Source organism: Kitasatospora sp. NPDC057904, assembly GCF_042887925.1.
GTDB lineage: Bacteria > Actinomycetota > Actinomycetes > Streptomycetales > Streptomycetaceae > Kitasatospora.
On the sequence record NZ_JBHVOL010000001.1, the window covers coordinates 759956 to 986251 of the forward strand.

Sequence of the window (226296 nt, forward strand, 5' to 3'; positions counted from 1 at the left end):
CGGGGGTGTTGACCGTCGTCATGCTCTTGAGCCGGGCCAGCTCGTCCGCCAGCAGGGTGCGCCGGCCGCCCGGGCCGGTCACCTCCTGGTCGGCGACGACGTAGCCGAGGCGGGCGCCGGGGAAGCAGGTCTTGGCGAAGGAGCCGAGGTAGACGACCCGGCGGTGGCGGTCCAGCGCCTTGAGGGTCGGCCGTTCGCCGCACGCGCGGACGAAGAAGCCGTACGGGTTGTCCTCGATGACGAGCAGGTCCTCGTCCGCCGCGACGGCCAGCAGCCGGGTGCGGGCGTCGACGGGCATGCTGGTGCCGGACGGGTTGGCGAAGTCGGGGACGACGTAGAGCGCGCGCGGGCGTCGGCCCTCGGCGCGGACGGCCCGGGCGGCGGCGCGGACGGCCTCCGGGTCGGGCCCGCCGGCCGGCCCCTCGGGGACGGGGCGGGTGGTGAGGTCGAGCAGCCGGGCGGCACCGGTGACGCCCACGTAGCAGGGCGAACTGACCAGCAGGACGTCGTCCGGCGTGGCGCACAGCGCGCGCAGGGCGAGCAGCATGCCCTCCTGGGCGCCGACGGTCAGCACCAGGGCCTCGGGGGCGACGGTGAGGCCCTCGTCGTTGGCGAGGGTGCGGGCGACCAGGTCGGCGATGATGCCCTTGGTGGGGCCGTACTGGAACAGCGCGGTGCGGACGGCGTCCCGGTCCAGGCCGCGGGCGGCCAGGTGCGCGAGGTAGGCGTCCAGGTGGGCCGGGACGTCCTCGGGCTCGAAGAAGCCCTCGTAGGGGCGGCCGGGGGCGAAGGAGACGGCGTCGGGGTAGCGGGTGGTCACCTCGTTGAGGAAGGTCATCGCGTCGAGCAGCGGGTCGGAGAGGGAGGCGTGCAGGTCCGCCAGGTCGAGGGTCATCGCAGGGCCTCGCGCAGGCGCTCGGCGGCGTACCGCTGGGCCTCGGCGGCGGCGTCCAGGACGCCCGTCATGGCGAAGAAACCGTGCGGCACGCCCTCGTACCGCCGTGCGCCGACCGGGACGCCCGCGGCGCGCAGGGCCTCGGCGTACTGCTCGCCCTCGTCGCGCAGCGGGTCGTACTCGGCGGTGATGACGGTCGCGGGCGGCAGGCCGGCCAGGCTCGGGGCGCGCAGCGGGGAGGCGTACGGGTCGGCGCCGTCGGCCGGGTCGGCGAGGTAGTGGCCCCAGTACCAGGCGGCCGAGCGGCGGTTGAAGAGCAGCGGGTCGTCGTGCTCGCGCAACGAGGGGGTGTCGGCGCCGTGGTCGGTGTTGGGGTAGACGAGCAGCTGGTGGCGCACGGCCGGGCCGCCCTCGTCGCGCAGCAGGAGGGTGAGCGCGGCGGTGAGGTTGCCGCCCGCGCTGTCGCCGCCGACGGCGAGGCGGGCGGGGTCCAGGCCGAGGCTCTTGGCGTGGGCGGCCAGCCAGTGGACGGCGGCGCGGCAGTCGTGGAGGGCGGCGGGGAACGGGTGTTCGGGGGCGAGCCGGTAGCCGACGGAGACGGTGGCGCAGCCGACGGCGTTGGTCAGGCGGCGGCAGATCGCGTCGCCGGTGTCGAGCGAGCCGAGGGTCCAGCCGCCGCCGAACAGGTAGAGCAGGACGGGAGGTTCGCCGACGGCGGCCGGCCGGTGGAGGCGGAGGGCGAGGTCGCCGCCGGGGCCGGGGACGGTGAACTCCTCGACGGAGGCGACCGGTTCGGGTGTGCCCGCCGCCGCGCGGATGTCCGCGAGGTCGGCGGCGCGGGCCTCGGCGAGGGTGAGGGTGTAGAGGGGCGGCGCGCCGGAGCTCGCGCGGCGGGCGCGCAGGGCTTCGGCTTGGGGGTGGAGGGGCATGGGGGACACTCCCGTGGTCAGCGGTCGGCCTCGACGTAGATGGTCTCGTCGGTGCGGAAGGCGGTGTCGAGGTCGGCGACGTCGGCGCGGGCGCCCTCGCGGTAGGCGCAGTGGCGGATCCGCCCGTCCTCGAAGCCGGCCAGGCCGAGCACGTGCCGGAGCTCGTCGAGGTCGTAGATCCACTGGTGGCCGTAGTGCCGGAAGATCTGGTTGACCAGGAAGGCGGGGCGCGCGGGCATCGGCGGGCCGAAGCCGAGGGTGGTCAGGCGGCGGCGGTGCTTAGCGAGGAAGCCGTCGCCGGTGGCGTAGCCGACCAGGTAGCGGGCGAGGTCGGGGGTGGTGATCCGCAGGACGCCGCCGGGGCGCAGGACGCGGCGGGCCTCGCGCAGCCAGCCGGCCGCGACGGGCAGGGTGACGTGCTCGATCAGGTGCTCGGCGTAGACCCAGTCGACGCTGGCGTCGGCGAAGGGCAGCGGCCGGGAGACGTCCAGCTGGGTGAACCAGCGGTCGCCGTCGACGCGGTAGAGCGTGCCGGGCTCGGTGGCGGCGCCGGGACTGCGCAGGGTGGCGAGGTCGGTGCCGAGGCCGTGCGGGTGCGCGGTCCGGAATGCGGCGAACTCGATCCCGGTCAGGCCGAGTTCGCGGAACCCGGCGTGGTCGCGGGGCAGGCCGCCGGGTGCGGCCTCCAGCTTCGCGCAGGTGGCGACGTCCGCGCTGAAGTCGTCGAGGCGGGCGGTGAGGCCCTCGGGGTCGTCCCAGTCCCAGCCGGGGAAGCGGTCCGCGTTCTTCGTCATGAGGGAGTTCTCCCAGTCGGGGTCGAACGGTCTCGGGGTTGAGCCCGGTTCCGATTCGGCATTGTCGATATTCGGACGCCCGGTAATGAACCCCGGCGGGATTCTTGACCGTTGAACATTCACCGGTGCGGCGGCGGCCACGGGGTGACGGCCGAGCGGTCCAGGTCGGCGAGCCGGGGGCGGCCCAGCAGGGCCAGGGTGTGCTCCAGTTCGTCGTGCAGGAGGTCGAGGACGCGGCGCACGCCCGCCTCGCCGCCGGTCGCGAGGCCCCAGAACGCCGGGCGGCCGATGAGCACGGCAGCGGCACCGAGGGCGAGGGCGAGGGCGATGTCCGCGCCGGTGCGGACGCCACCGTCGAGGAGGACGGGCAGCGTGCCCGGCACGGCGTCGGCGACCTCCGGGAGGGCGGCCAACGCGGGCACGGCACCGTCCAGTTGCCGTCCGCCGTGGTTGGACACCACGACGGCGTCGACGCCGTGCTCGACGGCGAGCCGGGCGTCCTCGGCGGCGAGGACGCCCTTGAGGACCAGCGGCAGCCGGGTGCGCTCGCGCAGCCAGCCGAGGTCGGCCCAGGTCAGCGAGGGGTCGAACTGCTCGCGTGCGTGGTCGGCGATGCCCGAACTCCCGCTCGCGGCACGGTGGCTGGCCGCCATCAGGGCCGGGTCGAGGTTGACGGCGCGGACGGCGGGCGGGATCGCGAAGCCGTTGCGCAGGTCGCGCAGGCGGCGGCCGATCCTGGGGGCGTCCACGGTCAGCACGAGGGCCGAGATTCCGGCCGCCTCGGCCCGTTCGACCAGGGCCGCGAGGGCCGCGCGCTCGCGCAGCCAGTACAGCTGGAGCCAGACCGGGCCGGTGGCCGCGGCCGTGATGTCCTCCAGGGTGCGGCTCGCGAACATGCCGGCGACGAGCAGGGCTCCGGCCGCGCCGGCCGCCCGCGCGGTGGCCGTCTCGCCCTCGGGGTCGACCAGCCGGTGGTAGGCCATCGGGGCGATGCCGACCGGGAGCGCGAGCGGGCTGCCGAGCAGGGTGGTCGCGGGCGAGCAGGCCGAGACGTCGACGAGCGTGCGCGGCCGGAACGCGTAGCGGGAGAACGCCTCCCGGTTCGCCGCCAGGGTGCGTTCCGCGCCGCTGCCGCCTTCGATGAAGTCCCAGATCTCGCGGGGGAGATGTGCGCGCGCGGCGCGCTCGATCCCGGCCAGCGTGGTCACTCCCACGGGCAGCTCCAATTCCCGGACGGCCACGCGCGGACCGCTCCCGGTTCGGCAGCGTAGGAGCAACAACCACATTGGTATAGACCTTGATTTGACCAATCGTCTGTGCCAAGGTCTGGCCACGGAATTGACCGTTTTGGTTGTTCACGGCGTCCATGTCAAATCCCCTCACTATGTGGAGTGGTGTTGACCGCCTTTTCAAGCTCTTCACTTCCGCTCGCGGATCGGATGCTCCCCGCGCAGCCGCACGCCGATGCCCCGCCCGACTGGATCGACCGGCTCCTGCTGGCCGGCGACGGGGGCGAGGAGTGCCTGCACTTCGGCGGCCCGATCGACCGGGCTGCCCTGCGCGCCCTCGTCGACGAGCAGACCGCTCGGCTCGCCGCCGCCGGTCTCGGCGCGGGCGGCACGGCGGCCCTGCGGCTGCCGCCCTCGGTGGCGTTCGTCGCCGTGCTGCTGGCAGCATGGCGGCTCGGCGCCCAAGTGGCGCTGCTCGACCACCGGTTGACCGACCACGAGGTCGACGCGGCGGTGGCCCGACTGGCCCCGCAGGTGCTGGTGGGCTCCGCCCACCGGTCCGCGGCGGCACTGCGCGGGTTCTCCGACGTGGAGCCGGTGGCCGTCCGGCTGCCGGACGGACGGCCGGCCCGGACCGGGCACGCGCTGGTCCAGCTGAGCTCCGGGTCCACCGGCCCGGCCAAGGTGATCGCCCGCACCGCCGCCGACCTGCTGCGCGAACTCGACTGCTACCGCAGGCTGGTGGATTTCCCCGGCGAGGGCGAGCGGGTCGTCCTGCTCTCCTCGGTGGTGCACGTGCTCGGCCTGGTCGGCGGACTGCTCAACGCCCTGTTCGCCCGCGCCGCGCTGACCGTGCCGGAGCGCATGACGGCCGCGGGCATCCTCTCGGCCGCCGCCCGCGGCGACCGGCCGGTCACCGTCATCGGCGTCCCGTTCCACGCCGAACTGCTGGCCGGCGCGGTCGCGCCGCCGCCGCTGCCCCGGCTGCGGCGGATGGTGGTGGCCGGCGAGCTGGTCCGTCCGGGCCTGGCCGCGCTGTTCACGGACCGGTACGGCGTCCCGCTCGGCACGATGTACGGGATGACCGAGACCGGGGTGATCGCCACCGACCTCTCGGGCGGGCTGCACCCGGCCAAGCGGCCCGTCCACGGCATGCGGCTGCGGCTCGTCGGAGGCGAGCTGCGGATCGCGGCGGGCACCTCGCCCTACCCAGGGCTGGACGACCCGACTCACTGGTCGGACGGCTGGCTGCACACCCGGGACGCCGCCCTGCTCGACCCGGACACCGGCGAGGTCACCGTCCTCGGCCGGCTGGACTCCCAAGTGTCCGTCGGCGGCCTCAAGGTGGACCTCACCGAGGTCGAGCAGACGCTCACCGCGCTGCCCGCCGTCCGCGAGGCCGTCGTGGTCTTCGAGGACGGCGCCATCGAGGCGTACCTCGCCCTCGAAGCCGGCGCCGACCCGGCCGCCGTCCAGGACGGGCTCAACCGCCGCCTGGCCGCCTACAAGCGGCCCCGCCGGCTCGCCCTCCTCCCCCGACTCCCGCGCACCGCGACCGGAAAGCTGCTGCGCGACCCGACCGCCCTGCGCGACGCCACCACGGCCACCACCGCCCGCTGACCAGCGCGCCTTCCTCTCCTAGGAGCCCTCCATGCAGGACCGCGTCCGCGACTTCGTCCTCTCCGCCCTCGCCCAGATGCAGTACGACGTCTCCGGGGTCACCGGCGACACCGACCTCGGCCCGGCCGGGCTGGACCTCGAATCGCTCGCGCTGGCCGACCTGTCGGTCCAGGTCGAGGACGAGTTCGGGGTCAAGTTCGACCTCGACGAGATGGAGACCACCGCGATGATGACGCTCGACGAATTCACCGCCGACGTCGTCCGGCGCATCGCGGCCGCCGGGGCCCAGGACCCGGCCGGCGCGGCCGCCGGCAGCGCCGCGTGACGCGCGCCGGCCTGCCGGACCGCGCCGAGGTCGTGGACATGCTGGCGGCGTTCGGGCAGCGCGCCGCCGACACCGTGCCCGACGAGCTCGGATCGCTGGAACTCACCTGGCTGATCGCCGAGTTCGAGCAGCGCTACGGCATCGAGGTCGACCTCGACGACGAGCGCTTCGCCGCCGTGCGGACCGTCGACGACGCCACCGGACTGCTGCGCGAGGCCCTCCTGGCGAGCACCTCCCCCGGAGCCGCGCAGCCATGACCGCCGTCCTCCCGGCCGCCGCCCGTCCGGTGGTCAGCGGCGTCGGCGTGCTCAGCGCGGCCGGGCGCGGCCTCGGCGAACTCACCGAGGCCACCGCCCACGGCAAGGCCGCCTTCGGTACCGTCACCCGCTTCGACGTGAGCGCGTGCCGCACCACCCGGGCCGCCCTGCTGCCCGCGCCGGTGCCGCTCGCCGACGCGGTGCTGGACGCCGTCGGCCAGGCCTGCCGCCAGGCCGGGCTCGGCGCCGCCGACGGCGCGGCGACACCCGTCCTGCTCGCTCTGCACGGCGACCTGCGCACCCGCGCGACCGCCGACGCCGTCGCGGCCGGACTCGGCGCCGCCTGGGGACTCCACGGCGTCACCCGCGTCTACACGGGTGCCTGCGTGGCGGCGGCGACCGCCGTCGCCGACGCGGCCTCGCTGGTCGCCGCCGGGCGGCACGAGCGGGTGCTGGTGGCCGCCGGGCACCTCGTCGAACCGGGCGTGTTCGCGGTCTTCGACGCGGGCCGCGCCCTCGCCCGCGACGGCGAGCTGCGCCCGTTCAGCACCGGCCGGACCGGCACGCTGCTGGGCGACGCGGCTGCCGCCGTCCTGGTCGAGGCCGCCCCGGCCGCCGAGCGGCGCGGCGCCACCGCGCTCGCCCGGCTGGCCGGCTGGGGCCGCACCGGGGACGCCCACCACGTGTGCCGCCCGGAGCCCGACGGCGCCGGCGTGGCCCGCGCCATCGGGGCCGCGCTCGCCCGCGCGGGCGCCGGGCCGGCCGATGTCGGCTACGTCAACGCCAACGGCACCGGCTCCACGCTGGCCGACCGGGCCGAAGCCCTGGCGCTGCACCGCGTGTTCGGCGCGCACACCGCCCGCCTGCCGGTCAGCTCCAGCAAGTCCGTCCACGGCCACGCCCTGGAGGCCTCCGCGCTGCTCGAACTCGCCGTCACCATCAGCGCGTTGCGCAGCGGACGGCTCCCGGTGAACGCCGGCTGGCTCGGCCCGGACCCGGACGTCGGCCTCGACCTCGTCCTGGACGGACCGCGCGCCGCCGCACCGCGCTACGCCCTCAGCCTCAACTCCGCCTTCGGGGGCGCCAACACCGCCCTCCTCGTGGCCCGCGCATGAGCGGCGACCGTCAACCGGTCGGTGCGCAGGCAGGCTTCGGGCCGACCCCTCCGAACACCCGGCCGGGTCCGGAACGCCAGGCACCCCGCCCCGGCTCCACCCGCGCACGAGCGGACCACACCAACCATCCACCCGCGACGCGCCCGTCGTACAGCCCCGCCCGACAAGCTCCCGCCCACCCCGGAACCGCCCGGACGCACACCGCCGACCGCCCCCGGTTCCCTCCGCCCACACCAGGACCGCCCCGCCCATGCTCCTGCCGCCGCCCCTGCGCATCCTCGCCGAGGCCCACTGGCCCGACCCCGACCGGGCGGACGACCCCTTGCCACCCCTGCCCGGCTTCGCCGCCTCCACCTTCAACCCCCTCGTCGCCCACACCGCCGAACGCTGCCTGCGCGCCCACCACGGAGACGCACCCGCGCCCGGGCGCACGGCGCTGCTGCTCGCCAGCGCGAGCGGCGACCGCGCCACCGCGCGGGCCATCGACGAGGGCGCCGCACCCGGCCGCCGGACGGCCCCGCTGCTGTTCTTCCAGTCCAACCCCAACGCCGTCCTCGGGCACATCGCCGCCCGCTGGGGCCTGACCGGCCCCGTCGTCGCGATCAGCCCGGCCGAGCCCGCCCCGCCCGGCACCGTCCCCGCGGACGCGCTCGACCTGGCCGCGCTGCTCCTCGCCGACGGCGACGCCGACCGGGTCCTCGTCCTCGCCGCCGAACAGGAGGAGGACGGCGACCGGGCCGTCGCCCTCCTCGTCGAGAGCTGAACCGACCTGCCGCCGGCCGCCGTTGCCGGCCACGCCGGGCACACCTGCGCCCCCGCCTCCGTCGCCCGGGCCCACACACCCGGGCACCGCCGCCCGAACCCGCACACACACCCGGGTCAGGACACCCGGGACAGCCGCCGCCGTCGCCGCGCGCACGCGCGGCCCGAGCGCCCAGCCCCAAGCCCACCGCCGGGGCCAACCCCGGCACCGAGGGAGGGATCCGCCCCCGTGACCACCCCCCGCACGACCGCACGCACCACGCCTGCCACGACGAGCCGCGTCCGCGGCCTCCTCGCCGACGACCCGGACGTCGGCGCCGGCTCCGTACTGACCAGCCGCCTCGAGCTCGGCCTCGGCCTGGACGACCCGCTCCTCACCTTCGACACGCAGGTCGACGAGCACCCCGCCTGGCACGCCCTCAGTCTGCGCGAGCTCGACCGCGCCGTCCGCGCCCGCGCCGCCGCCCTGCACGGCCTCGGCATCGGGCGGCGCGACCCCGTCGTCGTCTACGCGAGCGACGCCGCCGACCACGTGCTCGCCTTCCTCGCTCTGGGCCGCCTCGGCGCGATCCCCGCCCTGCTCAACCCGCACCTGGACGGCGAGCGGGCCGCCCGCTACACCGCCCGCCTCGGCGCCGCCGGCGTCCTCGCCGACCCGGCCCACCTGGCCGCGCTGGCCGGCCACGAGCCCGGCGCCCGGCTGCTCCCGGAGATCGCCACCCTCGGCGCCGGCGACCCGGACGCCGCACCGGAGCCCTACCGGCACTGGTCCGACGACCCGGTCGCGATCACCCACTCCTCGGGCACGACCGGGATGCCGAAGGCCGTCGTCCACTCGCACGCGAGCCTGTACGCGGCGATCCGCCACCGGCTGCGGCTGCCGCGCCCGCAGGGGCAGGACCGGATGCTCAGCGCGCTGCCCGCGCCGCACGCGGCGACCCTGATCGCGGTCAACCTCGCGCTCAGCTCGCACACCCGACTCGCGCTGCTCTCAAGCCAGTCCGGCACTGGTGTGCTGGACGCGATCGAGCGCTGGCAGCCGTCCGGCGTGGTCGGCTTCGCCGCCACCTGGGCCGACCTCGCCCGCCACGACCTGGCGGCGCGCGACCTCGCGTCCGTCGCCCTGTGGTGGAACACCGGCGACTGCGCCCACGAGACGCACATCCGCCGCCTGATCGCCACCGGCAGCCGGGAGACCGTCACCCGCGCCGGCCGCACCCGCGAACCCGGCTCGCTGTTCGTCGACGGGCTCGGCTCCACCGAGATGGGCCACTCGCACTTCTTCATCACCCACGGGCCCGGCACCGACCGCTACGGGCGCTGCGTCGGGCGCCCGCACGCCTTCGTCGACTGCGCCGTCGTCGGCCCGGACGGCGAACCGCTCGGCCCCGGCGAGATCGGCGAACTCGCCACCGCCTCGCCGACCCTGGCACTCGGCTACTGGAACGACTCGGCGACCACCTTCCGCACCAGGATCCGCGGCCGCTTCCTCACCGGCGACCTCGTGTACCGGGACGAGGAGGGCTACTACTACCACGTCGACCGGGCCGTCGACTCCGTCGAACTCGGCGACGGCTCCCGGCTGTTCACCGCGATGTCGGAGGAACGCGTGCTGGCCGCGTGCCCGGACGTGACGGACTGCACGGTCGTCGCCGTCCGGGACGGCGAGCGCGTCGTCACCGACGTGCTGCTCCTCCTCTCCGACGGCGCCGACCCTGCCGCCGACCGGACGAAGGACGTCGTCGCCGCCCTGGACGAGGCCGCCGCGGCGACCGTCCGCCGGGTGCTCGTGGTCCGCGCCGACGACCTCCCGCTCGGCCCGACCGGCAAGGTCCGCAAGGTCCTGCTGCGGGAGCGCCACCTGGCGGAGGTGCGGGCATGAGCGTTGTCGTCACCGGCCTCGGGCTCGTCTCGCCGCTCGGCCGCAAGCCCGCCGACGTCTTCGACGCCCTCGCGGCGGGCCGCTCGGGCCTGAGCGCCGTGCCCGAGGGACATCCGGCCCACGGCTGGCTGCCGGTCGCCGGGATCGCGCCCCCGGTGGACGGCCGCGAGGTGCTGCCGCCCACCGAGACCCGCTGCGTGGACAGATTCGTGCTGCTCGCCCTGGCCGCCGCGGACGACGCGCTCGCCGACGCGGGCCTGGTCGTCGGGCGGGACGTGGACCCGCACCGGACGGCCGTCGTGCTGGCCACCGGCGGGGGCGGGCTCGAAACCTTCGAGCAGCAGTCGCACCGCCGCCTGGAGCGCGGCCGGCCGGGCGTCAGCCCGTACCTGCTGCCGGGAATGCTCTCCAACATGGCGACCGCCCGGATCGCCATCAAGCACGGGATCCGCGGCTACAGCTCGGCCGTCGTGACGGCCTGCGCGGCGGGTGCCCAGGCGGTCGCCGAGGGCCTGCGGCTGATCCGGGCCGGGGACGCGGACGTGGTGGTGTGCGGCGGGACGGAGTCCTCGCTGCACCCGACGATCGCCGCCGCCTTCACCAACGCCCGCGCGCTGGCCCAGGGTTGGGACGATCCGGAGGAGGCGAGCCGGCCGTTCGACGCCCGCCGCAACGGCTTCGTGCTCGGCGAGGGCAGCGCCGTCCTCGTCCTGGAGCGCGCCGGGCACGCCGACGCGCGCGACGCCGCCGGGTACGCGGACGTCCTCGGCTGGGGCGCCTCCACCGACGCCCACCACCCGACCACGCCCCGCCCCGACGGCGCGGGCGCCGCCGACGCGATGCGCGCCGCGCTGGCCAACGCGGGCCTCGCGCCCGGCGACATCGACTACGTGAACGCGCACGGCACCGGCACCAGGCTCGGCGACGCCGCCGAGACCGCCGCACTGCGCGCCGTGTTCGGGCCGCAGCCGCCGGCCGTCTCCTCCACCAAGGGAGCGACCGGGCATCTCCTGGGCGCCGCAGGCGCGTTGGAGGCCGCGGTGACCGCGCTCGCGGTGGCACGGGGAACGCTGCCGCCGACCCGCAACCTGGCCGACCCCGACCCGGCCTGCGACCTCGACCACGTCCGGGGCGCGGCCCGGACCGCGCCGGTGCGCGCGGCGCTGAGCAACGCCTTCGCCTTCGGGGGCCACAACCTCAGCCTGATCCTCGGCCCGGCGTCCACCAGGCGCGCCAAGTAGCCCGACGCCACCGGCCGTTACCCGCTCTTCGTCGCTCCCGAGGGGGAGATCCCGTTGTCCATCCAGACCATCACCCATGTCGAGTTCGCGTGCGCGGACGCCGACAAGACGGCCGCCGGGCTGCGCGCCGACTACGGCTTCGCCGCCGACGCCCCGCAGACCTCGCCCGACGGCCTGCGCACCGTCCGCGTCCACCAGGGCGACATCCGCCTGCACCTCGTCTCGGCCGCCCGGCCCGGCCATCCCGTCGCCGAGTTCGTCGCCCGGCACGGGGACGGCGTCGCCGTGCTCGCGCTCGGCTGCGAGGACCCGCAGGCGGCCGTGGAGCGCGCCGAGCGGCACGGCGCCCGGGTGCTCGACCGCGACGGCGCACTGGTCGCCGGCTTCGGCGACGTCGCGCTGCGGTTCGTGCCGCCCGGCGCCGGAGCGGCCGCGCCCGGGCTGCTGGACGCCCTCGACCACGTCGCGATCTGCGTCCCCGGCGGCCAACTCGCGGACGCCGTAAGGTTCTGCGAGGCGGCGCTCGGCCTCCACCGGATCTTCGGCGAGTACATCGAGGTGGGCGAGCAGGCCATGGACTCCAGCGTCGTGCAGAGCGCCTCCGGCGAGGTCACCTTCACGCTGATCGAGCCGGACACCGGCCGGCGCCCCGGCCAGATCGACGAGTTCCTCGCCGCCAACGAGGGCGCCGGCGTCCAGCACCTCGCCTTCCGCACCGCCGACATCGCGACCGCCGTCCGCACGATCCGGGCCCGCGGGGTCGAGTTCCTGAGCACCCCTGACGCCTACTTCGACGCCCTCGCCGAGCGGTTCGGCGAGACCGCCATCCCGGTGGGGACGCTGCGCGAACTGCACGTCCTGGTCGACCAGGACCACGGCGGGCAGCTCTTCCAGATCTTCGCCCGCTCCACCCACCCCCGGCGGACGTACTTCCTGGAGCTCATCGAGCGCCAGGGCGCCGGCACCTTCGGCACCGCCAACATCAGGGCCCTGTACGAGGCCGTCGAGCGGCAGAGCTCGGCCGCCGCCCGGTGACCGACCGGCCTCGAAAGGCACGCCCGGCCCACCCTCGAAAGGCACATCAGTGACCACCGCAGAGTTCCACCTCACCGACGCCGAACGAGCGCTGCTGCCCACCCCCGACGACGTCGACCACTACCGGACGTACGGCTGGTACCTGTCCCACAGGCTGTTCAGCGACGCCGAGCTGGACTCCCTCCAGGCCGCCACCGAGCTCTACTACGCGGGCCACCGCGACCGCGAACTCCCCGTCCGTCCGGCCCGGTTGGCCTCCTGGACGCCGGCGGACGGCCCGGTCCAGCGGCACAACGACTACGTCCACTACGAGAGCGACGCGATCGGCGCGGTCCTGCGCAAGCCGCTGGTCGGCGCCGTCGCCGCGCTGCTCGCCGGGGCCGAGGAGATCCGGATCTTCCAGGCCACCCTGATCTACAAGCCGCCGGTGCCCGAGGAGCCCACCAACCGGGTGCCGTGGCACTTCGACAAGCACTACTGGCAGACCTGCACCTCGGAGGAGATGCTCACCGCGTTCATCCCCTTCCACGACTGCGGCGACGAGAACGGCACGATCACCATGATCGACGGCAGTCACCGCTGGCAGGAGCTCGCCTCCGGCGAGGACTCCACCCGGCACTTCGCCGACCGCGACGGCTCCGAGCTGGAGGCCATCCTCGCCGCGAACGCCGCCCACAACGGGCAGCAGGTGCGGAAGGTCCCGATGCCGATCCCGCGTGGCCACATGAGCTTCCACCACTGCCGCACCTACCACGGCAGCGGCCCCAACCTGGCGTCCTTCCCCCGCCGGGCCGTCTCGCTGCACCTCCAGGACGGCGCCAACGCCTACCGCCGGCACGAGCGGCCGGACGGCGGCCCGGTGGTCTACAACCACGACGTGCTGGTCCGCCGCACCGCCGACGGCCGGCCCGACTACGCCGACCCGGACTTCTGCCCGGCGATCTGGCAAGGGGCGCTGTGACGGGCACGGCCGCCGCGACGGCGCCGCTCGGCACTCCCGCCGAGCGGTACCGGATGCTGCGGCTGATCCGCGGCTTCGAGGAACTCGCGCTCGCCCTCGTGAAGGCCGGCGCGATCCCCGGCGGCATCCACCCGTACATCGGACAGGAGGCCGTCGCGGTCGGCGTCTGCTCCGCGCTCGGCCCCACCGACCGGCTCACCAGCACCCACCGCGGCCACGGCCACGTGCTCGCCCGGGGCGCCGCGCCGCACCGGCTGCTCGCCGAACTCGCGGGCCGGGTGGACGGGTTGAACCGCGGCCGGGGCGGCTCGATGCACGCCGCCGACCTGTCGCTCGGCATCCTCGGCGCCAACGGCATCGTCGGCGCGGGCGCGCCGATCGCCGTCGGCGCCGCGTGGGCGGCCCGGCAGGCCGGCGGCGGCCGGGTCGCGGTCGCGTTCTTCGGCGACGGCGCGCTCAACCAGGGCGTGGTGCTGGAGTCGTTCAACCTCGCGGCGATGTGGCGGCTGCCGGTGGTCTTCGTGTGCGAGGACAACGGCTACGCGACCACCCTGCCCGCCGCCGCGGCGGTCGCGGGCAGCGCGACCGGCCGGGCGGCCGCCTTCGGCATCCCCGCCGAGGAGGTCGACGGGATGGACACCGAGGCCGTCCGCGCCGCCGCCCTCCGCGCCGTCGACCGGGCGCGCAGCGGCGGCGGCCCGGCCTTCCTGGAGTGCCGCACCTACCGCTTCGAGGGCCACCACACCATGGAACGCCGGATGAAACCGCGCTACCGCACCCCCGAGGAGGTCGACGCCTGGCGCACCCGCGACCCACTGCCCCGGGCCGCCGCCCTGCTCGACCCCGCCGCGGTCGCCACGATCGACACAGAAGTCTCCCAACTCCTTTCCAGTGCCGAGGATTTCGCGCTGGCATCCGCACACCCCGACCCGGCCGGCGCCGCCGACCACCTGTACGCCGACGGGCTGCGCCCCAGAGCAGGAGCGGTGGCATGACCCGCCTGTCGTACACCAAGGCGCTCAACCGGGCGCTCGCCGACGAGCTCGCCGCGGACCCTGCGGTCTGCGTGTTCGGCGAGGACATCGGCGCCGGCCTGGCCGGCCCCACGCTCGGGCTGCTGGAGCGCTTCGGCCCGGAGCGGATCGTCGACACCCCGCTCTCCGAGCAGGCGTTCACCGCGATGGCGATCGGCGCCGCGCTCGAAGGGCGGCGGCCCGTACTGGAGTTCCAGATCCCCTCGCTGCTGTTCCTGGTCTTCGAGCAACTCGTCAACCAGGCCCACAAGTTCTCCCTGATGACCGGCGGCCAGGCGGGCGTGCCGCTGACCTGCGTCGTGCCCGGCTCCGGCTCCCGGGACGGCTGGGCGGGCCAGCACTCCGACCACCCGTACAGCCTCTTCGCGCACGCCGGGGTGAAGACGGTCGTGCCCGCCACCCCGACCGACGCCTACGGGCTGCTGCGCTCGGCCATCCGCGACCCGGACCCGGTCGTCCTGTTCGCACCCGCCGCCGCCCTGCCCGGCCGGGAGACGGTGACGTGGGAGCTCGCGCCGGTCCCGCTCGGCCGGGCCCGGATCCACCGCTCCGGCACCGACGTCACCGTCGTCGCCGTCGGCCACCTCGTCCACGACGCGCTCGCGGTGGCCGAGGAGGTCGCCGAGGAGATCTCCGTCGAGGTCCTCGACCCGCGCACGCTCCATCCGCTCGACTGGCCCGCGCTCGCCGCCTCGCTCGAACGCACCGGCCGGCTGGTCGTGTTCGACGACTCCAACCGCAGCTGCGGCTTCGGCGCCGAGGTGCTCGCCACCGCCGCCGAGGAGCTGCGCCTCACCGCCCCGCCGCGCCGGGTCACCCGCCCGGACGGCGCCGTCCTGCCGTTCGCCCCCGTCCTCGACCGCGCCCTCCAGCCGAGCCGCGACCAGCTGCGCCGCGCGCTGTACGCGGTGCTCAAGTAGCCCCTCCCTCTCCCCCGAAAGGACTCCGCATGTCCACCAACCGCTACCACTGGGACCGTTCGCACCCCGGCCTCACCGGCCTCCAGCAGGCCGTCGACCCGCTGCGCCGCGAGGTGGTCGGCCACACCGTCTACGGCGGGCTGACCGGCCTCGGGCGGGTCCGCACGTTCCTGGAGAGCCACGTCTTCGCCGTCTGGGACTTCATGTCGCTGCTCAAGAGCCTCCAGCGCGACCTGACCTGCGTCGACGTCCTGTGGGTGCCGGCCGGTCCGACCGCGAGCCGGCGGCTGATCAACGAGATCGTGCTGGTCGAGGAGAGCGACGAGCTCGGCGAGGGCTACACCAGCCACTTCGAGCTGTACGTCGACGGGATGCGCCGGGCGGGCGCCGACACCGGCCCGGTCGAGGCCTTCCTGGAGCTGCTGGGCGCCGGCACGGCCGTCCCGGAGGCACTGAAGGCGGCCGGGGTGCCGCAGGCCGCCGCCGACTTCACCGGCACCACGTGGTCGATCGTCGAGAACGCGCCCGTGCACTGCCGGGCCGCCGCCTTCGCCTTCGGCCGGGAGGACCTGATCCCGGACATGTTCGCCCAGGTGGTACGGATCGACGACCCGGACGGCGCGCTCACCGTCTTCAAGGACTACCTCGTGCGGCACATCGAGGTGGACGGCGAGCAGCACACGCCGATGGCCATGCAGATGCTGATCGACCTGTGCGGCGAGGACGACGCGAAGTGGGCGGCGTGCGCCGAGACCGTCCGGCTCGCCCTGCGGGCCAGGACGCAGCTCTGGACGGCCATCGAGAAGGCTTTCTGACGAAGCTTTCCGACGGATCATCAGATCACTCGAGGCACGGCCGCGGCCGGCGGGGGCAGTTCGTCGGCCGGGTCGCGGAAGCGGTGCAGCGCCGCCCGGCCCTCCGCCCCGCGCACGCGGGCGGCGAGCCGGGCGGGCAGCACGACGGTGGCCAGGAGGCCGGTGCCGCGGAAGCCCTCGACCGTCCAGCAGACCCACGGCAGCGGGTAGTTGGCGGCCGGGCTGAAGTACACCGGCCGCTCGCCCTGGAACCGGACGTCGTACGCGCCGAAGCGGCTCCAGTTGGAGAAGCTGAAGCGGCGGGCCGCCGGGTCGAAGCCGACCGGGACGCAGTCGCCCAGCCGGTCGCGGCCGACGGCCGCCAGGAAGCGCAGGTTGGCCCGCAGGTTGAGGTGCTCGGCCGGGAAGTCGGCGACGGCCGCGCGCAGGGCGGCGGCGAGCGCCGCGGGCCCGTCCTTCGCGGAGTGCGCGAGGTGCAGGTCGCTCAGCAGGTTGCCGACATGGGCGGGCGAGAGGCCGAGCCAGCGGCGGGCGTTCACCGGGACGGTGAGCATTCGCTCGGCTTCGTCGCCGTCCAACTCCCGTATGGTGCACACGACATGGGCGCAGAGGACGTCCCCGGCGGAAAGTCGCCGTCCGGCCGCCGCGCCGAAGTCGGCGCGCATCCGCTCGATCTCGGCGTCCCCGAAGTAGATCTGGACGGTCCGGTTGGCGCGCGGCCCGGCCGCCACCTCGCGGGCCAGGAACGCGGCCTCGACCGGGTCGGGCAGCCGGAAGCCGGGCCGTCCGCAGTCCTCGGCGGGGAGCACCTCGTCGAGCAGCGCGTCCTGGTCGGCGACGAGTTCGGCCTCCGGCAGCGGCTCGCCCTCGACCGCCGCCGACCATGCGCGCATCAGCAGCATGAAGCTCTGCAGGTCCCCGACGGCGTGGTGCCAGGAGCAGCCGAGCACGGTGCCGCCGTCCGCGGTACGGGTGACGCGGACGGTGAACAGCGGCCCGCCGCCGGTGCGCGCGGCCGGGGCGTCCACCGGGTCGACCAGTTCGGCGCCGGCGGCGGTGACGCGGCCCATCGCCTCGGCGAGCGTGCCGTCCACGGCGTGCACGTCGAAGGGCACGCCGGCGTCGTCGCAGACGGCCTCCAGGGCGCCGCCGGCGGTGGTGCGCAGCCGCCCGGCGAAGACCGGGACCCGGTCGAGGGCGCGGGCGAGGCCGGCGGCGAGCCGCTCGTCGTCGAGCGGCCGGTCGAAGAAGAGCACGACCGAGACGGCGAGGTCGGCCAGCATGGTGTCCATCAGTCCGCAGCGCAGGACGGTGCCGGGCGCGCGGCCCGCTCGCACGGTCCGGGAGCGGCGCAACTCCGGCCAGGCGTTCATGCGTTCCGTCCCCGGGTGGTCGGCGGATGGCGTGCGGGCACGCCGAACGATAGTGGCGCGCGGATCCAGTGGTCCAGTCCAATCACCGGGTGAAAACGCGCCCCCGGACACCCCCGGCGATACAATGCCGACCATGGGAGAGCGCTTGGCCGCACCCGTGGCACCGCCCCTGATGGTGGTCACCGACACCGACTCGCAGCTGATCGATCCGGGCCGGTCCTACCACGTCGGCCGCGACCCGACGAGCGAGATCGTCCTGGACGACCCCCGCGTCTCGTGGCACCACGCCGTCCTGCACGCCATCGGCGACCGCTGGGAGCTGGAGGACGTCGGCAGCACCAACGGCACCTACGACGACGGGCGCCGGATCAGCGCCGAGGACGTCGGCCCCGGCACCCGGGTGCGCTTCGGCAACCCCGCCGACGGCCCGTCCGCGACCTTCGCCGGCCTCCCCCGGCCCGCGCCCGGCGAACGCCCGTCCCTGGTCGCCCCGCAGTCCTCCGGCACCTTCCGCAGCCCCAGCGCCGTGCTTCCGCTGCCCGCCCGGGCCGTGCGGATCGGCCGCTCGCCGGACAACGACCTCGTCCTGGACGACCTCGTGGTCTCCCGCCACCACGCCGAACTGCGCGAACTGCCCGGCGGCGGACACGAGATCGTCGACCTCGACAGCCACAACGGCACCTACCTCAACGGCGGCCCGGTCCGGCGCGCGCCCGTCGGCCCGGCCGACATCATCGGCATCGGCCACTCCGCGCTGTGCCTGTCCGACGGCCACCTCGTCGAGTACACCGACACCGGCGAGATCTCCCTCGACGTGCAGGACCTCGTCGTCCGCGTCGGCCCCGACCACCGGGTGCTGCTCGACCGCGTCGGCTTCCCGCTCCCCGAGAAGGCGCTGCTCGCGGTGGCCGGCCCGAGCGGCGCGGGCAAATCCACGCTGCTCAACGCCCTCACCGGGCTGCGCCCCGCCGACGAGGGCACCGTCCTGTACGACGGGCGCGACCTCTACCGCGACTACGCCGAACTGCGCCGCCGGATCGGCCTCGTGCCGCAGGACGACATCCTGCACACCCAGCTCACCGTGCGCCGCGCCCTGTCCTACGCCGCCGAGCTGCGCTTCCCCGGCGACACCGACCCGCACGAGCGCGAGGCGCGGGTCACCGAGGTGATCCACGAGCTCGGCCTGGACGAGCGGGCCGACCAGGTCATCGCGAGCCTCTCCGGCGGCCAGCGCAAGCGGGTCAGCGTGGCCCTGGAGCTGCTGACCAAGCCCTCACTGCTCTTCCTGGACGAGCCGACCTCCGGCCTGGACCCGGGCATGGAACGCTCGGTGATGCACATGCTGCGCGGCCTGGCCGACGACGGCCGCACGGTGGTCGTGGTGACGCACAGCGTGCTGAGCCTGAGCGTGTGCGACCGCCTGCTGGTGCTCGCCCCCGGCGGCCGGACGGCCTACTACGGGCCGCCGCAGGAGGCGCTGGCGTTCTTCGGCTTCGACGAGTGGCCGGAGGCGTTCGAGGCGTTCGAGAGCGACGACCGGGGCGTCTGGCAGCAGCGCTTCCGCGCCTCGCCGCAGTACCACCGGTACATCGCCGCCGAGGCCGCCGCGGCCGTCCCCAGGGGACCCGCCGCCCCGGGTTCTCCCGCCATCGGCCGGGAGAAGCCCCAGGGCTGGTTCGCCCAGCTCGGCACCCTCGTGCGCCGCTACACGGCAGTGCTGGCCGCCGACCGGCTCTTCCTCACCATCATGGTCGTGCTGCCCTTCGTCATCGGCGGCATGTGCCGGGCGATCGCGGGCACCCGGATCTCCCAGGAGAACGCGATCAACTGCCTGATCACGCTCTGCCTCGGCGCCCTGCTGACCGGGTCCGCGAACTCGGTGCGCGAGCTGGTCAAGGAGCGCGCGATCTACCGGCGGGAACGCGTGGTCGGACTGTCCCGGTCGGCGTACGTGGTCTCGAAGGTCGTGGTCCTCGGCGCGGTCACGGTCGGTCAGGCCGCGCTGCTGACCGTGGTCGGCATCGCCGGGGTGAAGATCGAGCCCAAGCTGCCGCCGGGCGCACCGCCCGCGGTGACCACCGGCGTCGTGATGCCGCAACTGCCCGAACTGATCGTCGCGGTGGCCGTGCTCGCGTTCTCCGCGATGATGCTCGGGCTGCTGGTCTCGGCGCTGGTGGCCCAGGAGGAGGCCACCATGCCGCTGCTCGTGCTCGTCTCGGTGGTCCAGATCGTCTTCACCGGCCTGATGCTCAAGCTGCACGGCGTGCCCGGCCTGGAACAGGCGTCCTGGCTCGTGCCGTCCCGCTGGGGCCTGTCCGCCATGGCCCGCACCGTCGACCTGCGCAACCTGTCCTTCCCGACCGTCCTCACCGCCGACCCGCTCTTCCGCCACGAGCGCCGCGGCTGGCTCCTCGGCATGGCCGCGCTGGCCGCGCTCTCGGTGACGTACGGCCTGCTCGTCCTGGCCCTGCTGCGCCGCCACGAGCCCGCCGTCATGCGGAAGTAGCCGGCGCCGCCGCGCCGGGAAGCCCCGGCCCGCCGCCGGTAGAGTGGGAACCGACCTGTGGTGCGAGTGCCGCACGCAGCCCCCGCCCCGGGGCCCGACCCCCGGGCGCCGGCCCGCGCGGCGGAGGAAATGTGCCGCGCATGGACGAGTTCGCGTTCCGCCCCACCCACATCGCCCCGCCCGGCGGGATGGCCACCTGGGCGGCCCCCGACCCGGCCCGGCCGTCGGCCCGGCTGGACGAGCTGCTCCCCGTGCGGCTCGTCGCCCGGCAGGGCGACTGGGCCCGCGTGCTGTGCTCCAACGGCTGGACCGCCTGGGTCGACGCCCGCCTGCTGATCACCCTGCCGGACGCCCCGCCGGTCGCCGGCGGTCCGCCCGCCCGCACCGCCGACCCGCGCCCGGCCCTCGCCGACGCGGCGGCCGCCCTGGACCGCCACCGGGCGCTGCTGGAGCGGCTGGCGGCCGGCGCCCTGGACCTGGAGTCCTTCCGGGAGCAGACGCGCGGCCTGCGCGTCGGCCTGGTCGTCGACGGCGAGGCGCTGTGGGTGTTCGACCCGGTGCACGACCGCTGGTGCTACTGCGACGGGCTCCAGCTCCAGACGTACGCGGCCACCGACCGGGTCGAGCCGGAGCCCGCCTCCCCCGCCCCCGTAGAACCCGCCTCCCCTGCCCCCGCGGAGCCCGACGACTACGCCCGCACCCGGGCGGCCGAACCGTGATCCCGTCCGGACCGGGCACCGGCCCGCCCCCCGAGAGCCCGATGGGGCCCGCCGACGCCGCCGGCCTGCCCGCCGGGATGGTCGGGCGCGAGGTCGCCGGCTACCGCCTGGAGGGCGAGGTCGGGCGCGGCGGCATGGCCGTCGTCTACCGCGCGAAGGACCTGCGGCTCGGCCGGACCGTCGCCGTCAAGCTCCTGGCCCCCGAGCTGGCCCGCAACGAGGTGTTCCGGCAGCGGTTCATGCACGAGTCCGAGGCCGCCGCCGCGATCGACCACCCGCACATCGTGCCGATCTTCGAGGCCGGGGAGCACGAGGGCATCCTGTTCATCGCGATGCGCTACGTCGACGGCGGCGACCTGCGCGCCCTGATGGGCCGCAGCGGGCCCTTCCCGGTCGACCGGGCCGCCCGGCTGGCCCTGCAGATCGCCTCCGCCCTGGACGCCGCGCACGACCACGACCTGGTCCACCGGGACGTCAAGCCCGGCAACGTGCTGGTCGCCGCCGGCACCGACAGCGAGCACCCCGAGCACCTGTACCTCGCCGACTTCGGGCTCACCAAGAAGTCCCTGTCGCTCAGCGGGCTGACCAGCGTCGGCCAGATCGTCGGGACGCTCGACTACGCGGCGCCCGAGCAGATCTCCGGCCGCCCGCTGGACGGGCGCTGCGACCAGTACGGCCTCGGCTGCGTGGTGTTCGAGATGCTGGCCGGCGCACCGCCGTTCCGCCGCGAGAGCGACCTCGCGCTGCTCTGGGCGCACCTCAACGACCCGCCGCCCCGCGTGCGCGAGCACCGCCCCGACCTGCCCGAGGCCGTCGACGCCGTGGTCGCCCGGGCGCTCGCCAAGGCGCCCGAGGACCGGTACGCGACCTGCCTGCAGTTCGTCGCCGAGCTGCGCGCGGCGGTGGCCTCCGTCGCCGCGCCCGCCGCCTGGACGGGCGGCGGACCGCCGACCCAGGTGGTCCCCGCGGTCGCCGCGGTCTCCTCCGTGCCCGAGCCGCCCGCGTGGGCCGCGCCGGTCGTCCACCCGCCGCCGCGCGGCGGATAGGAGCGGTACGCCCCATGAACGCCGTCAGCCAGGTCTTCGCCATGCTCGCCGCCGCCGTCCACATCATCGCGTGGCCGCTGGAGAGCTTCCTGTACGGGCACCCGCGCGTGCGCTTCCTGCTCACCGGCAGCACGGCGGACGCCCCGGAGGTGCGGGTGTGGCGCTTCAACGTCGGCTTCTACAACCTGTTCCTCGCGCTGGGCCTGGTCGCGGGGCTGGTCCTGCTGCACACCCGGCACGACACCGCCGGTCGGGCGATGATCACCTACGTCAGCACCTTCATGATCGCCGGCGGGGTCATCCTGTTCGTCTCGGAACCCAAGGTCTGGCGCGGTGCCCTCGCCCAGGCGCTGCCCCCGGTGGTGGTCCTGCTGGCCGAGGCGTTCTGAGGCCCCGACCGGTCACACGCTTCAGCCCTCTTCCGGCACCTCGCCCCGGCGTCCGACGCGCGCCGCGAGCAGCGCGCCGAGAGCACCGGCCAGCAGTCCCCAGCCGGCTGCCAGGGGCACGGCCGTCCACAAGTACGGGTGGAGCGTGAGGCTGCCGTTGCCGAGCCCGGCCAGGGGGCCGCCCGCACTACCGAGGACGGAGCCCAGGAGGCCGCCGAGCCCGCTCTCCCCCACGCCGACGCCGAGCACGGACAGCCCGTAGTCGGCGTCCACCCGGGTCCACGCCCCGATCAGGGCGACCGCCACGGCCGTGGCCAGCGCCAGCCGGACGGCGTGCTGCCACAGCGGGACGCTCCTCGGCGAGCGGTAGGCCGCGAGGAAGCCGGCCGCGAGCAGCAGGACGGCGGCAATCGGCAGCAGCCACCAGCTGCGCGCGTCCTGGTCGGCGAGGGTGCCGAGGCTCACCGTCGCCTCGTGGCCCTCCGGTGCGCGCAGCACGTCGGCGAGCGGCTTGGGCACCGGCAGGCCGAGGGCTCCGGAGAGCCGGCCGTGCCACTCGGCGCCGAGCCCGACGCCGAACGCCAGCCACCCGAGGTTCGGCAGGGCGAGCAGCACGACGGCCATCGTCTGCCGCCCGTTGCCGTGCGCGAGCGCCGTCAGCACGCCCGCCACCACGCCGATCGCGACGTACCCGAGCAGCACCGTCCAGAGCGCGAACGCGGCCGGGCGCACGGCCTGTTGGTACGGCAGCAGCGCGCGCGGCAGCGGCGCCCGCCGGGACACCGCGAACGTGCCCGCGAGCACCACGAGCAGCCACGCCAGCCCGATCCCGACCGTGGTCGGCCCGTCCGCGTGGAAGCCCACCTCGGGGGTCAGGCCGAGCGCGTTGCCGATGGCCTGCTCGATGCCGCCGCCGAGCGGGACGGTGAAGGTGTGCGAGGCGCCGAGGGTGAGCAGGACCAGGGCGAGCAGCCAGAGCACCACCGTCCGCACGATCCGGCCGAGCAACTCGTTGCCGCCGGTCACCGCGCGGAAGCGCAGTTGACGCAGGAACACCTCGGCCATCACCACCGCGCCGGCCAGCCCGACGGACAGCGGCATCGCGCTGATCCCGGCGTCCACGGCGGCGAACTGACCGGCCCCGCCGTCCAGTTGGACGGACCCGCCGACGGCCAGCGCCACCGTGGCGGCGAGCACCGACGGGAACCCGCCGTCCGGGAGGTCGCTCGCGCCGGCCAGCCAGAGGCCGAGCGCGGCCACCGCCGCCATCGCGGCGAGCCCGGCCACGACGACGGCGAGCGCGTCCAGCCACCCGCGCACGGCGCCGGGCGCTCCGGCGGGGGCGGTCGCGGCCTGCTGCATGTCGCCTCCTGCTGTTCCTGCGGGTGCCGGACGGGTTCCGGTGCGCCGGACGGCTTCCGGCCTGCCGGACGGTCCGGGTGTGCCGGACGACTTCCGGTGCGCCGGACGGTCCCGGGTCTGCCGGACGGCTTCCAGCCTGGCCGAAGCGGCGTCGGCACGCGCGGCGACGGTGCGCGTGCCCGCTGTTGCGACATCCGGGGCACGGGGGGAGAAATGGAACCCAGCGGCAGAAGCGTTCCCCGCCGGCCCTCTGCGCCGGCCGCCTACGAAACGGAGCCGCCATGAGTTCCCAACCCCCTCCCTCCGGCCCGCCCGTCGGCCCCCCGTCCGGCCCGCTCTCGGGCGGCGGCGCGGCCGGCCCGCCCTCCGTCCCGCCACCGCCCTCCGGGCCGCCGGGACAGTCCGGACCGCCCACCGGCGGCCCAGGGCGCGGGCCCCGCCGTCCGTGGTGGCGCTCCGGACGCGGCATCGCGGTGGGCGCGGGGGTGCTGGCGGCGGCCGTGGTGGCCACCGTGCTGGTCGTGAACAACCAGAGCGGCGGCAGCAAGAACGAGATGGTGCCGACCGCCAACGAGGTCGCGCTGCAGGCGCCGGCCGACTCGGGCCCCGACCCGTTCACCCAATCGGTGGAAACCACCCCGGTGAGCGCCCCGGCCCCCGCCCCGGTGACCTCCCCCGCGCAGCAACCCGGCCACAGCGCCTCGCCGGCCGCCCTACACAGCGTGCAGGGGACGTCGAGCGGGGTCTACGGCGGGACGATGTCCAAGCCGAGCTGCGACACCGAGCGGCTGATCGCGATGGTCTCGACCGGCGACGTCGGCCGGGCCTGGGCGTCGGCCGCGGGCATCGACCAGGGCACGATCCCGTCCTACCTGCGCTCGCTCACCTCGGCGTACCTGCGCGTGGACACCCGGGTGACCAACCACAACTACAAGAGCGGCGTGGTGACGGAGTACCAGTCCGCGCTCCAGGCCGGCACCGCCGTCCTGGTGGACGCGCAGGGCGTGCCCCGGGTGCGCTGCTCGTGCGGCAACCCGCTGAAGGCGCCGGTGCTGGTGGCCAACGCCAAGTACATCGGCAGGCCGTGGCAGGGCTTCGAGCCGACCACGCTGATCATCGTCGTGCCGGCGCCGCAGCCGGTGACCGAGATCATCCTGGTCAACATCCAGACGGGCGGCTGGTTCTCCCGTGTGACCGGACGGCTCGAAGTGATCGACCGGCCCGTGGGGCCGCCGAGGGAGCCGCTGGTGCCGTGGATCCCGCCGCCCACGCCGTGGCGGCCGGGCACGCCGTCGGGGACGGCCTCGACATCGGCCTCGGGGACCACGACGTCGGGTTCGACGACCTCGGGTTCGACGACCTCGGGCTCCACGACCTCGGGTTCGACGACGTCCGGGTCCACGACGTCCGGGTCCACGACCTCCGGCTCGACCACCTCCGGGTCCACGACGTCCGGGTCCACGACGTCCGGCTCGACCACGTCGGGCTCCACGACCTCCGGGTCCACGACCTCCGGCTCGACCACCTCGTCGGGCGGGCCGTCGTCCTCCTCGGGCAGCCCGTCCGAAACGAAGGCGACGGCGACCACCACCTCCCCCGGCACGCCGACGTCGACGGCCACGTGCCGGCCGGCCGGCACACCCGGCACGCTGCCGACGTGCCCGCCCACGGCGACCGCGTCCCTCAAGACGACGTCCGCGGGCACCACATCCGCCGGCACCACGACGTCGACGACTCCCACGCACACGCCGACGGTCCACACCCCGACGGCGACGTGCGCGACCACCGCCCCGGCCACGCTGCCGGCCTGCGCAACGACCTCGGCCCCGACCCCCTGATCGCGTGACTCCCCCGCTGCCACCGGCCGTTCGGCCCGCCGGTGGCAGCGGCACGCGTCAGGGCAGCAGCACCCGGGTGTCGTCCGGCCCGAGCACCCGCCCGTCCGCCGCCCGCACCTCCACCGGCGCGACCGGCGCGCTGGACGCCCGCTCGACCAGGCGCGCGCGGGGCTCGTCGGCCCCGAAGAACCACTGGTCGCCCCACTGCCGCAGCGCCGTGACCACCGGGAACAGCGCGCGGCCCTTCTCGGTGAGCAGGTACTCCTGGTACGGGCCGCCGTCGGCGGCGGGCGCGAGCTCGAAGACGCCGTTCGCGACGAGGCTGGCGAGGCGCGCCGACAGGACGTTCTTCGCGAGGCCGAGGTTCTTCTGGAACTGCCCGAAGCGCCGCAGCCCGTCGAAGGCGTCGCGGACGATCAGCAGCGTCCAGCCGTCGCCGACGACGTCGAGCGGACGGGCGACCGGGCAGGCCGACTCCTCGTGCGTGGTGCGCTTCGGCACGTCCGCCGCCTCTCCTCCTCGGTCGTTCCGGTCACTCAGGGTATCGGTTGCCATCGAACCCGGCGGGCGTTCCGGGGCAGGCCGCGGGACGGCGGCCACGGACTCCGGCCACCGCCCCGCGAACCCGCCGGCCCTCGGAACCCGTGGGCACTCATAACCCGCCGGCCCTCAGTCGACGCAGGGGATCCCGCCCGCCTTGACCGCCGGTCCCTGCATCGGGAGGCCGGCCGCCGGGTCGCCCTGATCACCGGAGGGAGCGGCGGACGGCGCGGCGCTCGGCGTGGCGGCACGGGCGCTGCCCAGCGTGACCACGACGTGCCCCGCGGGCACGCCCGAGGCCGCCGTCGCGGTGACGCCGTAGCGGGCCGCGATCGTCTGGGCGTCGGCCTTGGCGCCGGTGCCGTAGGTGACCGTGGTGGTCTTCGTCTTGACCGCCGCGTCGCCCACCTTGCCCGCCGGGTAGCCGAGTTCGGTGAGCGCCTTGGACTCGTTGGCCGCCGCGCCGGGCCCGGCGGCCGTCACCGCGAGCACGTCCACGGTCGCCTTGTCCTTGGCGGGCGTCGCCGCGGCCGTCGTGGGCGCGGCGCTCGCGGCGGCGGCGTCCCCGGGATCGGGCGCGGCCTGGACGGGCGCCGGGTCGCGGCTGAAGAGCTGCCGGGTGATCTTCTTGATCAGGTCCGGGTTGACGGTGTTGACCTCCTGGCCGCCGACCGTCTTGAACCCGGTGATCGGCAGGGTGTTGAACTCGACGTTGCCGCCGGTGAGGTTGGGCGCCTGCTGGGCGAAGTCGAGGATGTTCCACTCGTTGTCGATGACGACGTCCTTCTTCACCACCCCGAAGAGCTTCTGCATCTGGCCGAAGTCGTTGAGGATGCCCTGCTGCTTGAGCTTGTACTCGACCGAGGAGATGAACGCCTGCTGGCGGTGGGTGCGGTCGAGGTCGCCGTTGGTGAGGTGGTGGCGCTGGCGGACGAAGGAGAGCGCCTGGGCGGCGTCCAGCGAGCTGATGCCGGCGGGCAGCTTGAGCCCGGTGCCGCCGCCCTCGTGGCTCGCGGTGCGGGCGATGATCGGGTCGTCGACCGGGTGGTTGAGGCAGACCTGGATCGGCTCGACCGCCTTGGCGATGTCGTAGAAGCCGATCAGGTTGACCTCGGCGAAGTGGTCGATCGGGACGTCCAGGAAGCTCTGCACCGTCTGGATGGTGGCCGAGCGCCCCGCCTCGCGGCTCTGCCGCTCCAGCTCCGCCTTGGAGAGCCCCTTGTTGGCGAGCTTCGCCTCGGCGGCCTCCTTGGCGATCCCGTACGCCTCCTTGATCTTGTGCATCTTGCCGTCCGCGCCGACCGTCTGCACGTAGTCGTCGCGCGGGACGGACAGCGCGGTGACCTTGCCGCCGTTGGCCGGGATGTGCAGGACGATCAGCGCGTTGGTGTTGTACCCGCCGATCTCGCTCGACCCGGCGTGCAGCTCGTCCTCGACGAACTGCTTCGGCAGGTCGTTGCCGTCCATGTCCTTGCGGCTGTCGAGGCCGATCAGCAGCAGGTTCACCGACTTGTCGAGGTGCGGCGGGGCGTTCTTCTTGGCCTCGCCGAGCGCGCCGGACTTGGTCATGCCGTCGTCGAGGCTGCGGTACTCGTACCACGTGAAGCCGCTCGCCCCGAGCACGGCCACCGAGACGGCGCAGGCGATGGTGCGGGCCGCGACCGCCAGCGGCGCCGGCCCGCTGCGCGCGGCCCGCCCGCGCGGGGTCCTGCGGTCAGCCACGTCGACTCCTCCGGTTGCCGTCGGATGTCCCGCCGCCGCCGGCCCTGGCCTCCGGCTGCCGGCCCTCCGGCCGCCGCCGGTCGACGACGGCCTTGGCCACGATCACCACGAGCGCCGCCACCACCGCCGCCGCCATCACCGGGAACGCCCCGACGACCCAGCGCAGCGCGCCCGTGCCGAGCTGCTTGGTGTTCTGGTACTGGTCACCGTTGAACACGTACTCCGTGGCGGAGGCCGTGACCAGCACCACGAGCGGCGCGCCGGTCACCACCCACCAGCGGCCCGCCGGGCTGCACAGCAGCGCGGCGAGCCCGGTGCCGAGGACGGCGGCGACGGCGAAGAAGACGCCGACGCCCGGGCCGCCCAGCTCGTCCGCCACGGCGCCGGCCAGCGGCAGGCCGATCGCCAGCACGACCGCCACGAGGCTCCCGCGCTTCTGCGCCTGCTGCTTGCGCCGCGCGGCGGCGTTCGCGCGCTGGCCCCGCGAGCCGGCCGCCGGGGCCGGCTCGCCCGCGCCCGCCGAACGCGACCGCTGCGCGGGGACTGCGGCGTCGTCGGGGCGCGGCCCGGCCTCCTGGTACGGCGTTCTCGCCCGCTGCCCGGCCATGCGCACTTCCCTCGATCGTTTCGGCTGCCGCGGCGCGAGCGCGCCGCTCTGCGTGCCGGGACGCGGAGCGTCCAGGCAGCGGTTCCCGCTTCTACAGCGCTGTAGAAGCGGGACTGGAGCATACAAACCCATTTCAGCAAAGTCACCCGCCGTGCTCCGCACCGGCGGACCACCGGGTGGCCGTCGCTAGGATGGTCATGATCCGAACGATCATGCCCCCCGCCACGTCGGCACATCAACAGGAACGCATCAGAGGAGCAGAGCGTCACCATGTTTGAGAGTCTGAAGAACCTCGCGGACAAGGCCACCGACCTCGCCCGCGAGCACAGCGACGTGATCGGGCAGGGTCTGGACAAGGTCGGCGACGCCATCGACGACCGGACGGACGGCAAGTACAGCGGCCACATCGACACCGGTGTCGAGAAGGCCAAGGACTTCCTCCGCAACCTCGACGGCGAGCGGAAGCCGGGCGAGTAGCACCCGCCGGACGCACGTCCACCAGTACGGATATCGAACGGAATTCCGGACGGACGGGGAGGGGCCGGCAACGGTGAGCGAAGAACAGGGCGGACCCCGCTGGGGACGCTGGATCGCCGTCGGCCTCGTGGTCGCCGTCGGCTGGGGCATGATCCGCGGCGGCGACCACCCCGGTGCACCGTCCGCCTCACCCTCCGCCCCCCCGGCCTCCTCCTCGTCCGCCGAGTCCTCCTCGTCCGCCCCTTCCTCGCCCCCCGCGCCGTCCTCCTTGCGGGACTACGACCCCGCCGACTACGCGAAGCCCGTCCGCGAGTACGCGGCCCAGGCGGGCGTGAACCCGCAGCTCGTGATGGCGATCCTCTACAACGAGTCCTACAAGCCGCACGACCCCGACCTCGAACGCGCCTGGCAGCGCAGCAAGCCCGACGCCTCCTTCGGCATCGCCAACATGCACCGCGCCGCGTTCGACGACACCAAGAAGGGCCGCGACTTCGCCTCCCGCCGCTGGGAAGAGCTCCCCGACGACCGCAACCTGGCCGTCCAGGCCGAGTCCTGGCACCTGCGCGACCTCGCCGACCAGCTCCCCGCCAAACCCGCCGGCCCCTACACCCGCGACGAACTCCTCGCCCTCGGCTACAACACCGGCTCCTCCAACATGCTCGCCTTCGCCCGCGGCGCCAAACCGGGCTCGCAGGCGCAGTCCTACCTCGACCGCCTCCACGACAACTGGCAGAAGTCCGCGGACGCGGTGAAGTGACCCGGCGGGCCCGGGCGGCCGGACCCGGTCCGCCAGGTCCCGGCCGTCAGGGGGTGGCCGTCAGGGGGTCGTGCTGCTCAGCTGGGTGGTCCACTTGGAGCGCCAGGCCAGGGCGTCGGTGACGGCTTCGGTGATGGTGCGGCGCGGGGTCCAGCCGAGGAGGGATTCGGCGGTGTCGATGGCGGCGTAGCAGCCGATGACGTCGCCGGGGCGGGGGCCGGCCTCGCGGACGTCGAGGCGGGCGCCGACGGCGGTTTCGAAGGCGGCGACCAGTTCGCGGACGGTGGTGCCCTCGCCGGTGCCGACGTTGACGACGCGGTAACGCTCGGCGGCGCCCGGGGCGATCACCTCGTCGAAGCGCAGGAGGGCCGCCACGTGGGCGTCGGCGACGTCCTGGACGTGGATGTAGTCGCGGATGCCGGAGCCGTCGCGGGTCGCCCAGTCGGTGCCGGTGACGGTGAACGGGGTGCCGGCGCCGTGGGCCTCGATCAGCTTGCCGAGGGCGTGCGAGGGGTGGAGGTCCTGGAGACCGGTGCGCAGCTGCGGGTCGGCGCCGATCGGGTTGAAGTACCGCAGGGTGATGACGCGCTGGTCCTCGGCGTCCTCGCCGCGGGTCCAGTCCTGGAGGATGCGTTCCATCATCTGCTTGGTGCGCGCGTACGGGCTCTGGGCGTCGACGGCGCAGGTCTCGTCGACGCGGCCGTCCGGGGTGGGCGCGTAGATGGAGGCCGAGCTGCTGAAGACGACGCGGGTGCAGTGGTGGCGCTGGAGGGAGTCGAGGAGTTCGACGGTCTTGGCGACGTTCTCGCGGTAGTAGTAGAGCGGCTTGGCCACCGATTCCGGGACGACGATCCGGGCCGCGCAGTGCAGGGTGGCGTCGATGTCGGGGTGTTCGGCGAAGACCCGGTCGAGGAGCTCGGAGTCGGCGATGTCGCCCTGGTAGAAGATCCTGTCCTCGACGAATTCGGCCCGGCCCCTGGACAGGTCGTCCAGCACGACCGGGGTCACTCCCCGGTCGAGCAGCGTGGACGCGACCGTGCTGCCGATGTAACCCGCCCCGCCGGTGATGAGGACCTTCTTCATAGGCCGCGCTCGCTTTCGTCCGTCCGGCCGCCGGGTGGCGGCCGGTCCTGAGACCAGGGACGGCGGCGCGGAGCGGACGGTTCCACCACGTACCGTGGCGGCAAGGGTCAGCGGCGGGCGGCGCGGGCGCGGAGCCAGTAGCCGACGGCGACGAGGACGACGGCCGCGGTGGCGGTGGCGATGGCGGCCCAGGTGGTCGTGTCCGACGTGGTCTCGTGGGCCGGCGGCGCGGCGGCGTGGGCGGCCTCGGGGGCGGCGGCGGACGTGGGGCCGGCGCTGCTGACGACCGGTGAGACGGACGGCGGGACGACCGGCGAGACGGACGGCGGGAGGGACGGCCCGGCCGGGGCGGGGCCGGTCATCGCCGGGGCCGGGTCGGTGATCGCGGCCGCTTCGACGTCGAGTTCGCGCTCGCCGTGCCCGAGCGACGGGAAGGCGCAGTCGACGGTGACCTTCCAGTGCCCGGCGGGCAGCGTCTCGCGCGTGGTGTACGTCCCGGGGCGGCCCGGGACGGGGACGAGCACCCAGGGGCCGGCCGAGCGGCCGTCGCCGGAGGTCGCGGCGAGCGTGCCGGCGAACTCGTCGACGACCGGGTCGCGGTCGTTCTCGAAGGTGGCGACGGTGGTCACGTGGCCGTTCTGCTGGCCGGGGATCTCCAGGTGGACGGTGTCGCCGTGGGCGGAGGCGGGGAGGGCGGCGAGGCCGAGGGCGGTCACGGCGAGCGCGGGGGCGGCGAGGAGCGTTCGGGTGCGCATGGCGGGGGTTCCTCGTGGGGGTGGGGGCGTGCGGGCGGAAACGGGTGCGGGTGCGGCCGCCACCACCGGTGAGGTGGTGACGGCCGCACCCGGGGTCCTCAGGGGACTCAGGCGGTCTTCTGCAGCGACCAGTTCTGGTACGGCTGGCCGTTCGGCTGCTGGAGCTCCAGCAGCCAACCACCGTAGTACCAGCGGTCGCTGACCCCGAGCACCAGCGAGCTGCCGGCCGCGGTCAGGCTGAACCCGCCGCCGGCGGAGGTGATCTGCCACTTCTGGGTGGCGGCGTCGGAGCACGGCTGCTGCGCGACGTACTGGCCGGCGACCGGATCGCCGCCCAGCTGCAGGCACTTGTCGGAGCGGACCGACTTGATCCGCACCGCGCCGTCGCCGGCGTCCTCGAACGCCCACTTCTGGTTGGCGTAGCCGGTGCGCTGGTAGGCGATGGCGACGGTGCCGTCGTTCATCGAGCTGCCCCACAGGTCGGCGGCCTGGCCGGTGAGGCCGTTGACCATCGTGTAGTGGGCGCCGGGCTGCGGGCGCCCGGCGTCGGCGGCGGTGCGGAAGGTGACAGTGCGGCCCGGCTTGCCGACGGACCCGGCGGCGTCGCGGACGGCGACCGCGACGCTGTACGAGGTGCCGGGGGCGAGGCGGACGAGGCCGACGACGGTGGCGCGGACGGTGCCGATGGTCTGGCCGCCGAGCAGGACGTCGTAGCCGGCCGCGTTCGGGACGCCCGGCCAGCTCAGCATGACCGAGTTCTGGGTGACCTGACTGACCGTCACATCAGGCGAGCCGGTGCCGGCGGTGGGGGTGCCGGTCGGGGTCGGGGTCGCGGTCGGGCTGCCGGTGGCGGTCGGGGTCGCGGTCGGGGACGGCGATCCGGTCGTGCCGCCGCCGGGCGTCGGGGACGGCGACGCGGTGCGGGTGGGCGACGCGGTCGGCGACGGCGTGGGGGTGGCGGTCGGCGACGGGTTGGGGTTGGGGCCGGTGCCACCGCCGTTGCCGGTGATCAGGAAGCGGTTGTTGGCGACGTTCCAGTGCGAGGAGAGGTAGCTGCCCGGCTTCGGGTCGGTGCTGTAGTAGTCGTCGTGCGTGCAGTCGAGCCGGTCGTAGTGCGCGCGGTCCGGGCAGACCACCTTCATCTGCGGGTAGTACGGGTAGTCCGAGTAGCACATCAGGTCGTAGTCGTAGACGCAGTGGCCGCCCTTGCTGGTGCTCGGCGCGCTGTTGTTCACCGCGCCCAGGTTGTGGCCCAGTTCGTGCGCCGCGGTGTGCCCGCCCCAGCAGCCCGAGTCCGTCCGGCCGTACGAGGGGCCGAAGTTGCTGAGGTTGTCCTGGCCGGGGCGCTCGTCGCCGGCGAAGGTGCCGATGCCGCAGTACACCTTGGCATCGGTGAACATCATGTACTTGCGGTCCTTCCGGTTGAACCCCTGCGCAGCGACGGCGTCGTTGCTCGCGTTGAAGTCCTGGAGCGCCGCGTCGGAGATCTGCACGTTCAGCACGGACGCGGAGCAGTCGGAGTCGGTGACGAAGCGGACGTGCCGCGCGCCGCCGGTCTCCTGGGCGCTCGCGTTGTAGATGACGTCGACGTCGGCGGCCCACTTCTTGAAGGAGGCCAGGTACTGGGCGTAGCGGTCGTTGCCGGGAGCGTGGAGGTACACCACCTGGATGCGGTTGCCGCTGCTGCCGTCGCCCTCGCAGACCACGGACGAACCGCCGGACGCGGCGGGGGTGCTCTGCTGCGGGGCACCGGCCGGGTCGCCCAGCAGCGCCTTCTGGCCGGCGTCGAGGACCGGCGTGGCGCCCTTCAACAGGTCGGCGGCGGACGGGGGCTGGGCGTTGGCGGCCGGGGTGAGCACCGGTGCCTGGGCGGCCGCGGCGGCCACCGGCGCGACGTCCTTGTGGATGTCGACGTCCTTCGGCGGGGCGTCCGGGCCGTGGCTGCACAACTGACCGTTGGAGACCTGCAGCGAGCCGGCGCAGCGGTCGCCGTTCGGCAGGCTCAGACCGGCGTAGACCAGGCCGCGGTCGGGCTGGTCCTTGGGTATCTCCTTGAGCGGGGCGGCCTTCTGGTCGCGCTTGGGCGCGGGGGCCTGGGTCGCGCCCTCGGCGGTCCCGGTCTCGCCGCTGCCGTCGTCGGACACCACACCCGCCTGGTTGCCCAGGACCGGACCGTCCGCCGAGACACTGGCGTTGGTGCGGCTGCCCGCCGGTTCGAGCGCCGTCGAGATGCCGAGCGCACCCGCGACCAGGCCGGCGGCGACCGCCGCGGCGATCAGCGTCGTCCTGCGGGTGAACCGCCTGCGCCTGCGTCGACGGAGCTCCGTGCTGCGGTGTCCCATCGCGTTCCTTTCCTCGTGCGACGGCCCGCGCCCCTGTGGTGACGGGCGCCGGGCCTTCCGACACGTGGGAGACCGGATGGGACGGGTGGGAATAACAGAAACTTCTTTCGAAAATCTTCGGGGAACGTGAACGGGCCCTGGGCGCAGGGGGCATCAGCCCACGTCAGGCGGCTCCGGACGGCTTCGAACGGCTTCAGGAGGCTTCAGGCGGCTTCAGGCGGCGTGTGCGGGCCGCCGCACGGCCGGGCCCGGGTCCTGCCGGGCCGCGCCCCGGCCGCGGCGCAGCCGGGCGAGGGCGACGGCCAGCGCCGCCGGGTCCCCGCCGAGCCAGAGCCGCAGGGCCGCGGACAGCGCGGCGCTGGCCGGGCCCGCCGCCGGACCGCCCGTCCGGGAGATCCGCTCGCCCAGCAGCGGCAGCAGGTCGCCGACCGGCGCGGGCAGCCACAGCGTCACGGCGCAGGGCGCGGGCCGGGCGAGCACGCGCCGCAGCCGGCGGGCGGCGGCGTCGCCGTCCAGGGCGGGGATGACGTCCAACAGGCCGTCCACCGCCACGTCGGAGACGTCCCCGCCGCGGTCGCGCGCCAGGGAGCGCAACAGGGCCCGCTCCGCGGCGCTGATCCGGACGGTCACCATGACCTCGTCGTCGCAGTCCATGTGATCCCAGTTCCCGTCTCGTGGCGTCGGACCGGTTCGGTGGCGGAGCGGCGTACGGGGGATTCCTGCCCCCCGACCGTCCCGCCCTCACCTCCCGGCCCTCGGCTTCGTGTCCGCACGGTGCAGATCACACCGAGCCGTTCCGGCGACCGGCGTCGGGTACGGGCGTGAGCGCGGGCCGGTGGCGCAGACGGGTCATCAGGGAACCTCCTTGTCCGCCACCATGCTGGACCCGCCCGCGGCCGACCGGCGAGGGCCGAAAGACCCTGCCGGCGGGGCACGCACGGGCGCACCGGTGCACCGCCATCACCGCAGGTCGCGGCGGGCGTGCGGGCCGGCCGCCGGGGCGCGCGGGCGGGTGTCGCCGATCGACCGTTGGGGTGATCCACCCGCACGCGGCGCAACGCCCGTCCGAACGGCGCGTTTCCTATGGCGTGCGCCCTCTGGGAAGGACGTACGCGGGGCTCCGCGGTGACCGGTTCCCCGCCTTCCGGCCGGCGCGACGGCGCATCCCGCGGTACCGCCGCACCGGCCCATCTGGTGAGAGGTAGTGTCATGACCCTGACGACGGAGACACTCACGACGAGCGGCACACCGGCGGCGCGAAGGACGGCGGCGGCCCCCGGGACGCCGAAACCGGTCACTCCACCCAAGGCCAACCCGCCGACAGCCGTCCGGCCGACACCGACCCTGCCGACACCGACCCCGCCGACAGCCGCTCCACCGAGGGCCACCCCACTGGAAGCACCGAAAGCCACGAGAGCCCTCGCCCCCGCGGCCGTCCCGCCGCTCGCCCCCGGCGCGCTCCCCGGCCTCGGCCACGCCGCCGCCCTGCTGCGCGACCCGCTCGGCTTCCTCGGTTCGCTGGCCCGCCACGGCGGCGTGGTCCGCATCCGGCTCGGCCCGCGCACCGTCTGCGTGGTCACCGACGCGCCGCTCGTCCACGCGCTGCTCACCACCCACGCCCACGGCTGCCCGCGCGGCGCCGTCCAGGACACCCTCAGGACGGCCTTCGGCGACGGCCTGCTGATGTCGGAGGGCCAGGCCCACCGCGACCGCCGCCGGGTGATCCAGCCCGCCTTCGGCCCCGACCGGATGGCCGGGTACATCGCCGTCATGCACCGGGTCACCGAGGAGCGGGCCGCCCGCTGGCGGCCCGGTCAGGTCCTCGACGTGGCCAAGGAGATGAACCACCTCGCGCTGGAGATCGTCACCCGCTCCCTGTTCGACGCCCGGCTCGGCGAGGACGCCACGCTCGCCTTCCACCGCGCGCTGCCGGACCTGGTCAAGGGCCAGATCGTCCAGTCGCTCTACCCCCACCCGGCCATGGCCCGGCTGCCGCTGCCCGTCAACCGGCGCTTCGACGCGGCCGTCCGGGTGCTCAACCGGGTCGTCGACCAGGCCGTCAACGGCCGTGCGGCGAAGGGCGGTCCAACCGACGGCGGTCCGGCCGACGGCGGTCCGGCCGGCACGCTGCCCGCCGTGCTGCGCGCCGCGACCGACCCGGCCACCGGCCGTCCGCTCACCGAGGCCGACGTGCGCTCCGAGGCGATCACCATGTTCGGCGCCGGGACGGAGACCGTCTCCACCACCCTCACCTGGCTGATCGACGAACTCCTGCGCCACCCCGAGGTGGAGGCCCGCGTCCTCGCCGAGCTGGACGAGCACCTGCCCGCGGGCACCGTCCCCACGCCCGAAGCCCTCGCCCGCCTCACGTACACGCGCGCCGTCGCCCAGGAGGTGGTGCGGCTGCACGCGCCCAACGCGTTCCTGATGCGCACCGCGCAGCTGCCCGTCGAGCTCGGCCCGTACCGGATCCCGGCCGGCACCGAGCTGCTGTACAGCCTCACCGCGCTGCACCGCGACCCGGTCCGCCACCCGGACCCGCTCGCCTTCCGCCCCGAACGGTGGCAGGACGGCGGCGCCGGGCGGCAGTCCTACCTGCCGTTCGGCGCGGGCAAGCACAAGTGCATCGGCGAGGCCTTCGCGTGGGCCGAACTGACCGTCGCGGCGGCCGCGATCCTGCGCCGCTGGCGGCCGGTGGCCGTCCCCGGGGCGCGGGCCCGCGAGGTGGTCTGGACGACCGTCCAGGCGCACGGGCTGCGGGTCCGGCTGGCCCCGCGCGAGAGCGGCGGGGGGCGGCAGGAGACGGCAGCGGGCCGGTGTCCGGCCGACCATCCCACCCTCCGGCCCGCCACGCACCCGGTCCGCCGACCCGCTCGCCCGGCCGCCGAACTGGCCGCCGCCACCGCCCGGCACGCCGACTGGGCGGTCGACCGCGGCCTTCTCACCCGCGCCGAGCTCGCCCGCTACCAGGCCTACACCCTGCCGGAGTTGATCGGCCACGCGTACCCGCGCACCCGGGGCGCCGACCTCGACCTCCTGATCGACGTCCTCGGCTGGTTCACCATCCTCGACGACCGCTTCGACGGCTCGCCCGGCCGCCGGCCCGCCGAGGCACGGGCGATCGTCGACCCGCTGATCGCCGTGTTGGACGGCGCGGCACCGGCCGTCGGGGACGACCGGCTCACCGCCGCCTGGCGCGAACTGTGGCATCGGCAGACCGGGCCGGCCTCCCCGGCCTGGCGCGCCCGCGCCGCCCGCGAGTGGCAGGCCTGCCTCGCGACCTTCCCCGCCGAGGCCGAGCACCGCGCCCACGGCACCGTCCCCCGTCTCGGCCTGGCCGAGACGATGCGGCTGCGCCGGCACAGCAGCTGCCTCTACCCGTTCATGAACATACTGGAACGCGTCCACGGCGCCGACGCCCCCGCCGCGCTGCACGCCGAACCCGCCCTGCACCGGCTGCGCGCCCACACCGCCGACGCCGCCACGCTGATCAACGACCTCTACTCGCTGCAGCGGGAGGAGCGCCAGGGCGCTGCCGCCTTCAACACCGTGCTCGCGCTGCAGCGCCTGCGCGGCTGCACCCGCGCGCGGGCCGTCGGCGCGGTCCGCGCCCGGGTCGCGCAGCTGCGCAACGAGAGCGCGCTGCTGCGCCGCGAGCTGCTGCGACGGCACCCGGAGAGCGACTGGTACCTCGACGGCACCCGGGAGCTCGTCGACGGCGTGCAGGCCTGGACGAGCACCAGCCGCCGCTACCACTAGCGGACGACCCCGGTCCGCTACTTCCGGCCGCCGAGCGCGAAGAGCAGCAGCACGAAGCCGGCGAACAGGTGTGTGGCGAAGATGTAGATGCCCGCGCGGATGAGCATCGCCTTGCGGCGGCGCTTCTCGTCGCTCGTGCTGTCGGGCGTGCTCTCGCTCATGGCGGCGGGTTCTCCTCGGGTGGAACGGTCTGCGGTCCGGACGCGCGGCGGACGGATGGTCCGGCGGCCGGACGGAACGGCGGCCGGACGCCTCAGCGGCCCGGCAGCGCCGCCCCGGGCGCGCGCAGTTCGGTGAGCAGCGCGCCCTGGTCGGTGATCAGCTCGGTCAGGATCCGCCGCGCGGCCCGCAGCAGGTCGGCGACGTCCGGGGTGCTGAGCGCGTACACCACGGTGTTGCCCTCGCGGGTGGCCGTGACCAGCTGGGTGCGGCGCAGCACCGCGAGCTGCTGGGAGAGGTTGGAGGGTTCGACCTCGATCTCGGCCAGCAGCTCGCGGACCGGCCGGGGGCCGTCCTGGAGGAGCTCCAGGACCCGGATCCGGACCGGGTGGCCGAGGGTGCGGAAGAACTCCGCCTTGGCCTGGTACAGCGGGACGGGCATCGTCCGCTCCCTCCCTCGTGTGCGGCTGGGTCGACGGCCGGGTGCGGGGCGCACGGCCGGCAAGCATCATCCTTGGAGATGAAGAATTCTTCAAGTCGTCACAGCATCGGCGCGGGGTCACGGCGGCATCGGAACGGCCCGAAGGGGCGCGGCCACCCCGAACACGGTTGCGGAGGCCGAGCCCGGACGCTGCCAACTCCCGGGCTCGGCTGTCGAGGTGACGCGCCGTCAGAACCCTACAGGCAGATCCGCCACCACCGGAGGGCAGAACCGGGAAAAGGGACGGACGGCGGCGTCGGCCACCGGCCCTACCGGCGGGCCAGGACCTGCCGCGCCCCGCCCGCGTCCGCCGAACGCCTGATCGCGTCGAGCAGGCGGTGCATCCCTACGCCCTCGTCGAAGCCGGGCACGCCGTGCTCCCCCGTCCGGAGGTCACGGGCCAGCCGGGCGTACAGCCGGGCCACGTTGAAGCCCTCGGCATCCCGGCCGATCCCGGGCACCTGGTACCGGTCCGGGAGCGACACCTCCCGGAACCCGCCGCCGGGGGCGTCCGCCCGCAGCAGGCGCAGCTCGCCGATCTGGATGCCGGCCGGACCGCCCGGCCCGGTCGAGACGATCGCCAGGGCGCCCTCGGTGCCCGTGATCTCCAGGCGCGTCCCGGCATCCGCGCCCTCGGCGTCCTGAACGGTGGCCGACAGGCGGACGCCGCCGAGGAGGGTCCCGTCGAGGCGGAGCCGGTCGGGACTGGTCGCGACGACCGTGGCGCCGGTCTCGGCGACGGTGTACGCGGACCGCGAGACGGACGTGACCGCCGTCAGCTCCTCGATCCCGCCGAGCACGTGCTGCACGGCGTCGAGTGTGTGCCCGCCCGCGACCTCCAGCATCCCGGCGCCGTTGGCGCGGTCGAGCGTGTAGGCCGCCCAGCCAGGAATCAGCCCGCCCGCACCCTTGCCGCGGGCGGCGTGGACGGTCGCCGAGGTGATGCGCCCGAGGCTGCCACCGGCCACCAGCTCGCGGGCGTGGGCGAGCGCCGGGGCGTACCGCGCCTGGAGCCCGATCACGTGGTGCACGCCGGCACCGCGGGCCGCCGCCGCGAGCGCCTCCGCCTCGGCGGTGGTCCGGGACAGCGGCCACTCGCAGTACACGTGCTTGCCGGCCGCCAGCGCGGCCCCGACCAGCTCGGTGTGCGCGGGCACCTTCACGGTGACGACGACCAGGTCCACGTCGGGGTGCCCGGCCAGCCGCGCGGCGTCCGTGAAGGCGTGCGCCGCACCGAAGGCGCGGGCCGCCGCCCGGGCGCTCTCCGGGCGGCTGGTGCCGACGGCGGTGATCTCGTACTGCGGCAGCGCCCGCAGCGCGGGCAGGTGCGCCCGGACGGCCCACCCCCGGTCGGGGTTCGCCCCGATGATGCCGACCCGGATCTTCCGCGGTTCCACGACGGATGCCCCAGCGGATGCCCCAGCGGATGTCACGACAAGCCCCCAAACCATAAACGGACAGACCTTGTCCGTTTGATCTGCCGAGGACTCTAGCCAAGCGGACAGGATTGGTCCAGTTAGCGGCTAGGATCGGCCCGTGAACACACCACCGGACGCCGCATGGAGCACAGCGCCAACCATGGCGCCGAACGCGCCGTCGCCGGCACCGCGCGGCAGCACCGTGGACCGCCTGCTCGCCGACGCGTCGGGCCGGCTCCCTCGCGCCGACGCCCGGCGCAACGTCGAACGCCTCGTGGCGGCCGCCAGGACGGCCGTGGCCGAGGTCGGCGTCGGCGTCTCCGCCCACGAGATCGCCCGCCGGGCGGGCGTCGGCGTCGGCACCTTCTACCGGCGCATCCCCTCGCTGGAGGTGCTGCTCGAAGCGCTGCTCGACGAACTCCTCGGCGAGATCGCGGACCGCGCCGACGACGCCCTGGCCGACCCCGACCCCTGGCACGGGTTCTGCGGATTCGCCGCAGCCTACGTAGGGCTGCGCGCCGAGAGCTGCGGCATCGGCGAGGCACTCGGCGGGGCCTGCGGGGACTCGCTCGCCCGGCAGCTGGCGGACCTGCGGGCCCGGATCCGGCAGCTCGTCGAACGCGCCCAGGAGGCGGGCGCGATGCGCGCGGACGTCGCATGGGAGGACGTCCCGTTCCTGCTCGCCGCCGCCGCGACCGGCGAACGCACCCTGGGCCTACGGGCCGACGAGCAGCAGTGGGAGCGCAACCTCCGCATCATCCTCGACGGGCTGCGCACCGCACCGCCCGCGCTCTGAGGCCCGCCGTCAGTCGAGTGCGGCGCGCAGGCCCGTGATGCGGGCGAGGGAGGCGTCGAAGGCCGCCCGGTCCAGCCGGCCCGAGTCCAGGGCGGCGGCGACGGCGGCGGCCGCGTCCTCGCCCTGCTGCGGGTCGCGGGCCGAGCACAGCAGGAGGTCCATGCCGGCGTCGGCGGCCGCGACGGCACGGGCACCGGTGTCGCCGTACGGGGTGAGGGCGCCGGCTTCGAGGGCGTCCGTCACCGTGACGCCGCCGAAGCCCAGGCGCTCCCGGAGCTCGCCCCGCACGATCGCGGGCGACAGGCCCGCCGGGCGCTCGGCGTCGAGCGCCGGGTAGACCGCCCAGGAGGCCATGACCAGGTGGACGCCCGCCGCGATCGCCGCCCGGTACGGCTCCTCGCCGCGGGCCCGCAGCTCGGCGAGCGGCACGGACAGGGTGACCGGGCGCTCGTCGGTGTTCTCGTCCCGGGCGGCCGAGCCGAGACCGGGGAAGTGCTTCGCGGTGGCGGCGACCCCGAGGCCCTGCTGCGCGGCGGTGAACGCGCTGCCCAGCCGGCCCACCGCGGCCGGGTCCCGGCCGTACGAGCGCTCGTGGCGGTCGATGAAGTTGCCCGGGGTGTCGTAGACGTCGAGCACGGGGGCGAGGTTGACGTTCAGGCCGGACTCCGCGAGGTTCTCCCCCGCGCCGGCGCCCGAGCGGGCCGCCTCGGCGAGCGGGTCGGGCGCCAACCCGGTGGCGCGGGCCGAGAGTTCGGGCGCACCGGGCAGGCGGCGGACCTTGCCGCCCTCCTGGTCGGTCATCAGCAGCAGTGGCTCCGGCACCGGCGACTCCGCCGCGGCCTGCCGCAACTGGCCGACGGCTTCGGCCAGTTGCTCGGAACTGGTGACGTTCTCGCCGAACAGGATGACCCCGGCCGCCCGGCCCTCGCGGATCGCCTGGAGCACCACGGGCGACGGGGTCGGCCCCGGGTACGAGTAGACGATCCGGCGGCCGGCGAGCAGCCGGGAGTCGAGCGTGGACGGCATGGCGGCGCTCCTCTCCACCGGGCCTGACGCGCGGGCCGGCACCGGCACCGAGCCGGCCGGGACGACCGGCCCGAGCGCGGCGGCCAGGGCCGAGAGCACCGCCACGAGCTGGGCGGAACGCCGGAGCGGGGACATCGGGGCCTCCCGGAACGGGACGGACGGGAACGGGACGGACGGGAACGGGACGGACGGGAACGGGACGGACTCCACACGCGGGAAGCGCGTACGGTCCGTCAGCGTACCCAACGAACCGGCCACATGGTGGCGGCTGCGCACGCATGCGGCCGATGGGCCCGACGTCGTGTCGGGCCCATCGGTCGTTCTGCTTCACGGCACGCCCTCGGCGAGGTTCAGCGGCACAGGGCGGTGTCCACGGCGCGTTCGAGATTCCTCCGGGCCGCCTCGTCGGTGAGCTGCATGGTGACCGCGACGTTGGCGGCGCGGCCGTCGTCGGTGGCGCCGCCCCGGGTCTCGTACCCCGGGAAGCTGCCGCCGTGGCCCCAGGCGAGGCCGCCGCACGGTAACGGGCGGCTGACGAGTCCAAGTCCGTAGCGGGCGCCGGGGCCGAAGGTCGCTTCGGCGGGGACGGTGGAGCGCATCTGGGCGAGCTGGGCCGCTGGGAGGAGGTGGCCGGCCAGGAGTGCGCTGAAGAAGCGGTTGAGGTCGGAGCCGGTGGAGACCATCTGGCCTGCCGCCCAGCCCCAGGAGGGGTCGATCTCCGTGATGTCGCGCAGCGGCGCGTCCGCCGATTCCCGGTAGTAGCCGTGGGGGTGGGGCTCCCGGATGCTCGCGTCACCGGGAGCGGGGAAGTAGGTGTGGCGCAGCCCGGCGGGTCGGACGACGCGCCGGCCGATCTCCTCGGCCAGGGGGCGGCCGGTGACCTTCTGGACGATCAGGCCGGCGAGCACGTAGTTGGTGTTGCTGTACTTCCAACTCGTCCCGGGGGCGAAGTCGGCCGGGTGCTGGAGGGCTGTGGCGAGCAGTTCGTGGGGTGCGTAGTACCGGACGTCGTCCCCGAGGTAGTCGCTGTAGTTGGGGAGTCCGCTGGTCTGCTGGAGGAGCTGGCGGACGGTGATGCGGCGCCCGTCGATCCCCTCCCCGCGGACGAGGCCGGGCAGGTAGGTGTCGACGGAGGCGTCCAGGTCCACCCTCCGCTCCGCGACGAGCTGGAGGACGACGACCGCGACGAAGGTCTTGGTGTTGCTGCCGATCCGCACCTGCCCGTCGACGGGTACCGGTGCGCCGGTGGCCAGGTCTCCGACTCCTGCGGGGTAGGTCCGGGTGCGGCCGTTCCGGTCCTGGACGCTCGCCAGCGCGGCGGGCATCCCGTCGTCGCGCACCAGCGCGTTCAGGCTCCGCTGGACGGAATCCTGCCTGGCGGCGGAGGCCTGGGGCGCCGACAGGACGCCCGGCGTCATAACGCCGATGGCCACTGCGACGGCGGCCGGCAGGGCCCGTCGCCGCCGAAGTCCTTGCCGTGTCCGTCCACGCATGAGTCAACTCCTGGGGGATTGCCGGATCTTCGTTCGGATCGCCCGGGCCCGGCGAGCCGGGCCCGGGCGGGGTGGCGTGCCTCAGCCGCACAGGGCCCTGTCCACGGCGTCCTTCACGTGCTGGGTGGCCGCCTCGTCCGTCGGGATGGTGGTGACCGCGACGTTGGCGGCGCGGCCGTCATCGGTGACACCGCCCCGGGTCTCGTACCCCGCGATGTCGCCGCCGTGGCCCCAGTAGACGCCGCCGCACGACAGCGGCCTGCTCGTGAGCCCCAGCCCGTAGCGGAGGCCTGAGGTCCCGGCGGGGACGGTCGTGCGCATCTCGGCGAGCTGGTCCGCCGGGAGGAGGTGGCCGGCGAGGAGCGCGGTGAAGAAGCGGTTGAGGTCGGAGTTGGTGGAGATCAACTGGCCTGCGGCCCAGCCGGCGGAGGGGTCCAACTCCGTGAAGTCGCGCAGCGGTCCGTCCGCCGGGTTTCGGTGGTAGCCCTGGGGGTGCGGCTCTCGGATGGTCATCTCGCCAGGGGCGGGGAAGTAGGTGTGGCGCAGCCCGATGCGCTTGATGATGCGCCGGTCCATCTCCTCGGCGAGGGGGCGGCCGGTGACCTTCTGGACGATCAGGCCCGCCAGGACGTAGTTGGCGTTGCTGTACCCCCACGTCGTCCCCGGAGCCGCGTCGGCCTTGTACCGGAGGGCGATGTCGAGCAGCTCGCGGGGCTCGAAGTACCGGTTCCTGATCTCGTCGTCGTCGAGGTGGATGCCGTAGTCGGGGAGTCCGCTGGTGTGCTGGAGGAGCTGGCGGACGGTGATGCGGCGCCCGTCGATCCCCTCCCCGCGGACGAGGCCGGGCAGGTAGGTGTCGACGGAGGCGTCGAGGCCGATCTTCCCTTCGCCGACCAGTTGCAGGACCACGACCGCCGTGAACGCCTTGGTGTTGCTGCCGATCCGTACCTGGCCGTCCCTGGGTACCTTCGAGCCGGTGGTCAGGTCGCCGACTCCTGCGGTGTAGGTGCGGGTGCGGCCGTTCCGGTCCTGGACGCTCGCCAGGGCGGCAGGCATCCCGTCGTCGCGCACCAGCGCGTTCAGGGCCTGCTGGACGGCGTCCGGCCTGACGGCGGCAGCAGCGGAGGCGGCTGCGGAATCGGAGGTGGAGGCGGAGGCGGCGGGCGGGGCGAGGGCGCCCAGCGTCATGGCGCCGATGGCCACCGCGGCGGCGGCCGACACCGCTCGTCGCCGCCTGCCGCCCTGCTGCCGGGTCGAGGAACGAAGGCCCTGCCGGATCTGAGCACGCATCAGTCAACTCCTGGGGATCGTTTGGTCTGGGCACGATCCTGGTTTCCAGGGGCCTCTGACCGCATCGCGGGAAGACGGGAGAAATCGCTCCCCCTTTCGGGGGAGGCTGCCGGTGGGCTGCCCGGCAATACTGGCGACCATGATCAGGGGAATCCGGCCGCTGCTGCGCGGCTCCACGTATTCGGGTGTGCTGTTCGCCTATTGCGGCGCGCTGGCGAGCCTTCCGCTGCTGCCTCTCGCCCTGTTGCCGGCGCTGTCGTGGCGATCCGCTCCGGAAAGCGTGCAGATCGTCCTGGTCCTGCTGGTCTGGGCGGTGCTGGTCGGCGTGGTCGGACTGGCGCGCCCCGTACGGCGGGCGCTGGTCGTGTCCGCCCGCCGGCTGCTGCGGGTGCCGCTGCCGAATCCGGTGGCCGGTCGCCGGACCTCTGGTTCACTCGGCCTCGACCGCTGGCGGACCCCGATCTGGCTGGTGCTGCACGTGGCCGTCGGGTGGACGGGGGCGCTGGCGAGCGGGGTGCTGTTCATCATGGGCCTCTCTCTGCCGGGGAACTGGCTCGGCGGCGAGGCGCGGGCGAGCCTGTTCGGCGCGTCGGTCCGGGTGTCGGGCGGGTGGAGCTGGGTGGTGGCGGCCGTGTGCATCCTGCTGGCGGTGGCCGTCTGCGTACTGGTGACGAAGGCCCTGCGGTGGTCGGCGCCACGGCTGTTGGGCCCGTCGGCGGCCGAGCGGCTCGCGCTGGCTGCCGAGCGGGAGCTGCTGCTGGCCGAACGCAATCGGATCGCTCACGAGTTGCACGACTCGATCGGACACACGCTGACCGCGGCCACCATCCAGGCGGCGGTGGCGGGCGAGGTGCTCTCCGCCGACCCGGCGGCGGCGCGGGCCGCCCTGCGCAGCATCGAGGAGTCGACCCGGGCCGCGCTGGAGGACCTGGACTACGTGCTCGGAGTGCTGCGCGAGGAACAGTCGGGAACAGCGCCGACCCGGACCCTGGCCGACCTCCCCGAGCTGCTGGACCGTCTGCGGCACGCGGGGGCGGTGGTGGAACCGGCCCTGTCGGGCGAGCTGACGCAGGTGCAGGGGACGCTCTCCCGGGCGGCGTACCGGATCCTCCAGGAGGGGCTGACGAACGCGCTGCGCCACGGGGCGGGCGGCCCGATCGAAGTCCGGGTGGCGGCCGGGCCGGACGGACTGGATCTCGCGGTGGTCAACCGGACCGGGGCACGGCCGGGCCCGGGACCGGACTCCTTCCCGACCTCCGGCCACGGCCTGCCCGGACTGGCCGAGCGCGTACGGCTGCTGCACGGTGAGTTCCAGGCCGGCCCGGACGGGACGCAGCACTGGCGGCTGGCCGTCCGGCTGCCGGTACGGGTCTCGGCGTGAGTGGATCCGACGCGGGCGAAGGCATCGCCCTCCCCGCCGTCACCAGCCCCGCCATCACCCTCATGATCGCGGACGACGACGAGGTGACCCGCAGCGGCCTGCGCATGCTGCTCGCCGCACAGCCGGGGATCACGGTGGTCGGCGAGGCCGCCGACGGCGTCGAGGCGGTCGAACGGGCGCAGAGCCTGCGGCCGGACGTGGTCCTGATGGACGTCCGGATGCCGCGTCGCAACGGGATCGAGGCCACCCGCCAACTGCTGGCCGAAGCGGCCGACCCGCCGAAGGTCGTGGTGATCACCACCTTCGAGAACGACGGCTACGTCACCGCCGCCCTCAGCGCGGGCGCCAGCGGCTTCGTCCTCAAGCGCCTCCCGGTCCGCCGGATCGCCGAGGCGGTCCGGGTCGTGGCGGCGGGCGAAGCGGTCCTCTTCCCGGCCGCACTGGGCCGCATGGTCGCCGCCCGCCCGCTGGGCTCCGCCGAGGCCCTGCCGCAGGCCGCCCTGACCGGCCGGGAGGAGGAGGTGCTGCGCCTGATGGCCACCGGGCTCTCCAATCCGGAGATCGCGGAGTCCCTCACGGTGAGCCTGGAGACGGTCAAGACCCACGTCGGGAACGTGCTGACCAAGCTCGGCGCGCAGAACCGGACCCATGCCGTGGTGATCGCGTACGAGTCCGGCCTGGTGGTCCCGGGCTTCACCGGCTGACCATTCCGAACGGCACCCGACCGAGACGGCTACAACGCGATCCCAGCTGCGTCCCGGTTGCAGTTCTGGTGGCTCGCGGGCGACTTTCCGAAGTAGGCCCCTCGGCCGCCATGGGCTGCGCCAGCCGGTCACATGGTCTCGGTTTTGGTCTCGTTCACCCCCGTCCGGCCGGGTTCACCCACCGTCCATCGGTTCGCTCCGTCGCAGGTCAGGACGGGTGTGAACCCCGGCGGACGGCGTTCGGGAGACTTGGCGCGGCGGGCGGCGACCAGCAGCAGGATCTCTGCGGCCAGGTCGAGCGGGGGTGCGAATCCGGCGAGTGCCGCGCCGGCCACCGTCCAGGTCAACAGGGCCCAGGCGATGAACGGCGGTGGAGCGATGCCGCGGCGGTTCAGCCACAGGATGGTCAGGCCGATGATGACGAAGGGCGGGGCGAAGCTGTCGACCGTCAGCCAGTACGCGCTTCCGGCCGGGCTCATCTCGGACAGGGAGGCGCCCCACAGCTCCCCGCCGAGCCACTCCCCGATGTGGCTCGCGGCGTGTTCCTTGGTGAACGCGAGCACCGTGTGCGCGGTTCCGAACACCACCAGGAGCCATCCGGCCCAGGTGATGATTCCGGTCGTGGGGGCCGGCCTCGCCCCGGTCGTGGTCGTCATGACCGCACCTCCTCGTTCGGGTAGGGAGATGGTCCTCCGGCCGCCGGGCCGCGGGCTTGAACGGAACGGCAATGCGCGCCCGCAGGGCCACCCGGGAGCGGGACCGGGAGCGTGTGCGACGATGCCGACGTGGTCGAACAGTCGCGGTCCTGGCGCCTGGAGGGCGACGGCCAGCTGGCTTTCGCCGCCGTCGCCGCCGAGTTCACCTGTTTCGCGGCGTCCACCTCCGGCACGGTGCGACCACACGCCGCACCGGCCTGGCAGTTGACCCTGTCCTGGGACGGTCCGGTCACCGCCACCGACGACCGCGGCCGGGTGGCCGCCGGCCCCGGGCTGCTGATCCCGCCCGGCCTGCCCACGACCTTCACCCGCCCGGACGGGGGCACCCGGCTCTGGATCGACCCCCACGGCCTGGCGCTCCCCGCCGGGCGCCGCGTCCACGAACTCGACCGTGCACAGGTCGGCACACTGCTGGCCGCGGTCGACGGCGGCTTCGAGCTCCACGCCGTGCGCCGCGCCGTCCACGGTCTCTTCGGGCCGCCCGCCGCCGTCGACCCCCGCTTCCGGCGGGCCGTCGACCTGCTGCGCACCGGAACGGACCTGGCTGCCGTCGCGGAACGGGTCGGCGTCTCCCCGCGCCGCCTGCGGCAGCTGTCGGCCGAAGCCGTCGGCTGCCCGCTGGCCGGCCTGCGCCGCTGGCACCGCACCCGCGAGGCGATGGTGCACAGCGGCGCCGCGGGCCTGGCGACCGCCGCGGCCGAGGCCGGGTTCGCCGACCAGGCCCACCTGACCCGCACCGTCACCGCACTCATCGGCCGCACCCCCGGCGCCGCCCTCGCCGAGACCCTGAAACGCTCCACCGAGAGCCGGACACAAGCGCCCCCGGCACCCTCGACTACCCCGACCGGCGCACCAGCCGCCCCAGCACCGCCACCCCCTCCGCGATCTCGCCCGGCGCACCGGCCGCGTACCCGAGGACCAGCCCCTGCGCGTACGGCAGTCGCGCGTGCCACGACAGCGGCTGCACCTTGACCCCGTGCGCGAGCGCCGCCGTCGCCAGCTCGGTGTCGGTGCAGCCGAGGTCCGCCGGGAGCGTGAGCATCAGGTGCAGCCCGGCCGCGGCGCCGTGCACGGTGGCGCCGGGGAGGTGCTCGCGGACGGCGGCGATCATCGCGTCCCGCCGGCGGCGGTGGCGGCGGCGCAGCAGCCGCAGGTGGCGTTCGAGCGCGCCGGACTCCATCACCCGGGCGAGGACGAGCTGCGGCAGGACGGGGTTGCCGAGGTCGGCGTAGCGCTTGGCGGCGAGGACGTCCTCGCGGAAGCGGGGCGGCACGAGGAGCCAGCCGGTGCGCAGGGCGGGCGCGAGCAGCTTTGAGACGCTGCCCGCGTACAGGACGCGGTCCGGGAGGGCGGCACGCAGGGCGGGCACCGGCGGGCGGTCGTGTCGGTGCTCGGCGTCGTAGTCGTCCTCGATGACGAGGCCGCCCTCGCCCGCCCAGCGCAGGAGTTCGCGCCGCCGCTCCCCGCTGAGGACCACGCCGGTCGGGTACTGGTGGGCGGGGGTGAGCAGGACGGCGGGGGCGCCGGTGGCGCGCAGCGCGTCGACCCGGACGCCGTCGGCGTCGACCGGGACGGGCGGGGTTGCGGCGAGCCAGTGGGCGAGGTGCTGGCGGGCGCCGAGCGAGCCCGGGTCCTCGGCGGCGACCTCGGTGATGCCCGCCCGGCCGAGCGCCTGGCCGGTCAGGGCGAGGGCCTGGGCGGTGCCGGCGGTGATCAGGACCTCGTCGGGGTCGGCGCGGACGCCGCGGTTGCGGGCGAGCCAGTGCGCGACGGCCCGGCGCAGCTCCGGCGTGCCGCGCGGGTCGCCGTAGCCGAGGTCGTGGGCGGACAGGCCGTCGAGGACGGCGCGTTCGGCGCGCAGCCAGGCGGCGCGGGGGAAGGCGGCGAGGTCCGGGCGGCCGGGCGAGAGGTCGATCCGGGCGGGGGCGGCGCGCAGGGCGTCGAACACCTCGGGCCCGGGATCGGGGCGGAACAGCGGGGGTTCCGGGCGGGCGGCCGGCGGTGCCGGCGCGGGCGGCGCGGGGGCCGCGACGACGACGGTGCCTCCCCTCCCCCGTCCGGCGACCTGCCCCTCCTCGGCGAGGCGCCGGTAGGCGTCGGTCACCACCCCTCGGGAGACGCCGAGTTCGGCCGCGAGCACGCGGGTCGCGGGCAGTCGGTCGCCGACCGGGAGGCGACCGTCGGCGACCGCCTCGCGCAGGCGGTGGGCGAGCCAGTCGGTGAGTCCGCCGGGTGGGGCCTCGGCGGTGTCGAGCTGGAGGAAGTCGGCGCCGGGGTCGGCGGCTCCGGACTCTTTGGACCGGTCGGGAGCGTCGCCTATGGACCTGTTCACCGGGCCATTGTGGGCCGAAGGTTGAGGCCATGACCACCGAGACCGCCCCGCACGACGGCCCCTACGTCCACGGCTACTCCGACACCGAGGCCCGCCGCCTCGACGACCAGGCGAACACCCTCGCCGACCTGCTCCACGCGGGCACCGCGTACCCGCCCGGGAGCCGGGTCCTGGAAGCGGGCTGCGGGGTGGGCGCGCAGACCGTGCACCTGCTGGCCGCCAGCCCCGGCGTACGGCTGACGGCGGCCGACATCTCGGCCGAGTCCCTGGCCCGCGCCCAGGCCCGGGTGGCGGCGCACGCGCCCGCCGCCGAGGTCGCCTGGCACCACGGCGACCTGCACGAACTGCCCTTCCCGGACGGCACGTTCGACCACGTCTTCCTGTGCTTCGTCCTGGAGCACCTGGCCGACCCGGCGGCCGGCCTGGCGGCCCTGCGGCGCGTGCTGCGCCCGGGCGGCACGATCACGGTGATCGAGGGCGACCACGGCTCGGCCTTCTTCCACCCGGACAGTCCGGCCGCCCGCGCCGCCGTCGGCCATCTCGTCCGCCTCCAGTCCGACGCGGGCGGCGACGCCCTGGTCGGCCGCCGCCTGCACCCGCTCCTGACCGCGGCCGGCTTCTCCGACGTCACCGTCCGCCCGCGCACGGTGTACGCCGACGCGTCCCGCCCGTCCCTCGTCGAGGGCTTCACGCGCCGCACCTTCGTCGCCATGGTCGAGTCCGTCCGCGACGACGCCCTGTCCGCCGGCCTCGCCACGCCCGCCGCGTTCGACGAGGGCATCGCCGCCCTGCGCCGCGCGGCGGACCCGGGCGGGACGTTCCACTACACGTTCTTCAAGGCGGTGGCGGTGAAGCCCTGACTCAGTGCCGCCCGCGCCACCATTCGACGGTCGCGCGGAACTGCTCCTCCAGCGGCGTGGCGCGCAGGGTGAACGTGGACTCGTAGGCGGAGGAGTCCATCACGAACGGGCGGTCGAACTGGTAGAGCGTCTCCCGCAGTTCGCGCAGCAGCGGGGAGACGAGGGAGCCGAGGGCGAGGACGGCCGGGGGTGTGCGGCGGACGGCGACCGGGCCGGTGCCCGCCGCTTCCGCGAGGCCGGCCACCATCGCGCGGGCCGACGCCGGCGGGACCGTCGGGACGTGCCAGGCCCGGCCCCACGCGCGTTCGTCGTCTGCGGCCTCGGCCAGGGCGGCGGCCACGTCGGGCAGGTAGGTCCAGCTGTGCGGCGCGTCCGGGTCGCCGAGGACCGCGACGGGGCGGCCGGCCAGGACGCGGGGCACGACGCGGGCGGCGAGGTGGCCGCGGTCCGTCACGCCGGGGCCGAAGAAGTCGGCGGCACGGACCTCGACGGCCCGGATCCGGCCCGCCTCGTGCAGCGCCCGCGCCCGCTCCCAGACCTGTGCCCGCACCCGGCCCTTGCGGCCGGTCGCGGCGAGCGGCAGGTCTTCGGTGAGGGGGCCGTCCACCGGGCCGTAGCCGTACAGGTTGCCGAGCAGGACGAGCACCGCGCCGCTCGCCTCGGCCGCGGCGCACAGCGCGTCGGCCAGCGGCGGCAGTTCGGCGGCCCAGCGGTGCAGGGGCGGCGCGGCGCAGCCGTGGACGGCGACGGCGCCGCGCGCGGCCTCGGTCAGCCGGGCGGGGTCGGAGGCGTCGAGCGCGAGGTGCTCGATGCCGGGTTCGGCGGGCCGCCCCGACCGGGTGACGACGCGTACCTCGTGCCCACGCCCGGCCAGCAGCCGCGCCGTGGCCGCCCCCGCGGGCCCGTATCCCACCACCAGATGAAAGCTCACGGCGACACCTTAGGGCCCGTCACTCCGCGCTGTCGCCGAGGAAGGCGAGGAGCGTGCGCATGGCGTCGACGAGGGCGGCGGTCTGCTCCTCGTCGAGGCCGGCGAGCATGCGGTACTCGGTGGCGAGGTGGGCCGGCAGCGCGCGGTCGATGAGGTCGTGGCCCTCGGAGGTGAGGGCTACCTCGCGGCTGCGGCCGTCCTGGTCGCTGCGGGTGCGGGTGACCAGGCCGCGGGCCTCCAGGCGGTCGAGGCGCTGGGTGATGGCGCCGGAGGTGACCATGGCGGACTGCATGAGGCCGGTGGGGGTGAGCCGGTAGGGCGGGCCACTGCGGCGCAGGGTGGCGAGGACGTCGAAGGAGGCCGCGTCCAGGCCGTGTTCGCCGAAGGTGCGGTTGAGTTCCGCGTCCACCAGCCGGAAGAGGCGCTTGAGCCGGCCGAACACCTCCATCGGGGAGACGTCCAGGTCGGGGCGCTCGGCGCCCCACTGCGCGACGACGCGGTCCACATGATCTGCCACGGGTCCAGGGTAGGGGATCGCCCCCATGGTTCCTTAGCGGTGAGGTAACTGTGAGCCACCTCACGACACCGGAGCGCCAAGGAATGTCTTAGCGCTGAGATACATTGGCTTAGTGCTAAGACATCGACTCGGCATCGTGCTGCTGACCGCACTGGCCCCGGCCGTCTGGGGCTCGACCTACCTCGTCACCACCGAACTCCTGCCGCCCGACCGGCCGCTGCTCGCCGGCGTCCTGCGCTGCCTGCCCGCCGGGCTCCTGCTCGTCGCCCTCACCCGCAGGCTGCCCCGGGGCGACTGGTGGTGGCGGGCGCTCGTCCTCGGCGCGCTCAACATCGCGCTGTTCCAGGCCCTGTTGTTCGTCGCCGCCTACCGCCTGCCCGGCGGCATCGCCGCGACCGTCGGCGCCGTCCAGCCGCTCGTCACCGCCGCGCTGTCGGCGGCGCTGCTGGGCGAGCGGATCACGCTGCGCACCGTGCTGTCCGGCATCGCCGGGGTCGCGGGCGTCAGCCTGCTCGTGCTGCGGGCCGGCGCCCGGCTCGACGCGGTCGGCCTGGCCGCCGCGGTCGGCAGCGCGGTGGTCATGGCCGCCGGCCTCGTCCTCGCCAAGCGCTGGGTCTCCCCCGCGCCGGTGCTCGCGACGACCGGGTGGCAGCTCACCGCCGGCGGGCTGCTGCTCGTCCCGGCCGCCCTGGTCGTCGAGGGCGCCCCGCCGTCCCACCTGACGGGCACCAACGTGCTCGGCTACCTGTACCTCAGCCTGATCGGCGCGGCCCTGACGTACGTGCTGTGGTTCCGCGGGCTGCGGGCGCTGCCGCCGAACTCGGTGTCCTTCCTGGCCCTGCTCAGCCCGGTGGTCGCCACCGCGCTCGGCTGGCTCGTCCTCGGACAGGACCTCACGCCGTTGCAGGTCCTCGGCGCGCTCGTCGTCCTGGGCTCGCTGGTCGCGGCCCAGCGGCAGCGCCCGCGCGCCACCGCCGCGGCGCAGGCCGGGCCGGCACCGAAGCCGTCCGTCCACGAGAACGTCTGATCCCGCCACCCCTTCGAAGGAGAAATCCCCATGCGCATCACCGTGTTCGGCTCGACCGGCAACGTCGGCAGCCGGGTCGTCGCCGAGGCGCTCGCCCGCGGCCACGAGGTCACCGCCGTCGTCCGCGACCCGGGCAAGCCGCACGGGCTGCCCGCCACCGCGGCGATAGCCGTCGGCGACGCCCGCGACGCCGACGACGTGGCGCGGCTCGCGGCCGGCCAGGACGTCGTGATCACCACCACCCGCCCCGCACCGGGCAGCGAGGGCGAACTCGCCGTCGCCACCAAGGGCCTGCTGGCCGGCCTCACCGGGACGGACGTGCGCCTGCTCGCCGTCGGCGGCGCGGGCAGCCTCACCGTCCCCGGGACCGGCGGCACCCTCCTCGTCGACACCCCGGGCTTCCCCGCCGCGATCCTCCCCATCGCCCTCGCCTGCGGCGAGCAGCTCGCGCTCTACCGCGCCGACGAGCAGGTCGACTGGACCTACCTGAGCCCGGCCGCCCTGCTCGAACCCGGCACCCGCACCGGCCGGTTCCGCCTCGGGCGCGACGAACTGCTCGTGGACGCCGACGGCGACTCCGCGATCTCGATGGAGGACCTCGCCGTCGCCCTCCTCGACGAGGCCGAGACCCCCGCCCACCGCCGCACCCGCTTCACCGCGGCGTACTGATCCGACGCCCGGTCCCCGGTCCGCCCCACACGACGGACCGGGGGCCGGCCCCCGCACGGGGGTGTAGCTGGCACCACCCCCGAAACGGATGCCCACGTGATCGCCCGTCAGCCGCCGGTCCGACAGGATTTTCCACGTGAAGACAGCCACCGGCACCGTCGCCGCCCCGAAGCCCGCCGCCTCCCGCATCCGCCGCGCCGCCATCGCCGTGGCCGCCGCCGTGGTGGCCGGGCTCGCACTGCCCGCCACCGCCAGTGCCGCCCCGAACGACGCCCGGGACCCGGGCGACGCCGTGAGCGTCCCGGCCCGCTACGCCCAGCAGCAGCTCGACTGGAAGCCGTGCGACGGGCAGCCCGCCCTGGAGTGCGCCACGATGGCCGTCCCGCGCGACTGGCACCACCCGGACGCCGGGGCCGACCTCTCCATCGCCGTCTCCCGCCACCGCGCCGGCGACCCCGCCCACCGCCGGGGCACCCTCCTCATGGCCGCCGGCGGCCCCGGCGCCTCGGGCCTGCTGCGCCCGGCCGGCCTCGCCACCAAGGCCCCGAAGGTCGGAGCCGCCTACGACATCGTGAGCTTCGACCAGCGCGGGGTCGGGCGCAGCACCCGGGCGCAGTGCCAGAACCCGGAGCAGTTCCAGGAGTTCATGGCGGGCGACTACCGCGACCAGTCCCCCGAGGCGGTCGACCGCGTCGTCTCCAACGCCCAGGCCCTCGTGGCCGCGTGCGAGGAGCACAGCGGGGACCTGCTCCCCTACCTGACCACCGAGCAGACCGTCCACGACCTCGACCTGTTCCGCTCGCTGCTCGGCGAGCGGAGGATCAGCTACTTCGGGCCGTCCTACGCCTCGATGATCGGCGCCTACTACGGGACGCTGTTCCCGCACCGGGTCGAGCGGATGGTGCTGGACAGCAACATCGGCTTCGAGGGCACCTGGGAGGAGTTCGAGCTCGGCCAGCCGATGAGCTTCCAGCGGCGGTTCGACGAGGACTTCGTGCCGTGGCTCGCGGCCCGCGACAGCACCTACCACCTCGGCTCGACGCCCCAGGAGGTCAAGGACCGCTGGGAGAAGCGGCGCGCGGCGCTGCACGACAGCCCGATCGTCGCGGGGCCGGTGACGATCGGCCCGAACCAGCTCGACAACGGCGCGATCGGCGCCATCTACGAGGAGGAGAACTTCCCCTACCTCGCGCAGGGGCTGGCGGCCGTCGACAACTGGGACGGCGCGGACGCCGCGGCCAAGGACATGGCAGGCCAGGTGTTCGGCCACTACCTCAGCCCGGAGTTCCTCGCCGAGTACTTCTCCGTGACGTGCTCCGACACCCCGTGGACCAGGGACCTGGACACCTGGGTCGAGCGCGGCGCCGAGAACACCGCCCGCTACCCGCTCGCGGGCGCCCGGACGCTGGCCTTCAGCGCCGTCTGCGCGTCCTGGCCCAAGACCCACGCCCCGCACGTGAAGGTGACGGGCGCGAACCTGCCGCCGACCGTCATGCTCAACTCGGTGCACGACCCGGCGACGTACTACGAGGCTGCCCTCGGCGCCCACCGCGCACTGCGCGGCTCACGGCTGGTCACCGTCACCGGCAACGGCGACCACGGCCAGTACCCCACCGCCAACACCTGCGTGACCGGAGTCGTCGAGCGCTACCTGCTGGACGGCCGGGCACCCGAGCACGACCTGACCTGCCCCTCCCCGCAGGCGGGTTGATCCCCGGCGCCCCAGCGCGTGCGCAGCCAGGCGGCCGCGGCGGCGAGCCCGGCCACCCCGCCGACGGCGAGCTTGATCCCGAGCTTGGCGACGAGCACCCCGACCACCGGGATGCTCCAGCCCAGCCAGTGGAAGAACGCCAGCAGCACGGCCGCACCGGCGACGATGCTGAGGACGGTGGCGCAGACGGCGGCCGCGGTGGAGAGTTCACGCGGCTCGGGAGCGGACTCGGGAGCGGGCTCCGTGGCGGACTCGGGAGCGGACTCGGTGGGCGACGGAGAAGAAGCGGATGAAGAGTTCGTCGGATCGTTCGCATCCACAGGGCTCATGGCCGTCATCGTACGGGTTCACCGCCGGGCGTGGTGAGTGTCTCCGCAGTGCTCCCCCGTCTCCTCGTCGGGGAAGCTGACGGCCAGCGTGACGCGGTACTCGTAGACGTCGTCGCGGTGCCCCGGCACCCGGGCCCAGGCCAGCGAGTGCACCTCCGCCCCGGGCGCCTGACGGCACCACGCGGCGGCCTCCTCCAGTGCCCGCGCCGCCGAACGGCCGGTGCACACCACGGCGGTGTACGCGGCCACGGCGACGTCGCCCCCGCTGCGGCCGGTCCGCGACACCGCCCGGACGGCGGCCGCCGCCTGGCTCAGGTCCCGGGCCAGGTCGTCCACCACTCTCGGGGGAGCCGGCAGGACCGGCCCCTCGGCGACGGCCTCCGGCAGGTTCGCGCTCACGATCGGGGCCTCCGTCCACATCTGCGCCTCTGTCCGCACGGTCACGGGGCACAGCATGCCGGTCCGGCTCTCCTGGCATGCCCACTTTCATCACAACATCACCCGTCCAGGGACCAGTTGGGGCCGCGGACTGGCGCCGGGACGCCCGTCCTGGTAGAGAACGGCCCCCGGCCCGCCGCGATCCCGGCTGGTCAGAGGGGTGGCCCGCGGGCGGCGCCGGGGCGCTCGGAAGGCCGCGCACGCACCACCCCGTGCCCCGGACCGCCGGTCCGCCCCACGGGTGCGCCGGCTCGGCACCGGTGCGCGCACGACCGGGCCGCTGCCAACTGCCGCGCCGTGCCCGGGACGTGCGACGTTAACGCGGCGGAGCGACCTCGGACGCCCGCCGGACACTCGGGTGCGGTCGGATCGTCGTGATACTAATCATCCCGGGGACGGGATTGGCATGGACCGGCAGGCACGATGATGACCACCCGTCCGTTGAGCGGGACGATCGGACAGGCACACGGGGAGGGGCACGGCATGACGGCGAGGTTCGTCAGCGCGGACAACGGGCGAAAGGTGCGGCTGAGCAAGCGGGTCACCGGGACGGCGGCGGCGTTCACCGCGCTCGCGGCCCTGACCGGCTCCCAGATGACCAGCCTCGGGCTGGCCCCGGTCGCCGCCGCCGACTCCGTGACCGCGCAGTCCGGCGACAGCACCGCGTCCACCGCCCCCGGCACCCCGGGCGGCCCGACGATCCCCGGCCTCGGCACCGGTTCGCCCGCCGACGGCGGCGGCACCGTCCCGCTGCCCCAGCCGCCCGGCGCGATCCCCGGCGTGCCCGGGGCCGGCCCGTTCGCCGCCACCGGCGCCTCGCTGCCGGCGACCGTCTTCGCCGCCTACAAGCAGGCCGAGGCCTCGCTCGCCACCCGCTCCCCCGGCTGCCACCTGCCCTGGCAACTGCTCGCCGGCATCGGCCAGGTCGAGTCCGGCCAGGCCGACGGCGGCCAGGTGGACGCCGTCGGCACGACGCTGCGCCCGATCCTCGGCCCGGTGCTCGACGGCACCGGCGGCAACGCCGCGATCGCCGACACCGACGGCGGCCGCTTCGACGGCGACACCCGCTGGGACCGCGCGGTCGGGCCGATGCAGTTCATCCCGTCCACCTGGGCGACCTGGGGCGTCGACACCCAGGGCAAGGGCAAGGCCGACCCGAACAACATCTTCGACGCCGCCGAGGCCGCCGGCCGCTACCTGTGCGCCAACGGCCGCGACCTCGCCGACCCGGCCCAGCTCGACCGGGCGATCCTGAGCTACAACTACTCGGGCGAGTACCTGCGGACCGTCAAGAACTGGATGGCCCACTTCGGCAGCGGCACCGTCACGACCTCCCCGGACCGGCCGGCCCCGCTGCTGCCGCTCCTCCCGCCGCTGCCGTCCCTCCCGCTGTTCCCGCTGCCGGGCACGGGCACCACCACCGGCACCGGCACCGGGACGACGCCCGGCACGACGCCGGTCCAGCCGCAGCCCCAGCCCTCGCCGAGCGCGCAGCCGCCCACGCCCGTCCCGCCGACCCCGAACCCGACGGGCCAGCCGAACCCCACCGGCCAGCCCAACCCGACCGGGCAGCCGAACCCGACCGGCCAGCCGACGCCCACGGCGGACCCGCGGCCGACGCCCAGCGGCTCGACCTCGCCGAGCGCCACCCCGAGTGGCAGCCCGTCCCCGACGGCCACGGCCACTGCGACGCCCACGGGGACGCCCACGGCGACCCCGACCGGCACGCCCACGCCCACGGGCACCCCCACCGCCTGCCCGTCCCCGACGGCCACGGCGACGCCCACCACGACGGCCACCGCGACGCCCACCGGCACCCCGTCCCCGACGGCCACGCCGAGCGGCACGCCCACCCCGGGCGCGACCCCGACGGCCCCCGGCTGCGCCACGGCGACACCGACCGCCACCACCACCCCGAGCGCCGCGCCGACGACGACGCCGAGCGCGGGTGTCTCCCCCTCGGCGGCCCCGTCCGGCCACTGAGGCGGGAACAGCCGTCGACAGCGCTTCGCCCCGCCGGGTTCCCGCTCGGCGGGGCGAAGCGCTGTCGTGCACCGCTAACGGTCACCAGGTAACGGTCACCAGGTGACGGGCAGTGCGAGCGGCCCCCGGTTGCGGAAGGACTCGCACCACGTGACGGCCGCGTCCGGGTCCGCCGCGCGCAGGGACGGGAAGCGCCGGACGAGTGCCTCGACGGCGATCCCGGCCTCCAGGCGGGCGAGCGCCGAGCCGAGGCAGTAGTGGATGCCGTGGCCGAAACCGAGGTGCCCGCCCTCGGGCCGGCCGGCGTCGTGCCGGGCCGGATCGAAACGGCCGACGTCGTGGCGAGCCGGATCGAAACGGCCCGGGTCGAACCGGCCGGGGTCGTCGAACTGCTGCGGATCCCGGTTGGCCGAGGTGAGGGACATCCAGATCCGCTCTCCGACGGCGATCCGGACACCGCCGATGTCGAGGTCCTCCCGGGCGAAGCGCCGGGAGGCGAGCATGGACGGGCTGTTCCACCTCATGACCTCGTCGACCACCCGGCCGACGGCGAGACCGCCCGACCGCAGGGCGGTCAGCACCTCCTCGTGGGTCAGGAGCGCCAGGACGGTGTTGCCGACGAGGTTCGCGCTGTTGTCGTACCCGGCGAACAGGAGGAGGAAGGCGAGGGCCACGAGCTCGGGCTCGGAGAGCCGGTCGCCGTCCTCGTGGGCCGACACCATCTGCGTGAGCAGGTCGTCGCCGGGCCGCTCCCGTTTGCCGGCGATCAGGCCGACCAGGTAGCGGTGCATGTCCTTCAGGGCCCGGCGGGAGGCGAGCGCCGCATCCGGGGCGGGCGAGCGCAGGGCGTCCGTCCACGTCCGGAAGTCCCGGCGGTCCTCCTCCGCGATGCCGAGCACGTCGCAGATCACCGTGAGCGCCAGGGGCGTCGCGAAGTCCCCCATGACGTCGGCCGAACCGCCCTGGAAGCGGTCGAGGAGCTCCGCCGTGCGGCGCTCGATCGCCGGTCGCAGCCGGGCGACGCTGCGGGCGGTGAAGGCGGGCGCGACCAGGCGGCGGACCCGGGTGTGGTCGGGCGGGTCCATGTTGAGCAGGTGCGCGTCGAGCGCCGACGGCATCGAGGCGCCGTGCGTGCCGCTGCTGGTGGACGTCGACTTGCTCAGCGACAGCCGCGGGTCGGCGAGCCCCGCGCGCACGTCCTCGTAGCGGGTGACGAGCCACACCGGCGCACCGTCCGGCGTCGTCGTGCGGACGACCGGGCAGGCCGTGCGCAGGTGCGCGTAGCCCGTGTGCGGGTCGGTCAGCAGCGTCCCGTCGAACAGCGTCCCGTCGGAGGGCAGGTCGGCGTCCGTCATGGCGGCTTCCGTCATGGGGCGGTGACCCCGGCGTCGAACGACCCTGCGGCACCGAAGCGTTCGGTGACGGTGGCGACTATCGGAGAGGTCCGGTAGGCGACCGCGACCTTGACCAGGAAGGCGACCTCCTCGGCCGGGTCGACGGCCGCGGGCTCGTGGCGGCCGGCGGCCGGGGGCGGCACGGGAGCCCCGGCAGCGTGCGTCCGCAGGGCCACGCTCACCTGGGCGGCCTCCACGGCGGCCTCGACCTCGTCGGGTGCGAGGTCCCGCTCCCGCGCGAGGTCCCGCGCCGCGTTCGCGGCCGTGTCCGTGTAGTAGGGGCGCAGCCGGAGCTGGGCGTCGCGGATCTCCACCCGCTGGCGGGCCACGAGCAGGTCGAGGTCCTGGAGGCCGTCGGCCTGCTGGTCGTCCCCCTGCCGGCCGCCGCGGGGCGAGAGCGTCATCCGGCCCTCGCGGATCCCGATGGCCGGCCGGGCGAGCAGCGCCTTGGCGGACCAGGGCTGCTGACGGTCGTTCGACGGGAGGAGGACGAGCTCCGGGAAGGCGGTCGCGAGGTCGTGCCAGAGCGGGTAGAGGCGCTTGTACGCGCGGTAGGAGACCGCGATCTCGCGCAGGCGGTCCAGTCCCTCCCCCCACGCGGGCATGGTGAAGCCGACGGAGAACAGCAGGGCCGAGACGCTGGCGGACAGCGGGGCGCCGATGCTGCTGACGGTGTGCAGGGGCGAGGTGGCGACCTGGTCCCAGAGCATGTTGAGGATCTTGGGCACGCCGTAGCCGAGGCCGAAGAACGCGCCGAGGGCGACGGTGCGCAGGCCCCGGCGCAGCCACGGACGGTCGACCGCCGCGGCGTAGCGGCGGCACAGCACGATGAGCATCACCATGCTGGTGGTGAAGAGGAGTTGGTAGCTGAGCAGGAAGACCGAGATGTAGGGCACATCGGCGAAGGTGACGTCGAAGTCCACCGGGTGTTCGACGCCGTCGACGTTGCCGAGGAAGAAGAAGACGGCCATGGCGGCGATGGTCGTCAGCGAGTAGCCCACGCCCAGCCAGTGCCGGACCCTCATCCCGCTCTGGGCCGAGGACCAGGACACCAGCAGGGCGATGAACCCGGAGACGCACACCGCCACGCAGACGTAGATGATCAGGGTCGCGATGTTCGGCACGCCGAGGAGGCGGTCGATCCCCATGTAGACGTGGGGCGAGGCCAGGACGAACGGCGCGGCGAACGTGGCGATCGACAGGCACAGGATCTGGAGTTCCCTGTTGCGCCAGTCGCGCACGAGGTCGCGGACCTTGTAGAAGAAAGCGGTCCAGGTGATGACCGCGAGTACGGCGTAGACGACGGTGAGCAGCAGCACGGGGCTCGACCTTAGCGCGAATTGCGCTCCAGGGCCGCGCCGATGTGCCGGACGAGGTTGGCCATCCCGGGGCTGACGGCCTCCTGCCTGGTGCGGGAGGGCGCGCGGCCGGCCCGCAGCGGGAGGAGGGAGGCGACGTACTCGGCGGCCCGTTCCTCCTGCGAGGTGTAGACGGAGCGGGCGAGGACGGACTGCACGAAGCGCGGGTCGAGGGTGGGCATCAGGAGCCGGGCGGCCTCGTCCTGGTCGGCCTCGCTGAAGCCGTGGCCGAGCAGCATGTGGCCGAGCTCGTGCATGACGATGTGTTCCTGGTGGGCCCGGCTGGTGTCCGCGAGGTAGAGGACGTAATCGACGTCGTCGGTGGCCACCCACAGGCCGCAGGGGCTGCCCTGGCGGACCGGCAGGGGGATCGGGACGAGCGAGATCCCGCGGCCGCGCTGCCGCTCGACGCTGTCGACGAGCGAGTTGATGCTGAAGGGGCTCGGGAGGTCGATCCGGGCCACCACGTCCGCGCAGTGTTTTCGCAGGTCCTTGTCGTTCAACTCCGGCCCCCAGAGGCGTTCGTTCTGCTTCCATCGGACAAACGGCACGCCATCCCCCGGACGCTGATCGGGCTCGCCCTGGCCGCTCGGTCGAGGACCGCGTGGAGGGGAGCCTAACGAATCGGCCCGCCCGGTCCCGCCGGGCGGGTCCCGTTCACATGCGCCGGCGCGGATCGGCCTTGCTCAGGAGGTCCAGCATGGGCGACAGGGCCTGGAAGGCGTCCTCGGGCAGCCCCGCGACCTGGCGCAGGGCGATGCCTCTGGCCCCCTGGGCCTTCAGCGCGCCCAGCAGCAGCAGGTCGTTGGGGTCCGCGGCGGGGATGCGGTGGTCGACGAAGTACCCGGCCGGGAGGCTGATCCTGGCGGCGAGTTCGTCCAGCGGCAGGCGCAGCCGCTCGTCCCACCGGCCGGCCCGCAGGCCGTCGAGGGCGTCGCGGCCGATCGGGCAGTTCCTGGCGGTCAGGACGGCGACGCGGGCGTCGTCGTCGAGGGCCGCGGCGGTGTCGGGCTGCAGCACCTTGAGGATGCCGTCGAGGCGCTGGAGCACCATGTCCGGGTCCGGTGCGGGCGTGCCGCCGGCGGCCTCCCCCTCGGAGAGGAAGTACGAGATCGGCACGCGGTAGACGTTCGCCAGCGCGGTCAGGCTGTTGATGCCCGGGTTCGCGACCCGCTCGTTGCGCAGGTTGTGCACCGTCTGACGGCTGATCGTGGGGCTGCCGGGGTACCGCTCCGCGTACTCCTGGCTGGCCTGCTCCACCGCGTGGTAGTCCCGCGGGCCGGTGCCGTCGGGGTGTCCGGTGCTCATGAGGTGCGTGAGTCGCTCCGCGATGGTCCGGCGGTGAGCCGCGGTGTCCTCGGCCATCTTCCTGTGCACTCCTTCGCGGTGTCGGGTCCAGCGTCGTCAATCATACGTGACGAGAAGTCGGCTGAACGGCGTTCTCATCAAGCATCCTTGACAGACCGGGGTCCGTGTATGCACGATCGGTCGCGACGCCGCACCGGACGGTGAGGACCTGCAAGGCGTGGACGGGCAGTACACGGGGGCCGTCCCGCCGCGACACGGGGGCAGGTCCCGGCTCCGTCCGGTCGGCGGACGAAGGTGCCGCATGCGCGCATTGCATGCGCCGCCGGCCACCCGCAGCCACCCCACGGGCTCCGGGTGGCCGGCACCGCACCTGACCACGGTCTCCGGCGGTGGAGGGGAGACGGGGGTTCCCCTCCACCCCGGCAAACGTGCGCGCCCGGTTCAGTCCTGCTCGTCCTCGGGCAGCAGCCCCGCCGCGCGGTCGCGGGCCTCCTGGACCATGATCGGCGGGTCCGGGTCGGGGTCCGACGGGCGCGGCTGCTCCGGGCCGTCCGGGCCGAGCCGCACCACCGGTTCGACGCGCACCAGTTGGAAGCGGCGCCCGGCGGCCTCGACGGTGTTGGCCCGCAGTGCGTCCAGTCGGTCGGCCGCGGCGGCGTAGGCGGCGAGTTCGTCCTCGCCCAGACCGGGGTCGGTCATCGGCGCGAACTCGCGCAGGTAGGCGGCCAGGGTGTCACGGGCGGCCTGCGGGGTCTCGCAGGCACCGGTCATCGGGCCCCAGCGCCCGTCACGCTGTTCGGCGACGGCGCAGTGCACGGGCAGCACGAACACGTTCGGGTGAAGCGCGGAGGCCTGCCTGGCGTCCTCGCGGACCTCCTCGGTGATCGAACGGCCGCTCGGCACCAGGGTCATGAGGTCGAGCCGGACGATGCCGTCGACCAGCGAGACGGCCGCGGCCGGGTCGATCACGTAGCCGTCGACCCGGGACGGCGCCCGGTGCCCCCGGCCGACCGGCGCCGGGTCCGGGTCCGTGGGGCGCGGCGGTTCGACGCCCTCGGGGCCCCCGCGCAGCACCTGTTCGGCGCGGAAGACCCGGTACTGCCGCCCGGCGACGGCCAGTTCGTCGAGCTTCTCCCACTCCAGCCGCTCGTACGCGGCGGTGTAGGCGGCGCGCTCGGCGTCGGTGATGTCCCAGGGGGCGGCCCACCGGCCGCCGGGTTCGCCGTGCGCCCAGCAGCGGAAGACGTGCCCGAGGTCGTCGCGGGCGCCCTGCGGCGTGCCCGCGTGGAAGCAGAGGATCCGCCAGGCCCCCTCGGGCGTGCGCTCGATCGAGCCGAAGACCGGCGGCATCATGAGCAGGTCCGGATAGCGTTCGCGCGACTCCCACGCCTCCAGGCCGGCCACGGCGGAGACCGGGTCGTCGGTGTGGGTGACCCGGATGGTGAGGTGGTCGGGAATGGGCACCACGTCGTCGTCCATGCGGCCAGTGGTAGCGCAGCGGACCGCCGTTCGGGGTGTCCTTGGGTGAACTGCCGTCACGCAGTGGGTAGTTGTGGGATCCTTCGGCGCTAGTGCGCGCCCTCGCCGGCCGCCGCCCGCCGGGCCCGCTCGACGCGCCAGCGGCCGAGCATCCCGTGCAGCTCGTCGATCATGAACTCGAAGAACTCCGCGCTCTCGGCGAGCCGCCGCCCCGCCGCGGTGCCGGCGCCGACGACCGACTCGCCGTCCTTGAGCACCCGGATCCAGCGCATGATGATCTCGTCCCGCCGGGTCAGCGACTCGAACCAGACGTCGTTCAGCACCCGGTAGCGGTCGCGCCGGGATCCGGGCTCGCGCTCCTTGGAGACCAGCCCGACCTGGGTCAGGTAGCGCATCGCGCCCGACACGGCCGCCGGGCTGATCCGCAGCCGCTCGGAGAGCTCGGCGGAGGTGAGCACGCCGCTCTCCTCGGCCATCAGGCAGGAGAAGATCCGCGCGGGCATCCGGGCCATGCCCGCCACCACCAGGTCGGCCGCGAACCGCTCGACGAAGTCCGCCTTCTCCTGGTCCCGCTCCGCCACCGCACACCGTCCCGAATCCGCTGTCGATCTTCCGACGATCTTCCGAGGGAACTTTAACGCCTTCCCAATATTCACGTTTTTCTGAAACTACGGTACTTTCGACAACATGACGAAGGCAATCGCCCTCTCCGGCCTCCGCAAGGACTTCGGCCGGACCACCGCGCTGGACGGCCTCGACCTCGACGTCGAGACCGGCGAGGTGCACGGCTTCCTCGGCCCCAACGGCGCCGGGAAGTCCACCACCATCCGGATCCTGCTCGGCCTGCTGCGCGCGGACGGCGGCACCGTCCGGCTGCTCGGCAAGGACCCCTGGCACGACGCCGTCGAGCTGCACCGCCGCCTCGCCTACGTGCCGGGCGACGTCGAACTGTGGCCGGGCCTCACCGGCGGCGAGGCCATCGACCTCCTCTCCCGGCTGCGCGGCCGCCCCGACCGCCGCCGGCGCGACGAGCTCGTCGAGCGCTTCGACCTCGACCCCACCAAGAAGGGCCGCAGCTACTCCAAGGGCAACCGGCAGAAGGTCGCCATCGTCGCCGCCCTCGCCTCCGACGCCGAGCTCCTGCTCCTCGACGAACCCACCTCCGGGCTCGACCCGCTCATGGAGGTCGTCTTCCAGGACGTCGTCCGCGAGGCCAAGGACCAGGGCCGGACGGTCCTGCTCTCCAGCCACGTCCTCGACGAGGTCGAGAAGCTGGGCGACCGCGTCAGCATCATCCGGCGCGGCCGGGTGGTCCAGAGCGGCACCCTCGGCGAACTGCGCCACCTCACCCGCACCACCGTCGAGGCCGAGACCGTCCGGCCCGTCACCGGCCTCGACGCGCTGCCCGGCGTGCACGGCGTGCGCACCGACGGCGCCCGGGTGCGCTTCGCCGTGGACGGCGCCGAACTCGACGCCGCCGTCCGCCGGCTGAGCGAGGCCGGACTGCGCAGCCTGGTCAGCCACCCGCCCACGCTGGAGGAGCTCATGCTGCGCCACTACGGCGACGAACTCGCCGCCGAGCGCCCCGGCGCGCCCGGCGCGGACGCCGGAGCCGCACGATGACCTCCACCGCCGCGACCCCCGGCACCCGCCGCACCACCGCCGCCGGGCACCGCCCCGCCGCCCGCGGCCCGTTCGCCGGCACCGGTGCCCTGCTCCGCTTCGACCTGCGCCGCGACCGCGTCCGGCTGCCCGCCTGGGTGCTCGGCCTCGGCCTGCTCACCCTGGGCACCGCCAACAGCCTGCACACCGTCTACCCGACCGCCGCCGACCGCGCCTCGATCGGCCACGCCTCCGCGAACCCCGCCGTCCTCGCCATGACCGGCCCCCGGCACTACCTCGCCGACTACACGTGGGGCGCCATGCTCGGCCACCGGATGCTCGGACTGACCGTCGTCCTCGTCGCGCTCATGAGCATCCTGACCGTCACCCGGCACACCCGGGCCGAGGAGGAGAGCGGCCGCGCCGAACTCGTCCGCTCCGCCGCCGTCGGCCGGCACGCCCACCTGGCCGCCGCGCTCGCCACCGCCGCCACCGCCGACCTCGCCCTCGGCCTCCTGCTCGCCGCCGGGCTGCCCGGACTCGGCGTCCCCGGCCTCACCACCGGCGGCGCCCTGCTCTACGGCGCGGCGCTCGCCACCGCCGGGCTGCTCTTCGCCGCGGCCACCGCCGTCACCGCCCAGGCCACCGCACACACCCGGACGGCCTCCGGCCTCGCCCTCGCCGTGCTCGGCGCCGCCTACGCGGTGCGCGCGGCCGGCGACGCCGCCGACAGCGCCCTCGCCTGGGCCTCCCCCATCGGCTGGCTCCAGCGCACCTACCCGTTCGTCGACGACCGCTGGTGGCCGCTGCTGCCCGCGCTCGCCCTCACCGCCGCCGTCGCCGCGGCCGGGTTCGGGCTGAGCACCCGCCGGGACGTCGGCGCGGGCCTGCGCGCCACCCGCCCCGGACCGCCCACCGGCAGCGCCGCCCTCGGCACCCCGCTCGGCCTCGCGCTGCGCCTGCACCGCGGCCTGATCGGCGGCTTCGCGACGGCCCTCCTGCTCCTCGGAGCCATGTACGGCTCGCTGCTCGGGAACGCCGACTCGATGCTCAAGGACGTCGACCAGATCCGCGAGGCCCTCGCCCGGCTCGGCGGCCACAGCCTCGCCGACTCCTTCGCCGCGCTGACGATGCTCGTGGTGGCCGTCGTCGGCGCCGTGTACGCCGTCCTCGCGATGCTGCGCCCGCGGGCCGAGGAGACGGCCGGGCGGGTCGAACCGGTGCTCGCGACCGCCGTCTCCCGGGCCGGCTGGCTGGGCGGGCACATCGCGGCGGCGCTGATCGGCTCGACGGCCGTGCTGCTCGCGGCGGGCGCCGGGTTCGGGATCGCGGGGGCCGCCTCCACCGGCGACGGCGGCGAGTTCCTCCGGCTGGCCGGCGCGGCCCTGGCGTTCGCGCCCGCCCAGTGGGTGACGGTGGGCTTCGCCGCGGCCGTGTACGGGTGGCTGCCCAGGGCCACCGCGCTGGCCTGGCTGCTGCCCGCGTACGGCTTCGTGATCGGCTACCTCGGGCCGCTGCTGCGGTTCCCCGAGGGCCTCGACCGGCTCTCCCCGTTCGGCCACGTGCCGCGGCTGCCCGCGGCGGCCATGGACTGGACGCCGCTCGCCGTGCTCACCCTCGTCGCGGCGGCACTGATCGCGCTCGGGCTGGCCGGGTTCCGGCGGCGCGACCTGGACACCGGCTGACGACACCGCGCTACACCAACACCGGTTTCAGGCAAAGGAGTTGACGAGCGATAGCCAGCGGCAACGCCGGCTGTCAAGCCTCCCGGGGAGGAGGGAGCGTGCCGATTGCGTGCGATCGGGGTCGCCCGCCCCGGGCGGCGCGCGCTCGGACGTCTGGCGTAGCCGGTGGGCCGGGGCGGGACGGGCCGGACACGGGCCCCTAGGGTCGCCTACGGAGGGTGCGGAGGGCCGCGAGCGAACGGGGGCAGGCGGCACCTCCCGGCCCGCCTTCTTCCGTGCCTTGCCGACCCTTGCTGGGGGACCACCATGTCCGAGCACGAAGGAACACCGTTCTTAGCGTTGTTGGCCAGTGTTGGCCAAACTGCCGCGTGCCGGGCCGGTGATTGCCCGGTGACCTCGCGAACGGTCTTCGAGGTCGGGGAACAGCGCGAGTTGGTCACCGTGGCGCGGTCGAGTCTTGTCGCCCCGGCGGGGCGTGCTCGCTGTCCTGGGTGGGCCCGCGGTCCCACACGCTCTCGGAATGGATGCGGCCTGGCCGGTAGCTCTCCCGACACGATCCTCCGGTCGTGCGCGGGTCACACCTGGCCGACGCCGGATCCGATGTCCGAGGGCGCGTCGCCCGATGGCCACCGCGGCACCGTGGTGCCGGGTGACCGTGAGAGTGGTTATCGAGGGCTGGAGCGGGGCCTTCCAGTACTTCTCGCCCCAGCGGGAGGTGTAGGCCGGGTCAACCGCGATCACGACGAGACCGGCGTGGAAGGCCATGCCTCGCAGGCGCTCGCGGAAGCGGCCGGTGGGGATGCCGGAGACGGTCTTGCGGAACTTCTTGCCGCGCCGGCCCCGGCCCATGGTCTCGCGGCCGGTGGCTCGGGCGTCGTCGAAGCCGAGGTTCTCGATCGCGATCCCGGCGCAGCCATGAGTGTGGGCGTTCCGGATCAGATCGGTGATGGCAGCGCGAAGGCAGCCGTCCCGTCGGCTGGCCGGTCCGGTGAGGTCGAGTGGCACGCTGATCGGCTCGCCGGTCGGGTTGCCGTGCGGGTCGAGGACGTAGGCGGCCAGGTGGTCGGCGTTCAGATCCACGCCCAGGAGTCGTTGTCCGGACGCCCGGATGTCTTCCGGCGTCGGGAGGACGGCCTTCTCAGTAGACCAGGAAGCGTCCAGGTACCACCTGTCGCGGTCGGGGTCGTGGACGATGTCGTACCGCACGGCCCGGTTCGCGCTCAGGCGGTCCAACCACTCCTCCCGGCGGTGCGAGAACGCGACGGCACAGGAGAGCCGGTACCGTCCCCGGAGTGCGTTGGCGAGGTGGCGCAGCGGCTCGGGCAGCACGAGGGTGACCTCGCCGGTCGCGGGGTCAACGGTGATGGTGTAGTTCCCGTGTGGGGCGCCGGATTCGCCGTCGGCGGTCAGGAACAGCCGGGCCGACTCCCACCGGGCGCGCCACTGCTCGGGGGTGAGCCGGGCCGCCTCCAGGCTGTTCCGGGCCTTGAGCAGCCGACGACCGCCGGCCGTGATCGAGGGCTGTCCCGCGTCGATGCGCTCCTGGACGGCCGCGAGGCGGGCGGTGAGCTGGCCCAGCCGCCGCTGCTTCTGGAACCGCTCGTCCTGGTCGGCGTAGCCCCGGATCCTGCCCTCACGTCTCCCGCACGGCACGGCCAGGCGGCTCTCGATCACGCGGATCGCCCTGCGCAGGCCCGCCCGCTCCTCGTACAGGCAACGCACGGCGAGCTGGTACTGGTCCTCGCTCACACGGGTCATGGCACCGGCCCACCGGGAGGAGGAGACGGCCGTGAGCCGCTTCTTCCGGCCAGCCCGCCGGGTGTCCTTCCCGGTCGCCTGCCCGATCCCGACCCGCTCGGCCAGATCCGCCCGCTGGTAGCGGCCCAGGTGACGGCCGACCAGCCGCAGCACCTCGGCATCCCCGGCCGTGACCCGCAACCGATCCCGGATCCGCGCACCGGCAGGCGCGGCGACCGCGAAAGGCGCAGCGATCGCCCGCAACTCCCCCTTCTTCACGCAGCGCCCGCCCACCGTTGCAACTTCCCCTCGACAGTCCGTCGACTACCGACCCTCACACGCGCCGCCGACTGCCAGGCCCAATTGCCCGCATCATCACTCATTCGAGGGACACAATGACCTACCGTGGCCAACAACCAAACCAACAGTTGCCCACCCGCCGCCGCCTGCTGCGCGCGGGCCTCGGCGCCGGCGGCGCCCTGGCCACCGTCCGGCTGCTGCCCGGCCGGGCCCGGGCCGCCGCGCCCGTGCCCACCGCCGTACCGGTGCCGACCGGTGCGGCCGCCGCGGCGCAGCCCTGGCCCGAGTGGGCGCGCCACGCCCGCCTGGCCGACGGCACGTTCAACGAGGCCGCCGACATGCAGCCGGCCGTCGACGCGCTGAAGGCCCAGAACGTCAGCGTGATCGAGCTCGACACGATCCTGTCCGACTGGCACACCGACGCCGAGTTCGCGGCGCACATGGCCGACGTGACGACCTTCACCCGCCTCGCGCACGCCGCCGGCCTGAGAGTGGTCATGTACTACCCCTCGCTGGAGGTCATCTCCCCCGGCGGCCTCAAGGGCCGGTCCTTCTACAAGAACGCCGAGGGCGGCGCGTGGGTCCAGCGCGACCTCGACGGCAAGCCGAACGTCTTCTACGGCAACGTGGTGGTGTGGGTCGACAAGGACGACGAGAGCGTTTGGCTCAGCCCCGATTCCCCTTGGCGGGACTACTACCTCAAGCGGATCAAGCTCCTCGCCGCGACGGGCGTCGACGCGATCTGGCCGGACGTTCCGATCTACTTCGACGGCGTGCTGTCCTGGTGCGACGCCTCCACGTGGGGCGCTGCGGCGTTCAAGGCCGACACCGGGCTCGCCCTGCCGAGGGCCGCCGACTACGCCGACCCGGTCTTCCGCGCCTACGTCGAGTGGCGCCACGGCAACCTCGCCCGGTTCCAGCTGGACATCGCCGCCGCCGCGCGCTCCGTCAACCCCGACCTGGTCGTCTTCTCCGAGACCGTCTCGATGGACTACCGCTACGCGACCACGATCGGCCTGGACGGCGCCTACCTCCGCCAGGCCGACGCCGGCATCAGCCAGGTGTGGGAGGTGGACGTCCTCGGCAACTACGACGGCATGCGCCACGCCACCGCCACCGACTGGACCTGCCTGATCTCGATGTACAAGTACGCCCGCGCCGCCAGCGGCAACCGGCCCGCGTGGGCCTTCTCCTACGGCTGGCAGCCGGACGACGCCTCGCTCGTGCTCGCCCAGGTGATCGCCACCGGTTGCAACCCCTACGAGGTCAGGACGCCCTACAAGAACGAGGGCGTGGACGCGGCGATGCGCACCCGGGTCTACGCCTTCGTCCGGGCCAACGAGGAGCACATCTTCGACGCCGTCTCCCTCGCCCAGGTGGGCGTCTACCACTCCAGCGCCTCGCGGGACTACGTCGGCCCCACCGCGGGCAACGGGATGTACGTCACCGTCGATCCCCCGGCCGGGGTCACCGACTGGTGGGGCGGCGGCGACCCGACGATGAGCTGCGCGACGATGCCGTGGCTGGGCGAGTTCCGCGGCACCGTCAAGGCACTGGTGTACGCGCACATCCCGTTCGACACCGTGACGAGCCCCGGGCTGACGGCCGCCGACCTCGCCCGGTTCAAGGTCGTGCTGCTGCCCAACCTCCAGGCCGTCTCGGACGCGGAGGCGGCCGTCCTGCGGGACTACGTCCGAGCCGGCGGCACCGTCCTGATCACCGGCCCCGAGCCCACCGGCCTCGACGGGCTCGGCGCCCGGCGCGCCGAGTTCGCGCTCGCCGACGTCCTCGGGCTGAGCCGGGCGGGCGAACTGCCGGACACCAACCGGAACGCGTACGGCGCCGGCACCGCGTGGTACGTCAAGGCCCTGCCGGGGCTGAGCTACCTCACGGGGAACGACCAGGCCTCGGCCGACCGGCTGCTGGCGCCGGTACGGCAGTCCGCGCCGCCGGCCGTCACCCTGGCCGGGGACCGCCGCATCTTCCTGGAGGCCCGCCGGCTCGGCGGCGACGTCGTCGTCCACCTCGTGAACTTCACCGACTTCGGCGACACCCAGGCCGACTTCCGCACCACGCCCGCCGATTGCACGCTCTCCTGCGCCCTGCCCGCGGGCGCCGCCGTCGCCTCGGTGACCGTCGCCTCCCCGGACGGCACCGACCCGGCGCCCGGGCCGGTGCCGTACACCGTCGCCGGCTCGACGGTCAGCGTGCCCCTGACGGTCGTGCAGTACTCGCTGGTCACGATCTCGACGCGGTAGCGCCGGCCGGGTTCACAGGCTCGGCGCCGGGATCCGCCACAGCGCCGCCGGGTTGGACTCGCCGCCCGGCGACGACTCGAAGGCGATCCACTTCCCGTCCGGGGACCAGCTCGGCGCTCCGTCGTAGGAGCCGTCGTTCCTGGTCACCCGGACGGGCTCGCCGCCGTCCGCCGCCACCACGAAGACCTGCGCGTTCGCCAGGGTGCCGGCGTTGGACGAGAAGACCAGGTGCCGGCCGTCCGGCGACCACGTCGCATCGGTGTGCTCCCCGGGCGAGTCGGTGACCCGGCGCAGCCCGGTGCCGTCCGCCCCGACCGTCCACAGGGCCCAGCTCTCGCTGCCGGCGTCGCGGCGCTGGAAGACGATCCGGTCACCCTTGGGGGACCAGTTCGGCTGCCGGTTGTCGGTCTTCGTGCCCTTGCCGTCGACGAGGCGCACGGGCGCGCCGCCGCTCCGGCGGACCTTCCAGATCGAGTCCTGCTCGGCGCTGTCGCCGTGGGCTGACGCGTGCTCGGGCTCCCAGCTCTGCTGGAAGACGATCCACTCGCCGTCCGGGGAGAAGCTCGGCTCGTTGAAGCCGCTGTCGTCGTCGTGCCGGGTGACCCGCTCGGGGGTGCCGCCCGGCTTCATCGTCCAGACCTCGTCGTGGCCGCCGTCCCGGTCGGTGGCGAAGGCGAAGGCGTCGGCGGCGGCGTTCCAGCTGGTGCCCGGGAGGTTGACGGCGGCCTTGTCCGGGTCCTCCAGCACCTTGCGCAGCGTGCGGTCGCCCTCCACGGGGAGCACGCCGAGGGCGGCTGCGCCCTTGTTGTAGCCCTCGGCGAACTCGGTGACCAGCACGGAGGCGCCGTCCGGGGCGAACGCGGGGTTCTGCGCGCTCTTCGTCCCGCCCGCCCGGTAGAGCAGTTCGGCGCCGTCGGCCCGGCGCTCGCCCGGCCCTCCGGCGGGTGGCCCTCCGGTGGGCGGCGCGGCGGCGGCCGTGGACCGGCCGGGCTCCGGTTCGTCCTCCGAACCGGAGCCGCTGCATCCGGCGACCAGCACCACGGCGGTCGCCGAGGCGGCGATCAGCACACGAATCCTCATGCACGACACGCTAGTTGACGGATCCTCAGGCGCGTGTACGCGAGATGAAGAGACGGTCCCCCGGCCTCTGCGGGGCCTCAGGAGTCGCCGTCCAGCAGGTGCTGGTGCACCTCCTGGAACGTCCACGGGCCGCCGGCCGTCCGGGAGAACACCCACACGAGGTCGAAGCGGTCCGGCCAGACCGCCGGCGCGCCGCTGCCCGTCGCGCCGAGGGCCTCCACGATCCGCGGGATGCGCCCGTGCTCCCAGCTGATGAGCACCGGCTGGGCGCCCGTCAGCACCGCCCCGGCGAGCTCGGTCTCCTGCGACTCGGCGTAGGTGATGTCGACCTTCAGGCCGAGCGCGGCGCCCAGCGGGGTGACGGTCTGCCGCATCCGGTGCGCGCCGGCGAGCGGGCCCTGGTCGGAGGCGGCGTAGATCCGGGCGGGCTTGCGGAGCCCGGTGGCCGGCGGGTCGAACAGCCTGGGCAGCGCCTTCGCCCGGGACCAGCCGCGCTCGGTCAGCGACTTGCCGTCGTGCTTGCCGTTCTCGTCCAGGCCCGGCGTGCTGCCGTCCGGCTTCTCGCCGTGCCGGATGATCATCACGAAGGCGTCGCCGCCGGGATCGCTCGCGCGGGCGGCGGTCGCGTTCGCGGCCTTGGCCGCCTTCTTGGAGTCGGACTTGGAGTTCGACGAGCAGCCGGTGAGCAGCACGGGCACGACCGCGGTCAGGCCGGCGAGCAGGGTGCGGCGGGAGAGCGGAGAGGTCACGCGGCACCCCGCTCCAGGCGGACCAGCAGGTCGACGGCGGTGCCGCCGCCGTTCTGGCCGTCGTCCTGACCCTTGTGCCCGGGATCACCGCCGACCGGACGCAGGACGCTCTCCGCCCGGACGACGGTCAGGCCGTGGTCGGCGACGTCCGCGAGGACGTCCTCCGGGCCGTACAGGACGCGCGGGTCCTGCGGGCCGCCGACGCCCTCGGCGAGGTTGCGCAGGTCGTGCCCGATCACCAGCAGGGTGCCGCCGGGGGCGAGCGCGTCGGCCGCGCGGCGCAGGGCGACGCGCCGGTCGCGGGCGGGCACCTGGAGGTAGGCGACCAGGACGAGGTCGTAGCCGGCGGCCGACGGGTCGAAGGAGCGGGCGTCGTCGTGGCGCCAGGTGAGCCGGTCGGCGACCTCGTCGGGCAGTTCGGCGGTGAGCCGTTCGGCGCGCTCGATGGCGACGGCGGAGAAGTCCAGGCCGGTGACGTCCCAGCCCTGGCCGGCCAGCCAGATCGCGTTGCGGCCCTCGCCGGCGGCGACGTCCAGGGCGTGGCCGGGCGCGCGGCCGGTCAGTTCGCGGACGACCCACAGGTTGGGATCGACGCCCCACACCAGCTCCTCCGCGGCGTAGCGGTCGTCCCAGTCCTGGCTGTCCATGGCGAGTCCTCCGTTCGGCGGGCCTGCGAGGTACCGGTCAACTTACCGGTCCGCGCAAGCCTCACCCGGGAAGGGTCCGGCCGCTGGACACGACGGATCGGGCTCCGGCCGGGACTGGCGAGGGCGCGGCCGGGACCGGCGAACCCTTGACGCGGATTATTGGTCCAGTCCAATCTGTGGTACCGAGTTCACGCGCCACCCGCCCGCGCGCCTCCACAGCGCCCGGCACGGCTCCCCACGGCCCACCCGGGCCACCGCACCGCCGGAACCCCCACACATCCGGAGGACACACCGCATGCACGACCGCGTCATGCCCGCGCGCGCCGACGCGCACCGGGCCGCACCGCGCAGACGGGCCACCGCCCTGGCCCTCGCGGCCACCCTCACCACCGGCACGGCCGCCCTCGCGCTCACCCTCGGCCCCGCGTCCGCCGCGACCGTCGACCTGCTGACCAACGGCGACTTCGAGACCGGCACCCTGGCCGGCTGGACCTGCTCGAACGGCTCGGTCGTCACCACCCCGGCGCACGGCGGGACCCACGCCCTCAGCGGGGCGGCGTCGGCCTCGGACACCGCGGAGTGCCGGCAGACCGTCGCCGTCCAGCCGAACACCGCCTACACGCTGTCCGGCTGGGTGCAGGGCAGCTACGTCTACCTCGGCGCCACCGGAGACGGCGTCAACTCCTCGACCTGGACGCCCGGGGCGACCGGGTGGAGCCGGCTGAGCACGAGCTTCACCACCGGGGCGACGACCAGCTCGGTCACCGTGTTCACCCACGGCTGGTACGGCACCGGCACCTACTACGCCGACGACCTCACCCTGACCGGCCCGTCCGGGCCGACCTCGTCGACGAGCCCCACGGCGACCGGCAGCCCCACCGCCTCGACCAGCCCGACCGCGTCCACGAGCCCGACGGCGTCCACGAGCCCCACCGCCTCGACCAGCCCGACCGCGACCGGCAGCCCGACTGCCACCGGCACCGGCAGCCCCACCCCGACCGCCACCGCGACGGCGAGCGGCCCCGCCGGGGACGGCAAGGTCACGACCCCCACCGGCGTCTCCGTCACCAAGGTCACCGCCAACGCCGTCGTGCTGACCTGGCAACCCTCCACGCTGCCCTCCGGCGACGGCCCGGTCGCCTACAAGGTGTGGTCCAACGGACAGCTGGTCGCCACCTCGATGGGCACCTCGGTCGCGGTCAGCTCGCTGCTCCCCCGCAGCGGCTACACCTTCAGCGTGCAGGCGTACTCCGGCGGCCACGCCTCCGCCCAGTCCGCGCCGGTGTCCACCACGACCGCCGACGCGCCCGCCCAACAGCCCGTCCGCTCGGCCTACTTCGACCAGTGGGGCATCTACGAGAACGCGTACTACCCGAAGAACGTCGACACCAGCGGCGCGGCCGGCAAGCTCGACGTCGTCCACTACGCGTTCGCCAACATCGACCCGACGAAGTTCACCTGCTTCCAGGCGGTGAAGGCCTCCGACTCCGCCAACGAGAGCAACCCGAACGCCGGTGACGGCGCCGGCGACGCCTACGCCGACTACCAGGACGGCTACACCGCCGCGAACAGCGTCGACGGCACCGACGACGGCTGGGACCAGCCCCTCAAGGGCAACTTCAACCAGCTGCGCCAGCTCAAGGCCAAGTATCCGAACCTGCGCTTCACCATCTCCATCGGCGGCTGGACGTACTCCAAGTACTTCTCCGACGCCGCCGCGACCGACGCCTCCCGCAAGGCGTTCGTCTCCTCGTGCGTCGACATGTTCCTCAAGGGCGACCTGCCGACCGGCGTCGCCGGCGACGCCTCCGGCGGCCCCGCCTCGGCGGCCGGCATCTTCGACGGCGTCGACCTCGACTGGGAGTACCCGGCCTCGGCCGGCGGCCACACCGGCAACCACTACTCCCCCGCCGACAAGCAGGACTTCACCCTGCTGCTCAAGGAGTTCCGCACCCAGCTGGACGCCCTCGGCGCCGCCCAGGGCAAGCGCTTCCTGCTGACCGCCGCCCTGCCCAGCGGCCAGGACAAGATCGCCCAGCTGGAGACCGACAGGATCGGCGCCTACCTGGACTACGCCGACGTCATGTCCTACGACATGCACGGCGCCTGGGACGCCAAGGGCCCGACCAACCACCAGGACCCGCTGCACGACAGCCCGGCCGACCCGACCACGCCGATCACCCCCGGCACCCGCAAGTACAACGTGGACACCATGCTCGCCGCGTACACCACGGGTCTCCCCGAGTACGGCATCCCCGGCGGCTTCCCGGCGAACAAGCTCGTCCTCGGCATCCCGTTCTACTGGCGCGGCTGGACGGGCGTCCCGGCCGGCTCGAACCACGGCCTGTACCAGAGCGCGACCGGCCCGACCGCGGCCAAGCCGCTCAGCCAGGAGGCCGGCCTGGCCGCCTGGAAGGAGCTCGACCCGACCGCCGCGAACACCCACTGGGACCCGGTCACCGAGAGCAGCTGGATCTACGACGGCACCAACTTCTGGACCGGCGACACCCCGCAGGCCATCCAGGCCCGCGGCGCCTACGCCAAGGGCAAGGGGCTGGGCGGCATGTTCGCCTTCTCCTTGGAGAACGACGACGCCTCCGGCACGCTGCTGAACACCATGGACAGCAGCCTTCACTGACTGATCGTCAGAAATGAGACAGGGCCGTGCGGATCGCCGATCGATCCGCACGGCCCCCGGTCCTTCGGTGACTAGTCTCCGCCGCCCAGGTTCAGGTGCGGAAAGAGATCGGTGAACGGCTGCGTGGTGACGCGGACGCTCCCGCCGAACGGGTCGTCGAAGTCCCAGATCATGAACAGCAGGAACGCGATCAGCGCGCTGAAGCAGCCCGCCAGGATCAACTCCCGCGGCGTGCGCCGAATCTGGAGCGCGAAGAGCATGCCGAAGGTGACCAGCCCGCCCGCGATCAGCCCGAACCAGACCATCCCGGGCATCGTCGGCCCGGCGTTCTGCCCGCGCGCGTTGCGGGCGTCGGTGGCGGCGGCGATCCGGTCCATCACGGGCTGGTAGGTCTGCGCCTCCAGCTCGTTCGCGGGCTGCCGGGTGGCGACGTCCGAACGCACCTGGGCCAGCAGCTCGTTGCCCTTGTCGGAGACGCTCCCGTGGTCGCGCATGTAGTCCCACTCGACCTGGACGACGTACGACACGTAGGCGTCCACGTCGGCCCTGATCTTGTCGCGGACCTCGGCCGGGTAGACCACCGCCCGGTCGCTCACCTCCTGGAGCGACTGGGCCTCGCGGAACACGCCGTCCTGGGCGCTGCCGCGCGCCTCCCAGACGCCCGCGATCGCGAGACCGAGGACGATCGCGTAGACCACGCCGATCATCATCGTGATGTACTCGATCACGTCCGGGGTCTCGGCGTGCTTCACGGTGCCCACCCGGCGGTGCCGTAGCACGACCACCGCCACGACGACGGCGCACGCCGCCGCCATGGCGATGGCCAAAGCGACCCACTCGTCCATGGGGACTCCCTTCTCTGGCTCTGCTCGGTGACGGGGAATGTCGGGGTGGGGCCCGGACGCGAAAGGTCCGGGCCCAGCGGGTTGTTCAGGGGTTCTTCGGGGGTCGTTTCGGCGGGCGGGTGGCGGTCAGGAACCGCTCAACCGGCCTCGGCCGCCGCCACCACCGCCGCGGCCCGGGCGCAGCGCTGCCGCCGCGATCACCGCGGGCACGGTCACGATGAGCATCGTGGTGGTCGTCTTGGCGGTGCGGTGGTGCACCGGGGCCTCCGCCAGGGGCTGACCGACCGGCACGTGGTAGCGGACCTGCGGCGCGGGAGTCGGCCACGCCGGGGTCGGCGGGGGCGGAGGCGGCGGGCTCGCCGCCGGGGTGGGGAGCACCGCGGCCGGGCTCGGCGAAGGGGCCGCGCGGGGCACGGGGGGCGCCGGCCGTGGCGTCTGCGGCACGGCCGGGGCGGGGAGTCGCGGGGCCGGCGCCGGTGCGGGCGGCGGCGGGGGTGCCGACGACGGGGGCGGAGGCGCCGGTGTGCGCGTCGGGCTCGGGGGTGGGGCGCTCGGCGTGGGGGTGGGTGTCGGAGTCGGGGTGGGGGTCGGCGTAGGGGTCGGTGTCGGCGTCGGGCTCGGGCACGAATGGTGATGGTGTCCCCAGTGGTACCCGTGGTCCCAGTGGTCCCCGCCCTTGCCGTCCTGCCCGCCATCGTCGTCATCGTCATCGTCGTGCGGCCGACACGGGTGGTGCCAGTGCACCTGGACGTCCACGCCGACCCCGACGCCGACGTCGTGCCCGTCCGGCCCGACGTCCACCGAGACGTCCGTGCCGGTGCAGACGCAGACGTCGGCGACCGGCCCGTGCGGGTGTCCCCCGCCGTGGCGCACGGCGCCCGAGGCCGACGCGCCGCTCAGCAGCGCGCACATGGCCACCACGCCGACCGCGGCACCGGCCACCCGCGCCTTTCGCCCGCGGACGGCACGTCCTCGGCCGTCCGCCGGTATCCGTCGGAGCTGCCGGGGCTGCGGCATGGATCCACCCACCTCTCGGATCGTCGGGAAAGCACACCGCCGTTGCGGGCAGAGTGCTCTGGGGCAGGAAAGCCGGACGGAGGGGCGCAGCAGGACCGGCACGTGCCGTGCGGAACTGCGGACCGCGGGCTCACCGCCCCCGTCAGGCGAACGGCCCGCCTCCGGGGGCGGGCCGTCCGTCATCTGGTCAAACGATCTTCGAGCGGGCCGGTTACGGCCTCGGCTCGTTCCGGGAGCAAAAATCGACCGCCGCTCGCGGTCCGGCGGCCGGGGGCCGCTCGGCGCTCAGTGACGGCCGTGCGCGATCTCGACGTTCTCCAGGACGCCGACCGCGTCCGGCACCAGGATCGCGCACGAGTAGTAGGCGCTGACCAGGTAGGAGATGATCGCCTTCTCGTCGATGCCCATGAAGCGGACCGACAGCGACGGCTGGTACTCGTCCGGCAGGCCGGTCTGGTGCAGGCCGATGACGCCCTGGTTGTCCTCGCCGGTACGGATCACGAGGATCGAGCTCGTGTTCTCCTTGGTGATCGGGATCTTGCTGCACGGCAGGATCGGCACCCCGCGCCAGGCCGGCACCTGCTGCCCGCCGAGGTCGACGTGGTGCGGGTAGATCCCGCGGGCGTTGAGCTCGCGGCCGATCGCCGCGATGGCGCGCGGGTGGGCGAGCAGGTAGTCGGGGTCGCGGCGGCGGTTGAGCAGCTCGTCCAGGTCGTCCGGGGTGGGCGGGCCGGAGTGGGTCTGGATCCGCTGGTCGAAGTCGGCGTTGTTGAGCAGGCCGAACTCCGGGTTGTTGATCATCTCGAACTCCTGCCGCTCGCGCAGGGCCTCGATGGTCAGGCGCAGCTGGTGCTCGATCTGGTTCATCGGCTGGTTGTACAGGTCCGCGACGCGGGTGTGGACCTTGAGGATGGTCTGCGCGACGCTGAGCTCGTACTCGCGCGGCTTCAGCTCGTAGTCCACGAAGGCGCCGGGCAGTTCGTGCTCGCCGTGGTGGCCGGCCGACATGGCGATCTCGGCCTCGCCGCGCTCGTTCTGCGCCTGCAGCGGCAGGGCCAGGAACTCCTGGAGGTGCTCCTGGAGGGTCGGCGCGTTGTCGCGGATCTGCTCGAAGTCGCGGCGGCTGAGCGTGAGGACGACACCGGCGGTCGCGCTCTTGGCGGTGTACTCCCAGACCGCGTCCGGGTTCAGGATGGCGTCGTCGCCGAAGCGGTCGCCGTCGCCGAGCACGCCGACGACCGTCTCGTCGCCGTACTTGCCCGTGCCGATCTTGTTGATCTTGCCGTGCGCGATCAGGTAGATCCGGTCGGCCGCCTCGCCCTGGGTGACGAGCACCTCGCCGGGGCCGAAGTCCCGCTGCTGGCAGCGGTCGGCGAGGGCGGTGAGCACGTCGTCGTCCTCGTAGCCGCGCAGCAGGGCGAGCTCGCCGAGCTCGCGGGGGATCACCCGGACCTCGGACCCGGTCTTGATGAACTCGACCACGCCGTTGCCGACGGTGTAGGTGAGGCGACGGTTCACCCGGTAGGCACCACCGTGGGCCTCGACCCAGGGGAGCACCTTGAGCAGCCAGCGGGAGGTGATCTCCTGCATCTGCGGTGCGGACTTGGTGGTGGTCGCGAGGTTGCGGGCAGCGGCTGTGGCGAGGGACTGCTGCTGTGCCTGCTGTGTCTCGGTGCTGGTGTCGACGGGCATCGGCAGGGGTCTCCTTCATCTGGTCGAATCACGCGGGCGGGTCGGACCGATCCGTCCCGGCCGGAGCCATGGCGGATCATCAGATACGGGTATTGGTGGGGGGTTTGGCGAAGTCTGCGCAAGCGCGGGCGCCTCTCCCGGCGGCCCATCCGGAACCCTAGATCACCGGGGCCCGGCCAGAGCCGTACGGCGGCCGAGTGCCCCCCGATAGGGTGAATCTGATCCGGATCCGCCCGCTCCGCGCGAAAAGCCTGTCAAACGTCCGTTCGCCGCGCGGATCCGCTTGTGCCGGAGGCCTGGTCAGGGCCACGTCGCGGAGCCGCCGCGGGCCCGGTCGGGCCGCCCGGGCCCCGGCTCCCCGGGGCCGCGACGGGCCCGACGGGGTGGCGTGCGGCGTCAACACGACGCACCGCCACGCCGGTTGCGGCGTGGCGGTGCGGTGGTTCGTGTGCAGGGCCTAGCGGGCTGTCGTCGCACGGCAGGCGGGGGTTCGAAGACAGCCCCCTGGGTCAGGCCACCTCCATGCCGTGGCGGACGCGGTCGAAGCGCCCGGCGGCCAGGTCCTCGTCGGTGATCCAGAAGGAGACGTTGACCGTCTCGCCCCAGTGCGCGCCGGCCGCCGAGGCCTCGACCTGGAGCAGCGGGCGGTGCCCCTCGTGCCGTCCGGTGTCGGTGTCGCACCAGCCGAGCACCCGGACGTCGGGGCCGGGAAGGTGGTCGCGGAAGTCGGAGGCGAGGTCGAGCGCGACCATGAAGTCGTCGGGGAACAGGTCCTCCAGCTCGCGGTCCTGGTAGGACGGCGCGGACAGCACCCAGTCCGCCCGCAGCGGCACGGCGGCGAGCGGGGCGAACTCGCCGCGGCCGGCCGGCTCGGGCCGCGGCGGCGCCCCCGCCGGGACGTGCAGGACGCGGCAGCCGTGGCCTGCGTAGTCCGAGAACAGGTCGTCGTGGAAGAACAGCAGCAGCCCGTCGGCCGGCAGCGGCCACGGACCTCCGGGGCCGGTGGTGCGGTGGGCCTCCGCCAGGCCGGCGCAGTCGAGTTGGGCGAGGAGCTGCATCGGGTGCTCGCCGTGGCGGGGCCACGCGACGTCGGCGGGCAGCGCGGCCGGACCGCCGAGCAGGCCGACGGCCGGGCCCGCGGCGGGCACCCCGGCGGAGCGGTCGTCGAGGGCCGGGGTCAGGGCGAGGGAGGAGCGGAGCAGCCGGTCCACGAGCGGGGCGGTCCGCTCCCCGGCCCGTTCCCGGATGGCGGCGTACACGGCGTACGGCATCGGCACGAGCAGGTCGTCGGCGGGGTCGGTGCACAGCGGTTCGGACATGGGACCCAGCCTGCCAGCCGCCACCGACAGCGGCCGGGCGCGGGCGCGCGAACGGCCCGTCAGGTGCCGGTACGGGGGTGGCCAGCACCTGACGGGGGATCGAGGGGGTCGGGGGGATTCAGGAGAGGTCGGGGAAGGCCGGGTGATTCACCGGGATCCGGGGGACGGACGAAGGGGTTGCGGGAACCGGGTCAGGCGCAGGGCACCTGCGTGCCGGGAATGTTGACGATGCCGGAGTTGTTGGACAGGCCGGCGTTGTACTCGTAGTACAGGTAGGTGTAGAGGTCGATCCGGGTGGACGGTCCGCAGGCCGAGTCCTTGGCGACGGTGAAGGTCACGCTGAAGCTGCTGGAGGCACCGGGCGCGAGCGGCACGTTGTAGCGGGCGATGCCGCCGTGCACGTTCTCGCTGCACCCGTTGGTCTGGGTGCCGCACGCGGTGGCGGTGAACTTGAGGCCCGGCTCCAGGGTGGTCGGGTAGGTCGGCTGGACGCTCTGGTAGACGAACTGGATGGGCGTGTCATAAGGGTTGGTCAGCGTCAGTGCGAGCGTGAACGAGCCGCCCGGGGTGGTCGTCGCCCGGTCCACGACGGCCGTGAGGGGCAGTGGCGCGGCCGCCTGGGCGGGCGCCGCGGAGAGGAGCAGACCGGCGGCGGCCGGGATCGCGGCGAGAGCGGAACGGCTGAGATGTGTTCTGCGCATGTCCATGGAGCGTAGGGGGCGGTACCGCTTCCGTTGCTCCCCTCCGCCGCGGCCGGTACCGGGTGACGACGCACGGGCGGACGCGGCGGGTCATTGCGCACGCGTTCCGCCCCCGAGCCGTCGCCCGGCACCGTATCCTGCCCGCCACGCGGCCGGGTGCGCCGCGGGGCCGGCCGGACGACGCTCCCGGGGCCCCGCCCCGCTCAGGCCGGCGCCGGCAGGATGTCGCACAGCGCGGCGAGCGCCGCCTGGTAGGCGTGGTCGGGCGGGGTGGCGTAGCCGACCACGAGTCCGTCGGCGGCGGGCATGTCCTGCGCCGCGAGCCCCGGGTGCCGGTAGTCGGCGAGCCCCTCCACGGCGAGGCCCCGGTAGGCGGCGGCCTTGAGCACCGAGCGCTCGGTGCCGGGCGCGAGCCGCAGGACGGCGTGCAGACCGGCCGCGATGCCCGAGACGGCGACGTGCGGGGCGCTCTCGGCGAGGGCGGCCACCAGCCGGTCGCGGCGGTCCCGGTAGCGCCGGCGCATCCCGCGCACGTGCCGGTCGTAGCCGCCGGAGTCGATGAACTCGGCGAGCGTCAGCTGGTCCAACGCGCTGGCCCAGCCCTCGCGTTCGCCCTTGGCCGCGAGCACCCGGTCGACCAGGTGGTCGGGCAGCACCATCCAGCCGAGGCGCAGCGCGGGCGACAGGCTCTTGCTCGCCGTGCCGAAGTAGACCACGCGCTCCGGGTCGAGGCCCTGGACGGCGCCGACCGGCTGGCGGTCGTAGCGGAACTCCCCGTCGTAGTCGTCCTCCAGGACGAGCCCGCCGCGACCGCGCGCCCAGTCAACGACGGCGGCGCGCCGGGAGGGGTGCAGCGGCCCGCCGCTGGGGAACTGGTGGGCGGGGGTGAGGAGGACCGTCCGGACGTCCTGGAGGTCCCGGCTCACCGCGTGCCCGCGGCCGCCCGTCAGCCCGGCCGTCCTGGCGCCGTCCTCGTCCAGCGGGAGCGGCACGGTGGTGACCCCGGCGCGGGCCAGCAGCCCGCGGTGGAAGGGCAGCCCGTAGCCCTCGACGGCGAGCGGCCCGTTCTCCCTGGCGGGCAGGACGGCGCCCGCGCCGTCGAACAGCAGCCGCAGCGCGTGGGCGAAGCCGGAGCAGACGACGATCCGGTCGGGGTCGGTGCGCACGCCGCGGGCGCGGGCCAGGTAGTCGGCGAGGACGGTGCGCAGTTCGCGCCGCCCCTGCGGGTCGCCGGGCCCGAACGCCTCGTTGGGCGCGGCGGTCAGGGCGCGGCGCCCGGCGGCGAGCCAGCCGGAGCGCGGGAAGGAGGCGGCGTCGGGCTGCCCCTGGCGCAGGTCGTGGACGGGCCCGGGGCGGACGGAGGGGCGGCGGGCCCTGGCCGTCGGCACGGGCTCGGCGCGCTCGGCGACGGTGGTCCCGGAGCCCTGGCGGGCGGTGAGCCAGCCCTCGGCGACGAGTTCGGCGTAGGCCTCGGCGGCGGTGTTGCGGGCGAGGCCGAGGTCGGCGGCGAGCGTGCGGTAGGGCGGCAGCCGGGTGCCGGGGGCCAGCCGTCCGCTGCGGATGGCCTCGCGCAGCGCCGTCATCAGGGCCGCTCTGCGGCCGCCGGTGGCGGGCAGGTCGAGGTGGAGGTCACTGCCGGTCTGGTGGGCGGGGTCGGTCGGCTGGTGGGCGGGCTCGGGCTGGCGGGGGTGCGTGACCGGCGTGTCCGTCATGGTCACGCACCCTATCTCCGCCGTGCCGCACGCCCGTTGGGCGGCCCCGGCTCAGCGCACGCCGTACTGCGGGGCCTCTCCGTACTGCGGGGCGGCCGGCCGGAACATCCCGTCGAACGCCCGGTACAGCTCCGGGCCCTTGGCGCCGGCCACGCTCAGCCGGACGACGTCGCCGTCCGCCTTGCGCACGGTGGCCCGCAGGCCGCCCTGCGGGTCGGTCTGCTCGTACTGGATCCCCGCGATGCGCTCGACCGCGAGCGTGTACTTCGCCGGCTTGCCGCTGCCGAAGATGTCGATGATCTGCTCGCTCAGCCAGGCCAGGGCGCCGGACAGCAGCGAGAGCCCGAAGCAGGAGAAGAAGAAGACGGCGTTCGCGTTCTCCAGCTTCGTGAGGTGGGCCTTGCTGATGATGTAGCCGAAGCCGAACAGCGACACCAGCGCCAGGAGCATGAAGATCCCGAACCCGACGAGGAAGATCCCCCGCCAGTCCCACCCCGTCTCCACCGGTTCCACCGTGAAGCGCTTGTCCTCGAACTTCAGCGTGACGCTGCCGCCAGGCTCCGCCTGGACCCCCGTGATCTCGATCATGGGTGCGGAGCCTAGCGTTCCCGCCTTCCGGCTCCGCACCGGGGCCCACTGCGGAGCCCGCCGTGGAGCCCGCTACGGCACGACGGTCACCGGCCAGCGCCCCGCCTTCACCAGCCGGACGGCCACCGAGCCGATCACCCGGTGCCCGGCCTGCTCGGAGGCGCCGACGACGACGGCGTCGGCCCGCAGTTCGTTCGCGAGCTTGGCCAGCCCCGTATAGGGGTCGCCGCGCATGGTCAGGAAGTGCCACTCGACGCGCCACACGTCCTTCATCCGCTGCTCGGCGTCGCGCAGGGCCGCCAGCAGTTCCTCGGCGATCTCCTGCGTCGTCTCCTCCACCGCCGCACCCGCCAGTGCCGTGGCCGCGCCGAGCACGGGCTGCACGTACGCCACCGCGAGGGTCGCGCCCTGCCGCCGGGCCAGGCCGGCCGCGTAGGCGGTGGCCCGCCAGGAGGAGTCCGAGCCGTCCAGCCCGGCCAGGATCACCTTCGGTCCGTCCGTCCCCAGCTCGAACCCGGCGGGTGCGACCGCCGCCCCGGGCTCCTCGGCACCGCCGAGGGCCTCCGCATCGCTGTCGTTACTCATGCGCCCGCCTCGCTTCGCTCGCCAGGGGCATTCGCCCATACGCGCCTACCGATGATTCGCTCGCTCCGCTCGCTCATGCGCCCGAGGCTATGCCCGCCACCGGGAGTGAGGACACGGGGCACTCCGGGTGAGGCCTGTGGTGCGGGCCACCCCCGGGCGCGCCGAGGGCGGCGGATCCGGCACCGGGAGCCCGCGGACCGTCACTCCCCGTCGACGGTGTGCGCGGCCTCACACGGCCCGCTGAGTGGTCCGGACCACTTCGAGAGGCCTTTTGATCTTGGAAATAGGGGCAAAAAGCCCCAAAAGTGCCCAATTCCTTGATCCTTACGCCCGGTAACACCTCGCTGACCTGCCTTGATCCGTAAATCCTTGAAACCCCCACGACCGCCCCCGTACCTTCGAACCCGTTGCACCGAGCACACCGCTCCACCGGGCCTCACCGCCCGGGAGCCGGAACCGGTGCCGAACCACGTGAGTGCGTGTCCCCGAAACCGACGGCCTTCCGAGGGCCTGGTTCCGCGCGCTCGCAGAACCTCCGAAAGGAACCGCATGACTTTCCGTAACGAGACCGCCGCTGCCACCGCCATCGCCACCCCGAAGCGCCGCAACCGCGTCCGGATGGCTCTGATGGCCGGGGCGGTCCTCGCCCTGCCGGTGGCCGGCCTCGTCACGGCGACGACCGCCTCCGCCGCGCCGGCCACCGTCTGGGACAAGGTCGCCGCGTGCGAGGCCACCGGCAACTGGGCCGTGAACTCCGGCAACGGCTTCTACGGCGGCCTGCAGTTCACCTCCAGCACCTGGGCCGCCTTCGGTGGCACCTCCTTCGCCCCGCGCGCCGACCTGGCCACCAAGGACCAGCAGATCGCCGTCGGCGAGAAGGTCCTCGCCGCCCAGGGCCCCACCGCCTGGCCGATCTGCTCGGTCAAGGCCGGCCTGGGCAAGTAAGCCCCACGGCTCCCGAGGCCGCCGCACCCGATCGCGGGTGCGGCGGCCTCTTCGCGTCCCCTGCTCCCCCTGCTACTCCCCCCGCTGTTCCTCCACCGGGTAGTCCCAGTCCGTGCCGACGCCCGCCGCCAGCAGGTGCTCGGCGATCGCCAGCGGCAGTGCCACCAGCGGGACGCCCGAATCCAGCGGGATCCGGATCCGGTGCGTGCCGCCCGGCGCGCACACCTGCACCACCGCCGTCACGCCGCCCACCAGCCGCACGGCGTCCAGCCGCGCCGCCGCCTGCGGACGCCCGACGTCGGCCGGGTAGGTGGTGAGCGTGAAGACGAGGTCCCCGAGGTCGTCCAGCAGGTCGGCGTAGACCGCCAGCGGCGGCGCCGGCGCCGAGACCGGCAGGCGCGGCCTCACCCCGCGGTCCGGCTCCGCCCATCCCGCGGCCTCCCCGCCCAGCGCCGCGAACAGCTCGTCCCGCGAGGCGCTCACGTCGAGCCGTGCCTCTTCCCAGGGCGTCCCCACGATCACGACGCCCGCCCCCGGGAACACGATCCGCTCCAGCCGCCGCGCGCCCTCGGTGTTGGCCCGCTGCAAAGCGGCCGCCTCCCGCAGGAAGTACCCCCGCGCCAGGCTCTGCCGTCCGCCCCCCATGGCACGTCCCCCTCACCGGCCTTGACGGATGCTCACCAAAGCGCACGGTACCGCCGCCGCCACGCCACCCGTTAGCCGATTTCCGTCCAACTTCCCTCCGCCACGGACCCGGTGGGGTCCGGCGGCATGCGACCGGTGACCGCCGGCATGCGTGGGCGACCGCCGGCGAGCGGAAAATCCGCTCGCGGGACGTGCCGCGGTGTGGCAAGGTGCGGGCCGTCCGCGCCCTGCCACCGACCGGAGCCGTCCCGATGCCCCTGCCGCCCCGACTCGTCCCGCTGCTGGCCGAGTTCGACTTCGCCCGCACCCGCCTGCGCAACCGGCTGGCCGGCCCCGCCGTCGACAGCGGCAACGGCACCGCGGTGGCCGTCGGGCCGCTGACGGACGACGAGTACCGCTGGGAGCCGGTGCCCGGCTGCTGGTCGGTGCGGCGCCACGCGGACGGGCCGGGCGAACGCGCCACCCTGTTGGTCGGCGCGGGCGCGTGGGGCCGGGACACCGCCGGGTGGCCGCACCCCGAGCCGGCGCCGTTCACCACCCTCGCCTGGCGGCTGACCCACCTCACCGAACTGCTCCTGCTGCGCGCCGACCACACGGACGGCACCCGCTCCCTCACCCGCGAGGCCTTCCCGGTCCACGGCGACGCCGAATCCGCGGTCGCCGCCTTCGACACCGCCGCGGACGCCTGGCGGAAGGCCCTGCTCGCCGCCGACGACGCCGCGCTCGACACCGTCGGCCACTGCACCTACCCCTACGGCGGCGACGCGGACGAGCCCTTCCTGGACGTCGTCTGGTGGGTCAACCAGGAACTCCTCCACCACGGCGCCGAGATCGCCCTGCTGCGCGACCTCTACCGCTATTCCGCGCGCGGCTAGGGCGCGCCCTGCGGGTCACTCCGGGCGCGGGGGCAGCGGCACGGGCAGGGCGGGCAGGCCGTCGATGCTGGTGACGACGTACGGCTTGTTCTCGCAGTAGGTGCCGAACTCCTCGTCGCTCTTGCGCGCGAAGTAATCCGCGTGGAGGGCGCGGTCGGCGCGGTAGTCCATCAGCGGGACGGCGAAGCCGCAGGAGTCGCTGACGCGTTCGGCCGCGACCAGGACGACCGCGCGCAGGGCGGGACCGTCCACGCCGGGCCCGAAACGGGCCAGGAGGCCGGTGAAGCGCGGGTCGTCGCGGAAGACCGGCTCGCCGCGGCCGTGGACCCGTACGACGGTGGGCGGGCCGTCGAAGGCGCACCACATGAGCGTGACGCGGCCGTTCTCCCGCAGGTGGGCGATGGTCTCGGCGGTCGAGCCGCCGAAGTCCAGGTAGGCGAGGGTCCGTTCGTCCAGGACGACCAGGGTGCCGGACCGGCCCTTGGGCGACACGTTGACGTGGCCGTCGGCGGCGAGCGGCGCGGTGGCGACGAAGTAGACGGGCTGGCGCTCGATGAACTCGCGCAGCCGGCCGTCGATGTTCTCGTACTGCTTTCCCATGCCGCCATTGTGCGCTCATCTCGCCCATTGAGAAAGATCGTTTCTCATATCGAGACTGTTCGTGTGGCGGACCTTCCGGCGGACCTTCCCGGGAGAACACGCCGACGGCGGGCCCCCGTGCGGTCGTTCGCACGGGACCCGCCGCCGGGGACGTCCGGCCCGGTCAGGCCTTCATGTAGACGCCCTCCATGAACTCCAGGATCTGCTGGTCGGTCAGGCGGTGGCCGTCGCGCCGGCCCATCGCCAGGTCGGCCTCGCTGATCATGCCGACCAGCCGCTCGCCGTCGATCACCGGGATGCGCCGGATCTGGTGCTGCTCCATCTTCCGCAGCACCGCGTCCATGTCGTCGTCGGCCCGCACGCAGTGCAGGTGCCCGGCGAGGTCCATGGCCGTCATCTTGGCCGGGTCCTTGCCCTCCGCGAGACATCGCACGACGATGTCGCGGTCGGTGATGATGCCCTTCAGCTTCTGGTCGTCGCCGCAGATCGGCAGCGCACCGACGTTCTTGTCGCGCATCATCATCGCGGCCTCGGCGAGCGTCTGGTGCGCGCCGATGCACTGGGCGCCGGTGTGCATGATCTCTCGGGCTTTGGTCACGGGGACTCCTTCGTGAGTGGTTCCCCCCAGAGGTCGTTCCCCCCGGAAGTTCCCCCCGTTCGCTCCCCCGTCGGCGGCACCGCGCACCCGCGGTGTGACCGTGCGATCACCATAGGCAACATCCCGCCCGCCCGCGACCGCGGCCACCGATACTGGGAGGGTGACGACGGAAGCCGCCGAACCCGTGCGCGAAGGCGTGGTCGACGAGGCCGTCCGGGCCCGGCCCGCGACGGCGCTGCGGCCGTACGTCGCCTGGTACTCCGGCTACCGCCAGCGCGGCATCGCGCCCGCCGTGCACCGCGGCCTGCCCTCCCCCTACCTGACCTTCATCCTCACCCTCGACGAGCCGCTGGTCCTCGCCGCCCACCCCGACCCGGCGCAGCGGCCCGACGCGTACGCCACCCTGCTCGGCGGCCTGCACACGGCCCCGGCGCTGATCACCCACGACGGCCGGCAGTCGGGCGTGCAGATCGCCGTGCACCCGCTGGCCGCCAGGGCGCTGTTCGGGGTACCGGCCGGGGAGCTCGCCGGGATCGACCTCCCGGCGGAGGACGTCCTCGGCCGACTGGCCCCGCACCTCCAGGAGCGGCTGCGCGCCGCCGCCACCTGGGACGAGCGCTTCGCCCTGCTGGACGGCGCCCTGCTGCGGGCCGCCCGCCCGTCGGGGCGGGTACCGCCGGAGGTCTGCTGGGCCTGGCAGGCGCTGCGGCGCAGCGGCGGCGGGCTCGCGGTGGCGGCGCTGGCCCGGGAGACGGGGTGGAGCGCGCGGCACCTCCAGGAGCGCTTCCGCCGCGAGACCGGGCTGACGCCGAAGGCCGCCGCCCGGGTGATCCGCTTCGACCGGGCCCGGCACCTGCTGACCGGCGGCGCGCCGCCCCGGCTGGCGGAGCTGGCGGCCCGCTGCGGCTACTTCGACCAGGCGCACCTGGCCCGCGAGTTCCGCGCGCTGGCCGGGGCGGCGCCGAGTGCGTGGCTGGCGGCGGAGGGGCCGGAGGAGAAGCGGTTCCGAAACGTCCAAGGCGGGGCGGGCGACCCGGTCGCAGAGTGGGAGGCGTGACGGCGACCGGCCGGCACCCACCACCGCAGGAGGCAGCCATGGACACCACCGACGCGAAGACCCCCGCCCCGCAGGTCTGGCCCACGCTGCGCGCCGACGACGCGCGCGCCCTGATCCGCTTCCTGGCCGACGCCTTCGGCTTCGAGGAGGTCGTGGCGTACGGCGAGGGCGAGTTCGTCGCGCACGCCGAACTGGCCTGGCCCGAGGGCGGCGGCGTGATGCTCGGCTCGGAGCGGGACGCGCCCGAGGGCACCGGGACCTGGCCAGGCCGCCCGGGCACGTTCAGCGCCTACGTCGTCACGGCGGACCCGGACGGCGTCCACGCGCGGGCCGTCGCCGCCGGCGCCCGGATCACCACCGGGCTGCACGAGACCGACTACGGCTCGCGCGATTTCGCGGCCGCCGACCCGGAGGGCAACCGCTGGTACTTCGGCACCTACCCGGGCTCCCCGCGGCCGTCGGCCCCGCAGAACGGGTGAGGCCGATGCCCACGCCCGTCGACCGCCTGCGGGCGCTGTGCCTCGCCCTGCCGGAGACCGCGGAGCGGGTCAGCCACGGCGAGCCGACCTGGTTCGCCGGCGCCGGCCGCCGGGCCCGGGTGTTCGTCATGCTCGCCGACCACCACCACGACGAGCGGCTCGCCTTCTGGTGTGCCGCGCCGGACGGGGTGCAGGCGGAGCTGACCGGGCGGGACCCGCAGCGGTACTTCCGCCCGCCGTACGTCGGGCACCGCGGCTGGGTGGGCGTCTACCTGGACGCGGTGCCCGTCGACTGGGAGCGCGTGGAGGACCTCGTCGGGGACGCCCACGCCCTCGTTTCGCCCGGCTGAGGGGAGCCGCCCTCCGGCGTCACTGCGGCGTCGGATCCGCCGCGTCGGGGCTCGGGGCGGGCGCCGGGGAGTCGGTGGCGGGGGAGGTCGGGGTCGGGGCCGCGCTCGCACCCGTGGCCGCGGCCGGCGTCGGAACCGGAACCACCGGCGCCGTCGCCGGGTCCATGATCACCGGGGTGCAGTTGCGACTGTTGTCCGGCTGCTCGCCGCAGACCTGGATCCGGCTGTCGTTCTGGGACGCGTCCACCATCGGCGAGTACGCGTCGTACCCCCAGTGGACCAGGGCGGTCTGGCTCTGCCCCGCCGAGTTGGTGATCGTCGCCCGGTACCCCGCCGTGGCGTCCGTCAGCTTCGCCCAGGCCGTCCGGCAGCGGCGGCTGTAGCGCACGTAGATGGTCATCTGCCGCACGTTGGCGGTCGCGATCGTCGTGGCGTCCGATCCGCAGCCGCTCGCCTGCGGGTCCTTCCCGACACAGCCGGCGGCCTCGCACAGCGCGGTGGCCTGGGCGGTGGCCCGGGCGGTGCCCGTCGTCGCGGCGGCCCCCGGGCTGCGCTCGGAGCCGCCGTCGTTCAGGGCGAGCGCCCCGGCCACCGCGGCGACACCGGCCGCCGAGGCCGCCGCCGCCCACCACCAGGTCCGGCGCGGCCGGGCCGCGGGCTCCGGCTCCCCCTCCTCCGGCCACGACGGCGGCTCCGCCGGCCCGGGCAACTCCGCCGCGGCCTCCGTCGCGCCGGCCCCGGCAACCGCCACCCGCAGCGCCTCCAGGTCGGCGCACCGCTCCGCCGGCACCCCCGCCAGCGCGCCGAACGCGGCCAGCGCCGCCTCCGTCACCACGCGCTCCCCGTTCAGCCACCGGTGCCAGGACGACTTGCTGTAGTGCGTCTTCGCCGCCAGCTCGGCCAGCGTCAGCCCCGACCCGTCCTTCAGCGCCCGCAGCCCCGCCACGAGCTCCCGCTCCTGCGGCCCCAGCCTCGCCGGCAGGGCCCGCCAGTCACCGACCATCGCCCCGATCCCCCTTGACGCAGCGTCAGTTCGCGAACCGTCGGCAGCATAACCGCCCCACCGACCGTGCGGGCGCGTACACGGAAAGCCACGTTCGCGCCCGCCCCGCACCCCGGGCAGACTGGCAGCGGGGGCCACACCGACGGCTTCGGAGGCGGCCCATGCCGCAGATGGTCGTGGACGGGCGCACCCTCGCGCTCTCCCACCTGGACAAGGTCTACTACCCGCGGACCGGCACCCTGAAGGGCGAGGTCCTCAGCTACTACGCGGCCGTCCACACCGCCCTCCTGCCCCACCTGCACGACCGCCCGGTGTCCTTCCTCCGCTGCCCCGACGGCGTCGAGGCCGAGGTGTTCATCGCCAAGAACCCGCCCGCCGGCACCCCGCGCTGGATCCGCACGGCCGAGGTGCCCAGCGACAGCGGCGACCTGCGCCAGGTCCTCCTGGACGACGGCGCCGCGCTGCTCTGGGCCGCCAACCTCGGCTGCCTCGAACTGCACGTCCCCCAGTGGCACGCCGCCGCGCCCGGGCTGGCCGACCGGCTGGTCCTCGACCTCGACCCGGGCGAGGGCGCGACCGTCCTCACCTGCCGGACGGTCGCCGGGCTGCTCCGGGAGCGGCTGGCCGCGGACGGGCTCGCCGCCTGGGCCAAGACCTCCGGCTCCAAGGGCCTCCACCTGCTCGTCCCGATCGAACCCACCCCGAGCACCCGCGTCTGCGCCTACGCGAAGGCGCTGGCCGCCGCTCTGGAGGCGGACCGCCCCGACCTCGTCGTCCACACCATGGCCAAGGCCCGCCGGGCCGGTCGGGTCTTCGTCGACTGGTCGCAGAACAACGCCAAGAAGACCACCGCCGCCCCGTACACGCTGCGCGCCCGCCCGCAGCCCACCGTGTCCACCCCGGTCACCTGGGAGGAGCTCGCCGAGGCCGACTCCGAGGACGACCTGGTCTTCACCCTCGCCGACGTCCCCGAACGGCTCGCCGCCCACGGCGACCTCCTCGCCCCGCTGCTCGACCCCGAGCACGCCCGGCCCCTCCCCGCCGCGCCCTCACCCGAGCCCGACCGCCAGGTGCTGCGGCCGCCCGTCGACGTCATGCGCCCGGCCGCCGTCCCGGCCGTCCCGCCGCCGGACGGGCTCGGCGGCGGGGGCGTGCAGTACGAACTCAAGCTGGACGGCTTCCGCTGCCTCGCCTTCGCCCGCGGGGACCGCCCGGCCTACCTCCAGTCCCGCAGCGGACGGGACCTCGCCCCCGAGTTCCCGCCGATCGCCGCGGCCGTCGCCCGGCTGCCCGAGGGGCTCGTGCTCGACGCCGAGCTGGTCGCCTGGCGGGCGGGCCGGTTCGCCTTCGAGGAACTGCTGCGCACCCGCCAGGCCCGCGCGAGCGACGACGTCGCGCTCGGGCTGATCGCCTTCGACGTCCTCGCCCTCCCCGGCCGCGACGTGCGCCGGCTGCCGCTCGCCGACCGCCGCCGCCTGCTGCTCGCCGCGCTCGCGGACGTCCCGCCACCGATCCAGCCCGTCATGGCCACCACCGACCGCACGGAGGCCCTGGACTGGATGGAACGCCTCGCGGCCACCGGGGTGGAGGGCCTGGTCTGCAAGGCCGCGGGCTCGGCGTACCGGGCGCAGGGAGCGGGCCGGGTCTGGGTCAAGTACCGCCGCACGGACACCGTCGACGCCCTCGTCCGCGCACTCACCGGCCCCGCCGCTCGCCCGCACGCCCTCGTGGTCGAACTCGACGACGGCCGCGTCCTGCTCACCACCCCGCGGCTCACCGCCGTCCAGGCCGCCCAGGTCTCCGAGGCCGCCCACCCCTACCTGGCCCCGCCCGTCCACGACCCCGCCCACGGCACCGTCCACCCCCTCACGAGCCCCCTGCGCGCCGAACTCACCCTCACCGGCCGCCCGCCCACCGCCACCTACACCCGGCTGAGGGGCGACTGACGGCCGACACCCGGGCGGTGGGCGGGCGTTGGCCGGTCGATGGGCTCGGAACTCCCGGCGCTCGCCCCCGCCGCAAGGGCCCCGGCTCCCAGGTCACTTCCGCCGTTCCGTCGCGTGGGCGAACTCGGTGACCAGGGCGTCGTCGAAGACCGGGAGGTCGGCGGGCTTGCGGCTGGTGACCAGGGGGCCGGGGCCCTCGTGGCAGACGTGGACCTCGGCGTCGATCCAGTGGGCGCCGGCGTTCACGAGGTCGGTGCGCAGGCTGGGCCAGGAGGTGAGGGTGCGGCCGCGGACGGCGTCGGCCTCGATGAGGGTCCAGGGTCCGTGGCAGATCGCCGCGACCGGGCGGCCCGAGGCGCAGAAGGCGTGCACGAAGGCGACCGCGTCGCGGTCCTGCCGCAGGTGGTCGGGGCTCGCGACGCCGCCGGGCAGGACGAGTCCGTCGTACGCGGCGGCCTCCGCGTCCGCGACGACCGCGTCCACCGCGAAGGTGTCACCCGGTGCCCGGTGCCGCACGGCCTGCACCCGGCCCGGCGCGGTGGAGAGCAGTCGCGGCGTGCCCCCGGCCTCGGCCACCGCCTGCCAGGGGGAGGTGAGTTCGATCTCCTCCACGCCGTAGGGCGCGACCAGGAAGGCGACGGTCCGGCCGGTGAGCGTCGTGGTGGGCCAGCGCACGGCTCACCCCGCGCGGTGCCCGAGGACGTCCACGGCCGCGGGCGGCGGGGCGGAACTCACCCGGGCGCGCGGGCAGTCGAGGTGGACGACGAGCTCCAGGTGATCGATCCGGGCGACCAGCGCGACCGGCACGAGCACCCGGGAGCCCGGCACCCAGGACTCGGCATCGACCAGCAGGTGGTCACCGGCGTCCCGCTCGACCCGCCCGAGCGGGCCGTCGGTCGCCTCCACCTCGTAGCCGGCCAGGCCGAGTTCGGCGGCTTGATGGGAGCCCGGGCGGTACTCCCAGAGGTCGGTGGTCATCACACCTCCGGTTTGTCCCAGGGCCGCCGCTCGCGCCCCTCGGGGCGGTCGGGGCCGTCCGGGCGGTCGAGCGGGTCGCGGCGCCGGGCGCCGGCGCGGCGGCGCAGCAGGACGGCCGCGGCGGCGGCGACGGCCAGGGAGGCCGCCCAGACCACGCCGAGGGCGGTGAGCACGGCGACGGTCGGCGTCCGCACGCCGACGCTCAGGCAGATCGCCGTCATGACGAGGGCGGTCAGCACGACCCCGGCGGGGATCCGGCGGACCGTGCGGCGCACGGCCGTGCGCACCCGGCCCGGCCGTTTGGCACCCATGGTGCTCAGTTTCCGGTCGAGGCGGGTGTCCTGGCGCAGCCCGGACTCGATCTCCTCGAGGAGCCGCCGTTCCCGTCCGCTCAGCGAGGGTCCGTCCATCTCGGTCACCTCCGACAAACTTCCGGTGACGTGCTCGTACCCGGGCGGTTGCCCGGTACGGGCCTGCGCTAACCGCCTCCGGGACGGCCTGTTCCCGCGCCGACGGGTCCGAAGGCCCGGGGGCGTGCGAGCAGGCTGTCGTCGAGTACCCGCAGCAGGGCGGCAGCGTCGCGGTGGACCTCGGCCGCGCCGGCGGCCCGGAGGTCGGCGGCGTCGTCCCGGCCGCACTCCAGGGCGAGGCAGAGCAGCCCGGCACGGCGGGCGGCGAGGACCTCGCGGACGCTGCCGGCGACGTACACGGCGTGGTCGGCGCCGCCGCCGACGAGGTCGAGGGCGGCCCGCTCGGGGTCGCTGCCCGGGGTGGCCACGGTCAGTGCGGGCGCCCCGGCGGGGCCGGGTCCGGTCAGGACGACCGTCCAGCCCCGGGCGGCGCACTCGCGCAGCAGGTCCGCGGCGCCGGTCGGCGCGGAGCGCCAGTCGGTGCCGAAGAGTGCCGTCGAGACCACGGTCATGGGCCACCGTTTCCCTTCCGGTACCGCGCGCGGACGTGGGCCGCGCAACGGAACGCGCCCTTCCAGGTTAGGCCTCCGCCCCACCGGGCGCGCTGCCGGCCGGCCACCGGTCTCCGGGCCCCGGCGCGTGCGCGGGAAGTCGGCCGGTCCGACTTCCCGCGCGGGCAGCGGAAACCCGTTTGGCGCCCCGCGGGTGGCCGTGCCCGACGGACTCCTCGCCACCGCCTTCGGCCCCACGCTCGACGCGCTGCTCCCGGCCGGCCCGCCGGTGCGCGCGCTCGCCCTGGCCGGCCCCGGGGTGCCGGCGCCCCGCGCGAACCTCGTCCTCGTCCCCCGGCACCCACTGACCGGTGAGGTGTGGCGGCCCGGCGGTGCGTGCGCGGCCGGGCCGCTGGACGCCGAGGTCTGGGCCCACCTGGCCTCCCCCGGCGACGGTGCCCGCATCCCGGCGACCGGCGGGCTGCCCACGGGCGTCCAGCGCGACGACCCCCTGCCGCCGCGCCCGCCGTCCGGTTTCCGACCCGACCGCGCGCTGCTCCTGCGCACGCCGGCCCGCCTCCCGGCCGTCCGCGAGCCGTGGCTGCGGTCGGTGTACGACAAGGCCCGCGGCTGGCCGTAGACGTCCCCGGTAGACGGCCCGTCAACGCCCGCGTCGACCGCGCGTCCACGGGCCCCGGCCACAGTCCTCGTCGAGCACCGGCAGCACGCCGGCCCGACATTCCGAGAGGACGACCATGAGGAATCCCGTACGCAAGCGCCACGCCTGGGGCGCGCTGGCCGCCGCCGCGATCGCCGTCGCGGCCCTGCCGGGCACGGCCAGCGCCGATGCGGGCACCACGATCACCGGGGTCGGCGGCAAGTGTCTCGACGTCCGCGGGAGCGGTACGGCGAACGGAACGCCGGTGCAGATCTACGGCTGCAACGGCACGGGCGCCCAGTCGTGGACCGTGACCAACAGGCCGGACTTCACCGGCGTCACCCTGTCCGCGCTCGGCAAGTGCCTGGACGTCAGCGCGAGCGGCACGACGGACGGCACGAAGGTCCAGCTGTGGGACTGCAACGGCACCGAGGCCCAGCGCTGGGTCCAGTACGAGGGCCCCGTCCTGATCAACCCGCAGTCCAACAAGTGCCTGGACGTCCCCGGCGGGACCACCCAGGACGGCACCCAGCTGCAGATCTACACCTGCAACTTCACCACGCCGGCCCAGCAGTGGTACTTCCACGCGCCGGGCGCCCCCGTCAGCGGCTGACGGCCGCCGGACCGGAGCGGCCCGCCACCCCCGTGCGGGCCGCTCCGCGCGTCACCGGGCATCACCGGACGTCACCAGGCATCACCAGGCGTCGTCGGCCAGGCGGGCGTGGAGGTGCTCGTCGTTGTAGTCGCGGCCGGGGTACCGGTAGGAGGAACGGAGGGTGCCCTCGTACCGGAAGCCGGCGCGCTCGGCGACGTGGCAGGAGGCGTCGTTGCCGACGGCGTGGGCGAGTTCGAGGCGGCGCGCGGCGGCGGTTTCCACGCCCCAGCGGGCGACGGCGAGGGTCGCGCGGGTCGCCAGGCCCCGGCCGCGGGCGGCGGGCAGGAGCCAGTAGCCGATCATGGCCAGTCCGTCCTCGCGGTCCCGCCAGAACAGGGCGACGTTGCCGCACAGGGTGCCGTCGGCGGCGTCGGTGATCGCGAAGGCGCCGGTGCGGCCCTCGGCCCAGGTGGTGTCGCAGCGGTCGAGGTAGGCCTCGGCGGCGGACGGGTCGTCAGTGCCCAGCGGGTTCCAGCGGGCGATCACGGGATCGGCCGCCGCGGCGACGAGGGCCGGCACGGTGCCGCCCGGGAGGTCGAGGGCGCGGTCCCACGGGCGGAGCACGGCGTCCCCGAGGTCGAGGACGGTGCGCCGGAAGGTCCGCTGGTCGGTGCTCATCCGACTTTCCTATCCCGCGCCCTACCCGCCCCGCCAGCGGTTTTCCGGTGGCGGGCGGCACGGCGGTCCGGTCGTGCGAGGATCGCCGGGTGATCGAGCTACTGACGGCCCGCACGGCCGAGTTGGACGCATCCACGCTGGACGAGGCCCGGGCCCTGCTGTTCGAGGTGTTCGGCGCCGACCTGACCGAGGCCGACTGGGAGCACGCGCTCGGCGGCGTGCACGCGCTCCTGCGCGAGGACGGCGTGCTGATCGGGCACGCGGCCGTCGTGCCGCGCGTGTTCCGGCACGACGGGCGGCAGGTGCGCACCGGCTACGTCGAGGGCGTCGCCGTCCGGGCCGACCGGCAGGGGCGCGGGCACGGCTCGGTGCTGATGGGCTCGGTCGCGGGCCTGGTCCGGGGCGGGTACGAGCTCGGCGCGCTGAGCTCGTCGGACGCGGCCGTCGAGTTCTACGCGAACCGCGGCTGGCTGCGGTGGGCCGGCCTGCTGTCGGCGGCGACCCGGCACGGCGGGGAGCGGCCGACGCCGGACGACGAGGGCGGGGTGTTCGTCCTGCCGGGCACCGCCCCGCTGGACCTCACCGGCCTGCTGACCTGCGACTGGCGGCCCGGCGACCTCTGGTGACAAGGCCGGCGGACGGCGGCGGGCGACGCCTGCGGACGGCGCCCGCCGCCGGGCCAGCCTTGAAGATCAGGATCAGATCCGGGCCAGGTAGCCGTTGTCGACCAGCCAGAGCACGTTCAGCCTGGCCGGGCCGCCCGGCACGAGGGCGCCGTCGAGCTGGTACTGCAGGCCCCAGCCGGGCTGGTTGAACCACGGCGCGATCGGGCCGGCGTGCACCGTGAACTCCTTGACCACCTTGTAGTCGTGGTAGTTGCAGCCGGCCGCCGGGTTCCCGTCGAGGCTCTGCGGCGGGATCGCGCGGTTCTCGTAGGGCAGGCCCTCGGGGGCGAGGAAGGCGCCGTACTCGCTGCCGTAGCGGTCGATGTCCTGGTCCGGGTGGAGGGTGAGGTCGAACTCGACCGGGCTGCCGTCGGGCAGCGTGACGAAGCCGTCGGCGGGCGGGTACTTCCAGCCGCCCTTGCCGCCGTTGGCCGCCGCGTCCCAGTACTGGGCGAGGAAGTCGCGGTCGCTCGCGCCGCCGGTGCGCCGGTAGCCGTCGACCTGCTCGCCGACCGGGCCGCTGGTCGGCAGGTCCTGGGGGCCGAGGCGGGCGTCGCCGTGCCGGAAGGCGGCGGAGCACTCGCCGGCGGGGGTGGCCCGGTCGGCGGCGACCGCCGGGACGGTCGGGGATATCAGGGCCGCGGCCGCGGCGAGCGGCGCGATGAGCAGGCGAAGGCGCACGGTGTCTCCGTCGTCAGGGGGGATTCGACACCAGGCAAGCGGATCATCTGATCATCCGTCAATCGGATGTCGCGGATGCCCCGCCCAAGCCCCTCCTTTCGGCCAACCTGCCGCCCGACGGCCCGGCTCACCGCCCCGGCGCGACCCGCCCGATCAGGTGCAGCAGCCGGTCGAGGGCGTCCTTCGAGTTGGGCTCGGTCAGGTTGACCATGAGCCGGAAGGCGATGTTCAGCAGCGCCGGCCGCCCGAGCCCGGCCGCGCCCGCCGCGGCGAGCAGCTTCGGGCGGCCGAGCAGGTCCGCGGCGAGCCGCCCGAGCGCGAAGTAGCCGGCGTAGGCGGAGCGCAGCGCCTGCGGGTAGGCGCGCAGGGCGAGTTCGCGGCCGCGGTCGGTGCGGCGGGCGAGCGCCTGGACGATCGTCTCGGCGGCGTAGCGGCCGGACTCCATCGCGTAGGCGATGCCCTCGCCGGTGCCGGGGCTGACCGTGCCGCCCGCGTCGCCGATCAGCAGCAGGCCGTCGGCGTAGTGGGGCCCACGGTTGAGGCCCATGGGGAGGGCGGAGCCTCGGACGGGTTCGGTGACGGCGTCCGGGCTGTACTCGTACTCCGGCGGGAGGTCGTCGCACCAGCGGCGCAGCAGGTCGCGCCAGTCGAGGTCGACGCCGGCGGTGTCGAGCACGCCGAGGCCGACGTTGGCCGTGCCGTCGCCCATGCCGAACACCCAGGCGTAGCCGGGCAGGAGGCGGCGGCCGGGGTCGGTGGGGTCGCGCAGGTCGAGCCAGGCCTCCAGGTAGCGGTCGTCGTGGCGCGGGGTGATGAAGTAGGTGCGGTAGGCGACGCCCATCGCGCGGTCGGTGCGGCGGTAGCGCTTCATGGCGAGCGAGAGGCGGGTGGAGTTGCCGTCGGCCGCGACCACGACGGGTGCGTGGTAGTCGACGGGCCTCCGGTCGTCGCCGAGCTTGGCGGTGACGCCGGTGATCCGGCCGCTCCGGTCGTCGACCAACGGGCCCGCCACGTTGGCCCGTTCGACCAGTCGGGCACCGGCCGCGGCGGCGCGGCGGGCGAGCAGTTCGTCGAAGTCGGCACGGCGGCGCACGGCGCCGTACCCGGGGAAGGCGGAGAGCTCGGGCCAGTCGAACTCGATCGTGCGGCGGCCGGCGACCAGGCGCAGCCCGCGGTTGTGCAGCCAGCCGGCCTCCTCGGAGACGTCGATGCCGAGGTCGGTCAACTGCTTGACGGCGCGCGGGGTGAGGCCGTCGCCGCAGACCTTCTCGCGGGGGAAGGCCGCCTTTTCGAGGAGGAGGACGTCGAGCCCGGTGCGGGCGAGGTGGTAGGCGGCGGTGGAGCCGGAGGGGCCGGCGCCGACCACGATGACGTCCGCGCAGTGCTCCGTCCGGGCGGGGCCGGGGCCGGGGCCGGGCCCTGGGGCGGTCGACTGCTGCTCCGGTCCGGGCATCGCGCACTCCCACGGGTCTGATCGGCTGCTGGGTCGGCGGACCCGACGATAGGGAACGCCGACGTCCGCCGCCGCCCGACACGCGGTCCCGCCCCGACGACCGGTCAATACCGGCCACCGGGGCGGGGCCTGGGCCGTCGGATCACAGACCGCCGTTGACGACCGTGCTGGCGACGGCGCCCGTGGTGACGTTCCACTTGGCGAGGATCTTGTCGTACCCGCCGCCGAGGATCACCTGGTCGAGCGCCTTGGAGACGACGTCGCGCAGCCCGGTGTCGTCCTTGGCGACGGTGATGCCGTACGGGCCGGACTGCAGGAAGTGGGTGTTGGCCAGCTGGAACTTGCCGGTCCTGGCGGGGGTGGTGGTGTTGTACTGGGCCACCGGGTAGTCGTTCAGGTCGGCGACGGCGGCGCCGCTCGCGACCTCGGCGAGCGCTTGGTCGTCGCTGTCGAAGCGGTCGACCTTGAGCTGCCTGCCGGTGCGCGGGCAGGCGCCCTGCTGGCGGGTGGCGAAGTCGTCCTGGAGGGTGCCGCGCTGGACGGCGACGGTGTGGCCGCACAGGTCGTCGACGGTGGTGAGGGACAGCTGGCTGCCGGCCTTGACGACCATCGAGGTGCCGGTGGTGAAGTAGTCGACGAAGTCGACGCCCGGGTCGGCCTGGTGGCCGTCGTCGGCGGCGCCGAGCTGGCGCTGCTTGGTGTCGATCACGGCGGACATCGCCAGGTCGATCTTCTTGGCCTGGACGGCCGGGATCAGCTGCTCGAACGGCAGGTCGGTGAACTCCACGCGCAGGCCGAGGTAGTCGCCGACGGCGGTGGCGATCTCCGGGTCGAGGCCGGCCGGCTTGCCGTCGGTGTCCCGGAAGTCGACGGGCGGGTAGTGGAGGTAGGAGCCGATCCGCAGGACGCCGGCGGCCTTGACCGCCTTCGGGAGGCTCGCGCGCAGGTCGGCCTGGGCGCCGGGATCGGCGGTGCCGCTGCCGCAGCCGGTCAGGAGGAGGCCGCCGGTGCCGAGGACGGCGGCGGCGCGCAGCGGGAGGGCGTGGACGGAGGGGCCCTGGGCAGGGCCGGGGGTGCGGTGCATCGCGATGCGTCTTCTTCGCAGGAGGGGTGCGGGCAGGGAGACGCCGCGCCGGAGTGCCTGCCGGGGTACGCAGTGCGGACCTCGTCGCCGTGTGCCCGGTTCGTCGGGCCGCCCTGGGGTGCGGGGGCGGCCGCTCGGCGGAGGTCCGCCGTCGGGGGCGGTCGGGAGCCATCCTCGCACTTCACGCCGGGGACGCGTGCGGCGGGCCGCATCGCGGGACGGACACGGCTTCACCACAACCCGGTGATCCGATCGTTGTGACGGACTAGTCGGAAGTTCGTGTCGATATCGGACAAGTGACGCAAACGCTCCTTGCGTCCGGATTCCGGGTGAGGGAGCTTTTGCGCACCTACCGTCGTACATTTTCGGCCAGCTGGCCGAAACACGCCGTGGGCTCCCTCCCCACCGTGCAGGCTCGTCCCGGCCTGCCACACCCGATGGAACGCCATGCACATCCGCTCCACCGCCGCACGCTCGCTCGTGGCCGTCCCGACCGCCGCCGCGCTCCTGCTGCTCTCCCCCGCCGCCCACGCCGCCCCCGGTGGCAAGAACGCCCCCGGCAACAACGGCACCGTCAAGATCCACGACGCCTCCACCGGCCAGGAGGACACCCGCAACGAGCCCAAGGTCTGCACCTTCTACCTGGACTCGTTCGGCTTCGACGCCAACCAGGACATCGTCTGGATGATCGCCTCGGTGCACGGCGACGACGAGCAGATGGTCGCGTACGGCGACCTGCCGGTCGACGCCAACGGTGACGTCCGCACCGACGACATCAACCTGCCGGACGGCCAGTACAAGCTCTACTGGGCCGCCGTGACCCTCGTCAACGGCGAGATCCCGGAGGACGACCCGGCGCTGGACAACCCGAAGCACAAGGTCTTCAAGGTCGACTGCGGCGGCAAGGCCCCGTCGAAGGGCCCGACCGCGGTGCCGAGCACCCCGGCCACCGGCAAGCCCTCGGACAAGCCGAGCGACAAGCCGAGCGAGAAGCCCTCCGAGAAGCCCAGCGGGAAGCCCTCCGAGAAGCCGTCGGAGAAGCCCAGCGACAAGCCGACCGAGAAGCCCTCCGAGAAGCCCTCGGACAAGCCGAGCGACAAGCCGACCACCCCGGCCACCAAGCCGGCCGAGTCGGCGTCGCCCACCGCCGCGCCGACCACCCCCGCCGCCGGCGGCCCGGCCACCGGTGCCCCGTCGACCGCCCCGTCCACCGCCCCGAGCGCCTCGCCGTCGGCCCCGGCGCCGACCGCCACCGTGCCGGTGCAGACCCCGTCGGCCCCCACCGCAGTCAACCCGGCCAAGCCGCTGGTCGTCCCGGCCAAGGTCAGCGTCCCGACGCCGATCAAGGGCGCCCCGGCCGCCAACGGCCCGAAGCTGGCCCAGACCGGTAGCGACGGCACCCTGCTGTACGCGGGCGCCGGCACCGCGCTGGTCGTGGGCGGCGCCGCCCTCGTCTACGCCCGCCGCCGCCGCACCGCCTGAGCGGTCGCGCGGAGACGGTGAGTCCCTGGCGCCTCCCGCCCACACCGGGCGGCGCCGGGGACTTCCCTACGAACGGCGGCCCGTCACGGGTTCACCGCGAGGACGACGTAGGCGGCCAGGATCGCCATGTGCACCGCGCCCTGGAGGGGAGTCGCGCGGCGCGGGATGACGGTCAGGGTGCCGACCACGACGGTCAGGGTGAGCAGCACCATGTGGGCCGGGTCGAGGCCGAGGTGGAGCGGGCCGCTGAGCCAGGTCGACGCGATGGCGACGGCCGGGATGGTCAGGCCGATGCTGGCCAGCGCGGAGCCGAGGGCGAGGTTGAGGCTCGTCTGCACGCGGTTGCGCAGCGCGGCCCGCAGCGCGGCGATCGTCTCCGGCAGGAGGACGAGCAGCGCGATGACGACGCCGACCACCGAGTGCGGCAGCCCGGCGGAGGACACCGCCGACTCGATGGTCGGCGAGACGCCCTTGGCGAGGCCGACCACCGCCACCAGCCCGACGGCGAGCAGCAGCAGGCTGACGGCGGCGCCGCTGACGGTCGGCGGGGCGGCGTGGTCCTCCTCGTCCTCCTTGGCGAGGACCCGGCCCTCGGCGGTCACCGGCAGGAAGTAGTCCCGGTGGCGGACGGTGAGCGTGGCCACGAACAGCCCGTAGACGACGATCGACGCGGTGGCGGCGAACGTGAGCTGGGTGGTGGAGAACTGCGGGCCCGGGGAGCTCGTGGTGAAGGTCGGCAGCACGAGGCTCAGGGTGGCCAGGGTGGCGACGCAGCCGAGGGCCGCGCCGGTGCCCTCGGCGTTGAAGACGGCGGTGCGGTACTTGAGCGCGGCGACCAGGATCGACAGCCCCAGGATGCCGTTGCAGGTGATCATCACGGCGGCGAAGACGGTGTCCCGGGCCAGGGTGGCGGACTTGTCGCCGCCGTCGGCCATCAGCGTGACGATGAGCGCGACCTCGATGACCGTGACGGCCACCGCGAGGACGAGTGATCCGAGCGGCTCCCCGACCCAGTGCGCGATGACCTCGGCGTGGTGGACGGCGGACAGCACCGCACCGGCGAGGAAGCAGGCGACGACGCCCACCACCCAGCCGGGCAGGTCGCGGTGCCAGGTCAAGGCCAGGACGACGAAGGCCAGCACCGGAACGACGACGGTCCATTGCGCGGCGCCCGCGCGCAGCTTCGTGATCATTCCGCGAGGATCCCAGACGGAGCGTCACCGGGCCGGGTGCCCGCGCCGGGCCGGCGGGGAATGTGACCCGGCTCGTCCCGAATTGCCCGGCTACCCGCCGTAGTCGTGGAGGTATTCCAGCACCCGGTCGACGTGCGCCCGGACCCGGTCCGGGACGCCGCCCGCGGCGGCCACGGTCTTGTCGCTGGTCCGGTAGGCCGCGGCGACGAGGGCGGGCAGGTCCCGGGTGAAGCCGTGGTGCTTTATCTGCTGGTCCAGCCAGCACACGTAGTTGCCCATGGCGGCGATCGCGTCGCCGGGGTCCATGTAGTCCTTGGGGCCGGGGTGCGCGGCGGCCTTGCTCCACGCGTTGAACACCGAGGGCGTCCACATCGCGATGCCGTACTCGCCGGTCTCGGGGCGGGCGGCGTTCGGGTCGAAGCCGCTCTCGGCCTTGAGCATCGCGGCCAGCAGGACCGGGGTGACCTCGGGTTCGGGGCAGCGCCGGGCGGCGTCCTCGATCATGCCGCGGTAGGCGGCCGGGACGTCGGACCCGGCCGGGATCGCGCCGGGCAGCGGCGGGGGCGCGGCGGGCGGCGCGGCGCCGCTCGGCTCGGGGCGGCCGGTCAGGGCGAGGACGACGAGGACGCAGGCGGTCAGCCCGGCGAGCGTCGCCCGGCGCAGCCGGCGGGCACCGGTGCGGGCGGTGGCGGCGGCGACGAGCGCGGCGAGGTCGGTGCGGGCCCGGTCCTCGCGGTCGGCGGCCAGGCACGCGGTGACGGCGGCGCGCCAGCGCCCGGGCAGGGCCTCGTCCAGCCGCAGCGGCGCGGCGCCGCGCGCGTACGCCTGGGCGGCGAGCGAGCGGGCGCGGGCGGTGGCGCCGAGGAACGGGTGCAGGCCGCCGGTGAGCACCTGGTGGGCGAGGACGCCGAAGGCCCAGACGTCGGTACTGGGGCGCAGGGCGACGCCGCGTGCGCCGGTGCGCTCGGACCACCACTCGGGCGGGACGTGGTCGGGCGAGCCGAGCGGCGGGGCGTAGGCGTGGGTGCCCTCCAGTTCGGCGGTGAGGCCGAAGTCGGCGAGCTTGGCGGTGCCGTCGGGCATGAGGAGGATGTTGGCCGGTTTCAGGTCCCCGTGGACCCACCCGGCGCGGTGCATGTGGGTGAGGCCGGCGCAGACCTGGGTGAGGATGCGGTCGGCGCCGGGGACGGGCCGGCCGGGGCTCGCGGCGGCGAGGACGTCCTGGAGGCTGCGGGCGGCGCGTTCCATGACGAGGGCGAGGGCGCCGTCGAGCGCGGGGTGGGCGGGGTCGTCGACGGTGGCGACGGCGAGGGTGCGGATCAGGTACGGGTGGTCGGCGCGGCTGCTGAAGCGCAGTTCGCTGTGCGCCACCTGGGCCATGGCCCCGCGCTGGCCGGGGCTGAGCCGGGCGGGGCCGAGGAGCTTGACGGCGGCCTGGGCGCCGTCGGGGCCGTGGGCGGCGTAGACGCTGCCCCAGGCGCCGGCGCCGAGGAGTTCGCCGATCCGGTAGCCGGCCACCGGGTAGCCGTCCGGCACGTCGATCGGCCGGTGCTCGGGCCGGGCGGGGCTCACGGCCGGGCGGCCGGGTGCCGGGGCGGGAGCAGGGCCAGGTGTTCCTCCCGGACGAGGTCGAACTTGAGGGCGAGGGCGGCGAGTTCCTCGCGCTTGCCGCCGCCGCGGTCGTCGTCGAAGGGCTCGCGCAGCCGCAGCTTCGTGAACACCAGGTAGTCGATGTGGTAGTTCACCGCCGAGCGGGTGAGCCCGTGGCAGGAGGGCAGGGCGCGCAACCGCGTGACGACGTCGGTGGCGCCGGGCACGGTGGCGGCGGAGGGCGAGCGCAGGCGGGGTTCGCACAGCGCGAGCAGGACGAGGAAGTACTTGGCAGTGGGGTCGAGGGCGAACGGGCTGACGGTGCGTTCGCCGTCGGTGCCGTCCGACTCGCCCTCCAGGTAGGCGTGTTGCGGGGCGAAGACCTTGAAGGAGGCGGGTTCGCCGAGCGCGGGCAGCAGGACGCGGGAGAACTCGAACGGCACGGGTGCGCCGAGGCGGCCCGGCGCGACCTTGACGTGCTCGCCGGCGCCTTCGAGGTTCTCCACGACGTAGGTGGCGGTGGCGGAGAAGTTGGACAGCCGCCAGTAGTCCTCGGCCGCGGTGATCTCGCCGGCCCGACGGGAGACGCCCTGGTCGGACAGCGGGATGGGGACGGCCCGGCCGGGCTCGCCGCGTCCGAACACCGCCGTCTCGCCGGGGCCCATCCGCAGCAGTCCGGGCCGCCCGCCGGGCGCCACCGCCGTTGCCCGGTCCGGCAGTTGCACGATGACCGTGTCCACGCGCCACCTCCGTGGGTCGGGTCGATGGTATCCGTCCGATCCGGCCCCGCGGCACGCCGCCACCCGGACGAGTGAACCGGCACACGACCAGCACGTTTCACCGATGCTTCATCACATCCGAAGGACACGTCGCCGCATCGCGGGCATGTCCGCCCGCCGAACGTTCGGCCACGATATTGCTGCACGTAGTTGAACGGTCACCATGAGTGTGACGTAACACACACGAAACATGACCACGATCCGTGCAAGACTCATCTCGCTCCGTGAGATTCCCTTTGTTTTCAAGGAGGTTGAGATCATGCGCGCTCGGATCGCAGCTGTGCTGGCGACGGTGGCAGGAATAGCGGCGTTGACCGCAGGGCCTGCCACGGCTGCCACGGCCGCCACGGCGACGTCCGAGAACAACCCGGTGGCGTGTGCCGCCGTGCTCAACAGCCCGTGCGTCTGGCAGGAGGCGGACACCGCCGGCATCACCGGTGTCGCCCAGGTCTCCGCCGACCCGGGCCAGCTGACGCTCGTCCAGGTCGAGGTCAGGACGCAGAAGGCGTGGGGCAGCCCGTGGGAGACGGTCGCGAGCGCGACGACCGTCCGCTTCGGCTCCGCCAAGGCGGTCACCCCGCGCGTCGTCACCGCCGACCTGAAGATGGTCTGCGCCACGGCCGGCCCCGCGCTGGACGTCGCCAGGCAGATCACCACCTGTACGCACCCGTTCGCCGGCTGAACCGCCGGCCGGACGGTCCGTCGGGGCCGGCCGCCGGGACCACCTTCCCGGCGGCCGGCCCGCCGTCGTTCACCGGGCCCTACCGCCGCGTGCGCAGCCAGTGCGCGAAGGCCTCCAGCGCCGGGCCGGGGTCCCGGCGGCCGACGCCGACGCGGAAGCGGTCGGCCGGGGTCGGTGTCAGCTCCGAGCGGTACATGCTCGCGGGCAGCAGCAGGACGCCCGCCCCTTCGACCAGGCCGGTGCAGAACTCCTCGACGCCGTCCGCCCCGAGGTAGCGGGGGAAGGCGACGCAGCCGCCCTCGGGGGCGCGCCACTCGAAGAGGTCGGCGAACTCGGCGAAGAACGCGTCGAACCGCGGGAGGTTGGCGGCGATGAGGGCGCGGTTGCGGGCCAGGATCGGCTCGCGCGCCTTGATCGCGATCCGGGCCAGCACCTCGCTCGGCGCCGAGTTGCAGATCGTGGTGTAGTGCTTGGCCCGCTCCAGCCTGGAGAGCAGCTCCCGGTCCCGGCAGGCGATCCAGCCGATCCGCAGGCCCGGCAGGCCGAGCGACTTGGACGTGACGTTGAGCGAGAGGGCGCGCGCGGAGAGGTCGGCGGCCTGCGGCAGGATGCGGGCCGGGTCGCGCTCCAGGCCGCGGTAGACCTCGTCGGACAACAGGCGGATGCCGCGCTCGTCGCAGAGTTCGGCCAGGCGGCGCAGGTCGGCCGCGTCGATCAGCGCACCGGTCGGGTTGTTGGGGAAGTTGACCGAGACGACCCGGGTGTTCGGGCGCAGCGCGGCCTCGACGGCGTCGATGTCGAGCGCCCAGTCCTGCCGCTCGTCCAGGGCGACGCCGGTGACCTCGCAGATCGAGAGCGGGACCGTCTCCGCGGACTGGTAGTTGGGCGTGATCACCACGGCGTGGTCGCCCGGTTCGAGGAGCACCTGCATGGCCAGGTTGAGGCCCTCCTGGGCGCCGCCGAAGCAGACGACGTCGTCGGCGTCGACCTCCTCGTACATGCCGGCGATCGCGCGGCGCAGCCCCGGGTCGCCGAAGGTCTCGGTGTAACCGAGGGCGAGGGTGTCCCAGGCCTTCCGGTCCTCGGGATCGGCGAGGGCGAGGAGTTCGGCCATCGTCATCGTCTCCGCGTCGGAGGCGGTGAGGTGGTGGCGGGCGGTGAACTCCCAGCGGGAGAAGTAGGTTTCGAGGCGGAAGTCGGGGAGCCTGGTCATCGTGCTCAGGCCTCGCTCTCGTGCTTGAGGTCGGTCAGCAGGGTGTAGACGGTCGAGCGGGACACCCGCAGCGCGGTGGCGACGGCGGGGACGGCGCGGCGCACGGCGAGCACGCCGGCGGCGTCGAGCTCGCGCAGGACGGCGAGGCGGTCCTCGCGGCCGAAGCGTTCGAGCGGGCGGCCGTGGGCGCGGACGTAGCCGCCGATGACGTCGTTCATGCGCTCGGTCCAGTCCCGCTCGAAGAGGGGCTCGGGGCGCGGGGCGGTGGGGGCGGCGAAGCCGGCCAGCAGCGCGGCGGCCTGTTCGAGCGGGCCGCGGTCGAGGTTGACGCAGAGCACCGCCGAGGGCCGCCCGGCGTCGTCGGTCAGGACGGCGCTGACGGAGGAGAGGCGGCGGCCGTCGGGCAGCAGCTTCTCGTAGGGGCCGTAGACACCGTCGGCGGCCGGTTCGAGTTCGTCGAGCTCGCCGAGGAGGGACGGGTCGCCGGGGGCGCGGGCGGACATCGGGTTCCAGATGCCGAGCACGGTGTCGGTCGCGGCGTCGTGCAGGACCACCTCGGCGTAGGGCCCGAGGAGCAGGGCCACCGCGCGGCAGACCGGTGACCAGGTCCGCAGGCGCGGGTCGGGGGATTCGGCGGGCATGTTTGGACTGTACGTCCAGTCTGGACGTTTCGTCCAGGGGCCGCCAAAGCCAGGGCCCCGCCTCCTCACGGACGGCGGGGCCCCTTGTGCCGATGGATCAACTGCAGGTGATCAGCAATGCGAAGACCGCCGTGCAGCTACGGGTGTCCCGGGCGGTGGCGGGCGACGGGTCGGCCGGTGTCCCGGAGGTGCGGGAGGCCGTGACGGCGAAGTTCTGGACGCCGCTGAACAGTCCGAGCCCGACCGAGAAGTGCCGCGTGGTGGTCGCGCCCTTGGCCAGCGGGGCGGCGAGCGTGCAGGTGAGCTGGCCGTTCGCGACCGCGCAGTCGCTGGAGGTCGCGGGCAGACCGGGCGGCAGGGCGGCACCGACGGTGGCGGCGGTGACCGGGTCTGGGCCCTGGCCGGTGAGCGTGATCGTGTAGTCGACCCGGCCGCCGGCCAGGCCGGTCACCGGCGTGGCGGCGAGCGCGACACCCAGGTGGGCGCTGGCGGCGGCGTAGGTGAAGCGGTCGGCGGCCACGGCCGCGCTGGTGCCGCCGGGCGTGGTGACCTGGACGTCCACCGGGCCGGTGGCCGTGGTGGCCGGGGCCGTCGCGGTGCAGCTGGTCTTGGTGCAGCTGAAGACGGAGGCGTTGCCGGCCGCGCCGAAGCTCACCGCCTTCGCGCCGGCCAGGTCGGTGCCGGTGATCGTGACCGTGGTGCCGCCGACCTGCGAACCGGTGGCCGGGCTGATCCCGGTGACGACGGGCACGGGCAGCGGGAAGTTCAGCACGCTGACGGCGTTGGCGGTGAAGTCGGCGAGGTAGCCGCGCCGCCCGTCGGCGCTGACGGCGAGGCTGTAGGGCGCCGTGCCGACCGGGACCGTCGCGGTGACGGTGCGGCTCGCGGTGTCCACCGCACTGACCGTGTTGTCGGTGTAGTTGGAGACGTACGCCGTGGCACCGTCCGGGGAGAGGGCGACGGCGTACGGGTTGGCGCCCACGGTGACCGCGGAGACCACGGCGTTGGTGGTGGTGTCGATCACGCTGACCGTCTTGTCGTCACCGTTGGCGACCCACAGTCTGCTGCCGTCCGGGCTCAGGGCCAGGCCGAAGGCGCCGTGGCCGACCGGGACCGTGGCGCTCACCGTGTTGCTCGCGGTGTCGATCACGTTCACCGCCTGCCCGCTCGACGCGGCGACGTAGACCTTCTTGCCGTCCCGGGAGACGGCGACCCCGTGCGGCTCGGCGCCCACCGGCACGGTCGCGGTGACCGCCTTCGCCGCCGTGTCCAGCACGCTCACGGTGTTGGCCCCGGCGTTGGCGACGTACGCCCGCGAGCCGTCCGCCGACAGGGCGAGGCCCCACGGCTGGGTGCCGACCGGGATGGTCGCGGAGACGGTGTTGGTGGCCGTGTCGACGATGCTGACGGTGTTGTCCAGGTGGTGCGTCAGGTAGGCGCGGCCTCCGTCCGGCGAGAGCGCGACCGCGTAGGACCCGGTGCCGTCGGTGAAGCTGCCCGTCACCGTGCTGCCCGCGGTGTCGAGCACGCTCACCGTGCCGCTGCTCTGGCTGGTCACGTACGCCCGGGCGCCGTCCGGGGTGAGCGCGACCCCGGCCGGGTAGGGCGCCACCGGCACGGTGGCCGTGACGACGGGCGCGGGCGCGGCGGCCTGCGCCGCGCCCGGCTGGGACAGCAGCGCGACCGTGGCCGCGGCTATCGCGGCCGCGGCCGTCCACGGACGTCGCGCTGCACGACGTGTGTTCACGGATTCTCTCCAGGAATGTCGGGTGATGGGGGTGACGCCGCAGGCGCCGATCCGCTCCGCGTCCGGAGCCGCACGAAGCGTAGAAGCCGTTCCGATCACCCGTCAGGAAGTGACCGCTAATGTCGCCAACTGTTCAGATTCGACCGAAAGTTCGGTGCGAGGACGGTAAGAGGCGGCCGGAAACGGGAGCGTCGGGGGGCGCCCGCGCGTAGGGTCCCCGGCCGCCGGCCCGGACGGGCTCCGGACCGGGCTCCGGACCGGGCTCCGGACCGCGCGTGCAAGAAATTGGAGTTCTGGAGTCGTATTCGCTAGCGTTCCGAACGTGAGGCTGACCAAGAGCACCGACATCGCCCTCCGCATCGCCATGCGGCTGGCCGTCCTCGACGAGGCGGCGAACCCGACCACCCGCGAGGTGGCCGAGGCGGTCGGCGTGCCGTACACCCACGCGGCCAAGGTGGTCAGCCGGCTGCAGCACCTCGGCGTGGTCGAGGCGCGGCGCGGCCGGGGCGGGGGGCTGGTGCTCACCTTCGCCGGGCGGACCGGATCGCTCGGCCTGCTGCTCCGCGAACTGGAGGGGGTCGGCGACGTCGTCGGCTGCGAGGACGACCCGCCCTGCCCGCTGCGGGCCGCGTGCCGGCTGCGCGGGGCGCTGCGCACCGCGCAGGAGGCCTTCTTCGCGGCGCTCGACCCGCTCTGCATCGACGACCTGGTGGCCTCCCCCACCGGACCGGTGCTGCTGAGCCTCTCCGCCAGACCCGCCGACTGACCGACCCGCCCGCCGATCGCCGCCCCCTCGGGGCGCACTCCGGCGCGCCATTTAATATGCATCTCAGATACCAATTTGGAGCGAGCCTGATGCTGTCCGCCAAGAACGCCGAGGTCGTCGAGGCCACCCTGCCCGTCGTGGGCGCCGCCATCGGCGACATCACCCCGCGGTTCTACGACCGGCTGTTCGCCGCGCACCCCGAGCTGCTGCGCGACGTGTTCAACCGGGGCAACCAGGCCAACGGCACCCAGCGCCAGGCCCTCGCCGGGTCGATAGCCGCCTTCGCCGGCGCCCTGATCGCGCACCCCGACCAGCGGCCGGACGCCATGCTGGCCCGCATCGCGCACAAGCACGTGTCGATCGGCATCTCCAGCGACCAGTACAAGGTCGTCCGCGAGCACCTGTTCGCCGCCATCGTCGACGTGCTCGGCGAGGCCGTCACCCCCGAGGTGGCCGCCGCCTGGGACGAGGTCTACTGGCTGATGGCCAACGCCCTCATCGCCATCGAGGACCGGCTGCGCGCCGAGGCCGCCGGCCCCGACGGCGACCCGGCCGACCTCTGGCGCCCGTACACCGTCGTCGCCCGCCATCAGGAGACCGAGGACGTCACCAGCTACCTCGTCCGGCCCGCCGACGGCGGGCCCGTGCCCACCGGCCGACCCGGCCAGTACGTCTCCGTGCGCACCGAACTGCCCGACGGCGCCCACCAGATCCGCCAGTACAGCCTCTCCGGCACCGCCGCCGGCGCCCTGCGCTTCAGCGTCAAGCGCGAGGCCGGCGGCGAGGTCTCCGGCCACCTGCACGATCACCTGCGGGCCGGCGGCACCGTGGAACTCGCACCCCCGATGGGCGACATCGCCCTCGCCGACGGCGACGGCCCGGTGCTGCTGGTCTCCGCCGGGATCGGCAACACCCCGATGATCGCGATGCTCGCCCACCTCGCCGACGCCGGCTCCACCCGCGCCGTCGTCTCGGTGCACGGCGACCGCGACCAGCTCGCCCACGCCTTCCGCGCCGACCTCGCCCGGCTCACCGCCGAACTGCCGGACGCCACCGCCCACGTCTTCTACGAGCGCCCGCTCGGCGAGTGGCCCGCCGACCGCACCGGTCTGGTGGACCTGACCACCGTCGACGTCCCGGCCGGCGCCACCGCCTACCTGTGCGGCCCGCTGCCCTTCCTCCGCGCGGTGCGCGGCCAGCTGCTCGCCGCCGGCGTCCCGGCCGCCGACATCCACTACGAGGTCTTCGGCCCGGACCTCTGGCTCGGCGCCTGAGCCCGCCGACTGACTCCACGCTCACCACCGCCCGTCTCGACGCCGTCGACAGCGTCGTGACGGGCTGTGCGCTCGCGATCGCCGAGACCGGGACGATCGTGCTGGACGCCGTCGACAGCGTCGTGACGGGCCGCTCACCCTCGTCCCGGACCACCACGTGTGCGTGGTGCGCGCGCCGGAGCAGGTCGTGGCCTCCGTCCCGCTCGCGCCGGCCCGGCTCGGCCCGGCGAGCCGCAGGCCGCAGACCTGGATCTCCGGGCCGTCCGCGACCAGCGACATCGAGCCCGACCGGGTCGAGGGCGTGCACGGGCCGCGCGGGCTCGACGTCCTCCTGGTCACGGGCGCTACGCCGGCCTGAGCTCCAGCGTGCAGCACTTCGCCCCGCCGCCGCCCTTGAGCAGCTCCGAGACGTCGACCGGGATCGGCTCGTAGCCCTCGTCCGCGAGCCGCCCGGCCAGGTTCTTCGCCGCCTCCGGCAGGAGCACCCGGCGCCCGTCCGAGACGGCGTTCAGGCCGAAGACCTCGGCGTCGGCGCGGTCGGCCAGGATCGCGTCGGGGTACAGGGCGCGCAGCACCGCCCGGCTGTCGGCGTCGAACGCCTCCGGGTAGTACATGACCTGGTCGTCGTCCAGGACGGCCAGCGCGGTGTCCAGGTGGTAGAAGCGCGGGTCGACGAGGGTGAGGGTGGTCACCGGCACGCCGAACACCTCGCCCGCCTCGGCGTGCGCGGCGCGCGAGGTGCGGAAGCCGGTGCCGGCCAGCACCCGGCGCCCGGCCACCAGGTGGTCGCCCTCGCCCTCGTTGACGTGCCCGGCGCGGCGCACCTCGTGGTAGCCGCGGTCGCGGAACCAGTCCTGGTAGGCGGAGGACTCGGGGGCGCGCTCGGGGTAGCGGAAGGTGGCGACCAGCGCGCGGCCGTCCAGGACGGTCGCGCCGTTGGCGGCGTACACCATGTCGGGCAGGCCGGGCACCGGCTCGATCAGCTCGACGGTGTGGCCGAGGCGGCGGTAGAGCCAGTAGAGGCGCTCCCACTGGCGGATGGCGAGCGCGGTGTCGGTGGGCTGGGCCGGGTCCATCCAGGGGTTGATCGCGTAGTCCACGGTGAAGTACGTCGGCCGGCACATCAGGTAGTGCCGCGGCCGGGCGGTGCGCTCCGGGGTCAGACGTGGCATGTCTCTACCGTCCTTGAACAGCAAGGGTGTTCGGGTCCTGTTGCGGCTGCCCAGGCAGCGCCGTCCGCACACCCGCGCAGCCCTCCCCGCCGGGCGCACTCCCCCGCGCAACCGGCGCGAGCCCCGGCGCACACGCACCGTCCCGGGCCTGGCCGGGCATCCCCGGTCGGGCCGGGTCGGGTCGGGTCGGGTCACCAGCGGACCGCCGCGAAGTCGACCGGGGCCGGGCGCAGCGTCCGGCAGCGCTCGGCGAGGGCACGCAGCCGGCGGGCCGCCTCCTCGGTCGGCATCCGGCGCCGCTCGCCGTGGCCGGGCAGCAGCCACTCGAAGCGCAGCGCGTCCACCGTGCGGTCGAGCGACGCGGAGAGCTCCAGGACCGAGTGCCAGACGATCGTCTCGAACACCGCGATGTCCTCGTCGGTGCGGGACCAGTGCAGGGTGTCGCCGGTGAAGAGGTGGCGTTCGTCGGCGAGGTAGAGCACGCTGCCGCGGGTGTGGCCGGGGAAGGGGTGCGCGACGACGCCCGGGACGACCTCGACCGGGTCGGTGCCGCGCAGCACGCGGTCGGCGGTCGGGGCGGCGTCCAGGTCGCCCTCGTGGATCCAGAGCCGGGCGCCGAGGCGGTCGGCCCAGGCGCGGCCGTGCTCGGCGTGGTCACGGTGCGTCAGGAGGACGTCGGTGACCGGGCCGAGAGCCGCGTAGCGGGCGGCGAGGGACTCGGCGAAGCGGGGCGTGTCGACCATGATCCAGCCGTCCGGGCGGCGCAGGAGGTAGGAGTTGGCGCCGGCGGTGCGCGGGGAGTTGTGGCCGAGCAGCAGCAGCCCGTCGTCGAGGGCCAGCGGGAACGGGTCGGTGCCCGGTTCGAGCCGGCCGCCGGCGGGGCGGATCGAGCGGGTGGGGCAGGCGTGGGCGGCGGAGTACAGCTGCCGGCGTTCGGCGTCGTCCCGCGGCTGGCGCGCCAGTTCGGAGCGGCCGTCGCGCTCGCGGATCAGGCCGGGTGCGAGCTGGCGGGCGGCGTCGCAGTTGAAGCAGCGGTCGTCGACGGTCCAGTCTCCGGGCACGCCGGAGGGAGGGGTCGTGGTCATGGAGGGCTCCCGGGGGGGGTGACGGCGGCCGAGCGGCCGCGCACCTCCACCCTCGTCCGCGCGGGCCGGAAACCGGAAGGGGGCGGGCGTCTTGTGCTTCACGAACGCGCCTGATCACCACGGGGTTTACCAACGTGGCCGATGTCACGTCGGCATAAGGGTCACCTACGGTGGCGTAGGTCACTTGATTAGGTGAACTATCTTCTTCATGCCGAATCTCCAGGAGACCCTTGACATCAGTTCGTATGCCGCCCTCGGCGACAGCTTCACCGAGGGCCTGAACGACCCCGGGCTCGACGGCGCCTTCTTCGGCTGGGCCGACCGCCTGGCCGGGATGCTCGCGGTGAGCAAGCCGAAGGGCGAGTTCCGCTACGCCAACCTCGCGGTCCGCGGGCGGCTGCTGGACCAGATCGCCGCCGAGCAGGTGCCCGAGGTCCGCCGCCTCCAGCCCGACCTCGTCACCTTCTGCGCCGGCGGCAACGACATCCTGCGCCCCGGCAGCGACCCGGACGAGGTGGCCGAGCGCTTCGAGCGGGCCGTCACCCAACTCGCGGACTCCGCGGGCACGGTGCTCATCTGCACCGGCTTCGACACCAAGGACGTCCCGCTGCTCAAGCACCTGCGCGGCAAGATCGCCACCTACAACGGGCACATGCGCGCCGTCGCCGACCGGCACGGCTGCAAGGTCGCCGACCTCTGGTCGCTGCGCTCGGTGCACGACCGCCGCGCCTGGAGCGAGGACCGGCTGCACCTGTCCCCCGAGGGCCACCAGCGGGTCGCCCTGCTGGCCGCCAACTCGCTCGGCCTGCGCACCGACGAGGACCCGCAGGCGCCGTGGCCGACCGCTCCGCACCTGTCCGCCGCCGACCAGCGGCGCGAGAACATCCAGTGGGCCCGCGAGTTCCTGATCCCGTGGGTCGGGCGGCGCCTGCGCGGCGAGTCCTCGGGCGACCACGTCGAGCCCAAGCGCCCGGACCTGATGCCGCTCTGACGACAGGTCACCTGCCGGGTGCCGCGACCTCCCGGGGCCGCAGCACCCGGTGCGCGGCGTACGCCGACGCGGCACCGACCAGGTACCAGAACAGGTCGGGCGGGTTGAACGTGGAGCCGAGGACCAGCCGGGCGAGCGTGCTGCGCCGCCCGAGGTCGTCCGGCACGCCGGTGATCTGGAACAGCTCCACCGCCCAGCTCAGCGCCGCCGCCACGACGGCCGCCCGGGCCGGGCGCACCCGGGGCGCCACGAGCACCACCAGGGCGTACACCAGCACGGTGTAGAGCGCGTCCCCCGCACACTTGGCGAACTCCCCGGCGGCGACGGACCGGACACCCAGCCCTGCCGCCACCGTCAGTCCCGCCGCCACCACTGCCGCCGCCCGCACCCGCAGGCTCCCCCGTCGATCGCTCACGCGACCGATGCTACGTGCTGGAACCACCGCTTCCGTTCGAACGTCACTCCACTCGCAGGCCGTTCGCGCACGTCGCCGGGCGGGGGAGCGACGAAGGGCGGGCGGGAAGCGGTGACACAGGTGACCGATGCGGTGCACGAGGCCACGGCAGACACGGACGGGAAGCCCCAACGGCGCTTCGCCGTCCCCGGGTTCGCCCGGCACCACGACACCCGCGCCCGCGAGCGCGGCAAGGCGCTGCGCGGGCGGGTGCCGCGCGAGGAGCACGCGCTGTTCGCCCCCGCGGCCGACCGGCCGACCGCCGTCGAGGCCCTGGAAGCCTCCAACGCCGGCCGGCTGCCCCGCCTCGTCCCGATCCGGGTCGGCCGGATGGCCGCCACCCCGTTCGCCTTCCTGCGCGGCTCCGCCGGACTGATGGCCGCCGACCTCGCGGGCACGCCCGTCACCGGCGTCCGCGCCCAGCTGTGCGGCGACGCGCACGCCGCCAACTTCGGCCTCTACGGCGACGCCCGCGGCCAACTCGTCATGGACATCAACGACTTCGACGAGACCGTGCCCGGCCCCTGGGAGTGGGACCTCAAGCGCCTCGCCACCAGCCTGGTGCTGGCCGGACGCGAGACCGGGGCGAGCGAGACCACCGCCCGCCAGGCCGCCGCCCACGTGGCCGGGGCCTACCGCCGCACGGTGCGCACGCTCGCCAAGCTGCCCGCCCTCGACGCCTGGAACGCCGTGGCCGACGAGCAGTTGGTCTCCTTCGCCGAGGCGCACGACCTCGCCGACGTGCTGCGCAAGGTCGGTGCCAAGGCGCTGGGCAACACCAGCGCCCGGTTCGCCGCCAAGAGCACCGTCCGCGAGGCGGACGGCGCCTGGCGCTTCACCGCCGCTCCCCCGGTGCTCACCGAGCTGCCGTGCGAGCTCGCCGCGGCGGTCGCCGAATCGCTCGGCCCGTACGTCGACACCGTGCCCGCCGAGGTGCGCACGCTGCTCGCCCGCCACCGGGTCCAGGACGTCGCGTTCCGGGTGGTCGGCACCGGCAGCGTCGGCACCCGCTCGTACGTCGTGCTGCTCACCGACCACCGGGACCAGCCGCTCGTGCTCCAGGTCAAGGAGGCCCGCCCGTCGGTACTCCTGCCCCACCTGGCCCGCGCGGGCTTCGCCGTCACGGACCCGGAGCCGCACGAGGGCCGCCGGGTGGTGCTCGGCCAGAAGCACATGCAGGTGGTCAGCGACACCCTGCTCGGCTGGACCACGGTGAACGGACGGCCCTACCAGGTACGGCAGTTCCGCAACCGCAAGGGCAGCGTCGACCCGGCCGCGCTGCTGCCCGGCCAGCTCGACGACTACGCCCGGATCACCGGCGCGCTGCTCGCCCGGGCCCACGCGCACACCGCCGACCCGGGCGTCCTCGCCGGCTACTGCGGCAAGAGCGAGGCGCTGGACGAGGCGGTCGCCGCCTTCGCGGTCGCCTACGCGGACCGCACGGAGGCCGACCACGCGGACCTGGTCGCGGCGGTGCGCAGCGGGCGGCTGCCGTCGGAGCCGGGGGTCTGAGCGCTTCGATCCGGGGTCGCCGTGGGTGACCGGGACCGCGCCGGGACGAGGGCCTCAGGTGCCCGGGACCGGGGGCGGTCCACCGTGGGGGCATGCCACGTACGCGAACGACGGCCGCCCCGGGCGACTTCCCGGCGGCACGCACGACCCCGCTCGCGAGCTCACCCGGGCGGTCGCCCCCTGGGGGCGGCCCGGGAGCGGGCGGGTTAGGACTGGACCGGACACGCGTTCGGCCGATGCCCGCCCCGGGCACCCTCACCCCCAGGACTCCGCCATGAACGACCACTCCACCCAGTCCCCCGCGGTGGGCGCCACCGTGCACCTCATCGGGCCCGGCGGCACGGCGGGCCCGGCCCTCGCCCACGGCATCCTCGCCGGTCCGCGCAGCGTGCTCGTGCCCGATCCGCCGAGGACCGTCGGCGACCCCTGGCAGCGCTACCTCGTGCGGCTCGGCCCGGCCCCCGACCCCGGCGACGGCGCCGAGGCGCTCCGGGTGGCCGGGGTCAGCCTGGCCGCGGTCGCCGTGGACGGCGTCCGGGCCGCGGTCGCCGTCCTCTCGCTCGCCTCGCCGTCCGCCCAGGCCCCGGCGGCCGCGAGCACCACGGCGGACGGGCTCGTCGACAGCGTCCGGCGCCACGGCGGCGACCTGTGGGCCGTGTTCGCCGAGCTCGGCTACCCGGTCACCCGTCCGCCGTCGGCGCCCGCCCCCGGGTCCGGGGACGACTGGTGGACCGGCTTCGCCGCGAGCGACGTCTCGGTCTTCGCCGCCGGGATCTGCTGCATCAGCGTCAACTGCCCGCCCAGGTGCTGACCGGCACCGGCGGCTGAGGGAAGGAGCCCGACCGGATGGATCCCGAACAGGTCCCGGCCGGAACCCGCCGGTGGATCCGGTCCGCCCGGGTGCAGGACGCCGCCCTCGCCCTCGCGGTCATCGTCCCCGAGGCCTTCTTCTTCGGTGACCCGATCGCCCCCGGCACGAGCTGGCCCGCACGGCTCGTGCTCGCCGCCTTCGCCCTGCCGGAGGCCGTCGCCCTGCTGTTCCGGCGGCGGTGGCCGACGGCGGTGTACCTCGTCGTCTGGGCGCTCGCGGCCGGCGCGAGCGTGCTCACCATCCTCACCGACTTCCACTTCACGCCGTACTTCGGCATTCTCGTCGCGCTGTACACCGTCGCCCGGCTGTGCCGCCGCCCGGCCGCCCTCACCGCCCTCGCCCTCACGGCCGTGCCGATCGGCCTCGACACCGCGGACATCCTGACCAGCCTCGGCACACCCGGCTACCGGACGGCCGCGCTCGTCACCGCCCTCGCGTTCTACCTGCCGCTCACCATCGCCGCCTGGGGCGTCGGCCGGTGGAGCCGGGCCACCGCCGCCGCGGCCGAGCACGACCGCCTCGCGCTCGCCCGCGCCCGCCTGGCCGTCACCCACGAACGCGTCCGGATCGCGCGCGAGCTGCACGACATCGTCGCCAACGCGGTGGCCGTCATCGTCATGCAGGCCGAGACCGCCCGCGCCACGGCCGCCGCCGACCCGCCCCGCGCCGAGGAGACCCTCACCCGGATCGAGGACCTCGGCCGCGGCGCCATGGCCGAACTCCGCCGCCTGCTGCGCCTCCTGCGCACCGCCGACGCGCCCGTCGAGGACGGCGTCCGGCGCAGGGGACTCGCGGACCTCGCCCCGCTGCTGGAGGACGTCCGCCGGGCCGGGGTGCTGATCGACCTGGAGGTGCAGGGGACGCCGGCGCACCTCGACGAGAGCGTCGACCTGACCGCCTACCGGCTCGTGCAGGAGGCCGTCACCAACATCACCAAGCACGCGGGGCCGGGCAGTCACGCCGCGGTCCGGATCACCTGGACCGACGTGCTGCACCTGGACGTGGTCGACGACGGGGCCGGCCACTGCACCGCCACCCGGCGCGAGCTGTCCACCGGCCACGGGCTGATCGGACTCGCCGAACGCATCGCCCTGTTCGGCGGCGAGCTCTCCGCGACGCCGTACCGGTCGGGCTTCCGGGTCACCGCGACCCTGCCGCTCACCCCGGCGTCGGTCGCGCCGGAGCCGGCGGGGTAGGGCGCCGGCTTGGGAGAGAGCCGGAGGGCGCCGCCGTCAGACCGTTCAGGCCACTCGGACCACTCAAACCGCCAGGCCGCTCAGACCGCTCAGACCGCCAGGAACGGCGCCACGGCGGCGACGTACTCGGCCGGGCGGGCGGCGTGCACCAGGTGGCCGGCGTCGATGGTGACCGTGCGGCAGTCCGGGATGAGGGCGGCCAGGTCGGCGATCCGCTCCTGCGAGACGTGGCTCGTCGGACCGCCCGCCACCACGAGGGTCGGCGCGGTGATCCGCCGCAGGCCCTCGCGCCAGGCCGGGTCGGGGGTGTCCACCTGGGCCTTGAGCGGGCGGACGACCGCCCAGTCGAAGTCCACCGGCTCCTGCGGCGCGTCCGGCACGGCGCTCGCCGGGCGCGGGAACGGCGGCGGGATCTCCTCCAGCACCAGGCGGCCGATCCGCTCCGGACGCGCCTGGGCGAGCAGGTAGGCGACCGCGCCGCCCATCGAGTGGCCGACCAGGTCGACCCGGTCGAGCCCGAGCGCGTCGAGCACGGCGAGGACGTCGTCGCGCATGGCCTCCAGGCTGTAGACGGCGGCGCGTCCGCTGTCGCCGTGCCCGCGCAGGTCGAGCGCGTACGCGCGGTGCCCCGGCGCGAGCGCGGGCAGGACGCCGTCCCAGTCCGAGGCCCGCTCGCCGAGAGCGTGCAGCAGCACCAGCGGCGGCCCGTCGGGCGGGCCGCTCTCACGGCAGGCGATCGCCACGTCGGGCAGGTCCACGATCCGAACGTCCGTCATGCCGATCACCGTACGTCGGGGCGGAGCGTCAGCCGACGGATGTTCGCCCAGGGCTCAGGGCGGGCCGCTGCTCACCGGGCCGGCGCTTCCCCACGGCTCACGGCCCCGGCCCCGACCTCTACCGACACCCCGCCCGCGCCCGCCGCCTCGCGGGCCGTCGCGCGGCCCGCCAGCACCGAGGCCAGCACCGCCAGCCCGGCGAGGGCCGCGCACACCAGGCTCGCGTACAGGTACGCCGAACGGTGGCCGCCGCCCGCGTCCGTGGCCCGCAGGTAGACGCCGGACAGTGCCGAGACGCCGACGGCCGCCGCGATCCGCTGGGCCATCTGCAGGATCGCACCGCTCACCCCGGCCGCCTCGGCGGGGGCGTGGCGCAGCACGTACGACTGGTTGGTGGCGCCCATCAGCCCGACCGAGGCCCCGCCGAGGAACTGGAGCAGCGCGAGCAGCCACGGCAGGACGGCGGCGGGGGCCCAGTGCGCGACCAGGCCGCTGAGCAGCATCGCGAGCGCGGAGCCGGTCATGCCCGCGGTGACGGTCCGCCGGCCGAAGCGCTGCACGACCCGCCACGCGAGTGCGGAGGCGACCCCCATCGCGACCGCCGACGGCAGCGCCACCAGGGCCGCGCCCATCGGGGAGAGCCCGAGGCCGTCCTGGAGGAACATCGTGAGCACGAGGCCGGCCGCGAGCGAGGAGCCGAACTGGGCCATCGCCGTGGCCGTCCCGAGCGCGTACGGCGCGGAGCGGGTGAGCGCGGGGTGGATCAGCGGGTGGCCGCCGGAGCGGGCGTAGCGGCGCTGCCACCACACGAGCGTGCCGAGCAGGAGCCCGGCGACGGCGGCGAACGCGAGCCACCCCGTCCAGGCGGGCGGCTGGACGAACGGCAGCATCAGCGCGAGCGTGAGCGCACCGACGAGCAGGAGGCCGACGAGGTCGAGGTTCGCGTTGCGGGCGCTCGGCCGCGGCCGGGGCAGGTGGCGCGCCGCGAGCAGGACGGTGGCGAGGCCGAACGGCACGTTGAGCAGGAAGGTCAGCCGCCAGCCGTGCTCGGGGCCGACGGCCGCCAGCACCGCGCCGCCGACCGGCGGCCCGAGCGCGAAGGCGAGCCCGCCGGTGACGGCGTACATGCCGAGGGCGCGGGCGCGCAGCTGGCCCTCGAAGACGTCCTGGAGGGTGCCGATCATCTGGGAGTTGACGAGTCCGGCACCCGCGCCCTGCACCAGCCGGGCGGCGATCAGCACACCGGGGTCGGCGGCCGTCGCGGAGACCACGCTGACCAGGGTGAACAGGGCGAGGCCGGTCACGAAGAACCACTTGCGGCCGAGGACGTCGCCGAGCCGCCCGCCGGGGATGAGGGCGAGACCGAAGGCCAGCGAGTACCCGGCGACGATCCACTGCAGGTGGGCGGGCTGGGCGTGCAGGCTCTCGCGCAGCGCGGGGATGGAGGTGTTGAGGACGGACTGGTCGATCAGGGTGGTGAACCCGCCCGCGACGCAGACCAGCAGGACGCGGCGCCCGGCGGCGTCGAAGCGCTCGCGGGGCGCCTTCGCTATCGCGGGGTTCGCGCCGTTCACGCTTCCACCACCACGAGCGCGTACCGGGCCTCGCCGGGCCCGAGGCTGCGGAAGCGGCTGGAGGAGGTGGTGTAGCGCAGACAGTCGCCGGCGCCGAGCCGGTGCGGCTCGCCGTCGACGGTCAGCTCCAACTCCCCCTCCAGCACCCACAGGTGGTGCTCCATGCCGGGCACGCACGGGCGGTCGTAGACGATGTCGGCCCCCGCCGGGAGCCGGCCCTCGATGATCTCGGCGCGCAGCGAGTTGTGCGGCGGGGAGACGGACCGGCGGACGAAGCCGCTCGTGCCGTCCCGCCAGACCCGCTGCTCCCCGGCCCGCACCAGACGCGCGGGCGCGGACTCGACCTCGGCGAGCAGCCGGGACATGGTCCGCCCGTAGACGGCGCACAGCCGCCCGAGCAGCGCGGCCGTCGGGCTGACCTCGGCCCGCTCGACGCGCGACAGCGTGGACCGGCTGACGTCCGCCCGCCGTGCCAACTCCTCCAGCGTCCAGCCGCGTTCGACCCGCAGCTCGGCGAGCCTGGTGGCGAGCCGCTCGTCGGCGGCCGTCTCGATTCCCATATTCGCGATGCTATCCCGGATCCGGGACGCGGTTCCCGGTCGCGCGGGCCCTTGTCCGAAGAACGGCCGGCCGGGAGGTGTCGGGGGCCGCCGCGACCCGGCCCCGGCGTGTGCGGATCTCGTGCGACCCCTCGGCCCGGCAGGGCGGCTGATCATATGATGTCGGCCGGATCGGGGCTGGTCAGAGGCCCGAACGGCGAGGGGGAATCATGTTCGGCATCATCAGACCGTGCAAGCACCGGCTGTCCGAGCGGCTCCAGAGCTCGTGGATGGCGCACCTGTGCGGGCTGTGCCTCGCGCTGCGCGACGACCACGGGCAGCTCGCCCGCACCGCCACCAACTACGACGGCCTGATCATCTCGGTGCTGGTCGAGGCGCAGAGCGCCCGCGACGACTCCTCCTGGCGCCGTACCGCCGGGCCGTGCCCGCTGCGCGGCATGCGCACCGCCTCCGTCGCCAAGGGCGAGGGCGCCCGGCTCGCGGCCGCCGTCTCGCTCGCGCTCGCCTCGGTCAAGATCCGCGACCACGTCGAGGACCGCGACGGCGTCTTCGCCCGCCGGCCGGTCGCGGCGGGGGCGCGGGCCGTCACCCGGCGCTGGGACCGGCAGAGCGCGGGCAGCGCCTCGGCGGTCGGCTTCGACACCGCCGTCCTGCTCGACGCCGCCTCCCGGCAGGGCGAGTTGGAGCGCGCGCTGCGCCCGGGCGGGTCCGTCCTGCTGGTCACCGAGCCGACCGAGAGCGCGACGTCGGCCGCTTTCGCACACACCGCCGTCCTCGCCGGGCGCCCCGGCAACGCGGCCCCGCTCGCCGAGGCCGGACGGCTCTTCGGCCGGCTCGCCCACCTCCTCGACGCCGCCGAGGACCAGGACGCCGACGCGGCGAGCGGCGCCTGGAACCCGCTGACGGCCACCGGCACCGACCGCGCCGAGGCCGAACGGCTGTGCCGCGACGCCGTCCACGGCATCCGACTGGCGCTGCGCGAGGTCGAACTGACGGACCGGGCGCTGGTGCACGTCCTGCTCGCGCACGAGACGGAGACCGCCGTCGACCGGGTCTTCGGCTCCGCCCGTCACACCGCCGCGTGCCGCACCCGGACGCCCGGCAGCGGCGGAGACGGGGGCCACCCGTCCGCCGAGCACCCGTCCGCCGAGCACCCCCAGGACGCCCCGCCGCGCCGGGAGTCCGAGAAGGCGCCCGCCCCGCCGTGGATCCCGCAGGGCCCCGGCTTCACCCCGGTCGGCCCCAAGCCGCCGCAGCCGCGCAACCTGCTGGCCGGCTGCGCGGTGTGGGCGCTCATGGCCTGCACGTGCCAGCTGATGTGCTGCGAGCACAACGACCCGTTCAGCCGCGAGCCGCGCAAGGGCTTCTGCGAGCGGCACGACTGCTGCGACAACTGCGACTGCAGCGGCTGCGACGGGTGCGGTGACTGCTGCCAGTGCTGCCAGTGCTGCGGCGACGGCTGCGACTGCGGCTGTGACGGGTGCGACTGCGGCTGCAACTGACGGTCATCCGTCCCGCCGCACCGCCGCCTCCCGGTCCGCCGCGAGCGAGTTCTCCAGTCCCGTCAGCAACTGCCGGAACCGGTCCGCGTCCTGTTCGGTCATCCGCCCCTCGGGCAGCCGCCCGGCGTCCCCCGGCCGCTCGGCCGTGCTCTCGTCCATGCGGCAGACGCTAGGGGCGGGTGATCAACACGCGATAAACGCACCTGCCGACGATGGGCGCGCCCTCCTCGCCGAATCCTCTCGGAAATTTATTAGGAAAGTTTACTTACCTTATGGACCGGGGCGCGCCCGGGCCCCTAGTCTGCTGCCGCGAGCTCGCGCTTCACCTCACCCCCACGGAGAAACGGAGCACAGCCATGCGACTTGCCCGAGTCCCCCGCCTCGCCGTCGTCGCCACCGCGGTCGCCCTGGCCGCCGGCCCCGCCTGCGCCGCAACCGCCTCGCCCGCCTTGCCCGCCGCCCCCACCGCCCCCACGGCGGCCGCCACCACCGCGACCGCCGCCCGCCCGCTGGACGCCGGCGGCATGACCGCCGACCAGCGCCGCCGGGCCGACCAGCTGATCAGCATCTTCGAGAACAGCACCACCGTCATCCAGTACGGCTACGCCGAGAACATCAACGACGGCCGCGGCGTCACCGCCGGGCGCGCCGGCTTCACCACCAACGACGGCGACGCGCTCAAGGTCGTCCGCGCCTACACCGCAACCGTCCCCGACAACCCGCTGGCCCGTTTCGTCCCCGAGCTGGAGCGCCTCGCCGCAGCCGGCAGCGGCGACACCAGCGGGCTGCCCGAGGCCGACTACATCGCGGCGTGGCAGCAGGCCGCCGACGACCCGGCCTTCCGCCAGGTCCAGGACGACCAGGTCGACCAGCGCTACTTCTCCCCCGCGATGAGCCAGGCCGACCAGCTCGGACTCACCACCGCGCTCGCCCGCGCCGAGCTGTACGACGCCTCGATCCAGCACGGCAACGGCGGCGAGTACGACGCGCTGCCCGCGCTGATCGCCCGCACCAACGCCAAGGCCGGCCCGCCGTCGAGCGCCGGGGAGAACGCCTGGCTCGCGGCGTTCTTCGACGTCCGCGTCGACGACCTCACCAACCCGGCCAACGGCTCGACGGCCGACGAGTGGCGCAAGTCCGTCGACCGCGTCGAGTGCCTGCGCCGCATAGCCGCGACGGGCAACTACAACCTCGACGGCCCGCTGGACGTCACCGCCTTCGGGGCGGGCTACACGATCAGCTGACGCGGCCGCAACGGCCCGTCACCCCACCGGTGGTGGCGCGGAACGGCCGGTCCCGCCACCACCGGCCCCGGCCTCCCGATCGTGCCCCGCCCGGGCTCGTTCGCCGCCGGACGGTGCCATACCATCGGCCGAATGAACGCAGCAGGACGGAGAACGGCCGACCAGGCCCCCCGGGACCCCGCCCCGCCCACCCCGGTGCCGCTGCCCGGTCGGCAGACCTGGAACCGGCAGCGGTTGCGCAGCAACAACGAATGGCTGCTCCTGGAGCGGCTGCGCGTGCACGGACCGCTCTCCCGGGCCCAGCTCGCCCGCGACACGGGCCTGTCCAAGCCCACCGTCTCCGCCGCCCTGGCCGCCCTCGAACTCGCCGGCCTGGCCCGCGAGGCCGGCCGCTTCTCCCCCGACCGGGGCCGCACGGCCGTCCTGTACGAGGCCGACCCGGCCGCCGGGCACGTCCTCGGCCTCGACATCGGCCGGGCCCGGCTGCGGGTGGCCGTCGCCGACCTGTCCGGCCGGATCGTCGCCCGCCGCGACCTGCCCAACCGGGGCCGCTCGGCGAACGCGGTGGCCGACGCCGCCGTCGCCGCCGCGCAGGAGGCCATCGCCGAGGCCGGCCTCACCCCGGCCGACATCGCCCACACCGTGGCCGGCTCCCCCGGCGTGTGGGACGAGCGGCGGCGCAGCGTCCAGCTCGCCGCCAACCTGCCGGGCTGGGGCCGCCCCGGCCTCTTCGACCGCATCGCGGAGGGCCTCGGCAGCGGCCGGGCCGTCACCGTCGCCAACGACGCCAACCTGGCCGCCGTCGGCGAGTACACCTACGGCGCGGGCGAGGGCAGCCGCCTCTTCGTCTACCTCCTCGTCGGCACCGGCCTCGGCGTCGGCGTCGTCAAGGACGGCGAACTGCTCACCGGCGCCCACGGCGCGGCCGGCGAACTCGGCCTCCTGCGCCTGCCCGGCTGCGACGTCCCACCCGGCGTCGAGGGCGACCCGACGCTCGAACAGACCGTCTCCGCCGACGCGGTGGTGCGCACCGCCCTCGGGCTCGGCATGCGCCGGCCGCTGACGGCGGAGAAGGTGTTCGACAGGGCCCGCTCCGGCGACCCGGCCGCGGCGGAGGCCGTCCGGCTGGAGGCCGACCGGCTCGGCCACGCGCTCGCCGTCGTGGCGGCGCTGCTCGACCCGGACGTCGTGGTCCTCGGCGGCGGCATCGGCCGCAGCGCCGACCTGCTGCTGCGCCCGCTGGAGGAGGCGCTGCACGAGCGTTCGCCGATGCGCCCGCGCCTGGAGGCGACCCGTCTGGGCCAGGACGCGGTCCTGCTCGGCGCCGTCGCGACCGCGCTGGAGACGGCCCGCCCGGAGGTCTTCGAGCGGCGGACGGCCGCCGTCTCCTGACGGCACGGACGGGGGCCCCGGCCGTTCTCCGGATGCTGTTGGCGAATCCGTGGCCCCGTCAACTCCCTTGCGGGAGCGGCCTCAGGCGTGGAGCGCCAGGCCGAAGGCGGTGACGAGCACCTTCAGCGAGTACCGGTTCTCGGCACCGTCCAGTCCGGTCGGGTTGACCGAGTAGACCACGGTGCGGCCCAGGTCCCGGGTGGCGAACACTCCGCTGGTGTAGCCGGGGCGCGAGCCCGTCTTGCCCCAGATCACGACCCCGTTCTGCTTCAGGCGTTCCAGGCCCATGCTCATGCAGGCCTTGTTGCCCGGGCAGTGGGTGCTGTCCGCGGCGACCGGCACGTCCGGGACGGTGAACAGCTTCTCCTGCTGCGCCGGGGGCAGCAGCCGGCCGCGGAAGAGGGCGGTCATGAAGCGCTCGAGGTCCGGGGCGCTGGAGATCATGCCGCCCTCCGCCCAGGGCCAGGGGCTCTGCTCGGTGACGTCCGCCCGGTACGTGCCGCCGTCCGGGTCCGGGACGGTCAGGTACGGGTGGCTGGCGGGGTGGTGCAGGCGCGGGTCGTCCGCGTCCGGCAGCGAGGTGTCGTGCAGGCCGAGCGGACGGATGATGCGCTCGCGCAGCTCGTGGGCGTAGCTGTGCCCGGTGACCCGCTCGACGAGCAGACCGGCGACGAAGCTGTTCATCCCGTTGTACTGCTGCTGGGTGCCCGGGTCGAAGGCCATCTTCTGGCCGGCCATGGTGGCGACGATCTCCTCCGGGGTGTACCCGTCGCTCCCGTGGTCGGCGAACCACGCGGTGGTGCCGTCGCCCCAGAACGCGTTGGACCCGCCCGGCAGGCCGCTGGTGTGATCGAGCAACTGGCCGACCTTGACCGGCGGGAACCCCTCGGGCAGGACGTCCGGGAGGTACTGCTGGACGGTGCCGTCCAGGTCGATCCGCCCCTCGGCGGCGAGCTGGAGGACGACGGTGGCGGTGAAGACCTTCGAGATCGAGCCGATCCGGAACCGGCCCCCGGTGTCCACGTCATCCCCCGACGTGGCGTCCAGGCTGCCGCCGGAGCCGGTGACGCGGACGAAGGCCGCCGACACGTCGGCCGCCGGGCGCGCGTCGAGCGCCTTGCGGACGGCCGCCGCGTCCAGCGGCGCCAGCGGCGCGGCGCTCGCCGGGGCACCGCTGGGGACGGCGGCCGGCTGCGCCGCCAGCGCGGGGGTGCCCGCGCCGACCGTCAGGGCGGCCGTGAGCGCACCGGCGGCGGCGAGGACGGCCCAACGGGTGCGGTTGGCGTAGGGGTTCACGGGTGATGCAACTCCAGACTGATCGTCAGTAGAGCCGACCGTTCTTCGGCTCGGCGACGAGTCTGCCGACTCCGGCCCCTCAAGATCAATAAGGGTCCCGACCCGCCACCCCTGATCTTTCGTCGGGGTCGACCCCGAGGAGCGGCCGACCGGGCGTACGAACAGCCCTTCCTCCGCCGGTGTCCGAGGCCACTGCTACGCTCCCGCGCAGTTCGGAAGCGAAGATCGAAAAGGCGGGCACGCATGCAGGACGGCAGAGAAGCGGACGACCTCGGGACCGAGCGGGAGAACCCGGGTACGGACACCGAAACGGGCGTGAACGCTGTAATAGGTGTGAACCCGGCACGGCGGCGCAAGGTCGCCCTCGGGATGGCGGCCGGCATCTGCGCGCTCGCGGCGCTGGGCGGCGGCGCACTGCTCCTGACCGGACCGGACTCCGCCGCCTCGACACCGGCCTCCGAGGCGTCACCCACTGCCTCCCCGAGTCCGTCCGCCTCCCCGACCACGACCGAATCCCCGGCCACCGACGCGGCAACCGGGACACCGGCCGCGCCGAGCGCTACGGCCACCCAGGAGACGCCGGACGCGCCGGACACTCCGGAGCCGTCCGCGAAGAAGCCCGCCCCGCCCGCTCCCGCAGCTCCGCCCGCCCCCGCAGCCCCGACGTCGGCCCCACGCCCGAAGAGCAGCGCACCCAAGCCCCCCGCCGCAGAGCCGCCCGCCGACCACCCGGCGCCCGGCGCCCCGCCCGGATGGACGATCCCGCCGCGCCCGGAGCCGACCCTGCCGACGCCGCCCAAGTCCTGCCCGCCCGGCTACCTCGCATCCTGGGACGGCTGCCACAAGCTCGCGCCCGCGATCGTGATCCCCCCGGCGACCATCCCGCCCGGCGCGCCGTTCACCCCCTCGACCTCCTGAGCCGAGCCCCAGGTCAAGGAATCGTCAACCGATCACCAAGAAAAGACAGTTGGCCGTCAACCCCGGTCACCCTGACGGACGTCTCTGGTTTACTGTCCGGTAACCTGCGGCCGGGAACCGCGTTCATCTGTTCCCTTTAGCGTCTTGGCCGCCGCCGGAGAGCGACTGCTCGCCCCGCGCGACCCCACTCGTTGACGACATGTTCGAGGATCACAGCATGCACGCAGTCCCCACCCGCAACCGGTGGCTCCGGTACGGCGCCGGCCTCGTCGGGGCCATGTCCCTCACCGCCCTCGGCGGCACCCCGGCGGCCTTCGCCGCGGAGGACCCGCAGACGGCCACGCCGATCAAGCACGTCGTGGTGATATTCCAGGAGAACGTCTCCTTCGACCACTACTTCGGCACCTACCCGAACGCGGCCAACACCGCCGACGACAAGGTGAAGTTCACCGCCAAGCCGGACACCCCGAAGGTGGACGGCCTCGGGGACGACCTGCTGCACCACAACCCGAACGCGATGAACCCGAAGCGCCTGGCCCCCACGCAGGCCGTCACCTGCGACCAGGACCACACGTACAAGGACGAGCAGCTCGCCGTCGACGGCGGCAAGATGGACAAGTTCGTCGAGCACACGAACGTCGAGAGCTGCAAGGCCCCGATGTTCACCCAGCCCGGCCTGGTCATGGACTACTACGACGGCAACACCGTCACCGGGTACTGGAACTACGCCCAGCGCTTCGCGATGAGCGACAACTCCTTCGGTACCAACTACGGCCCGTCCACCCCCGGCGCGATCAACCTGGTCTCGGGCCAGACGCACGGCGGCTACGCGGTCGACCCGAAGACCGGCCAGAAGACGACCGACGCCTACGCGGTCGCCTCCCCGGACGCGAACGGCGTCGGCACCGTCATCAACGACCCCGACCCGGGCTACGACGAGTGCTCCAGCACCGCGCACAACCAGCTGGTCATGACCGGCAAGAACATCGGCGACCTCCTCAACGACAAGGGCGTCAGCTGGGGCTGGTTCCAGGGCGGCTTCAAGCCGACCGCCTCCAAGGACGGCAAGGCCGTCTGCGGCGCCTCCCACAACAACATCGTGGGCGCGTCGCAGACCGACTACAACCCGCACCACGAGCCGTTCCAGTACTACAAGTCCACCGCGAACCCGAGCCACCTGGCTCCCAAGACCGTGGACGAGATCGGCCACAACGGCCAGGCCAACCACCAGTACGACCTGACCGACTTCGACGCGGCCCTCCAGCACGGCAACCTGCCCGCCGTCTCCTACCTCAAGGCCGCCAACTACCAGGACGGCCACGCCGGCTACTCCGACCCGCTGGACGAGCAGCAGTTCGTCGTCGACACGGTCAACAAGCTGCAGAAGTCCAAGGACTGGGCCTCCACCGCCGTCGTCATCGCCTACGACGACTCGGACGGCTGGTACGACCACAAGTTCGTCGAGCCCGTGAACGGCTCGCGCGACGCCGTCAACGACAGCCTGAGCGGCACCGGCCAGTGCGGCAAGGACGCCGGCGCGGGCGGCTACGCCGACCGCTGCGGCTACGGCCCGCGCCTGCCGCTGCTGGTGCTGTCCCCGTACTCGAAGTCCAACTTCGTGGACCACACCCAGACCGACCAGACCTCGGTCCTGCGCTTCGTCGAGGACAACTGGAAGACCGGCCGCGTCGGCGACTCCTCCTTCGACGAGCGCGCCGGCTCCATCGAGGGCATGTTCGACTTCAAGAACGCCCAGTCGGCGACCCTGATCCTCGACCCGGCCACCGGCCAGCCCGCCGGCGCCACCACCCCGACCGGCCAGCCGACCGACGGCTCCTCCACCGCCGCCGGCACGCCGTCCACCGGCACGGGCGGCACCACGGCCGCGGGCACCTCCGCCGCGACCCCGACCGCCGGGGCCACGACGAGCGGCCCGGCCCTCGCCGCCACCGGCTCCTCCAACACCATGCCGATCGCGGCCGCCGCCGCGGCCCTTGTGGCACTCGGCGCCGGCGCGGTGGTCTTCGCCCGCCGCAAGCGCGGTCGCCGCGCCTGATCCCCGCACCGTCCTGACACCGCCGGGCCCTCCCTGGGCCCGGCGGTGTCGTGCGTCCGGGGCCGGATAGGGCCCCGGTCTCAGGCCCCGGCCCCTCGGTCCCCGGAACCGTCAGACCCCGGAACCGTCAGACTCCGGAACCGTCAGACCCCGGCCGCCCGCAGCAGCACGCGGGCGGCCTCCTTCGCCTCGGCGGCGGGGGTGGCGTCACCGCGGATGGCGGCGGCGGTGATGGCGCCCTCGGCGAGGAGGGCCAGGTGGGCGGCGGTGGCGGGCGGCGCGCCGGCGGCCGCGGCGAGGCCGGCGAGGTAGGCGGCGAACTCGTCCTTGTGGTGCCGCGCGGCGGCGGCCACCACCGGTGCCGTGGCGCCCAGTTCGCCGAAGGCGTTGACGAACGCGCAGCCCCGGAAGGCGGGTTGGGCGAACCAGTCGGCCAACCAGTCGAAGACCGCCAGGACTTGCCCGCCCGGATCGGCGGTGGCCGCGGCCACCTGGGCGGCGAGCTCGTCGCGCCAGCGCTCGTCGCGGCGCAGCAGGTAGGCCTCGACCAGGTCCCCCTTGGACGGGAAGTACTGGTAGAGGCGGCGCAGGGTGACGCCGGAGGCGGTCCGCACGGCGTCCATGCCGACGGCCTGGATGCCCTGGCCGTAGAACAGTTCCTCGGCCGCGTCGAGGATGCCGGTGCGCGTGGCGTCGTGGTCCATCTGCCGTGCCCTTTGCGTGAGAACGTTGGTTCTCCTAGAGTAGCCGAGGAGGCGAGAACGGTCGTTCTCGCCGCGCCGGAACCGCGCCCACGAGCGCCCCAGGAGGTCACGCATGTCCGCACAGCGCCCGCCCCTGCCCCCGTTCACCACGGAGACCGCCCACGAGAAGGTCCGCGCCGCCGAGGACGGCTGGAACACCCGCGACCCGCAGCGCGTCGCCCTCGCCTACACGCCCGGCAGCCGCTGGCGCAACCGCGCCGAGTTCGTCACCGGCCGCGAGGAGATCACCGCCTTCCTCACCCGCAAGTGGGCGCACGAGCACGAGTACCGCCTGATCAAGGAGCTGTGGGCGCACGACGGCCACCGCATCGCCGTCCGCTTCGCCTACGAGTGGCGCGACGACTCCGGCCAGTGGCACCGCTCGTACGGCAACGAGAACTGGGAGTTCGACGACGACGGCCTCATGGCCCACCGCCACGCCTCCATCAACGACCTGCCGATCGCCGCGGACGAGCGCCTGTTCCACTGGCCCCTGGGCCGCCGGCCCGACGGCCACCCGGGCCTGACCGACCTCGGCCTCTGACACCCCGACGGCACGGGGGGGGCGGCGGGACGCGGCCGTAGCCTGGGCGCATGGAGAAGATCGTCACGTACCTGGAGATGACCGACCCCGCCGAGCTGCGCCCGTCCCCGCCGGTCGCCGGGCTGGCCCTCACCCCCGCCGACGGCGCGTCACCCACGGTGCAGGCCGTCCAGGCGCGCGTCGGGGCGCCGCACGGCTGGCGCAGCACCGCCCGCACCGCCGAGGACTGGGCGGCCCACCTCGCCGAGCACCCGCGCCGCCAGTACTGGCTGCTCACCCACGACGGCGAGCCCGCCGGCGTCGCCAACCTGGAGCCGCACCCGGGCGGCGACGTCGAGGTCACCACCTTCGGCCTCGTCCCCGAGCACGTCGGCCGCGGCCTCGGCGGCTACGCGCTGACGCTCGCCCTGCGCCAGGCCTGGGCCACCGAGCCCCTCGGCGCGCAGAGCGTCCGCCGGGTCTGGCTGCACACCGACAGCAACGACCACCCGAACGCCCTGCGCAACTACGAGAAGCGCGGGCTGCGCCCGTACGAGGTCAGGACCGAGGAGGTCAGGACCGAGCGCGCATGAACCGCAGGGCCCGGATCAGTCGAACAGGTCCGGGTCCGAGACGGTGATCTGGTCCCACAGCGGGCGGGCCTGGAACCAGCCGGCCAGCGAGCTGCCGATCTGCTCGCGGGTGCGCAGCGCGGTCTCGCGGTCGATCAGCCTGGGCGTGCCGGCGGCCATCGCGAGCAGCTGCGCCTGGCAGGAGCGCTCCATGGTGACGAACCACCAGACCGCCTCGGCGACGGACTGCCCGACCGTCAGCAGGCCGTGGTTCTGCAGGATGACGGCCTTGTGCGGGCCGAGGGCCGCGCCGATCCGCTTGCCCTCCTCCACCTCGTTGACCACGCCCCGGTAGTCGCTGTAGACGGCGTGGTCCTCGAAGAAGGCGCAGGCGTCCTGGGTGATGGGGTCGAGCGGGATGCCGAGGCTGGAGAAGGCCTTGCCGTGCAGCGAGTGGGAGTGCGCGGCAGCGATCGCATCGGGCCGGGCGGCGTGCACCTGGGAGTGGATGACGAACGCGGCCTTGTTGACCGGGCGGCTGCCGTGCAGCAGGTTGCCCTCGTGGTCGACCAGGATCAGGTCGGAGGCCTTGATCTGGCCGAAGGCCATGCCGAACGGGTTGACCCAGAACCACTGCGGGTTCTCCGGGTCGCGCACGGTGATGTGGCCCGCGACGCCCTCGGAGAACCCGAACCGGCCGAACAGCCGGAAGCCGGCCGCGAGTTGCTCCTTGCGGTACTGGCGCTCGGCCTCGACGGAGTCGAAGGTCGGCGGCAGCGGGAAGGTGACGCCCTGCGGCATCGGGCCGACGACGGCGGCGAGGGAGTCGGGGAGCGGGGTGGTCATGGCGTCCTCCCGGAGTGGGGGTGCGAGTGCCTTCCTCCGGGATGATACGAGCATGTATCCGATACGTCGATGCATCGGATGCCTCGACTTGCGGAGGCTCCCTCAGCCGGCCGCCTCCGTCACGGCACCCAGGATCGTCCCGAGGAACCGGCGCTCCAGCTCGCCGGGCGGCAGCACGTCGGGCTCGACGTAGCTCTGCGCCAGGCCGCCCTCGCGGATCGCGATCAGCAGCCGGGCCAGCTCCTCGGCGTCCACGGTGAGCCGCAGGCCGACCCGCTCCAGCTGGGCGGTCAGGCCCCGGGCGAGCTCCGCCCGCAGCCGCGCGTCGTGCCGGGCGAGCACCCAGCCGGCCTGCGGGTCGCGGATCGCGAGGAGGGTGAACTCGGTGCTCACGAGGTACCAGTCCCGCTCGGCCGGGTCGATCCGGGCGATCCGCCCGGCGAACTCGGCGAGGGTGGACTCCCCGGCGGGCAGCGCGTCCGCCAGGTCGGCCAGGCGGTCGAGGATCTCCTGGCTGTGCTGGTCGAACAGGGCGAGGAAGAGCTCCTCCTTGCTGCCGAAGTTCGAGTAGAACGCGCCCCGGGTGTAGCCGGCCCGGGTGCAGACCTGCTCGATCGTCGCGGCCTGGAACCCGTGCTCGGCGAAGACCGCGAGCGCCGCCTCCAGCAGCGCGGCTCGGGTCACGGGGCGGCGCTTGGTGGTGCCCTTGGGCATCGAACCTCCGGGGGTGGATCGGATGCACGAGTGTATCGATCACGGTGCCGCCTCGGTCGGCGTCGCCCACGGTGCCCGACCCGGCCGGCGTCGCCCGGCCCCGCCGAGGGCCGGTGCGGGAGGAGTCCCGCACCGGCCCGGGAGGGTCAGGCAGCGGTGCCGGTGGAGCGGCGGCGGCCCAGCAGGAGGCCCGCGGCCACGCCGAGGGCCCCCAGGACGACGCCCGCGATGCCGATCGCGCGGGCGGTGGAGTCGCTGGTGCTCGCCTTCGCCGCCACCGGGGCCGCCGGAGCCGCCGGAGCCGCCGGGGCGGCGGCCGGAGCCGGTGCGGCCGTGGCATCCCCGGCGGTCGTCGCGCTCGCCGCGCTCGCCGCGGTCAGCTTGAGGACCGGCGCCGGGTTCTTCGGCTCGGGCTGCCCCTCCTGCGGCTCCTCGATCCAGCGGACGATGTTCCCGTCGCTGTACGTCTGGAGCGCCTTGAAGACGACCTTGTCCGTGCCCTCGGGCAGCGCGCCGAGGTCGACGGTGAAGTCCTGGTAGTGGCCGGGGGCGATCTGGCCGCCGGTCCAGACGATCTGCGACACCACGTCGGTGATGTCGCCGTCGTCGGTGTGGATCGGCGTCGCGAGCTTGGTGGTCTGGATCCGGTCGGTCCAGCCCGCCACCGGCGCGACCAGGGCGGACGGGATCGGGTGGTCGACCGGGAAGTCGATCTCGACCTTCACCGTGCTGTTCTTGTCGTCCTCGTTCGGCACGCGGAACGCGAAGGTCTGGTCGGTCGCGTTCTTCGGCACGCTGGACGGCTGCACGGTGACGTGCGCGGACGCGGCGGTGGCGCCGGCCAGCACGGCCGTGGCGGCCAGGGCGGAGGCGGCGGCGAGGCGGATCGCGGAGGAGGCTCTCATGGGTGGTGTCTTCTCCAGGGAAGGCATGGGTGTGGTCAGGGGCGGGCGGACGGCCGCAACGGGACGGTCCCGTCAGGCGGCCGCGCCCAGCGGCGGACCGCGCCTGATCACCACGTGCCGGAGCGGCGCCGACCGCACCGGACCCCACCAGTCGTACGCCGGCACCCGACGCACGGCGCCCGCCCGCGACCGGCCGCCGAGCCCGTCGCTCAGGGCCTCGAACAGGGCCAGCACGCCGCGGAGTTGATCCGCGCAGGCCCGCACGGCGGCCGAGGCGGTGCCGGCCGCGAGCCGGACCAGCGACCAGACGGCCGCCTCGCCGCGCCGCAGCCACCAGCCGGCGGCGACGGTCGCGGCCAGGTGCGCCGCGAGCATGGCCGGGCTGAGGCCGAGGAGCGTCGCGTGGCACCAGAAGGCGACGTGCGTCGCCGCGACGGCGGTGTGCGGGAGCGCCCCGCCGCCGCCCGTCACGGCGTGGGCCATCGCCACGCCGGGGCGCCCGCCCATCCCTGACATCCCAGGCATGCCAGGCATATCGGCCATGGTGTCCGCTTCGCCCCTCGCCGGGACCGCGCGCGAGGCCTGGGCAGCGTGGAAGAGGACGTGCAAGCCCCCTTGTGCGCCTGCCAGGCTCCCGATGATCGCCCGCGCCGAGCGTTCCCGTCGCGCGCCGAAAGCCGCCGCGGTGCCGGACAGCACCCACCCGAGGAACAGCGCGCCCGGCGGGACCGGGCTCCCGGAGGCGAAAACGTGCCCGGCCGCGGCCAGCACGACGCAGACCGTCGCGAAGGGCAGGGCCCTCAGTACGCGAAGGTCGAGCGCGGCGGCGCGAACCGGTGTCGGCAGCGCCTCGGGTCGGGAGGCAGCCATGGCCGGGACATCATGCCACCCCCGACCGAGCGCCGGGCCGGTTCCCCCGAACCCCGCACATCACCGCGAGAACGTACGGGTTCCGGCGGCCTCCGCAGCGGGCCGCGGGCCCCGGCGGATGCGGCGGATGCGGTTGGCGTGCACCGTGGATACGTACAGCCCGCCCGAGCGGCGACCGTCCGTGCACCCGCGGATCCCCATCGGTCACCGGGCGTGCCGTCGACGATCGAAGGAGGCGCCATGCCCAGCAGGAGGATCCCCCGCAGAGGTCCGGTCCTGACCGCCGTCGCCCTCGCCGCCCTCCCGGCCATCGCGCTGGTCGCCCCCGGGCAGGCGGTGGCGTCCGCTCCCCCGCCGGCGGCGACGGCCGCCGCGGCACCGGTCGGGTTCGTGAACCTGCCGAGCAGCCCGCTGCCGGCCGACCGCACGCCGCACCGGATCACCGTGACCTACCGCAACCCCTCCTCCGCGGACCGCACCGTGGCCCCGCAGGTCCTCGTCGAGTCGCCCGACAAGGGCCCCTTCCTCGTCACGTCCGACGTCAGGCTCGAACTGCTCGGTTCCGACGGGCGGTGGCGGACCGTGCAGCTCGGGAGCCAGACCGGCACGCTGTTCACCGGCCTCACCACCGCGAAGATCGTCCTGCACGGCCACCACACGCTCACCGAGCACTACCGGCTCACGGTGCTCGCGCCCGCCCACGGCACGGTCGAGCCGCGGATCGCGCTGTACTCCTGAGCCCACGACGCCCGAGCCCACAGCGCCTGAGCCCACGACGCCTGAGCCCACGGCTCCTGCGCCCACGCCCGCACGGTCAGGCGTGCTCCCTGAGGAAGGCCCCCGCGTGGGCCGCGGCCACCTCCGCGCTCACGTGGTGCACCCCGTCCTCCGCGGCACCGAAGACACCGTCGGCCCCCGTCGCCGTCCAGCCCCAGCCGCCGCCCGGCGCCTGGACCAACCTCGCCGTCCCACCGAAGAGTTCGAGCGTGCCCGCCTCCTGCGCCGGGCGCTGGACGGCGTCCGGCCACTTCTTCCGCGCGCCCTGCCGGGTGATGCCCCACACGGCACCGAGCTGCTCGTAACTCGCCCCGTACGAACCGGCGGTGCCGGCCGCCGTCGCCGTCAGCTGCTTCACCGCGCCGTCCACCACCTTCCAGGCGGCGAGGACGGACAGCGCCACCTCCGCCGGGTCCGCGTCCCACATGCGCTCCTGCGCGAGCCCGCTCTGCCGGGCGCGGATGGCCGCGGCCAGCGGGTCCAGGGCCTCGCAGAGAGCCTTGTCGAGTGCCGCCTGTTCTTCCCGGGTGATCTCAGGCATCATCATGTGACAACCATAGTTTACGAAGTCGGTTCGCGGTAACAAAAGTTACCGAGATGAGGGGGGTTCGTTCATGGGTGTCGCCTTCGACCCGGAACTGCACGCCGCGCTGGCGGCCGTCGGCACGCCGGAGCCGCTCACGCCGGCCGGGCTCGCGGCCTGGCAGGCCCGGGACACCGCCTCCCGGCCCCGGCCGACGGCCGAACGGCTGCGGGACGGCGGCCGGTTCGAGGTCGCGGAGCTGCGGGCGCCGGTCGCGTGGGACGGCAGCGAGGTCCGGCTGGTGACGGCCCGGCCCGCCGGGCTCGACGGGCCGCTGCCCGTCCTGTACTACCTGCACGGCGGCGGGATGATCTCCGGCAACGCGTGGTCCGTCCTGCCCCGCCTGCTGCGCGAGACGGCCGAACCGCTCGGGCTCGCCGTCGTCTCCGTCGACTATCGGCTGGCACCCGGCGCGCGGTACCCGGCGGCCGTCGAGGACTGCTACGCCGGGCTCCTCCACACCACCGAACTCGCCGATGAGCTGGGCCTCGACGCGAAGCGCGTCGTCCTCGGCGGCAAGAGCGCGGGCGGCGGGCTCGCCGCGGCCCTCGCCCTGCTGACGCGCGACCGCGGCGGGCCGGCCCCGATCGGCCAACTGCTCCTCAGCCCGATGCTCGACGACCGCGGCGACACGCACTCCAGCCACCAGCTGGCCGGCCGTGACACCTGGGACCGCACCTCCAACGCCACCGCCTGGCAGGCCGTGCTCGGCGAGCGGTACGGCTCCGCCGACCTGCCGCCCTACGCCGCCCCCGCCCGCGCGACCGACCTCGCCGGGCTGCCCCCGGCCTACGTCGAGGTCGGGTCGGCCGAGACCTTCCGGGACGAGGCCGTGGCCTACGCCGACGCGATCTGGCGGGCCGGCGGCGCGGCCGAACTCCACGTCTGGCCGGGGGCGTTCCACGGCTTCGACACCCTCGCGCCGCACGCGGCCCTCAGCCGGGACGCCCTCGACGCCCGCACCCGCTGGCTGCGGCGGATCCTCGGGCGGTGAACGCGGGCCGACCGGGTCCCGGGTCAGGGGTGGGCGCCGTCGCCGTACACGCCGCCGGCGGCGTCCGTCAGGCTCGCCATCAACTCCGCGTGCCAGAGGTTCATGTAGTCCAGCCGGCGCCACCGCGGATTGTGGTCCGGGTGGTCGCGGAAGCGGTCGGCCGTCCGGCACAGCCGCGCCCACCAGATCGACACGTCCTGGCGCAGCCGCTGGGTCTCGCCCGGCTCCTCCGTCCGCTCCTCCTCCAGGACGACCTCCCAGGCGACCAGGAGGTCCGCGAGCTGGATGCAGTCGGCCGAGGTGATCTGCTCCAGGCGCTCGGCGGCGAAATGGGCGTCGCTGCCGTCGGGCTGCGCGGCGACGATCTCGCGCAGTCTGGCGGCCAGGAACGTCCGCAGCGGGTCGATGTCCTCGACGTGCAGGTCGTCGGAGAACTCCAGCAGTTCGGCGGGCTTGCGGGCGGCGGTCATCGCGGTCTCCCCTCCCGGTCCGGACAGACGGGCGGACGTGGCGGGCCGTCACGCTCCGCCGCGTTCCGACAAGGACGATAGCGCGGAGTTCCCCGCCGGTGGGGCTGTTCCACGGCTGTGACACGTCGTCGACGCGGCGCGGACCTGCGGCTGCGAGGCTCCTACCTGTAAGCGAGCAACGCACGAGGGGGACCTGGAAGATGTCCGTTCGCACCACAGTCCGCAACCGGTTCGGCACCGTCGCCGCGATAGCCCTGATGACCACCGCCGGCACCGTCCTGGTCTCCGCCTGCGGTCCCAACGACACGGGCAACGGCCCCGAGCCGACCGCCGCCCCCGGCACGGCCGCGCCGGGCAAGAGCGGCGGCGCGGGCGGTTCGACGGGCGGTTCCGGCGGCACGGGCAGCACCGGCAGCACGGGCGGCGCCAAGGAGGTCAACGGCACCAGCGCGGCCAACCACCTCACCATCAGCACGGGCACCCAGACCGTCGTGATGAACGGCACCACCGTCGACTTCGGCACCGTCGTCCGCGACCTCGCGTGGTCCCCCGACGGCAAGCACGCCGCGTTCGTCAACGGCAACGGCGACCTCGTCACCGCCAACCCGGACGGCAGCAACAAGGTCGTCCTCGCCAAGAACCCGGGCGGCGAGACCTGGTCCCACCCGAGCTGGCAGCACGCCGAGAAGAGCGACGCCGTCTCGGACAGCCCGGGGTTCCTGGAGCGCTTCGCCAACATCGTGTTCTCCTCGGCCAAGGGCGGCGTCCTGACCCTGGAGACGGTCCCCGTCAAGGGCGGCACCGCCCCCAAGGCGGTCACGCCCGCCATCTCCGACGGCGGCGGCCCCGGCGTCACGCAGCCGCCCGCGACCGGCAACACCTGGTCGAACGCCGGCGGCAAGCGCGGCGAGGTCGCGTACGCCAACACGCCCAACGGCGAGGTCTACATCTACGACGACTACATCCGGGCCAACACCCGCGACATGGGCAAGGGCTCGCAGCCGGCGCTCTCCCCCGACGGCGAGCAGGTCGTCTTCGTCCGCTCCGTGAACGGGCACGACCACCTGTTCTCGAAGAACACCGAGAACCAGGGCAAGGAGAAGGACCTCACCCCGTCCGCCACCACGGACTACACCGAGCCCGCGTGGTCCCCGGACGGGAAGACCATCGCCGTCCGCACCCCGGACGGGATCAGCACCCTCCCGGCCGACGGCTCGGCCGCCCCGGCCCCCGTCTCGACGTTCAAGGGCCTGCCGGCCTTCCGGCCGTGATCTCCCGCCTCAACCCCGAGAGCTGCGCGCCAACTCGGCGCGCAGCTCGGCCAGGTGCTCCTCCGCGTTCTCGTGCGGGAGGTACTCGACCACGTCGAGGAAGCGGAACAGCACCCGGGACGCGGTGACGCCGTACTCGTAGTCCCCGTACCCGACCACCGCACCCGTACCACCGCGCACGGCGCCCCGGACGACGGCCGACGTCAGCCCGTCCGGGGCGCCGTCCGCCGTGGTGCGCCGACGGGCGTTGGGCCGGGCCAGGTACGGGCAGACCATCGAGGCGTACAGCATGCACGCCCGGTGTCCCGGCCCCTCCATCGTCGGCGCGAGGTTCCGGTACGGCCGCCCGTCCGCCAGTGCCTCGGCGATCGCCGCGCTCTCCGCAGCGCCGACCACCCGCCACACCGGCCCCTGCGGCATCAGCTCGTCGCACACCGAACACCGCCGCTCCAGCGCACAGTTCGCACTCCGCCCGTAGTCGGTCAGCGCGAACTGCGGCTCACCCCCCTCCCAGGGAGTGATCGCCGGCACGGGATACCCACGCACATCACGGGGCCGGCCCTCGACGGCCGGCGGCATCGGAACGGAATCGAAGCGCACGCGCCATGCTTACCACGGCCCTCACTTCACGGCGAAGCCCGGACGGTGACCGGGACGGGTCCGGCACCGCGTGGTGCCGGACCCCGTCGTCGGGCGGCGTGCGGGGTGGGTCAGTTCCAGATGCCGGAGATGTCGGTGCCGTTGGCCGCGTTGCCCGCGTGGGTGGTCAGGCCGGCGAGGTCCTCCAGGGTGCGCAGGACGTCGTAGTGGTTGTAGGTGGTGGCGGTGGTGCTGCCGGGGGCCACGTGGGCGCCGGAGACGACGGTGGGGATGCGGTTGCCGGCCAGGCGGTTGTCCTCGTCGAAGGTGACGAGGAGCAGGCTGTTGTGGCTCGCGGCCCAGGTGGCGTAGGCGCCGAGGTTGGTCTTGAGCCAGGTGTCGCCGGTCTTGACCGAGCAGTCGTGCATGTCGCTGCACAGGTTCGGCACGACGAAGGACACCTTCGGCAGGGTGGTGTAGTCGGTCGGGAACTGGCTGAAGGTCCGGGCCGAGTTCAGCGCGACGTTGCCGAAGCCGAACCACGGGTTGTGCTTCTGCGCGTAGTTGCCGCTGCTGCACACCGTGCTGCCCTGGGCGGGCAGGGACTCGTTGTAGCTGCCCCAGGTCTTCCCCGCGGCGGTGAGCTCGGAGGCGAGGTTCGGAGCCTGCAGGCCGCCGACGTTCACGCAGCTGTCGTCGGTGATGCCCTGCGTCGAGCCGGAGAACAGCGCGTAGTAGTTCGGCTGGCTCGGGTGCGTGATCGCGTACGACTGGGTGAGCGTCGCGCCGCCCTTGGCCAGGGAGTTGATGTACGGCGCGCTGCTGCTGCCGATGACCTGGCTGTAGGCGTGGTTCTCCATGACGACCACGATCACGTGGTCGGGGGCGGGCAGCGCGGCGGCCTGCGCGGCGGGGGCGGTGGCGGCCCACAGGCCGGCGGAGGCGGCCACGAGGGCGGTCGCCGAGGCTACGGCGGTCGCGGTGCGGCGGGAACGCAGGCGGGTGCGCGGGCGGGTGCGCAGGCGGAGCTGGGCGGGCTCAGGCATGACGAGTCCTCACGGGGGATGGGAACGGTCCGGTGGGAGGCCGCCCGGCGGCGGTGCGCCGGGCGGCTCTCCCGGGTGTTCTGCGTGGGGCAGGCGGTACCTGGTGCGGATTCCGCCGGATGCGGCGGTCCGACGTGGCTGGTGCCGGGCGTGGCTGGTGCCGGACGTGCCTAGTAGGGCTGGCCGTTGGCGAAGTCGGTGGCGAAGGTCGACTCGATCGTGCTCAGCACGCCGGAGTCGGTGGTGATCAGACCGAGCTCGCGGTTGTTGTTCAGCGAGTTGTCGGAGAAGTTCTCCGAGCCGGCGAACACCTTGGCCGTCGACGTGCCGTAGTCGGCGACGATCGCCTTCGCGTGGATGTACAGGCCCGTGGTGGACGAGTACGTGACGATCCTGCCGCCGGCCGTCGTCACCTCGTCGAAGTAGCTGCCGTAGGAGTCGGGGTTCATGCCGACCACGCGCACGGTGACGCCGCGGCTCGCGGCGGCGGCGACCGCGTCCACCAGGGCCTGGTCGCCGAACTCCAGCTCCTGGACGTCGAGGGAGGTCTGCGCGCCGTTGATCAGCGCGAGCAGGCGGTCCTGCGAGTCGGTGGGCGACCAGACCAGGTTGTCGCCGTCCGAGGGGGTGATCGAGGTCTTCGCGTAGTCCGCGGCGAAGACCTGCTCGATCGCGGCGACGTCGTTCGCGTCCGAGTCGAAGACGCCGTAGTCACGGCTGGACGAGTAGTAGGTGGCGTCCAGGTTGCCGGTCAGGATCAGGGACTTGGCGCCGTCCACGGTGACGGTCTTCTGGTGGGTGTAGACGTACGCCGAGGAGGAGTACGTCACGCCGACGCCCGCGGCCTTGAGCGCGGAGTACGCGGCGCCGTTGACCGAGGTGTGCTTGGCGTCCAGGATCACCCGCACCTTGACGCCCGCCTGCTTGCGGCCGATCAGGGCGTTCACCGCGGCGGTGTCGCGCAGCTCGTACATCGTCACGTCGACGGACTTGGTCGCCGAGTTGATGAAGTCGTCGACCAGGCTGTGGTTCTGGTCCGGGAACACCACGGCCGAGTAGGTGCCGGCCACGGCGTCGGCCTGGGCGGCGCCGGCCATCGGCACCACGGCGGCGGCGGACAGCAGGACGGCGCAGGCGCGGCGGGCGATGCGGGACAGGGGCATGCTGACTCCACGTCGGTGAGGTGGGGGCTGTGGGGACACACGGGCGTGCCGGAGGTGCGCACAGGCGTGCTGAAGGCGCGCACGGGCGTGCTCGACGTGCGCACGGGGGTGCTTGAGGTGTGCCGAACAAGCATGCGGCTCATCGGTTTACGCGGGTAGATCCCAGCAGGTAAAGCCTTGGCCGCCGTTCGGGAAACGGATTGTGGAGTCGATCGCGTTCACCGATCGCTCACATTGCGGCGATGGCCCCGGACGGAGATAGTGGATCTTCGAACCGCGCGGACCGACGCCGCGTCAGCCGAACGAGAAACCGAGGAACATGGCGAAGATCAGGCTCCTGCGTCCCCTGGCCGTGGCCGCCGCCGGTGTCGTCCTGATGGCGACCGGCGCCACCCACGCCGCCGCCGACCAGGGCACCCCGAGCGCGCCCGCACCCGACACCGCCGCGGTGCTCGCCGCCCTGCAGACCACGATGAAGGCCGGCGCGCCCGGCGCCTTCGCCGTCGTCCACGACCACGACGACCCGTCGCTCGACCAGACGCTGACGGTCGGCAAGGCCGATCTCGACGGCACCCCGATGAAGGCCGACTGGCGCTTCCGGGTCGGCAGCAACAGCAAGATGTTCGCGTCCGTCCTGGTCATGCAGCTCGCCGAGCAGGGCCTCATCGACCTCGACAAGCCCCTGCGCGACTACCTCCCGGCCGGCACCCTGCCCGACGGCTGGACCATGACGGGCCGCCAGGTCATGGAGCACCGCGCCGGGATCTACGACCACACCAACGACCTCCTCGAACAGTCCGGCGAGGAGACCACCGCCGCGTTCGAGGCCCGCATCCGCACCAACGTCTACGCCCCGCGCGACCTCGTCGCGATGTCCGTCAAGCACGGCGTCCAGTACGCGCCGGGCACCAAGTACTCGTACTCCAACACCGACTTCGTGCTCATGGGCCTCGCCGTCGAGAACCTCACCGGCCGCCCCTACGCCGACGTCCTCCAGGAGCGCATCCTCGACCCGCTGGAGCTGCGCGACACCTCCTTCGTCGTCCCGGACCCGAAGATCCGCGGCGCCCACGTCACCGGCTACCTCACCAACGACGACCGCACCAAGCCGCTGCTCGACTCCACCGAGCAGACCGGCTCCTGGGTCTGGGCCGCGGGCGCGGTCACCTCCTCCGCCCGGGACCTCGACACCTTCCTCACCGCCCTCATGGCCGGCAGCTCCGGCGGACTCGTCTCCGACGACTCGCTCAAGCAGATGGAGGCCGCGATCCCGACCCCGACCGCGAAGATCTCCTACGGCCTCGGACTGCGCCGCATCTCGCTCAGCTGCGGCGACGTGTACGGGCACGGCGGGATCGTCCAGGGCTACCAGACCCAGTCGTTCACCACGCCGGACGGCCACCGCACGGTCGTCGTGTTCGCCAACGCCTCCAACAACGGCTCGGTGACGCAGGGCCTGATGGGCGCGCTGGAGCCGGCGTTCTGCGGGAAGAAGCCGGCCGCCGCCGCGCCGCGGGCCAACGTCCGCTCGGCGGTGCCGAACGGCGCCGCCGTCCGGGACTACACCATTCCGGCGGTCGAGGACAGCCGGATCTGACGCCGGCCGTGCGCTGACGGCGCGGCGCCTCAGCCCAAGCCGGTCGGTGACGGGCTCCGCGCCTCAGCCCCCGGCGGCCGCCGTGCCCGTCCGGCGGCGGCCCTGGCGGCCGTCCGCGCTGAGGTCCGTGAGCGCCTCGGTGAGGAGTTCGCGGGCCTCGTCGGCACGGCCCTGCTCGATCAGGGCCGTGCCGAGCTCGGTCAGCGTCTTCGTCATGCTGTCCGGGCGGCCGATCGCCTCGTAGTGGGTGAGCGCCTGGCGGTAGGCCTTCTCGGCGGCCGGCCACTGCTTCAGCGCCGCGCGGTCGAGGCCCAGTTCGTACGCCGTCATCGCCGACAGGAAGTGCATCAGCGGCGACTCCCAGCGCTCCACCAGTTCCAGCGCGCCCGCCAGCGCCAGCCGGCGGGACTCCACCGCCTCCTCCGCGCGGCCCGACTCGCGCAGGCAGGTGGCGGCGCCGCGCAGCGTGACCAGCCGTCCGATCCGGGCCGCCCGGTTGTCCACGGACGCGAAGGCCTCGGCCGCCCGGTGGTAGCTGTCGGTGGCCTCCTGGTGCCGGTGCAGCCTGCGCAGGCCGCTGCCGAGGTAGGTCAGCGCCCAGCCCTCCTGCTCGCGGTCGCCGAGCTCACGGGCCAGCTCCAGGCCCTCGCCGGCCAGTTCGACGCCGCGCTGGTAGCGGTGCAGGCAGGTGACGTTCGTCCAGGCCAGGTAGTTCACGTGGACGGTCTCGGCGTGCCGGTCGCCGAGGGCGCGCGCGGAGTCGACGGACAGCTGGAAGACCTCGCCCCAGATGTCCCAGCTCAGCAGCCGGTCCGAGAACCAGTGCATCGCCTCGGCGGTGTCCACCACCGCACGGTGCCGGCCCGCCCCGGCCGCCCGGTACATGGCCGCCAGCCACTCCGGGGACTCCTCCTCGAGCCAGCGCGTCGCGTCCGCGGTCGTCACCGGCGCCGTCGCCGGATCGGGGTCGCCGAGCGCCTCCTCGCCGGTGCTGTCCGGGACGAACCGCAGGCCCGCCGCCGAGGCGCGCGCCAGCAGCAGCCCGGCCGCGGCCAGTTCGGCGGCCCGTACCTCTTCGGGGCTCTCGTCGGTCGTCAGCCGCTCCCCCGCGTAGAGCCGGACGAGGTCGTGCAGGCGGTACCGCTCCGGGGTGGCGAGCTGGACCAGCCCGGCGTCCGTCAGCTCCTCCAGACAGCGCTCGGTGCGCACCGCGGACAGCCCGGCGTACATCGCGGCGACCGGCGCGGTGAAGTCCGGTCCTGCGGTCAACGCGCAGCGGCGCAGCACCAGTTGGGCCTCGGCCGGCAGCCGGCGGTAGGACAGGGCGAAGGCCGGGCGGACGGCGAGGTCCCCCGTCTCCAGCAGGTCCAGCCGGTTCTCCTCCGCGGCGAGCTGCCGCACCAGGCGGCTCACCGGCAGCTGCTCGCGCGCCACCAGGCGCTGGCCGGCGATCCGCAGGGCGAGCGGCAGGTAGCCGCACAGGCGGGCGAGTTCGGCCACCGCGTCCGGTTCGGCGGCGATCCGCTCCCGGCCGGCGATCCTGGCGAGCAGCGCGGCCGCCTCGGTGGGCGCGAGGGCGTCCAGGCGCAGGCGGTGCACCGACTCCAGGCCGGGCAGGGCGTTGCGGCTGGTGACGATCGTCACGGCCGGGCCCGAGCCGGGCAGCAGCGGGCGGACCTGTGCCTCGTCGGCGGCGTTGTCCAGGACGAGGACGAGCCGGCGCTCGCGCACCAGGGCCCGGAACAGTCCGGCCCGCTCCTCCGTGCCGGCCGGGACGGCGCCGTCCTCGACGCCCAGCGCGCGCAGGACCTGGCCGAGCGCGTCGCGGGCGGGCAGCGGGGTGGGGGCCATGCCGGCGAGGTCGAGCGAGAGCTGGCCGTCGGGGAACCGGTCGGCCAGGGCGTGGGCGGCGTGCAGGGCGAAGGCGGTCTTGCCCAGGCCCGGCTGGCCGCTGACCAGGAGCACCCGGGGGTGGGCCGGGTCGTCCTCCCGAACCAACTCGTCCAGGCGGGCGAGGACGTCCTCGCGGGCGGTGAAGTCGGCGATGTCCCGGGGGAGGGCGAGGGCGCCGGGGAGCACGGGGACGGCAGGGACGGCGGGGGTGGCGGGCGCGGCCGGGGCGGCGGGGGCGTTCTCGGGGGTCGCTGACGCCTGATCGGCCGCGGCGGCCTTCGGCGCCTTGGGGCCGGCCTGCGCGGGGACGGTCGCGCGGGTGCCGCGCGGGCGTCCCGACTGGGCGGCCCGCTCCAGGGTCAGCGTGTCCGCCGCGTCGAGGCCCAGCGTCGAGGCCAGGGCCCGCACGGTGCGGCGCTGCGGCCCGCGCGTACGGCCGCGTTCCATGTCGCCGAGGGCCCGCAGGCTCACGCCGGAACGTTCCGCCAGTTCCTCCTGCGTCAGCCCCGCCCGCACCCGGTACCCGGCCAGCAGTCCGGAGAACTCCACGCCCCCGGCGACCGCGTCGCCCATCGACCCCACCCCTGACCCTGCCGGTACTTCTGCCACTGTTTGTGCCTCAACCACTACACGCAGGCAGAAGTATGCACGGTTTCACGCGGGCCCGGTGCCACGGCACTGCTGGTCAGTGCGTGTGCCAAGGGCTGCGGCGGCCGGACGGGCCAACGGGCGACCGGCCGGGCGGGCACGCGGCGCCGGTGGCAGAACTGCCGGTAGTTCTGCCTGTTCGCACACGGGCGGAACTGTGGAGGGGCGGAATTGGGATGGGCGGAACCGGGCGGAGAGGGCGGAACCGGGGACGTGTGCCGGCCCGGGTCGGGCGGCGGAGGCTCAGACGGCGCCCGACAGGAGCGAGTCCGCGCGGCGGCGGGCGGCGGCCGCGTCGCCGGTGCGGCCCACCGTTCCCAGCAGGTCGGCGAGCAGCGCGTGGGAGTCGGCCTGGAGCACGGTGTCGGCGAGTGTCCGGCCGAGGACGACGGCCAGTTCGGCGCAGTCGAGGGCCGGTCCGACGCGGCCCAGGGCGTGCAGGGCGCGGGCCCGTCCGTGGGTGGCGCGGACGGCGTCGGCGGTGTGGGCGGCGGCCAGCCGGACGGCCTCGTCGGCGTGGGCGAGGGCCTGGGCCGGGGAGCCGGCGAGGACGAGGGCGTCGGCCAGGTCGACGAGGGCGGCGGCGAGGAGGTGCGCGGCCTCGGGGGTGCGGGCGGCCGCGACGACGTCGGTGAACAGCGGGACGGCCCGGTCGTGCCGTCCGGCCCGGCCGAGCGCACGGGCGACACGGGCCCGGGAGCGCAGGCGCAGGAGCGGGTCCCCTGTGGTGGTGACGGCCCGGTCGAGGTGTTCGCCCGCGGTGCGGTGGGCGCCGCGGTCGACGAGGAGGACGGCGAGGTCGGTGGAGAGCCGGGCCACGGCCTCCGGGTCGCCGGCCGAACGGGCCGCGCGCAGACCGGCCTCCGTCGTGGCCCGCCAGCGGGCGCGGTCGTGCTCGACGCCTTCTCCGTCCTCTCCGCCTGCGCCGCCCAGGAAGCCGTGGCCGGTGTACCCGCGACCGGCGTGCCCGTGGGCGGTGCGCCCGTGGGGGGCGTGCCCGCGACCGACGTGCCCGTGGGGGGCGTGCCCGTGGGCAGCACGTTCGTAGAACGTGGCGGCGCGGTGGGCGAGCTGCCAGGCCCCGGCGGTACGGCCGTGCTGTTCGGCGCAGAGCACGACCGCGCGGATGGCGCTCTCCTCCCGCCGGAACCAGGCCGCGCCCTCCCCGCCCTCGGCGGACCTCGCCCCGGTCGCGTCGAGGTAGTGGTCGATCAACCGGTCGAGCGCGGCGAGCCGTTCGTCGCACCCGAGGTCGGCGGCCTGCCGCGCGGCGTAGCGGCCGACCAGCGCGCGCCGGGCGTAGCGGCCGGGGGCCTGCTCCTCCAGGAGGTGCACGGCGTCGAGGCGGGCCAGGTGGGCGCGGGCCTCCGCGGCGGGCAGGTCGCCGAGGGCGGCGGCGGTGGCGGTGCCGATCTCGCTGCCGGGGTGGAGCCCGAGGAGCGCGAACAGCCGGGCGGTGGCCGGGTCGAGCGCGCGGCGGGTCCGGTCGAGGGCGGCGGCGATGCCGAGCGGGCCGCGACCGGTGCCGGTGAGGGTGGCCAGGGCGGCCTGGTCGTCGGCGAGTTCGGCGGCGAGGTCGTCCAGGCCCCAGCCGGGGCGGGCAGCCAGCCGGGCGGCGGCGAGGCGCAGGGCGAGCGGCAGGCGGTCGCAGCGCCCGGCGAGTTCGGCGGCGGCCGCGGGTTCGGCGGCGAGCCGGGCGGGGTCGAGGGTGCGGGCCAGCAGGGCGGCCGCGTCGTCGGGGGTGAGCGCGCCGACCGGCAGGGGGACGGCGCCCTCGCGGACGAGCAGGTCGCGCAGGCGGTGCCGGCTGGTGACGACGGTGACGGGCGCGGCGTCGGACGGCTCGGCGGGCGGGGCCGGCAGGAGGGGAGCCACCTGCTCCGCGGAGCGGGCGTCGTCGAGGAGCACCAGCACCCGACGGCCCGTCAGCAGCGCCCGGTAGCGCTGGACGCGTGCGCCGAGCCCGGCGGGTACGGCCGACTCGCCGAGCGCGGTGAGGAACTCGCCGAGCACGTCGGCCGGGTCCCGGGGCCCGGCCTCGCCGAAGCCGTCCAGGTCGACGTGGAGGACACCCTCGGGAAACCGCTCGGCGGCCCGGTTGGCCCAGTGCTGCACGAGGGCCGTCTTGCCGGCCCCGGCCGGGCCGGTGACCAGGACGGGCCGTCCGGCGCGGGCGGGCGCGAGGGCCTCGTCCAGCCGGCGCAGGTCGTCCGACCGGCCGACGAACCGGCGGTCGGCGGGAGGGAGTTGGGACGGTACGGCCTTCGGGCGGGGCGCGGCCACGGTGGCGGCGGGGCGGGTCAGGCGCTCGCCCGCGCGGCGCAGCTCGGGGCCCGGCGGGCCGTCGAGGCGGGCGACCAGCCGCCCGTACCAGGCCGCGGCCTCGTCGCGCCGACCGGCCTGGTCGAGGCAGGTGACGAGCCGGGCGGCCGGGCCCTGCCGGGCGGGGTGCGCCGTCACGGCCTCGGTGAGCTCGGCGACGAGCTCGCCGCCGCGGCCCTGCCGGCACAGGCCGTCGGCGAGCCGGTCGAGGGCGCGCAGGCGCAGGTCGGTGACGTACGGGGAGGTCCGGTCGCGCAGCAGGGCCGAGCCGCAGTCGGTGAGGGCCGGGCCCTGGAACAGGTCGAGGGCGGCGCGCAGCAGCGGGAGCGCCGGGTCGGCGGACGGGCCGTCGGGGGACGGGCCGTCGGCGGCTCGCTCGTCGTCCAGGACGTGCGGGTGGTACGGCGCTTGCGGGTGGTACGGCGCTTGCGGGTGGTACGGGCCGAACGAGCCGTGCCGGCCGTCCGGGTGCAGGACTCCGGCGCGTTCGCAGAGGCCGGCGAAGCGCACCAGGTCCACCCGGGCGGGCTCCCCGGTGAGCACGTAGCCGGCGTCGCGGGTGCCGAGCGCGAGGTGCCCGCCGCCGTGGTCCGCCGCGGGCTCCTCGCCCAACGCCTGGCGCAGCACGGCGACATGGCCCTGCAGCGCGGCCCGGGCGGTGGGCGGCGCGGCGCCGTCCCAGACCAGTTCGATCAGTTCCTCGGTGGCCACGACCCGGTTCAGCCGGACGGCGAGCGCGCTGAGCAGGGCGCGCCGCTTGGGCGCCGAGGGCGTGACGAGCGTCCCGTCGTCGCGCCGGACGGCGACCGGTCCGAGCAGGTCGATGCGCATGCGGCCCCTCGTCTGGCTGATCGGCTCGTTCGCCGGCGGGTGGATCGTCTGCGGGTGGATCGAGTCGTCCGAGGATAGGCCCGATCGCCCGGCCTGCGCACCGGTGCGGGTTCCGCCGATTCATGCCATCATGATCGCTTCTCGCCCGGTTCGGCCTTGATCCGTTCGGTTCCGTTCGGTTCCGTTCGATCACCCGCCGGGACCGGACGAATTCGGGCAGTACACTGCTCCACCCCGGGACCGACCGGCCCGGGAGTCGTGGGGCGAGGTGGGGCGGCGCGTGGGGATTCGACTCCTCGGTCCGGTGGAGCTGGGGACCGGGGGCGGCGGGTTCGTCGCGGTCCAGGGCGCGCAGCGGCGGGCCGTGCTCGCGCTGCTCGCACTGCACCTCGGGCGGGTCGTCGGCGTGGACGCCTTCTGCGAACTCCTGTGGGACGACTGGCCGCCGGCCAGCGCGCGGGCGGCGCTCCAGGGGCACGTCGCCGCGCTGCGCAAGCTGCTCGCCGCCGGGCCCTTCGTGCTGCACACCCGTGCGCCCGGCTACCTGCTGACCGGGCCGGCCGGCCTCGTGGACGCCCTGCGCTTCGACGAGTTGGTGGCCCGCGCGGGCGCGCTGGCGGAAGCGGCCGACGGCGCGGCCCTCACCACGGGCGGCGCCGCGCTCGCCGAGGCGATCGCACTGCTGGAGCAGGCGCTGCGGCTGTGGCGCGGTCCGGCGCTCGCCGACCTGCCGGACACGGCACTGCGCGGCACCGTCGCGGGCCGGCTGGAGCAGGCGCGGACCGCGGCCCTCGTCTCCTGGGCGGCACTGCGGCTGCGCCAGGGCACCGGCGCCGCGGCCGTGCCGTCGCTGGAGCAGAACGTGCGCACGAACGGGCTGCGCGAGGAGGTGGCGGCGCTCCTGGTGCGCTGCCTCCACCAGGCCGGACGGTCCGCCGACGCGCTGCGGGCCTACCACGAGGCGCGCACCCGGCTCGACGGCGAACTCGGCATCCGGCCCGGCCCCGCACTCCAGGCGGCACTCGCCGAGGTCCTGGCCGAGGACGACGCCGCCGAGGCCGGCCGGCGGGTGGACGAACCGCCGGCTTCCGCCTCGACCACCGATGACGGCACCCCCGTGCCCCGCCGACTCCCCCGCCGCCCGCTCGACTTCGTCGCCCGCGAACCCGAACTGCGCTGGCTGGACCGCGAATGCGGCCCCGACCGCACCGGCGACGGCCTCGCCCTCGTCGTCGGCCCGGCCGGCGCCGGCAAGAGCGCGCTGGCCCTCACCTGGGCGCACACCGCCGCCGCCGGCTACCCCGACGGCCAGCTGCACGCCGACCTGCGCGGTCTCGACCCGGCCGGACCGGCCGACCCCGGCGAGACGCTCGGCGCCTTCCTCCGCGCGCTGGGCGTCGACGAACCCGCCCTCCCCACCGACCGGGCCGGGCGCGCCGCGCTCTACCGCACCCTGACCCGGGACAAGCGCCTGCTCGTCGTCCTCGACGACGCGGCCGACGCCGACCAGGTCGCCGACCTCCTCCCGCACGGCCCCGGCTGCGCCGCCGTCGTCACCGGCCGAAACCCCCTGGAGGGCCTGGTCGCCGCCGAGGGGGCGGCCCTGCTGCGCCTGGCCCCGCTGCCCGGGTCCGACGCGCTGCGCCTGCTGGAACAGGTGCTGACGCCCAGTCGCCTGCGGGCCGAACCGGAGGCCGCCGCCCGGCTCGCCGCGCTCTGCGACCACCTGCCGCTCGCCCTGCGGATCGCCTCCGCCCGGCTGGCCGCCCGACCGGACTGGACGATCGCCGCACTCGTCGCCGACCTCGCGGACGAGCCCACCCGGCTGGCCGTCCTGGAGGGAGACGGCACGCTCGGCGTCTCCGGCGAACTGCTCCGCACCCACCGTCGGCTGTCACCGGACGCGGCCGAGTTGCTGACCGTCCTGGCCGCCCACCCGTCCCCCGAGGTGGACGTCCTCGCGAGCGCGGCCCTGCTCGGCGCCGACCCGGCCACCGCCCGCCGGGCGCTCGGCGAACTCACCGCCCACCACCTGCTGACCGGCACCCCGCACGGGCGGTACGGCCGGTCCGGCCTCGTGCGGCTGTTCAGCGCGCACCTGCTCGGGCGACGGCCGGAGGCGGACCGACAGCTCGCCGCGGAACGGCTGCTGGACTACTACCTGGAGGCCTCCCGCGCCTGCGCCGAGCACCTGGAGCCCGGCCAGGAGACGTACGGCGGGAGCGTCCACCACCCGCCGGCCCTGCCCGCGCCCGCCGGGCCCCGGGCCGCGATCGACTGGTTCCGGGCCGAGGAGCCGACCGTCCGCGCGCTGGTCGCCTCCGCCGGCCGCACCGACCCGGCGCGCGCCTGGCGGCTGGCCGCCGCCAGCGAACCGCAGTACTACGCCGCCGGGCTCTTCACCGAGTGGCTGAGCTGCATGACGGCGGGCCGGGAGGCCGCCGAGCGGTGCGGCGACCGGGTGGGCACCGCACGGTCCGGCGTCGCGCAGGCGAGCGCCCTGCTCGGCCTGCGCCGCTACCAGGAGGCGGTCGACCGCGGCCGCAGGGCCCTCGCCGACACCCGCCCCGAGGACGGCGCCGTCCACCTGCGGGCGCTCAACGCCCTCGCGGTGTCCAGCGCCCTCGTCGGCCGCGCGGACGAGGCCACCGCGCTCGGCGCCGCCGCGCTCGCCCACGCGACCGGCAGCGGCGAACCCCACCGCCTGTCCGCCACCCTCGCCCACGGCTCCCAGGTCAGCCTGCTGGTCGGCGACCGGGAGGGCGCCCTCCGGCAGGCCCGCGAGGCCCGCAACCTGCTGCCCGGATCGACGGTGACGATCTGCCACCTCTGGTCGATGCTCACCGAGGCCCACGCCCTCCAGCCGGTCGCCGACGAGGAGGCCTGCGAGATCGCCTGGCGCCGCGCGCTCGCCGCCTGCGAGGAGGCCGGGCTGCTGCACCTGCTCGCCCTCGCGGAGCAGTCCTACGCCGCCTTCCTCGCCGGCCGCGGCCGGTCGCCGGAGGCCGTCGAGCGGCTCCGGGTGGCGCTCGACCGCTACCGGGCGGACGGCCGGCTCCCGTCGTCCATGGGCGGTTTCGTCAGTGCGATCGAGGAACAGCTGGACGCGCTGACGCACCGCCGTTCCTGATGCATCGTCAGTTCAGGACCGTCAGTTCAGCGCGGCCTTGGCGACGCGCCCGCGGTCGACCGCCTTCGGGGCGTACCCGTGCTCGGCCGCGAGGACCGGGCGCATGGCGCGGATCGCGTAGAAGTTGCGGGACTTGACCGTCCCCGGCGGCACCCCGAGCTTCGCCGCCGCCTCCACCACCGACCGGTCCTTGAGGTGCAGTTCGACCAGCACCTCGCGGTGGTGCTTCTGCACCCGTCGCAGCGCAAGGGCGATGTCCCGGGAGGCCACCACCCGCTCGTACGGGTCCTCGGCGACCGGCCGGTCGTCCACCGACTCGCCGAGCGCCTCGGGCGCCCGGGAGGCCGCCATCCGGTAGTGGTCGATGGCGATCCGCCGGGCCACCGTGAACAGCCACGGGCGGCTGTGCTCGGGCCCGGCCTTCAGCGCCTCCGGGTTCTGCCAGGCACGCAGCAGGGTCTCCTGGAGGATGTCCTCGGCCTTGCCGCGGTCGCCGCGCGTGGTGCGCAGCAGGACGTTCAGCAGGTAGCCGCCGTGCAGCCGGTGGATCTCGGCGAGGTCCTGGGGGTCGAGGGTCGGTCGGCCCGCCCCCTTCGCGGTGGTCTCCGTGGCGGGCTGCACGGTGGCCTCCGCGGCGGGAGCGGGCCGGGCGGCGGACTCTGCGGGCTGCTGGACGCCGGGGGCGTTCGGGGCGACAGGCTGCTGGGACACGCACTACCTCACAGAGCGGTCGGGGTCAGGGGACAGTCCGACCGGATCCCCCCGGCGGCTGTGACCACAGGCTGTCAACGGCCGCCAAGGATGCGCCAACTCCGCGCCAACGTCGGCCCCCGTCCCCTTCCCCCACGAGGGCGGTCCGCCCTCAGGCCGCGTCCCGCTCCTCGTTGAGCGCCCGGACCAGGTCCTGCACGCCGTCCTCGCCGCGGTGCTCGATCAGCACGGCGACCCACGTGGTGAACCGCTCCCGCTCCTCGGCCGACCAGCCCGGCGCCGAAGGGTGCTCGTCCACGACCATCGCCGCCGCGAGCTCCAACAGCCCCGGCGACGACACCGGCCGCCAGCGCCCCGACGGCAGCCCGTTCAGCGCCACCCGCCGGGCGACGGCGATCACGTCCTCCGCCGCGCCCGGCGGCACCGCCAGCGCCGGCGGCCCCGGCACGGCCCGCGCACCCTCGGCCAGCAGTGCGGCGATCAGTTCACGCGGTTCCGCGCGCTCGGTTCCCATGTTTCGTCGTCCTCCCCCGTCCCGCGTCCGGGACTCGCTCCGTCGTTCCTTCGGGGCCGCCCGGAACCGGCCGGACGTGCCCCGGAGACGGTACCGATTGGTAGCCCGGTCCGGTCGGGGGTTTGCGGACAGCGGAACCCGCCCGGCCGGGCCTGGTCGCCGCCCGGCCGGCGGCTGGGCTCCGCGTCCTAGAAGGTGGTCCAGTCGTCGGCGTCCGGGGTGCCGAGCGTGCGGATCCGCTCGCCGTCGCGGTCGTCGAAGGTGTCCTTGGCGATCGTGAACGACCTGCCGTCGGGCCGCAGGCCGTACAGCACGACCTGCTCCTTGCCGATGCCGGTCAGCGACAGCCGCTCGCACTGGTGCGGTGCGACGACGTGCGTCGAGAAGCCGCCCCGCTTCGGGAACACCGCGTACGACGGGTAGGTGCCACCCGAGCACAGGACGAAGTTGTCGCCCGGCTGGGCCGGGATGCCCGGAGTGACGGGGACGCCCGGCTGGGCCGGAATCCTCGGCACCGCGGGGACGGTGGCCGCCTGCGCGGCGGTGACTCCGGTGAGGCCGACCAGGCCGACGGCCGCGAACAGCAGGCCGGCGGCACGGGTGGTGGTGCGCATGGGGTTCCTCCAAGCGTGGTCGGGACGCACGGTGCGCCCTGACCAGCTCAACGGGCCTCCCACTGAACGGGGTTCAGTACCGGACCGGCGGGCACGGCCCGCACGCCCGGAGGAACCCGTTGCCGTACCTGCCGCGCACCCGCCGCGCACCGGCCGCTGAACCCGCCGCGCACCGGCCGCCGTAGTTCCGGCTGGGCGGGCCGGCCCGGGGCGGGCGGAGGGGCGGCCCCTGCGGCGCACCGACGAACCGGGAGGGACACCCGATGGCCTACTCCGACGGCACACATCCGGGCTTCCAAATCCCTTGGACCGAGCTGCTGTCGGGCCCTGGAGCGGACGCCGGCCCGGACTACACCCCGGCCGAGTGGCCGGAGCCGGTACAGGTGCAGGTGCAGCTGCCGGAGCCGGTGCAGGTGCCGGAGCCGGCACCTGTCCCGATACACCGCCCTCCGGCCGCCCCCGCGCCCCGACCGCACGTTCGCCGAACACTGTTCCGCGAGTCGGCCGACCCCCGGCAGCAGATCGAGCGGGTCCGCGCCCCGCTGCTCGCCTGCCACCGCGTCGCGTTCCTCGGCACGCCCGCCGCCCCCGGCGACGCCTCCGCCGGACTCCCGGTCGCACTCGGCGCCCAACTGGCCGAGCACCGGTGCCACCAGGTGGCCGTCCTCGACCTCGCGCCGCCCCGGCCGGACGCCGCCGCGCCGACATCACCGCACGCGCTCAGCGCCCTGCTCACCGCCGCTCCCCTGCCGGACGCGTTCCGGCACGTGGGCGGCCGGCTGGCACTGCTGACGGCCCGCCCGGAGCACCCGTACGCCGACCACCGGCAGTCCCTCGCCGACCTCGGCACCCACTACCCCCTCGTGCTCGCCGACGCCACCGGCGCCGGCGACGATGCCCGGCAGGCGGCAATGGCGGCGGCCGACCAGGTGGTGATCCGCGCCGACGCCTCCGTCGCCGGGGCCCGCACCGCCTCCGCCCAGCTGGACCGGCTCGCCGCCGAGGGCCGCGGCGACCTGGCCCGGGGCGCGGTCGTGGCCTTCACCCCGGCGCCGGGGGGGGGGGGCCCCCCCCCCCCCCGCCCCCCACACCCCCCCCAACCCCCCCCCCCGCCGCCCCCGCCCCCGAGGCGCCGCCCGCCCCCGGGCCCGGCCGCGGCCGCGCCGGGGGAGGGGGCCCCGGGCCCGGGGGGGGGGTGGGGCCCTCCCCCCCGGCCCCGGGGGGGGCCCCGCCCCCCCCCCGGCGCCACCTGATCGCCCACTTCCGGACCCGCTGCCGCGGCGTCGTCGTCCTGCCCCGCCGCCCCAGGGCCCGGGCGGCGGCGGTCCTCGAACTGGCCGCCCTCACCGGCGACGCGATGGCCGACCGCCGGATTTGACCAGGCCGCCCCGGGATTGACCGGCCCGGCCGCGGATTTGACGGCCCGGACCGGGATTTGACCTGCCCGGCCGCCGGATGATCGGCTCGGGCCATGACCGGCGAGCCCGTACCCGACGAAGCGGTGCACCTCCTGAAGGCCCTCCTCGGCGACGCCTACCCGGAGCTGTCCGCGCAGATCCCCCATCTGCGCGTCGCCGGCCACTGCCGCTGCCCGTGCCCGAGCATCGACTTCGCCCTGGACCGGTCGGCGGTGCCCGCGGCGCCCGCCGTGGACAGTCCGTTCGCCGAGGCCACCGTGCTCGACGAGACCGGCGAACCGGTGGGCGGCGTCATGCTGTTCGCGTCCGAGGGCTACCTGTCCTTGCTGGAGGTCTACTCCTGGTCCGACGACCCGGTCACCCGGCTCCCGTCCCCGGACCGGCTCGCCTGAGCGGACCTCGGGCGAACCGGCCCCGGGCCCGGGCCGGTGCTCAGCCGAACCAGCGGGCCAGGGCCGTGTCGAGCGGCGTGCCGTCGGTGTCGGTCCAGGCGAGGTAGCCGTCGGGGCGGATCAGGAGGGCCCCGGCCCCGTCGACGTCCTCCTCGGTCTTCGCCAGGACGTGCTCGACCCGGTCGGCCCGGTCGCCGACCGACCGCCGCCGGCCGTCGAGGGACAGCAGCAGGCCGCGGCCGGAGCGCATCAGCGAGCTCGCCCTGACCGGACCGTCCTCGGTGGTCAGCTCCAGGTCGATCAGCCGGGGGCCGACACCCGGGTAGTGGAGGTCCAGGCCGGACATCATGCCCGAGACGTACCGGTGGGCGTCGGGCAGCCGCAGCAGGTCGGTGACGATCTCGCGGACCGTGGCGATCTCCTCGTCCCGCCCCGGGTTCATGATCACGCCCTGCGCGCGGGTGTGGCGCAGCACCCGGGCGGCGACCGGGTACCGCTCCTCGTGGTAGCTGTCGAGCAGGCCGGCGGGCGCCCAGCCGTTGATCGTGCCGGCGAGCTTCCAGCCCAGGTTGACGGCGTCCTGGACGCCCAGGTTGACGCCCTGGCCGCCGATCGGCATGTGGATGTGCGCCGCGTCCCCGGCGAAGAGCACCCGGCCCTCGCGGTAGCGCTCGACCTGGCGCACGGCGTCGCCGAACCGGGAGGCCGCGCGCAGTTCGCCCAGCACCGTCTCCGGCCCGTACACGGCGTGCAGGGCCTCCCGGACCTCGTCGGCGGAGACCGGCGACGCGTGGTCCGGGCCGTCCCCGGAGAGCTTGCCGAACAGCATCCGGTACAGGTCCGGGCCGATCGGGTGCAGGATCGTGTGGAAGCCGTTGGCCGACCGCGCGTACTCGCTGAAGTGCCCGGGCTCGGTGCGGACCTTGTCTGAGCGCGAGACGAGCGTGAGGTCCGCGGCCACGGCGGACATCCGGCGCTCCCGGCCGGGGAACGCGACGCCCAGCAGCCGGCGGACCGTGCTGTGCCCGCCGTCGCACGCGACGAGGTAGCGGCCCCGGATCTCGCCGCGGATCTCGCCGCTGCCGCCGTCTTCCGCTCGCCACTCGGCGGTGACCCCGTCCGCATCCTGCGCGACCGCCGTCACCTCGCGGCCGCGGAGCACGGGCACGCCCCGCTCGGCGAGGAGTCCTTCGAGGTGCGCCTCCAGCGCGGCCTGCGGGACGCCGACCGGGTGCGGGTACCGGGTGCGCCACGGCGTGCAGTCCAGCTCGACCGGCAGGCCGGCGAAGTGCCCGCCCAAGCTCTCCCCCGCCGGCAGCTCCGCGAGCAGCGGCTCCAACAACCCCCGCAGGTCCAGCACTTCGGCGGTGCGCGGCTGGAGACTGCCGGCCCGGGACTGGGTGCTCCGGATGAGCAGCTTCTCCGTGACGACGACCGGGATCCCGGCCAGCGTCAGCTCGTGCGCCAGCATCAGCCCGGTCGGGCCCGCCCCCACGACGATGACTTCGGTCTGCACAGCAACCTCCGAAAGAAGAAACCAGGTGCAATTCTGCACTCAGTCTACCACAAGGTAGACTGAGTGCATGAATCAGCACATGGGCCTGCGGGAACGCAAGAAGGAACGCACCCGGGAGACGATCGCGGCGACCGCGATCCGCCTCTTCCTCGACAAGGGCTTCGACCAGGTGTCGATCACCGAGATCGCCGAGGCGGCGGACGTCTCCCGGCGCACCCTCTTCGCCTACTTCCCGACGAAGGAGGACCTCGTCCTCCAGCGCTTCGCCGACCACGAGAGCGAAGCGGCCCGCATCGTCCGCGCCCGCCCGGACGGCCAACCCCCGCTGGAGGCGCTGCGGACGGCCCGCCTCGACGCCCTGGCCCGGCGCGACCCGAACACCGGCCTCTGCGACGACCCCGAGGTCATGGCCTTCCTCCGCCTGATCGCCGGCACCGAGAGCCTGGCATCACGGCTGATCCGCTACTCCGAACGCGGCGCCGAAGCCCTGTGCGCGGCCCTGCAGGAGGCCGACGTCGACCCAGTCACCGCCCGCCTCGTGGCCGCCCAGGTGATCGTGGTGCAGCGCGAGCTCGCGATCATGCACCAGGAACACCTGGCCGCCGGCACCTCCGCCGACGACCACTACCCGGCAGCCGTCCACGCCACCGAGCGCGCCTTCGACCTGCTGAGCAACGGACTGGGCTAGGGCGGGCCTTTCGGCTCGGGGTCGTTCAGCAGCGCCTCGACGAGGCCCGGTGGGTCCGGCGACCTTGGTGCCCCAGAGGTCGTAGTCGGTGCACAGGAGCCACGACCGGTCCGCGGCCCAGACGTTGGACGGACTGAAGTCGGCCTCGGGGTTGTCGTACAGGGCCACGGCATCCCCGAGACCGACGGGATCCCCCGTCCGCCGGGCTCGGGGTGGTGCTACGACGCGTCGTCGGCCTTTGCCGGTTGCCAGCGGCGGGCGCGGCCTCGGGGGGCTATGGCTCCGGCGACGGCTACCAGGCCGATCGTGCCCAGTGCGGTCAGGGCCACCGCTGTGGCCTGGGCGGGGGCTTCGGATGTGGGGCGGCCGGGTGGCATCGCCAGGGCGGCCGTGGTCGGGGTGGTGGGGTGCGGGCTCGGGGACGTCTCGTGGTCGAGCGTGCTCGTCACGGCCGCGACCAAGTCCACCGTTCCGTAACCGAGTTGCGGATCGGGCACCGGGCCGCCCGGGCGGTACGCGGTGGCTTCGAGACGGGCCGTCAGCTGGTCGGCGGTGAGGGTCGGGCGGTAGCCGAGGACCAGGGCCGCCGTGCCGGCGACGAAGGCCGTCGCGAAGCTCGGGCCCGCGCCCGTGTAGTAGCCGCCCGCCGCCGGGCCGGGGCCGGTCACGGCGTCGCCCGGGGCGGCCAGGTCCACCCGGCCGCCGACCGCCGCGTTCTCCGGCAGCGCCCCGGCCGGGCCGAGGTCGCGGACGGCCAGCACCTCGGGGTAGGCGGAGGGGTAGACGGGGGTCGGTTTGGCCTGCGCGGTGGGTGCGGTGTCGGGCCCGGCCGGGGCGACGATCAGCGCGCCCTTGGCCCGGGCCCGGCGCACGGCCCCGGCCAGTGCGTCGTTGCCCTCGGGGACGGTGACGCCGACGGCGATGATGCGCGCGCCCCGGTCGGCCGCCGCCGTGATGCCCTGGGCGAGCCGGTCCGCGGTGGTCGTGCCGGTGTCGTCGGTGACGCCCACCGCCAGGACCCGCGCGTGCGGCGCCAGGCCGGAGAAGCCGGTGCCGTCGCGGCGGTCGGCGGCGATCAGCCCGGCCAGGAAGCTGCCGTGGCCGACGCAGTCGTGCGCCGGGTCGGCGGCGCCGTCGAGCCTGGGCGCGAAGTCGGTACGGCCGGCGAGCAGTCCGGAGCCGTCGCCCAGCCCCGAGCCGAGCACCGCGACCGTCACTCCGTCGCCACGGCTCAGCTGCCACACCCGGTCGGGCCGCAGGAACGTCTGCGGCCAGGGCGTGAGCTGGGTGCCCTTCGCCGACGCGGGCAGGCAGCCCGCGGGCTTCCCGGACACGTCCCGCCGCACCTGGCTGACGCCCGGCAAGGCGTCCCCGGGCGAGGAGGACGGCGAGGGCGCGGTCGCGGGCGCAGGTGTGTCGGCCCATGCGGCTCCCGCCGGAAGCAGCAGCGCAGCGGCCAGGACCGTCGCCGAAGCCCGCACTACGAAGGGCCGTCGGCCGGCGGTGGTCGAGGCGGCGGACGGTACGGACGCCGACAACGCCCGCCGTGCCCGAGGCCGGCCGGCCGACGGCTCGCGCCCGCCCGCCTGCCCCGGTTCCTCGTCGGGCGAAGGCCGCCGGCCGGCGGTGGTCGGGGAGGGGGTCGGCAGCGCGGGCTCATCCCCACACGCGTCCCCCACGGACGCCGACGCCCCGGCTGCCGGTCCCCTCCCCTCCCCGCTCCGCCGGCCGACGGCTGTCATAGGGGCGGCCGGGACCTCGGCCGCCGGGACCACCTCGTCCACCGGGACCACGTCGTCCACCGGGACCACGTCGTCCGCCCGGCGCCTCACGAGAAGCCGCCGATCCGGCCTGCCGCAGCCCCGCGCGGCAGCGGTCGGCGGGCCCGTGGGGCCCGGTCGGCCGAACGGACCGCCGCCGCTCCTGCCACCGCCCCCGTCACCCGGCTCACGCGAAACTGCCGATGCGCTCGGCCGGGATGTCCTGGGGCAGCAGGAGGCTGAGTTCGTCCAGGTCCCCGATGTCCAGGCGGGACAGGCGGCCCGCCTGACGCGTGATCATCGCCTCCAGCACCTGCCGCGCGAAGCGGCCGTTGCCGAAGGAGTTGTCGCGCGGAACGGCGCGGAAGAGGGCGCTCAGGGCCGTCAGGGTGTCCGGGGTGCAGGTGTAGCCGGCGGCCTCGGCCTGGAGGCGGACGATGGTGATGAGTTCGTCGTCCGAGTAGTGGTCGAAGGTGATCTCGCGGGAGAAGCGCGACGCCAGACCGGGGTTGGAGGCGAGGAAGCCGCGCATTTCCTCCTGATAGCCGGCGACGATGACGACGACCTCGTCGCGGTGGTCCTCCATGAGCTTCATCAGCGTGTCCACGGCCTCCTGGCCGAAGTCGCCGCCCCCGCCGTGCCGGGGCGTCAGCGTGTACGCCTCGTCGATGAAGAGCACGCCGCCGCGGGCGCGTTCGAAGGCGTCACGGGTCAGCTGGGCGGTGTGGCCGATGTACCGGCCGACGAGGTCGGCGCGGGCGGTCTCGATGAGCTGGCCGCCGGGCAGCACGTCCAGTTCGGCGAGGAGTTCGCCGTAGAGGCGGGCGACGGTGGTCTTGCCGGTGCCGGGCGGGCCGGAGAAGACGAGGTGGTGGCTGATGGTGGCCGCCGGGAGGCCGGCCTCGATGCGGCGGCGGGTCTGGCGGGTGAGGTTGACGAGGTCCTCGACCTGTTCCTTGGCCGCCGCGAGGCCGACCATCGCGCGCAGCCGGTCCAGCAGGCCGGGCGCCGTGGGTTCCTCCTCCCCCGCCGCGGCCCGGGCGACCGCCGCCGCGGCCTCCTCGCCGACGTCGGCCGGGAGGAGCAGGGTGAGGTCGGCGTTGTCGAACTGCTCGAGTTCGGCGAGCCGCCCGGCCTGCCGGTCGACCATCTCCTCGAACACCTTGCGCGCCGCCCGTCCGTTGCCGAAGTCCGGGCCCTTGGGCATCCGTTCGAAGTGGACGGCGAGGGCCTCGCGCGTGCCCGGGGCGAGTTCGTAGCCGTGGCTCGCGGCCGCCCGCTCGACGATGGTGGTGAGCTCGTCGTCGTTGTAGTTCTCGAACTCGACGGTGCGGCTGAAGCGGGAGGCGAGGCCCGGGTTGGAGGCCAGGAACTCGCGGATCTCGTCCTCGTACCCGGCGACGATCACCACGAGGTCGTCGCGGTGGTCCTCCATGAGCTTCACGAGCGTGTCGATCGCCTCCCGGCCGAAGTCGGGGCCGCTGCCGCCCGATCCCGCGGAGAGCGTGTAGGCCTCGTCGATGAACAGCACGCCGCCGAGCGCCTCCTTGACCACCTCGGTGGTCTTGAGCGCGGTGCCGCCGATGATGGAGGCGACCAGGTCGGCGCGCGCCACCTCGGTCAGGTGTCCGCTGCGCAGCACGCCGAGTTCGGCCAGGATCGCGCCGTAGAGGCGGGCGACGGTGGTCTTGCCGGTGCCCGGCGGCCCGGCGAAGACGAGGTGGCGGCTCATCGGGAGGGCGGGCAGGCCGGCCTGTTCGCGGCGGCGGGCGAGCTTGTTGAGGTTGACGAGCGTGGCGACCTGGTCCTTGACGCCCTCCAGGCCGACGAGGGTCTGCAGGACGGCCTGCGGGCCCTGCTCCTTCACGGGGGCGGCCGCCTCACCGGCCGGGCCGTCCGCAGCGGCCTCCACGGCGGCCGGGGTCGTCGCGGCGGCCGCGGCGGCCGTGCCGTGGGCGTCCGCGGAGCGGTTGTCGCGGCTGTCCAGGTGCTCGACGGCGAGCCGTTCGGTCGGCTCGGTCTGCCGCAGGCCCGCGCCCTCGTTCTCGGCGACCACGCAGTCGCTCAGCCGGACGGGCTCCGCGGACTCCGAACGGACGCCGTCCACGGTGTTGTTGGTCATCCGGCAGCCCGTCAGGGTCGCCCTGGCGCCGGGCAGGAGGTGCAGGCCGTGCCGCCGGTTGGCCCGCAGGCCGGCCCGGGTGGCGGTGAGTTCGCCGTCGTGCTCGACGCTCACGCCGTCGTACGCGTTGTCCTCGGCGTCGACGTCGCGCAGCGTCGCGACGCCCTCGGCGCCGACCGAGATCCCGCAGCCCTTGCTGCCGCGCACGGTGCTGCCGCCGACGTAGGTGTTCGCGCCGTCCTCGATGCGCACCCCGTCGCGCCCCGAGTCGACGACGGTGGCGTCCTCGATCCGGCCGCGCCCGTCGCGCAGCACCTCGACGCCGTGCCCGGCCGCGGCCGTGACGGCGAGGCGGCGCAGCAGCGGGTTGGCGCCGTCGCGGACGACGACCCCGGCGCCGGCCGCGTCCCGCACCTCCAGGCGGTCGAACTCGGCCGCGCTCTCGCCGGTCAGCTCGACGCCGTCCGTCTCGCCGTCGCGCACCACCGTCCGGACCAGGCTCGGCCCGGCGGACTCCCCGACGTGGATGCCGGCCTGGACGGCGGACGTCACCTCGCAGTCCTCGAAGGTGCCCCTGGCGCGTCCGGAGACGTGCAGGCCGTTGCCCTGCGTGCGGACCGCGCGGCAGCGCCGCAGCAGCGGGTCGGTGCCGTTGGTGAGCACGTAGCCGTGGGCGCGCACGGCGCTGACGGTGCAGTCCTCCAGCTCCACGCGGGCGGTGGAGCCGATGAAGACGCCGAGCGCGCTGTCGCGGATCTGCGTGCGCACCACGCGGGTGGTGCTCTGCTCCTCGAGTGCGATGGCGGGCTTGTCGGTTGCGGAGATCTCGCAGTCCTCGATCACGCCGCGGGACTCGCCGTTGGCGCACACGCCGTTGCCCCGGGCGTCGCGCAGCACGCAGCGGCGCACGGTGGGGTTGGCGCGCTCGCCGATCACCAGGGCGGAGGTGCCCAGGTGTTCGATCACGCTGTCCTCGATGACGCTCGCACCGGTCGAGGTCTCCACCAGGCCGGCGCCCGCCGGGTTCACCACGCGGCAGCCGCGCATCGCCAACTCGCCCTGCTGGCGGGTCAGTACGGCCGTCCAGGCGCTGCCGGCCACTTCGCAGTCCTGGAGGGCGAGCTGGCCGCGCGGCACGTCCACGGTGGGCAGTTCCTCGTCCCGGCCCTGGAGCACCAGGCCGGTCAACTGCACCGCCTCGGCCAGCACCTGGAGCACCGAGCCGCGGCGCGGACTGATCCGCACGCTGCCCCGGACGTCCTCGGCCGTGATCGTCACCATCTTGGTGACCACCAGGTTCTCCTCGTACCGGCCGGGGCGCACCGAGATCACCGCGCCGCTGCGGGCCGCCTGGAGGGCCTCGCCGATCGTGCGGTAGAAGCCCGGCTGCGAGCCGGACTCCCGCTGCTCCGCACAGACCGTCAGCACCGCGCGTGACATGCGTGGGGGTTCCCTTCGTTGGGGGTGGAGCGTGGGGCGGTCAGGAGGTGCAGGTCGCGCGGATCGCGCTCGCCGCGTGGTGGGCGTGGGACACGCCGCTGCCCCAGTCCACGCCGCGGGTGTGGAGGGTGACGGACAGCGAGCCGCTGTAGGCGAAGCTGCCTACGTTCACCCAACTTCCCTGACTGGCCGTCTGGTTGACGTTGAAGGAGCCGCCCGATCCGCCGCTCTGCACCGTGTAGTACGTCGGGTGGCCGCCGACCTTCGTCACGTCTCCACTCGCGGGGACGTAGACGGACAGGGCGCAAGTGCTGGCGTTGCCCAGGTTGAACGTCCACACCACCGAGGCGGAGGGGTCGTCCTTCGAGGCGTCGCCGTACATCGGGACCGAGGTGTAGCTGCCGTTGCAGCCGTCGCCGCTCCAGCCGCCGGAGTTGCCGATCCAGCCCTCGATGCCCTTGCTAAACCGGCCGTTCTCCCGGTAGGAGCCCTTGCCGCTGCACCCCGGGCCGAGGACCGTCACCACGGGCGGCGGGTCGGCGGGCTTCGCGGGCGGGACGGGCTGCTGCGGGGCCGGCTGCTGGGGCGCGGGCTGTTGCGGGGCGGGCTGCTGCTGGCCCGGGACGGCGGGCTTGGCGGCCCCCGGCGCGGGCTGCTGCGGGGCGTTGCCGCCGGCGCCGCCGGACCCGCCGGAGCCGCCGCCCGATGAACCACCCGTCGTGGCCGCCGGGTTGCCGCCGCCCTGGTTCACCGTGCCGGGCTGCCGGGCCGCAGGCGCGCCACCGGCCCCGGGCGCGCCCGCCGCAGGGGCACCGGCCGACTGGCCCGGGACGACCGGCTGACCGGCGTCCGTGCTCGGCGCACCCGCGACGGGGTCGCCGACGGGCACCGCGGCACCCGGTGCAGTGCCGCCGGGTGCGCCCTGGTCTCCGGGGGGCGCGCCGTTGCCGCCGCCGTTGCCACCGTTGTTGCCGTCGGTGCCCGGCACGTACCCGTTGCCGCCGTCGCCGCCGCCCTGCCCGTACCCGGGCGGGTTGTCCGCCTGCGCGGGACCGTGCTTCGGATCGCCCCCGCCCAGCTGCGTGACCACGACGGACGCACCCACCAGCACCAGGCCCACCGCGACGGCGGCCGCGACCATCGGACGCGAAACCCGGCCCGGACGCGGGCCGTCGGCGGCGGTCGTGGCGCCCTCGCGGTCCGCCACGGCCGCCTCCGCGAGCGCCTCCGGCGTGGCGGCGGCCGTCCCGGCCTCGATCAGGGGGGCGGACTCCGGCAGTGCCGGCGGCGGGGCGGGCTCGGTCCCGGCCGGCACCTCCGGCGCCGACCCGACCGCGCCGCCCGAACCCGGCTCGGAGAGAGCCGGACCGATCTCGGCCGTCTCGTCCTCGCCCTCCGCCTCGGCTGCCACGGCCCAGTTGACCACGGGGAGGTGAAACCCGGGCGAACCCTGGCCCCCATCGCCGCGCTTCTCCTCGCCCACGCTCATCCCCTGCACTCGACGCCACTCCTACAAGCACCGACGGACGGCGCCCCCACTCGCGTTCAGTCCGCTACCGCCCCACCGTCCGCCAAGCACCGACGGACGGCGTCCCGCTCGCGTTCAGTCCGCTACGACCCGACCGACCACACCGCGGCCCGACCCGGCTCCGGCGGCGCCAGGACGAACGCCGCCGCCCGCTCCAGCACCTCGCGGCCCGGCCGGACGCACGGCCCGTCCCCCTGTGCCCGGACGTGCGCGAGCAGGCCCGGCTCGGGTGCCACGCCGTGGGTCTCCAGGTAGTAGGTCACCGTGTCGGTCCAGATCCACTGCCCATCCGTCCGGAAGCCGAGCGGCACCACGCCGCGCCGCTCCGGGTCGACCACGTCGTCCATGAGCGTCGGCGTGAGCAGCACGGCCGCCCCGTCCCGCAGGTAGCGCACCACGGCCCGTCGCTCCGGCCCCTCCGCCAGCCGGGGACGGCCGGGCGCGAACCCCGGGCCCGTCACCGGATCCACGGCGTCGAAGACCGCCGCGAGCCTGAACCCGTCCCGCTCCGCCTCGTTCACCTTCGGCACTCCTCCCGCACGTCCGGCGCGTTCCGCACCGGGGCTCACGTCTCTCCGACGGCCGGGCGACGGCGGAGGGTTCAACCGGGACCCGACTACGAGACCGAGGCCCACCCGGTCCAGTTGCCGTTGGTGTCACGGGCACGCGCCCAGATGTGGCCGTCGGAACCGACCGCCCCGATCTCGAAGTTGCCGAACCCCATGTCCGAAGCCAGAACGCTGACCGGACCCGCCAGCACACCGCCCATGGAGAGCCAGCCGCTCTTGTGGCCGGCCTTGTCGGTGGTCCAACGCGTCCACACCGCGTGGTCGGTGCCGATGACGAACACCTCCTGACGGCCGTCGCGGAAGTAGTACGTCGCCGTGCCGTCCCCGTACGCGCCGCCGCAGAGGAACTTGCCGTCCCACACCTTGCTGCTGCACGTGCCCACACCCTTGGCACCCGAACCCGTGCCACTGCCGCCCGTGCCCGCCGCACTCGCGGGCGCCGCGCCGATGGCGATGGCGGCGAGCGCGGCCACGGAAGCCGCAACGGCCTTGATCTTCTTCATGATTGCTCCATTGCTCCAGGGAAGGGACACCGGGACCAGCCGGGGCCGGGCGAACACGTCGGCCCCTCACAAGTGCTGACGGAGACCCCGCCGGAACGGGTTCAACCCGCCCGGTACGCAATCCGGTTCGACACAGCGCGCCCCGATCACGCGACCCGCCGCAGCCAGGCCTCCGCGAGCGCGGCGTGACCGGCCGGCGTCGGGTGCACGCCGTCCGCGGACCAGTGCTCGGGCGTGACCGCCGCCGCGAGTCCGGCGAACATGCCGTCGGCGGCGAGCAGTTGGGCGCCCTACCGGCGGGCGAAGCGGCGCACCGCCCGGATCTTCCGGTCCAGGTCGGTGCGCCACTCCTCACGCTGCTCCTCCCCGATGCGCGCCGCGCCGCGCGTCACCGGGCCCGCAGCGCCTCACGTGTGGCTCACAAGACGGTGTCACCGGGCGCGGGCGTCAGTGCGACGATGCCCTTGCGATCACCGCCGGCCGGCCGCCCCCAAGTCCAGGCGGTAGTGCGCCGGGTGGGGCGGGCGGACGCGGTCGGCCGGGGCGATGGCGTCCCGGCGGGCGAGCCACGTGCGGAGACGGTCGGGGGCGGGACGGATGCTCCCCACCTCGTGGAGCAGCACACGGGCGGGGACCCCGGCAGCCGGGTCCGCGGCGTCGACGGCCACCACCTCGAAGCCCGTCCCCGGTGCGAACACCACCGCCGCCGGCTCGCCCGGCTCGCCGAACGCCGAACAGCGCCGCCCGCCGACGGACCACACCGCGAACTCCACCTCCACGTCCTCCCCGAGATCGGCCCCCACCGCGGCCAGCCCGCTCACCGGAGCCCGCTCGGTGAAGACCGCACCGGGCGTGAAGCGCGCCAGGTCGCATCCGCTGGCGGGGGCCGCGAGCAGCACGCCGCCGTAGTGGCTCGGGAGCCGGCGCAACCCGGCAGCAAGGCACCGCAGGTACGACCCCAGCGGGCCGGGCGCACCCATCCGGGCCGCCGCGACCAGGGCCTCACGGGCGACGGGGACGGCGGACTCGGCATGGTGCACCAGGACCGCGACGAGCTCCGGCCCGGGGTCGCCCCCGGCGGCCTGCGGGCGCAGACCCGGCAGCCTCGTCGACGCGTCCTCGGCCCGGCGCGCGAGGCGCGGGTACGCGGACCCGAGGAGGGCGACGAGGGCGGTGCGGTCCGCGGCCGGGGTGGGGGCTTCGGCGGGCTGGGGAGACGGTTCGTCCGCCCGGTCCGACGACGGCTCACCCGGCATCGGCCCGGCGGCAACCCCGCCGGCGCGCTGCGCGATCGCGCTGCCGCCCGTGTCCGGTACGGCGGCTCCCGGGATCGAACTCGGCCGATCGCCCGACGGATCGGACGGCAACTCGCCGAGCGTAGCCCCGCGGGCCGGCCCTTCCGGACCCTCGGCGGTCGCATCGCCGTCCGGCTCCGCCGCTGTGTCCGGCCACGAACTCTCCGGCCCACCAACCGGCGGCGCGCTGACGGACCCGTCAGTGCCTCCGGAGACCCCGCCGACGCCCGGCACCACCGTCGCGCTCGGATCAGAACCCGATTCGGCGCCCGGCAACGCACCCTCCGGCCCAGCCAACGGCCGCCCGCCAGGCGCCGACTCGGCCATGCCCACGGAGGCCGCATCGTCGGCCGGTGCCGCTGCCGCCGGGAGCGCGGGAGCCGGCCTCGGGGCTCCGCTGGTGGCGGACGGCGACGTGCCATCCCTCAGGCCACCGACGGCGGAGACCGGAGTCGGCGCAGGTACGGGTTCGGGAGGCTCCTCGCTCCCCGGGGCCTCAGCCACCGGTGGTGCCGGGGACGCCCCGGCAGCCCCCCGATCCGGCGCCGGCGGCGGGGCAGGTACCGAGAAGTCGGTCCCACCGACTTCTCCCGCCACCATGGCCGCCGACACGACCGGCGCCCCATCACGTTCCGACGGCGGCACCGCTGTGTCCGGGCCTCGGGTGACCGCAAGGGCCGACTCCGCCAGCGGGCCAGGTACCGAGAAGTCGGTCACGCCGACTTCTCCCGCCACCATGGCCGCCGACACGACCGGCTCCTCGTCACATTCCGACGGCAGCGCCTCTGCGTCCGGGCCGAGCGATGCCGTCGACGCGGGAGACGTGGATTCCCCTGCCCCGACCCCGTCGAGCAGCCCTGGCGCGCCAGGCGCCCCGGCCGCGTCGCCGCTCCAGAACGTCGACGGATCCTCGGCGGGTGCGGAAGGCCCGTCCGGCGCCGGATTCGCGTACACCGTCGATGCCGACGCCACCGGCGGCGCGGCAGCGGCCGGCGGAAGGCCGGACTCGGGCGCACCCACGCCCGAAGACCCAGGCGCCGCACCTCCATCCCGCGACACGGTGGCATCCGACACCGGCACGTGGGCTGTGGAAGGCCCAGGAGCCTGAGCAGGGGCCACGCCGGCAACCGACGGATGGCCGGGTACCACACCGCCATCCCACGACACGGTGGAATCCGACACCGGCACGCGGGCTGCGGAGGGCCCAGGAGCCTCAGCAGCGGCCACCGGCGCCACACCGGCAACCGACGGTGCGCCGGGCACCGCGCCGCCATCCCGCGACACGGTGGAATCCGGCTCCAGCACCGGCGCCGCCACGGGCGCGAGCCCAAGCGCGACCGGCGGCGCGTCGGTATCGGAAGACCCCAGCGCCGCGCTGGACGTCGGCTCCGGCGCCGCACCGCCGACGGCCAAAGGCCTGGCCGCCGCCGTCCCAACGGACACAGGAGCCGACACCCCCGCCTCTCCCCGCCCCCGCAGCGGCTCCGGCGCCGGGACGGATGCCCCCGGCTCCGGGGCGGGCCACAGGGGTTCCGGCCCCAGCCAGTCCATGCCGTGGAGCCGGGCGCAGAAGCGGCCCACCGTCTGCGACTCCGCGTCCATCGTGCCCGCCACCACCAGGCCGAGCCGGGGCGCGGACGGGAGGGTGGCGAGGGCGTCGCCGAGGCGGGCCCAGGTGTCCTCGGTGACCGGGCGGCCCGGGGTGCCGACGACGAGGACGGGGCGGGCCGGGTCGGGGCGGCGCATGCGGGGGCCGCGGTTGGTGGTGCCGGTGGGACGGAGCCACAGGCCGGCCGCGACGGCCTCCAGTTCCCAGCCGGGGAAGGCGGGGTAGCGGGCGGGTCCGGGGGCGGTGGGGGCGTCGGGGCGGCTGCGCCAGCCGACGGCGGTGACCTTGCGTTCGACCGGGCAGGCGGCCAGTTCGGTCAGGTACGGCTCCCAGCCGGCCGTCCCGTCGGGCGCCACGTGGACGTGGTGGTGCCCGGCGCCGTCGCGGACGGGCAGGCCGATCGCGGCCCGCACCTCGTACCGGAGCGAGGCGGCCACGACCGCGGCCAGCTCGACGAGTTCGATCGGCTCGGCCCACGGAGCGCTGAGCAGCAGCACGGAGTCCGGGCGCGCGGACGTCATCACATCGGCGGCCGAATGGACGAGTTGGACGCCCGAAGGCAGCCTCCCCGACGGCTCGCCGATCACCAGCACGACGGCGCCGTCCCGCCCCGAGGCGTGGTCGAGGATCGCGGGCCGCCCCGCGGGTGTCCCGGACGTCGCCCAGAACGCGCCCCCGGCCAGCGGCGTGAGCGTCGCCGCCGCGGGCCACCGCTCGCCCAGGGGCTCCGCCTGGCCGCCGCCCGGCCGGCAGCGCCACCAGGAGCCGGCCACGGCCCGCAGGGTGCCGTCGGGCTCGACGGACACCACCGCGTCCGGCGCGACGACCGTCAACCCGGCGCGCCCGGCGAGGAGTTCGGCCGGCCGGCGACCGTCCGGCCCCGGCGCGGCGAGGCCGGAGGCCGCGAGGACGAGCGTGTCCGCGCCCAACCCGTAGGCCGCACCCGTCAGTTCGGGCAGCGACGCCCGCAGCACGGGCGCCGCGTCCTCGGCCGCCGCGAGGACCAGCAGGCTGTGCGCCTCGGCCCGCACCGGCGCCAGGGCCGCCGCCAACCCCGCCGCCTCCGCACCCGGCGGCGCGATCACGAAGTGCGGCCCCAGTCCACGCAGCGTCGACCGTTCGACGCCCTCCGTCGTCACCCGGCTCATCGATCGACCCCCATCAACCCGCCCACCTCCGACAGCCGACCGCTGTCCGCCCCCGCCGACCCTCCGCCGGCCACTACGCGCCCAGCTCCCCACCCGAACCACCCGAACCACCCGAACCGCCCGAACCGCCCGGGCCGTCGGAGCCGCCCGAGCCGCCCGGCCCCGCCAGGCGGCCGGTCTGCACCTGCACCGTCCGTCGCCGCGTGATGTACAGCCCGCGCCCCGCCGGGAACTCCCTCGGCTTGAGGTTGCCGAACAAGTAGCCCTCGGACGGCGGGCAGGAGAGCAGCAGCGTGGGCGAGTTGACCTCCTGGAGCTTGCGGACCAGCGGGTCGCCCATGGCCCGCGCGATGCCGTTGGCGCCGCGGGCGACGACGAGGTGGAGCCCGATCTCCGCGCCCTGGGCGAGGTCGTCGAGGAGGGCGGCGAACGGGTGGGCCCCGGTGCCGGCGCCGACGAGGTCGTAGTCGTCGACGAGGATGAACAGTTCGGGCCCCTCCCACCAGTCCCGCAGCTTGAGGCGGGCGGGGGTGATGTCGGCGGGCGGGATGCGGTTCTTCATGGCGCGCGACGCCCCGTCGACGATCTGGCGGAGCTTGTCGACGGCGACCGCGTAGCCGAGGCGGTACTCCTCGGGGACGGCGTCGTAGAGGCCGCGCCGGAAGTCGACGAGCATGATGCGGGCCTCGGCGGGCGTGTAGGCGCTGGTGATGCCGCGGATCACGAGTTCGAGCAGGTTGGTCTTGCCGGATTCGCTGTCGCCGACGACGAGCAGGTGCGGGTTCTCCTCGAAGTCGTGCCACAGCGGGGCGACTTCGGTGTCCTCCAGGCCGATGGCGACGCGCAGCCGACCTTCCGGCGCGGGCAGCCGGCCGGCGTCGAGGCTGAGCGGCAGCATCCGGACCTCGGGGGCGCGGGGCCCGGTCCAGTGGGCGGCGACGGCGTCGACGAGGTCCGCGACGCCCTCGCCGAGGTCGTCGGCGCTGCCGGAGCCGTCGATGCGGGGCAGGGCGGTGAGGAAGTGGAGCTGGTCGTCGGTGAGGCCGCGGCCGGGGAGCTTGGGCACCTTGGCGGCGGCGCGCATGTTGATGACGGAGTCGACGGAGTCGCCGAGGCGCAGTTCGAAGCGGGTCTGCAGCTGGTCGCGCAGGCCGCCGGTGATCTCGCCCCAGCGGGTGGTGGCGATGACCAGGTGGACGCCGTAGTTGATGCCGCGCTGGGAGATGAGGGTGAGCGGCTGGACGAGGTCGTTGAACTCCTGGCGCAGGGTGTTCCAGCCGTCGATGACGAGGAAGACGTCGCCGTGCGGGTCGTCCGGGAGTCCGCCGGCCGCCTTGCGGCGGCGGAAGGCGGCGACGGAGTCGATGCCGAGTTCGGCGAAGTACTTCTCGCGCCGGGTGATGATGCCGTTGACCTCGGCGATGGTGCGCAGCACCCGTTCGCCGTCGTGGCGTCCGGTGACGCCGCCGACGTGCGGCAGGCCGCGCAGGGCGGAGAGGGTGCCGCCGCCGAAGTCGAGGCAGTAGAACTGGACCTCGCGCGGGGTGTGGGTGAGGGCGAGGCCGGTGACGAGGGTGCGCAGCAGGTTGCTCTTGCCGCTCTGCGGGGCGCCGGCGATGCCGACGTGGCCGCCGGCGCCGGACAGGTCGGCGGTGAGCAGGTCCCGCAGTTGCTGGAAGGGGCGGTCGACGACGCCGACGGGCAGCCGCAGGGCTCCGTGGGTGTGTTCGTCCTCGGTGGTGAGGCCGCGGTCGGGGTGCGGGACGAGCGGGGGCAGGAGTTCGTCGAGGGTGGGCGGGACCCCGAGGGGCGGCAGCCAGACCCGGTGGGCGGGCGGTCCGGCGTCGCGCAGGCGGTCGGCGGCGATCTCCAGCAGGGAACCGGCCGACGCCGTGGCCTCCTCCTCCACCTCCACCACGGGCGCCTGGCGCTGCATCACGTAGTCCGTGCCGTACCGGACGACCTGTCCGGCGACGACGGCCTGCTGGGCGGCACGCCGCTTGGGCCGGTACGGTCCCGAGACGTAGGCGGCCTTGAAGCGGGTCAGGGTGGAGATGTCGCTGCGCAGGAAGCCGTTGCCGGGCTGGGAGGGCAGCTGGTAGGCGTCGGGGACGCCGAGGACGCCCCGGCTCTCCATGGCCGAGAACGTCCGCAGGCCGATCCGGTAGGACAGGTGGGATTCGAGCGCGCTCATCCGGCCCTCGTCCAACCGCTGGGAGGCGAGCAGGAGGTGGACGCCCAGCGAGCGGCCGAGCCGCCCGATCATCACGAACAGCTCCATGAAGTCCCGGTGGGCGGAGAGCAGTTCGCTGAACTCGTCGACGACGACGAACAGGGTGGGCAGCGGCCGCAGCGCCGCGCCGCCCTCGCGCGCCGTCTCGTACTCCAGCAGCGACGCGTACCCGGCGACGCGCAGCAGCTCCTGGCGGCGCACGAGTTCGCCGTGCAGGGCGTCGCGCATGCGGTCGACCAGCGAGGCCTCGTCGGCGAGGTTGGTGATGACGGCGGAGGTGTGCGGCAGGGTGTCGAGGCCGAGGAAGGTCGCGCCGCCCTTGAAGTCGACGAGGACGAAGTTGAGCACCTCGGAGGAGTGGGTGACGGCGAGCGCGAGGACGAGCGTGCGCAGCAGTTCGGACTTGCCGGAGCCGGTGGCGCCGATGAGCATGCCGTGCGGGCCCATGCCGCCCTGCGCGGACTCCTTGAGGTCGAGGTCGACGGGCCGGCCGTCCGGTCCGAGGCCGAGCGGCACGCGCAGGCGCTGCGGGATGCCGCGCTGGGCCCACAGGGCCTCGACGTCGTGGGCGTGCAGGTCGGGGATGCCGAGCAGGGCGGTCAGGTCGAAGTCGGTGGCCAGCGGCTCGGCGACGTCGACGCCGTCGGCGATGCGGTAGCGGGCGAGCTGGGCGGCGAGCCGGGTGGCGGCGGGCAGCGCGAGGGCGTCGGGGCGGCCGAGGTCGGTGACGACGTCCTTGCGGTTGCGGTCGGCGCCGACCATGGTGAGCCGGCCCTCTTCGACGCGCAGCCGCAGGGTGGTGCGGGCCGGGCGCCATTCCAGGGTGTCGGCGAGGTCGACGAGGACGGCGTTGCGGTAGCCGGTGAGCGCGGCGCGGCTGCCGGCGTGCGCGCCGGGGCCGTCGAGGACGAGGACGGTGAACGGTTCGTCGCGGCTCGGGTCGGCGTCGGGCTCGTACGCGGGCCGGCCGGTGAACTCCTCGCCGAGCAGTTGCTCGACCTCGCCGAGGCTGCCCGCGACGAGCCGGACCGGGCCGGCGCCGTCGGTGTCGGTCGGGTGCAGGGCGTGCGGCAGCCACTTGGCCCACTCCCAGTGCGTGCGCCGCTCGGCGTCGGCGACGACGGCGACGTGGAGCTCGTCCGGCCCGTGCACGACGGCGAGTTGGGCGATCATCGCGCGCACGAGCGCGCGGGCGGCCTCGGGATCGTCGGCGCGCAGCAGGAGTTGGGCGAAGCCGCGCAGGTGGATCGCCATCGGCTGGTCGGCGACGGTGCCGTAGGCGTGGATGAAGCGGCGCAGCGCGTGGGCGCACAGCGGTTCGAGGTCCTCGACCGGCTTGGTGGCGAGCGGGGCGAGCGGGGTCGCGAGGCGCTGGGCGCCGAGGCCGATCCGGACGTCGCTGAAGTCCGGGTGCGCGGCCCGCCGTTCCCACAGCCGGGTGGTGCCCACCAGCGACCACAGCTCGCCGGGCGCGGGGTGGCGCCAGGCCAGCGCCTTGCGCTGGGCGTCGATCGAGCGGCGCACCTGGCGGCGCATCTGGGCGAGGTAGCGCAGGTAGTCGCGGCGCTCGGCGCGCAGCTGGTGCTTGCGGTCGCTGGAGCCGCGGAACAGCTGGGTGACGAGCATGCCGACGGCGGACAGCGCCATCATGCCGACCGCGACGTAGCTCAGCGCGCCGCCGCCCTCGGGCCCGGCCGGGCGCAGGAACATGAACACCATCGACAGCGAGCCGAGCGCCATCGGCGCCATGCCGATCATGCTCGACATGCCGCTCTGCTTCTCGGGCAGGACCGGCGGCTCCTGGAGCTGGACGTCGCCGTCCGGCATCTCGGGCCCAGGACGCCTGGGCGTCCGCTTGACCAGGACCACGCTCACTCAGGGCTCCTCACGTTCCGCCACCGTCCTCTCACGCTGACGGGCGGCGGCGACCGCGGGGTTCAGCGGGGTCCGGCCGGACGCGGCCGGGTGCGTGAACGCCGACTCCCGCGCGGCCCGTTCGAGAAGACGGAGAACACTACGGACCCCGACCCCGAGGAGAGGCGTGAGCACCAGCGCCGTCGCAGGACTGTGCCGATTGAGGTTCCACGCGCCGGAGGCGGTCTTCGAACTCGCCGTCCCGGCCGACGTCCCCCTGGCCGACCTGCTCCCCGCGATCATCGGCCACGCCGGCCCCGGCCTCGCCGAGAGCGGCCTGGAGCACGGCGGCTGGGTGCTCCAGCGGCTCGGCGAGGAGCCGCTGGACGAGGAGCGGAGCGTCGAGGCGCTGGCGCTCCACGACGGCGACGCGCTCTACCTGCGCCCCCGCCACGAGGCCCTGCCCCCGGTGCACTTCGACGACCTGGTCGACGGCGTCGCCACCGGCATGCACGAGCGCGGCGACACCTGGCGCCCGGCCCTCACCCGCCGCCTCGCCCTCGCGCTCGCCCTGGCCGCCCTCGCGGCCGGCTGGATCGTGCTGGCCCTCCCGGGCCCGGCCGCCCCGCGGGAGGCCGCGGCGGCGGGCGTCGCCGTGCTCCTGCTGCTCGGCGCGGCCAGCGCCTCCCGCGCGATGGCGGACGCGGGCGCGGGCACCGCGCTCGGCGCCGCCGCCGTCCCGTACCTGGGGCTCGCCGCCCTGCTGCTGCCCGCCGGGCCGGGCGGCGACGACCTGCTCGGGGCCCGGGTGCTCGCGGCCTCCTCCGCCGCGGCGGGCGCGGCCGTGCTGTCGCTGGCGGCGGTGGGGGCCGCGGCGCCGCTGTTCATCGGCCTGGTGCTGGTCGCCGCGCTCGGCGTGCTGGCCGGGGCCCTGCTCCTGCTCGGCCTCGCCGCGGACCAACTCGTCGCCCTCGTCTCGGTGTTCGCCGTCCTGGTCGGCTCCTTCGTGCCGTCCGTGGCGTTCCGGCTCTCCGGCCTGCGGCTGCCGATGCTGCCGCGCAACGCCGAGGAACTCCAGGAGAACATCGATCCCGTCCCGGCCACGGCCGTCCTCCCCCGCGCGCTCGTCGCCGACGACTACCTGATGGCGCTCTACACCGCGATCGGCACCGTCTGCGCGGTCTGTCTCACCGTCCTGCCGTTCACGGGCGGCTGGGCCGGCCCGGCCGAGGCCGGGGCGCTCGCGCTGCTCCTCGTCCTCCACGCCCGCGCCATCGGCAGCATCCGCCAGCGCCTCGTCCTCCTGCTGCCCGGCGTGTACGGCGGCGCCGTGCTGCTCACCCGGTTCACCACGGGCGCCTCCCCCTCGGAACGCCTCGCCCTCCTCGGCGCCCTGGTGGCCCTGACCGCCGCCCTCCTGGTCGCCGCCTGGACCGTCCCCGGCCGCCGCCTCCTGCCCTACTGGGGCCGCATCGCCGACCTCCTCCACACCCTGACCGCCCTCGCCCTCCTCCCGCTGGCCCTCCAGGCCTGCGGCCTCTACCACTCCCTGCGCGCCCTGGGCGGCTGAGCGCCGCGATGCCCGTCCCGTGCCCCGGCCGATCGACACGGCCGGGGCACGGGCGTGGGACCCCCGGGTATTAGCCACGGTCCTCCCGGGCCCGCTCGGCCGCCCGCACTCGCCGGAGCAGTGCCGCCGCGTCCCCCAGTCCGGCTGCCTCGTAGACCCCGGGGTAGGCCTCCCTGATCAGCTCGATGTGGTGCCCGGCGATGACGAGCGCGATGCCGTCCGGCACGTCGTGCAGGTCGAGCAGACCGATCACCGCACTCGCCAGCTCGCCCGCGTTCCTGGCCCCGCCCCGCAGCATCGCGCGGTGGTGGGCCTCACGGCGGCCGTCCGGGACGGCCGCCTCGAAGGTGGCTCCGGGTATGTAGTTGGTGTAGGTGAGCAGGCTGTTGACGAACCGCTGAAGAGCCTGCGGGGACGTCTCGGCGCGTCCGTTCTCGGTGTCATTCACCAGCACGGCGAGCTCCGAACGAGCCGTGTTCAGCCTCTCCCGGTGGTAGGGCTCGATCGGGATGGCCCCGACGCGCTCGTTCTCCTGCCGCTCGGCGTGCCGGGCGACCCGCGCCAGGTTCAGCATGGCCTGGGGGATCCCCTCCCCGGTGACGGCCTGGCGGATCACGTCCTGGTGGACCACCCAGGAGGTGGTGTGCGCGCCCATCGTGCCCGAGAACGGGGACGGGCTGCGGCCCGCGAGGAGCACCTGCCGGATCACGCCGTCCGGTCCGAGAACGGCCTGCGTGGCGAGCGGAGACCGTGCCCGCTCCTCCTCCAGCAGGGCGTCCTCGTCCGGTTCACTGCTGTGATCGGTGGAAGCCGGCGTCCCGGAGTGCTCCGCGGCGGCCGGACCCGACGACGGACCGGGCGCGGCGCCCGCGGTCATCGGCTCGTCCAGCTGCATCTGCTCGAACTGCCCGACCAGATTGCCGAGGTCGGTGATCTCCTTCCTGAGAACGGGGATCTCCGCGCGCTCCTTCTTCGTGGTGAGGCTGCTGGTCAGCCGCTCCAAGCGACCCTCGCGGAGGCCCATGATCCGTTTCGCCTCCTGCACGTACTTGTCGGCCAGTTGCCGGACCGCCGGCCGGATCCGCATCGCCAACTGCACGGCCGCCCGCTCACGGCCCTCATCGCCGTGGCCCCACGCCGCGACGAAGGCATCCGGGAAGGCCAGTTCGACCGACCGGAGGTGCTGTTGGACGAGTTCGTTCATCCGCTGCTCCAAGCCGGCGGAGTCCGGCATGCCCGGGGCGATCCTGCCCAGCGTGTGCGGATCGGGTTCGGCCACCGCCCAGGCCGCCGCCTGTGTGTCGAACAGGTCGAGGACCGCGTCCTGCAGATCCGCCTGCGTCCGGTTGACGGCACGGTCCTCGAAGTCGGCCAGCAGCCGTACGGGACCGGCCTCGGCCTTGCCCTTGCCCGCCGTGGCCGGGCTGACCTCCCGCACGTTGATCGTGGTGAGCGGGATCAGCTCGCGGTAGTGCAGGTAGGCGTCCGCGAACTGCTGCAGCAGCGAGGTACCGAACTCCGGATTCCTCACCCGGGTCAGCAGGTAGTGCAGATCGCGGAGTTCGCGCTCGGCCTCCTCGAGCCTCCGCCGGTGCTCGGGCGGGAGGTGGTCGGTCAACCGCGCGCCGGGCAGCTCACGCACCGCCCCGATCAGGCTGGCGAGCCCGGTCACCGCGTCCGCGGGGCTGTGGGCCCGCAGCCTTCTGGTCAGAGCCGCGACCTGCACGGCGAAGGCCGTGGAGTGGTCACCCATCGTGCCGCTGTACGGGGAGGGCGGGCGGCCGACGACCGTGACGTTGGAGATCCTCCCGTCCGGGCCCGTTTCGAGCTGGGTCACCAGCCCCTGGGCACGCTCCGGCGCCTCGGGACGGTGGAGCAGGTCGCTCGCGTCGTAGTGGCTGCGGCTGCTGGAGTAGAACACCGTGACCTGGCGGTGGGCGGGGTCGCCGAACTCCACGGGAGCCTGCCGGCCTTCCGGGGTGACGATCCGCAACCGGATGCCCAGCGCGTGCGCCACCAGCGGCGCGAACATCTCTCCTTCGGCGGTCGCCCAGTGGGTCCGCCAGTTGGCGACGGCGTCCACCAGTCCCGCGTAGTCGTCCCGGGTGAGGTGAGCGGCCGGATCTCCCCTCAGGACGCGGTAAGCGTGAGTGATCTCGTTCGGCAGACCCTGCGGATCCCGAGCTGCGAGGTACTGTTCGACCACCCTGCGGAGGGCCTCGTGCTCCTCGAGCGTGTGGAGCCCGTGGTCGGTCAACAGCCCTGCCACGCCGCGCGGATCGCTGGTGGCCACCGCCCGCAGGAGACAGAAGCCGTCGGAATCGACGCTCACCAGGTTGCCGTTCTCCGGCTGCTCGCGATGCCCGCCCGAGGACGAACTCTCCTCCTGGCCGCCCGGACCGCCGAACCGTGCCGTGTCCTCCATCGGCCGCAGGTGGTGCTCACCCGGGCCGGCCAGGTGCTCCGCCGGGTGGTACCCCGACGGGAGGTCCCCGGCCGGCAGCTCGGTGCGGACGACCGTGCCGTCCTCGCCGAGGCGGTGGCCGACCCAGTGCCCCCCGGGCACCACGACGGGACGGCCGTGCGCGTCGATGCCGACGTCGGCGGCCACGAGCAGGTGTCCGGGCCCGTCCGGGTTCCCGTGGTCCGGCACGAACCAGACCGGGCCGGTGGCCGCGTGGATCTCCGGGGTGAGCCCGTGCTCGGCCAGGTGCGCCAGGACCTCGGCGACCTGGGTGTGGCCGCCCTGCGAGGCCAGGTCGCAGGCGACGAACCGCAGGGTCGTCCGGCCGTCCCAACCGCCGCTCCGGTGCCACTCGACCAGCCGGTCGGCGAGCCGGCGGGGGCTCAGCGGCAACTGGGCGTCCTTGGTGTGCAGGGCGACCAGCCGGACGGCAGGGTCGTGCGGGAAGTGGGCCAGGGCGTCGGCGGTGGCCGGGTCCGGTGCCTCGCCCGCCGGCCAGAACGGCGCGTCGGCGCTGCCGGGACGGTCGGCGATGGGGTGCTCGGCGTCGGGGCCCGAATACTCGCGCTGCCCGAACGACTGCGGCGCCGGCTTGCCCCACGCGCCCTTCGCCTGCGGCTTCACGGGCTGCGACGACGACTCGGGCGCCCCCGCCTCCGGCTTCTGCGACTCCGCCCCGGCGGTCGTCGCCGCGTCGCTCGGGCGAGCGACGGGCGCGACGGTCTTGTACGCGATCTGGTGGCGCTGCTTCCTCCCCCGGTCGTCCGTGACGGTGACGTCGAACGTCCCGTCGACGTGCTCGTACCCGTACGGGATGGCGACGTTGATCTTCGCGCCCCCGAACGTGAGTTCCCGGCTCGGCGGCACCTTGCCGTCGTCCTTCGGATAGGCGGCCACCACCCGGATCCCGGGGTACGCCTGGTTGAGGTCGCGGACGACGTCCTTGCAGCTCTCGCAGGTCCCCTTGGTGGAGAAGACGGTGAACGTCCCGGACACCTGGTTCTTCTCCTTGAAACCCCAGCTCTCCAGCTGCCGGTACGCCGCGTTCAGCAGGGTGACCTCGGCGTCCTTCCGCTGGTAGCCGAAGGAGTGGTCGGCAGCGGGCTTCCGGAGTTCGGCGGCCACCTCGTCCTCGGCCCGCGCGTACTCCTTCAACTTCTCGAAGGCCTGCTTGTGGAGGTCCGCCGCCCGCTTGTGCAACTCCGCCATCGTCTCCCGCGGTTCGTTCCGGGTCTTGGCGGCCTTCACCCTCTCCTGGATGTCCACGACCTGCCGGTGGAGCTCGACCGCCTCGCCATGGCGGGTCTCCGCCAGCTCGATCTTGTTCCAGAACTCGCGCGGATCCCTCGGCCTGCCCCCTTCGTCCTCCGTGGTCCTCTCCCGTGCGGTGGCGGCCAGCGCGACCGCATCGTCGATCTTCCTGGCGACCGCGGCCAAGTGCTCTCCGGCCGCCTCCCTTTCAGCGGGCTTCGTGACCCAGGTGTCCAGAGCCGTGAACGCGGACTTGTACCCGGCGACCGCCTCCGTCAGTCCGGTGGACGCGGCCTTGTGCTGAGCGGCCGCCTCGCGGAGCACGGTGGCCACCTTTTCGGCCCGCCACTTCTCCGCGCTCTGGTAACCCTTCCCCTGCTTGATCGCCCTCTCGTCCTCGGGCCAGGACTGCGCCTTCAGCTCGTCGAGTCGGGTCCGGTCATTGAGCTCGGGGAACTGCTTCGCGCCGTTGTTGGTCCGCTTCGACGTCCACACGTAGGGGTTCCCGGCCTTGTCCTGCCCCTCCAGGCGCAGGTGCCCGACGGCGAAGGTCATGCCCGGGTGCGGGCCCGGGAGGATCTCGTTGACCAGGGGCCTGAGCACTTCCTCGTCGGTCAGGACGACGGGCTTCGGCTCCTCCCCCTCCGGCGACAGGAGGACACCGTGGGCTTCGTGAGCTCCGTGGGCCGTGGCGGCGGCGGGGTTGAGGGCGAGTTCGATCAGGTCGGCTTCCGAGACGGGGTGGCTCGGCCCCTCCGGTTCGGGGTGCGGCTCGCCGGTCGCCGTGCGCATGAACTCCCGGAAGCCTCCGTACAGTTCCTCCTCGGCACGGGTGCGGCTGACCGGGTTGGCCGGGGCGGGGTGGCCGGCCTGCGGGTCGGGGCCGTACAGGCGCTCCAGCAGGGGCAGCAGTTCCGGGTCGTTGCGCCGGACCCAGTCGGCGCCGTTGTTGCGGGCCGACCGGGTGCTCGGGTCGTTCCCGTGGTTGGTGCCGAGGTAGGCGTTGCTCAGCTGGGCGAAGTACTCGTACTCGTCGGCCGAGGAGTAGTTGCCGACCAGCTCGTCGGCGGCATTGCGTCGCCCGCCGTCGGGCCACGCCGCGACGGGCTCCTCGCCGAACAGGTCGGTCAGCCCGTCCGCCTGGCGCTTGCCGCGGTAGGCCTCCCTGACGAGCGCGTGCTCGTCGCCCGTCAGGCCGAACTTGTGGATGGCGTGGGCGAGTTCGTGGGTGGTCGTGGAGTAGCCCTCGGGATGGGTCGAGGCCCGTCCGAGCGTCGTCGTCGCACCGAGGAGGTTCTCCTCCGTCACGACCACGATCTTCCTGGACTGCACGCCCCGGACGGTCCGCCAGGGCCGGCCGTCGACCTCGGGGAGGTCGTTCAGGTGCTCCAGGCCCGCCACCTCGGTGATCGGCACGTCCCTCGGAACGATGACCACCCGGACCTCCTGCGTGAGGAGCCGTTCCGCGACCTTCGGATCCCGCAGCATGCGCGCGACCTGCTCGTACGCCGCGTACCGCGCCGCGACGGGCTGGTGGGTACGGGGGTCGACGTCCACGATCAGCCGGGCCGCCGCCTCGGCGAAGTCCTCCGGCTCCAGGCTCTCGCGAAGGCCCCTGACGTACTGTGCGTCGCGCGCGAGCTCACGCCGGGCCTCCGGCGCGAGGAGCTCCAGCTCGTGGACGGACCGCACGGGCGCCGGCGCGCCGCCCGGGACGGCGGGGCCCGGCTCCGGCGCCCCCTCCGGCGCCGGGTTGTCGATGTCCATCGCGGTATCGGTGTGCATCGCGGTATCGGTGTGCATCGCGGTACTGGTGTGCATCGCGGTACCGGTGTCCGTCGCGTGATCGATGTCCATCGCGGTGTCACCGTCCCCGGGCCCGTCCACCCTGATCACCTTCTTGGGGTTTCCCTTGAAGGGCAGCACGGGCTCCCCGGTGCCGAAGTCCAGCTTCGCCTTCCGGATCGACGCGAGGATCTTCGGGAGCACGTCACCCGTCGGACCGGTCCGGTCCTCACCGTGCTCGATCGTCAGGTACAGGTCGTCCAGGTTCACGCCCTTCTCCCGGGCGTAGGTGGTGACCCGTTCGAGGTTCGCGGGCTTCAGCATCCAGTCGAAGACCTCCTTCCGCACCTCCTCGACGGCAGCCCGCAGTTCCCCGGGAGCACCGGCGGGCTGCCCCGCGGCACCGCCGGGCCGGTTCTCCGCCCGGAGGTGCCCGAAGGCCCGGTAGAGCCCGCCGTACTCGCGCAGCACCGGCTCCGTCGGCATCCTCCAGGGCCCGGCGGCGTCCTCGGCGCGCGGTGCCGTGCGCCCCGGCTCGGGGTTGAACCGCAGGTCGGCGAGGCGGCGCCCGAGGCGGATGGCGGCCGTCGACAGGGCCAGCGCCTGGGCGGTCGGCAGTTTGTGCTCGTCCTGGATGCCCGCCTTGATGCCGGCGAACGGCCCTCGCGGGTCCAGCGGGGCCGACGTCGAGTGGCTCAGCACGTTCTTGGTCAGCCCGCCCGGCCCGAACTCGGGCCTGCCCAGGCCGTCCCTCGGGATCAGGTGCGGCGGCATCGCGCTGCCGTCCGGGCCCGGTTGTCCGGCCAGCAGCCAGTCGCGGCCGACCCGCGTCCTGACCATCTCCTTCTGCCACGCCTCGGTCGTCTTGTAGCTCGCGGGGTCCACCGGGACCATCGCGTTCCGGTCCCCGGCCGGCTCCCGGTGCGACCGGTTGAGCCGGTCCTCGCTCCGGAACCGGTCGGCGAGGTTCTTCCCGTAGTCCTCCCGGTAGGGCCCGAGTCCGATGGTGTGCCGGGCCGACCTGGCGGAGGAGTTCGGATCGCCGTCGCCCAGGCGGAAGTCCTTGCTGTTCAGACGCGCGGACGGGGTCGCGAGGCCGACGTGCGACTGCCCCAGCGCCATCTTCGGCCCCGCGCCCTTGCCCTTGTACGCGGCCAGCTTCTCCAGGTGGTCCACGACGAGCCGGGACAGGTCGGTGACCGTGGCACCGCCCCGGAAGTCGGTACGGAAGGCCTCACCGCGGTTCGGGAGACGGTTGTTGGACGCGTCGGCACGTACCCTCTCGACGATCTCGTCCCGCCCCTGGCCCAGGGGCGTGGAGGTCTTCGTGGACCGCGTGCTGTTCGGCACGGCCACGGTCTCCGGCTTGCCCTCCAGCTCGTTCCGGTAGTACCGGTCGAGCTCCCAGGCGTTGATCCGGTTGAGCCCGCGCCCGAGTTCCTCGAACTCCGCCCGGCCCGGGCCCCACTTCAGGGCCTGGGTGCCGGTCCCGTCGGCCAGCAGGACCGCCGGCCCGTCGACCATCAGGTTGGGTTCCGGCGCGTAGGGCAGCAGCGGGGCGTACGAGGCCTGCCAGTCGCGCTCCAGCATGTCCGTCTCGACGGCGAGCCTCACCTGCTCCAGGATCTCCGCCCGGCCTCGGGCGTCCAGCCACTGCGCCGGGAGTTGCTTCCCGCTCCTGGTGAACCTCCCTTCCACATCGGCGACGAGCCGGTCCAGGTCCGCCTGTTCGGTGGGCATCCGGTACCCGCCGACGAAGGCCAGCGGGCGGCTGGGGTCGAGGGCGTCGTCGTCGAGGTCGAACCGGTGGTCCGTCTGCTCGCCCGTGCCCGTGGGCGAGTGGTCGGGGTGCGGCTGCGGCCGGTGCAGCGTGTCCTCGACGAAGTTGAAGACGTGCTTGCCCGACGGCACCTTGCGGGAGCCCATGTCGTAGTCCTGCACCGCGAGGTACGGATGCAGGTCGCTGTCCATCATGGCCTTGATCAGCTGGTGGGTCGGCGCGCTGTCGAGGAGCGCGTTGCGCATCTCGCCGTAGGGGAAGACCTCCTCCCCCTTGACCTTGAGCCACGAGAACGTCGACTTCACGACGGCCACCGGCACGCCCATGGTCGCCGCGATGTTCCTGGCCTCCCGGGCGGCGGCGGCGAGGGCCGCCTCCTCGCCCTTCGGGGCGTTCAGGCCGATGACGAAGGCCACCCGGCGGTCCATGCCGTGCGAGCCTTCCATGATCCGCTCGATCACGGTCCTGATCTCGCCGGCGCTCTTGTAGCTCGTCATGGCGCTGACCACGAAGCCCAGCGGTCGAAGAGGGGGGAGGGCATCGGGTTCACCGGGCTTGAGGAACGCCAGGTAGTCCGCCTCGGACAGCTTCGGCACGGCCCCGACGTTCCTCGTGACGTTCTCGAAGGCGGAGTTGCCCGGTCGATCGTCCGTGCCGAGACCACCGATGAGGTCGCTGACTCCGCTCGTGAGTCGCGGCGCCACGAAGGTCGTCGGCCCGTCGCCCTGGCCCGGAGCGGCGACCTGGTGCGGCTGCCCGCCCTGCTCGGTCGGGGAGGACGGCGCCAGGTGCGGGCCGGTGCCGTCGTTCGGGTGCACCGGATCCTTGCCGTAGAGGCGCTTCAGCAGAGCGGACACCTCCGGCGGCTCGTTCCGCCGCACCCGGTCGGGCCCGCCGTCGGTGCCGAGGTAGCCCTCGGTGACGCGGGCGAAGTACTCGTGCTCGCCCCGGGATACGTCGTCGCCCGTCCGCTGCCCCGCACCGGCCCCCTGCTCCCCGCCCTCCGTCCGGGTCCGGTAGGCCTCCCTGATGATCGCCCGGTCCCGGGTCGGCAGCACGTCGAGGACCGCGTGGGCGACGTCGTGGGTCGTCGTCGGGTGCCCGCCGGGCACGGCGCCCACCCGGTGGCCCGCCTCCAGCAGCTTCACGGCGACGTGACGGTTGCGCAGCATCCGGGCGACCTGCTCGACGGCCTCCCGGTGCGCGGGCCCGGACCCGCCGGCCCGGGGGCCGGAGTCGACCATCAGGTGTGCGGCGGCCTCCGCGAACTCCCGGGTGTCGCCGAGCTTCTTCAGGCTCTCGATCACGGCCGCGTCGCGCGCCAGCTCCCGGCGCCGCTCGTCCGGCAGGTTGCGCAGCGCCTCCGCCCGTTCGGCGGCGGTGAGTTCGTGCAGCCGTGCGGGATCGGGCAGCAGCGGGTGCTCGGCGGCGGTCGGACCGTCGCCGTCGGAGGACGTGCGCAGGAGGTCGCCGAAGGTGCGCCGGTCGGGCGAGGACTCGTCGAACACCCGTGCGCGCTCGCCGGATTCGGCGCTGCGGAACACGGGCCCGGTGCCGTTCCCGCCCGTCCGCGCCTGGGCGTCCGCGAACCGGGGCGAGCGGGCGAGGTCGTCGACGACGTGCTGGACGTACTGCGGGTCGACGGCGCGCCGGTCGCCGTAGCCGAGGAACTCGACGGTCTGGGCGGCGGGTTCCCACTCCCCGTCGGCCTCCCGCCGGCGGAGGAGGTCGGCCATCCGCTCCGGCGGGATCTCCCGGCCGTCCAGCACGGGCCGGCCGTTCTCGCCGACGTGCACGACGACGGGGAACCGGGTGCCGTCCTCCGCCGCACGACCGAGGACGCTCCCGAGGTCCGCCGGGAAGCGCGGCGCCCCGGCGCCCGTGTCGTGGAGGAGCCAGCCGCCCCCGTCGGGAAGGTGGCGACCGGCCGCGGTGGCGGCGTGGGGCGGCGTGGCGTCCGGGGCCGCCTCGACGACCGGCAGGACGGGGACGTCGACGTTCCTCGGTGCCTCGGGCGCCACGGGCCTCGGTGCCTCGGGCGCCACGGACCCCGACGTCGCGACCCGCGTCGGCGGGGCGACCTGCCCCGGCTCCCCGCCCGCCGTCGCGGCGTGCGCCGGCGCCTCGCGCTCGCTCGACGGCGGTGCGGACGGCGAACTGCCGCCCTCCGACGAGGTCTTGACCGCCCCCTGCTGCCCGCCGGTCTCGTGTTCGGACGGCTGCTGGTGCTCCGCGCCGCCCTGGACCTTCACCGAGTCGGGCACCGGCGCGGTCGGAGCCTTCTCCGACGACGACCGGGACGACGACGAGGACGAGGTCGACGAGGAGGACGACGACGCCTTGCCCCCGACCGTCGACGTGCTCCCCGCCTTCGGGACCTCCGGGTGCGCGGCCCCGCCCACGTGCTCGGGCCCGCCCGTCAGCGGCTTCGGCCGCGGCACCGGGAACGGGGCGGACCGGCCGGTCAGGTTCGCCACCGCCGAGAGGATGGTGAGCGGGTGGTTCCACGGCAGGTACTGGACCCCCGGGCCCGTGTCGTTCGGATCGGCCAGCTTCTTGCTCACCCACTTCCCGTAGTGCTCCGCGAGCGGGGCGACGCCCTTGTGGCCCATGTGGCCGACGAAGCCCATGGCCATGCCGGAGACGAAGCTCTCCCACGTGACGGAGAAGGAGTGGTCGGGCCCGAAGGTGAGGTTGTAGAAGCCTTCGGTGAGGCCGTTCTGCACGCCGGCGCCGAGGTAGCCGCCGACGGCGACGCCCATCCTGAACAGCCTGGTGTTGCCGCCCACCTGGTCGAGCAAGCCGGGCACCTGCTCGACCAGGTGGTCGACGCCCTCCGAGCTCAGCCCGCGCGACCCCAGCGCGTCCCGCATCGCGGTGCGCAGCGCCTCGTGCTCGGCCGCGCCGCGCCCGCCGCTCACCGCCATCGCGTGGGCGAAGTCCCTGCCGAGCTGGGTGGCCTCCTCCTTGCCGAGGACGCTGCCGAAGTGCTGCGAGAAGACCTGCGCGACGTCCTTCTCGAACCGGGCCACCGCGTCCTTGCCGAGCTCGCGCAGGCCACCCGCGAAGGCGTTGCCGATCTCGTGGGAGTAGCGGCCGATGGTCTGCGCCAGGTCGTTGCCGAAGGCCTCGGCGGACTCCCTGGCGAGCCACTTCTCGCCGTCCCGGGCGGCCGCTCCCGCCGCGGCGTGGGCGGCCTCGTTGGCGACGGCGTGGGCGGCCTCGTTGGCGAGGGCGTGCTCGGCGCTCCGCGCCGCGTCCCGCGCGGCCGCGTCCGCCGCGCTGCGCCCGGCCTCGTTGGCCAGGGTCTTCCCGGCGCCCTTCGCGAGGTCCTTCGCCGCCGTCTCCCCGATCGTCCGGGCCGCGTCCTTGGACAGGACGCCGGCCAGGCCGTCCTTGGCGAGCCCGTTGGAGATCCTGGCGAGGTCGCCGCCGAGGACGCGGCCGGCCTCCTTGCCCAGGCTCTTGCCGATCACGCCCCGGAAGAGCTTGGTCAGCCCGCCGCCGAGCAGGGCCAGCGGGCCGCCCACGATGCCGTTGAGGGCGCCGAACTCGACCGCCTGGAGCGTGGACTTGGAGTCCCACTCGGTCTTGTCGCCGCGCCCGATCTGGATGAGCTGGATGATCGTGTCCATCACCAGACCGCCCGTGATGCTCACGACGGTGTGCATCACGATCCGGTCGATCAGCCAGGCGAGGATCTTGCGGATCACGCCCTCGGCCACCGCCCGGGCGGCCACGATCGTGCCGAGGGACGCCCCGCCGGTGAACGGGCTCGCGGCGATCGCCCAGGCGATCTCCAGGGCCAGCTGGATGAGCTGGGCGATCGTCATCCACTTGGCGTACTCGACCTGGTTGGCGGTGTCGTGCGCGACCTGGCCGAGCTGGGTGCACTGCTTGCCGGCCAGGTCGAGGGCGTTGTCCTTGCCGCCCGCGCCGACCAGCGCGCCCGCCGCCGCGGCGAGTTCCGTACCGGCCTGGCCCGCGATGTTGTCCGTGCAGTACGCGGCCGCCTGCCGGACGTAGTCCTCCAGCTGCGGCATGTTCTTGCCCACCAGCAGGTAGTAGTCCCCGGCCTTGCGCAGGTCGTCCTCCTTGGCCTCCGGCCACGCCATGCCGGTCAGACCGTGGAAGAGGTTCGCGAGCCCGACCGGGATCTCGATCGACATGGCGGGGGACTCCTGAGGGGTACGAAGTGCGTCCGGGTCGCCGGAGGCGCCGCGGGGCGTCCGGGAGGCCTTACTTGACGGTCGTGGACAGGTCGTCGTCCGTCTTGGTGAAGAGCTTGGCGGCGTGCCCGCCGTTCTCACTGAGCTTCTGGACGACCTGGCCGACCTGGTCCATCAGCTCGATGAGGTTCTTGGTCGGCCCGTCGACCGTCTCGTGGTAGCTCTTGCCGATCTCGTCGTGGCCGGCCGAGTTCTTGTTGTACTTGTCGATCTGCCCGATCCGGCGGTTCATCTGGTCGAGCAGGGTCGTCATCGACCCCAACTGGGCGAACGAGCCGCCCAGTTCGGCCGTGGCCTTGAACTCACCCACGGAACTCCTCCTGCCGCTCGCGCCGGGCGCCGGCGCCGGGGCCCGGGCGCATCGCCTGGAGCGGGGCCAGCAGTTCGTCGAGTTCGGTGCCGCCGGTCATCGAGGTGCGCAGCATCTCGCCGAGCCCTTCGAAGGTGCCCAGGGACTCCGTCACCTTGGCGCCCATGTCCGCCCGGGCCCGGTTGAGCACGTCGGTCAGGGCCGCGCTCAACTGGGCCGGGGCCATGGAGCGGTAGGCGGTGGTGTGGAAGGTCAGCGACACCACCTCGCCCTGCGCGCCGAGGACGGCCGTGATCATCCGGTCCTTGGAGGTGACGGAGACCGTTTCGGCCTGGAGCTTGCGGGTGGCCTCCTCGATCTTGGCCTGCTGCACGCGCAGGGTCTCCATGGCCTCTTCGATCTGCTGCGCGAACGGGGAGACGGCCATCGGGCTCCTCTCGGACAAGGACGCGCACCGGGCCCACGGGGGAGGGAGCCCGGCGCGCGCCGGCTTTCGGGGTTGTCATTCCGGACAACGGGACGGGCGGCGGCCCGCGTTCAACCCGGGTGCCGTCAGCGGCCGATGACGCCGCTGACGGCGCCCGCGTCGGTGCCCCACACCTCTTCGTCCTCGGCCAGCCAGGTGGTGCGCTGCCGCTCCTTGTTCTCCTGGGCGCCGGCCCCCGCCCCCATGCCGCCGGGCGGCATCATGGGCGGCATGCCGCCGCCGGTGGTGGCGGTGTTGCGGCCCTGGAGCTGCGCCTCCTCCTGGGCCGGGTTCGGGCCCTTCGGGCCGGGCTTCTCGGTCAGGGCCTGCTCGGCGGCGGCCTTCTTGGCGGCCGCCAGGGTCGCGGCGTCCTCGGGCGAGTTGACGAGGCCGCCGTCGGTCAGCGCCTTGCCCCCGTAGAACCCGCCGGTGACGGACAGCGGCTCCCCGGACCCGGTCTCCGGCCTGGGGGCGCCCACCTCCGGGCCCGGCAGGCGGAGGCCGCCCGACGAACCCGGCGAACCCAGCGAGCCCGGCGAACCGTCGCCGAGGTCGAAGGAGCCGGGGTCGGTCCACCGGTTCCCGCCGCGCAGCGACCCGAGGTCGAACCCGCCGCTGCCGCCGGTGGTCGGGTCGAGGGTGGTCAGCTCGTTGAGGGCGTGCTCCTCGTCGGCGAAGAGCTGGTCGTTGGTGGTGACGGGCTTGCCGTTGGCGTCGAGGAGCCGGCCGTCCTTGTCGATCGTGCCCTTCTTGCCGGCGTAGACCGGATTGCCCCGGGCGTCCCGCAGCGGCTTGCCGTCCGGGCCGATCACCATGCCGTTCCCGTCCACCTTCGAGCCCGGCGGCACCGTGAAGTACCCGCCCCCGGGGACGACCGGCGCCGGCTTGCCCAGCGTGGTGCCCGGCGGAACGACCAGGGGCCGGCCGTCCGGTCCGAGCACCGGCTTGTGGTCGGGCCCGATCACCCGGCCCTGGCCGTCGATGGTCGAGCCGGGCGGGACGGTCAGCGGCTGGCCGTCCTTGCCGACCAGCTTGTTCCCGTCCTTGTCGAGCAGCGGGACGCGCATGCCGCCGGTGCCGCCGGGGTCGAGGGTCAGCGGCCCGCCGTCCTTCGGCGGGGGCGGTCCGCCGCCGTTGATGCCGTGCGAACCTCCGCCCTTGCCGCCCTTGCCGCCGAGGCCGAGGTCGCCCTTGCCGCCGCTGCCGCCGAGGCCGAGGTCACCGTTGCCACCACCACCGCCGCCGCCGAGGCCGAGGTCGCCGCCACCGCCCTTGCCCCCGTCCTTGCCCCCGCCGTCACCGCCCGGACCGGGGGGAGCCGGCGGCGCGATGGCCGTCCCGGTCGGGGTCTCGACCCTGAACCTGGTGTTCAGCTTCGTGCTGACGGCGGTGAACTGCAGCCCGAGGTTCCCCATCGCGGTGCTGGCGTCGGCGTCGAGGTACTTGACGACGTTGTCCCGCCAGACCTTCTTCGCCAGGGCCTCCACGGCGTTGCGGAACTCGTCCGACTTGACGTCCATCCCGTTCGAGATGACCGTCTTCTTGGAGGTGTCCGCGTGTGCGGGCAGGATCAGCTGGTTGAGCGCGTACCGCAGGCAGGGCACCGGGGACGCCTGGGTGTTGAAGGCCTGGTAGGCCCCCCGGTCCGTCAGCCAGGCCTGCCGGGCGTCCAGGAGCGCCTTGTACGCGGCCTTCAGGCCGTCGGCGGCGGTCCCCAGCGCGTCGGACGGGTTCCCCTGCAGCGTGATCTCCAGCTGGAGGACGCTCACGGCCTGCTCGAAACTCGTCAGGTAGGACTTCAGCTCGCCGGCGGCGGAGCCCTGGAAGTCGCTCCCCTCGACGTCCAGGGTGTCGGCCACCTTGTGCACGTCGCTCTTGACCTCGGCCAGCAGGGCCGAGAGGTGGTCGATCAGGTACCTGCCCGACTTCAGGCTGGGCACGCTGGTGGCGCTGTTGTCGCCACCGGCGTACAGCCCCCACATCACGTCGGTCCACGCGCTCGTGAAGTGGGCCCACTTGTTGGCCCCGGAGTTCCAGCCGGGGTTGTCGCCGTTGCCGTTCCAGTTGCCGTTGAAGCCGACGTACCAGCTCGGCGTGTTGTCGGTCTTCGACTTCTTCAGCGGGTGGAGGACGGCCACGACGTCCATGTTGCTCGTGCTGATGGCCGTCGTCGAGCAGTAGGCGCCGCTCATCAGCCAGTCCCCGGACACCGCCGGGTTGGCCACGTCGTCCCGGGACGGGTAGTCGGTGATCCCGAAGGCCTTCAGGGCCGTCTCCCACGGGTAGTTCGGGCTGCTGTCGCCGCCCCCGCCGGTTCCGGTTGCGCCCAATCGACTCACGCTCCTGCGATGCTGCTTACGGAAGGGGCCGGGGTTCGGAGGGGATCCGTCCCGACCCGGGTATGTGCCGCCGCCGGCCCGGCGCCGGCGGCGGCGTCACTACGGTGCCGGCGGGGCCCCCGAGGGTCCCGGCGGCGGGGGCGTGGACGGGCTGCTGAGGATCTCGAACATCTCCGCCGCGGTCAGCGCGTGGTCCTCACCCTCCTTGAACTTCATCTTGGCGATCGCCAGCCCCAGCGTGATGTCGTCCAGGGACTTCACCAGCACGTCCAGTTCGGCCTTCACACCGCCCGCGAAGGTCTTGAACCTGCTCTGCATCTCGGTCGACGGGCCGAGCCCGAGCGCACCCAGCAGCTTGGTGTAGGTGTCCGGGTAGTGCTTGTCCCCCGGGGTGTCGGCGCCGCCGGCGAACGCCTCCACCTGCAGGACGAGGTTCTTGTGACCGTCCGTCGGTGCCGGCATCCCGGGCGGCGTGGCGTCTCCGGTGAGCCACTGCCGCCAGAGGTCCACCTTCGCCGTGAGGTCGGCGATCGTCTGGTCGTTGAGCCGGAGCTCCTTGGCCATGCCCGTGCTCCGCTCAGAAGCCCGCGGCGGCGGCCCGGTCGGCGTACTTCATGGCCTGGTTCATCTCGTCGAGGGCCCGGGCGCCGTCGCGCATGTCGTCGTGCATGGCGCTGGAGCTGCTCCTCGCGATGTTCAGGAACTCGCTGAACGCCTGCTTGTACTGGCCGGCGTTCGCCTCCATGCCCTGGAGCCGGCCGATCAGTTCCTCCAGGCCGCTCTGCATGGTGTGGGCCGCGCTGAGCAGGTCCTGGAAGGCCGCGTCGATCGACTCGTGCCTGAGCATGATGTCGGTGGGGCCGCTCATGGCGTCTCCTCCTCGTGTTCGTGGGTTGCGTAAGGGTTATGACGGAGCGTCAGCTCTTGCCGCCGAGGGCGTGGAAGACGCCGTCCGAGGCGCCCCAGTTGCCGCCCTGGACGTGGGCGTCCTCTTCGGCCTTGGTGAGGATCGAGCGGGCGCTGCCCAGGTCCTGGGTGAGCTTGTCGAAGGCCTGCATGACCCGCTTGTAGTTCACGACCCAGTCGCCGACCTTGTCCTGGAAGGTCTTGCTGGCCACGGAGACGTAGTTGGCGGCGATCTCCATGTTGATCCGCTCGACCGTCTGGCCGGAGCTGATCATCTGCGAGATCTGGCCTTCGAGGCTCTGCAGCGCGTTCTGGATCGCCTGCTGCTCCACATTGAGCAGGCCGCCGGGTGCGGGGGTGGTCATCGGAGCTCCTTTCGTTCGTCGGTCTACCTCGTCAACGGAGGCTGTTCGCGGGCGGGTTCAGCCGCAGGTGGGCGAACTCCCCCGGCCCGCCGGCGCGCTCGTCGCGGCGTCGCCGCCGAGGCCGGACGGATCCAGGCTCGGGCCCGTCGGCAGCAGTCCCAGGACGCCCGACGGCACGGCCACCGGGGTGGCGCCGGCGTAGCCGAGCTGTTTGACGGCGGCGGCGGACGGCAGCGGGTAGCGCACGCCCGCCTCGGTCACCAGGTACTCGGTGCTGCCCGTGCCCGCGCCGGAGAGCGCCCGCACGAGCGCGCCGCGGCCCGGGCGGACGGCGACCAGGTCGGTGACCGCACAGCCCGGTGGCGACACCGGCGCCCGGCCCGCTCCGGCGTCCGCCGCGCTCAGGACCGTCACCGAGCCGACCGGCGCACCCGTGCCCACGTGCAGGTCCGCGCACACGCCCTCGTCCCGCAGCGGAGTGACGAGCGTCGGCGGGGACTCGGGCAGGCCCGGTGTCGGGGCGCCGGCGCCGGGCGCCGTGTGCGCGGCGAGGTCGGCGGCGCCGATCCGCGCGGGTGCCGGGGCCGTCCCGCCGTACGCGTCGTTCTGGGTGCGCGGATCACCCATCAGGAGGGCGAACTGCGTACCGGTCAGCGGCACCAACCCCTCCCGCTGGAGCAGGTAGCGCACGCCGCCGGGGGTTTCGAAGAGCCGGCCGACCCGGGTCGGGGCGCCGGCCAGCGCCGGGCCCGGGTCGCCGCGTCCGGGGACGGCGGGCGCGGCGAGGTCGGGGCCTGCGGGCAGCGCGTTGAGCAGCCCGGCCGGTACGGGGAACGGCGTCGTGCCCGAGTAACCCAGCGCCTGAATGGCCTTGTTCGCCGTGTCGACGCGCAGGCGCTGGCCCTGCCAGAGCAGGTGGACGGCGCCGTCCGGGGTCGTCACCAGCAGGCCCTGGCCGGGGGCGAGCGCCTTGCCCTCCCTCGCCGGGTCCAGCTGCACGCCCAGCTTCGGCACGGGCGCGGCCCCGGCGGCCCCCGGCTGGACGGTGGCACACACCAGCCAGGTGCCGCCCGCCAGGTCGGCGGCCGGCGGCAGCCCGTCCGGCGCGCCCGCGATGCCGACCGGCGCGCCGCGCGGGGTGTCCGCGAGCGAGGCGCGGCTCACCTCCTCGACCGCCATCTGCTCGCCGGCCACGAGCTTCGCGCTGGTGTCGTTGAGCACCGGGTGCAGCTGCCCGCCGACGTAGAGGTAGCGGGCGCCGGTCTCCTTGACCATCACCAGCGTGCCGGGCTTGGCCCAGGCCGTGTCGCCGCCGGGCACCATCACCCCGTAGACGGCCGCGCCGAGGCCGATCAGCACGCCCAGCGCGAGCCCGGTCACCGCGCCCCGGGTGGTGCGTCCGGTCGGGGTGTCGGCGGCGTCGGGCTCGGCGCGCAGCATGCCGGAGGCGAGTCTGCTCACCACGAACAGGTGGGCCTGCACCTGGTCGCGTCGGGACTGCATCCACGTCCTCCCCGTGTTTCCGGGGCGACCGAGTGCGCGCCCCTCTCCGTGAACGGGACCGACGGGCGGGGGCGTTCAACGGGCCGGCTCCGACGTGGCTACCCGCGGGTAAGCTGCGGTCGGACCAACGGCATGACGGCGGGACGGAACGCATGGGGATACGGCTGCTCGGCCCGGTGGAGCTCACGCGCGGCACCGGCGCCCCCACGGCGGTCGGGGGTGCCCAGCGGCGGGCGGTGCTCGCCCTGCTGGCCCTGGAGCTGAACCGCACGGTCCCCGTGGAGCGCCTCGCCGGGCTGCTCTGGGACGACGAGCCGCCCGCGCACCCCAAGGCCGCCCTGCAGGGTCACGTCGCCGCGCTGCGCAAACTGCTCGCCGGGCCCGGCTCCCCGTTCGAGCTGACGACCCGTTCCCCCGGCTACCGCCTCACCGGCGATCCGGCCGCCGTCGACGCCCTGGCCGCCGAGGCGCTGGGCGCACGGGCCGCCGCGACGGCCGACGACGCGACGGCCGCCGCGCTCCTCGAACGGGCCCTCCGCCTCTGGCAGGGCGCGGCCCTCGCCGACCTCCCCGCCACCGCGCCCGCCGCGGCCCTGGCCCGCCGGCTGGACGCGGCCCACACTGAGCTCCTCACCGCCTGGGCGCAGCGCCAGCTCCACCTCGGGCGCGGTTTCGCGGCTGTCCCGGCGCTGGAGCAGGCCGTCGCGGCGGACGGGCTGAGCGAGCCCGTCGCCGCCCTGCTGGTCCGCTGCCTGCACCGGAGCGGCCGGACCGCCGCCGCGCTGGAGGCCTACCACCGGTCCCGCGCGCGCCTGGCGGAGGAGCTCGGCGTCTGCCCGGGCCGCGAGCTCCAGCAGGCCCTCTCCGACGTGCTCGCCGACGAGGAGCCCGAAGAGGAGCCCGCCGTGCCACCGACGCCCGCGCCATCGGCGGCACCATCGGCGGCACCCGACCAACTCCCCGCCCCTCCGCGCGGGTTCGTCGGCCGCGAGGCGGAGGACCGCTGGCTCGACGCCCAGTGCGGCCCGGACCGCACCGGGGACGGACTGGCCGTGGTGGTCGGCCCGGCCGGGGTCGGCAAGACGGCGACGGTGGTCCGCTGGGCCCACCGCGCCGCCCCCGGTTTCCCGGACGGCCGGCTCTTCGCCGACCTGCGCGGCTTCGACCCGGCCGGACCGGCCGACCCGGCGCACGCCCTCGGCCGCTTCCTGCGCGCGCTCGGCGTGCCCGAACCGGCGATCCCCGAGGACCGCCCCGCGCGCGCCGCGCTGTTCCGCGAACGGACCCGCGGGCGGCGGCTGCTGGTCGTGCTGGACAACGCCCGCAGCGCCGACGACGTCGCCGACCTGCTGCCCGCGGGGCCGGACGGCGTCGCCGTCGTCACCAGCCGCAACAGCCTGGAGGAGCTGGTCGTCGCCGACGGCGCCGCGCTGCTCCAGGTCGACGTGCTGCCCGACGGCGACGCCCACCGCCTGCTCCAACTCCGCCTCACCGCCGAGCGCGTGGCGGCCGAGCCGGACGCGGCCCGCCACCTGGTCGAGCTGTGCGACCGGCTCCCCCTCGCCCTGCGGATCGCGGCCGCCCGGCTCGCGGCCCGCCCCGGCTGGCAACTGGCCGATCTGGTAGCCGAGTTGGCGGACGAACGCACCCGCCTGTCGACCCTCGCCACTCCGGACGGCACCCTCGGCGTCCACTCGGCACTCAGCCTGACGTATCGCCATTTGCCGTCGCACGCACGAAATCTCCTGCCCCTCCTGACCCCCCACCCCGGCACCGAGGTCGACGTCCACGCGGCCGCCGCGCTGCTCGCCGCCGACACCGACGCGGCCCGGCTCGCACTCGGTTCCCTCGCCGCCCACCACCTGCTGACCGAGACCACCCCCGGCCGCTTCGCCCGCCACGACCTCGTCCGCCTGTACGGCGCCGAGCTGTTCGCGGACCTCCCCGCCGCCGGCCGGCAGGACGCGTTCCGCCGCCTCGTCGACTACGAACTGCTCGCCACCGGCACGGCCATCCGCCGCCTGAACCCGTACCACGAGCCGTTCCGGCCCCCGGGCACCGGGCACCTCGCCCTCCCCCGGCTCACCGACCCGCAGGCCACCCTCGCCTGGTGCCACGCCGAGGAACCGGTGCTGCGCGCACTCGTCACGGCCGCCGCCGACCGCGGCGAGCACGACCGCGCCTGGCGACTGGCCCGGGCGACCGCCACCCTCTACTACGGCGCCGGGCGCGTCCACGACCGCCTCGCCTGCCTGCGCGTCGGACTGGACGCGGCGCGAGCGAGCGGCGACCGCGAGGGCCTCGCCGCGATGGAGGCCGCGACGGCCTGCGCCCTCGGCTCCACCGGGCGCGTCGCCGAGGCGCTGCCCCTCGCCGGGCGGGCCGTCGAGCGCACCACCCCGGAGGACGGCGACCTGCACATCCACGCCCTGTCCGTGCGCGCCTCGATGACCGCCCTCACCGGCGACCAGGCCGGCGCCGACCGCCTCTCCGACGCCGCCCTCGCCCTCGTCCGGCGCACCGGCCTGCGCGAGCACGCCGCCACCGTGCTCAGCAACGCCGCCGCCCTCAAGGTCGTCCTCGGCGCCCCGGCCGCCGCGCTCGACCTCGCCCGCGAGACCCGCGACCTGCTCGCCGCACAGCCGACCGCCAACGCCTACGTGTGGGCGATGGTCAACGAGGCCTTCGCCCTGCACGCGCTCGACGACCCGCACTCCGCCGAGCTCACCTGGCGCGAGGCGCTGCACCTGTGCCGCTCCTCCGGCAACGTGCGCCTGCACGCCCTGGCGCACCGGCACTTCGGCGAGTTCCTGGACTCCCTGGGCCGCTCCGCCGAGGCCGCCGAACACCGGCGCACCGCCGGCGAGCTGTACACCGCGCACGGGGACGTCCAGCTGGCCGCCGGCCTCGACCGGCTGCTGTCCCGCACCCCCGAAGCCCCCCAACCCCTGGAGGCGACATGACCGTTCACCACCTGGACTGCGGCACGATGTGCCCGCTCGGCGGCCGCGCGCTGATGGGCGGCGGCGGGCGGCTGCTCGGCCTGCTCTCGGCGCACTGCCTGCTGATCGAGGGCGCCGACGGGCTGGTCCTCGTCGACACCGGCTTCGGCACCGACGACGTGGCCCGCCCGAAGGAGCGCCTCGGGCGCCGCTTCCTCGCCACCGTCCGCCCCCGGCTCTCCCCTGCCCGCACGGCCCTGCACCAGGTCCGCGCCCTCGGGTACGACCCGCGCGACGTCCGCGCCGTCGTGCTCACCCACCTCGACGTCGACCACGCGGGCGGCCTCGGCGACTTCCCGCACGCCGACGTCCACGTGCTCGCCGACGAACTCCGCGCCGCCCGCGCCGGCGCCACGTTCAACGAGCGCGACCGCTACCGCCCGGCCCAGTGGGCGCACGGCCCGCGCTGGGTCGAGCACCGGCCGGACGCCGCCACCGAGGACTGGTACGGCTTCGGCGCGATCCCGGTCCTCCCGAAGGCCGGCACCGACGTCCTGCTCGTCCCCCTCGCCGGCCACACCCGCGGCCACAGCGGCGTCGCCGTCCGCACCGGCGACCGCTGGCTGCTCCACGCCGGGGACGCCTACTTCAACCACGCCGACATCGCCCCCGGCTCCCCGCGCCGCCCGGCCGGGCTCACCGCCTTCCAGCGTCTCCTGGCCGTCGACAACCCCGCCCGTCTCCACAACCTCGACCGCCTGCGCGCCCTCCAGCGCACCCGCTCCGCCGACGTCCGGATCATCTGCGCCCACGACCCGGCGTACCTCACGGCTTAGGCGGCGTCAGCCGTCCGGCCCAGCTCCGCGCGCGGGCCGGACGGACTGCTGCGATCTTCGGAAGGCACCCGGCCGCGCCCGACCGCCGGGCCCGTCGTCCCGAGACCGTGGAGGCCCGGATGTGGCAGGCTCCCCCCGCCCCCGTCAGCCGTGAGTGGCTCCCGGTGCTGGACATGCCGGGGCCGGGGGCGCAGAACCGGTGGACGGTCCTGCTGCGGCTGCTGCTGCTGATCCCCCAGTTCGTGGTGGTGTGGGTGCTGTCGGTGGTGGCGTTCTTCGTCACCGTCATCGGCTGGTTCGGCGCGCTGGTGCTCGGCCGCCTGCCCGGCTTCGCGGCGGACTACCTGACCGCGTTCGTCCCGTACGACACCCGGGTCACCGCCTACCTGATGCTCATGCACGACCGCTACCCGCCGTTCCGGTTCCGGACGCCCGAGCACCTGGTGCAGGTCGAGCTGCGGCCCGGGGAGCTGAACCGGCTGGCCGTGCTGTTCCGCGTCGTCCTCGTCATCCCGGCCGCGATCGTGCAGGGCCTGGTGTACGCGGGGTGGTGGATGGTGTCCTTCGTCCTCTGGCTCGTCGTGCTGATCCTCGGCCGGATGCCGCAGCCGCTGTTCGAGGCCACGGCCGCGATCGTGCGCTACCGGATGCGGGCCACCGCCTACTTCGTGATGCTCACCTCCGCCTACCCCAAGCGCCTGTTCGGCGAGGAGGCGGGCAGCGAGCCGGACGGCCCGGTGTCGGCGACCCGCCCGCTCGTGCTCGGCGGCGGCGGGCGCGGCCTGCTCGTCGTCTTCATCGTCCTCGGCGTGGTCTCCTGGGCGACGAGCTCGATCACCACCACGGTGACCTCGGACGACGACAACGACAGCACCAACCCGACCCAGCGCGTCATCGCGCCCCTCGTGCCGGGCGGCCCCGCCGACGGCGCGCTTCAGAGCCCGCTCGGCCAGTTGTAGCTGCTCGGCACGGTGACCGCGGCGTTCTCCGCGGCCGTGCCGTAGACCAGGGCGATCTCGTCGTGCGCGTGCAGCACGATCGCCGCCGGGTCGCCGGACACCGCCTTGCCGTCCACGTACGCGGTGAGCGTGTGGGTGGCGTCGGTGCGCAGCCCGCCGAGGTGGTCGGCGGAGGCGGAGACCTGCCACTCGGTCAGGAACTGGCCGAGGCTGAAGTCGGCGGTCACCGGCGACTCGATGTGCACGACGCCGGTGGTGTCGTGGGTGTGCAGCGGGCTGAGCTTCTGCGCGGCCTCGTCGATGCCGACCAGCGCCGGGACGGTCACCGGCTGCCCGTCGGCGTAGACGTCGAGGTGGGCGTGGATGTGCAGGGCGGTGCCCTCGGCGCCGAGCATCGGCAGCCCGGCCGCCTTCACCGCCGCCTCGACGTCGGCGGGCGCGTCCCAGGGCGGCGGGGTGGTGCGGCCCTCCGCGGTCGTGCGCGGGTGCGCCGGCACGCCGGAGGGGGAGGTCGAGCTCTGGTTCGTCGCGATCACGCCGGCGATCCCGCCGATCACGGCGAGCGAGAGCACCCCGACGACCCCGCCCACCAGCCATCGGTGTCGCCGCTCCCGGCGGGCCTCCTCGGCCCGGATCGCGGCGGCGCGGGCCCGTCGTTCGGCCGGCCCCGGTTTCTGCGCTGACATGGGTGCGGGCCTCCTCGGTCGAGGTAGCTGCCCTCCTCAGCGTGGCAGAGTCGGCGCGGCTCGGCGCGCCGAGTCAGTGGTGCCCGTGGCCGCCGCCGTGCCGGCCGTCGCCGTGCTGGCCGTGACCGTCGTGGCCACCACCGTGCTGGCCGTGACCGTCGTGGCCGCCACCGTGGGCGCCGTGCTCGTCCTGCGCGTGCCCGCCGTCCGGCGAGCCGCCCATCATGCGGAGCATCGCCGTCCCGCCCGTCCGGAAGAAGCGGACCACCAGGACCGCCGCCAGCAGCAGGAAGGCGATGTTCAGCCACGTCGTGTAGTTCCACTCGACGCCCGCCATCGGGATCTCCGCCGTCCGCTGGTCCGGCACCAGCCCGAGCCCGCCGAAGGCGAATTCGACCACGTACCCGGCGACCGCCATCGTCGCGTAGAAGGTGCCGAACAGGAACAGCGCCATCCGGCCGCCGTAGTACTTCCGGTAGATGTTGAGGATCGGCAGGATCAGCAGGTCCGCGAAGATGAACGCGACCACCCCGCCGAAGCTGATCCCGCCCTTCCACAGCACCACCGCGAGCGGCACGTTCCCGATCGAGCAGACGAACGACGCGACCGCCACCAGCGGGCCGACCAGCGGCCCCCACAGCTTGCTCGCGAGCGGGTGGTCGGCGAAGAAGAACGCCTGCCAGAAGCCGTCCGGCACCCACGCGGCGATCGCCCCGGCGACCAGCAGGCCGATCACGAGGTCCTTGAGGATGGCCGCCCACTCCATCACGAACACGTGCGACACGGACGTGACGCCCTCGCGCGAGAGCAGCCGCTTCGCGAACGACCCCTCGCCCCGGACGGACATGTCCATCGCCGCGTGCCCCTCCATCGAGCCGGCGCGACCGTGCTCCGCCTGCTCGCGCGCCTCGCGCAGCAGGCGGTCCCGCAGGAACAGCCGGAACAGCAGCGCGAGCAGCAGGATCATCACCGGGCCGCCCACGAACTCGGCCGCCGTGAACTGCCAGCCCAGCAACAGGGCCAGGATCACGCCGAGTTCGACGACGAGGTTGGTCGAGGCGATCTCGAAGGCCATCGCCGCCGTGAAGTCCGCCCCCTTGCGGAACAGCGACCGGGCCAGCGCGACCGCCGCGTACGAGCACGACGAGGACGCCGCCCCCAGCAGGGACGCGACGGCCAGCGTGCGCGGCCGGTCGTCCCCCAGCAGCCGGACGATCGTCGCCTTGCGCACGACGGCCTGGACGACGGCGGACAGCAGGAAGCCCAGCACCAGGGCCCAGGTGATCTCCCAGGTCATCGAACCGGTGATGGACAGGGCGTGCAGGATCGCGTGCATGTGGTGGTCGGCCTTCCCCCGGGCTCCCCGGTTTCCTACCGGAACGGTCCGGGATCATATACCCCAGCACGGTATACGAGCGGCCGCCACTCCGCCGGACTTCCCGGCAACTCACCATGAGTGCGCACCCGAGCACTCCCACGGCGGCCGGACGGCCTACGATGGCCCGATGAGCAGTGGCACCGAGCTGGCAGATGCACACCACTCGCACCAACGCGCCGAGGAGCGGCTCGACGTCGCCGCCACCATCCTCGGGCTCCTGGCCGACCGCACCCGCCTCGCGCTCCTGGAGCGGCTCGGCGAGGGGGAGGCCGACGTCACCACGCTGACCGAGGCCACCGGCGCCGCGCGCCCCTCCGTCAGCCAGCACCTGGCCAAGCTCCGGCTCTCCGGCCTCGTCACCACCCGCCGCGACGGCCGCCGGGTCGTCTACTCGCTGCGCCACGGCCACCTGCGGCGCCTCGTCGACGAGGCGATGAACGTCGCCGACCACCAGATCCGGCACCTGCCGCCGCACGACTGACGCCCCCGCGGGCCCCATCCGGGCCCACGTCCCACCAACGTGTGCACAGGTACGCACGCATTGACTATCATGGGCACGTCCCCCACCGCCCCCTGACCACCGGGACGGCCCGCATGCTCTCCGTGCTGCGCAACCGCGCCTACCGCCACCTGTTCACCGCGCAGGTCGTCGCGCTCGTCGGCACCGGCCTGGCCACCGTCGCGCTCTCCCTGCTCGCGTACGACCTCGCGGGCGCCGACGCCTCGGCGGTGCTCGGCACCGCGCTCGCGATCAAGATGGTCGCCTACGTCACGATCGCCCCGCTGGCCGGCGCGATCGCCGGGCGGATACCCCGGCGGGCCCTCATGGCGGGCATGGACCTCACCCGGGCCGGAGTGGCGCTCACCCTGCCGTTCGTCACCCAGGTGTGGGAGGTCTACCTGCTGATCTTCCTGCTCCAGGCGGCCTCCGCGGCCTTCACTCCCACCTTCCAGGCCACCATCCCCGACCTCCTGCCCGCCGAACGCGACTTCACGCAGGCGCTGTCGATGTCCCGGCTCGCCTACGACCTGGAGTCCCTGTTCAGCCCGGCGCTCGCCGCCCTCCTGCTCACCGTCGTCCCGTACAACTGGCTGTTCGCCGGCACCACCGCGGGCTTCCTCGCCTCCGCCGCCCTCGTCGTCTCCGCCGTCCTGCCGAAGCCCGCCCCGGTCGAGCGCACCGGCGGCGCCTACGCCAGGGCCGCGTTCGGCTCCCGCCTCTTCTGGGCCACCCCGCGGCTGCGCGCCCTGCTCGCGCTCGACCTCGCCGTCGCGGCGGCGGGCGCGATCGTGTTCGTCAACACCGTCGTCGTGGTCCGCGAGCACTTCCACCGCCCGGCCGGCGCCGTCTCGCTCGCCCTCGGCGCGTACGGCGCGGGCTCGATGCTGGCCGCCCTGCTGCTGCCCCGGCTGCTCGCCCGGACCGGCGACCGGCCGGTGATGCTCACCGCCGCGTTCGCGCTGCCCGCCGTGCTCGCCGCCGTCACGGCGATCACGGCCGCCGGGCCCGGCGCGTGGGCGTGGGCCGCGCTGCTCGCGGCCTGGGCCCTGATCGGCGCGGGCAGCTCGGCCGTCCTCACGCCGGGCGGCCGGCTCATCCGCCGCTCGTCCGCCGACGGGGACCTCCCCGCCGCGTTCGCCGCCCAGTTCTCGCTCTCGCACGGCTGCTGGCTGCTCACCTACCCGCTGGCCGGCTGGCTCGCGGCGGGCGCCGGACTCCCGGTCACGGCCGTCGTGCTCGGGGCCGTCGCCCTGGCCGCCGCAGCCGGTGCCGCCGCCCTGTGGCCGGCCCGCGACCCCGACACCCTCGGCCACCTCCACACCGACCTCCCGCCCGGCCACCCCCACCTCACCGACGCCCGCCCGGCCACCAAGGGCGGCTGGCAGCACGTCCACCACTACGTGATCGACCAGCACCACCACAGCTGGCCCCGCCCGGCGGCGGGCCACTGAGAACCGGCCGGGAACAGGTCCCAAAAAGTTTTCCCTCCTTGTGTCGATCCGCCACGCCGCCGTTCGACCTGAGGTAGAGAGGGTCGACGGACGACCCCCCGACACCGAGGAGAACGACGATGGCCAAGTACATGCTGATCATGCGCGGCACCGACGAGTCGATGACCAAGATGATGGAGACCCCCTTCGAGGAGATGCTCGAAACCGTCGGCCGCTTCAACGAGGAGCTGATCAAGGCGGGCGTGCTCGTCGCCGCCGAGGGCCTCGACGACCCGGGCCAGGGCGTCGTGGTCGACTACAGCGGCGAGACCCCCGTCGTCACCGACGGCCCCTACGGTGAGACGAAGGAACTGTTCGGCGGCTTCTACCTCATCGACGTCGCCTCGAAGGAGGAGGCGGTCGAGTGGGCGAAGCGGATGCCCGCCATCCCCGGGTCGAAGTGCGAGATCCGGCGCGTCCCGGCGATCGACGAGTTCCCGCAGGACAACGAGTGGATCGTCAAGGAGCGGGCGTGGCGCGAGCGGACCGGCCAGCTGTGACGGAGCCGGCTCCCGCCGACGGCCCGCCGGGCGGCGAATCCGCCCGGCGGGCCGTCGAGGCGGTCTGGCGGATCGAGTCCGCCCGGATCGTCGGCGCGCTCACCCGCTACACCGGGGACTTCGAACTCGCCGAGGACGTCGCCCAGGAGGCGCTCGCGGAGGCGCTCGTCTCCTGGGCGCGCGACGGCGCTCCGGCCAACCCGGTCGGCTGGCTGCTCGCCACCGCACGGCGGCGCGCCATCGACGGCTTCCGGCGCCGCTCCGCCCGGGACGAGCGCTACGCCCGGCTCGCGGGCCGCCTCGCCGAGGGCGAGGCGGCCACCGGCGCCCTCCAACCGCCGGAGCGCACCGACGAGTTGCCGTGGGACCCGGACCGCGTCGACGACGACGTGCTCGCGCTCATGTTCATCGCCTGCCACCCCGTGCTCTCCGCCGAGGCGCGGGTGGCCCTCACGCTGCGCGTGGTGGCGGGCCTGTCCAGCGAGGAGATCGCCCGCGCGTTCCTCGTGCCCGTGCCGACCGTCCAGGCCCGGATCACCCGCGCCAAGAAGACGATCGGCGCCGCCGGCGTGCCGTTCGAGCTGCCGCCGGCCGACGAGCGCCGCACCCGGCTCGGCGCGGTCCTCAGCGTCCTGTACGTGATCTTCACCGAGGGCTCGACCGCCACCAGCGGCGACGACCTGCTGCGCACCGACCTCGCCCGCGAGGCGGTCCGGCTGGCCCGGATGCTGGCCGCCCTGCTGCCCCGTGAGCCCGAAGTGCACGGCCTGCTGGCCCTGTTCGAGCTCACGGCGGCCCGGTTCCCGGCCCGGACCGGGCCCGACGGCGAGCCGGTGCTCCTGGAGGACCAGGACCGGCGCCGGTGGGACCGCTCGGCGATCCGCCGCGGCCGGGCCGCCCTCGACCGCGCCGCGGCGGCCGGGCGCGGCCTCGGCCCGTACGGCCTCCAGGCCGCCATCGCCGCGTGCCACGCCCTGGCGCCCTCCGTCGCGGAGACGGACTGGGAGCGCGTCGTGCTCCTCTACGAGGCGCTCGGCCGGGTCGCGCCCTCGCCCGTCGTCGAGCTCAACCGGGCCGTCGCGGTGGCGATGGCGAGCGGCCCGCAGCCGGCGCTGGACCTCGTCGACGACCTCGCCGCGACCGGCCGGCTCGCGGGCTCCCACCTGCTGCCGACCGTCCGCGCCGAGCTCCTCTCCCGCCTCGGCCGTACCCCCGAGGCCCGCGCCGAGCTCGACCTGGCCGTCCGCCTCTGCGCCAACGCGCGCGAACGCGCCGTCCTCCTCCGCAAGGCCGCCGCCCTGGCGGACGGCGACGAGGAAATTCGGGGGTAAGTCTTGTCGGGCGCATGCCGGTTGCTGAATCCTGGCGCCCGCACCACCCAACCCTCACCCAAGTGAATACGGAGAACCCTGATGTCCCGTGACATCGGAGCGGACGCGCACGCCCAGCGGCGGCGAATACGGCGCACCAGACGCCTCATCCACGCCGTGACCGCCGTGGCGGTGCTGCTCACGGCCGCCGTCGGCGCCGACGCGGTGGCCGTCTCGCCGGCGGCGGCCCCACCGCCGCCGCCCTCGACCGCCGAGCAGGAGAAGGGCATGCGGGCAGGCATGCCGTTCCAGGACCCGGCCACCGTGGACGCCACCGGCAGCGCGAGCCCCGACCTCACCCTGACGCTCGACGCGGCGCGCAGCCGCTTCGACGTCTCCGGGCGCGAGGTCTACGGCGCCTCCTACACCGGCTCGTTCGTGGCGCCCACCGTGCGGGTGGCGCCCGGATCGACCGTCACCGTCCACCTGGTCAACCACCTCCCGGTCGCGACCAACCTGCACTTCCACGGCCTGCACGTGTCCCCGGAGGGGCAGTCCGACGACCCGTTCCTGTGCGTGGCGCCGGGCGGGTCCACCACGTACCGGCTGGAGATCCCGGCCGACCACGCGCAGGGCACGTTCTGGTACCACAGCCACGCGATGGGCACGTCGTGCCCCATGGCCGACGGCATGGCGGGCCACGACGCGGGGTTCACGCCGGGCGACGTGGAGAACCAGATCTTCGCGGGCCTGTCCGGCGCCCTGATCGTCGGGGACGACCGCACGCTGCTGCCGGCGGGCCTCCGCGACGTCACGGCGCACACCGTCGTCCTCAAGGACGCCCAGCTCGACGCGGGCGGGCACATCCTCCAGGGCACCGCGGCGGACCCCCTCCAGTCCGGCAACCCGACCGTACGGCTCGTCAACGGCCGCCTCCGGCCGGTGCTCCCGATGCGGCCGGACGAGACCCAGCTGTGGCGGCTGGTCAACGCCGGGGCCGACATCTTCTACCGGCTCCGGCTGGACGGCCGCCGCTTCACCGTCGTCGGCGAGGACGGCACGCCCGTCGCCGCGATCACCACCGCCGACGAGTTGCTGCTGCCCCCGGGCAAGCGCTACGACGTCCTCGTCACCGCGAGCGGCACCCCCGGCCGGACCGTCCTGCGCACCGCCGCCTACAGCAACGGCCCGCAGGGCGACGCCTATCCGGACGTGCCGCTGGCCACGGTCGCCGTCACCGGCCGCCCGGCCCACCGGCTGCCGGAGCCGACCGGCGCCCTGCCGACCGCCCCGGCCGACCTCGCCACCGCGCCCGTCGCCCGGCGGCGCACCCTCGACCTGTCCGAGAGCGCCGACGGCAACACCTTCTACATCGACGGCCAGCAGTTCGCGATGGACCGTTCCGTCTTCGACACGCCCGCCCGGCTCGGCACCGTCGAGGAGTGGACGATCGTCAACCACTCCGGCGAGGACCACCCGTTCCACCTGCACACCACCGCGTTCCAGGTCCTGCCCGTCGACGGCGCCGCCCAGCCCTACACCCACCGCCAGGACACCGTCCCGGTGCCGCACGCGGTCGACGGCGTCCCGGGCCGGGTCGTGATCCGCGTCGCCTTCGAGGACTACCCGGGCCGTTGGATGTTCCACTGCCACATCGCGGCGCACGAGGACAACGGGATGATGAGCTACATCGACGTCGTCCGCTGAACCTCGCGGGCCACCTGCCGACCGTCCTGGCGCGCCTCGGACTCCTCGGGCCGCGCCAGGGCGGCCAGCCGGCGGGCGGCCGATCGGCGCTGGACCGCGCCCAGGGCCGTCACCACCGCGCCGAGCCCGATCCAGCCGACCGGGCCGGCCGTCATCACCACGCCGGTCAGCAGCAGCGGGCCGGCCGACTTCTGCACCGACTGGGACATCCCGGCGACGCCCAGGTAGGACGCCCGCGCCTGCGGCGGGGCCAGGCTCACCGCCAACTCCCAGGAGCTGACCGAGCGCAGCAGTTCGGCGAACGTCACCAGCGCCCCGGCCGCGAGCAGCGCCGCCGAGGCCGCCCACGCCCCGCGCCCGGTCGAGGCCGCCAGCAGCAGGCAGCTCGCGAGCAGCGTCACGCCGTACCAGGCCAGCGACTTGACCGCCCCGCTCGGCCCCTGCGCCCAGGCGGAGACGCGCAGTTGGAGCACCACCACGAGCACGGTGTTGAGCACCAGGAAGGCGGGCACGAGGGCGTGCGGCGCGGTGGTGTGGTGGACGAGCCAGAGCGGGAGGCCGACGTTGAGCACGGAGTCGTCGAGGTTGAGCGGCATGTCGAGGAGGACGAAGAGCAGGTAGCCGCGGTCCCGCCAGGGGCTGCCGGCGGCCGGCTCGGGCCTGCTCGGCGCGGTGCTCCGCGTCACCACGAGCCCGTGCCCGGCCGGTTCGCCCGTCCGCCGGACGAGGGCCGCGGCCAGGACGAAGGAGAGCGCGTTGGCCAGGATCAGCGCGCGGTAGGCGGTCACCGTGCCCACCGCGAGCCCGGCCGCCGCGATGCCCGCGCCGAGTGCGTAGCCCGCGTTGGCGACGCTGCGGAAGAGTGCCTGGTACTCGCCGCGCCGCTCGCCCGCGACCCGGGTCGCGAAGAGCATCTCCAGCGTTTTGGCGCCGCGCTCGCCGAGGCAGGTGAGCGCGACGAGGAGCAGCATCAGGACGTACTGGTCGACGACGAGCAGCAGGGCCATCGTCCCGAGGCGCAGCAGGTGGCACGCGGTCAGGAGGCCGCGGACGGTGAAGCGCTCGGCCGCCCGCCCGGCCAGCGGCGAGCCGGCGATCCCGGCGACGGCGGCGACGCCGAGCAGGAGGCCGAGCCGGCCGGCGTCGAGTCCGCGGACGAAGGTGAAGTACAGGACGGAGGCGGCGGCCCAGACGCCGGTGCCGGTGCGGTCGACGAACTGGGCGAGCAGCATCGTGCGGGCGTCCGGTCCGCCCGGTGGCCGCCGCAGCTGTCCGATCAGCCCGCCGCCGCTTCCGTTGGCGCTCCGCCCCATGGTGCTCCCCCGTCCCGTTCCCCGGGGCTCACCCCCGGATCAATCTCGACATCAAGATACTTCACATCAAGAGTTCTGGCGAGATCCGGGGGCCCGGGTTCCGCTCGCACCGGTGCTGCCGCCACACTGTCGCGAGCGCAGGAGAGCAGGGGCGCGAGAGCACAGGAGAGCGGAAGCGCGGGAGCGCAGGAACACAGGAGCGCACGAACGGACGGGGGCCCGGGCATGGCACGCCGCAGGAACAAGAAGCAGAAGAGACCGCTGAGCGACGGAACGTTCCGCCCGAATTCCGCCGCCGGGAAGGCCCGAAAGCGGCGGCCCCGCAAGGACCGGCCGCTCAGGCCGCGGACCGTCCGCATCACGGCGCTGCTGACCGGGCTGCTCGTGCCGCTGCTGGTCGTCGGCCTGATGGTGCTCGGCGCGAACCCGGACTACAGCCTGCCCTGCGCCGTCGCCGCCGTGATCGTGTTCATCGCGGGGCTCGGCGGCCTGATGGCCCTCCGGACCACCGGGTGGGTGCTGTGGCCGGGCGTCGTGCTCGGGATCGCGCTGCTCGTCCTGCCCATGAGGGCCTTCCAGGCCGAGGTGATCGCGCACCGCGGGGTGCGGACCGACGTCGTGGTCACGTGGGCCCACTCGGCCAAGGACAAGCGCGGCGTCGTCAGCTGGACGTGCGGGATCCGCCATGCGGACGGGACGCCGCTGCCGCACGGCGAGTACAGCGGGTCGGGTTGCGGCGGCCCGTCCGACGCGGGCCGGAGCACCGTCGTCCTGGCCGACCCGGACGGCTACGTCCCGCCGGTCGCCGCCGACTACGACCTGTCCTTCGTCGGACTCGGCGTCTACGCGGTCGCCGGCGCGGGTGCGCTCTGGGGCCTGCTGACCCTGGCCGCCGCGCGCCGGACGCTGCGGAAGCCCTCCTGACTCACCGTCACCCCCCTTCGCCAGTCGAGCGTCCCTGTGATTATGTGGCCTCCCGTGCCCACGTCCAGGGAGACCGACATGCCCCGAACGCCGCAGCAGATCTTTGAGAGCTACGTCCACGCCGGACCCCTGTCCCGCGACGCCGACGCCCTCGCCGAGACCTTCACCGAGGACGGCGTCTTCGAGGCACCGTTCGTGCCCGCCGACGCCGACTTCCCGCGGCGCCTGGTCGGCCGCGAGCAGATCCGCAGCGCGATGGCCGAGCAGTACCGGCGCGGCGGGAAGGTCGGCCGCACGCCTAACTTCGCCAAGTCGAGCTACGTGCTGCACACCACCACCGATCCGGACGTGTTCATCGCCGAGATCGACACGGTCTTCGACGGGGAGGGGGACGAGGGCGACACCACGGCCTCGCTCGTCCAGATCTTCCGGATCCGCGACGACCGGATCGCCCGTCTGCGCGACTACTTCGCACCGGACTTGGTGGACTGAGCACGCCGTTGCTCCGCCCGGGTGGGCCCGCCCGCGCGCCCAGGCGCGCCGGCGGGTCCGGCTCGCTAGCTTGACCGGCATGAACGCCCCGGCCTCCCCCACGCCCGCCATCGCGATGCTGCGCCTGCTCGGCGGGTACCAGATCGCCCAGGCCCTCTTCGTCGCCGCCAGAGCCGGCCTAGCCGACCAACTCCTCGACGGACCACGCCCGTTGGCCGAGCTCGCCACCGCCACCGGCCTGCGCCCCGACCCGCTGGCCCGGATCGTCCACGCGCTCGCCGGCGAGGACGTCTTCGCGCTCGACGCCGACACCGGGCTGGTCCGGCTCGGCCCGCTCGGGCGCACCCTCGCCTCCGGCGTCCCCGAATCCGTCCGCAACATCGCCCTGATGTGGATGGACTCGCACTACCGCGCCTTCGGCGAGCTGTGGGGCACCGCCGAGACCGGCCGTCCCGCCGCCGAACTCGCCTACGGGGAACCGTTCTTCGACTGGGTCGGCGAGGACCCGGCCCGGGTGGGCGCGTTCACCGCCGCGATGACCGACTTCGCCCGCGCCATCCGCCACCACGCCCTGGACGCGGTCGAGCTGGACGGCGCACGGACCGTCGTCGACATCGGCGGGGCGGACGGCGCCGTCCTGGCCGTCCTCGCCCAGCGCGACCCGCACCTGCGGGGCACCGTCTTCGACCTGCCCCACGTGGTCGCGGCCGCCCCGGACGTCCTGCGCGCCCACGGGGTCGACGACCGGATCACGACGGCGGGCGGCGATTTCTTCGTCGAAGTGCCGCCCGCGGAGGACTACTTGGCCTGCTTCATCCTGCACGACTGGTCCGACGAGAAGGCCGGGCACATCCTCGCCAACGTCCACCGCGCCGCCACCGCGCCCGACGCCCGCCTGATCCTGGTCGAGACCGTCCTCGACCAGGGCGCCGCCCCCGAGGTGGCCTCCCTCCTCGACCTCACCATGCTCGGCATGCTCACCGGCCGCGAACGCTCCGCCACCGACTGGCGCGACCTCCTCGCCGCGTCCGGCTTCCGCCTCGACCGGATCCGCACGACCCAGGGCCCGATGTGCGTGATCGAGGCGACCCGCCTCCCCTGACAATTCGACCGGATTCCCCCGAAGAGCGAAATCCCCATTCCGAAGGAATACCGCCGCAAAACCACCCGGAACATGACGACCCACCAGGGATCCGCCGGGGCGGCCGGCGACTTTGACGGGCGAGGAATGCGGGCGATAGCGTCCGATTGATCGTTTCTTTGCCGGCTCGGGGGGTGCTGGTGCCTCCCGGGCACGTCCTCTTACGGGAGATTCTGGTGCGTACAGCTCGAAGACTGGCCTGGCCCCTCGGCGCAGCCCTCGCGATACCCGTGATGGCCGGTTCGGTGCCGGCGGCGACCGCCGCCGAGGCCGCGCCGGCGCCGGTCGCGGCGGAAGGGTTCGGCTACCCCGATGCGGCCAAGGTCCTCGCGGACCGGAACATCACCCTCACGGCCGGGGACGGGCACATCGTGCTCGCCGACTGCGCCTCGGGGCCCGGCCTGGTGCAGCTGTACAGCCGCACGGCCAACCCGAGCCTGGTGTGCTTCCGGATCACCGGGCCCACCGGGTACCTCGCCCTGCAGATCCCGCAGGTCTACAACATCAAGGGCGACGACCACACCATCAAGGCCACGCTGAACACCGCGGGCACCGTCAGCAGCCTCGACGTCAACAAGAACGCCTGGACCCCGGTCGGCGAGGGCGACGCCACCAGCTCGACCACGCTGCTGGAGCTCAACGCCACCGACGGGCCGGCCGCCCCGGCCGCGGGCACCGACTACCAGGCCGTCGGCACCGTCGCCTTCGGGCAGCCCGGCCACCCGGGCTCGCGCTCCTGCACTGCCGCCCTGGTCGACCGCAACTGGGTCCTGACCGCCGCCTCCTGCTTCGGCGACAACCCCGCCGCCGGTGCGCCCGCGACCGCGAGCACCGCCACGATCGCCGGCCACACCGTCGGCATCGCCGAGCTCGCCACCCGCGGCGACCGCGACCTCGTCATGGCCCGCCTCGCCACGCCGGTGGACGGCCTCACCCCGCTCGCCGTCTCCGCCACCGCGCCCGCGGCCGGCGACAGCCTGCGCGTACCCGGCCACGGCCGGACCGCCACCGAGTGGGCGCCGTTCCAGGTCCACACCACCACCCACACCGTCGGCGCCGTCGCCGCCACCGGCATCGACACGGCGCCCGCCGCCGGCGCGGCCGCCCTGTGCCAGGGCGACGCCGGGGCCCCGCTGCTGCGCGACCGCAACGGCACCCCCGAGATCGCCGCCGTGGCCGTACGCTCCTGGCAGGGCGGCTGCCTGGGCACCCCGGCCACCGAGACCCGTACCGGGGCGACGTCCTCGCGCGTGGACGACCTCGGCGCGTGGGTGCAGCAGGTCCGGGCGACCGCGACCGGCTGGAAGACCCAGGCCCTGGTCAAGGGCGACAACGGCCTGTTCCAGGCCACCCGCCTCTACGACGGCAGCTGGACCGCGTTCCAGGACGTCCAGGCCACCGCGGGCAGCATCGGCGGCGTCAAGTCCGTGGCCGCCGCCGGGATCAACGGCGACACCCACGTCCTCGCCCTCGGCGGCGACGGCCGCCTCCACCACTCCCTGCGCAAGCCCGACGGCACCTGGTCCGCCTTCGGCGACGTCAACCAGGCCGCCGGGGAGCTCGGGAACATCACCCAGGTCTCGGCCTCCTCGATCGGCGCCGACCTGCACGTCGTGGTCCTCGCCGGCGGCCAGGTCTTCCACACCGTGCGCCACGCCGACGGCACCTGGACCGGCTTCGGCGCCGTCTTCGGCGCCGCCGGACCGCTGAACGGCGTCACCTCCGTGGCCGCCGCCGGCACCGGCAGCGAGCTGCAGGTCGCGGCCGTCGCGGGCGGCACCGTCCAGCACACCGTCCGTGCCGCGGACGGGACCTGGAGCGGCTGGGGCTCGGTCGCCGACGCCGCGGGCCCCATCGGCACCGTCGCCTCCGTCGCCATGGCCCGTCAGGGCGGTGACATGGACCTCGTCGCCGTCACCTCGACCGGCGCCCAGTTCCACACCATCCGCTTCGCGGACCGCACCTGGCAGCCCTTCCGGCCGCTGACCGGCGTCCTCGGCAACATCACCGCCGCCTCCGTCAGCGCCGCCCCCGTCGACGGCGACGCCCAGTTCGCCGTCACCACCACGGACAACCGCGTCCTGACCACCGCCCGCCACGCCGACGGCACCTGGGCCCCCGTCCAGACCCCCGACCTGACGGCCGTTCCCGGCAACCACACCGGCACCGCCATCACCGGCACCCTCTGACGACCGTCACCCGACCGTCCCCACGGACGGCCGGCGCCACGTGACGATCGCTCCCGCGGCCGCCTCGCCCCACCGGGCGGGGCGGCCGCGGCCGTCGGGCCCCGGAATTGTCAGTGGTGCGTGCAAGGATCGCCGCCATGACCGAGGAGACGTTCGACTGGGGTTCCTTCCTCACCCGCTGGAGCGAGGAGTGGGCCGACACCTGCACCGAGCCCGCCGACGAGCCCGCCGACGAGGCCGCGCGGGCGCGCGGGCTGGGCTTCGGGCCCGCCGCCGAGGAGCGGATAGCGGCGGCGGAGGAGCGGCTGGGGCGCCGACTGCCGCCGTCCTACCGGGAGTTCCTCGCGGTCTCCGACGGGTGGCGGCACGCGGGCGGGTTCATCGACCACCTGGCCGGCGCCGGGGAGGCCCGCTGGCACGAGGACGCCGACGGCCTCGGCGAGCACTTCGACGAGGGCGAGCTCGACGGCATGTGGGCGCGCGCGCTCCAACTGGACGTCGAATCCGACATGACGTACGTCCTGCTGGATCCGCAGGCCGCCGACGAACACGGCGAGTGGGCCGTCTACTGCCATCAGGTGTGGTCGCACTCCCCGCCCACCCGGCACGACTCCTTCCGCGAGTTCATGCTCGCGCAGTACCGGGAGTTCCACCGCCTCGCCGCCGACCACCACGCGGAGCGGCCGTTCGCCAACGACACCACCCGCCGCCTGGACGCCCAGGTCGAGGCGGCCCGGCTCGACGCGCTGCGCGGCGACCACGAGCGGGCGGCCGCCGCGCTCGCCGACGCGGCCGGGTACGGCCGGCCCCGGGCCAAGGGCATGCTGCACCAGTTGCGCCGCCTGCTGGGGCGGACGTACCTGGTGGACTACGGCTCGCTGCCCGCCGACCCGCGCTACCTGCGCGAGGTGGTGCCGCTGCTCGCGGTCGAGCAGGTGGCGAACCGCCACGACGCGACGGTCTGGGGCTACCGCGTGGGCGTCTCCTCCGGCCGGCACCGGGAGCAGGCCGACGAGGTGCTGCGCGAGGTCGAGGAGCGGACGTTCCGGTACACCGCGGAGGGCCCCTTCGGCGCGGCGGTCGAGCAGGCCCGCGAGCAGGCCCGCTGGGGGCGCACGGACGCCGCCTGGCACACGCTGCTCGCCGCGCTCCCGCAGTGGACGCCGGTCGGCCCCGACCACCTGGCCCCGGTCGGTCTGCTCGCCGACCCCGTCCTCGGGCCCCTGGTCACCCCGGAGCGCGCCCTCGCCCTGCTCGCCACCCCCAGGGACGGCCGCCCGGCCCCGCCGCCGACCGGCGGCCCGCGGGACGCGGACGAGCTCGCCTGGCTCGCCGACCACCGCGAGGCCTACCGGTTCGTCCTCGTGGAGGGGGTGCACCCGGCAGACCTTCCCGCGCGCCTCGGTGCCGAGGACGCCGCCCTCGGCGCACCGGCGACGCCCGACGAGACCCACCTCGAAGTCGTCCGGGCCGGCGGCAGTTCCTCCTACGACTCCTACAACTCCTTCGTTTCCTACAACTCCTACGACACCTACGACGACCGGGCCCGCGCCGCCGTCGGCCACGCGGGCGAGTCCGGCTGGAGCTTCGCCTTCGACGCCCACCCCGCCCGTCACGACGAACAGCGCTACGTCTCCCCCGCAGCGGCCTCCTCGCACGGCACGCGCGCCGTGGTGGTGTGGTCCGCACCGGATCAGGGCCTCTTCCACCTCTCCGTCGCCGAACAGGGCACCGAGCTCTACGCCTTCACCGTCCGGGGCTCCGAGATCCACCGCACCTGCACGGACATACCGCCCGCCCTCGACCCGGACGTCCTGTTCGCGCCCGGGGGCGAGGGCCGAGCGGAGCGCCGGGCCCTGGCGGCGATCGCCGTCCACTTCGGTGTGGGCCTCCCGCGCTTCGCCCTCACCGAAGGCCGCCTCCACCACGTCACCACCCGTTCCTGGACCAGTCCCCCGGGCCCCGGCGAGACGTACGCCCGGATTTCCCTGGGCGGCTCCGGCGGCCGGTGATCGCGGCCGGTGATCGCGGCCGGTGATCGCGGCCGGTGATCGGCGCAGCACCCGGAGGAAGCCGGAACGACCGCGGCCCGGACGCCGGTCGGACGTCCGGGCCGCGGCGGGGGTGCCGCCGGCGTCAGCCGATGGTCAGCCGGAACGGTCCGGCGAGCACCGAGTAGCCGTCGTTGGCGAGGTAGTAGGCGTCGTACGCGCCCGCGCCGCCGATCTTGCCGGTCGACAGCGTGACCGCACCGCTCTGGTTGGGCGTGTAGGCCCAGGTCAGCGAGGAGCGGGAGCCCGGGGTGACGCCCGCCGGGTAGACGCCGACCCAGTTCTTGACCGCGACCTGGGAGGTGTTCGGCAGCGCGTACCGGAGGGTGACGTTGCCGCCGCCCGCGACCTCGTTCAGGTCGCCGGTGAGCGTCGGGCCGGTGGCCGCGGACGGGGCGAACGCGGCGTTGAGCGGGGTCGCGTAGGTGTCGTTCGCGGTCAGCCCGGGCAGGCCGAGGGCGGACTCGATGGTGCGGCCGATGGAGTAGTGGTCGTAGTGCAGCGGGCTGCTGGTGCCGGCCGGGACGGTGCCCTGCGAGCCCACCGCGACGGTGGCGACGTGGTTGTAGGCCTCGCCCGAGCTCTCGTCCCAGGTGAGGAGCAGCAGGGAGCGCTGCTGGGTCCACGCGGGCGAGGACAGGACCGGGGCGAGGGTCTGCTTCAGCCAGCCGTCCTGGACCTGCAGGCTGGTGGCGCTGCCGTTGCCGGAGGCCTCGCCGTCGTAGTAGTCGTCGGCCGCGATCCAGGAGAAGTTCGGGGTGGTGGCGGCCGACTGGAGGTCGGTGGTCAGCTGTGTGGTGTCGAAGAGGTGGGCGGCGCAGCGGGCCGGATTGCCGCTGATGTCGGTGTAGTTGATGAACGGCGCGTCGTCGGGCATGTACTTGGCGTCGTACTGGGTGGTGGTGTTGCAGGGCGTGCCCATGCCCTGCTCGTAGGCCTTCCAGGTCTTGCCGGCGTCCTCGATGGTGTCACCGAGGTTGCGCTGCGGGGAGTTGATGTTGGGCCAGTAGGTGGCGCCCTTGGTGTACGCGTCGCCGCCGGCGATCGCCATGTAGTTCTCGTCGCTCGGGTGGTAGACGCCGTGCGCGTCGGTGAGGGTGGCACCCTGGGCCATCAGGCCGTGGATGAACGGGGTGTCCGCCGGGTCGTTCATGATCTGGGCGTAGTCGGTGTTCTCCATCATGACGGTGAACACGTGGTCGTAGCCGGGCACGGCGGACGCGGGCGGGCTGACCGGGGCGGGGGCGGCGACGGGGGTGTCGAGGGTGAGCGAGAGGTTGTCCAGGTAGCCGGTCTCGTTCGTGGTGGAGAGGAACTGCACCTCGACCTGGATCGACCGGGCGCCGGCCGGGACGGCCCCGGTGGCGGTGCGGGAGAGGAACTTGGTGGCGAGGCCGCGGTCGGTCGCGGAGACGGTCGGCAGCTTGGCGGTCGTGCCGACCGGGTTGCCACCGGCGTCCTTGAAGTGCAGGCTGACGGCGACGTAGCCGCCGTACGTGGTCCAGCCGCCCAGCCAGCCGGCGAGGTCGTAGTGCACCCCGCCGCCGTCGATGGCCGTGGCGGCGGAGGAGACGTCGACGGTCTGCGACATCGAGCCGTCGCCGAAGTTGCCCGGGCCGAAGAAGGCCTTGCCGGGCGTCCTGCCGTCGTTCGGCAGGCCGAAGGAGCCGACGCCCTGGCACAGCACGTTGACGCCGCCGGCCTGGACGGTCCAGCCGGGGACGGTGGTGGCGGCGCTCCAGTCGTTGGTGCAGTAGCCGCCGGCCTCCGCGTCGCCGTTGACGATCAGGTTGCCGCTGCCCGCCGCCGCGTGGGCGGTGGCGGGGGCGGCGACGGCCGTCGCGCCGAGGAGGGGGAGTGCGGCGAGCAGCCCGCCGAGGGAGCTCCAGCGCAGTCTCATCAGGGGTACCTCGTCCCGTTGGTGAGGGTGGTCGCCATGGCTTCGCGCCATGAGCGGACATAGAAGTACCGGCCGGTGCTGTCCGAGGGAAGAACGGCGACCGAACTTGGTCAGACAACTTTGCGTGAGCGGCGAGGTGGCACGGGCACGATCGGAGCCGTCGGTCCCCCTGGCCGGCTCCGTACGCCAGACTGTCCGGCGTAGCGGGACGGCAGGACGCAGCAGGGCACGGGGAGGAACGGCAGTGGTCAGCGACATCGTCAAGGAGCTGGGGGCGGCACTCGGTCGCACCGGCACGGTCCGCCTCGGGGCGGACCACCACCGCCTGACCGTTCCCGTCGCGGGCGGCGAGCTCGCGGTCGACGTGATCGGCGACGCCACGGCGCGGCGGGTGGTCCACCTCCTCCCCGGCGGCGGACTCAACGTCGCCGCCAACTACTGCACCGCGCAGGGCCGGAGCCTCGCCCGCTTCCTCACCGACCACGGCTACCTGGTCATCGGGACGACGCCCCGCGAGGACGCCCTCACGCCGGAGGCCCCCGACGACTGCACGGCCTGGGGCCTGGACTCGCACCGGGCGGACCTCGAACGCGTCATCACGGCCGCCGACGCCGTCACCGCCCTGCCGTACGAGCTCCTCGGCCACTCGGCCGGAGCCGCACTCGCCCTGGACACCGCCGCTCGCGCCACCGCCGCACGCGCCACCGCCGCACGCGCCACCGGCAGCGCCGGTCCCCTGCGCGTCCTCGTCCTCGACACCACCGGCCCGTACGATCCCGCGACGGAGCCCGAGCTGGTCGCGAAGGCGGAGGCGCTCACCGACCTCCTCCAGCAGCAGCTGGACGCGGGTGCCGGGACCCTCGACCCCGGCCTCAAGGGACTCTTCGCCCGCGCGGCCACCGCCCCGGACGCGCCGAGCGGCATGCCCCGGCCGGTGCCCCAACAGGCGGGCGAGCCGGGGCGGTTCAGCAACCTCGGCCTGCTCCACTACGCGCTCACCCACACCCGTGACCTGCCCGGCCCCGCCAACTGGATCTACCACCGGGGCCACAGCGGCGGTACCCACGCCTTCGGCCCCACCCCCGCCGAGGACCGCTTCACCCTGACCCACACCCCGCTGGCCGTCTGGGCGGAGGCGATCGAGCGCCTCGGCAGCGGCCTCCAGCCCACCGCCCTGCTGCGCGACCTGGCCGCCGTGTGGGCGGGGCGGACGGACGTCCACCGGATCGACTGGGCCGCGATCCGGGCCGACGTGGTCTGGATCAACGCCGAACTCGGGCGTGGCGACCACGACTCGGGCGCCCGCCTGATCCGCGCGGGCGGCGCCCGGGTGGACTACCGTGTCGTCCCCGGCTACGGCCACGGCGACGTCGTGTGGTCGGACACCGCCGAGCAGGACGTGTGGACGTCCCTGCTGCCCGGGCGCTGAGCGCGGTCGTACCGGCAGGGCCGCGTCCACGTCCGCGTCCACGTCCGCGTCAGGACAGCGTCCACACCTGGTTGTCCGCCTCCGAGCAGGCCTGCACCCTGACCCACTGGGCCATGCCGTCGGAGGTCAGGCACTGCTTGGTGGAGGAGTTGACGACCTGGTAGCCGCCGGGGACCGGGACGAAGGACCAGAGCTGGTTCTCCGCGCCCGGCGGGTTCGTCCAGACCTGGATCCGGCCGGTGGTCAGTTCGAGGTCGAGGACCTTGGTGTAGTTCGTCGAGCCGTTGCGCAGGAGGTAGCGCCCGTCGGAGAAGTAGTCCAGGCGCCACTGCTGAGCCGGGGAGCGGTTGGCCGGATAGGTGCCGACGCGGTTGCCGTCCTTGTCGACGGAGTAGGCGTTGTCCAACGCGTTGCTCCCGAGGGAGAGCTGCGCCAGCGGGGGCAGTTGCGGCGCCGGCTTCGGCGCTTGCGTGGGCTGCGGCTGTGGCTGCGGCTGCGGCTGCGGGGCCGCCGTCGGCACCGCGGGCGGCACGGTGGCGGTCGGCTGGGCGGGGGCCGGCGCCGGCGCCCCGGTGGTCGGCGCGGCGGAGGGCGGCTGGGCCTTCCCGGTGGGGGCCTGGCCGGTGACGGGCAGCGTGGCCGGCGGGGCGAGCGCGCCCGCCGGCACGGGCCCGGCGCTGGGGCCCGACGTCGCGGCGGACACGGGCACCGGGCCGCCCCCGTCCCCCGCGCCCGGGCCGGCGGAGGGCGTCGGCGTCGGCGCGTCGGGCGTCGGAAGGCCGCCGGACGGGACGTTCGGGTCCGGCGGCACCGCACCGCCCGGGTCCCCGGACCGCCCGGCGCCGGCCGTCGGCCCCGCGGCGACGGCGTCGCCGTGCGGCACGCCGCCCGCGCCCGGCCGGCTCACCACCGCCCCGGTGGCGCCCACCGCGCCCAGCACGGCCATCGCCACGACCGACACCACCGCCCGCCGCCGCAGGCCGGTCCACGACCGGCGCCCGGCGACGGGTCGTTGGCCGGTGTGGACCGCAACCGCGGGCACGCCCTCCGCGGCACCCGCCGCCAGCGCCTCCCGGACGGCCTCCGCCATCGCCGCCGCGTCCGGCCAGCGCTCGCCCGGGTCCTTCGCCATCGCCCGCTCGACGATCGCCCGCACCGGCCCGGGTATCGGGTCCGGCAGCGGCGGCACGGGCTCCGTCAGGTGCTGGAGGATCACCTCCAGCGCGGTCTCCCCGTCGAACGGCAGCCGCCCGGCCAGGCACTCGTAGAGGACGACGCCGAGCGCGTAGAGGTCCGCCGAGCCGGTGACCGGCCCGGTCGAGGCCTGCTCCGGCGCCTGGTACGCGGCGGTGCCGAGGACCATCCCGGGGACGGTCAGCCGGGCGTCGCTGCCGGGGCGGGCGATCCCGAAGTCCGCGATCACCGTCCGGTCGCCGCACACCATCAGGTTGGCCGGCTTGACGTCCCGGTGGACCACCCCGGTCCCGTGCGCCGCCACCAGCGCCTCCAGCACCTGGAGCGCCATCCGCAGCGCCTCCTCGGCCGGCAGGCTGCCCCGGCGCGCCAGCACGGCGCTCAGCGGCTCCCCCTCGATCAGCTCCATGACCAGGTAGGCGACCTGCCTCCCGATCACGGGGGCCTCGCCGTGCCCGAAGTCGTAGACCCCGACGATGCCCGGGTGCCGCAGCTGCGCCATGACGCGCGCCTCGGCGTGGAAGCGCTCGGCGAATCCCGGCTCGTCCAGCAGGACGGGCTTGACGACCTTGACGGCCACCCGGCGGCCGAGGACCTCGTCCTCGGCGAGCCACACGTCGCCCATCGACCCACCGCCCAGCCAGTCCACCAGCCGGTAGCGGTCGGCGAGCACGGTGCCACGCATGGTTCTCCCTGAGTCAAGTCGCATCGGTTGCGCGCACGCCGTCGACCGGGGCGCCCCCGGAGATCATGGGGCCGCTCGATAAGAGCTGACTTGTCGTCGGATGAACACCGCCCGCTGTGCGGGGATTCGGCGCGTTATGGCGCCATGGTCAGCCCCGCCGGTCCGGCACCCCGGCTGAGCACGACGGAGCGGATGTGGTCGAGGGCCGTGGCGTAGTCGGCCCGGCCGGGGTCGGCGCGGGCGGCCTCCCGCAGGTCGAGGACGCGGTAGGGCGGCCCGAGGTCGGTGACCTGCGGGACGAACTCCGCCTTCGTCACGGTCCACCGCCGCCCGGGCGCGGCCGGCGGCGAGAAGGTGAACCGGGCGATCGAGGACCAGTTGCCGCGCGGGTCCTCGGCGCCCGTGGGGTTGAACATGTGGCCCGCGAGCTGGTCGCCCATGCCGTAGACCGTCCAGGTGTCGTTGATCTTCTCGTAGGCCTGCGGGATGTGGGCGTGCGTCCCGAGGACCAGGTCGACCACCGGCCGCCCGGGCTCCGGCTCGGCGGCGAGGTCGCGGGCCAGCGCGAGCTGCTGCTCGTTCGGGGCGTCCTGCCACTCGGTGCCCCAGTGGACGCTGACCACGACGACGTCCGCCCCCGCCTCCCGGGCGGCCCGCGCGTCGGCGAGGATCCGGTCGCGGTCGATGAGGTTGACGGCCCAGGGCTGCCCCTTCGGCAACGGGATGCCGTTGGTGCCGTACGTGTAGGCGAGTTGGGCCACCGTCGCCCCGCCCGCCGTGAGCAGCGCGGGCCCGCCCGCCTCCTCCTCGCCGCGCGCGGACCCGGTGTGCTTCAGCCCGACGGCGTCCATGGCGTCGAGCGTGCGCCGGATCCCGGCCGGCCCGTCGTCGAGCGTGTGGTTGGAGGCGGTGTCGCAGGACGCGTACCCGGCGTCCTTGAGCGCCCGGGCCACCTGCGGGGGCGACTTGAACGACGGGTACCCGGTGAACGGCCCGCCGTCGGCGCCGTACACCGTCTCCATGTGACAGATGGCCAGGTCGGCGGCCCCGATGACGGGCTTGACCCCGGCGAGCATCCGCGTGAAGTCGTACCCGGTGCCCCCGGCGTCCTCCTTGGCCTGCTGGATGATCTCGGTGTGCGGCAGGACGTCCCCCGTCGCCACCAGCGTGAACGCCCGCGGCCCCGGGGGCGTCGGCACGGCCGTCGGGCTCGTGGCCACCGACGGAACGGCCTCCGGCACCGGCGGCCCGCCGCACCCCGCGAGGGCGAGCAGTGCAACGGCCAGGAGCACCTCACGGCGCGGTGATCTCATCATCGTGTCGTCCCACAGTCGGCGGATATGACCCCCCGTCCTCCGACTATGGGAGCCCACCCCCGCCCCTCCCGTCCCCCACGCCCCACCGCGCCCCGACCTCACCCGACGAGGCGAGCCCGGGCCGCGGGGACCGTGCGGCCCCGGCGGGAGCCTGCGGCCCGGCAACGGCGGGACGTCAGAAGGCGATCCGGACCTTCAGCGCCGAGCGGTCGTCCATCGCGCGGTAGCCGTCCGGCACGCCGTCGAGGGTGACGGTGCGGTCGAAGACGAGGCCCGGGTCGATCGCGCCGGAGAGGACGTCGGGCAGCAGCTCGGGGATGTAGGCGCGGGCGGGGGCGACGCCGCCGACGACCGCCACGTTGCGGTCGAACATCTGCCGGATGTCGACGCCGGCGCTGCCGCCGTGCGGCACGCCGACGTAGCCGACCGCGCCGCCGTCGCGGGCGATGGAGATCGCGGTGCGCATCGACTCCTCGGTGCCGACGGCCTCCAGGACGGCGTGCGCGCCGGTGCCGCCGGTCAGCTCCCTGACCGCCTCGATCGCGGCCTCCCCGCGCTCGGCGACGACGTCCGTGGCGCCGAACTTGCGGGCGATGGCCGTGCGCGCCTCGTGGCGGCCCAGCGCGATGATCCGGCCGGCGCCGAGCCGCTGCGCGGCGAGCACCCCGCACAGGCCGACCGCGCCGTCGCCGACCACGGCGACCGTCGCGCCCGGACGCACCCGCGCCGAGACCGCCGCGTGGTGGCCGGTGCTCATCACGTCGGACAGGGCGAGCAGGCCGGGCAGCAGCGCCTCGTCCCCGGCCGCCTCCTTGGGCAGCCTGACCAGGGTGCCGTCGGCGAAGGGGACCCGGACGGCCTCGCCCTGGCCACCGTCGGAGCCGACCTCGCCCCAGAAGCCGCCCCGCGGGCAGGAGGTGTGCAGGCCGTCGCGGCAGAACTCGCAGGTGCCGTCCGACCAGACGAACGGGGCCACCACGAAGTCGCCGCGGGCGAAGCCGGACACCTCGGCGCCAACCTCCTCGACGATGCCGAGGAACTCGTGGCCGATCCGCTGCCCGGCCACCCGGGGCGCCACGCCGCGGTACGCCCACAGGTCGCTGCCGCAGATGCAGGCGTTGACCACCCGCACGACGGCGTCGGTCGGCCGCCGCACCACCGGGTCGGGCACCTCCTCGATCCGGATGTCGGTGGGGGCGTGGATCACGGTGGCGCGCACGGAACTCTCCTGGCACTGCTCATGGGACCTGGACTGGAGCAGCCAGGGTCGCCAACCGGGCGCACCCGTGTCCAGCTACATCTCCTACACCGCTTCCTTAAGATGAACTGATGCTCGACGTTCGACGACTCGTCCTCCTCCGCGACCTGGAGGCCCACGGCACGGTCACCGCCGTGGCCGACCTCCACGGCGTCACGCCGTCCGCCGTCTCGCAGCAGCTGCGGCTGCTCGAAGAGGAGACCGGCACCCGCCTCCTGGAACGCACCGGCCGCTCCGTCCACCTCACGGCCGCGGGCCGCCGCCTCGCCGGCGACACCGAGCACGTGCTCGCCGCCCTGGAGCACGCCCGCATCCGCCTGCACGCCGAGACCGGGAGCCCCGCGGGCCCGCTCCGCCTCGCCTGCTTCCCCAGCGCCCTCGTACCGCTGGCCGCCCCGCTCGGCACCGCCCTGAAGACCGCCCACCCGGACGTGCGGCTCCACATCACCGAGGCCGAGCCCGAGGCCGCCGTCCGGCTGCTGCTCCAGCGGCGCGCCGACCTCGCCGTCGTCTACCGGTACGACAACCTGGCCACGCCCCCGCACGCGGACGTGGAGACCCGGGCGCTGCGGTCCGATCCCTTGGTCGCCGTGCTGCCGTCCGGTCACCCGGCGGCCCGGCCGACGGGTGCGCCGATCGACCTGCGCGAGCTCGCGGACGCCCACTGGACCACCGCGCCGCCGCAGACCGCCTGCGGCGCCGCCGTCCTCCAGGCCTGCCGCTCGGCCGGCTTCACCCCGCGGGTCAGGAACGTCTGCACCGACTTCTCCGCGATGATCGCCCTCGCCGAGAGCGCGGGCCACGCCGCGCTGATCCCCCGGCTGGCCACGGCCCACCTGCCGTCCACGCTGACCGCACGGCCGGTGGCGGACGACACCCTCACCCGCAGGATCGAGGTCGCCGTCCGCCACAACACGGCGCACGAACCCGCGATCGCCGCCGGCCTGGACGTGCTCCGCACGCTGGCCGGTGGCCCGTGAGCGGCTCCGGCTCAGCCCAGGGTGCAGGCGAGCTGCGCCTTCACCGCGTCGAAGATGTTCTCCTGGGCACGGCAGTCGGCACTGTAGACGTCCTCCCACTTGGGGCTGATGAAGTGGACGTTCACGATCTCGGTGATGATGCTGACGCCGCCCTGGGCCTTGATGGTGTTCTGGGCGATCAGCACCTGCGGCGTCGGCGCCGTCTGGGCGCCGATGACGCCGCCCTCACCGTAGAACAGGTTGGTGATCTTGGTGTAGACGGTGACCTTGTTGCCCTGGATGTTGTTGCCGATGATGGCGACCGTCCAGTCCTTGTAGTTGCGCTGCCAGGCGTAGTTGGTCGCCCGGTTCAGGGCGGACACGGTGCCGTACTGGGCCTGGACGATCCAGTGGTGCCTGCGGGCACCCGGGTCGCGGGGCTGCGCCGGCTCCCCCAGCCGGGCACCGCTCGCCGAGCCCAGCAGGGGCGCCGCACTGGCCGGCGCGGCGATGCCGCCGGTGACGGCGAGGGCCGCGGCCCCGGCGACCACGGCCGTCTTCCACTTCCCGGCGAGCTGACTGGTTGCCATCGTTGTTCTCCTCGTTCCCTCACGTCCACAAGCGCCTGGGCATCACCCGGCGCCCATGACTCTCGCCGACCGGTCACGGGGCGCACATCAGTCATTTGACGGTGGGCACCGAGGCCGCCGGCGTCCTACGTCACCGGCCTCCCTCCGTGGATGCGCAGTAGTAGGCTGAGCTGGAGAAATGATCTTCAGGAGAGACATGTCCGCCGCCAAGCCCCGCGTCCTGTTCGTCACCGACCTGGCCTACCCGGCCCGCGGCCGCCGCTACTGCGACGAGGACATCCGGCTCTCCGCGCGCCTGCGCGAGGACTTCGACGTCGCCCTGTGCCACCCCCTCGACGCCGCCACGCTGATGGACGCCTTCGACCTCGTCCTCGTGCGCAACAGCGGCCCGGTGCTGAACTACCGCGCCGCGTACGAGGCCTTCCGGGACCGCGCCCTCGACCGCGGCACCCGCGTCTACAACCAGCTCACCGGGCGCGCCGACATGGCCGGCAAGCAGTACCTGGTCGACCTCGATGCCGCCGGGTACCCCGTCATCCCCACCGCCGACCGGGCCGAGGACCTCGGGCGGCTGCCCGTCGTGCCCGAGTACGTCGTCAAGCCGAAGCTCGGCGCCGACTCGATCGGCCTGCGGATCGTCCCCCGCGAGGAGCTCGGTTCCGTCGCGTTCGGGGACGGCGTCCTGGTCCAGCCGCTGGTCCGCTTCGCGTACGAGGTCTCGTTCTACTTCGTCGACGACGCCTTCCAGTACGCGCTGCACGCCCCCGACCCCGAGCAGCGCTGGCGCCTCGAACCGTACGGACCCACCGCCGCCGACCTCGACTTCGCCCGCCGCTTCATCGCCTGGAACACGATCGAGCACGGCATCCAGCGCGTCGACGCCTGCCGCACGCCCGAGGGCGACCTCCTCCTCGTCGAGCTGGAGGACCTCAACCCCTACCTCTCGCTCGACCTGGTCGACGAGGCCACCCAGGACCGCTTCGTCGCCGCCCTCAAGGCCTCCCTGCACGAGCTCGCCGGGACGCCGGAACACGGCTGACGGGCCGCCCGGATCGGGCGGCCCGTCTCCTCACGCCGCGCCGGTCACGGCGCGAGGCCGTCCGAACGCCGCCAGCTCACCAGCCGGGCCCCGTCCGGCGGGACGTCGACCACCTCCTGCCCGAAGACCCGGTTGATCGAGCTGTGCCCGCTCAGCGAGATGTCCGCCCCGTAGACGTGCAGCGAGACCGCCCGGCCGGTGCCGCCGTTCGACACCCGGTGGATGTCCTCGTCGGGCGGCACCAGGAGCTGCACCCGGCCGGGCGAGCAGGTGGTCCGGCCGGCCGGCACCAGCACCCTGCGGCCGGAGCGGGGCACCCGCCACAGCCGGTACGCCTCGTCCACCTCCACGCCCTCCAGCACGCCGGACACGCACCAGGCGACGTGGTCGTGGACCGGGGTCGACTGCCCGGGCAGCCAGGTCAGGGCCACCACGGAGTGCGTCGGTCCGGCGTGCAGCAGCCGCTGCGCGTAGCCGTCGGTGTCACCGGCGCACAGGTCGTCCGGGACGATCAGCCCGGCCCGCAGGTACTTGCGCAGGGTGTCCGCGGTGAGCTGGGCGGTCAGGACGTCGGCGGCCGCGTAGCGCGCGAGGTCGGAGAGGAACTCGTCGAGATTGGTACGGGTTTCCACGGCTACCGCCCTGCCCCGGTGAGGGCCCGGACCTCCAGGTCCTCGAAGGACCGCCCGTCCGGGTCCTCGTCGCGACGGCGGCGGCCGCCGGCCAGCGAGCCGAGGACGGCGGCGGCGAACCCGATCGGGATCGAGACGACGCCCGGGTTCTGCAGCGGGACCGGCGCCGTGGTCGTGCAGGAGATCAGCGCCGTGGCGTTGCCGACCTCCTTGCTGGTCACCGCCACCCCGCAGTCCTTCGCCTGGGCGGCCGTCAGCTTCACCGCGTGGACCGTACCGCTCGCGCCGCCCCAGCAGATCGGGGAGAGCAGCACCAGGCCGATCGAGGCGACCAGGCCCGCGTAGATGCCGCACTTGGCACCGAAGGTGGTGAAGCCCCGCCAGAACAGGGTCAGCAGGATCGCCGGCAGGTTGGCCGAGGCCGCGATGGCGAAGGCCAGCGCCACCAGGAACGCCACGTTGAGGTCCCGGGCGAAGATCGACAGCACGACCGCGACCGCGCCGATGACCACGGCCGCGACCTTCGCCGTCCGCAGCTCCTGCCGCTCCGTCGCCCGGCCCTTGCGGATGACGCTGGCGTAGAGGTCATGGGCGAACGACGACGAGGAGGTCAGCGTGAGCCCCGCGACGACCGCCAGGATGGTGGCGAACGCCACCGCCGCGATGAAGGCCAGCATCAGCGAGCCGCCGGTGGTGCCCGCGCCGCCGCCGAGGTGCTCGGCCAGCAGCGTGGCGGCGGTGTTGCCGGACGGGTCCTTCTCCCTGATCGTCGCCGTGCCCACCAGTGCGGCCGCGCCGAAGCCCAGCACCAGGGTCATCAGGTAGAACACCCCGATGATGCCGATCGCCCAGTTCACCGACTTGCGCGCGTCCTTGCCGGTCGGGACGGTGTAGAAGCGCACCAGCACGTGCGGCAGCGCCGCGGTGCCCAGCACCAGGGCCACGCCCAGGCTGACCAGATCGAGCTTCGACCAGCCGTCGGTCGACCCGTACTTCAGGCCGGGCTGGAGGAAGGCATCGCCCTTCTTGGACGCCGTCGCGGCGTCCCCGAGCAGGTGGCTGAGGTCGAAGCCGTACTTCGCCAGCACCCACAGGGTCATCGTGGCCGCACCGGCGATCAGCAGACCCGCCTTGACGATCTGCACCCAGGTGGTGCCCTTCATCCCGCCGACCACCACGTAGACGATCATCAGGGCGCCGACCCCGACGATGGTCCAGATCTGCGCGGAGGCGCCCTTGACGTCGAGCAGCTGCCCCACGATCGTCGCCGCGCCGACCATCTGCGCGATCAGGTAGAAGATCGAGACCACGATC

The 226296-nt window shown here is 74.6% G+C and carries 191 protein-coding genes and 3 pseudogenes (2 of these 194 only partly in view); 84 read left to right on the forward strand and 110 right to left on the reverse strand.

What is annotated here, in order from left to right:
* The 4 genes from ACFVSN_RS03575 to ACFVSN_RS03590 all read right to left on the reverse strand — a co-directional run.
* On the reverse strand, window positions 1–895 hold the 5' portion of the coding sequence (locus ACFVSN_RS03575) for a PLP-dependent aminotransferase family protein (protein ID WP_387590328.1). It extends 395 nt beyond the left edge of the window; 895 of the gene's 1290 nt are visible here — the first part of the coding sequence; it begins with the start codon at window positions 893–895; its stop codon lies beyond the left edge, outside the window.
* Window positions 892–1824, reverse strand: a complete 933-nt coding sequence (locus tag ACFVSN_RS03580) for an alpha/beta hydrolase (protein ID WP_387590325.1) — start codon at window positions 1822–1824, stop codon at window positions 892–894. The genes ACFVSN_RS03575 and ACFVSN_RS03580 overlap by 4 nt, the downstream gene beginning before the upstream one ends.
* A gap of 17 nt (window positions 1825–1841) precedes the next feature.
* On the reverse strand, window positions 1842–2618 hold the full coding sequence (locus ACFVSN_RS03585; RefSeq protein WP_387590322.1) for a class I SAM-dependent methyltransferase: 777 nt from the start codon (window positions 2616–2618) through the stop codon (window positions 1842–1844).
* Window positions 2619–2737: 119 nt separating this feature from the next.
* Complete coding sequence (locus ACFVSN_RS03590; protein WP_387590319.1) at window positions 2738–3832, reverse strand: alpha-hydroxy acid oxidase; 1095 nt, start codon at window positions 3830–3832, stop codon at window positions 2738–2740.
* Between the two features lie 225 nt (window positions 3833–4057).
* Between ACFVSN_RS03590 and ACFVSN_RS03595 the strand changes: the two genes are divergently transcribed.
* The 12 genes from ACFVSN_RS03595 (at window position 4058) to ACFVSN_RS03650 (ending at window position 15814) form a co-directional block, all read left to right on the forward strand.
* Window positions 4058–5467, forward strand: coding sequence for a class I adenylate-forming enzyme family protein (locus tag ACFVSN_RS03595; RefSeq protein WP_387590317.1), 1410 nt, complete (start codon window positions 4058–4060; stop codon window positions 5465–5467).
* A gap of 31 nt (window positions 5468–5498) precedes the next feature.
* Entirely contained in the window at window positions 5499–5792 is a 294-nt protein-coding gene (locus ACFVSN_RS03600; RefSeq protein WP_387590314.1) for a phosphopantetheine-binding protein, read from the forward strand.
* Window positions 5789–6049: an acyl carrier protein gene (locus ACFVSN_RS03605; protein ID WP_380495589.1), complete on the forward strand. Its 261-nt coding sequence runs from the start codon at window positions 5789–5791 to the stop codon at window positions 6047–6049. The genes ACFVSN_RS03600 and ACFVSN_RS03605 overlap by 4 nt, the downstream gene beginning before the upstream one ends.
* A complete protein-coding gene (locus ACFVSN_RS03610) occupies window positions 6046–7164 on the forward strand; it encodes a beta-ketoacyl synthase N-terminal-like domain-containing protein (protein ID WP_387590311.1) in 1119 nt (372 codons plus the stop codon). Before ACFVSN_RS03605 ends, ACFVSN_RS03610 begins: the two co-directional genes overlap by 4 nt.
* A gap of 250 nt (window positions 7165–7414) precedes the next feature.
* Entirely contained in the window at window positions 7415–7927 is a 513-nt protein-coding gene (locus ACFVSN_RS03615; RefSeq protein WP_380439872.1) for a hypothetical protein, read from the forward strand.
* A gap of 228 nt (window positions 7928–8155) precedes the next feature.
* A complete protein-coding gene (locus ACFVSN_RS03620; RefSeq protein ID WP_387590308.1) occupies window positions 8156–9808 on the forward strand; it encodes a class I adenylate-forming enzyme family protein in 1653 nt (550 codons plus the stop codon).
* Window positions 9805–11049 (forward strand): beta-ketoacyl-[acyl-carrier-protein] synthase family protein, encoded by a 1245-nt coding sequence (locus tag ACFVSN_RS03625; protein ID WP_387590305.1) that lies wholly within the window; start codon window positions 9805–9807, stop codon window positions 11047–11049. Before ACFVSN_RS03620 ends, ACFVSN_RS03625 begins: the two co-directional genes overlap by 4 nt.
* A 54-nt stretch (window positions 11050–11103) precedes the next feature.
* Complete coding sequence (hppD, locus tag ACFVSN_RS03630; RefSeq protein ID WP_387590302.1) at window positions 11104–12084, forward strand: 4-hydroxyphenylpyruvate dioxygenase; 981 nt, start codon at window positions 11104–11106, stop codon at window positions 12082–12084.
* A gap of 49 nt (window positions 12085–12133) precedes the next feature.
* Window positions 12134–13045, forward strand: coding sequence for a phytanoyl-CoA dioxygenase family protein (locus tag ACFVSN_RS03635; protein WP_380439880.1), 912 nt, complete (start codon window positions 12134–12136; stop codon window positions 13043–13045).
* Window positions 13042–14040 (forward strand): thiamine pyrophosphate-dependent dehydrogenase E1 component subunit alpha, encoded by a 999-nt coding sequence (locus tag ACFVSN_RS03640; RefSeq protein ID WP_387590298.1) that lies wholly within the window; start codon window positions 13042–13044, stop codon window positions 14038–14040. The genes ACFVSN_RS03635 and ACFVSN_RS03640 overlap by 4 nt, the downstream gene beginning before the upstream one ends.
* On the forward strand, window positions 14037–14999 hold the full coding sequence (locus tag ACFVSN_RS03645) for an alpha-ketoacid dehydrogenase subunit beta (protein WP_387590295.1): 963 nt from the start codon (window positions 14037–14039) through the stop codon (window positions 14997–14999). The genes ACFVSN_RS03640 and ACFVSN_RS03645 overlap by 4 nt, the downstream gene beginning before the upstream one ends.
* 29 nt (window positions 15000–15028) lie before the next feature.
* Complete coding sequence (locus ACFVSN_RS03650) at window positions 15029–15814, forward strand: DUF3050 domain-containing protein (protein WP_387590292.1); 786 nt, start codon at window positions 15029–15031, stop codon at window positions 15812–15814.
* Between the two features lie 20 nt (window positions 15815–15834).
* Here the strand turns inward: ACFVSN_RS03650 and ACFVSN_RS03655 are convergent, their stop codons facing one another.
* A complete protein-coding gene (locus tag ACFVSN_RS03655; protein WP_387590289.1) occupies window positions 15835–17187 on the reverse strand; it encodes an acyltransferase in 1353 nt (450 codons plus the stop codon).
* 133 nt (window positions 17188–17320) lie between these two features.
* On the opposite strand from ACFVSN_RS03655, the gene ACFVSN_RS03660 reads away from it, so the two are divergent.
* From ACFVSN_RS03660 to ACFVSN_RS03675, 4 genes are all read left to right on the forward strand, one after another.
* Entirely contained in the window at window positions 17321–19693 is a 2373-nt protein-coding gene (locus tag ACFVSN_RS03660; protein WP_387590286.1) for an FHA domain-containing protein, read from the forward strand.
* 140 nt (window positions 19694–19833) lie between these two features.
* Window positions 19834–20412 (forward strand): hypothetical protein, encoded by a 579-nt coding sequence (locus tag ACFVSN_RS03665; RefSeq protein ID WP_387590283.1) that lies wholly within the window; start codon window positions 19834–19836, stop codon window positions 20410–20412.
* A 41-nt stretch (window positions 20413–20453) separates the two neighbouring features.
* Window positions 20454–21458 carry a serine/threonine-protein kinase gene (locus ACFVSN_RS03670; protein ID WP_387590281.1) on the forward strand — a complete coding sequence of 335 codons (1005 nt, stop codon included), beginning with the start codon at window positions 20454–20456 and terminating at the stop codon, window positions 21456–21458.
* Window positions 21459–21472: 14 nt separating this feature from the next.
* The gene (locus tag ACFVSN_RS03675; RefSeq protein WP_387590278.1) at window positions 21473–21847 is read left to right on the forward strand and encodes a DUF1304 domain-containing protein; all 375 of its coding nucleotides are present in this window, start codon (window positions 21473–21475) and stop codon (window positions 21845–21847) included.
* Window positions 21848–21868: 21 nt separating this feature from the next.
* Here ACFVSN_RS03675 and ACFVSN_RS03680 read toward each other — a convergent pair whose 3' ends face one another.
* Window positions 21869–23209, reverse strand: coding sequence for a streptophobe family protein (locus tag ACFVSN_RS03680; RefSeq protein WP_387590275.1), 1341 nt, complete (start codon window positions 23207–23209; stop codon window positions 21869–21871).
* A 281-nt stretch (window positions 23210–23490) separates the two neighbouring features.
* On the opposite strand from ACFVSN_RS03680, the gene ACFVSN_RS03685 reads away from it, so the two are divergent.
* Window positions 23491–25047, forward strand: coding sequence for a DUF6777 domain-containing protein (locus ACFVSN_RS03685; protein WP_387590272.1), 1557 nt, complete (start codon window positions 23491–23493; stop codon window positions 25045–25047).
* 57 nt (window positions 25048–25104) lie between these two features.
* Here ACFVSN_RS03685 and ACFVSN_RS03690 read toward each other — a convergent pair whose 3' ends face one another.
* The 3 genes from ACFVSN_RS03690 to ACFVSN_RS03700 all read right to left on the reverse strand — a co-directional run bounded on the left by ACFVSN_RS03690 (window position 25105) and on the right by ACFVSN_RS03700 (window position 27916).
* A complete protein-coding gene (locus ACFVSN_RS03690; RefSeq protein WP_387590269.1) occupies window positions 25105–25548 on the reverse strand; it encodes a winged helix-turn-helix transcriptional regulator in 444 nt (147 codons plus the stop codon).
* Window positions 25549–25716: 168 nt separating this feature from the next.
* The gene (locus tag ACFVSN_RS03695) at window positions 25717–27309 is read right to left on the reverse strand and encodes an LCP family protein (RefSeq protein ID WP_387590266.1); all 1593 of its coding nucleotides are present in this window, start codon (window positions 27307–27309) and stop codon (window positions 25717–25719) included.
* Complete coding sequence (locus ACFVSN_RS03700) at window positions 27302–27916, reverse strand: DUF6542 domain-containing protein (protein ID WP_387590263.1); 615 nt, start codon at window positions 27914–27916, stop codon at window positions 27302–27304. Before ACFVSN_RS03700 ends, ACFVSN_RS03695 begins: the two co-directional genes overlap by 8 nt.
* A 270-nt stretch (window positions 27917–28186) precedes the next feature.
* Between ACFVSN_RS03700 and ACFVSN_RS03705 the strand changes: the two genes are divergently transcribed.
* Both ACFVSN_RS03705 and ACFVSN_RS03710 read left to right on the forward strand, forming a co-directional pair.
* Window positions 28187–28393 carry an antitoxin gene (locus ACFVSN_RS03705; protein ID WP_380495625.1) on the forward strand — a complete coding sequence of 69 codons (207 nt, stop codon included), beginning with the start codon at window positions 28187–28189 and terminating at the stop codon, window positions 28391–28393.
* A gap of 148 nt (window positions 28394–28541) precedes the next feature.
* On the forward strand, window positions 28542–29150 hold the full coding sequence (locus ACFVSN_RS03710; RefSeq protein ID WP_387590614.1) for a lytic transglycosylase domain-containing protein: 609 nt from the start codon (window positions 28542–28544) through the stop codon (window positions 29148–29150).
* 60 nt (window positions 29151–29210) lie between these two features.
* Here the strand turns inward: ACFVSN_RS03710 and galE are convergent, their stop codons facing one another.
* The 4 genes from galE to ACFVSN_RS03730 all read right to left on the reverse strand — a co-directional run bounded on the left by galE (window position 29211) and on the right by ACFVSN_RS03730 (window position 33984).
* On the reverse strand, window positions 29211–30233 hold the full coding sequence (gene galE / locus ACFVSN_RS03715; protein ID WP_387590260.1) for a UDP-glucose 4-epimerase GalE: 1023 nt from the start codon (window positions 30231–30233) through the stop codon (window positions 29211–29213).
* A gap of 107 nt (window positions 30234–30340) precedes the next feature.
* Window positions 30341–30988: a hypothetical protein gene (locus ACFVSN_RS03720; RefSeq protein WP_387590257.1), complete on the reverse strand. Its 648-nt coding sequence runs from the start codon at window positions 30986–30988 to the stop codon at window positions 30341–30343.
* Between the two features lie 107 nt (window positions 30989–31095).
* Window positions 31096–33330 (reverse strand): RICIN domain-containing protein, encoded by a 2235-nt coding sequence (locus ACFVSN_RS03725; protein ID WP_387602299.1) that lies wholly within the window; start codon window positions 33328–33330, stop codon window positions 31096–31098.
* Window positions 33331–33543: 213 nt separating this feature from the next.
* Window positions 33544–33984: a hypothetical protein gene (locus ACFVSN_RS03730; protein WP_380440321.1), complete on the reverse strand. Its 441-nt coding sequence runs from the start codon at window positions 33982–33984 to the stop codon at window positions 33544–33546.
* 555 nt (window positions 33985–34539) lie between these two features.
* Here ACFVSN_RS03730 and ACFVSN_RS03735 point away from each other — a divergent pair.
* Complete coding sequence (locus ACFVSN_RS03735; protein ID WP_387602303.1) at window positions 34540–37089, forward strand: cytochrome P450; 2550 nt, start codon at window positions 34540–34542, stop codon at window positions 37087–37089.
* Between the two features lie 17 nt (window positions 37090–37106).
* Here ACFVSN_RS03735 and ACFVSN_RS03740 read toward each other — a convergent pair whose 3' ends face one another.
* The 3 genes from ACFVSN_RS03740 to ACFVSN_RS03750 all read right to left on the reverse strand — a co-directional run bounded on the left by ACFVSN_RS03740 (window position 37107) and on the right by ACFVSN_RS03750 (window position 39126).
* Window positions 37107–37250 carry a DUF6126 family protein gene (locus ACFVSN_RS03740; RefSeq protein ID WP_380440317.1) on the reverse strand — a complete coding sequence of 48 codons (144 nt, stop codon included), beginning with the start codon at window positions 37248–37250 and terminating at the stop codon, window positions 37107–37109.
* A gap of 92 nt (window positions 37251–37342) precedes the next feature.
* Entirely contained in the window at window positions 37343–37690 is a 348-nt protein-coding gene (locus ACFVSN_RS03745; protein ID WP_359958530.1) for a metalloregulator ArsR/SmtB family transcription factor, read from the reverse strand.
* Between the two features lie 308 nt (window positions 37691–37998).
* Window positions 37999–39126: a Gfo/Idh/MocA family protein gene (locus tag ACFVSN_RS03750; RefSeq protein WP_387602308.1), complete on the reverse strand. Its 1128-nt coding sequence runs from the start codon at window positions 39124–39126 to the stop codon at window positions 37999–38001.
* A 181-nt stretch (window positions 39127–39307) separates the two neighbouring features.
* Here ACFVSN_RS03750 and ACFVSN_RS03755 point away from each other — a divergent pair, with 181 nt between their 5' ends.
* On the forward strand, window positions 39308–39943 hold the full coding sequence (locus tag ACFVSN_RS03755; RefSeq protein WP_387602311.1) for a TetR/AcrR family transcriptional regulator: 636 nt from the start codon (window positions 39308–39310) through the stop codon (window positions 39941–39943).
* A 9-nt stretch (window positions 39944–39952) separates the two neighbouring features.
* Here the strand turns inward: ACFVSN_RS03755 and ACFVSN_RS03760 are convergent, their stop codons facing one another.
* From ACFVSN_RS03760 to ACFVSN_RS03770, 3 genes are all read right to left on the reverse strand, one after another.
* Entirely contained in the window at window positions 39953–41104 is a 1152-nt protein-coding gene (locus ACFVSN_RS03760) for a glycoside hydrolase family 3 N-terminal domain-containing protein (protein WP_387602314.1), read from the reverse strand.
* Window positions 41105–41319: 215 nt separating this feature from the next.
* Entirely contained in the window at window positions 41320–42462 is a 1143-nt protein-coding gene (locus ACFVSN_RS03765; RefSeq protein WP_387602317.1) for a serine hydrolase domain-containing protein, read from the reverse strand.
* An 81-nt stretch (window positions 42463–42543) separates the two neighbouring features.
* Window positions 42544–43752 (reverse strand): serine hydrolase domain-containing protein, encoded by a 1209-nt coding sequence (locus ACFVSN_RS03770; RefSeq protein ID WP_387602320.1) that lies wholly within the window; start codon window positions 43750–43752, stop codon window positions 42544–42546.
* A 139-nt stretch (window positions 43753–43891) separates the two neighbouring features.
* On the opposite strand from ACFVSN_RS03770, the gene ACFVSN_RS03775 reads away from it, so the two are divergent.
* The gene (locus ACFVSN_RS03775; protein WP_387602323.1) at window positions 43892–45133 is read left to right on the forward strand and encodes a sensor histidine kinase; all 1242 of its coding nucleotides are present in this window, start codon (window positions 43892–43894) and stop codon (window positions 45131–45133) included.
* Entirely contained in the window at window positions 45130–45837 is a 708-nt protein-coding gene (locus ACFVSN_RS03780; protein WP_380440291.1) for a response regulator, read from the forward strand. The genes ACFVSN_RS03775 and ACFVSN_RS03780 overlap by 4 nt, the downstream gene beginning before the upstream one ends.
* 128 nt (window positions 45838–45965) lie before the next feature.
* Here ACFVSN_RS03780 and ACFVSN_RS03785 read toward each other — a convergent pair whose 3' ends face one another.
* On the reverse strand, window positions 45966–46493 hold the full coding sequence (locus ACFVSN_RS03785) for a DUF6463 family protein (RefSeq protein ID WP_387602325.1): 528 nt from the start codon (window positions 46491–46493) through the stop codon (window positions 45966–45968).
* 507 nt (window positions 46494–47000) lie between these two features.
* Between ACFVSN_RS03785 and ACFVSN_RS03790 the strand changes: the two are divergent.
* Window positions 47001–47312 (forward strand): annotated as a pseudogene (locus tag ACFVSN_RS03790) (helix-turn-helix domain-containing protein); the annotation flags it as partial.
* Between the two features lie 76 nt (window positions 47313–47388).
* On the opposite strand, the gene ACFVSN_RS03795 reads toward ACFVSN_RS03790, so the two are convergent.
* Window positions 47389–48885 (reverse strand): PLP-dependent aminotransferase family protein, encoded by a 1497-nt coding sequence (locus ACFVSN_RS03795; protein ID WP_387953614.1) that lies wholly within the window; start codon window positions 48883–48885, stop codon window positions 47389–47391.
* A gap of 29 nt (window positions 48886–48914) precedes the next feature.
* Between ACFVSN_RS03795 and ACFVSN_RS03800 the strand changes: the two genes are divergently transcribed.
* Window positions 48915–49745 carry an L-histidine N(alpha)-methyltransferase gene (locus ACFVSN_RS03800; RefSeq protein ID WP_380440285.1) on the forward strand — a complete coding sequence of 277 codons (831 nt, stop codon included), beginning with the start codon at window positions 48915–48917 and terminating at the stop codon, window positions 49743–49745.
* 1 nt (window position 49746) lies between these two features.
* Here ACFVSN_RS03800 and ACFVSN_RS03805 read toward each other — a convergent pair whose 3' ends face one another.
* Entirely contained in the window at window positions 49747–50676 is a 930-nt protein-coding gene (locus ACFVSN_RS03805; RefSeq protein WP_387953615.1) for an NAD-dependent epimerase/dehydratase family protein, read from the reverse strand.
* A 19-nt stretch (window positions 50677–50695) separates the two neighbouring features.
* The gene (locus tag ACFVSN_RS03810) at window positions 50696–51193 is read right to left on the reverse strand and encodes a MarR family winged helix-turn-helix transcriptional regulator (RefSeq protein WP_380440281.1); all 498 of its coding nucleotides are present in this window, start codon (window positions 51191–51193) and stop codon (window positions 50696–50698) included.
* A 112-nt stretch (window positions 51194–51305) separates the two neighbouring features.
* On the opposite strand from ACFVSN_RS03810, the gene ACFVSN_RS03815 reads away from it, so the two are divergent.
* From ACFVSN_RS03815 to ACFVSN_RS03825, 3 genes are all read left to right on the forward strand, one after another.
* Window positions 51306–52220: an EamA family transporter gene (locus tag ACFVSN_RS03815; protein ID WP_387953616.1), complete on the forward strand. Its 915-nt coding sequence runs from the start codon at window positions 51306–51308 to the stop codon at window positions 52218–52220.
* A 30-nt stretch (window positions 52221–52250) separates the two neighbouring features.
* Window positions 52251–52889 (forward strand): NAD(P)-dependent oxidoreductase, encoded by a 639-nt coding sequence (locus tag ACFVSN_RS03820; RefSeq protein ID WP_387953617.1) that lies wholly within the window; start codon window positions 52251–52253, stop codon window positions 52887–52889.
* Window positions 52890–53025: 136 nt separating this feature from the next.
* Entirely contained in the window at window positions 53026–54600 is a 1575-nt protein-coding gene (locus ACFVSN_RS03825) for an alpha/beta hydrolase (protein WP_387953619.1), read from the forward strand.
* Here the strand turns inward: ACFVSN_RS03825 and ACFVSN_RS03830 are convergent.
* Both ACFVSN_RS03830 and ACFVSN_RS03835 read right to left on the reverse strand, forming a co-directional pair.
* Entirely contained in the window at window positions 54537–54929 is a 393-nt protein-coding gene (locus tag ACFVSN_RS03830; RefSeq protein ID WP_387953620.1) for a hypothetical protein, read from the reverse strand. The genes ACFVSN_RS03825 and ACFVSN_RS03830 overlap by 64 nt on opposite strands.
* Window positions 54930–54947: 18 nt before the next feature.
* Window positions 54948–55373 carry a hypothetical protein gene (locus tag ACFVSN_RS03835; RefSeq protein ID WP_387953622.1) on the reverse strand — a complete coding sequence of 142 codons (426 nt, stop codon included), beginning with the start codon at window positions 55371–55373 and terminating at the stop codon, window positions 54948–54950.
* 477 nt (window positions 55374–55850) lie between these two features.
* Between ACFVSN_RS03835 and ACFVSN_RS03840 the strand changes: the two genes are divergently transcribed.
* Entirely contained in the window at window positions 55851–57350 is a 1500-nt protein-coding gene (locus ACFVSN_RS03840; RefSeq protein ID WP_387953623.1) for a lytic transglycosylase domain-containing protein, read from the forward strand.
* 95 nt (window positions 57351–57445) lie between these two features.
* Here ACFVSN_RS03840 and ACFVSN_RS03845 read toward each other — a convergent pair whose 3' ends face one another.
* The 6 genes from ACFVSN_RS03845 to ACFVSN_RS03870 all read right to left on the reverse strand — a co-directional run bounded on the left by ACFVSN_RS03845 (window position 57446) and on the right by ACFVSN_RS03870 (window position 63470).
* Entirely contained in the window at window positions 57446–58705 is a 1260-nt protein-coding gene (locus tag ACFVSN_RS03845) for a cytochrome P450 (protein WP_387953625.1), read from the reverse strand.
* Between the two features lie 11 nt (window positions 58706–58716).
* Window positions 58717–60063: an MAB_1171c family putative transporter gene (locus tag ACFVSN_RS03850; RefSeq protein ID WP_387953627.1), complete on the reverse strand. Its 1347-nt coding sequence runs from the start codon at window positions 60061–60063 to the stop codon at window positions 58717–58719.
* Between the two features lie 11 nt (window positions 60064–60074).
* Window positions 60075–60653 carry a hypothetical protein gene (locus ACFVSN_RS03855; protein ID WP_359958570.1) on the reverse strand — a complete coding sequence of 193 codons (579 nt, stop codon included), beginning with the start codon at window positions 60651–60653 and terminating at the stop codon, window positions 60075–60077.
* A 106-nt stretch (window positions 60654–60759) separates the two neighbouring features.
* Entirely contained in the window at window positions 60760–61467 is a 708-nt protein-coding gene (locus tag ACFVSN_RS03860) for a hypothetical protein (protein ID WP_380440265.1), read from the reverse strand.
* A gap of 384 nt (window positions 61468–61851) precedes the next feature.
* Complete coding sequence (locus ACFVSN_RS03865) at window positions 61852–62889, reverse strand: DUF5954 family protein (RefSeq protein ID WP_380508074.1); 1038 nt, start codon at window positions 62887–62889, stop codon at window positions 61852–61854.
* An 89-nt stretch (window positions 62890–62978) separates the two neighbouring features.
* Entirely contained in the window at window positions 62979–63470 is a 492-nt protein-coding gene (locus ACFVSN_RS03870) for a GbsR/MarR family transcriptional regulator (RefSeq protein WP_387953628.1), read from the reverse strand.
* Window positions 63471–63576: 106 nt separating this feature from the next.
* Here ACFVSN_RS03870 and ACFVSN_RS03875 point away from each other — a divergent pair, with 106 nt between their 5' ends.
* Entirely contained in the window at window positions 63577–64512 is a 936-nt protein-coding gene (locus tag ACFVSN_RS03875) for an ABC transporter ATP-binding protein (protein ID WP_387953629.1), read from the forward strand.
* On the forward strand, window positions 64509–66176 hold the full coding sequence (locus ACFVSN_RS03880; RefSeq protein ID WP_387953630.1) for an ABC transporter permease: 1668 nt from the start codon (window positions 64509–64511) through the stop codon (window positions 66174–66176). Before ACFVSN_RS03875 ends, ACFVSN_RS03880 begins: the two co-directional genes overlap by 4 nt.
* A gap of 333 nt (window positions 66177–66509) precedes the next feature.
* Here ACFVSN_RS03880 and ACFVSN_RS03885 read toward each other — a convergent pair whose 3' ends face one another.
* Window positions 66510–68114, reverse strand: a complete 1605-nt coding sequence (locus ACFVSN_RS03885; RefSeq protein WP_387953632.1) for a hypothetical protein — start codon at window positions 68112–68114, stop codon at window positions 66510–66512.
* Window positions 68115–68341: 227 nt separating this feature from the next.
* Here ACFVSN_RS03885 and ACFVSN_RS03890 point away from each other — a divergent pair, with 227 nt between their 5' ends.
* Complete coding sequence (locus ACFVSN_RS03890; protein ID WP_387953633.1) at window positions 68342–70471, forward strand: hypothetical protein; 2130 nt, start codon at window positions 68342–68344, stop codon at window positions 70469–70471.
* 12 nt (window positions 70472–70483) lie between these two features.
* On the opposite strand, the gene ACFVSN_RS03895 is transcribed toward ACFVSN_RS03890, so the two are convergent.
* The 3 genes from ACFVSN_RS03895 to ACFVSN_RS03905 form a co-directional block, all read right to left on the reverse strand.
* Window positions 70484–71551 carry a TolB family protein gene (locus tag ACFVSN_RS03895; RefSeq protein WP_387953634.1) on the reverse strand — a complete coding sequence of 356 codons (1068 nt, stop codon included), beginning with the start codon at window positions 71549–71551 and terminating at the stop codon, window positions 70484–70486.
* 77 nt (window positions 71552–71628) lie between these two features.
* Window positions 71629–72300 carry a histidine phosphatase family protein gene (locus tag ACFVSN_RS03900; RefSeq protein ID WP_387953636.1) on the reverse strand — a complete coding sequence of 224 codons (672 nt, stop codon included), beginning with the start codon at window positions 72298–72300 and terminating at the stop codon, window positions 71629–71631.
* Window positions 72297–72947 (reverse strand): class I SAM-dependent methyltransferase, encoded by a 651-nt coding sequence (locus ACFVSN_RS03905; protein ID WP_387953637.1) that lies wholly within the window; start codon window positions 72945–72947, stop codon window positions 72297–72299. The genes ACFVSN_RS03900 and ACFVSN_RS03905 overlap by 4 nt, the downstream gene beginning before the upstream one ends.
* 295 nt (window positions 72948–73242) lie before the next feature.
* Here ACFVSN_RS03905 and ACFVSN_RS03910 point away from each other — a divergent pair, with 295 nt between their 5' ends.
* The gene (locus ACFVSN_RS03910; RefSeq protein WP_387953639.1) at window positions 73243–75585 is read left to right on the forward strand and encodes a glycosyl hydrolase family 18 protein; all 2343 of its coding nucleotides are present in this window, start codon (window positions 73243–73245) and stop codon (window positions 75583–75585) included.
* A 71-nt stretch (window positions 75586–75656) separates the two neighbouring features.
* On the opposite strand, the gene ACFVSN_RS03915 is transcribed toward ACFVSN_RS03910, so the two are convergent.
* The 8 genes from ACFVSN_RS03915 to ACFVSN_RS03950 form a co-directional block, all read right to left on the reverse strand.
* Complete coding sequence (locus ACFVSN_RS03915) at window positions 75657–76430, reverse strand: hypothetical protein (RefSeq protein WP_387953641.1); 774 nt, start codon at window positions 76428–76430, stop codon at window positions 75657–75659.
* A 126-nt stretch (window positions 76431–76556) separates the two neighbouring features.
* Window positions 76557–76688 (reverse strand): hypothetical protein, encoded by a 132-nt coding sequence (locus ACFVSN_RS03920; protein WP_387953643.1) that lies wholly within the window; start codon window positions 76686–76688, stop codon window positions 76557–76559.
* Window positions 76689–77732: 1044 nt separating this feature from the next.
* Window positions 77733–79139, reverse strand: a complete 1407-nt coding sequence (locus ACFVSN_RS03925) for a family 2B encapsulin nanocompartment shell protein (RefSeq protein WP_380440242.1) — start codon at window positions 79137–79139, stop codon at window positions 77733–77735.
* 509 nt (window positions 79140–79648) lie between these two features.
* Complete coding sequence (locus ACFVSN_RS03930; RefSeq protein WP_387953645.1) at window positions 79649–80458, reverse strand: DUF1963 domain-containing protein; 810 nt, start codon at window positions 80456–80458, stop codon at window positions 79649–79651.
* Between the two features lie 191 nt (window positions 80459–80649).
* A complete protein-coding gene (locus tag ACFVSN_RS03935; RefSeq protein ID WP_380440238.1) occupies window positions 80650–81159 on the reverse strand; it encodes a hypothetical protein in 510 nt (169 codons plus the stop codon).
* A 203-nt stretch (window positions 81160–81362) separates the two neighbouring features.
* Complete coding sequence (locus tag ACFVSN_RS03940; protein WP_387953647.1) at window positions 81363–82871, reverse strand: PLP-dependent aminotransferase family protein; 1509 nt, start codon at window positions 82869–82871, stop codon at window positions 81363–81365.
* 51 nt (window positions 82872–82922) lie between these two features.
* On the reverse strand, window positions 82923–83459 hold the full coding sequence (locus ACFVSN_RS03945; RefSeq protein ID WP_387953648.1) for a hypothetical protein: 537 nt from the start codon (window positions 83457–83459) through the stop codon (window positions 82923–82925).
* 72 nt (window positions 83460–83531) lie between these two features.
* The gene (locus ACFVSN_RS03950; protein WP_380440232.1) at window positions 83532–84044 is read right to left on the reverse strand and encodes a universal stress protein; all 513 of its coding nucleotides are present in this window, start codon (window positions 84042–84044) and stop codon (window positions 83532–83534) included.
* A 549-nt stretch (window positions 84045–84593) separates the two neighbouring features.
* Here ACFVSN_RS03950 and ACFVSN_RS03955 point away from each other — a divergent pair.
* A complete protein-coding gene (locus ACFVSN_RS03955) occupies window positions 84594–84989 on the forward strand; it encodes a transglycosylase family protein (RefSeq protein ID WP_380440230.1) in 396 nt (131 codons plus the stop codon).
* A gap of 72 nt (window positions 84990–85061) precedes the next feature.
* Here the strand turns inward: ACFVSN_RS03955 and ACFVSN_RS03960 are convergent, their stop codons facing one another.
* On the reverse strand, window positions 85062–85634 hold the full coding sequence (locus tag ACFVSN_RS03960; RefSeq protein WP_387953651.1) for a hypothetical protein: 573 nt from the start codon (window positions 85632–85634) through the stop codon (window positions 85062–85064).
* A 251-nt stretch (window positions 85635–85885) separates the two neighbouring features.
* Between ACFVSN_RS03960 and ACFVSN_RS03965 the strand changes: the two genes are divergently transcribed.
* Window positions 85886–86509: a DinB family protein gene (locus ACFVSN_RS03965; protein ID WP_387953653.1), complete on the forward strand. Its 624-nt coding sequence runs from the start codon at window positions 85886–85888 to the stop codon at window positions 86507–86509.
* 15 nt (window positions 86510–86524) lie between these two features.
* Here ACFVSN_RS03965 and ACFVSN_RS03970 read toward each other — a convergent pair whose 3' ends face one another.
* The gene (locus ACFVSN_RS03970; protein ID WP_387953654.1) at window positions 86525–87109 is read right to left on the reverse strand and encodes a pyridoxamine 5'-phosphate oxidase family protein; all 585 of its coding nucleotides are present in this window, start codon (window positions 87107–87109) and stop codon (window positions 86525–86527) included.
* A 163-nt stretch (window positions 87110–87272) separates the two neighbouring features.
* Entirely contained in the window at window positions 87273–87707 is a 435-nt protein-coding gene (locus ACFVSN_RS03975; RefSeq protein ID WP_380440222.1) for a CBS domain-containing protein, read from the reverse strand.
* A 160-nt stretch (window positions 87708–87867) separates the two neighbouring features.
* Here ACFVSN_RS03975 and ACFVSN_RS03980 point away from each other — a divergent pair, with 160 nt between their 5' ends.
* The 3 genes from ACFVSN_RS03980 to ACFVSN_RS03990 are packed head-to-tail and all read left to right on the forward strand — an operon-like array spanning window position 87868 to window position 89593.
* Window positions 87868–88764: a helix-turn-helix domain-containing protein gene (locus tag ACFVSN_RS03980; protein WP_380508039.1), complete on the forward strand. Its 897-nt coding sequence runs from the start codon at window positions 87868–87870 to the stop codon at window positions 88762–88764.
* Window positions 88765–88802: 38 nt separating this feature from the next.
* A complete protein-coding gene (locus ACFVSN_RS03985) occupies window positions 88803–89243 on the forward strand; it encodes a VOC family protein (protein WP_387953656.1) in 441 nt (146 codons plus the stop codon).
* Window positions 89244–89248: 5 nt separating this feature from the next.
* Complete coding sequence (locus ACFVSN_RS03990; protein ID WP_387953658.1) at window positions 89249–89593, forward strand: MmcQ/YjbR family DNA-binding protein; 345 nt, start codon at window positions 89249–89251, stop codon at window positions 89591–89593.
* Between the two features lie 19 nt (window positions 89594–89612).
* Here the strand turns inward: ACFVSN_RS03990 and ACFVSN_RS03995 are convergent, their stop codons facing one another.
* Window positions 89613–90596 (reverse strand): DUF2690 domain-containing protein, encoded by a 984-nt coding sequence (locus tag ACFVSN_RS03995; RefSeq protein WP_387953660.1) that lies wholly within the window; start codon window positions 90594–90596, stop codon window positions 89613–89615.
* Window positions 90597–90757: 161 nt separating this feature from the next.
* Here ACFVSN_RS03995 and ligD point away from each other — a divergent pair.
* Window positions 90758–91636 (forward strand): annotated as a pseudogene (gene ligD, locus ACFVSN_RS04000) (non-homologous end-joining DNA ligase); the annotation flags it as partial.
* 54 nt (window positions 91637–91690) lie between these two features.
* Window positions 91691–92542, forward strand: coding sequence for a DNA ligase (locus tag ACFVSN_RS04005; protein ID WP_387953718.1), 852 nt, complete (start codon window positions 91691–91693; stop codon window positions 92540–92542).
* 93 nt (window positions 92543–92635) lie between these two features.
* Here ACFVSN_RS04005 and ACFVSN_RS04010 read toward each other — a convergent pair whose 3' ends face one another.
* The 4 genes from ACFVSN_RS04010 to ACFVSN_RS04025 form a co-directional block, all read right to left on the reverse strand.
* The gene (locus ACFVSN_RS04010; protein WP_387953662.1) at window positions 92636–93217 is read right to left on the reverse strand and encodes a type 1 glutamine amidotransferase domain-containing protein; all 582 of its coding nucleotides are present in this window, start codon (window positions 93215–93217) and stop codon (window positions 92636–92638) included.
* Window positions 93218–93220: 3 nt separating this feature from the next.
* Window positions 93221–93520: a PRC-barrel domain containing protein gene (locus ACFVSN_RS04015; protein WP_387953664.1), complete on the reverse strand. Its 300-nt coding sequence runs from the start codon at window positions 93518–93520 to the stop codon at window positions 93221–93223.
* Window positions 93520–93930: a DUF3040 domain-containing protein gene (locus ACFVSN_RS04020; protein ID WP_387953665.1), complete on the reverse strand. Its 411-nt coding sequence runs from the start codon at window positions 93928–93930 to the stop codon at window positions 93520–93522. The genes ACFVSN_RS04015 and ACFVSN_RS04020 overlap by 1 nt, the downstream gene beginning before the upstream one ends.
* 68 nt (window positions 93931–93998) lie before the next feature.
* On the reverse strand, window positions 93999–94442 hold the full coding sequence (locus tag ACFVSN_RS04025; protein ID WP_387953666.1) for a hypothetical protein: 444 nt from the start codon (window positions 94440–94442) through the stop codon (window positions 93999–94001).
* A 199-nt stretch (window positions 94443–94641) separates the two neighbouring features.
* Here ACFVSN_RS04025 and ACFVSN_RS04030 point away from each other — a divergent pair, with 199 nt between their 5' ends.
* Window positions 94642–95061: a hypothetical protein gene (locus ACFVSN_RS04030; RefSeq protein WP_387953668.1), complete on the forward strand. Its 420-nt coding sequence runs from the start codon at window positions 94642–94644 to the stop codon at window positions 95059–95061.
* Window positions 95062–95176: 115 nt separating this feature from the next.
* Complete coding sequence (locus ACFVSN_RS04035; protein ID WP_380440204.1) at window positions 95177–95692, forward strand: ricin-type beta-trefoil lectin domain protein; 516 nt, start codon at window positions 95177–95179, stop codon at window positions 95690–95692.
* 81 nt (window positions 95693–95773) lie between these two features.
* Here the strand turns inward: ACFVSN_RS04035 and ACFVSN_RS04040 are convergent, their stop codons facing one another.
* Window positions 95774–96352: a GNAT family N-acetyltransferase gene (locus ACFVSN_RS04040; protein WP_380440202.1), complete on the reverse strand. Its 579-nt coding sequence runs from the start codon at window positions 96350–96352 to the stop codon at window positions 95774–95776.
* A gap of 89 nt (window positions 96353–96441) precedes the next feature.
* On the opposite strand from ACFVSN_RS04040, the gene ACFVSN_RS04045 reads away from it, so the two are divergent.
* On the forward strand, window positions 96442–96978 hold the full coding sequence (locus ACFVSN_RS04045; RefSeq protein WP_387953669.1) for a GNAT family N-acetyltransferase: 537 nt from the start codon (window positions 96442–96444) through the stop codon (window positions 96976–96978).
* 72 nt (window positions 96979–97050) lie between these two features.
* Here the strand turns inward: ACFVSN_RS04045 and ACFVSN_RS04050 are convergent, their stop codons facing one another.
* The 3 genes from ACFVSN_RS04050 to ACFVSN_RS04060 form a co-directional block, all read right to left on the reverse strand.
* Window positions 97051–97698, reverse strand: coding sequence for a TNT domain-containing protein (locus ACFVSN_RS04050; RefSeq protein WP_387953671.1), 648 nt, complete (start codon window positions 97696–97698; stop codon window positions 97051–97053).
* Window positions 97699–97825: 127 nt separating this feature from the next.
* Window positions 97826–99151: a geranylgeranyl reductase family protein gene (locus ACFVSN_RS04055; protein WP_387953673.1), complete on the reverse strand. Its 1326-nt coding sequence runs from the start codon at window positions 99149–99151 to the stop codon at window positions 97826–97828.
* Between the two features lie 142 nt (window positions 99152–99293).
* Complete coding sequence (locus ACFVSN_RS04060; protein WP_387953675.1) at window positions 99294–100235, reverse strand: ABC transporter substrate-binding protein; 942 nt, start codon at window positions 100233–100235, stop codon at window positions 99294–99296.
* A 447-nt stretch (window positions 100236–100682) separates the two neighbouring features.
* Here ACFVSN_RS04060 and ACFVSN_RS04065 point away from each other — a divergent pair, with 447 nt between their 5' ends.
* A complete protein-coding gene (locus ACFVSN_RS04065) occupies window positions 100683–101717 on the forward strand; it encodes an LPXTG cell wall anchor domain-containing protein (protein WP_387953676.1) in 1035 nt (344 codons plus the stop codon).
* A gap of 83 nt (window positions 101718–101800) precedes the next feature.
* Here the strand turns inward: ACFVSN_RS04065 and ACFVSN_RS04070 are convergent, their stop codons facing one another.
* The 3 genes from ACFVSN_RS04070 to ACFVSN_RS04080 form a co-directional block, all read right to left on the reverse strand.
* Entirely contained in the window at window positions 101801–102910 is a 1110-nt protein-coding gene (locus ACFVSN_RS04070) for a calcium:proton antiporter (protein WP_380448422.1), read from the reverse strand.
* 90 nt (window positions 102911–103000) lie between these two features.
* Window positions 103001–104482, reverse strand: a complete 1482-nt coding sequence (locus ACFVSN_RS04075; protein WP_387953678.1) for a serine/threonine-protein kinase — start codon at window positions 104480–104482, stop codon at window positions 103001–103003.
* Window positions 104479–105240, reverse strand: coding sequence for a serine/threonine protein kinase (locus ACFVSN_RS04080; RefSeq protein WP_387953679.1), 762 nt, complete (start codon window positions 105238–105240; stop codon window positions 104479–104481). The genes ACFVSN_RS04075 and ACFVSN_RS04080 overlap by 4 nt, the downstream gene beginning before the upstream one ends.
* Window positions 105241–105589: 349 nt before the next feature.
* On the opposite strand from ACFVSN_RS04080, the gene ACFVSN_RS04085 reads away from it, so the two are divergent.
* Window positions 105590–105961 carry a hypothetical protein gene (locus ACFVSN_RS04085; protein ID WP_387953680.1) on the forward strand — a complete coding sequence of 124 codons (372 nt, stop codon included), beginning with the start codon at window positions 105590–105592 and terminating at the stop codon, window positions 105959–105961.
* 79 nt (window positions 105962–106040) lie between these two features.
* On the opposite strand, the gene ACFVSN_RS04090 is transcribed toward ACFVSN_RS04085, so the two are convergent.
* The 3 genes from ACFVSN_RS04090 to ACFVSN_RS04100 form a co-directional block, all read right to left on the reverse strand.
* On the reverse strand, window positions 106041–107174 hold the full coding sequence (locus ACFVSN_RS04090; protein WP_387953681.1) for an aminotransferase class I/II-fold pyridoxal phosphate-dependent enzyme: 1134 nt from the start codon (window positions 107172–107174) through the stop codon (window positions 106041–106043).
* 5 nt (window positions 107175–107179) lie between these two features.
* Window positions 107180–107815 carry a transcriptional regulator gene (locus ACFVSN_RS04095; protein WP_387953682.1) on the reverse strand — a complete coding sequence of 212 codons (636 nt, stop codon included), beginning with the start codon at window positions 107813–107815 and terminating at the stop codon, window positions 107180–107182.
* 97 nt (window positions 107816–107912) lie between these two features.
* Window positions 107913–109562, reverse strand: coding sequence for a beta-propeller fold lactonase family protein (locus tag ACFVSN_RS04100; protein ID WP_387953683.1), 1650 nt, complete (start codon window positions 109560–109562; stop codon window positions 107913–107915).
* Between the two features lie 322 nt (window positions 109563–109884).
* On the opposite strand from ACFVSN_RS04100, the gene ACFVSN_RS04105 reads away from it, so the two are divergent.
* The 3 genes and pseudogenes from ACFVSN_RS04105 to ACFVSN_RS04115 form a co-directional block, all read left to right on the forward strand.
* The gene (locus ACFVSN_RS04105; protein ID WP_380444933.1) at window positions 109885–110328 is read left to right on the forward strand and encodes an RrF2 family transcriptional regulator; all 444 of its coding nucleotides are present in this window, start codon (window positions 109885–109887) and stop codon (window positions 110326–110328) included.
* 89 nt (window positions 110329–110417) lie between these two features.
* Window positions 110418–111602: a globin domain-containing protein gene (locus ACFVSN_RS04110; protein WP_387598981.1), complete on the forward strand. Its 1185-nt coding sequence runs from the start codon at window positions 110418–110420 to the stop codon at window positions 111600–111602.
* Window positions 111603–111625: 23 nt separating this feature from the next.
* Window positions 111626–111960: pseudogene (locus ACFVSN_RS04115) on the forward strand (lactate utilization protein C); the annotation flags it as partial.
* On the opposite strand, the gene ddaH reads toward ACFVSN_RS04115, so the two are convergent.
* Together ddaH and ACFVSN_RS04125 are read right to left on the reverse strand one after the other, a co-directional pair.
* Window positions 111947–112774, reverse strand: a complete 828-nt coding sequence (gene ddaH, locus ACFVSN_RS04120) for a dimethylargininase (RefSeq protein WP_387598978.1) — start codon at window positions 112772–112774, stop codon at window positions 111947–111949. The pseudogene ACFVSN_RS04115 and the gene ddaH sit on opposite strands and share 14 nt — an antisense overlap.
* A 191-nt stretch (window positions 112775–112965) precedes the next feature.
* Window positions 112966–113859: an MBL fold metallo-hydrolase gene (locus ACFVSN_RS04125; protein ID WP_387598975.1), complete on the reverse strand. Its 894-nt coding sequence runs from the start codon at window positions 113857–113859 to the stop codon at window positions 112966–112968.
* A gap of 208 nt (window positions 113860–114067) precedes the next feature.
* On the opposite strand from ACFVSN_RS04125, the gene ACFVSN_RS04130 reads away from it, so the two are divergent.
* Window positions 114068–114850: an SGNH/GDSL hydrolase family protein gene (locus ACFVSN_RS04130; RefSeq protein ID WP_380444937.1), complete on the forward strand. Its 783-nt coding sequence runs from the start codon at window positions 114068–114070 to the stop codon at window positions 114848–114850.
* Between the two features lie 7 nt (window positions 114851–114857).
* On the opposite strand, the gene ACFVSN_RS04135 is transcribed toward ACFVSN_RS04130, so the two are convergent.
* Complete coding sequence (locus ACFVSN_RS04135) at window positions 114858–115265, reverse strand: DUF2809 domain-containing protein (protein WP_380444938.1); 408 nt, start codon at window positions 115263–115265, stop codon at window positions 114858–114860.
* A gap of 120 nt (window positions 115266–115385) precedes the next feature.
* Here ACFVSN_RS04135 and ACFVSN_RS04140 point away from each other — a divergent pair, with 120 nt between their 5' ends.
* The 3 genes from ACFVSN_RS04140 (at window position 115386) to ACFVSN_RS04150 (ending at window position 118883) form a co-directional block, all read left to right on the forward strand.
* Window positions 115386–116816, forward strand: a complete 1431-nt coding sequence (locus ACFVSN_RS04140) for a DUF2252 domain-containing protein (RefSeq protein WP_380444939.1) — start codon at window positions 115386–115388, stop codon at window positions 116814–116816.
* Window positions 116817–117090: 274 nt separating this feature from the next.
* Window positions 117091–117627, forward strand: a complete 537-nt coding sequence (locus tag ACFVSN_RS04145) for a hypothetical protein (RefSeq protein ID WP_380444940.1) — start codon at window positions 117091–117093, stop codon at window positions 117625–117627.
* A 35-nt stretch (window positions 117628–117662) separates the two neighbouring features.
* Window positions 117663–118883 carry a sensor histidine kinase gene (locus tag ACFVSN_RS04150; protein ID WP_380444941.1) on the forward strand — a complete coding sequence of 407 codons (1221 nt, stop codon included), beginning with the start codon at window positions 117663–117665 and terminating at the stop codon, window positions 118881–118883.
* A gap of 89 nt (window positions 118884–118972) precedes the next feature.
* Here the strand turns inward: ACFVSN_RS04150 and ACFVSN_RS04155 are convergent, their stop codons facing one another.
* From ACFVSN_RS04155 to ACFVSN_RS04165, 3 genes are all read right to left on the reverse strand, one after another.
* Window positions 118973–119659 (reverse strand): alpha/beta fold hydrolase, encoded by a 687-nt coding sequence (locus tag ACFVSN_RS04155; RefSeq protein ID WP_380499440.1) that lies wholly within the window; start codon window positions 119657–119659, stop codon window positions 118973–118975.
* A gap of 71 nt (window positions 119660–119730) precedes the next feature.
* Window positions 119731–121233 (reverse strand): MFS transporter, encoded by a 1503-nt coding sequence (locus ACFVSN_RS04160; protein WP_380444943.1) that lies wholly within the window; start codon window positions 121231–121233, stop codon window positions 119731–119733.
* Window positions 121230–121793: a helix-turn-helix domain-containing protein gene (locus ACFVSN_RS04165; protein ID WP_380444944.1), complete on the reverse strand. Its 564-nt coding sequence runs from the start codon at window positions 121791–121793 to the stop codon at window positions 121230–121232. The genes ACFVSN_RS04160 and ACFVSN_RS04165 overlap by 4 nt, the downstream gene beginning before the upstream one ends.
* Before the next feature lie 209 nt (window positions 121794–122002).
* On the opposite strand from ACFVSN_RS04165, the gene ACFVSN_RS04170 reads away from it, so the two are divergent.
* Window positions 122003–123295 (forward strand): DUF5685 family protein, encoded by a 1293-nt coding sequence (locus ACFVSN_RS04170; RefSeq protein WP_380509239.1) that lies wholly within the window; start codon window positions 122003–122005, stop codon window positions 123293–123295.
* Window positions 123296–123298: 3 nt separating this feature from the next.
* Here ACFVSN_RS04170 and ACFVSN_RS04175 read toward each other — a convergent pair whose 3' ends face one another.
* A complete protein-coding gene (locus ACFVSN_RS04175; protein WP_359958721.1) occupies window positions 123299–123454 on the reverse strand; it encodes a hypothetical protein in 156 nt (51 codons plus the stop codon).
* Window positions 123455–123651: 197 nt separating this feature from the next.
* Here ACFVSN_RS04175 and ACFVSN_RS04180 point away from each other — a divergent pair, with 197 nt between their 5' ends.
* Both ACFVSN_RS04180 and ACFVSN_RS04185 read left to right on the forward strand, forming a co-directional pair.
* Window positions 123652–124539: a chitosanase gene (locus tag ACFVSN_RS04180; RefSeq protein WP_380509236.1), complete on the forward strand. Its 888-nt coding sequence runs from the start codon at window positions 123652–123654 to the stop codon at window positions 124537–124539.
* Window positions 124540–124671: 132 nt separating this feature from the next.
* Window positions 124672–125931 carry an ROK family protein gene (locus ACFVSN_RS04185; RefSeq protein WP_387598967.1) on the forward strand — a complete coding sequence of 420 codons (1260 nt, stop codon included), beginning with the start codon at window positions 124672–124674 and terminating at the stop codon, window positions 125929–125931.
* Window positions 125932–126012: 81 nt separating this feature from the next.
* On the opposite strand, the gene ACFVSN_RS04190 is transcribed toward ACFVSN_RS04185, so the two are convergent.
* Entirely contained in the window at window positions 126013–127227 is a 1215-nt protein-coding gene (locus tag ACFVSN_RS04190; RefSeq protein ID WP_387598965.1) for a serine hydrolase domain-containing protein, read from the reverse strand.
* A gap of 243 nt (window positions 127228–127470) precedes the next feature.
* On the opposite strand from ACFVSN_RS04190, the gene ACFVSN_RS04195 reads away from it, so the two are divergent.
* Entirely contained in the window at window positions 127471–128145 is a 675-nt protein-coding gene (locus ACFVSN_RS04195; RefSeq protein ID WP_387953685.1) for a hypothetical protein, read from the forward strand.
* Window positions 128146–128362: 217 nt separating this feature from the next.
* Window positions 128363–130201, forward strand: a complete 1839-nt coding sequence (locus tag ACFVSN_RS04200) for a phospholipase C (protein WP_380444949.1) — start codon at window positions 128363–128365, stop codon at window positions 130199–130201.
* Window positions 130202–130344: 143 nt separating this feature from the next.
* Here the strand turns inward: ACFVSN_RS04200 and ACFVSN_RS04205 are convergent, their stop codons facing one another.
* A complete protein-coding gene (locus ACFVSN_RS04205) occupies window positions 130345–130905 on the reverse strand; it encodes a TetR/AcrR family transcriptional regulator (RefSeq protein ID WP_380444950.1) in 561 nt (186 codons plus the stop codon).
* Window positions 130906–131017: 112 nt separating this feature from the next.
* Here ACFVSN_RS04205 and ACFVSN_RS04210 point away from each other — a divergent pair, with 112 nt between their 5' ends.
* Together ACFVSN_RS04210 and ACFVSN_RS04215 are read left to right on the forward strand one after the other, a co-directional pair.
* Window positions 131018–131488, forward strand: a complete 471-nt coding sequence (locus ACFVSN_RS04210; protein ID WP_380444951.1) for a DUF1348 family protein — start codon at window positions 131018–131020, stop codon at window positions 131486–131488.
* A 50-nt stretch (window positions 131489–131538) separates the two neighbouring features.
* The gene (locus tag ACFVSN_RS04215; protein WP_380498933.1) at window positions 131539–132060 is read left to right on the forward strand and encodes a GNAT family N-acetyltransferase; all 522 of its coding nucleotides are present in this window, start codon (window positions 131539–131541) and stop codon (window positions 132058–132060) included.
* A 15-nt stretch (window positions 132061–132075) separates the two neighbouring features.
* Here the strand turns inward: ACFVSN_RS04215 and ACFVSN_RS04220 are convergent, their stop codons facing one another.
* The 4 genes from ACFVSN_RS04220 to ACFVSN_RS04235 all read right to left on the reverse strand — a co-directional run bounded on the left by ACFVSN_RS04220 (window position 132076) and on the right by ACFVSN_RS04235 (window position 135374).
* Window positions 132076–132885 carry a class II aldolase/adducin family protein gene (locus ACFVSN_RS04220; protein ID WP_380509222.1) on the reverse strand — a complete coding sequence of 270 codons (810 nt, stop codon included), beginning with the start codon at window positions 132883–132885 and terminating at the stop codon, window positions 132076–132078.
* Between the two features lie 102 nt (window positions 132886–132987).
* The gene (locus ACFVSN_RS04225; protein WP_380444954.1) at window positions 132988–133599 is read right to left on the reverse strand and encodes a TetR/AcrR family transcriptional regulator; all 612 of its coding nucleotides are present in this window, start codon (window positions 133597–133599) and stop codon (window positions 132988–132990) included.
* A gap of 146 nt (window positions 133600–133745) precedes the next feature.
* Window positions 133746–134504 carry a YcnI family protein gene (locus ACFVSN_RS04230; protein ID WP_387598957.1) on the reverse strand — a complete coding sequence of 253 codons (759 nt, stop codon included), beginning with the start codon at window positions 134502–134504 and terminating at the stop codon, window positions 133746–133748.
* Between the two features lie 72 nt (window positions 134505–134576).
* Window positions 134577–135374 (reverse strand): hypothetical protein, encoded by a 798-nt coding sequence (locus tag ACFVSN_RS04235; RefSeq protein ID WP_387598954.1) that lies wholly within the window; start codon window positions 135372–135374, stop codon window positions 134577–134579.
* A gap of 240 nt (window positions 135375–135614) precedes the next feature.
* On the opposite strand from ACFVSN_RS04235, the gene ACFVSN_RS04240 reads away from it, so the two are divergent.
* The gene (locus ACFVSN_RS04240; protein WP_380444957.1) at window positions 135615–136112 is read left to right on the forward strand and encodes a signal peptide protein; all 498 of its coding nucleotides are present in this window, start codon (window positions 135615–135617) and stop codon (window positions 136110–136112) included.
* A 76-nt stretch (window positions 136113–136188) separates the two neighbouring features.
* Here ACFVSN_RS04240 and ACFVSN_RS04245 read toward each other — a convergent pair whose 3' ends face one another.
* Window positions 136189–136698: a hypothetical protein gene (locus ACFVSN_RS04245; RefSeq protein ID WP_380444958.1), complete on the reverse strand. Its 510-nt coding sequence runs from the start codon at window positions 136696–136698 to the stop codon at window positions 136189–136191.
* A 67-nt stretch (window positions 136699–136765) separates the two neighbouring features.
* Here ACFVSN_RS04245 and ACFVSN_RS04250 point away from each other — a divergent pair, with 67 nt between their 5' ends.
* Window positions 136766–137728, forward strand: coding sequence for an alpha/beta hydrolase (locus ACFVSN_RS04250; RefSeq protein ID WP_380511032.1), 963 nt, complete (start codon window positions 136766–136768; stop codon window positions 137726–137728).
* A 23-nt stretch (window positions 137729–137751) separates the two neighbouring features.
* Here ACFVSN_RS04250 and ACFVSN_RS04255 read toward each other — a convergent pair whose 3' ends face one another.
* Window positions 137752–138198, reverse strand: a complete 447-nt coding sequence (locus ACFVSN_RS04255) for a hypothetical protein (RefSeq protein WP_380498941.1) — start codon at window positions 138196–138198, stop codon at window positions 137752–137754.
* Window positions 138199–138398: 200 nt separating this feature from the next.
* On the opposite strand from ACFVSN_RS04255, the gene ACFVSN_RS04260 reads away from it, so the two are divergent.
* Window positions 138399–139469, forward strand: a complete 1071-nt coding sequence (locus ACFVSN_RS04260; protein ID WP_380498942.1) for a TolB family protein — start codon at window positions 138399–138401, stop codon at window positions 139467–139469.
* A gap of 9 nt (window positions 139470–139478) precedes the next feature.
* On the opposite strand, the gene ACFVSN_RS04265 is transcribed toward ACFVSN_RS04260, so the two are convergent.
* From ACFVSN_RS04265 to ACFVSN_RS04275, 3 genes are all read right to left on the reverse strand, one after another.
* The gene (locus tag ACFVSN_RS04265; RefSeq protein WP_380498943.1) at window positions 139479–140000 is read right to left on the reverse strand and encodes a hypothetical protein; all 522 of its coding nucleotides are present in this window, start codon (window positions 139998–140000) and stop codon (window positions 139479–139481) included.
* A gap of 179 nt (window positions 140001–140179) precedes the next feature.
* On the reverse strand, window positions 140180–141094 hold the full coding sequence (locus tag ACFVSN_RS04270) for an alkaline phosphatase family protein (protein WP_387598949.1): 915 nt from the start codon (window positions 141092–141094) through the stop codon (window positions 140180–140182).
* A gap of 170 nt (window positions 141095–141264) precedes the next feature.
* Window positions 141265–142257, reverse strand: a complete 993-nt coding sequence (locus ACFVSN_RS04275) for a phosphatidylserine/phosphatidylglycerophosphate/cardiolipin synthase family protein (RefSeq protein ID WP_380444964.1) — start codon at window positions 142255–142257, stop codon at window positions 141265–141267.
* Window positions 142258–142576: 319 nt separating this feature from the next.
* Between ACFVSN_RS04275 and ACFVSN_RS04280 the strand changes: the two genes are divergently transcribed.
* Window positions 142577–143854 (forward strand): serine hydrolase domain-containing protein, encoded by a 1278-nt coding sequence (locus ACFVSN_RS04280; protein ID WP_380444965.1) that lies wholly within the window; start codon window positions 142577–142579, stop codon window positions 143852–143854.
* A 63-nt stretch (window positions 143855–143917) separates the two neighbouring features.
* Here ACFVSN_RS04280 and ACFVSN_RS04285 read toward each other — a convergent pair whose 3' ends face one another.
* Complete coding sequence (locus ACFVSN_RS04285; protein WP_387598946.1) at window positions 143918–146320, reverse strand: ATP-binding protein; 2403 nt, start codon at window positions 146318–146320, stop codon at window positions 143918–143920.
* 318 nt (window positions 146321–146638) lie between these two features.
* A complete protein-coding gene (locus ACFVSN_RS04290; protein WP_387598943.1) occupies window positions 146639–149548 on the reverse strand; it encodes a BTAD domain-containing putative transcriptional regulator in 2910 nt (969 codons plus the stop codon).
* A 280-nt stretch (window positions 149549–149828) separates the two neighbouring features.
* Here ACFVSN_RS04290 and ACFVSN_RS04295 point away from each other — a divergent pair, with 280 nt between their 5' ends.
* Entirely contained in the window at window positions 149829–152678 is a 2850-nt protein-coding gene (locus tag ACFVSN_RS04295; RefSeq protein WP_387598940.1) for a BTAD domain-containing putative transcriptional regulator, read from the forward strand.
* A 21-nt stretch (window positions 152679–152699) separates the two neighbouring features.
* Here ACFVSN_RS04295 and ACFVSN_RS04300 read toward each other — a convergent pair whose 3' ends face one another.
* The 3 genes from ACFVSN_RS04300 to ACFVSN_RS04310 all read right to left on the reverse strand — a co-directional run bounded on the left by ACFVSN_RS04300 (window position 152700) and on the right by ACFVSN_RS04310 (window position 154517).
* Window positions 152700–153389, reverse strand: a complete 690-nt coding sequence (locus ACFVSN_RS04300; protein ID WP_380444970.1) for a sigma-70 family RNA polymerase sigma factor — start codon at window positions 153387–153389, stop codon at window positions 152700–152702.
* A 151-nt stretch (window positions 153390–153540) separates the two neighbouring features.
* Window positions 153541–153903, reverse strand: coding sequence for a hypothetical protein (locus ACFVSN_RS04305; RefSeq protein WP_380444971.1), 363 nt, complete (start codon window positions 153901–153903; stop codon window positions 153541–153543).
* A 188-nt stretch (window positions 153904–154091) separates the two neighbouring features.
* On the reverse strand, window positions 154092–154517 hold the full coding sequence (locus ACFVSN_RS04310; protein ID WP_387598936.1) for a hypothetical protein: 426 nt from the start codon (window positions 154515–154517) through the stop codon (window positions 154092–154094).
* A 263-nt stretch (window positions 154518–154780) separates the two neighbouring features.
* On the opposite strand from ACFVSN_RS04310, the gene ACFVSN_RS04315 reads away from it, so the two are divergent.
* Both ACFVSN_RS04315 and ACFVSN_RS04320 read left to right on the forward strand, forming a co-directional pair.
* Window positions 154781–155770 (forward strand): hypothetical protein, encoded by a 990-nt coding sequence (locus ACFVSN_RS04315; RefSeq protein WP_387953687.1) that lies wholly within the window; start codon window positions 154781–154783, stop codon window positions 155768–155770.
* 218 nt (window positions 155771–155988) lie between these two features.
* A complete protein-coding gene (locus tag ACFVSN_RS04320) occupies window positions 155989–156327 on the forward strand; it encodes a hypothetical protein (RefSeq protein WP_380498401.1) in 339 nt (112 codons plus the stop codon).
* 40 nt (window positions 156328–156367) lie between these two features.
* On the opposite strand, the gene ACFVSN_RS04325 is transcribed toward ACFVSN_RS04320, so the two are convergent.
* A complete protein-coding gene (locus ACFVSN_RS04325; protein WP_387600066.1) occupies window positions 156368–157843 on the reverse strand; it encodes an FAD-dependent monooxygenase in 1476 nt (491 codons plus the stop codon).
* A 67-nt stretch (window positions 157844–157910) separates the two neighbouring features.
* Between ACFVSN_RS04325 and ACFVSN_RS04330 the strand changes: the two genes are divergently transcribed.
* Window positions 157911–158531 (forward strand): TetR family transcriptional regulator, encoded by a 621-nt coding sequence (locus tag ACFVSN_RS04330; RefSeq protein ID WP_380447869.1) that lies wholly within the window; start codon window positions 157911–157913, stop codon window positions 158529–158531.
* A 218-nt stretch (window positions 158532–158749) separates the two neighbouring features.
* Here the strand turns inward: ACFVSN_RS04330 and ACFVSN_RS04335 are convergent, their stop codons facing one another.
* The 7 genes from ACFVSN_RS04335 to eccCa form a co-directional block, all read right to left on the reverse strand.
* Window positions 158750–159865, reverse strand: a complete 1116-nt coding sequence (locus ACFVSN_RS04335; protein WP_380447867.1) for a S8 family serine peptidase — start codon at window positions 159863–159865, stop codon at window positions 158750–158752.
* A 613-nt stretch (window positions 159866–160478) separates the two neighbouring features.
* Window positions 160479–163853 carry a right-handed parallel beta-helix repeat-containing protein gene (locus ACFVSN_RS04340; protein WP_387600062.1) on the reverse strand — a complete coding sequence of 1125 codons (3375 nt, stop codon included), beginning with the start codon at window positions 163851–163853 and terminating at the stop codon, window positions 160479–160481.
* 40 nt (window positions 163854–163893) lie between these two features.
* Complete coding sequence (locus ACFVSN_RS04345) at window positions 163894–165351, reverse strand: hypothetical protein (RefSeq protein WP_387953689.1); 1458 nt, start codon at window positions 165349–165351, stop codon at window positions 163894–163896.
* A 113-nt stretch (window positions 165352–165464) separates the two neighbouring features.
* Window positions 165465–165902, reverse strand: coding sequence for a hypothetical protein (locus ACFVSN_RS04350; protein WP_380498394.1), 438 nt, complete (start codon window positions 165900–165902; stop codon window positions 165465–165467).
* A 95-nt stretch (window positions 165903–165997) separates the two neighbouring features.
* Window positions 165998–166453, reverse strand: coding sequence for a hypothetical protein (locus ACFVSN_RS04355; protein WP_387600056.1), 456 nt, complete (start codon window positions 166451–166453; stop codon window positions 165998–166000).
* A 470-nt stretch (window positions 166454–166923) separates the two neighbouring features.
* A complete protein-coding gene (locus ACFVSN_RS04360; RefSeq protein WP_387600053.1) occupies window positions 166924–170505 on the reverse strand; it encodes a hypothetical protein in 3582 nt (1193 codons plus the stop codon).
* 73 nt (window positions 170506–170578) lie between these two features.
* A complete protein-coding gene (eccCa, locus tag ACFVSN_RS04365; RefSeq protein WP_387600069.1) occupies window positions 170579–174565 on the reverse strand; it encodes a type VII secretion protein EccCa in 3987 nt (1328 codons plus the stop codon).
* 214 nt (window positions 174566–174779) lie between these two features.
* Between eccCa and eccD the strand changes: the two genes are divergently transcribed.
* Window positions 174780–176162, forward strand: coding sequence for a type VII secretion integral membrane protein EccD (gene eccD / locus ACFVSN_RS04370; protein ID WP_380508800.1), 1383 nt, complete (start codon window positions 174780–174782; stop codon window positions 176160–176162).
* A 70-nt stretch (window positions 176163–176232) separates the two neighbouring features.
* On the opposite strand, the gene ACFVSN_RS04375 is transcribed toward eccD, so the two are convergent.
* The 8 genes from ACFVSN_RS04375 to eccB form a co-directional block, all read right to left on the reverse strand.
* Window positions 176233–187611 (reverse strand): hypothetical protein, encoded by an 11379-nt coding sequence (locus ACFVSN_RS04375; protein ID WP_387600050.1) that lies wholly within the window; start codon window positions 187609–187611, stop codon window positions 176233–176235.
* Between the two features lie 70 nt (window positions 187612–187681).
* A complete protein-coding gene (locus ACFVSN_RS04380; protein ID WP_380441773.1) occupies window positions 187682–187981 on the reverse strand; it encodes a hypothetical protein in 300 nt (99 codons plus the stop codon).
* Entirely contained in the window at window positions 187974–188408 is a 435-nt protein-coding gene (locus ACFVSN_RS04385) for a YbaB/EbfC family nucleoid-associated protein (RefSeq protein WP_380441775.1), read from the reverse strand. The genes ACFVSN_RS04380 and ACFVSN_RS04385 overlap by 8 nt, the downstream gene beginning before the upstream one ends.
* A 125-nt stretch (window positions 188409–188533) precedes the next feature.
* Window positions 188534–190777 carry a hypothetical protein gene (locus ACFVSN_RS04390; protein WP_387600047.1) on the reverse strand — a complete coding sequence of 748 codons (2244 nt, stop codon included), beginning with the start codon at window positions 190775–190777 and terminating at the stop codon, window positions 188534–188536.
* A 108-nt stretch (window positions 190778–190885) separates the two neighbouring features.
* On the reverse strand, window positions 190886–191350 hold the full coding sequence (locus ACFVSN_RS04395) for a hypothetical protein (protein WP_380441778.1): 465 nt from the start codon (window positions 191348–191350) through the stop codon (window positions 190886–190888).
* Between the two features lie 13 nt (window positions 191351–191363).
* Window positions 191364–191654 (reverse strand): hypothetical protein, encoded by a 291-nt coding sequence (locus ACFVSN_RS04400; RefSeq protein WP_380441780.1) that lies wholly within the window; start codon window positions 191652–191654, stop codon window positions 191364–191366.
* Window positions 191655–191703: 49 nt separating this feature from the next.
* Complete coding sequence (locus ACFVSN_RS04405) at window positions 191704–192057, reverse strand: hypothetical protein (RefSeq protein ID WP_380441782.1); 354 nt, start codon at window positions 192055–192057, stop codon at window positions 191704–191706.
* Between the two features lie 57 nt (window positions 192058–192114).
* Window positions 192115–193560 (reverse strand): type VII secretion protein EccB, encoded by a 1446-nt coding sequence (gene eccB / locus ACFVSN_RS04410; protein ID WP_380509968.1) that lies wholly within the window; start codon window positions 193558–193560, stop codon window positions 192115–192117.
* Window positions 193561–193712: 152 nt separating this feature from the next.
* Here eccB and ACFVSN_RS04415 point away from each other — a divergent pair, with 152 nt between their 5' ends.
* The 3 genes from ACFVSN_RS04415 to ACFVSN_RS04425 all read left to right on the forward strand — a co-directional run bounded on the left by ACFVSN_RS04415 (window position 193713) and on the right by ACFVSN_RS04425 (window position 198297).
* On the forward strand, window positions 193713–196523 hold the full coding sequence (locus tag ACFVSN_RS04415) for a BTAD domain-containing putative transcriptional regulator (protein WP_387600042.1): 2811 nt from the start codon (window positions 193713–193715) through the stop codon (window positions 196521–196523).
* Complete coding sequence (locus tag ACFVSN_RS04420; protein ID WP_380509962.1) at window positions 196520–197338, forward strand: MBL fold metallo-hydrolase; 819 nt, start codon at window positions 196520–196522, stop codon at window positions 197336–197338. Before ACFVSN_RS04415 ends, ACFVSN_RS04420 begins: the two co-directional genes overlap by 4 nt.
* Window positions 197339–197457: 119 nt before the next feature.
* Window positions 197458–198297, forward strand: coding sequence for a DUF4389 domain-containing protein (locus tag ACFVSN_RS04425; RefSeq protein ID WP_387600039.1), 840 nt, complete (start codon window positions 197458–197460; stop codon window positions 198295–198297).
* Here ACFVSN_RS04425 and ACFVSN_RS04430 read toward each other — a convergent pair.
* A complete protein-coding gene (locus ACFVSN_RS04430) occupies window positions 198273–198983 on the reverse strand; it encodes a hypothetical protein (RefSeq protein ID WP_380441792.1) in 711 nt (236 codons plus the stop codon). The genes ACFVSN_RS04425 and ACFVSN_RS04430 overlap by 25 nt on opposite strands.
* A 73-nt stretch (window positions 198984–199056) precedes the next feature.
* The gene (locus ACFVSN_RS04435; protein ID WP_387600036.1) at window positions 199057–200319 is read right to left on the reverse strand and encodes a permease; all 1263 of its coding nucleotides are present in this window, start codon (window positions 200317–200319) and stop codon (window positions 199057–199059) included.
* A gap of 169 nt (window positions 200320–200488) precedes the next feature.
* Between ACFVSN_RS04435 and ACFVSN_RS04440 the strand changes: the two genes are divergently transcribed.
* From ACFVSN_RS04440 to ACFVSN_RS04460, 5 genes are all read left to right on the forward strand, one after another.
* Window positions 200489–200842 (forward strand): ArsR/SmtB family transcription factor, encoded by a 354-nt coding sequence (locus ACFVSN_RS04440; protein ID WP_380441796.1) that lies wholly within the window; start codon window positions 200489–200491, stop codon window positions 200840–200842.
* A gap of 113 nt (window positions 200843–200955) precedes the next feature.
* Window positions 200956–202314, forward strand: coding sequence for an MFS transporter (locus tag ACFVSN_RS04445; RefSeq protein WP_387600032.1), 1359 nt, complete (start codon window positions 200956–200958; stop codon window positions 202312–202314).
* A 119-nt stretch (window positions 202315–202433) separates the two neighbouring features.
* A complete protein-coding gene (locus tag ACFVSN_RS04450) occupies window positions 202434–202853 on the forward strand; it encodes a YciI family protein (protein WP_380441801.1) in 420 nt (139 codons plus the stop codon).
* Complete coding sequence (locus tag ACFVSN_RS04455; protein WP_387953690.1) at window positions 202826–204184, forward strand: RNA polymerase sigma factor; 1359 nt, start codon at window positions 202826–202828, stop codon at window positions 204182–204184. Before ACFVSN_RS04450 ends, ACFVSN_RS04455 begins: the two co-directional genes overlap by 28 nt.
* Window positions 204185–204265: 81 nt before the next feature.
* Window positions 204266–205870 carry a multicopper oxidase family protein gene (locus ACFVSN_RS04460; RefSeq protein ID WP_387602086.1) on the forward strand — a complete coding sequence of 535 codons (1605 nt, stop codon included), beginning with the start codon at window positions 204266–204268 and terminating at the stop codon, window positions 205868–205870.
* Here the strand turns inward: ACFVSN_RS04460 and ACFVSN_RS04465 are convergent.
* Window positions 205849–207183 carry an MFS transporter gene (locus ACFVSN_RS04465; RefSeq protein ID WP_387602083.1) on the reverse strand — a complete coding sequence of 445 codons (1335 nt, stop codon included), beginning with the start codon at window positions 207181–207183 and terminating at the stop codon, window positions 205849–205851. The two genes, ACFVSN_RS04460 and ACFVSN_RS04465, sit on opposite strands and share 22 nt — an antisense overlap.
* A gap of 225 nt (window positions 207184–207408) precedes the next feature.
* Between ACFVSN_RS04465 and ACFVSN_RS04470 the strand changes: the two genes are divergently transcribed.
* The 5 genes from ACFVSN_RS04470 (at window position 207409) to ACFVSN_RS04490 (ending at window position 213941) form a co-directional block, all read left to right on the forward strand.
* The gene (locus tag ACFVSN_RS04470) at window positions 207409–208107 is read left to right on the forward strand and encodes a hypothetical protein (RefSeq protein ID WP_387602080.1); all 699 of its coding nucleotides are present in this window, start codon (window positions 207409–207411) and stop codon (window positions 208105–208107) included.
* A 78-nt stretch (window positions 208108–208185) separates the two neighbouring features.
* Window positions 208186–208599, forward strand: a complete 414-nt coding sequence (locus tag ACFVSN_RS04475; protein WP_380439188.1) for a nuclear transport factor 2 family protein — start codon at window positions 208186–208188, stop codon at window positions 208597–208599.
* 79 nt (window positions 208600–208678) lie between these two features.
* Window positions 208679–209701: a methyltransferase gene (locus tag ACFVSN_RS04480; protein WP_380507775.1), complete on the forward strand. Its 1023-nt coding sequence runs from the start codon at window positions 208679–208681 to the stop codon at window positions 209699–209701.
* 215 nt (window positions 209702–209916) lie between these two features.
* Window positions 209917–211929 carry a trypsin-like serine protease gene (locus ACFVSN_RS04485; protein WP_380507778.1) on the forward strand — a complete coding sequence of 671 codons (2013 nt, stop codon included), beginning with the start codon at window positions 209917–209919 and terminating at the stop codon, window positions 211927–211929.
* Window positions 211930–212066: 137 nt separating this feature from the next.
* Complete coding sequence (locus ACFVSN_RS04490) at window positions 212067–213941, forward strand: SMI1/KNR4 family protein (RefSeq protein ID WP_387602075.1); 1875 nt, start codon at window positions 212067–212069, stop codon at window positions 213939–213941.
* Window positions 213942–214065: 124 nt separating this feature from the next.
* Here ACFVSN_RS04490 and ACFVSN_RS04495 read toward each other — a convergent pair whose 3' ends face one another.
* On the reverse strand, window positions 214066–215880 hold the full coding sequence (locus tag ACFVSN_RS04495; RefSeq protein ID WP_387602072.1) for an alkaline phosphatase family protein: 1815 nt from the start codon (window positions 215878–215880) through the stop codon (window positions 214066–214068).
* 244 nt (window positions 215881–216124) lie between these two features.
* Between ACFVSN_RS04495 and ACFVSN_RS04500 the strand changes: the two genes are divergently transcribed.
* A complete protein-coding gene (locus tag ACFVSN_RS04500; protein WP_387602069.1) occupies window positions 216125–217309 on the forward strand; it encodes a hypothetical protein in 1185 nt (394 codons plus the stop codon).
* Between the two features lie 49 nt (window positions 217310–217358).
* Here the strand turns inward: ACFVSN_RS04500 and ACFVSN_RS04505 are convergent, their stop codons facing one another.
* The 3 genes from ACFVSN_RS04505 to ACFVSN_RS04515 form a co-directional block, all read right to left on the reverse strand.
* Entirely contained in the window at window positions 217359–219188 is a 1830-nt protein-coding gene (locus ACFVSN_RS04505) for a protein kinase (protein ID WP_387602066.1), read from the reverse strand.
* A gap of 134 nt (window positions 219189–219322) precedes the next feature.
* Complete coding sequence (locus ACFVSN_RS04510) at window positions 219323–220504, reverse strand: CapA family protein (RefSeq protein WP_387602063.1); 1182 nt, start codon at window positions 220502–220504, stop codon at window positions 219323–219325.
* A gap of 175 nt (window positions 220505–220679) precedes the next feature.
* Window positions 220680–221723, reverse strand: a complete 1044-nt coding sequence (locus ACFVSN_RS04515) for a zinc-dependent alcohol dehydrogenase family protein (RefSeq protein WP_387602061.1) — start codon at window positions 221721–221723, stop codon at window positions 220680–220682.
* A gap of 110 nt (window positions 221724–221833) precedes the next feature.
* Between ACFVSN_RS04515 and ACFVSN_RS04520 the strand changes: the two genes are divergently transcribed.
* Window positions 221834–222742: a LysR family transcriptional regulator gene (locus ACFVSN_RS04520; protein ID WP_387602058.1), complete on the forward strand. Its 909-nt coding sequence runs from the start codon at window positions 221834–221836 to the stop codon at window positions 222740–222742.
* A gap of 11 nt (window positions 222743–222753) precedes the next feature.
* On the opposite strand, the gene ACFVSN_RS04525 is transcribed toward ACFVSN_RS04520, so the two are convergent.
* Window positions 222754–223311 carry a hypothetical protein gene (locus ACFVSN_RS04525; RefSeq protein WP_387602055.1) on the reverse strand — a complete coding sequence of 186 codons (558 nt, stop codon included), beginning with the start codon at window positions 223309–223311 and terminating at the stop codon, window positions 222754–222756.
* Between the two features lie 196 nt (window positions 223312–223507).
* Between ACFVSN_RS04525 and ACFVSN_RS04530 the strand changes: the two genes are divergently transcribed.
* The gene (locus tag ACFVSN_RS04530; RefSeq protein WP_380439210.1) at window positions 223508–224350 is read left to right on the forward strand and encodes a hypothetical protein; all 843 of its coding nucleotides are present in this window, start codon (window positions 223508–223510) and stop codon (window positions 224348–224350) included.
* A gap of 44 nt (window positions 224351–224394) precedes the next feature.
* On the opposite strand, the gene ACFVSN_RS04535 is transcribed toward ACFVSN_RS04530, so the two are convergent.
* Both ACFVSN_RS04535 and ACFVSN_RS04540 read right to left on the reverse strand, forming a co-directional pair.
* Window positions 224395–224982, reverse strand: coding sequence for a cysteine dioxygenase (locus ACFVSN_RS04535; RefSeq protein WP_380439212.1), 588 nt, complete (start codon window positions 224980–224982; stop codon window positions 224395–224397).
* Window positions 224983–224984: 2 nt separating this feature from the next.
* A protein-coding gene (locus ACFVSN_RS04540) for a cation acetate symporter (RefSeq protein WP_387602051.1) crosses the window boundary here: on the reverse strand, window positions 224985–226296 show its 3' portion. Its footprint extends 419 nt past the window's final position; the window shows 1312 of its 1731 coding nt (coding positions 420–1731); its start codon lies beyond the right edge, outside the window; its stop codon occupies window positions 224985–224987.

Coding starts and splice junctions, on each gene's coding strand:
- ACFVSN_RS03580 (WP_387590325.1), bottom strand. CDS start 1,824: ATGCCCCTCCACCCCCAAGCCGAAGCCCTGCGCGCCCGCCGCGCGAGC.
- ACFVSN_RS03585 (WP_387590322.1), bottom strand. CDS start 2,618: ATGACGAAGAACGCGGACCGCTTCCCCGGCTGGGACTGGGACGACCCC.
- ACFVSN_RS03595 (WP_387590317.1), top strand. CDS start 4,058: ATGCTCCCCGCGCAGCCGCACGCCGATGCCCCGCCCGACTGGATCGAC.
- ACFVSN_RS03600 (WP_387590314.1), top strand. CDS start 5,499: ATGCAGGACCGCGTCCGCGACTTCGTCCTCTCCGCCCTCGCCCAGATG.
- ACFVSN_RS03610 (WP_387590311.1), top strand. CDS start 6,046: ATGACCGCCGTCCTCCCGGCCGCCGCCCGTCCGGTGGTCAGCGGCGTC.
- ACFVSN_RS03615 (WP_380439872.1), top strand. CDS start 7,415: ATGCTCCTGCCGCCGCCCCTGCGCATCCTCGCCGAGGCCCACTGGCCC.
- ACFVSN_RS03625 (WP_387590305.1), top strand. CDS start 9,805: ATGAGCGTTGTCGTCACCGGCCTCGGGCTCGTCTCGCCGCTCGGCCGC.
- ACFVSN_RS03645 (WP_387590295.1), top strand. CDS start 14,037: ATGACCCGCCTGTCGTACACCAAGGCGCTCAACCGGGCGCTCGCCGAC.
- ACFVSN_RS03650 (WP_387590292.1), top strand. CDS start 15,029: ATGTCCACCAACCGCTACCACTGGGACCGTTCGCACCCCGGCCTCACC.
- ACFVSN_RS03655 (WP_387590289.1), bottom strand. CDS start 17,187: ATGAACGCCTGGCCGGAGTTGCGCCGCTCCCGGACCGTGCGAGCGGGC.
- ACFVSN_RS03660 (WP_387590286.1), top strand. CDS start 17,321: ATGGGAGAGCGCTTGGCCGCACCCGTGGCACCGCCCCTGATGGTGGTC.
- ACFVSN_RS03665 (WP_387590283.1), top strand. CDS start 19,834: ATGGACGAGTTCGCGTTCCGCCCCACCCACATCGCCCCGCCCGGCGGG.
- ACFVSN_RS03670 (WP_387590281.1), top strand. CDS start 20,454: ATGGGGCCCGCCGACGCCGCCGGCCTGCCCGCCGGGATGGTCGGGCGC.
- ACFVSN_RS03675 (WP_387590278.1), top strand. CDS start 21,473: ATGAACGCCGTCAGCCAGGTCTTCGCCATGCTCGCCGCCGCCGTCCAC.
- ACFVSN_RS03680 (WP_387590275.1), bottom strand. CDS start 23,209: ATGCAGCAGGCCGCGACCGCCCCCGCCGGAGCGCCCGGCGCCGTGCGC.
- ACFVSN_RS03685 (WP_387590272.1), top strand. CDS start 23,491: ATGAGTTCCCAACCCCCTCCCTCCGGCCCGCCCGTCGGCCCCCCGTCC.
- ACFVSN_RS03700 (WP_387590263.1), bottom strand. CDS start 27,916: ATGGCCGGGCAGCGGGCGAGAACGCCGTACCAGGAGGCCGGGCCGCGC.
- ACFVSN_RS03705 (WP_380495625.1), top strand. CDS start 28,187: ATGTTTGAGAGTCTGAAGAACCTCGCGGACAAGGCCACCGACCTCGCC.
- ACFVSN_RS03710 (WP_387590614.1), top strand. CDS start 28,542: ATGATCCGCGGCGGCGACCACCCCGGTGCACCGTCCGCCTCACCCTCC.
- galE (WP_387590260.1), bottom strand. CDS start 30,233: ATGAAGAAGGTCCTCATCACCGGCGGGGCGGGTTACATCGGCAGCACG.
- ACFVSN_RS03720 (WP_387590257.1), bottom strand. CDS start 30,988: ATGCGCACCCGAACGCTCCTCGCCGCCCCCGCGCTCGCCGTGACCGCC.
- ACFVSN_RS03725 (WP_387602299.1), bottom strand. CDS start 33,330: ATGGGACACCGCAGCACGGAGCTCCGTCGACGCAGGCGCAGGCGGTTC.
- ACFVSN_RS03730 (WP_380440321.1), bottom strand. CDS start 33,984: ATGGACTGCGACGACGAGGTCATGGTGACCGTCCGGATCAGCGCCGCG.
- ACFVSN_RS03735 (WP_387602303.1), top strand. CDS start 34,540: ATGACCCTGACGACGGAGACACTCACGACGAGCGGCACACCGGCGGCG.
- ACFVSN_RS03740 (WP_380440317.1), bottom strand. CDS start 37,250: ATGAGCGAGAGCACGCCCGACAGCACGAGCGACGAGAAGCGCCGCCGC.
- ACFVSN_RS03745 (WP_359958530.1), bottom strand. CDS start 37,690: ATGCCCGTCCCGCTGTACCAGGCCAAGGCGGAGTTCTTCCGCACCCTC.
- ACFVSN_RS03755 (WP_387602311.1), top strand. CDS start 39,308: ATGGCGCCGAACGCGCCGTCGCCGGCACCGCGCGGCAGCACCGTGGAC.
- ACFVSN_RS03760 (WP_387602314.1), bottom strand. CDS start 41,104: ATGTCCCCGCTCCGGCGTTCCGCCCAGCTCGTGGCGGTGCTCTCGGCC.
- ACFVSN_RS03765 (WP_387602317.1), bottom strand. CDS start 42,462: ATGCGTGGACGGACACGGCAAGGACTTCGGCGGCGACGGGCCCTGCCG.
- ACFVSN_RS03770 (WP_387602320.1), bottom strand. CDS start 43,752: ATGCGTGCTCAGATCCGGCAGGGCCTTCGTTCCTCGACCCGGCAGCAG.
- ACFVSN_RS03775 (WP_387602323.1), top strand. CDS start 43,892: ATGATCAGGGGAATCCGGCCGCTGCTGCGCGGCTCCACGTATTCGGGT.
- ACFVSN_RS03785 (WP_387602325.1), bottom strand. CDS start 46,493: ATGACGACCACGACCGGGGCGAGGCCGGCCCCCACGACCGGAATCATC.
- ACFVSN_RS03800 (WP_380440285.1), top strand. CDS start 48,915: ATGACCACCGAGACCGCCCCGCACGACGGCCCCTACGTCCACGGCTAC.
- ACFVSN_RS03820 (WP_387953617.1), top strand. CDS start 52,251: ATGCGCATCACCGTGTTCGGCTCGACCGGCAACGTCGGCAGCCGGGTC.
- ACFVSN_RS03830 (WP_387953620.1), bottom strand. CDS start 54,929: ATGAGCCCTGTGGATGCGAACGATCCGACGAACTCTTCATCCGCTTCT.
- ACFVSN_RS03840 (WP_387953623.1), top strand. CDS start 55,851: ATGACGGCGAGGTTCGTCAGCGCGGACAACGGGCGAAAGGTGCGGCTG.
- ACFVSN_RS03845 (WP_387953625.1), bottom strand. CDS start 58,705: ATGACGGACGCCGACCTGCCCTCCGACGGGACGCTGTTCGACGGGACG.
- ACFVSN_RS03860 (WP_380440265.1), bottom strand. CDS start 61,467: ATGGCCGAGGACACCGCGGCTCACCGCCGGACCATCGCGGAGCGACTC.
- ACFVSN_RS03865 (WP_380508074.1), bottom strand. CDS start 62,889: ATGGACGACGACGTGGTGCCCATTCCCGACCACCTCACCATCCGGGTC.
- ACFVSN_RS03875 (WP_387953629.1), top strand. CDS start 63,577: ATGACGAAGGCAATCGCCCTCTCCGGCCTCCGCAAGGACTTCGGCCGG.
- ACFVSN_RS03880 (WP_387953630.1), top strand. CDS start 64,509: ATGACCTCCACCGCCGCGACCCCCGGCACCCGCCGCACCACCGCCGCC.
- ACFVSN_RS03895 (WP_387953634.1), bottom strand. CDS start 71,551: ATGAGGATTCGTGTGCTGATCGCCGCCTCGGCGACCGCCGTGGTGCTG.
- ACFVSN_RS03905 (WP_387953637.1), bottom strand. CDS start 72,947: ATGGACAGCCAGGACTGGGACGACCGCTACGCCGCGGAGGAGCTGGTG.
- ACFVSN_RS03910 (WP_387953639.1), top strand. CDS start 73,243: ATGCACGACCGCGTCATGCCCGCGCGCGCCGACGCGCACCGGGCCGCA.
- ACFVSN_RS03915 (WP_387953641.1), bottom strand. CDS start 76,430: ATGGACGAGTGGGTCGCTTTGGCCATCGCCATGGCGGCGGCGTGCGCC.
- ACFVSN_RS03925 (WP_380440242.1), bottom strand. CDS start 79,139: ATGCCCGTCGACACCAGCACCGAGACACAGCAGGCACAGCAGCAGTCC.
- ACFVSN_RS03930 (WP_387953645.1), bottom strand. CDS start 80,458: ATGTCCGAACCGCTGTGCACCGACCCCGCCGACGACCTGCTCGTGCCG.
- ACFVSN_RS03935 (WP_380440238.1), bottom strand. CDS start 81,159: ATGCGCAGAACACATCTCAGCCGTTCCGCTCTCGCCGCGATCCCGGCC.
- ACFVSN_RS03940 (WP_387953647.1), bottom strand. CDS start 82,871: ATGACGGACACGCCGGTCACGCACCCCCGCCAGCCCGAGCCCGCCCAC.
- ACFVSN_RS03945 (WP_387953648.1), bottom strand. CDS start 83,459: ATGATCGAGATCACGGGGGTCCAGGCGGAGCCTGGCGGCAGCGTCACG.
- ACFVSN_RS03950 (WP_380440232.1), bottom strand. CDS start 84,044: ATGAGTAACGACAGCGATGCGGAGGCCCTCGGCGGTGCCGAGGAGCCC.
- ACFVSN_RS03955 (WP_380440230.1), top strand. CDS start 84,594: ATGACTTTCCGTAACGAGACCGCCGCTGCCACCGCCATCGCCACCCCG.
- ACFVSN_RS03960 (WP_387953651.1), bottom strand. CDS start 85,634: ATGGGGGGCGGACGGCAGAGCCTGGCGCGGGGGTACTTCCTGCGGGAG.
- ACFVSN_RS03965 (WP_387953653.1), top strand. CDS start 85,886: ATGCCCCTGCCGCCCCGACTCGTCCCGCTGCTGGCCGAGTTCGACTTC.
- ACFVSN_RS03970 (WP_387953654.1), bottom strand. CDS start 87,109: ATGGGAAAGCAGTACGAGAACATCGACGGCCGGCTGCGCGAGTTCATC.
- ACFVSN_RS03985 (WP_387953656.1), top strand. CDS start 88,803: ATGGACACCACCGACGCGAAGACCCCCGCCCCGCAGGTCTGGCCCACG.
- ACFVSN_RS03990 (WP_387953658.1), top strand. CDS start 89,249: ATGCCCACGCCCGTCGACCGCCTGCGGGCGCTGTGCCTCGCCCTGCCG.
- ACFVSN_RS03995 (WP_387953660.1), bottom strand. CDS start 90,596: ATGGTCGGTGACTGGCGGGCCCTGCCGGCGAGGCTGGGGCCGCAGGAG.
- ACFVSN_RS04005 (WP_387953718.1), top strand. CDS start 91,691: ATGCGCCCGGCCGCCGTCCCGGCCGTCCCGCCGCCGGACGGGCTCGGC.
- ACFVSN_RS04015 (WP_387953664.1), bottom strand. CDS start 93,520: ATGACCACCGACCTCTGGGAGTACCGCCCGGGCTCCCATCAAGCCGCC.
- ACFVSN_RS04020 (WP_387953665.1), bottom strand. CDS start 93,930: ATGGACGGACCCTCGCTGAGCGGACGGGAACGGCGGCTCCTCGAGGAG.
- ACFVSN_RS04025 (WP_387953666.1), bottom strand. CDS start 94,442: ATGACCGTGGTCTCGACGGCACTCTTCGGCACCGACTGGCGCTCCGCG.
- ACFVSN_RS04035 (WP_380440204.1), top strand. CDS start 95,177: ATGAGGAATCCCGTACGCAAGCGCCACGCCTGGGGCGCGCTGGCCGCC.
- ACFVSN_RS04040 (WP_380440202.1), bottom strand. CDS start 96,352: ATGAGCACCGACCAGCGGACCTTCCGGCGCACCGTCCTCGACCTCGGG.
- ACFVSN_RS04055 (WP_387953673.1), bottom strand. CDS start 99,151: ATGCCCGGACCGGAGCAGCAGTCGACCGCCCCAGGGCCCGGCCCCGGC.
- ACFVSN_RS04060 (WP_387953675.1), bottom strand. CDS start 100,235: ATGCACCGCACCCCCGGCCCTGCCCAGGGCCCCTCCGTCCACGCCCTC.
- ACFVSN_RS04065 (WP_387953676.1), top strand. CDS start 100,683: ATGCACATCCGCTCCACCGCCGCACGCTCGCTCGTGGCCGTCCCGACC.
- ACFVSN_RS04070 (WP_380448422.1), bottom strand. CDS start 102,910: ATGATCACGAAGCTGCGCGCGGGCGCCGCGCAATGGACCGTCGTCGTT.
- ACFVSN_RS04090 (WP_387953681.1), bottom strand. CDS start 107,174: ATGACCAGGCTCCCCGACTTCCGCCTCGAAACCTACTTCTCCCGCTGG.
- ACFVSN_RS04095 (WP_387953682.1), bottom strand. CDS start 107,815: ATGCCCGCCGAATCCCCCGACCCGCGCCTGCGGACCTGGTCACCGGTC.
- ACFVSN_RS04110 (WP_387598981.1), top strand. CDS start 110,418: ATGCTGTCCGCCAAGAACGCCGAGGTCGTCGAGGCCACCCTGCCCGTC.
- ddaH (WP_387598978.1), bottom strand. CDS start 112,774: ATGCCACGTCTGACCCCGGAGCGCACCGCCCGGCCGCGGCACTACCTG.
- ACFVSN_RS04125 (WP_387598975.1), bottom strand. CDS start 113,859: ATGACCACGACCCCTCCCTCCGGCGTGCCCGGAGACTGGACCGTCGAC.
- ACFVSN_RS04130 (WP_380444937.1), top strand. CDS start 114,068: ATGCCGAATCTCCAGGAGACCCTTGACATCAGTTCGTATGCCGCCCTC.
- ACFVSN_RS04145 (WP_380444940.1), top strand. CDS start 117,091: ATGAACGACCACTCCACCCAGTCCCCCGCGGTGGGCGCCACCGTGCAC.
- ACFVSN_RS04150 (WP_380444941.1), top strand. CDS start 117,663: ATGGATCCCGAACAGGTCCCGGCCGGAACCCGCCGGTGGATCCGGTCC.
- ACFVSN_RS04155 (WP_380499440.1), bottom strand. CDS start 119,659: ATGACGGACGTTCGGATCGTGGACCTGCCCGACGTGGCGATCGCCTGC.
- ACFVSN_RS04165 (WP_380444944.1), bottom strand. CDS start 121,793: ATGGGAATCGAGACGGCCGCCGACGAGCGGCTCGCCACCAGGCTCGCC.
- ACFVSN_RS04170 (WP_380509239.1), top strand. CDS start 122,003: ATGTTCGGCATCATCAGACCGTGCAAGCACCGGCTGTCCGAGCGGCTC.
- ACFVSN_RS04175 (WP_359958721.1), bottom strand. CDS start 123,454: ATGGACGAGAGCACGGCCGAGCGGCCGGGGGACGCCGGGCGGCTGCCC.
- ACFVSN_RS04180 (WP_380509236.1), top strand. CDS start 123,652: ATGCGACTTGCCCGAGTCCCCCGCCTCGCCGTCGTCGCCACCGCGGTC.
- ACFVSN_RS04185 (WP_387598967.1), top strand. CDS start 124,672: ATGAACGCAGCAGGACGGAGAACGGCCGACCAGGCCCCCCGGGACCCC.
- ACFVSN_RS04195 (WP_387953685.1), top strand. CDS start 127,471: ATGCAGGACGGCAGAGAAGCGGACGACCTCGGGACCGAGCGGGAGAAC.
- ACFVSN_RS04200 (WP_380444949.1), top strand. CDS start 128,363: ATGCACGCAGTCCCCACCCGCAACCGGTGGCTCCGGTACGGCGCCGGC.
- ACFVSN_RS04205 (WP_380444950.1), bottom strand. CDS start 130,905: ATGGACCACGACGCCACGCGCACCGGCATCCTCGACGCGGCCGAGGAA.
- ACFVSN_RS04210 (WP_380444951.1), top strand. CDS start 131,018: ATGTCCGCACAGCGCCCGCCCCTGCCCCCGTTCACCACGGAGACCGCC.
- ACFVSN_RS04215 (WP_380498933.1), top strand. CDS start 131,539: ATGGAGAAGATCGTCACGTACCTGGAGATGACCGACCCCGCCGAGCTG.
- ACFVSN_RS04220 (WP_380509222.1), bottom strand. CDS start 132,885: ATGACCACCCCGCTCCCCGACTCCCTCGCCGCCGTCGTCGGCCCGATG.
- ACFVSN_RS04225 (WP_380444954.1), bottom strand. CDS start 133,599: ATGCCCAAGGGCACCACCAAGCGCCGCCCCGTGACCCGAGCCGCGCTG.
- ACFVSN_RS04230 (WP_387598957.1), bottom strand. CDS start 134,504: ATGAGAGCCTCCTCCGCGATCCGCCTCGCCGCCGCCTCCGCCCTGGCC.
- ACFVSN_RS04235 (WP_387598954.1), bottom strand. CDS start 135,374: ATGGCTGCCTCCCGACCCGAGGCGCTGCCGACACCGGTTCGCGCCGCC.
- ACFVSN_RS04240 (WP_380444957.1), top strand. CDS start 135,615: ATGCCCAGCAGGAGGATCCCCCGCAGAGGTCCGGTCCTGACCGCCGTC.
- ACFVSN_RS04245 (WP_380444958.1), bottom strand. CDS start 136,698: ATGATGATGCCTGAGATCACCCGGGAAGAACAGGCGGCACTCGACAAG.
- ACFVSN_RS04250 (WP_380511032.1), top strand. CDS start 136,766: ATGGGTGTCGCCTTCGACCCGGAACTGCACGCCGCGCTGGCGGCCGTC.
- ACFVSN_RS04255 (WP_380498941.1), bottom strand. CDS start 138,198: ATGACCGCCGCCCGCAAGCCCGCCGAACTGCTGGAGTTCTCCGACGAC.
- ACFVSN_RS04260 (WP_380498942.1), top strand. CDS start 138,399: ATGTCCGTTCGCACCACAGTCCGCAACCGGTTCGGCACCGTCGCCGCG.
- ACFVSN_RS04270 (WP_387598949.1), bottom strand. CDS start 141,094: ATGCCTGAGCCCGCCCAGCTCCGCCTGCGCACCCGCCCGCGCACCCGC.
- ACFVSN_RS04275 (WP_380444964.1), bottom strand. CDS start 142,257: ATGCCCCTGTCCCGCATCGCCCGCCGCGCCTGCGCCGTCCTGCTGTCC.
- ACFVSN_RS04280 (WP_380444965.1), top strand. CDS start 142,577: ATGGCGAAGATCAGGCTCCTGCGTCCCCTGGCCGTGGCCGCCGCCGGT.
- ACFVSN_RS04285 (WP_387598946.1), bottom strand. CDS start 146,320: ATGGGCGACGCGGTCGCCGGGGGCGTGGAGTTCTCCGGACTGCTGGCC.
- ACFVSN_RS04290 (WP_387598943.1), bottom strand. CDS start 149,548: ATGCGCATCGACCTGCTCGGACCGGTCGCCGTCCGGCGCGACGACGGG.
- ACFVSN_RS04305 (WP_380444971.1), bottom strand. CDS start 153,903: ATGGGAACCGAGCGCGCGGAACCGCGTGAACTGATCGCCGCACTGCTG.
- ACFVSN_RS04310 (WP_387598936.1), bottom strand. CDS start 154,517: ATGCGCACCACCACCCGTGCCGCCGGCCTGCTGTTCGCGGCCGTCGGC.
- ACFVSN_RS04315 (WP_387953687.1), top strand. CDS start 154,781: ATGGCCTACTCCGACGGCACACATCCGGGCTTCCAAATCCCTTGGACC.
- ACFVSN_RS04320 (WP_380498401.1), top strand. CDS start 155,989: ATGACCGGCGAGCCCGTACCCGACGAAGCGGTGCACCTCCTGAAGGCC.
- ACFVSN_RS04330 (WP_380447869.1), top strand. CDS start 157,911: ATGAATCAGCACATGGGCCTGCGGGAACGCAAGAAGGAACGCACCCGG.
- ACFVSN_RS04340 (WP_387600062.1), bottom strand. CDS start 163,853: ATGTCACGCGCGGTGCTGACGGTCTGTGCGGAGCAGCGGGAGTCCGGC.
- ACFVSN_RS04355 (WP_387600056.1), bottom strand. CDS start 166,453: ATGAAGAAGATCAAGGCCGTTGCGGCTTCCGTGGCCGCGCTCGCCGCC.
- ACFVSN_RS04360 (WP_387600053.1), bottom strand. CDS start 170,505: ATGAGCCGGGTGACGACGGAGGGCGTCGAACGGTCGACGCTGCGTGGA.
- eccCa (WP_387600069.1), bottom strand. CDS start 174,565: ATGCCGGACGGCGACGTCCAGCTCCAGGAGCCGCCGGTCCTGCCCGAG.
- ACFVSN_RS04375 (WP_387600050.1), bottom strand. CDS start 187,611: ATGTCGATCGAGATCCCGGTCGGGCTCGCGAACCTCTTCCACGGTCTG.
- ACFVSN_RS04385 (WP_380441775.1), bottom strand. CDS start 188,408: ATGGCCGTCTCCCCGTTCGCGCAGCAGATCGAAGAGGCCATGGAGACC.
- ACFVSN_RS04395 (WP_380441778.1), bottom strand. CDS start 191,350: ATGGCCAAGGAGCTCCGGCTCAACGACCAGACGATCGCCGACCTCACG.
- ACFVSN_RS04400 (WP_380441780.1), bottom strand. CDS start 191,654: ATGAGCGGCCCCACCGACATCATGCTCAGGCACGAGTCGATCGACGCG.
- ACFVSN_RS04405 (WP_380441782.1), bottom strand. CDS start 192,057: ATGACCACCCCCGCACCCGGCGGCCTGCTCAATGTGGAGCAGCAGGCG.
- eccB (WP_380509968.1), bottom strand. CDS start 193,560: ATGCAGTCCCGACGCGACCAGGTGCAGGCCCACCTGTTCGTGGTGAGC.
- ACFVSN_RS04415 (WP_387600042.1), top strand. CDS start 193,713: ATGGGGATACGGCTGCTCGGCCCGGTGGAGCTCACGCGCGGCACCGGC.
- ACFVSN_RS04420 (WP_380509962.1), top strand. CDS start 196,520: ATGACCGTTCACCACCTGGACTGCGGCACGATGTGCCCGCTCGGCGGC.
- ACFVSN_RS04425 (WP_387600039.1), top strand. CDS start 197,458: ATGTGGCAGGCTCCCCCCGCCCCCGTCAGCCGTGAGTGGCTCCCGGTG.
- ACFVSN_RS04430 (WP_380441792.1), bottom strand. CDS start 198,983: ATGTCAGCGCAGAAACCGGGGCCGGCCGAACGACGGGCCCGCGCCGCC.
- ACFVSN_RS04435 (WP_387600036.1), bottom strand. CDS start 200,319: ATGCACGCGATCCTGCACGCCCTGTCCATCACCGGTTCGATGACCTGG.
- ACFVSN_RS04440 (WP_380441796.1), top strand. CDS start 200,489: ATGAGCAGTGGCACCGAGCTGGCAGATGCACACCACTCGCACCAACGC.
- ACFVSN_RS04445 (WP_387600032.1), top strand. CDS start 200,956: ATGCTCTCCGTGCTGCGCAACCGCGCCTACCGCCACCTGTTCACCGCG.
- ACFVSN_RS04450 (WP_380441801.1), top strand. CDS start 202,434: ATGGCCAAGTACATGCTGATCATGCGCGGCACCGACGAGTCGATGACC.
- ACFVSN_RS04460 (WP_387602086.1), top strand. CDS start 204,266: ATGTCCCGTGACATCGGAGCGGACGCGCACGCCCAGCGGCGGCGAATA.
- ACFVSN_RS04465 (WP_387602083.1), bottom strand. CDS start 207,183: ATGGGGCGGAGCGCCAACGGAAGCGGCGGCGGGCTGATCGGACAGCTG.
- ACFVSN_RS04470 (WP_387602080.1), top strand. CDS start 207,409: ATGGCACGCCGCAGGAACAAGAAGCAGAAGAGACCGCTGAGCGACGGA.
- ACFVSN_RS04475 (WP_380439188.1), top strand. CDS start 208,186: ATGCCCCGAACGCCGCAGCAGATCTTTGAGAGCTACGTCCACGCCGGA.
- ACFVSN_RS04480 (WP_380507775.1), top strand. CDS start 208,679: ATGAACGCCCCGGCCTCCCCCACGCCCGCCATCGCGATGCTGCGCCTG.
- ACFVSN_RS04490 (WP_387602075.1), top strand. CDS start 212,067: ATGACCGAGGAGACGTTCGACTGGGGTTCCTTCCTCACCCGCTGGAGC.
- ACFVSN_RS04495 (WP_387602072.1), bottom strand. CDS start 215,880: ATGAGACTGCGCTGGAGCTCCCTCGGCGGGCTGCTCGCCGCACTCCCC.
- ACFVSN_RS04505 (WP_387602066.1), bottom strand. CDS start 219,188: ATGCGTGGCACCGTGCTCGCCGACCGCTACCGGCTGGTGGACTGGCTG.
- ACFVSN_RS04510 (WP_387602063.1), bottom strand. CDS start 220,504: ATGATGAGATCACCGCGCCGTGAGGTGCTCCTGGCCGTTGCACTGCTC.
- ACFVSN_RS04520 (WP_387602058.1), top strand. CDS start 221,834: ATGCTCGACGTTCGACGACTCGTCCTCCTCCGCGACCTGGAGGCCCAC.
- ACFVSN_RS04525 (WP_387602055.1), bottom strand. CDS start 223,311: ATGGCAACCAGTCAGCTCGCCGGGAAGTGGAAGACGGCCGTGGTCGCC.
- ACFVSN_RS04530 (WP_380439210.1), top strand. CDS start 223,508: ATGTCCGCCGCCAAGCCCCGCGTCCTGTTCGTCACCGACCTGGCCTAC.